General features: G+C 29.6%; 207 protein-coding genes, 1 tRNA gene and 1 pseudogene (1 of these 209 running past the window's edge). 84 read left to right on the top strand and 125 right to left on the bottom strand.

The window, feature by feature from the left end:
- From BX611_RS03075 to rplU, 6 genes are all read right to left on the bottom strand, one after another.
- A complete protein-coding gene (locus BX611_RS03075) occupies positions 1–414 on the bottom strand; it encodes a DUF6691 family protein (RefSeq protein WP_115878012.1) in 414 nt (137 codons plus the stop codon).
- Between the two features lie 10 nt (positions 415–424).
- On the bottom strand, positions 425–982 hold the full coding sequence (locus BX611_RS03080) for a YeeE/YedE family protein (protein WP_115878013.1): 558 nt from the start codon (positions 980–982) through the stop codon (positions 425–427).
- Between the two features lie 72 nt (positions 983–1,054).
- Positions 1,055–1,690 carry a Crp/Fnr family transcriptional regulator gene (locus BX611_RS03085; protein WP_115878014.1) on the bottom strand — a complete coding sequence of 212 codons (636 nt, stop codon included), beginning with the start codon at positions 1,688–1,690 and terminating at the stop codon, positions 1,055–1,057.
- The gene (locus BX611_RS03090; protein ID WP_115878015.1) at positions 1,687–2,922 is read right to left on the bottom strand and encodes a 3-deoxy-D-manno-octulosonic acid transferase; all 1,236 of its coding nucleotides are present in this window, start codon (positions 2,920–2,922) and stop codon (positions 1,687–1,689) included. Before BX611_RS03090 ends, BX611_RS03085 begins: the two co-directional genes overlap by 4 nt.
- A gap of 91 nt (positions 2,923–3,013) precedes the next feature.
- The gene (rpmA, locus tag BX611_RS03095) at positions 3,014–3,274 is read right to left on the bottom strand and encodes a 50S ribosomal protein L27 (protein WP_068208058.1); all 261 of its coding nucleotides are present in this window, start codon (positions 3,272–3,274) and stop codon (positions 3,014–3,016) included.
- Between the two features lie 27 nt (positions 3,275–3,301).
- Positions 3,302–3,805 carry a 50S ribosomal protein L21 gene (rplU, locus tag BX611_RS03100; RefSeq protein ID WP_115878016.1) on the bottom strand — a complete coding sequence of 168 codons (504 nt, stop codon included), beginning with the start codon at positions 3,803–3,805 and terminating at the stop codon, positions 3,302–3,304.
- Positions 3,806–4,135: 330 nt separating this feature from the next.
- Between rplU and BX611_RS03105 the strand changes: the two genes are divergently transcribed.
- Positions 4,136–5,452 (top strand): M16 family metallopeptidase, encoded by a 1,317-nt coding sequence (locus BX611_RS03105; RefSeq protein WP_115878017.1) that lies wholly within the window; start codon positions 4,136–4,138, stop codon positions 5,450–5,452.
- A gap of 19 nt (positions 5,453–5,471) precedes the next feature.
- Entirely contained in the window at positions 5,472–7,529 is a 2,058-nt protein-coding gene (locus BX611_RS03110; protein WP_115878941.1) for an insulinase family protein, read from the top strand.
- A gap of 51 nt (positions 7,530–7,580) precedes the next feature.
- On the opposite strand, the gene BX611_RS03115 is transcribed toward BX611_RS03110, so the two are convergent.
- Entirely contained in the window at positions 7,581–8,453 is an 873-nt protein-coding gene (locus tag BX611_RS03115) for a DMT family transporter (protein ID WP_115878018.1), read from the bottom strand.
- Between the two features lie 91 nt (positions 8,454–8,544).
- On the opposite strand from BX611_RS03115, the gene BX611_RS03120 reads away from it, so the two are divergent.
- Entirely contained in the window at positions 8,545–8,943 is a 399-nt protein-coding gene (locus BX611_RS03120) for a heavy-metal-associated domain-containing protein (protein WP_115878019.1), read from the top strand.
- Between the two features lie 71 nt (positions 8,944–9,014).
- Positions 9,015–9,338, top strand: coding sequence for a hypothetical protein (locus BX611_RS03125; protein WP_115878020.1), 324 nt, complete (start codon positions 9,015–9,017; stop codon positions 9,336–9,338).
- Between the two features lie 50 nt (positions 9,339–9,388).
- Here BX611_RS03125 and BX611_RS03130 read toward each other — a convergent pair whose 3' ends face one another.
- From BX611_RS03130 to mutY, 5 genes are read right to left on the bottom strand one after another with little or no spacing between them, the layout of a single operon-like run.
- Entirely contained in the window at positions 9,389–10,441 is a 1,053-nt protein-coding gene (locus BX611_RS03130) for a COX15/CtaA family protein (RefSeq protein WP_115878021.1), read from the bottom strand.
- Positions 10,442–10,444: 3 nt separating this feature from the next.
- Positions 10,445–10,999 (bottom strand): gliding motility lipoprotein GldD, encoded by a 555-nt coding sequence (gene gldD, locus BX611_RS03135; protein ID WP_115878943.1) that lies wholly within the window; start codon positions 10,997–10,999, stop codon positions 10,445–10,447.
- A 1-nt stretch (position 11,000) separates the two neighbouring features.
- Complete coding sequence (gene gldE / locus BX611_RS03140; RefSeq protein ID WP_115878022.1) at positions 11,001–12,317, bottom strand: gliding motility-associated protein GldE; 1,317 nt, start codon at positions 12,315–12,317, stop codon at positions 11,001–11,003.
- A gap of 21 nt (positions 12,318–12,338) precedes the next feature.
- On the bottom strand, positions 12,339–12,782 hold the full coding sequence (locus BX611_RS03145; protein WP_115878023.1) for a single-stranded DNA-binding protein: 444 nt from the start codon (positions 12,780–12,782) through the stop codon (positions 12,339–12,341).
- Positions 12,783–12,809: 27 nt separating this feature from the next.
- Entirely contained in the window at positions 12,810–13,859 is a 1,050-nt protein-coding gene (gene mutY, locus BX611_RS03150) for an A/G-specific adenine glycosylase (RefSeq protein ID WP_115878024.1), read from the bottom strand.
- Between the two features lie 133 nt (positions 13,860–13,992).
- Here mutY and BX611_RS03155 point away from each other — a divergent pair, with 133 nt between their 5' ends.
- Together BX611_RS03155 and BX611_RS03160 are read left to right on the top strand one after the other, a co-directional pair.
- A complete protein-coding gene (locus BX611_RS03155) occupies positions 13,993–14,283 on the top strand; it encodes an HU family DNA-binding protein (RefSeq protein WP_115878025.1) in 291 nt (96 codons plus the stop codon).
- A gap of 275 nt (positions 14,284–14,558) precedes the next feature.
- Positions 14,559–16,109 carry an Rne/Rng family ribonuclease gene (locus BX611_RS03160; protein WP_115878026.1) on the top strand — a complete coding sequence of 517 codons (1,551 nt, stop codon included), beginning with the start codon at positions 14,559–14,561 and terminating at the stop codon, positions 16,107–16,109.
- Between the two features lie 48 nt (positions 16,110–16,157).
- On the opposite strand, the gene BX611_RS03165 is transcribed toward BX611_RS03160, so the two are convergent.
- Together BX611_RS03165 and uvrC are read right to left on the bottom strand one after the other, a co-directional pair.
- Complete coding sequence (locus tag BX611_RS03165; RefSeq protein WP_115878027.1) at positions 16,158–18,374, bottom strand: patatin-like phospholipase family protein; 2,217 nt, start codon at positions 18,372–18,374, stop codon at positions 16,158–16,160.
- Positions 18,375–18,379: 5 nt separating this feature from the next.
- Positions 18,380–20,164 (bottom strand): excinuclease ABC subunit UvrC, encoded by a 1,785-nt coding sequence (uvrC, locus tag BX611_RS03170; protein ID WP_394340451.1) that lies wholly within the window; start codon positions 20,162–20,164, stop codon positions 18,380–18,382.
- A gap of 172 nt (positions 20,165–20,336) precedes the next feature.
- Here uvrC and BX611_RS03175 point away from each other — a divergent pair, with 172 nt between their 5' ends.
- Positions 20,337–21,575 (top strand): pyridoxal phosphate-dependent decarboxylase family protein, encoded by a 1,239-nt coding sequence (locus BX611_RS03175; RefSeq protein ID WP_115878029.1) that lies wholly within the window; start codon positions 20,337–20,339, stop codon positions 21,573–21,575.
- Between the two features lie 103 nt (positions 21,576–21,678).
- On the opposite strand, the gene BX611_RS03180 is transcribed toward BX611_RS03175, so the two are convergent.
- From BX611_RS03180 to ileS, 10 genes are all read right to left on the bottom strand, one after another.
- On the bottom strand, positions 21,679–22,389 hold the full coding sequence (locus BX611_RS03180; RefSeq protein WP_115878030.1) for an aromatic aminobenezylarsenical efflux permease ArsG family transporter: 711 nt from the start codon (positions 22,387–22,389) through the stop codon (positions 21,679–21,681).
- Positions 22,389–22,790: a nitrophenyl compound nitroreductase subunit ArsF family protein gene (locus tag BX611_RS03185; RefSeq protein ID WP_115878031.1), complete on the bottom strand. Its 402-nt coding sequence runs from the start codon at positions 22,788–22,790 to the stop codon at positions 22,389–22,391. Before BX611_RS03185 ends, BX611_RS03180 begins: the two co-directional genes overlap by 1 nt.
- Before the next feature lie 18 nt (positions 22,791–22,808).
- Entirely contained in the window at positions 22,809–23,786 is a 978-nt protein-coding gene (locus BX611_RS03190; protein WP_115878032.1) for a permease, read from the bottom strand.
- A 3-nt stretch (positions 23,787–23,789) separates the two neighbouring features.
- Positions 23,790–24,407, bottom strand: a complete 618-nt coding sequence (locus BX611_RS03195; RefSeq protein ID WP_115878033.1) for a class I SAM-dependent methyltransferase — start codon at positions 24,405–24,407, stop codon at positions 23,790–23,792.
- Positions 24,408–24,413: 6 nt separating this feature from the next.
- Positions 24,414–25,448 (bottom strand): ACR3 family arsenite efflux transporter, encoded by a 1,035-nt coding sequence (gene arsB, locus BX611_RS03200; protein WP_115878034.1) that lies wholly within the window; start codon positions 25,446–25,448, stop codon positions 24,414–24,416.
- Between the two features lie 22 nt (positions 25,449–25,470).
- Positions 25,471–25,791 carry a thioredoxin family protein gene (locus BX611_RS03205; protein ID WP_115878035.1) on the bottom strand — a complete coding sequence of 107 codons (321 nt, stop codon included), beginning with the start codon at positions 25,789–25,791 and terminating at the stop codon, positions 25,471–25,473.
- A gap of 9 nt (positions 25,792–25,800) precedes the next feature.
- The gene (locus BX611_RS03210; RefSeq protein ID WP_115878036.1) at positions 25,801–26,133 is read right to left on the bottom strand and encodes an ArsR/SmtB family transcription factor; all 333 of its coding nucleotides are present in this window, start codon (positions 26,131–26,133) and stop codon (positions 25,801–25,803) included.
- Positions 26,134–26,205: 72 nt separating this feature from the next.
- Positions 26,206–26,799: a lipoprotein signal peptidase gene (locus BX611_RS03215; RefSeq protein WP_115878946.1), complete on the bottom strand. Its 594-nt coding sequence runs from the start codon at positions 26,797–26,799 to the stop codon at positions 26,206–26,208.
- Positions 26,800–26,877: 78 nt separating this feature from the next.
- Positions 26,878–27,255, bottom strand: a complete 378-nt coding sequence (locus tag BX611_RS03220) for a TraR/DksA family transcriptional regulator (RefSeq protein WP_115878948.1) — start codon at positions 27,253–27,255, stop codon at positions 26,878–26,880.
- Between the two features lie 4 nt (positions 27,256–27,259).
- Positions 27,260–30,667, bottom strand: a complete 3,408-nt coding sequence (gene ileS / locus BX611_RS03225) for an isoleucine--tRNA ligase (protein ID WP_115878037.1) — start codon at positions 30,665–30,667, stop codon at positions 27,260–27,262.
- A gap of 147 nt (positions 30,668–30,814) precedes the next feature.
- Here ileS and BX611_RS03230 point away from each other — a divergent pair, with 147 nt between their 5' ends.
- Entirely contained in the window at positions 30,815–31,705 is an 891-nt protein-coding gene (locus BX611_RS03230; RefSeq protein ID WP_115878038.1) for a metallophosphoesterase, read from the top strand.
- 134 nt (positions 31,706–31,839) lie between these two features.
- On the opposite strand, the gene BX611_RS03235 is transcribed toward BX611_RS03230, so the two are convergent.
- Positions 31,840–32,580 (bottom strand): TerB family tellurite resistance protein, encoded by a 741-nt coding sequence (locus BX611_RS03235; protein ID WP_115878039.1) that lies wholly within the window; start codon positions 32,578–32,580, stop codon positions 31,840–31,842.
- Positions 32,581–32,766: 186 nt separating this feature from the next.
- On the opposite strand from BX611_RS03235, the gene BX611_RS03240 reads away from it, so the two are divergent.
- Positions 32,767–33,177: a BrxA/BrxB family bacilliredoxin gene (locus BX611_RS03240; protein ID WP_115878040.1), complete on the top strand. Its 411-nt coding sequence runs from the start codon at positions 32,767–32,769 to the stop codon at positions 33,175–33,177.
- A complete protein-coding gene (locus tag BX611_RS03245; protein ID WP_115878041.1) occupies positions 33,177–33,569 on the top strand; it encodes a hypothetical protein in 393 nt (130 codons plus the stop codon). The genes BX611_RS03240 and BX611_RS03245 overlap by 1 nt, the downstream gene beginning before the upstream one ends.
- Before the next feature lie 13 nt (positions 33,570–33,582).
- Here BX611_RS03245 and BX611_RS03250 read toward each other — a convergent pair whose 3' ends face one another.
- From BX611_RS03250 to BX611_RS03270, 5 genes are read right to left on the bottom strand one after another with little or no spacing between them, the layout of a single operon-like run.
- A complete protein-coding gene (locus tag BX611_RS03250; protein ID WP_115878042.1) occupies positions 33,583–35,019 on the bottom strand; it encodes a Gfo/Idh/MocA family protein in 1,437 nt (478 codons plus the stop codon).
- Between the two features lie 8 nt (positions 35,020–35,027).
- Positions 35,028–35,978 carry a hydroxypyruvate isomerase family protein gene (locus BX611_RS03255; RefSeq protein WP_115878043.1) on the bottom strand — a complete coding sequence of 317 codons (951 nt, stop codon included), beginning with the start codon at positions 35,976–35,978 and terminating at the stop codon, positions 35,028–35,030.
- Complete coding sequence (locus tag BX611_RS03260; RefSeq protein WP_115878044.1) at positions 35,975–36,781, bottom strand: 3-keto-disaccharide hydrolase; 807 nt, start codon at positions 36,779–36,781, stop codon at positions 35,975–35,977. The genes BX611_RS03255 and BX611_RS03260 overlap by 4 nt, the downstream gene beginning before the upstream one ends.
- A gap of 11 nt (positions 36,782–36,792) precedes the next feature.
- Positions 36,793–37,371 (bottom strand): gluconate 2-dehydrogenase subunit 3 family protein, encoded by a 579-nt coding sequence (locus tag BX611_RS03265; protein ID WP_115878045.1) that lies wholly within the window; start codon positions 37,369–37,371, stop codon positions 36,793–36,795.
- Between the two features lie 10 nt (positions 37,372–37,381).
- Positions 37,382–39,100, bottom strand: coding sequence for a GMC oxidoreductase (locus BX611_RS03270; protein ID WP_115878046.1), 1,719 nt, complete (start codon positions 39,098–39,100; stop codon positions 37,382–37,384).
- Positions 39,101–39,355: 255 nt separating this feature from the next.
- Here BX611_RS03270 and BX611_RS03275 point away from each other — a divergent pair, with 255 nt between their 5' ends.
- From BX611_RS03275 to BX611_RS03310, 8 genes are all read left to right on the top strand, one after another.
- A complete protein-coding gene (locus tag BX611_RS03275; protein ID WP_115878047.1) occupies positions 39,356–40,390 on the top strand; it encodes a helix-turn-helix transcriptional regulator in 1,035 nt (344 codons plus the stop codon).
- A gap of 136 nt (positions 40,391–40,526) precedes the next feature.
- On the top strand, positions 40,527–41,525 hold the full coding sequence (locus BX611_RS03280) for a sugar phosphate isomerase/epimerase family protein (protein WP_115878048.1): 999 nt from the start codon (positions 40,527–40,529) through the stop codon (positions 41,523–41,525).
- A gap of 16 nt (positions 41,526–41,541) precedes the next feature.
- A complete protein-coding gene (locus BX611_RS03285) occupies positions 41,542–42,771 on the top strand; it encodes a nucleoside permease (protein WP_115878049.1) in 1,230 nt (409 codons plus the stop codon).
- A 2-nt stretch (positions 42,772–42,773) separates the two neighbouring features.
- Complete coding sequence (locus BX611_RS03290) at positions 42,774–43,907, top strand: Gfo/Idh/MocA family protein (protein WP_115878050.1); 1,134 nt, start codon at positions 42,774–42,776, stop codon at positions 43,905–43,907.
- A gap of 99 nt (positions 43,908–44,006) precedes the next feature.
- Positions 44,007–45,059 (top strand): sugar phosphate isomerase/epimerase family protein, encoded by a 1,053-nt coding sequence (locus tag BX611_RS03295; protein ID WP_115878051.1) that lies wholly within the window; start codon positions 44,007–44,009, stop codon positions 45,057–45,059.
- Positions 45,060–45,069: 10 nt separating this feature from the next.
- Positions 45,070–45,858: a 3-keto-disaccharide hydrolase gene (locus BX611_RS03300; RefSeq protein ID WP_115878950.1), complete on the top strand. Its 789-nt coding sequence runs from the start codon at positions 45,070–45,072 to the stop codon at positions 45,856–45,858.
- Positions 45,859–45,871: 13 nt separating this feature from the next.
- Positions 45,872–46,597, top strand: a complete 726-nt coding sequence (locus tag BX611_RS03305; RefSeq protein ID WP_115878052.1) for a 3-keto-disaccharide hydrolase — start codon at positions 45,872–45,874, stop codon at positions 46,595–46,597.
- A 75-nt stretch (positions 46,598–46,672) separates the two neighbouring features.
- Complete coding sequence (locus tag BX611_RS03310) at positions 46,673–47,326, top strand: HD domain-containing protein (protein WP_115878053.1); 654 nt, start codon at positions 46,673–46,675, stop codon at positions 47,324–47,326.
- Positions 47,327–47,361: 35 nt separating this feature from the next.
- Here BX611_RS03310 and BX611_RS03315 read toward each other — a convergent pair whose 3' ends face one another.
- The 7 genes from BX611_RS03315 to leuS form a co-directional block, all read right to left on the bottom strand.
- Positions 47,362–47,940, bottom strand: a complete 579-nt coding sequence (locus BX611_RS03315; RefSeq protein WP_115878054.1) for a YceI family protein — start codon at positions 47,938–47,940, stop codon at positions 47,362–47,364.
- A gap of 100 nt (positions 47,941–48,040) precedes the next feature.
- Positions 48,041–48,622 carry a Crp/Fnr family transcriptional regulator gene (locus BX611_RS03320; protein ID WP_115878055.1) on the bottom strand — a complete coding sequence of 194 codons (582 nt, stop codon included), beginning with the start codon at positions 48,620–48,622 and terminating at the stop codon, positions 48,041–48,043.
- Between the two features lie 27 nt (positions 48,623–48,649).
- Positions 48,650–49,423, bottom strand: coding sequence for an enoyl-CoA hydratase/isomerase family protein (locus tag BX611_RS03325; RefSeq protein ID WP_115878056.1), 774 nt, complete (start codon positions 49,421–49,423; stop codon positions 48,650–48,652).
- A gap of 4 nt (positions 49,424–49,427) precedes the next feature.
- Positions 49,428–50,888, bottom strand: a complete 1,461-nt coding sequence (locus BX611_RS03330) for a sensor histidine kinase (protein ID WP_240324940.1) — start codon at positions 50,886–50,888, stop codon at positions 49,428–49,430.
- 95 nt (positions 50,889–50,983) lie between these two features.
- Positions 50,984–51,733: a hypothetical protein gene (locus BX611_RS03335; protein WP_115878058.1), complete on the bottom strand. Its 750-nt coding sequence runs from the start codon at positions 51,731–51,733 to the stop codon at positions 50,984–50,986.
- Complete coding sequence (locus BX611_RS03340; RefSeq protein ID WP_181897226.1) at positions 51,733–51,990, bottom strand: SemiSWEET family sugar transporter; 258 nt, start codon at positions 51,988–51,990, stop codon at positions 51,733–51,735. The genes BX611_RS03335 and BX611_RS03340 overlap by 1 nt, the downstream gene beginning before the upstream one ends.
- 50 nt (positions 51,991–52,040) lie before the next feature.
- The gene (gene leuS, locus BX611_RS03345) at positions 52,041–54,854 is read right to left on the bottom strand and encodes a leucine--tRNA ligase (RefSeq protein ID WP_115878059.1); all 2,814 of its coding nucleotides are present in this window, start codon (positions 54,852–54,854) and stop codon (positions 52,041–52,043) included.
- A gap of 159 nt (positions 54,855–55,013) precedes the next feature.
- Here leuS and BX611_RS03350 point away from each other — a divergent pair, with 159 nt between their 5' ends.
- Entirely contained in the window at positions 55,014–55,928 is a 915-nt protein-coding gene (locus BX611_RS03350; RefSeq protein ID WP_147296392.1) for a DMT family transporter, read from the top strand.
- Here BX611_RS03350 and BX611_RS03355 read toward each other — a convergent pair.
- A complete protein-coding gene (locus BX611_RS03355; RefSeq protein ID WP_115878061.1) occupies positions 55,920–56,849 on the bottom strand; it encodes a ketopantoate reductase family protein in 930 nt (309 codons plus the stop codon). The genes BX611_RS03350 and BX611_RS03355 overlap by 9 nt on opposite strands.
- Positions 56,850–56,976: 127 nt before the next feature.
- On the opposite strand from BX611_RS03355, the gene BX611_RS03360 reads away from it, so the two are divergent.
- From BX611_RS03360 to feoB (BX611_RS15270), 3 genes and pseudogenes are all read left to right on the top strand, one after another.
- A complete protein-coding gene (locus BX611_RS03360; RefSeq protein ID WP_115878062.1) occupies positions 56,977–57,636 on the top strand; it encodes a metal-dependent transcriptional regulator in 660 nt (219 codons plus the stop codon).
- A gap of 4 nt (positions 57,637–57,640) precedes the next feature.
- On the top strand, positions 57,641–58,657 hold the full coding sequence (locus BX611_RS03365; RefSeq protein ID WP_115878063.1) for a metal-dependent transcriptional regulator: 1,017 nt from the start codon (positions 57,641–57,643) through the stop codon (positions 58,655–58,657).
- A 5-nt stretch (positions 58,658–58,662) separates the two neighbouring features.
- Positions 58,663–60,880: pseudogene (feoB, locus tag BX611_RS15270) on the top strand (ferrous iron transport protein B).
- 4 nt (positions 60,881–60,884) lie between these two features.
- Here feoB (BX611_RS15270) and BX611_RS03375 read toward each other — a convergent pair.
- The 4 genes from BX611_RS03375 to BX611_RS03390 form a co-directional block, all read right to left on the bottom strand.
- On the bottom strand, positions 60,885–61,001 hold the full coding sequence (locus BX611_RS03375; protein ID WP_115878064.1) for a FeoB-associated Cys-rich membrane protein: 117 nt from the start codon (positions 60,999–61,001) through the stop codon (positions 60,885–60,887).
- Positions 61,001–63,112 (bottom strand): ferrous iron transport protein B, encoded by a 2,112-nt coding sequence (gene feoB, locus BX611_RS03380; RefSeq protein ID WP_115878065.1) that lies wholly within the window; start codon positions 63,110–63,112, stop codon positions 61,001–61,003. The genes BX611_RS03375 and feoB (BX611_RS03380) overlap by 1 nt, the downstream gene beginning before the upstream one ends.
- 5 nt (positions 63,113–63,117) lie before the next feature.
- Positions 63,118–63,345 (bottom strand): FeoA family protein, encoded by a 228-nt coding sequence (locus tag BX611_RS03385; protein WP_115878066.1) that lies wholly within the window; start codon positions 63,343–63,345, stop codon positions 63,118–63,120.
- Positions 63,346–63,415: 70 nt separating this feature from the next.
- The gene (locus BX611_RS03390) at positions 63,416–64,093 is read right to left on the bottom strand and encodes an SCO family protein (RefSeq protein WP_115878067.1); all 678 of its coding nucleotides are present in this window, start codon (positions 64,091–64,093) and stop codon (positions 63,416–63,418) included.
- Positions 64,094–64,254: 161 nt separating this feature from the next.
- Here BX611_RS03390 and rseP point away from each other — a divergent pair, with 161 nt between their 5' ends.
- Together rseP and BX611_RS15000 are read left to right on the top strand one after the other, a co-directional pair.
- A complete protein-coding gene (gene rseP, locus BX611_RS03395) occupies positions 64,255–65,574 on the top strand; it encodes an RIP metalloprotease RseP (protein ID WP_115878068.1) in 1,320 nt (439 codons plus the stop codon).
- A 93-nt stretch (positions 65,575–65,667) separates the two neighbouring features.
- Complete coding sequence (locus BX611_RS15000) at positions 65,668–65,808, top strand: hypothetical protein (RefSeq protein ID WP_162879996.1); 141 nt, start codon at positions 65,668–65,670, stop codon at positions 65,806–65,808.
- Between the two features lie 47 nt (positions 65,809–65,855).
- Here BX611_RS15000 and BX611_RS03400 read toward each other — a convergent pair whose 3' ends face one another.
- Positions 65,856–67,397 carry a glycine--tRNA ligase gene (locus BX611_RS03400; RefSeq protein WP_115878069.1) on the bottom strand — a complete coding sequence of 514 codons (1,542 nt, stop codon included), beginning with the start codon at positions 67,395–67,397 and terminating at the stop codon, positions 65,856–65,858.
- Positions 67,398–67,506: 109 nt separating this feature from the next.
- A complete protein-coding gene (locus BX611_RS03405; RefSeq protein ID WP_115878071.1) occupies positions 67,507–68,394 on the bottom strand; it encodes a hypothetical protein in 888 nt (295 codons plus the stop codon).
- A gap of 190 nt (positions 68,395–68,584) precedes the next feature.
- On the opposite strand from BX611_RS03405, the gene BX611_RS03410 reads away from it, so the two are divergent.
- The 3 genes from BX611_RS03410 to BX611_RS03420 all read left to right on the top strand — a co-directional run bounded on the left by BX611_RS03410 (position 68,585) and on the right by BX611_RS03420 (position 71,786).
- Entirely contained in the window at positions 68,585–69,271 is a 687-nt protein-coding gene (locus BX611_RS03410; protein WP_115878073.1) for a ComF family protein, read from the top strand.
- Between the two features lie 82 nt (positions 69,272–69,353).
- Positions 69,354–70,952 (top strand): Ig-like domain-containing protein, encoded by a 1,599-nt coding sequence (locus BX611_RS03415; protein WP_115878075.1) that lies wholly within the window; start codon positions 69,354–69,356, stop codon positions 70,950–70,952.
- Between the two features lie 33 nt (positions 70,953–70,985).
- Positions 70,986–71,786 (top strand): THC0290_0291 family protein, encoded by an 801-nt coding sequence (locus BX611_RS03420; protein WP_449405341.1) that lies wholly within the window; start codon positions 70,986–70,988, stop codon positions 71,784–71,786.
- A 6-nt stretch (positions 71,787–71,792) separates the two neighbouring features.
- Here BX611_RS03420 and BX611_RS03425 read toward each other — a convergent pair whose 3' ends face one another.
- Both BX611_RS03425 and BX611_RS03430 read right to left on the bottom strand, forming a co-directional pair.
- Positions 71,793–73,028 (bottom strand): cation:proton antiporter, encoded by a 1,236-nt coding sequence (locus BX611_RS03425; protein WP_115878080.1) that lies wholly within the window; start codon positions 73,026–73,028, stop codon positions 71,793–71,795.
- Position 73,029: 1 nt separating this feature from the next.
- A complete protein-coding gene (locus tag BX611_RS03430) occupies positions 73,030–73,485 on the bottom strand; it encodes a DinB family protein (RefSeq protein ID WP_115878082.1) in 456 nt (151 codons plus the stop codon).
- Between the two features lie 75 nt (positions 73,486–73,560).
- Here BX611_RS03430 and BX611_RS03435 point away from each other — a divergent pair, with 75 nt between their 5' ends.
- A complete protein-coding gene (locus BX611_RS03435; RefSeq protein ID WP_115878085.1) occupies positions 73,561–73,890 on the top strand; it encodes an arsenate reductase family protein in 330 nt (109 codons plus the stop codon).
- On the opposite strand, the gene BX611_RS03440 is transcribed toward BX611_RS03435, so the two are convergent.
- Genes BX611_RS03440 through BX611_RS03465 form a run of 6 tightly spaced genes read right to left on the bottom strand, consistent with a single transcriptional unit; the run spans position 73,887 to position 78,454 of the window.
- Positions 73,887–74,360 carry a DUF4252 domain-containing protein gene (locus tag BX611_RS03440; RefSeq protein ID WP_115878087.1) on the bottom strand — a complete coding sequence of 158 codons (474 nt, stop codon included), beginning with the start codon at positions 74,358–74,360 and terminating at the stop codon, positions 73,887–73,889. The two genes, BX611_RS03435 and BX611_RS03440, sit on opposite strands and share 4 nt — an antisense overlap.
- Before the next feature lie 59 nt (positions 74,361–74,419).
- Complete coding sequence (locus BX611_RS03445) at positions 74,420–75,436, bottom strand: DUF3089 domain-containing protein (protein WP_240324937.1); 1,017 nt, start codon at positions 75,434–75,436, stop codon at positions 74,420–74,422.
- A gap of 2 nt (positions 75,437–75,438) precedes the next feature.
- Positions 75,439–76,041: a DUF4254 domain-containing protein gene (locus tag BX611_RS03450; RefSeq protein ID WP_115878089.1), complete on the bottom strand. Its 603-nt coding sequence runs from the start codon at positions 76,039–76,041 to the stop codon at positions 75,439–75,441.
- Positions 76,038–77,039: a DNA adenine methylase gene (locus tag BX611_RS03455; RefSeq protein ID WP_115878091.1), complete on the bottom strand. Its 1,002-nt coding sequence runs from the start codon at positions 77,037–77,039 to the stop codon at positions 76,038–76,040. Before BX611_RS03455 ends, BX611_RS03450 begins: the two co-directional genes overlap by 4 nt.
- 5 nt (positions 77,040–77,044) lie before the next feature.
- Complete coding sequence (locus BX611_RS03460; RefSeq protein WP_115878093.1) at positions 77,045–77,680, bottom strand: hypothetical protein; 636 nt, start codon at positions 77,678–77,680, stop codon at positions 77,045–77,047.
- 6 nt (positions 77,681–77,686) lie between these two features.
- Positions 77,687–78,454 carry a hypothetical protein gene (locus BX611_RS03465; RefSeq protein WP_115878095.1) on the bottom strand — a complete coding sequence of 256 codons (768 nt, stop codon included), beginning with the start codon at positions 78,452–78,454 and terminating at the stop codon, positions 77,687–77,689.
- Between the two features lie 178 nt (positions 78,455–78,632).
- Here BX611_RS03465 and BX611_RS03470 point away from each other — a divergent pair, with 178 nt between their 5' ends.
- The 3 genes from BX611_RS03470 (at position 78,633) to mscL (ending at position 80,820) form a co-directional block, all read left to right on the top strand.
- On the top strand, positions 78,633–79,250 hold the full coding sequence (locus BX611_RS03470) for a thymidine kinase (RefSeq protein ID WP_115878097.1): 618 nt from the start codon (positions 78,633–78,635) through the stop codon (positions 79,248–79,250).
- On the top strand, positions 79,240–80,343 hold the full coding sequence (gene alr, locus BX611_RS03475) for an alanine racemase (protein ID WP_115878099.1): 1,104 nt from the start codon (positions 79,240–79,242) through the stop codon (positions 80,341–80,343). The genes BX611_RS03470 and alr overlap by 11 nt, the downstream gene beginning before the upstream one ends.
- 72 nt (positions 80,344–80,415) lie before the next feature.
- Entirely contained in the window at positions 80,416–80,820 is a 405-nt protein-coding gene (mscL, locus tag BX611_RS03480; protein ID WP_115878956.1) for a large conductance mechanosensitive channel protein MscL, read from the top strand.
- 62 nt (positions 80,821–80,882) lie between these two features.
- On the opposite strand, the gene BX611_RS03485 is transcribed toward mscL, so the two are convergent.
- From BX611_RS03485 to BX611_RS03510, 6 genes are all read right to left on the bottom strand, one after another.
- The gene (locus BX611_RS03485) at positions 80,883–81,425 is read right to left on the bottom strand and encodes an MOSC domain-containing protein (protein ID WP_115878101.1); all 543 of its coding nucleotides are present in this window, start codon (positions 81,423–81,425) and stop codon (positions 80,883–80,885) included.
- Entirely contained in the window at positions 81,422–82,918 is a 1,497-nt protein-coding gene (locus BX611_RS03490) for a GH3 auxin-responsive promoter family protein (protein WP_115878103.1), read from the bottom strand. The genes BX611_RS03485 and BX611_RS03490 overlap by 4 nt, the downstream gene beginning before the upstream one ends.
- 2 nt (positions 82,919–82,920) lie before the next feature.
- The gene (locus BX611_RS03495; protein WP_115878105.1) at positions 82,921–83,790 is read right to left on the bottom strand and encodes a M23 family metallopeptidase; all 870 of its coding nucleotides are present in this window, start codon (positions 83,788–83,790) and stop codon (positions 82,921–82,923) included.
- A gap of 88 nt (positions 83,791–83,878) precedes the next feature.
- Positions 83,879–84,460 carry a nicotinate (nicotinamide) nucleotide adenylyltransferase gene (gene nadD, locus BX611_RS03500; protein ID WP_115878107.1) on the bottom strand — a complete coding sequence of 194 codons (582 nt, stop codon included), beginning with the start codon at positions 84,458–84,460 and terminating at the stop codon, positions 83,879–83,881.
- Position 84,461: 1 nt separating this feature from the next.
- A complete protein-coding gene (gene gmk, locus BX611_RS03505) occupies positions 84,462–85,034 on the bottom strand; it encodes a guanylate kinase (protein ID WP_115878109.1) in 573 nt (190 codons plus the stop codon).
- A 114-nt stretch (positions 85,035–85,148) separates the two neighbouring features.
- Positions 85,149–86,006, bottom strand: a complete 858-nt coding sequence (locus BX611_RS03510) for a YicC/YloC family endoribonuclease (protein WP_162879995.1) — start codon at positions 86,004–86,006, stop codon at positions 85,149–85,151.
- Between the two features lie 132 nt (positions 86,007–86,138).
- Here BX611_RS03510 and BX611_RS03515 point away from each other — a divergent pair, with 132 nt between their 5' ends.
- Positions 86,139–87,173: a glycosyltransferase family 9 protein gene (locus BX611_RS03515; protein WP_240324936.1), complete on the top strand. Its 1,035-nt coding sequence runs from the start codon at positions 86,139–86,141 to the stop codon at positions 87,171–87,173.
- Between the two features lie 190 nt (positions 87,174–87,363).
- Here BX611_RS03515 and lysM read toward each other — a convergent pair whose 3' ends face one another.
- On the bottom strand, positions 87,364–87,837 hold the full coding sequence (gene lysM, locus BX611_RS03520; RefSeq protein WP_115878114.1) for a peptidoglycan-binding protein LysM: 474 nt from the start codon (positions 87,835–87,837) through the stop codon (positions 87,364–87,366).
- A gap of 124 nt (positions 87,838–87,961) precedes the next feature.
- Between lysM and upp the strand changes: the two genes are divergently transcribed.
- Complete coding sequence (gene upp, locus BX611_RS03525) at positions 87,962–88,612, top strand: uracil phosphoribosyltransferase (RefSeq protein ID WP_115878116.1); 651 nt, start codon at positions 87,962–87,964, stop codon at positions 88,610–88,612.
- Here upp and BX611_RS03530 read toward each other — a convergent pair.
- A complete protein-coding gene (locus tag BX611_RS03530; protein ID WP_115878118.1) occupies positions 88,607–89,530 on the bottom strand; it encodes a DUF6427 family protein in 924 nt (307 codons plus the stop codon). The two genes, upp and BX611_RS03530, sit on opposite strands and share 6 nt — an antisense overlap.
- A 40-nt stretch (positions 89,531–89,570) precedes the next feature.
- Between BX611_RS03530 and BX611_RS03535 the strand changes: the two genes are divergently transcribed.
- Genes BX611_RS03535 through BX611_RS03545 form a run of 3 tightly spaced genes read left to right on the top strand, consistent with a single transcriptional unit; the run spans position 89,571 to position 90,895 of the window.
- Entirely contained in the window at positions 89,571–89,768 is a 198-nt protein-coding gene (locus BX611_RS03535; protein WP_115878120.1) for a DUF6341 family protein, read from the top strand.
- Between the two features lie 50 nt (positions 89,769–89,818).
- Entirely contained in the window at positions 89,819–90,490 is a 672-nt protein-coding gene (trmB, locus tag BX611_RS03540; RefSeq protein WP_115878122.1) for a tRNA (guanosine(46)-N7)-methyltransferase TrmB, read from the top strand.
- A gap of 45 nt (positions 90,491–90,535) precedes the next feature.
- A complete protein-coding gene (locus tag BX611_RS03545; protein ID WP_115878124.1) occupies positions 90,536–90,895 on the top strand; it encodes a YraN family protein in 360 nt (119 codons plus the stop codon).
- Here the strand turns inward: BX611_RS03545 and BX611_RS03550 are convergent.
- Positions 90,892–92,238: a TlpA family protein disulfide reductase gene (locus BX611_RS03550; RefSeq protein WP_115878126.1), complete on the bottom strand. Its 1,347-nt coding sequence runs from the start codon at positions 92,236–92,238 to the stop codon at positions 90,892–90,894. The genes BX611_RS03545 and BX611_RS03550 overlap by 4 nt on opposite strands.
- Before the next feature lie 78 nt (positions 92,239–92,316).
- Between BX611_RS03550 and BX611_RS03555 the strand changes: the two genes are divergently transcribed.
- The gene (locus tag BX611_RS03555; RefSeq protein WP_115878128.1) at positions 92,317–93,111 is read left to right on the top strand and encodes an SDR family oxidoreductase; all 795 of its coding nucleotides are present in this window, start codon (positions 92,317–92,319) and stop codon (positions 93,109–93,111) included.
- Here BX611_RS03555 and BX611_RS03560 read toward each other — a convergent pair.
- Positions 93,108–93,461: a hypothetical protein gene (locus BX611_RS03560; RefSeq protein ID WP_115878130.1), complete on the bottom strand. Its 354-nt coding sequence runs from the start codon at positions 93,459–93,461 to the stop codon at positions 93,108–93,110. The two genes, BX611_RS03555 and BX611_RS03560, sit on opposite strands and share 4 nt — an antisense overlap.
- A 64-nt stretch (positions 93,462–93,525) precedes the next feature.
- Between BX611_RS03560 and BX611_RS03565 the strand changes: the two genes are divergently transcribed.
- Both BX611_RS03565 and BX611_RS03570 read left to right on the top strand, forming a co-directional pair.
- Positions 93,526–94,041, top strand: a complete 516-nt coding sequence (locus tag BX611_RS03565) for a CvpA family protein (RefSeq protein ID WP_115878132.1) — start codon at positions 93,526–93,528, stop codon at positions 94,039–94,041.
- 55 nt (positions 94,042–94,096) lie between these two features.
- The gene (locus BX611_RS03570; RefSeq protein WP_115878134.1) at positions 94,097–95,215 is read left to right on the top strand and encodes a TlpA family protein disulfide reductase; all 1,119 of its coding nucleotides are present in this window, start codon (positions 94,097–94,099) and stop codon (positions 95,213–95,215) included.
- 302 nt (positions 95,216–95,517) lie between these two features.
- On the opposite strand, the gene BX611_RS03575 is transcribed toward BX611_RS03570, so the two are convergent.
- From BX611_RS03575 to BX611_RS03585, 3 genes are all read right to left on the bottom strand, one after another.
- On the bottom strand, positions 95,518–96,351 hold the full coding sequence (locus BX611_RS03575; protein ID WP_115878136.1) for a BT1926 family outer membrane beta-barrel protein: 834 nt from the start codon (positions 96,349–96,351) through the stop codon (positions 95,518–95,520).
- 90 nt (positions 96,352–96,441) lie between these two features.
- Complete coding sequence (locus BX611_RS03580) at positions 96,442–98,853, bottom strand: hypothetical protein (RefSeq protein WP_147296394.1); 2,412 nt, start codon at positions 98,851–98,853, stop codon at positions 96,442–96,444.
- Positions 98,854–99,452: 599 nt separating this feature from the next.
- Positions 99,453–101,012: an NAD(P)/FAD-dependent oxidoreductase gene (locus tag BX611_RS03585; RefSeq protein WP_115878141.1), complete on the bottom strand. Its 1,560-nt coding sequence runs from the start codon at positions 101,010–101,012 to the stop codon at positions 99,453–99,455.
- Between the two features lie 121 nt (positions 101,013–101,133).
- Here BX611_RS03585 and BX611_RS03590 point away from each other — a divergent pair, with 121 nt between their 5' ends.
- Positions 101,134–102,120 (top strand): aldo/keto reductase, encoded by a 987-nt coding sequence (locus BX611_RS03590; RefSeq protein ID WP_115878143.1) that lies wholly within the window; start codon positions 101,134–101,136, stop codon positions 102,118–102,120.
- Between the two features lie 11 nt (positions 102,121–102,131).
- Here the strand turns inward: BX611_RS03590 and BX611_RS03595 are convergent, their stop codons facing one another.
- The 4 genes from BX611_RS03595 to BX611_RS03610 all read right to left on the bottom strand — a co-directional run bounded on the left by BX611_RS03595 (position 102,132) and on the right by BX611_RS03610 (position 108,719).
- Positions 102,132–106,025, bottom strand: coding sequence for an Ig-like domain-containing protein (locus tag BX611_RS03595; protein WP_115878145.1), 3,894 nt, complete (start codon positions 106,023–106,025; stop codon positions 102,132–102,134).
- A gap of 85 nt (positions 106,026–106,110) precedes the next feature.
- Positions 106,111–106,398 carry a hypothetical protein gene (locus BX611_RS03600; RefSeq protein ID WP_115878147.1) on the bottom strand — a complete coding sequence of 96 codons (288 nt, stop codon included), beginning with the start codon at positions 106,396–106,398 and terminating at the stop codon, positions 106,111–106,113.
- 81 nt (positions 106,399–106,479) lie between these two features.
- Positions 106,480–108,132: a flotillin family protein gene (locus BX611_RS03605; RefSeq protein WP_115878149.1), complete on the bottom strand. Its 1,653-nt coding sequence runs from the start codon at positions 108,130–108,132 to the stop codon at positions 106,480–106,482.
- 8 nt (positions 108,133–108,140) lie between these two features.
- Complete coding sequence (locus BX611_RS03610) at positions 108,141–108,719, bottom strand: hypothetical protein (RefSeq protein WP_115878151.1); 579 nt, start codon at positions 108,717–108,719, stop codon at positions 108,141–108,143.
- Positions 108,720–108,875: 156 nt separating this feature from the next.
- Between BX611_RS03610 and BX611_RS03615 the strand changes: the two genes are divergently transcribed.
- Together BX611_RS03615 and recJ are read left to right on the top strand one after the other, a co-directional pair.
- The gene (locus BX611_RS03615) at positions 108,876–109,295 is read left to right on the top strand and encodes an OsmC family protein (RefSeq protein ID WP_115878153.1); all 420 of its coding nucleotides are present in this window, start codon (positions 108,876–108,878) and stop codon (positions 109,293–109,295) included.
- 35 nt (positions 109,296–109,330) lie between these two features.
- A complete protein-coding gene (gene recJ / locus BX611_RS03620; RefSeq protein ID WP_115878155.1) occupies positions 109,331–111,028 on the top strand; it encodes a single-stranded-DNA-specific exonuclease RecJ in 1,698 nt (565 codons plus the stop codon).
- A 30-nt stretch (positions 111,029–111,058) separates the two neighbouring features.
- On the opposite strand, the gene BX611_RS03625 is transcribed toward recJ, so the two are convergent.
- Both BX611_RS03625 and BX611_RS03630 read right to left on the bottom strand, forming a co-directional pair.
- Complete coding sequence (locus BX611_RS03625) at positions 111,059–111,553, bottom strand: hypothetical protein (protein ID WP_115878157.1); 495 nt, start codon at positions 111,551–111,553, stop codon at positions 111,059–111,061.
- 167 nt (positions 111,554–111,720) lie between these two features.
- Positions 111,721–112,767: an endonuclease/exonuclease/phosphatase family protein gene (locus BX611_RS03630; RefSeq protein ID WP_115878159.1), complete on the bottom strand. Its 1,047-nt coding sequence runs from the start codon at positions 112,765–112,767 to the stop codon at positions 111,721–111,723.
- Between the two features lie 154 nt (positions 112,768–112,921).
- Between BX611_RS03630 and BX611_RS03635 the strand changes: the two genes are divergently transcribed.
- The 7 genes from BX611_RS03635 (at position 112,922) to BX611_RS03665 (ending at position 125,021) form a co-directional block, all read left to right on the top strand.
- Positions 112,922–117,628: a beta strand repeat-containing protein gene (locus BX611_RS03635; RefSeq protein ID WP_115878161.1), complete on the top strand. Its 4,707-nt coding sequence runs from the start codon at positions 112,922–112,924 to the stop codon at positions 117,626–117,628.
- 114 nt (positions 117,629–117,742) lie between these two features.
- The gene (locus tag BX611_RS03640) at positions 117,743–120,496 is read left to right on the top strand and encodes a TonB-dependent receptor domain-containing protein (RefSeq protein WP_115878960.1); all 2,754 of its coding nucleotides are present in this window, start codon (positions 117,743–117,745) and stop codon (positions 120,494–120,496) included.
- Positions 120,497–120,506: 10 nt separating this feature from the next.
- On the top strand, positions 120,507–122,573 hold the full coding sequence (locus tag BX611_RS03645; RefSeq protein WP_115878163.1) for a DUF5689 domain-containing protein: 2,067 nt from the start codon (positions 120,507–120,509) through the stop codon (positions 122,571–122,573).
- A gap of 190 nt (positions 122,574–122,763) precedes the next feature.
- On the top strand, positions 122,764–123,090 hold the full coding sequence (locus BX611_RS03650) for a hypothetical protein (RefSeq protein WP_115878165.1): 327 nt from the start codon (positions 122,764–122,766) through the stop codon (positions 123,088–123,090).
- A 301-nt stretch (positions 123,091–123,391) separates the two neighbouring features.
- Positions 123,392–123,724, top strand: a complete 333-nt coding sequence (locus tag BX611_RS03655) for a hypothetical protein (RefSeq protein WP_115878167.1) — start codon at positions 123,392–123,394, stop codon at positions 123,722–123,724.
- Between the two features lie 301 nt (positions 123,725–124,025).
- On the top strand, positions 124,026–124,358 hold the full coding sequence (locus BX611_RS03660) for a hypothetical protein (protein WP_115878169.1): 333 nt from the start codon (positions 124,026–124,028) through the stop codon (positions 124,356–124,358).
- Positions 124,359–124,688: 330 nt separating this feature from the next.
- On the top strand, positions 124,689–125,021 hold the full coding sequence (locus BX611_RS03665; protein WP_115878171.1) for a hypothetical protein: 333 nt from the start codon (positions 124,689–124,691) through the stop codon (positions 125,019–125,021).
- A 42-nt stretch (positions 125,022–125,063) separates the two neighbouring features.
- Here BX611_RS03665 and BX611_RS03670 read toward each other — a convergent pair whose 3' ends face one another.
- Positions 125,064–126,035: an endonuclease/exonuclease/phosphatase family protein gene (locus tag BX611_RS03670; protein WP_115878173.1), complete on the bottom strand. Its 972-nt coding sequence runs from the start codon at positions 126,033–126,035 to the stop codon at positions 125,064–125,066.
- Positions 126,036–126,152: 117 nt separating this feature from the next.
- Here BX611_RS03670 and hflX point away from each other — a divergent pair, with 117 nt between their 5' ends.
- Positions 126,153–127,367 (top strand): GTPase HflX, encoded by a 1,215-nt coding sequence (gene hflX, locus BX611_RS03675; RefSeq protein ID WP_115878175.1) that lies wholly within the window; start codon positions 126,153–126,155, stop codon positions 127,365–127,367.
- On the opposite strand, the gene BX611_RS03680 is transcribed toward hflX, so the two are convergent.
- From BX611_RS03680 to BX611_RS03690, 3 genes are all read right to left on the bottom strand, one after another.
- Positions 127,364–128,464, bottom strand: coding sequence for a CNNM domain-containing protein (locus BX611_RS03680; protein ID WP_115878177.1), 1,101 nt, complete (start codon positions 128,462–128,464; stop codon positions 127,364–127,366). The two genes, hflX and BX611_RS03680, sit on opposite strands and share 4 nt — an antisense overlap.
- 177 nt (positions 128,465–128,641) lie before the next feature.
- On the bottom strand, positions 128,642–131,536 hold the full coding sequence (locus tag BX611_RS15275; RefSeq protein WP_115878179.1) for an endonuclease: 2,895 nt from the start codon (positions 131,534–131,536) through the stop codon (positions 128,642–128,644).
- Between the two features lie 129 nt (positions 131,537–131,665).
- The gene (locus tag BX611_RS03690) at positions 131,666–135,484 is read right to left on the bottom strand and encodes a reprolysin-like metallopeptidase (protein ID WP_115878181.1); all 3,819 of its coding nucleotides are present in this window, start codon (positions 135,482–135,484) and stop codon (positions 131,666–131,668) included.
- A 153-nt stretch (positions 135,485–135,637) separates the two neighbouring features.
- Here BX611_RS03690 and BX611_RS03695 point away from each other — a divergent pair, with 153 nt between their 5' ends.
- From BX611_RS03695 to serS, 3 genes are all read left to right on the top strand, one after another.
- Positions 135,638–136,576 (top strand): bifunctional riboflavin kinase/FAD synthetase, encoded by a 939-nt coding sequence (locus BX611_RS03695; protein WP_115878183.1) that lies wholly within the window; start codon positions 135,638–135,640, stop codon positions 136,574–136,576.
- Positions 136,577–136,596: 20 nt separating this feature from the next.
- Positions 136,597–137,118: a hypothetical protein gene (locus BX611_RS03700; RefSeq protein WP_115878185.1), complete on the top strand. Its 522-nt coding sequence runs from the start codon at positions 136,597–136,599 to the stop codon at positions 137,116–137,118.
- 63 nt (positions 137,119–137,181) lie between these two features.
- On the top strand, positions 137,182–138,456 hold the full coding sequence (gene serS, locus BX611_RS03705; RefSeq protein WP_115878187.1) for a serine--tRNA ligase: 1,275 nt from the start codon (positions 137,182–137,184) through the stop codon (positions 138,454–138,456).
- Here the strand turns inward: serS and BX611_RS15005 are convergent.
- Positions 138,449–138,589, bottom strand: coding sequence for a hypothetical protein (locus tag BX611_RS15005; protein ID WP_162880038.1), 141 nt, complete (start codon positions 138,587–138,589; stop codon positions 138,449–138,451). The two genes, serS and BX611_RS15005, sit on opposite strands and share 8 nt — an antisense overlap.
- A gap of 136 nt (positions 138,590–138,725) precedes the next feature.
- Here BX611_RS15005 and BX611_RS03710 point away from each other — a divergent pair, with 136 nt between their 5' ends.
- The 4 genes from BX611_RS03710 to mgtE are packed head-to-tail and all read left to right on the top strand — an operon-like array spanning position 138,726 to position 142,990.
- Positions 138,726–140,501, top strand: coding sequence for a tetratricopeptide repeat protein (locus tag BX611_RS03710; RefSeq protein ID WP_115878189.1), 1,776 nt, complete (start codon positions 138,726–138,728; stop codon positions 140,499–140,501).
- Positions 140,502–140,534: 33 nt separating this feature from the next.
- Entirely contained in the window at positions 140,535–140,867 is a 333-nt protein-coding gene (locus BX611_RS03715) for a DUF4286 family protein (protein ID WP_115878191.1), read from the top strand.
- A 4-nt stretch (positions 140,868–140,871) separates the two neighbouring features.
- Positions 140,872–141,648 carry a 16S rRNA (adenine(1518)-N(6)/adenine(1519)-N(6))-dimethyltransferase RsmA gene (gene rsmA, locus BX611_RS03720; RefSeq protein ID WP_115878193.1) on the top strand — a complete coding sequence of 259 codons (777 nt, stop codon included), beginning with the start codon at positions 140,872–140,874 and terminating at the stop codon, positions 141,646–141,648.
- Positions 141,638–142,990 carry a magnesium transporter gene (mgtE, locus tag BX611_RS03725; RefSeq protein ID WP_115878195.1) on the top strand — a complete coding sequence of 451 codons (1,353 nt, stop codon included), beginning with the start codon at positions 141,638–141,640 and terminating at the stop codon, positions 142,988–142,990. Before rsmA ends, mgtE begins: the two co-directional genes overlap by 11 nt.
- A gap of 36 nt (positions 142,991–143,026) precedes the next feature.
- Here the strand turns inward: mgtE and BX611_RS03730 are convergent, their stop codons facing one another.
- Positions 143,027–143,563 (bottom strand): RNA methyltransferase, encoded by a 537-nt coding sequence (locus BX611_RS03730; protein WP_115878197.1) that lies wholly within the window; start codon positions 143,561–143,563, stop codon positions 143,027–143,029.
- A 180-nt stretch (positions 143,564–143,743) separates the two neighbouring features.
- Here BX611_RS03730 and mutS point away from each other — a divergent pair, with 180 nt between their 5' ends.
- The 8 genes from mutS (at position 143,744) to BX611_RS03770 (ending at position 154,367) form a co-directional block, all read left to right on the top strand.
- Positions 143,744–146,353 (top strand): DNA mismatch repair protein MutS, encoded by a 2,610-nt coding sequence (mutS, locus tag BX611_RS03735; protein ID WP_115878199.1) that lies wholly within the window; start codon positions 143,744–143,746, stop codon positions 146,351–146,353.
- A gap of 49 nt (positions 146,354–146,402) precedes the next feature.
- Positions 146,403–148,136: an alpha/beta hydrolase-fold protein gene (locus tag BX611_RS03740; RefSeq protein WP_115878201.1), complete on the top strand. Its 1,734-nt coding sequence runs from the start codon at positions 146,403–146,405 to the stop codon at positions 148,134–148,136.
- A gap of 17 nt (positions 148,137–148,153) precedes the next feature.
- Positions 148,154–148,606, top strand: coding sequence for an RNA methyltransferase (locus tag BX611_RS03745; protein WP_115878203.1), 453 nt, complete (start codon positions 148,154–148,156; stop codon positions 148,604–148,606).
- A 62-nt stretch (positions 148,607–148,668) separates the two neighbouring features.
- Positions 148,669–149,121 (top strand): hypothetical protein, encoded by a 453-nt coding sequence (locus BX611_RS03750; protein WP_115878205.1) that lies wholly within the window; start codon positions 148,669–148,671, stop codon positions 149,119–149,121.
- 18 nt (positions 149,122–149,139) lie between these two features.
- Positions 149,140–150,942 (top strand): carboxypeptidase-like regulatory domain-containing protein, encoded by a 1,803-nt coding sequence (locus tag BX611_RS03755; RefSeq protein WP_115878207.1) that lies wholly within the window; start codon positions 149,140–149,142, stop codon positions 150,940–150,942.
- 2 nt (positions 150,943–150,944) lie between these two features.
- Positions 150,945–153,410, top strand: a complete 2,466-nt coding sequence (locus BX611_RS03760; protein WP_115878209.1) for a hypothetical protein — start codon at positions 150,945–150,947, stop codon at positions 153,408–153,410.
- A gap of 76 nt (positions 153,411–153,486) precedes the next feature.
- Positions 153,487–153,804 (top strand): Sec-independent protein translocase subunit TatA/TatB, encoded by a 318-nt coding sequence (locus BX611_RS03765; RefSeq protein WP_115878211.1) that lies wholly within the window; start codon positions 153,487–153,489, stop codon positions 153,802–153,804.
- Between the two features lie 2 nt (positions 153,805–153,806).
- Positions 153,807–154,367, top strand: coding sequence for a phosphatase PAP2 family protein (locus tag BX611_RS03770; RefSeq protein ID WP_162880037.1), 561 nt, complete (start codon positions 153,807–153,809; stop codon positions 154,365–154,367).
- Here the strand turns inward: BX611_RS03770 and BX611_RS03775 are convergent.
- The 6 genes from BX611_RS03775 to BX611_RS03800 all read right to left on the bottom strand — a co-directional run bounded on the left by BX611_RS03775 (position 154,364) and on the right by BX611_RS03800 (position 161,344).
- Complete coding sequence (locus BX611_RS03775; protein ID WP_115878215.1) at positions 154,364–155,011, bottom strand: O-methyltransferase; 648 nt, start codon at positions 155,009–155,011, stop codon at positions 154,364–154,366. The two genes, BX611_RS03770 and BX611_RS03775, sit on opposite strands and share 4 nt — an antisense overlap.
- Positions 155,012–155,085: 74 nt before the next feature.
- Positions 155,086–155,331: an anti-sigma factor family protein gene (locus tag BX611_RS03780; protein ID WP_115878217.1), complete on the bottom strand. Its 246-nt coding sequence runs from the start codon at positions 155,329–155,331 to the stop codon at positions 155,086–155,088.
- Positions 155,332–155,342: 11 nt separating this feature from the next.
- Entirely contained in the window at positions 155,343–155,909 is a 567-nt protein-coding gene (locus BX611_RS03785; RefSeq protein WP_115878219.1) for a sigma-70 family RNA polymerase sigma factor, read from the bottom strand.
- 75 nt (positions 155,910–155,984) lie between these two features.
- Positions 155,985–156,440 carry a nuclear transport factor 2 family protein gene (locus tag BX611_RS03790; RefSeq protein ID WP_115878221.1) on the bottom strand — a complete coding sequence of 152 codons (456 nt, stop codon included), beginning with the start codon at positions 156,438–156,440 and terminating at the stop codon, positions 155,985–155,987.
- Between the two features lie 4 nt (positions 156,441–156,444).
- Complete coding sequence (locus tag BX611_RS03795) at positions 156,445–160,503, bottom strand: PAS domain S-box protein (protein WP_115878223.1); 4,059 nt, start codon at positions 160,501–160,503, stop codon at positions 156,445–156,447.
- A 46-nt stretch (positions 160,504–160,549) separates the two neighbouring features.
- The gene (locus tag BX611_RS03800; RefSeq protein ID WP_115878225.1) at positions 160,550–161,344 is read right to left on the bottom strand and encodes a sensor histidine kinase; all 795 of its coding nucleotides are present in this window, start codon (positions 161,342–161,344) and stop codon (positions 160,550–160,552) included.
- A 198-nt stretch (positions 161,345–161,542) separates the two neighbouring features.
- Between BX611_RS03800 and panB the strand changes: the two genes are divergently transcribed.
- The 5 genes from panB to BX611_RS03825 are packed head-to-tail and all read left to right on the top strand — an operon-like array spanning position 161,543 to position 164,508.
- Entirely contained in the window at positions 161,543–162,361 is an 819-nt protein-coding gene (panB, locus tag BX611_RS03805; protein ID WP_115878227.1) for a 3-methyl-2-oxobutanoate hydroxymethyltransferase, read from the top strand.
- On the top strand, positions 162,361–163,299 hold the full coding sequence (locus BX611_RS03810) for a 2-hydroxyacid dehydrogenase (RefSeq protein WP_115878229.1): 939 nt from the start codon (positions 162,361–162,363) through the stop codon (positions 163,297–163,299). Before panB ends, BX611_RS03810 begins: the two co-directional genes overlap by 1 nt.
- Positions 163,300–163,325: 26 nt before the next feature.
- Positions 163,326–163,796, top strand: coding sequence for a DUF1801 domain-containing protein (locus BX611_RS03815; protein WP_115878231.1), 471 nt, complete (start codon positions 163,326–163,328; stop codon positions 163,794–163,796).
- Positions 163,796–164,182 carry a VOC family protein gene (locus tag BX611_RS03820; RefSeq protein WP_115878233.1) on the top strand — a complete coding sequence of 129 codons (387 nt, stop codon included), beginning with the start codon at positions 163,796–163,798 and terminating at the stop codon, positions 164,180–164,182. Before BX611_RS03815 ends, BX611_RS03820 begins: the two co-directional genes overlap by 1 nt.
- 38 nt (positions 164,183–164,220) lie before the next feature.
- On the top strand, positions 164,221–164,508 hold the full coding sequence (locus tag BX611_RS03825; RefSeq protein ID WP_115878235.1) for a TM2 domain-containing protein: 288 nt from the start codon (positions 164,221–164,223) through the stop codon (positions 164,506–164,508).
- A gap of 17 nt (positions 164,509–164,525) precedes the next feature.
- Here BX611_RS03825 and BX611_RS03830 read toward each other — a convergent pair whose 3' ends face one another.
- The 3 genes from BX611_RS03830 to BX611_RS03840 are packed head-to-tail and all read right to left on the bottom strand — an operon-like array spanning position 164,526 to position 168,128.
- Positions 164,526–166,364, bottom strand: a complete 1,839-nt coding sequence (locus BX611_RS03830) for a GNAT family N-acyltransferase (protein ID WP_115878237.1) — start codon at positions 166,362–166,364, stop codon at positions 164,526–164,528.
- 38 nt (positions 166,365–166,402) lie between these two features.
- Positions 166,403–167,650: an aspartate kinase gene (locus BX611_RS03835; RefSeq protein ID WP_115878239.1), complete on the bottom strand. Its 1,248-nt coding sequence runs from the start codon at positions 167,648–167,650 to the stop codon at positions 166,403–166,405.
- Position 167,651: 1 nt separating this feature from the next.
- Positions 167,652–168,128 (bottom strand): GNAT family N-acetyltransferase, encoded by a 477-nt coding sequence (locus BX611_RS03840; RefSeq protein WP_115878241.1) that lies wholly within the window; start codon positions 168,126–168,128, stop codon positions 167,652–167,654.
- 122 nt (positions 168,129–168,250) lie between these two features.
- On the opposite strand from BX611_RS03840, the gene fbp reads away from it, so the two are divergent.
- Together fbp and BX611_RS03850 are read left to right on the top strand one after the other, a co-directional pair.
- On the top strand, positions 168,251–169,273 hold the full coding sequence (gene fbp, locus BX611_RS03845; protein ID WP_115878243.1) for a class 1 fructose-bisphosphatase: 1,023 nt from the start codon (positions 168,251–168,253) through the stop codon (positions 169,271–169,273).
- Positions 169,274–169,468: 195 nt separating this feature from the next.
- A complete protein-coding gene (locus tag BX611_RS03850; RefSeq protein ID WP_115878962.1) occupies positions 169,469–170,077 on the top strand; it encodes a superoxide dismutase in 609 nt (202 codons plus the stop codon).
- Positions 170,078–170,146: 69 nt separating this feature from the next.
- Here the strand turns inward: BX611_RS03850 and BX611_RS03855 are convergent, their stop codons facing one another.
- The 3 genes from BX611_RS03855 to BX611_RS03865 form a co-directional block, all read right to left on the bottom strand.
- The gene (locus BX611_RS03855; RefSeq protein WP_162880036.1) at positions 170,147–172,729 is read right to left on the bottom strand and encodes a glycoside hydrolase 5 family protein; all 2,583 of its coding nucleotides are present in this window, start codon (positions 172,727–172,729) and stop codon (positions 170,147–170,149) included.
- Positions 172,730–172,759: 30 nt separating this feature from the next.
- The gene (locus tag BX611_RS03860; protein ID WP_115878247.1) at positions 172,760–174,661 is read right to left on the bottom strand and encodes an amidophosphoribosyltransferase; all 1,902 of its coding nucleotides are present in this window, start codon (positions 174,659–174,661) and stop codon (positions 172,760–172,762) included.
- A gap of 69 nt (positions 174,662–174,730) precedes the next feature.
- Complete coding sequence (locus tag BX611_RS03865; RefSeq protein ID WP_115878249.1) at positions 174,731–175,657, bottom strand: PfkB family carbohydrate kinase; 927 nt, start codon at positions 175,655–175,657, stop codon at positions 174,731–174,733.
- 99 nt (positions 175,658–175,756) lie between these two features.
- On the opposite strand from BX611_RS03865, the gene BX611_RS03870 reads away from it, so the two are divergent.
- The 6 genes from BX611_RS03870 (at position 175,757) to ggt (ending at position 181,188) form a co-directional block, all read left to right on the top strand.
- Positions 175,757–176,179, top strand: coding sequence for a SufE family protein (locus tag BX611_RS03870; RefSeq protein WP_115878251.1), 423 nt, complete (start codon positions 175,757–175,759; stop codon positions 176,177–176,179).
- Positions 176,180–176,230: 51 nt separating this feature from the next.
- Positions 176,231–176,551: an iron-sulfur cluster assembly protein gene (locus BX611_RS03875; RefSeq protein ID WP_115878253.1), complete on the top strand. Its 321-nt coding sequence runs from the start codon at positions 176,231–176,233 to the stop codon at positions 176,549–176,551.
- Positions 176,552–177,058: a DUF2480 family protein gene (locus BX611_RS03880; RefSeq protein WP_115878255.1), complete on the top strand. Its 507-nt coding sequence runs from the start codon at positions 176,552–176,554 to the stop codon at positions 177,056–177,058. It begins immediately after the preceding gene.
- An 84-nt stretch (positions 177,059–177,142) separates the two neighbouring features.
- The gene (locus tag BX611_RS03885; protein WP_115878257.1) at positions 177,143–178,018 is read left to right on the top strand and encodes a DUF3078 domain-containing protein; all 876 of its coding nucleotides are present in this window, start codon (positions 177,143–177,145) and stop codon (positions 178,016–178,018) included.
- A gap of 371 nt (positions 178,019–178,389) precedes the next feature.
- A complete protein-coding gene (locus BX611_RS03890; protein WP_115878259.1) occupies positions 178,390–179,310 on the top strand; it encodes a DUF3078 domain-containing protein in 921 nt (306 codons plus the stop codon).
- Positions 179,311–179,508: 198 nt separating this feature from the next.
- Positions 179,509–181,188: a gamma-glutamyltransferase gene (gene ggt, locus BX611_RS03895; protein WP_115878261.1), complete on the top strand. Its 1,680-nt coding sequence runs from the start codon at positions 179,509–179,511 to the stop codon at positions 181,186–181,188.
- 89 nt (positions 181,189–181,277) lie between these two features.
- Here the strand turns inward: ggt and BX611_RS03900 are convergent, their stop codons facing one another.
- The 9 genes from BX611_RS03900 to BX611_RS03940 form a co-directional block, all read right to left on the bottom strand.
- Positions 181,278–182,366 (bottom strand): hypothetical protein, encoded by a 1,089-nt coding sequence (locus tag BX611_RS03900; protein ID WP_115878263.1) that lies wholly within the window; start codon positions 182,364–182,366, stop codon positions 181,278–181,280.
- A gap of 14 nt (positions 182,367–182,380) precedes the next feature.
- Complete coding sequence (locus BX611_RS03905) at positions 182,381–184,900, bottom strand: TonB-dependent receptor (RefSeq protein WP_115878265.1); 2,520 nt, start codon at positions 184,898–184,900, stop codon at positions 182,381–182,383.
- 214 nt (positions 184,901–185,114) lie between these two features.
- Complete coding sequence (gene pgi / locus BX611_RS03910) at positions 185,115–186,689, bottom strand: glucose-6-phosphate isomerase (RefSeq protein ID WP_115878267.1); 1,575 nt, start codon at positions 186,687–186,689, stop codon at positions 185,115–185,117.
- Between the two features lie 3 nt (positions 186,690–186,692).
- On the bottom strand, positions 186,693–187,961 hold the full coding sequence (locus BX611_RS03915; RefSeq protein ID WP_115878964.1) for a peptidoglycan DD-metalloendopeptidase family protein: 1,269 nt from the start codon (positions 187,959–187,961) through the stop codon (positions 186,693–186,695).
- 52 nt (positions 187,962–188,013) lie between these two features.
- The gene (locus tag BX611_RS03920; RefSeq protein ID WP_115878269.1) at positions 188,014–188,820 is read right to left on the bottom strand and encodes a DUF3108 domain-containing protein; all 807 of its coding nucleotides are present in this window, start codon (positions 188,818–188,820) and stop codon (positions 188,014–188,016) included.
- Between the two features lie 125 nt (positions 188,821–188,945).
- Positions 188,946–189,194, bottom strand: a complete 249-nt coding sequence (locus BX611_RS03925) for a NifU family protein (RefSeq protein WP_115878271.1) — start codon at positions 189,192–189,194, stop codon at positions 188,946–188,948.
- Positions 189,195–189,202: 8 nt separating this feature from the next.
- A complete protein-coding gene (locus tag BX611_RS03930) occupies positions 189,203–190,327 on the bottom strand; it encodes an Mrp/NBP35 family ATP-binding protein (RefSeq protein WP_115878273.1) in 1,125 nt (374 codons plus the stop codon).
- Positions 190,328–190,435: 108 nt separating this feature from the next.
- Positions 190,436–190,774: an MGMT family protein gene (locus BX611_RS03935; protein WP_115878275.1), complete on the bottom strand. Its 339-nt coding sequence runs from the start codon at positions 190,772–190,774 to the stop codon at positions 190,436–190,438.
- A gap of 26 nt (positions 190,775–190,800) precedes the next feature.
- On the bottom strand, positions 190,801–191,697 hold the full coding sequence (locus tag BX611_RS03940) for a S66 peptidase family protein (protein ID WP_115878277.1): 897 nt from the start codon (positions 191,695–191,697) through the stop codon (positions 190,801–190,803).
- A 102-nt stretch (positions 191,698–191,799) separates the two neighbouring features.
- Between BX611_RS03940 and metG the strand changes: the two genes are divergently transcribed.
- Both metG and BX611_RS03950 read left to right on the top strand, forming a co-directional pair.
- Positions 191,800–193,857 carry a methionine--tRNA ligase gene (metG, locus tag BX611_RS03945; protein WP_115878279.1) on the top strand — a complete coding sequence of 686 codons (2,058 nt, stop codon included), beginning with the start codon at positions 191,800–191,802 and terminating at the stop codon, positions 193,855–193,857.
- Between the two features lie 76 nt (positions 193,858–193,933).
- Positions 193,934–196,060, top strand: a complete 2,127-nt coding sequence (locus BX611_RS03950) for a Tex family protein (protein WP_115878281.1) — start codon at positions 193,934–193,936, stop codon at positions 196,058–196,060.
- On the opposite strand, the gene BX611_RS03955 is transcribed toward BX611_RS03950, so the two are convergent.
- The 18 genes from BX611_RS03955 to BX611_RS04035 form a co-directional block, all read right to left on the bottom strand.
- Positions 196,057–196,809, bottom strand: a complete 753-nt coding sequence (locus BX611_RS03955) for a tetratricopeptide repeat protein (RefSeq protein ID WP_115878283.1) — start codon at positions 196,807–196,809, stop codon at positions 196,057–196,059. The two genes, BX611_RS03950 and BX611_RS03955, sit on opposite strands and share 4 nt — an antisense overlap.
- Before the next feature lies 1 nt (position 196,810).
- Positions 196,811–198,568, bottom strand: coding sequence for a BatD family protein (locus tag BX611_RS03960; protein ID WP_317047872.1), 1,758 nt, complete (start codon positions 198,566–198,568; stop codon positions 196,811–196,813).
- Between the two features lie 14 nt (positions 198,569–198,582).
- Positions 198,583–199,392: a tetratricopeptide repeat protein gene (locus BX611_RS03965; RefSeq protein ID WP_115878287.1), complete on the bottom strand. Its 810-nt coding sequence runs from the start codon at positions 199,390–199,392 to the stop codon at positions 198,583–198,585.
- On the bottom strand, positions 199,382–200,431 hold the full coding sequence (locus tag BX611_RS03970; RefSeq protein WP_115878289.1) for a VWA domain-containing protein: 1,050 nt from the start codon (positions 200,429–200,431) through the stop codon (positions 199,382–199,384). The genes BX611_RS03965 and BX611_RS03970 overlap by 11 nt, the downstream gene beginning before the upstream one ends.
- A gap of 108 nt (positions 200,432–200,539) precedes the next feature.
- Entirely contained in the window at positions 200,540–201,544 is a 1,005-nt protein-coding gene (locus BX611_RS03975; RefSeq protein WP_115878291.1) for a vWA domain-containing protein, read from the bottom strand.
- A 2-nt stretch (positions 201,545–201,546) separates the two neighbouring features.
- Positions 201,547–203,139, bottom strand: a complete 1,593-nt coding sequence (locus BX611_RS15010) for a hypothetical protein (RefSeq protein ID WP_181897227.1) — start codon at positions 203,137–203,139, stop codon at positions 201,547–201,549.
- Between the two features lie 15 nt (positions 203,140–203,154).
- Positions 203,155–204,027: a DUF58 domain-containing protein gene (locus BX611_RS03985; protein WP_115878966.1), complete on the bottom strand. Its 873-nt coding sequence runs from the start codon at positions 204,025–204,027 to the stop codon at positions 203,155–203,157.
- 77 nt (positions 204,028–204,104) lie between these two features.
- Positions 204,105–205,112, bottom strand: coding sequence for an AAA family ATPase (locus BX611_RS03990; RefSeq protein WP_162880035.1), 1,008 nt, complete (start codon positions 205,110–205,112; stop codon positions 204,105–204,107).
- A gap of 115 nt (positions 205,113–205,227) precedes the next feature.
- On the bottom strand, positions 205,228–205,974 hold the full coding sequence (locus BX611_RS03995) for a UDP-2,3-diacylglucosamine diphosphatase (protein WP_115878293.1): 747 nt from the start codon (positions 205,972–205,974) through the stop codon (positions 205,228–205,230).
- Between the two features lie 56 nt (positions 205,975–206,030).
- Positions 206,031–207,656 carry a S41 family peptidase gene (locus BX611_RS04000; protein ID WP_115878295.1) on the bottom strand — a complete coding sequence of 542 codons (1,626 nt, stop codon included), beginning with the start codon at positions 207,654–207,656 and terminating at the stop codon, positions 206,031–206,033.
- Positions 207,653–208,075: a deoxycytidylate deaminase gene (locus BX611_RS04005; protein WP_115878297.1), complete on the bottom strand. Its 423-nt coding sequence runs from the start codon at positions 208,073–208,075 to the stop codon at positions 207,653–207,655. The genes BX611_RS04000 and BX611_RS04005 overlap by 4 nt, the downstream gene beginning before the upstream one ends.
- 52 nt (positions 208,076–208,127) lie before the next feature.
- Positions 208,128–208,712, bottom strand: coding sequence for a HupE/UreJ family protein (locus BX611_RS04010; protein ID WP_115878299.1), 585 nt, complete (start codon positions 208,710–208,712; stop codon positions 208,128–208,130).
- 49 nt (positions 208,713–208,761) lie between these two features.
- On the bottom strand, positions 208,762–210,264 hold the full coding sequence (locus tag BX611_RS04015) for an aminotransferase class V-fold PLP-dependent enzyme (protein WP_115878301.1): 1,503 nt from the start codon (positions 210,262–210,264) through the stop codon (positions 208,762–208,764).
- Positions 210,265–210,276: 12 nt separating this feature from the next.
- Positions 210,277–212,238, bottom strand: coding sequence for a protein-disulfide reductase DsbD family protein (locus tag BX611_RS04020; RefSeq protein WP_115878303.1), 1,962 nt, complete (start codon positions 212,236–212,238; stop codon positions 210,277–210,279).
- 316 nt (positions 212,239–212,554) lie between these two features.
- Complete coding sequence (locus BX611_RS04025) at positions 212,555–213,232, bottom strand: response regulator (protein WP_115878970.1); 678 nt, start codon at positions 213,230–213,232, stop codon at positions 212,555–212,557.
- Positions 213,233–213,236: 4 nt separating this feature from the next.
- Complete coding sequence (locus BX611_RS04030; RefSeq protein WP_147296395.1) at positions 213,237–214,976, bottom strand: tetratricopeptide repeat-containing sensor histidine kinase; 1,740 nt, start codon at positions 214,974–214,976, stop codon at positions 213,237–213,239.
- Positions 214,977–215,392: 416 nt separating this feature from the next.
- Positions 215,393–215,551 (bottom strand): hypothetical protein, encoded by a 159-nt coding sequence (locus BX611_RS15015; protein ID WP_162880034.1) that lies wholly within the window; start codon positions 215,549–215,551, stop codon positions 215,393–215,395.
- Between the two features lie 224 nt (positions 215,552–215,775).
- Positions 215,776–216,501: a LytR/AlgR family response regulator transcription factor gene (locus BX611_RS04035; RefSeq protein WP_115878307.1), complete on the bottom strand. Its 726-nt coding sequence runs from the start codon at positions 216,499–216,501 to the stop codon at positions 215,776–215,778.
- Positions 216,502–216,712: 211 nt separating this feature from the next.
- Here BX611_RS04035 and BX611_RS15020 point away from each other — a divergent pair, with 211 nt between their 5' ends.
- The gene (locus tag BX611_RS15020; RefSeq protein WP_162880033.1) at positions 216,713–216,889 is read left to right on the top strand and encodes a hypothetical protein; all 177 of its coding nucleotides are present in this window, start codon (positions 216,713–216,715) and stop codon (positions 216,887–216,889) included.
- 282 nt (positions 216,890–217,171) lie between these two features.
- Here BX611_RS15020 and BX611_RS04040 read toward each other — a convergent pair whose 3' ends face one another.
- The 8 genes from BX611_RS04040 to BX611_RS04075 all read right to left on the bottom strand — a co-directional run bounded on the left by BX611_RS04040 (position 217,172) and on the right by BX611_RS04075 (position 227,889).
- A complete protein-coding gene (locus BX611_RS04040) occupies positions 217,172–219,547 on the bottom strand; it encodes a GH92 family glycosyl hydrolase (protein WP_115878309.1) in 2,376 nt (791 codons plus the stop codon).
- A gap of 22 nt (positions 219,548–219,569) precedes the next feature.
- Entirely contained in the window at positions 219,570–221,867 is a 2,298-nt protein-coding gene (locus BX611_RS04045) for a GH92 family glycosyl hydrolase (RefSeq protein WP_115878311.1), read from the bottom strand.
- A gap of 36 nt (positions 221,868–221,903) precedes the next feature.
- The gene (locus tag BX611_RS04050; RefSeq protein WP_115878313.1) at positions 221,904–222,890 is read right to left on the bottom strand and encodes a glycoside hydrolase family 43 protein; all 987 of its coding nucleotides are present in this window, start codon (positions 222,888–222,890) and stop codon (positions 221,904–221,906) included.
- Positions 222,891–222,937: 47 nt separating this feature from the next.
- A complete protein-coding gene (fucP, locus tag BX611_RS04055) occupies positions 222,938–224,254 on the bottom strand; it encodes an L-fucose:H+ symporter permease (protein ID WP_115878315.1) in 1,317 nt (438 codons plus the stop codon).
- Positions 224,255–224,324: 70 nt separating this feature from the next.
- Complete coding sequence (locus BX611_RS04060; protein ID WP_115878317.1) at positions 224,325–225,248, bottom strand: ROK family protein; 924 nt, start codon at positions 225,246–225,248, stop codon at positions 224,325–224,327.
- 158 nt (positions 225,249–225,406) lie between these two features.
- Complete coding sequence (locus BX611_RS04065) at positions 225,407–226,441, bottom strand: LacI family DNA-binding transcriptional regulator (RefSeq protein ID WP_115878319.1); 1,035 nt, start codon at positions 226,439–226,441, stop codon at positions 225,407–225,409.
- 78 nt (positions 226,442–226,519) lie between these two features.
- The gene (locus BX611_RS04070) at positions 226,520–227,335 is read right to left on the bottom strand and encodes an alpha/beta hydrolase (RefSeq protein WP_115878321.1); all 816 of its coding nucleotides are present in this window, start codon (positions 227,333–227,335) and stop codon (positions 226,520–226,522) included.
- A 470-nt stretch (positions 227,336–227,805) separates the two neighbouring features.
- Positions 227,806–227,889 (bottom strand) — tRNA-Leu (locus tag BX611_RS04075).
- Positions 227,890–228,012: 123 nt separating this feature from the next.
- On the opposite strand from BX611_RS04075, the gene BX611_RS04080 reads away from it, so the two are divergent.
- The 3 genes from BX611_RS04080 to pth all read left to right on the top strand — a co-directional run bounded on the left by BX611_RS04080 (position 228,013) and on the right by pth (position 230,321).
- Positions 228,013–228,954: a ribose-phosphate pyrophosphokinase gene (locus BX611_RS04080; protein WP_115878323.1), complete on the top strand. Its 942-nt coding sequence runs from the start codon at positions 228,013–228,015 to the stop codon at positions 228,952–228,954.
- Between the two features lie 22 nt (positions 228,955–228,976).
- Positions 228,977–229,600, top strand: coding sequence for a 50S ribosomal protein L25/general stress protein Ctc (locus BX611_RS04085; RefSeq protein ID WP_115878325.1), 624 nt, complete (start codon positions 228,977–228,979; stop codon positions 229,598–229,600).
- Positions 229,601–229,754: 154 nt separating this feature from the next.
- The gene (gene pth / locus BX611_RS04090) at positions 229,755–230,321 is read left to right on the top strand and encodes an aminoacyl-tRNA hydrolase (protein WP_115878972.1); all 567 of its coding nucleotides are present in this window, start codon (positions 229,755–229,757) and stop codon (positions 230,319–230,321) included.
- Between the two features lie 48 nt (positions 230,322–230,369).
- On the opposite strand, the gene BX611_RS04095 is transcribed toward pth, so the two are convergent.
- On the bottom strand, positions 230,370–230,686 hold the 3' portion of the coding sequence (locus BX611_RS04095; RefSeq protein WP_115878327.1) for a 6-pyruvoyl trahydropterin synthase family protein. It continues 136 nt past the right edge of the window; the window shows 317 of its 453 coding nt (coding positions 137–453); its start codon lies beyond the right edge, outside the window; its stop codon occupies positions 230,370–230,372.

Here is a 230,686-nt window from a genome sequence, read left to right on the forward strand (position 1 = left end):
TTAATGAGGTAATTTATCTTTAAATGCACCATATAAAAATGCGCCTAAAGTTGCTCCAAAAATTACCACTAAAATAGATACAACACCTTTTCCAATAAGTACAAACATTGGTCCAGGACAGGCACCAGCTAATGCCCAACCTAATCCGAACAAAATACCACCCAACAAGTTACGGTATAAACCACTTTTTTTGGGAGGCACATGAATTTCTTCTCCTTCAAATGTTTTCACCATTTTTTTTCTGAATAAAAACATACTTATCATACCTAAAACTACTGCAGATCCAATAATACCATACATATGGAAGGATTGGAATTTAAACATTTCATATATCCTATACCATGAAATTATTTCTGCTTTACTCATTACTATTCCAAAGAGTATTCCTACTAAAAAAAACTTTATATATTTCATAACTCTTTGTTTAAAATAATAATGGTAAAATAAACCAGGTCATAATTAAACCTCCTATAAAAAATCCAATAACTGAAATTAGTGATGGTAGTTCCAAATTACTTAAACCAACAATTGCATGGCCAGATGTACAACCACCTGCCCAACGTGCACCAAAGCCTACCATAATACCAGCTACTAGTAGTATTATAAATCCTTTTAAAGTTAGCATTGTTTCAATACTAAAAATTTCATCTGGCAAATAAGTATCACCTGCATTTTGAATGCCGATAGCCGCTAAATCTTGAATAGTTTGTGGGTTTAATGCTACAGTATCAGTTGGTGAAAGCCATTGTGAAGTTATAAATCCACCAGTAATTCCACCTGCAACAAAAATTAAGTTCCACGTATTTTGTTTCCAGTCAATTTTAAAATAATCTACAAATTTTCCAGCTCCACCTATGGAACAAAAAGTTTCTAAATTTGATGAAAGTCCGAAACGTTCGCCAAAATAGTATAGTAAAAACATGACAAACGCAATAATGGGTCCAGCAACATACCAAGCCCATGGTTGTGAAATAAATTCCATAATTTATTTAATTAGTTATAACTATAAAAGTATCGTATAAATTATGCTGTTTTGTAACAAATGTTACATATCTTAAAATTCCAGAATTTCTATTTTATTTCTGTGCAGCTTAATTTTTCCTTCATTCTCTAATTGTTTTAACAATCTTGAAATAACAACACGAGATGTATGCATATCATATGCAATGTCCTGATGCGTGGTATTTAATGAAGTTTCACGCATTATTTGAGCTTTATCTGTTAAGTATTTATACAATCGCTCGTCCATTCTCATAAAGGCTAAAGTATCAATAGTCTCCATCATTTCATTTAAACGAATATTGTAACTATCAATTACAAAATTTCTCCATGATTTATATTTTACGAGCCATTCATCTAATTTTTCTTTAGGAAGAAAAATAATTTCAGATTCTTTTTCAGCAATTGCTCTAATACCACATTTCCCATTTGAAATTGCACTGGCAAATGAGCTTGCACAGGTATCCCCTCTTTCTAAGAAATACAATAAAATTTCTTCACCTTTTTTATCTTCTCTAACAATTTTTATGGCACCATCCAATAATAAAGGAACTCCTTTCATTTGATCACCTAAATCAACCAACAACTCATTTTCGCGTAATTTTTTATATACACCTACCTGTTCAATTTCATCTAACAATTCTTTTTCAAAAACATACGAATAATAGTGTTCTAATTTTTCTCTAATCATTTTAAGTAATTTAAAATTTTTACTGAAGCTCCAGTTTTCTCAATCACATAATTTAATGATTGCGATCCCGATTTAATTCTTTTTTTATTATCTCTAAAAAATTCGGTTAAAAGTACGGATAATTTTTGAGAATTATCAGCTACAAAACAAGCCTGTTTATTAACCAGTTCTTTCGCCTCTAAAAACTTATTATAATTTGGACCAATAATAATTGGCACTCCAAATGTAGCTGGTTCTAAAACATTATGCACTCCTGATTTTGTATATCCACCTCCAACGTATGCAATATCAGCATAACTATATATTTTTGTTAAAATTCCAATAGTATCCACAATTAATACCTGATAATTATTTAAATTTTCTTTCTCTTCTTTTTCTGAATATAAAAAAACTTTTTTTAAAATTGATTTTTTTAATTGCTGGATTTCGTTTGCGTTTATATTATGAGGAGCTATTATAAACTTTTCTTTTTCAGAAGACTTATTATTAATATAGTCTACCAATAAATCCTCATCTTCTTTCCATGTACTTCCAGCTACTAATGTATAGTTGTTATTTTTAAATTCTGAAACAAAATTGAGTTGGTTATCTTGTTTGGTAATTTCATAAACTCTATCAAAACGAGTATCGCCACAAGCACTTACGTTAGTGAACCCAATAGAATTTAATAGATTTTTAGAAATTTCATCTTGTACAAAAAAGTGTGAAAATGCACTTAGTGATTTCCGCATCCAACCTCCATACCAATTAAAAAATAGTTGATTTTTTCTAAAAATACCCGATATTAAAATGGTGTTAACATTGCTGTTTTTTAATTCTTTTAAAAGGTTTGGCCAAAATTCATATTTTACAAAAATTGCAGTTTCTGGATGTACAATATCTAAAAATTGTTGTGCGTTTTTTCTTGAATCTAACGGTAAATAACAAACTACATCTACCTCTTTATAATTCTTTCGAACTTCATACCCAGAAGGTGAAAAAAAAGTTAAAACGAGTTTTTTATTTGGGTGTATTTTTTTTAAATTTTCAAGTATTGGTCTTCCTTGCTCAAACTCGCCAAGCGATGCGCAATGCATCCAAATTACTTTGTTTGAGGGTGAAATATTATTTTTTAGAATAGCAAAAGTTTCTTTACGACCATCAATAAAAAGTTTTATTTTTTTATTAAAAAACGCAATTACTTTTAGCAGTAAACCAGCTTTAAAAACAAGTATGTTATATAAAAATTGCATAAGGTAACAAATGTACAAAATAAGCTCATAAAAAAACTCCCAAACTATTTTCTAGTTTGGGAGTTTTTAAAAATTTAAAGAAATTTATTTCCTAAGCTTCAAAAGGCTCAATAGAAACATAAGATCTGTTGTCTTTTTTCTTTTGGAATTTTACCACACCGTCAACTTTTGCGTGTAAAGTATGATCTTTTCCCATATATACGTTATCACCAGGATGGTGTTGAGTTCCTCTTTGACGGATAATAATGTTCCCTGCAATTGCAGCTTGTCCACCAAATATTTTTACTCCTAGTCGTTTCGATTCTGATTCTCTACCATTCTTCGAACTACCTACTCCTTTTTTATGTGCCATGATGTTATGGTTTTAAAATTGTGATTCTTATTTGCTTAATGCTTCAATTAATTCAGCTTTCTTTAAAGAAGTATAGCCTTCAAGCCCTTTTTCTTTAGCTAAAGCTTTTAATTCAGCAACTGTCATTGAACTTAAATCGTTCGATGTTTCTGCTTTAGGTTCTGCAACTTTTTCAGCTTTTGGAGCTGCTTTTTTAGCTGGAGCTTTTTTCTTAGCACCGCTTGCTGCAATACTTTCAACTTGAATTTCAGTTAAAGCCTGACGATGACCATTCTTTTTTCTGAATCCTTTTCTACGTTTCTTTTTGAAAACGATTACTTTATCACCTTGTAAGTGACCTAAGATTTTAGCCGTTACTTCGGCTCCTTCTATAGCTGGGGCGCCAACTGTTACTGTACCTTCATTATCTAAAAGAAGAACTTTATCAAAAGAAACTTTTGCTCCCTCTTCTTCTTGTAAACGATGCACAAAAACTTTTTGGTCTTTTGCTACTTTAAACTGCTGCCCTGCTATTTCTACAATTGCATACATACGTATAGTTTTTATTCGCTTTATTAATAATTAATTACCTTTTCAATTAAGGCGGGTGCAAATATAAAGTTTTTTTCTTATTCAGCAAAACAAAATTAACTCTAAGAAAACACTCATTTTTAACCCTTTATAAAAAAAGTATTAAGGTTTCGTTAATTTCTATTAAAATAGTTAAAAACAATTAAAGGTTTACTAAATTTGAAACTCAATTTTGCTATGAATCTAAAATATACTTTTATTATTATACTATTTTCATTTTAAAATTGTAACAAAAACATAACTAAATAGACTTGTTATGTATTATTTAATTTTATAAACTTTATAAACCCTATGAAAAAAAATTATTATTTCAGCTTTTTGGCACTCTTTTTAAGTGTTAGTATTTTTGCACAAAAAGTAGATTTTGAAGAGTATGATTTACCAAACGGACTGCATGTTATTTTACATCAAGATAATTCTGCTCCAGTGGTAACAACATCTGTAATGTACCATGTTGGTGCAAAAGATGAAGTAAAAGGAAGGACAGGATTTGCACATTTTTTTGAACACCTATTATTTGAAGGAACCGAAAATATTCCAAAAGGAGAATTTTTTAAAATAGTTTCAGCAAATGGTGGTAGAAATAATGCAAATACCACTCAAGACAGAACTTACTATTATGAAACTTTCCCTTCAAACAATTTAGAATTGGGCTTATGGTTAGAATCTGAACGTATGTTACATCCAGTAATTAACCAAGATGGTGTTGACACACAAAACGAAGTTGTTAAAGAAGAAAAAAGAGCTAGAATTGATAATGCTCCTTATGGTAAAATAATTTACAGAACAGGAATTAATCAGCATATTTTTAGTAAACATCCATACAAAAATTCGGTAATTGGAAGTATGGAAGATTTAGATGCTGCACAATTAGATGAATTTTTAGCATTTCATAAAAAATTCTACGCACCAAATAATGCAGTATTAGTTGTAGCTGGAGATTTTGAAAAACCTGCTGCAAAAAAAATGATTCAAGATTATTTTGGAGACATTCCTAAAGGAGAAGCAATTGAAAGAGTTCATATTCAGGAAGATCCTGTAACCGCTACTAAAGTAACGGAATATGATTCTAACATTCAGATTCCTATAAAATTATTTATTTTTAGAACACCTTCTAGTAAAGATAAAGATGCCTACGCTTTAGATATGGTTTCTTCCATTTTAACTAGTGGAAAAAGTTCAAGGATGTATAAAAAATTAGTTGAAGAGAAAAAAGCATTGCAAGTTTTAGCTTTTAATGATTCTCAAGAAGATTACGGAACTTATATTATGGGAGCTTTACCAATGGGAGAAACTTCTTTAGATGATTTAGCAAAAGAAATGGAAGGAGAAATTGTAAAACTTCAAACAGAACTTATTTCTGAAAAAGAATACCAAAAACTTCAAAATAAATTTGAAAACAATTTTGTAAACTCAAATTCTGGGGTTGAAAATATTGCTAGCACTTTAGCTACAAACTACATGTTAAAAGGAAATGTACATTTAATTAACGATGAATTAAGTATTTATCGTTCAATTACAAGAGAAGACATTAAACGTGTGGCAAATGAATTGCTAAACGCCTCTAATCGCGTTGAAATGGATTACCTAAAAGCTAAAAGTGAATAATTAAAAGATGAAAAAACAAATGAAAACAAAAATAACAACACTAATTGCATTGTTTCTTCTTTCTTTAGGAGTTAACGCACAAATTGATAGAACCAAACAGCCAAAAGCGGGTCCAGCACCTAAAATTAACTTAGGAAAACCTCAAACTTTTGAACTAAAAAATGGTTTAAAAGTTATGGTTGTAGAAAATCATAAATTACCAAAAGTAACTGCCAGTTTAATTTTAGATAACGGTCCAATTTTTGAAGATGACAAAGCTGGAGTTTCAAGTATTGCCAGTGGAATGATGGGAAATGGAACTACTTCAATTTCTAAAGAAGCCTTTGTTGAAGAGATTGATTTTTTAGGCGCATCACTTAATATTGGAAGTCAAAGTGCCAGTTTCAATACGTTGTCCAAATATTTTCCAAGAGTTTTAACTTTAATGGCTGATGCCGTTCAAAATCCACTTTTAACCCAAGAAGAATTTGAAAAGCAACAAGCACAACTTTTAGAAGGAATTAAATCTGGAGAAAATAGTGTAGGAGCCGTTTCCGGGAAGGTTGAAAACGCATTAGTTTATGGTAAAAATCATCCTTATGGAGAATTTGAAACCGAAACAACAGCTACTAATGTTTCTTTAGAAGATGTAAAACAATTTTACAACAACTATTTTAAACCTAATAATGGCTACTTAGTTATAATTGGAGATGTAAATTTTAAAGATGTAAAAAAACTAGTTAAAAAGCAATTTAACAACTGGGAAAAAGGAAATTTACCTGAATATACTATCCCAACAGTTAATAATGTGGCTAAAACAGAAATTAATTTTGTAGATATGCCAAACGCTGTTCAATCTAGTGTTGCTGTTATAAATACCGTAGATTTAAAAATGGGACATCCAGATTATTTTGCTACCAGATTGGCAAATAAAATTTTTGGTGGTGGCGGTGAAGGTAGACTTTTCTTAAACCTTCGTGAAGATAAAGGCTATACATACGGCGCATACTCAAGCTTAGGTACAGATGAAAAAACTTCAACAAAATTTAAATCGTCAGCTACTGTTAGAAATATGGTTACAGATAGCTCTGTTGTTGAATTTATTAAAGAAATAAAAAACTTTAGAGATACAAAAGTAACTGAAGAAGAGCTAAAAAATGCAAAAGCTGCGTATGTTGGTAACTTTGTAATGGCTATAGAAAGACCAACAACTGTTGCCAGTTATGCTTTAAACATTGTAACTAAAAATTTACCAGAAGATTTTTACGAAACATATTTACAAAAAATAAATGATGTTACTGTTGACGATGTTCAACGCGTTGCTCAAAAATATTTTAGTGCAGATAACGCAAGAATAGTTGTTGTTGGCAAAGCATTAGATGTATTGCCAAATCTTGAAAAATTACCTTACGGAATTATTTATTTTGATAAAGAAGCTACAAAAACTTCAAAACCCGAAATGACTAAACCTATTCCGGCTGGAGTTACTAAAGAAACTGTTTTCAACAATTTTATAAATGCAGTTGGTGGGGATAAAATTAAAGAAGTTACATCTGTTCATAATACTGCAGAGGCTACTATTCAAGGTATGGTTTTAACTATGGATTCTAAAGCAATGGCTCCAAATAAACAATCTGTTATTGTTTCAGGTATGGGAATGACACTTTCTAAAATGATTTTTGATGGTGAAAAAGGATATTCTGAACAACAAGGTGTTAAAACTGAATTAGCAGGAAAAGAACTTGAAAAAATGCTGAACAGTACGTTTCCTTTCCCTGAGGTTGGTTATATAACTGATGAAAAAGTTTCATTGGAAAAAATAGAACCTATTGACGGAAGCGATGCTTATGTTGTTAAAATTGGTGATGACGTTACTGTATATTATAACGTTGCAACTGGTTTAAAACTAAAACAAGTAACTGAACTTGAAGCTGGTGGTCAAAAAATGACTCAAACAATGGATTTCTCAGATTATAAAGAAGTTGATGGTGTTAAGTTTCCTCATTCATATAAAATGACTGTAGGTCCGCAACAATTTGAATTTATTACAAAAGATATAAAATTAAATAATGGTGTTTCTGAAAGTGATTTTCAATAAAAGAAATGCAATATAATTTATTAAAAACGGCTCAAGAAATTGGGTCGTTTTTTATTTAGATTTGTTTACCAAATAAACCCCAAGCATTATAATACCACCTGAAACAACTTGAAATAAAGTAATTTTTTCACCATCTAAAATTCCCCAAGTTATTGCTACAATTGGAATTAAATAAGTTACAGAAGAAGAAAATATTGGTGTAGAAATTTGAATTAACCTATTAAACATAATTTTTGCCAAACCAGTACCAAAAATTGCTAAAATTGCTAAATAAAACATCCCTGTTTTAGTTGACTCATTTAATTCAACAGTATTAAAAAAATTGGTAAACCATAACACTATTAATGTTGGAATAATAAGAATTACAAAATTAGCCACCGTAATACTTAAAGCGTCTAAATCATGTAAATACTTTTTTAAAATATTTACGTTTAAGGCATATCCAATTGAGGCTATTAAAATAAAACTAGCATAAAAATAATCTTGATTTGGATTAATTTCAGCTCCTTTTAAAATAAGCATTAACGTACCAACCAAGCCGATTAAAACACCTATTAATTGCCTTTTTCTAAAACCAAAACCAAAAACTATAGCTCCAAAAATTAAAGTATTTAAAGGAGTTAAAGAATTTAAAATTGAAGCAATTGAACTGTCAATTTTTTCAATGGCATATGCAAACAAAAAAGCAGGAAAAAAAGTTCCAACAAGTCCGTTTAATGTTAAATAATACCAGTGTCTTTTTTTAATGCTGAATATCTTTTTTGCTCCAATTAAAATTAAAAAAGCAGCCGTAAATAAAATTCTTAAAGCTCCAACATGTATAGGAGATAAACCCAATAAGGCTTTTTTCATTAATATAAATGAACTTCCCCAAATTAATGCAAGAATAATTAAATAAACCCAACGTAAATTTTTGCTTTCCATTTTTTTTAATAAAATGCAAAATTCGGTTAAATATTCGGATTTGAAGTTATTAGTTTATAAATTTGCATAAAATATTAAATAGCAACTTTTTATGAAAAATATAGCATTTGTTTTAATAATTATTTTAACTACAATTTCTTGCAAAGAATCAAGTAAAGAAAACCAACTTAAAGAGAATACTATCTCAAAACAAGAAATTGCTGCAAGTTTAAAAAGTATTGAAGTTGATATTGAAGGAATGACTTGCGAAATTGGCTGTGCCAGATTAATTCAGTCTAAACTTTCCAAAGTTGAAGGTGTAACTTATACCAATGTAGATTTTGAAAGTAAAAAAGGTGTTTTCACTTATGATTCTAACAAGTTAAGTCCCAATGATATTGTTGAAAATATTAGCAAAATTGCTGGTGGTGATCTTTATTCTGTGTCTAAAACCAAAGAATTAGATGAAATAATTATTGAAACGATTGAAAATAAAGATGTTATAGAGTAAAAATAATATAAAATGTTAACAAATTTTATGTTTCTTTGTACTATTAAAATCAATCTAAAAATCATCTAAAAATGAAAACATTTAAATTTTTTATTGCAATTGCATTAGTTAGTGTTATTGCGATTTCTTGTAAAGAAACAAAAAAAGAAGAAGTAAAAGATGCTATTGAAGCTACTTCTGAATCAGTTGAAGAAGCCACTGAAAATGCTACTGATGTAGTTGAGGAAACTACAGATGCTTTAGAAGATGCTGCTGGGGATCTTAAAGAAGGTGCTGAAAAAGCAGTTGACTCATTAGCCGCTGACGCAAAGGATGCAGCAGCTGAAGCGAAAAAAACTCTTGAAGAAGGAGCAGAAAAAGTAAAGAAAGAAGTTGAAGATGTTATAAAACAATAAACGCTTTAATTAAAATCTTTAAAAACTCCAATTAATTAATTGGAGTTTTTTTATGCTTTTTGTTTTCTTAAAGTGTCGTTTAAAAACAACAAACTCATAAAATATAGAAGTCCTATTAATTGATGACTTACCCCTAAAAATAATGGAATTTTACCCTGTACGTTTATAACGGTTAATATACCTAATACAACTTGTACAAGAACCAATATTAAAGTAGTATTCAACCAAAAACCACCATTATTTTTTACTTTATTTCTTAATTTTAAGAACATATAAATTGTAAACATCAGCAATATATAAGCTAAAATTCTGTGGGAAAACTGAATAAAAGCAGGAGCAAATAAATAACTATCATAATTAATCATATTTCCCCAATTCCAATTTTCTGAATTCAATAAAACTGCTGGTATAAATTCGCCATTCATATCTGGCCAACTTGGATAATACAATCCTGCTCTCATACCAGACATTAAACCTGCAAAAATCATTTGAACAAAAGTAATAGCAATTCCAAATGTTACTATTTTTTTAGAACTCATATATTTATTACTTCCAAAATTATAAACATCAGTAATAGTTTTAACCATTGCAGCAATTACCAAAATTGCCAAAATAAAATGAATAGTTAATTTATAGGCGTTTACCCAAGGCCTGTTTACCAAACCACTTTGCACCATAATCCATCCTGCAGAAGCTGTTAAAATTGTAAGTAAAACAACAATTCCTAAACGTTTAACTAAGTAAAAATTTATTTGCTTTTTAATTAAAAATACTACAAAAGGAATTAGAAAAATAAATCCTAAAGACCTAACCCAAAGCCTATGAAAATATTCCCAAAAATATATGAATTTAAAGTCTGCAATATTAAATGTTGAATTAATTTTATGAAACTGAGGAGTTTGCTTATATAACTCAAAAGCCTGTAACCATTCTTCAGCATTTAAAGGTGGGATTACTCCAGTAATAACATCCCATCGGGTAATTGAGAGTCCTGAACCGGTTAAACGAGTTATACCTCCTAAAATTACTTGACCAACCAGCATTATTAAACCTAATAAAAGCCAGTTTCTTATTGTTTTAGTGTATTTATAATTTGCTTTCATTACTTATTTCCATTCTATAGATTCAACCAAATGAATTAAATCTTTCTCTATATATTTTATTGCAGGTAATATTGAATCATAATTTGGTTTTGTGTAAAAATAAAGCGACCCCGCAAGTACATTTTTCACACTATCTGTTGCCATAAATTGAATGTTTGAAGCTACATTACCTTCAACATTATAAAGTTTTGCAAATACTTTTTTGTCATAATTTTCATATGGTAAAGCATTTGAAATTGCATCAGCTTTTATTGTATGCTCGTAAGTTAGTTTTTCAACTTCCCTTAAAATTTCATTTAAATTACTATTTACTTCTCTATATGTAATATGTATTGTTGCTTTTAATTCTGGATATTCAATTGTAGCCCAACAATTATCTTTAAAATTAATATTTGCAAACTCAGAAACATCAAAACTATACGGGCATGTAGAATTGATTTTGAAATAATTACTTTCTGGATATTGCAATTTAAGATAAGGTTTTGGTTTTGGTAAAACATCCGAATTGCAAGAATAAACCACGAAATTCAAAAGCATCAATAAAATAAAAAATTTCATTTTATACATTTCCACTAATTGTAACCTTTAATTGTTTAATTCTTTTTCTATCCATCGATTCAACTTTAAACTTGTAAGATTCAAAATTTATAATTTCATTCTTTTTTGGAAACTTCCCGTGAAGTTCTAGAACAAAACCAGCAATAGTTTCAGATTCGCCTTTATTTTTATCGAATAACTCAGTATCTTGTATTTCTAATATTTTATAAAAGTCCTTCAAATTAGTTTTTCCATCAAAAATATAATTGTATGCATCTAATTTAGAATATGAAATATCATCATCATCAAATTCATCATTAATATCACCAACAATTTCTTCAATAACATCTTCAAGGGTAATTATACCGCTTGTTCCACCATATTCATCAACAACAATTGCTAAATGGTTTTTCTTTTCTTGAAATTCCTTTAGCAAATCATCCAACTTTTTATTTTCTGGAACAAAATAGGGTTCTCTTATTAAATCTTGCCATTTAAAGTTTTTTTTATTTAAATGCGGCAACAAATCTTTGGCGTATAAAACACCAATTATATCATCTGTACTTTCATTATAAACCGGATTTCTGGAAAAACCTTTTTCAACTATTTTTGCTAAAACATTCTCATATGATTCTACATTAGAAAGTGCAAATACATCAATTCTAGGTGTCATTATTTGTCCGGTTTCAGTATTTCCAAAATTTACGATACCTTCTAATATTTTCTGCTCATCTTTTGTGGTTGCTTCATCTGATGTTAACTCTAATGCTTGGGATAATTTTTCAACAGATAAATTAGATTGTTTTTTACCTAATTTATTTTCAATAACATTTGTTAAACTCATTAATGGCAAGCTAATTATACTTAAAAGTGAATTTAATATTTTTAAAGGAAACGCCATAAAAGAAGCAAATTTTAATGAATTTCTTGTGGCATAAATTTTTGGCAATACTTCTCCAAAAAGTAAAATTAAAAAAGTAACTAAAACAACTTCAATTAAAAATTTTACTAAAACTGATGAAATTCTGTCAAATACAATTTCACCTATATATGCAAAAATTAAAACTATTAAAATATTAATAAAATTATTGGCAATTAATATAGTTGCTAACAGTTTTTGCGGATTTTGTAATAATTCTACAACAGATTTTTGCTTACTTGAATTTGATTCTGAAGCCTGTGTTAAAGTTGTTTTAGACAATGAAAAAAAAGCAACCTCTGCGCCAGAAATTAAAGCTGAAAGCATTAGTAATAGTATTAGCACAGCTAAACTTGCAATTAGCCATACATTTAAACTTTCATATAAATTAATTAATAAAAATGTGGGTTCAGGATCCAATTATTTTCAATTTAATTAAACTTAAAATGGCAAATCATCATCGCCACCAACCTCATTAACTGAAGTGTCTTTTTTTTGTACTTCAGATTGTTTAGGAGCAATATTTTGTTGCTGGTTACTTACCTCATTTTTGGTAGTTAAAAATGTCATATCTGCCACATGTATTTCAGTAGTATATCTTTTAGACCCATCTTCACCTTCCCATTGACGGGTTTTTATTTTTCCTTCACAATATACTTTATCTCCTTTATTTAAGTATTTTTCGCAAATTTCTGCCAATTTATTTCTTACTACTATATTGTGCCATTCAGTAGTTGTAACTTTTTCGCCTGTTTGCTTATTAGTATATGTTTCGTTTGTAGCTAAAGGAAAACGACCTATAGAATTTCCTCCTTCAAAATAATGCATTTTAACTTCATCGCCTAAATGCCCTATTAATATCACCTTATTTATTGTACCAGCCATTTTTGTGTTATTTATTAATCAAAAGTACTAAAAAAAATAGTCAGATTTGTATTCATTTAAAAAATTATTAATCAAAATTGGTACAGGATATTTACTTATATCTTCCCATGAATGCTTATAATTTAATGAATTAGCTATTTTAATTATCCAAAACTTAGCATAAATATGTTGATGAGATAATTTGTGAGGTTTTATTTTATTATTAAAAAGTTTAACACTCACATTATTTAAACCAAATAAATTAGAAAACGTTTCATGTTCAATTAGTTCGTTTTCATTAATTGGTTTTAAGGTTTCAATTAGTGGGAATTCGTATAAATTTAACCAAATTCCTTTTTTCCTTTTTACAATTTTTGTAGTATTCTCATCGGTTTCAATTACCAAATAATTAAAATACCTGTTTCTAACTTTTAGCTTACCTTCTTTTACGGGTAGATCCTTAATATTATTTTTTGCCAATGCAGAACAACTACTATTTAACGGACAACTGTTACAATCGGGATTTTGAGGTTTACACATCCGCGCTCCAAATTCCATAATTGCCTGGTTGTTTGTAGCAGGATCTTCTTTATTTAATAATTGCTGAGCCAGTTTTTTAAACTCCTTTATTCCTTTTGATGTATTAATAGGAGTATTAATTCCAAAATAACGCGCTAACACTCTATATACATTTCCATCAACAACCGCCATTGGTTCGTTAAAACAAATAGATGAAATTGCCGAAGCTGTATAATCACCAACTCCTTTTAGTTTAATAATTTCACTGTAATTTGAAGGAAATACACCGTTTAGCTGATTTACAATATATTTTGCAGAAAAATGCAAGTTTCGTGCTCTTGAATAATAACCTAATCCTTGCCAAAGCTTTAGCACCTCTTCTTCAGGTGCAGCAGCCAAATCATTTACCGTAGGAAAATTTTCAACAAATTTAAAATAATAGTTCATTCCTTGGTCAACTCTGGTCTGTTGTAAAATAATTTCTGACAACCAAATATAGTATGGATTTGTAGTGTTTCTCCACGGCAAATCTCTTCTATTATTTAAATACCAGTATATGAGTTGATTAGAAAAATTCATTGCTTTTTTTATAAAACGCAATAATACATCTTTTAATCGATTAAATTTTAATGAATTAACTTTTTGATTTTGATTATTATATCATATATTTGCCGTCTTAATTTTATAATAACATATATAACTATATTTAAAAATGACGAAAGCAGAAATCGTATCGAATATTTCAGACAAATCTGGAATAGAAAAAGCAGATGTTTTAGCAACTGTTGAAGCGTTTATGGACGAGGTAAAGAATTCTTTAGAAAAAGGAGACAATGTTTACTTAAGAGGATTTGGAAGTTTTATTATTAAAACTAGAGCTGAAAAAACTGGAAGAAACATTTCAAAAAATACTACAATTAAAATACCAGCTCACAACATCCCAGCTTTTAAACCTGCAAAAGTATTTGTAGAAGGTGTAAAAAGCAAGGTTGAAGTAGCATAGGTTAAAAGCATTTATTAACACAAAACAACATTTTATTATGCCAAGTGGTAAAAAAAGAAAAAGAGCTAAAATCTCTACTCACAAACGTAAAAAAAGAGCTAGAGCAAATAGACATAAAAAGAAAAAGTAAGCTAAGCTTACTTTTTCTTTGACTTTTAAAAAGTTCATTGAAATAAATAGTTGCTTAATAGCAGCTATTGTTGGGTAAAAATTCCTGTAAAACTTATTATAAATCGTTCAACCGTTTCGGTGGTTGGGCATAAAAACAATTCAGAGTGAAAACAGAATTAATTATACGATCAAATTCCTCTGATATTGATTTTGCCTTATTAAAAGATGGTAGACTAACTGCACTAAATAATGAATCTAACGAAAATAAATTTTCTGTTGGAGACATTTTTTCAGCAAAAATTGGTAAAGTATTATCCGGATTAAATGCCTCGTTTGTTAACGTAGGTTATGAAAAAGACGGATTTTTACATTATCATGATTTAGGTGCACAGTTAAAATCATTAAATAAATTTATAAAAGGTATAAGCACAGGTAAAATTAAAGATTACACTTTAAAGAATTTTCAACTAGAAAAAGACATTGATAAAAATGGAAGTATAGTTGATGTATTAAAAACAGGTCAAAACTTATTAGTACAAATTGTAAAAGAACCAATATCTACAAAAGGGCCAAGAATGAGCTCTGAAATTTCAATAGCAGGTAGGTATTTAGTATTAGTTCCATTTTCTGATAGAGTATCCGTTTCACAAAAAATTATGGATCCTGATGAAAAAGAGCGCTTAAAAAGACTAATAAAAAGCATTAAACCTAAAGGTTTTGGAGTTATTATTAGAACTGTTGCTGAAAACAAAAAAGTAGCAGAACTTGATAAAGATCTTCAAAATTCTTTAGAAAGATGGGTGGTAATGTGCAAAAAAATAAGACATTCTAAAGCACAGCAAACACCTGTAAAAGTATTAAGTGAATTAAACAGAGCCTCATCAATTTTAAGAGATATCTTTAACGATTCTTTTACAAGTATTGTTACAAATGACGAAACAATGTATTTAGAAACAAAAGAATATCTTCAAGAAATTGCTCCGGAAAAAGAGTCTATAGTATCCTTATACAATTCTAAACTTCCAATTTTTGAAAAATTTGGCATTGAACGCCAAATTAAAACATCTTTTGGTAAAACAGTTTCAATGAGTAAAGGAGCTTATTTAGTAATAGAACATACCGAAGCACTTCATGTAATTGATGTAAATAGTGGCAACAGATCAAACAAAGCAATGTCTCAGGCAGATACCGCATTAGAAGTTAATTTAATTGCAGCATCAGAAATTGCAAGACAATTACAATTGCGAGACATGGGAGGAATAATTGTTGTAGATTTTATTGATATGCATTTACCTGAACATAGACAAAAACTCTATGATCATTTAAGAAATGAAATGGCATTTGATAGAACAAAACACAAAATATTACCTCCAAGTAAATTTGGTTTAGTTCAAATTACAAGACAAAGAGTTAGGCCAGAATTAGTAATTAAAACTCAAGAACCTAATCCAAGTGGTTTAGGAGAGGTAGAAGCACCAATAGTTATAATAGATAAAATTGAGGCTGAATTAGATAAATTAATTACTTTAAAAGAGCATAAAAAGATACTACTTAATGTACATCCTTTTATTGCAGCTTACTTAAAAAAAGGAATTCCATCCATTCAACATAGATGGTTTACAAAATATAAAAAGTGGATTAAAATTTTACCAAGAGATGCTTATCAATATTTAAATTTTGAATTTACCAATAACAAAGGTGAATTAATTGAATAAGGCTCACCAATATCTTATAAAAGTCCTGCTTAATTGCAGGGCTTTTTTTTAAAACCAGTACCCAACATTAAAATACCAGTACTTTTCTGAATGATCAGGAGACCATGTGTAATTTATCTCAACTGGCCCCAGAAAAGTATCTATACCATAACCAAGCATGTAACCTGTTTTGGTATTTTCAAAAATCTTTCCTGCATTAAATAAATCGTGTTCAACTCTAGCAAAATTCGCAGTTGCTGAAAAATAGTTTTTAGGCAAAAACTCATACCTAAGTGTTAACCCTGACTTTAAAAAAGCATCTGCATTTAGTTCGGCGAAATCATATCCGTAAAATGGAACAAAGGTATTTATAAAATTTTCACCATACCCACCAACATTATAATCCAAAGCCCTATTGTTATTTTCACCAATAGTAATTCCTGCTTCTGAAATAAAATGAGTAGTAATTCTATTAAAAAAAGTATGGGCAAAACCAACTTTCCCTTTTAATTGTGAAAATGAGTTAAAATTATTATTATAATCTGATGAACCCAAAAACCATTTAAAACTAACATCTAAAAAAGCACCATTTTTTTGAAAATACTTTTTATCATAGGTATCAATTTTCAAATACCCAATTAAATTTAGATAATCCGAATTATCAAAATACAATCTCCTTTTTTTATTTTCAGATACACCCGTTTCAAGAGAAGAAATTGTTTCTGTAAAAACTTTTAAATGCTTATGTTCACCTCCTACTCCAATTGCAAATTTTCTACTAAAAACTGTTTGAAAATAAATTTCGTTTGTAAAATCTTCATAAACTAAATTAATTTTATTTACAGCTGCCTCCTCAAAATTAAGGTTTGCGTCAAAACTGTTATACCTCGATTTTATTCCAAAACTAGTGTAAAATCCATTATCAATAAAATAATCAAGATTATACCGAATATTGTCACCTAAAATTAAATCAGCAGATACCACATCATTCTTATTAAAAATGTGCTTTGCTGTTGAGTTTATTAAGATTCCTGTTTTATATAAATCGTCATAATGAGCTCCTAATTGTAAAAAATTAGAAATCCTGTTTTCTTTTACTTTTAAGCTTAAAGTTTTACCATCAATATTATCCAATAATTTATATTGAATGTTTTCAAAATTACCAGTTGCAAACAAGTTGTTAATACTCTCAACCAATTTATTATAACTTGTAGAATCTCGTTTTTTTAAATTTAATTTTCCTAAAATATAGGCTCTTGTATAGTTTAAATTTCCCTGTATACTTATATTTTTAATGTGATAATGTTTTTCGATACTTGTTTCAATCTTAAATTTTTCTTTTGGGATTTGTTGTTGTGCAATAGACCTAAGCTCTTCTATTTTTTCAAGTGATGCAATTTTTCCTTCCTCCATAATTTCTTCAAGTTTATCAAAGGAAACAACATTGAAATTTTTTAAATCAGGTTTTATAAGTACATCTACTTTTTCGTATTTTGAATCTAGTGTTTTATACATTTGAAATCCGACTATCTGATTTAATATTTTTACGGCAGAATTTAAATTATCTTTTTTATTTAAACCACTTTGTATATCAACACCAATTATAATATCAGCTCCCATATTTTTAACTTCATCTACTGGAAAATTATTTACAATACCTCCATCAGTTAATAATTTTCCGTCAATTTCCACTGGTGCTAGTAATGTTGGAAATGATCCGCTAGCTTTCACGGCCTCAGGTAAAAAACCATTATTTAAAACTTCCTGTTTTCCAGTTTCTAGATTGGTAGCAATACAAACAAAAGGGATGGGTAAATCATTAAAATTTGTAATATTACCAACATGCTGAGTTAATTTTGTTAATAAATTAAGTACATTCTGACCTTCAGATAAGGCCTTTGGAATACCTACTTTTTTATATATAATTGGTAATGATAATGCATACTTTTCACCGCTTTCCTTTTCGTAAAAAGGTTTTGATTTTCTAGGGATTTGATCCGATAAAATCTTTTCGAAATTTATGGCTCTAACAATTGAGTCAAGCTGATTTGCATTATAACCCGAGGCATATAAAGCCCCAACTATGGCTCCCATACTTGTACCACCAATGTAATCAACTCTAACACCAGCCTCTTCCAAGGTTTTTAAAACAGCAATATGTGCAAAACCTTTTGCTCCGCCACCACTTAAAACCAACCCAACTTTGAAATCTTTTTTTTCAGGAATTTCTTGAGAAAAAACAAAAGTTATGGATAATATAAAAGCTATGAATAAACTGTTTTTCATAGTTACTATTTCTTTTTATAATAATTAAATATTTTTAAGGCTCTTGTATTTCCTACAACAGCTTCTAACTCATTAACAGATGCTAAACTTACTCGTTTTGCAGACTTAAAATGTTTTAATAAAGATACAACAGTTTGGCTGCCAATCCCAGAAATTTGTTCAAGCTCATTTACCAATGCACTTTTACTTCTTTTGTTTCTATGATGCGTTATTCCAAATCTATGCGCTTCATTTCTTAATTGTTGGATAATTTTTAAACTTTCAGATTTTTTATCTAAATACAAAGGTACTGGATCATTTGGGTAATAAATTTCTTCCAATCGTTTTGCAATTCCTATAATAGCGATTTTATTTCTCAGTCCAAGAACATCCAAACTTTTTAAAGCAGAGGATAGCTGCCCTTTTCCTCCATCTATAACAATTAATTGTGGTAAATCCTGCTCTTCTTCTTGTAAACGTTTATAACGCCTAAAAACAACCTCTTCCATTGAAGCAAAATCATCTGGTCCATCAACAGTTTTAATATTAAAATGCCTGTAATCTTTTTTACTAGGTTTTCCATTTTTAAAAACAACACAAGCAGCAACAGGGTTTGTACCTTGTATATTCGAGTTATCAAAACACTCAATATGACGTGGTTCTTTACTTAAACGTAAATCTTTTTTCATTTGAGCCATCAAACGATTCACATGCCTATCCGGATCAACAATTTTTATTTGCTTAAAACGCTCCTGCCTATAATATTTTGCGTTTCTAATACTTAAATCTACAATACGTTTTTTATCTCCAAGTTTAGGAACTATTACTTTAATATTTTCTCCTAATTCAACTTCAAAAGGCACGTAAACTTCTTTTGATTGCGAATTAAAACGTTGCCTTATTTCAATAATTGCAAGCTCTAAAAGTTCTTTATCTGTTTCGTTTAATTTCTTTTTAATTTCTGAAGTATGTGATTGAATTATGGCTCCATTTGAGATTTTAAAAAAGTTTACATAACTGTAACTTTCATCAGAAACAATTGAAAAAACATCTACATTAGTAATTGAAGGGTTTACAACGGTTGATTTAGCTTGGTAATTTGCTAATAAATCAATTTTTTCTTTTATTTTTTGAGCTTCTTCAAATTCCATTTTAGAAGAAAAATGCACCATTAATTCATAAAAACATTTAATGGATTCCTTAAAATTTCCTTTTATTATATTTCTTATGGCTGTAATATCATTTTGATAATTTTCTTCAGTTTGCAATCCTTCACAAGCACCTTTGCAATTTCCAATATGATAATCTAAACATACATTGTATTTTCCAATTTCAATATTTTTTTCGCTTAAATCATAATTACAAGAACGCAATTGATATAATTCTTTAATTAAATCTAAAAGTGCTTTTGCAGTTCTAACGGAAGTATAAGGTCCATAATATTCCGAGCCATCTTTTATGACATTTCTTGTTAAAAAAACACGTGGAAATCGTTCTTTTTTTATGCAAATCCAAGGATACGTTTTATCATCCTTCAACATTACATTATATCTTGGCTGATATTTTTTAATTAGGTTATTTTCTAATAATAAAGCATCTGTTTCAGTGTTAACAACAATGTGCTTAATGGTAGCAATTTTTTTTACCAACACCTTTGTTTTACCGTATTCGTGATTTTTAGTGAAGTAAGATGAAACTCTTTTTTTTAAATTTTTTGCTTTTCCTATATACAAAATAACCCCGTTCTTATCGTAATACTGATAAACACCAGGTTGGCTTGGTAAAGTTTTTATTTGAATTTCTAATTCCAAAAATTTAATTTTTTAAAAAATAAAAGTACTACTTTTTAGATGGTTTTTAGTTTCCATGTGAAAATCAACACCTATTTAAGTTTAATACAAAAAAAATACATATTTTTGCGAAATATTAAAAATATACAGTTTTTTAATCTATTTTTTAAATAATTCATAATACATATTTCAAATGAAGTATTGGAAAAAATATTCAAAAGAAAAATTAATAAAGCGAATTGATAAGGCTTTAGAATCTACAATAGACTTTCAAAATAGCAAATATTTAGGATATCCTGTTTCTAGATTAGACGAAAATGTATTTAATACTAGTGGAACTTTTTTAAATAATTCTCCACTATTAAAATCTTTTATTGCGAATCCGAATAATATAGGTTGCCATACATTAGGAAAAAGTGAGGAAGCCTTTAAAGGTTCTCAAGAATTAGAAAAAGAAGTAATCCGAGTTTTAGCAGTAGACATTTTTAAGGCTAAAGAAAATGAATATGATGGCTATATTGCAACTGGTGGAACAGAAGCTAATATTCAAGCACTTTGGATATATAGAAATTTATATAAAAAAGAGTTTGATGCAACTTTAGATGAAATGGTAATTTTATCTTCTGAAGACACACACTATTCAGTTCATAAAGGTTCAAATTTATTAAGCATAGATACTGTTTCTATTCCAGTAGATTTTAATTTAAGAGAAATTATTGCTCCTGAATTAGATAACATCGTAAAAAAATTAATTTCTGAAGGTAAAAAGTATTTTATGGTAATCTCAAATATGGCTACCACTATGTTTGGCTCAGTTGATAACCCTGATATTTATGCCGAAATTTTATCTAAATACAAGGTTAAATTTAAAATTCATATTGATGGTGCTTTTGGCGGATTTATTTATCCTATCTCGAATAGAAATTCAACCTTAAATTTTGAAAATCCTAATATTTCATCAATTACTATTGATGCACATAAAATGTTACAAGCTCCTTACGGAACAGGTGTTTTTTTATGTAGAAAAGGACTTATTGAAAATGTACTTACCAAAGAAGCTCAATATGTTGATGGAATGGATTTAACTATTGTTGGAAGTCGTTCCGGTGCAAATGCAATTGCTGTTTGGATGATTTTATTCAGCTATGGATATTATGGCTGGTTTGAAAAAATAAATACTCTTTTATTACGTACAGATTGGTTTGCAAAACAATTAGATGCTTTAAATATTGAATATTTTAGGGATCCGTTTATGAATATTGTTACCATAAAATCTGAATATGTTCCAGAAAAGTTAGCTCACAAATACGGATTGGTTCCAGATACTCATAGTGGTAAAAATAGCTGGTATAAAGTAATTATGATGGATCACGTAGAAATTGATGATTTACTAAAGTTTGTAGAAGAATTAACAAATATTAGTATTTCATAATTTACGCCAGTCAAAAAACGAGGTATTAATTAGGATTTCTAGGACATTTTAAATTTAAGACGCAACTAACAATGAATAATTATTAGGATATGAAAATTGCTTATTATTTTATTATCCCTGAAAAAATTAATATATAATACAACCCTGTTATTACAAAAACAATACCTGCAAAGGCTCGCATCCACTTTTCAATTTTTACAATTTTTTTATAAAAAACACTTATTCTTGAAGCTGCAAAAGCCAAAAAATACGTAAATAAAATAACAGGAATCCCAGTTCCTATTGCAAAAATAATAGGCAAGTACAATCCATCAAAACTAGAAATTGTCATAGGAATTAACATTCCAAAATACAATGCACCACTGTATGGACAAAAGGCCAATGCAAATATTACACCAATAAAAAATGAACCTAACAAACCCTTATCAACAAATTTTTCTGATAATTTTTCTGTAAAATTAAATTTTCCTAAAAAGTTCAACCTGATAATATTTAACATTATTAAGCCCAAAATAATAAGTAGAGGTCCCAAATATTTTTCACCATTTTGCTGAAAAAACCTACCTATATGAAACTTACTAGCGCCAAAATATAAAACTAATCCAATAACAGTATAACTAAAAGCCCGTCCTAATGAATAAATTACACCACTTAAAAAAACCTTTTTTTTACTAGCAATATTTTTTGATATATATGCTGTAGCTGTTATATTAGTTGCCAAAGGGCAAGGACTTACAGAGGTCATTAATCCCAAAATAAAAGCAGATAAAATAGGAATGTTATAGTTTTCAAGTAGTGACTGTAAAAATTCCATCAGATTTTATTCAGTTGTTTTTCTAGTCTGCTCTTTAATCTTTTTATAAACTCCTCTTTATTTTTCCCATACATAAAACCAAACTGTGTTAAATCAATTTGTTTTTCTTTTCCATCAGAAATTACATTTAAAAATAATGCAGTACCCGTGGCTTGAAATTTTTCAGCAAGTTTATAATTTTCTTCATCATCAACATTCACAACTTGAAAACTTATTATGCCCTCTTTCAATTCTTTTGCAAAATTAGTTTCCAACACTAATTTAGTATTGGATTCTATTGCTTTGCAAGTAACACACCTATGTGTTGAGTGAAAATCTATTACTTCAATTTTATTAACCGATTGCCCATATACCGAAACAAAAAGCAAACAACATACTACTACTAACTGTAAATTTTTCATTTTGTGAAATTTATGTGATTAAAAAATAATATTAAATACATACCCTGAAATTACAATACAAACTGTTACCACACTAAAGAAAATTGCTATTAATTTTAAAGTCATTACCTTTTTTAACAACATTGCTTCTGGTAGCGACAAACCTACAACTCCCATCATAAATGCAATGGCAGTTCCTAGCGGAATTCCTTTAGAAACCAACACCTGTACTACTGGTAAAATTCCGGAAGCCCCGGAGTACATTGGAACAGCCAACAATGTTGCTATTGGAACAGCTAACCAATTATCCTTGCTCAAATATTGTTCAAAAAAACCTTCTGGGATATAACCGTGCATCAATCCTCCAACTGCAATTCCAACAATTACATAAGGTAAAATACCCTTTAAAATTGTTTTGGATTCTCTCCAAATTGAAGGTAATCTATAACGAAATGAAGCTCTTTCAATTTCAAATTTTTCAGTTTCTTTTTGTGAATTTTCTAATACTTGTTTTACCCAGGGTGATAAATATTTTTCGAGTTTTAATTTTTGAAGAATTATTCCAGAAATAGTTCCAAGTAAAACACCACTTATTACATAAATTACAGTTGTTTTTAAACCAAACAATCCAATAAACAAGCCTATTGCTACTTCATTTACTAAAGGTGAAGTAACTAAAAACGCAAATGTAACACCAAGGGGAATTCCTCCTTTAACAAAACCTATAAAAAGTGGTACCGATGAACATGAACAAAATGGCGTTACTGTACCAAAAAGTGAAGCCATTAAATATTCAAAACCATATAACTTTTTACGTGATAAATAATTACGTACTTTTTCAACAGGAAAATAGCTATTCACAATTCCCATAAAAAAGATAACAACAAATACAAGGAGCAGAATTTTTACAGAATCATATATAAAAAAGTTTAATGCTTCTGCTAAATGATTTCCTTTTTGAAGGCTAAGAAGCTCAAAAACAATCCAATCGGCTATTTTTTGAATCCAATCAAACATATTTTAGATGTGTTTTTTTCCAATATATCGAATTACAGAAGCTTTTCCTTTATGGTAAATACCTTCGTTTAATTCAATCTCTTCTTGTTTAATTTCAATGGTTTCTAAATTTGAAAAATCACTTTTTATTTCTTCTAACGAAAAAAGCATTTCTAAATTTTTAGGTCCTAATTCCGTATTCTTTTCTTCATTAATTTTAAGTTGTTCTTTACTAAAACCTTCTAAAATTAGAATCCCTCCTTTTTTTAAATACCTTGATATTTTTTTATGATATTCAGATTTTAAACTTGGTGAAAAATGTGCATAAATTAGCGCGATTACATCAAATGAATTTTCTTTAAAGACGAATTCAGACATTTCACCAATTAAATAATTAATGGTTACATTATTTTCAGATGCTAGTTTTAAAGCTTTTGTTTTTCCTTCACTACTAATATCTAAGCAGGTAACATTTAAACCATTTTTTGCAGCAAAAACAGCATTTCTTCCTTCACCTTCAGCGGGTAATAAAATAGCTCCTTTTAAATTATTATTTTTTAAAATACTTTCAAAAAACTCGTTGGGTTTAATTCCGTATGCAAAGGTTTCATTTCTATATCTATCTTCCCAAAATTCCTTCATTACTTATTAATTTGAATAATATTTCTTTTTTAACCAAAGAGAGACATTTACTAAAGCAATTAAAACTGGTACCTCAACTAAAGGGCCTATAACACCTGTAAAAGCTTGTTGCGAATTAATACCAAAAACTGCAATTGCAACTGCAATAGCTAACTCAAAATTATTTCCTGTTGCTGTAAATGCAACTGCTGCATTTCGTTTATAATCAATCCCCATTGCTTTTCCTGTAAAGAAACTTACAAAAAACATTAATATAAAATAGATAACTAATGGTACAGCAATTTTTAATACGTCAGAGGGGATTTCAACAATTAAATCGCCTTTTAAGCTAAACATTAAAACAATAGTTCCCAATAAAGCAATTAATGTTATTGGTGAAATAGCTGGAATAAATTTTCTATTGTAGAAATCTAAACCTTTATATTTTACAATAAAGAAACGACTTAAATATCCCATTAAAAAAGGAATTCCTAAATAAATTGCGACACTTTGAGCAACTTCACCAATAGAAATATTTACATCAAAACCTTCTAAACCTATATATTCAGGTAAAAATGTAATAAATAGCCAAGCGTAAAAACTATATGTTATAATTTGAAACACACTGTTTAACGCAACTAATGTTGCACCATACTCTCTACTTGCGCCAGCTAAATCATTCCAAACAATTACCATGGCAATACAACGTGCCAAACCAATTAAAATTAACCCAGACATATATCCTGGCTCGTCTCTTAAGAAAATTATAGCCAATGCAAACATTAAAATTGGACCTACAATCCAGTTTAAAAATAAGGACATTGACATTAATTTTGTGTCTTTAAAAACCGTTGGAATTAAGCCATAATCAACTTTAGCCAACGGCGGATACATCATTAAAATTAAGCCAATAGCCAAAGGAATATTTGTTGTGCCAACTGATAATGATTCCGTAACGTTTGCCATTTGAGGAAAGAAATATCCAATAGCAACACCAACAGCCATTGCTAAAAATATCCATAAGGTTAAATACCTATCTAAAAATTTCAGCCTTTTTTTCATGTAGTGCATTATTTCAAGTTTATTAACAACAACCTGTAGATTTTTCTTCAGAAGAGCAACAAGAAGAATCTATGTTTTCATCAGAACAACATGCATTGTTTGCAAAATTATCTACTAACAATGCTTTTACCTCTTCTTTTGATGGTACTTTTCCTTTAAATACAACTTTATTATCAACAACAATAGCTGGCGTACTCATAACATCATAGGCCATAATATCCATAATTTCAGTTACTTTTATAATTGCCGCTTCCATTCTCAACTCATTAACAACTTCAGTAACTATTTTTTCAGTACTTATACAACTTGGACAACCTGTTCCTAATATTTTAATTGTTTTCATTTTAATTATTTATTTACAAGATGATTTTATTATTTCTTTGCCAAAAAAACTACTAAATAAATTTTTTGCTTTTTCCCAATTTTCCTGATTAATACAGTATTTAATTTTTGGTGGATTTACTTCACCCTGAATTAATCCTGCAACTTTTAGCTCTTTTAAATGCTGTGAAATAGTTGATTGTGCCAACGGAATTATTTCAACCAAATCACCTGTAAAACAACAACTCTGATTTTCTAAATGATTTAAAATTTTAATACGTGTTGGATGGCCTAAAGCTTTTGCAAATCTTGCTAGTTCTTCGGTTTCTTCTAAATATGCTATTTCTTTAATTGATCTTTTCATAAGTTCATCGCAAATGTACGATTAATAATTAAAATGAAAAAACTAATTAATTGGAAATAACAGGTTAAAAAATTAATCGTGTTTTGGAAATGCTTTTTTATTAAAAACAATTAATATTCCAACTGCTGTAGAAATTGCAGTGTCCGCAACATTAAAAATAGCATTAAAAAAGGTAAAAGGTTTTCCTCCCCAAATAGGTAACCATTCAGGTAAATCTCCACTCCAAATCGGAAAATAAAGCATATCTACCACTTTACCGTATAATAATTTTCCATAAGGTTCATCTGCAAACAATGTGGCTGTAGCATTTCTAGGAGTGTCAAAAACAATTCCGTAAAAAACAGAATCTATAATATTACCCATTGCCCCCGCAAATATTAGTGAAATAGCAACAATTAAAATAGTTGGTGCATTTTTTTTAACAGAATTATATAACCAATAACCAATACCCGCAATTGCAAATAACCTAAAAATTGTTAAAAATAATTTACCTGTTTTTCCTCCTAATTCTGCACCCCATGCCATGCCATTATTTTCGATAAAATGAATTCGAAACCAATCAAAAACCACTACTTCTTCTCCGTATAAAAAATTAGTTTTTATATAAATTTTACTAATTTGATCTATTAATAAGACTATAACTATAATTGCAATGGCTTTTTTCAATTTATTTTGGCTTTTGTAAAAGGTATTAAAAAATGAAGCTCCCAAAAGAGGAAGCTTCTTAAATATAAATGCTATTTTTTATTGTTGCATATTTTTAGCTTCAATGCTTAGGGTTGCGTGTGGCACTAATTTTAAACGTTCTTTTTTTATTAATTTTCCCGTTACACGACATACTCCGTATGTTTTATTTTCAATACGTATTAAGGCATTTTTTAAATCTCTTATAAATTTTTCCTGACGTATTGCTAATTGCACATTTGCTTCTTTTGACATGGTTTCAGAACCTTCTTCAAAAGCTTTAAAAGTAGGAGATGTATCATCAGTGCCATTATTACTGTCATTTTTAAATGAACTTTTCAACAAAGCCAAATCTTCCTCAGCATGAGCAATTTTCTTTAAAATAATTTCTTTAAATTCAGCTAAATCAGTATCAGAATATCTATTATTTTCATTCATAAGCTTATATTTTTTCAATTAATATTTTAGTGTTTACATCGTCAAAAGCAATTTCCGTGCCTTTTTCTACTAATTCCTTAAACACCAACTCATTTGTTAACGTTTCTGTTTTTATATATTCTTCATTCGCTGCAATTGAGCGCTCTAATATATCATTTTTTTGAATAACTAATTTAATTTTATCAGTTACATCTAAACCTGTTTCCTTTCGAAGGTTTTGCACTCTATTAATTAGCTCTCTTGCATTACCCTCTTTTCGTAATTCATCGGTTATTGTTACATCTAAAGCAACTGTTAAATTACCTTGATTTGCAACCAACCAACCTTCAATATCTTGTGATGTAATTTCAACTTCGTTTAATGTTAAATTTACATCATTTTCATTAATAATTAACGAAATATTTCCTTGTTTTTCAACAATTGCTATGTCTTCTTGACTTAAATTTTGAATAGCCTGAGCAACAAACCTCATATCTTTTCCAAACCTAGGCCCAAGCACCTTAAAATTTGGTTTTATAGTTTTTACTAAAATACCAGATGCATCATCAATTAACTCAATTTCCTTAACATTTACTTCCGATTTTATTAAGTTTTCAACAGCTAAAATTTCCTCCCTATCTGCTTCATCTAAAATAGGTATCATAATTCGTTGTAATGGCTGACGTACTTTTATCATTTCTTTTTTACGTAATGAAAGCACCATTGAAGATATTTTTTGAGCTTGTTGCATTTTGTGCTCTAATTTAGCATCAACCAAACTTTCATCGTATTTTGGAAATTCAGCCAAATGTATAGACTCAAAGTTTTCTTTACCTGAAACTGATATTAAATCTTTGTAAAGATTATCCATAAAAAATGGTGCAATTGGCGAAGCTAACTTGGCAACATTTAGCAAACAAGTATATAATGTTTGATACGCTGAAATTTTATCTAGTTCGTATTCTCCTTTCCAAAAACGCCTTCTGCTTAAGCGCACAAACCAATTACTTAAATTCTCACCAACAAAATCTTGTATAGCGCGAGCAGCTTTTGTTGGTTCATATTCTTCATAGAATTTTTCTACATTTTTAATTAATGTATTTAATTCAGACAAAATCCAACGATCAATTTCTGGCCTGTTTTTTATTGCAATTTCATCTTCAGCATACGTAAAACTATCTAAATTAGCATATAAAGAAAAGAATGAATATGTATTGTATAATGTTCCGAAGAATTTTCTACGAACTTCATCAATTCCTTCAATATCAAATTTTAAATTATCCCAAGGATTTGCATTTGAAATCATATACCAACGTGTAGCATCTGCTCCATATTTATCCATTGTTTCAAAAGGATCAACAGCGTTTCCTAAACGTTTAGACATTTTTTTACCTTCCTTATCTAAAACCAATCCGTTAGACACAACATTTTTATAAGCAACAGAATCAAATACCATAGTACCAATGGCGTGTAACGTATAAAACCATCCACGAGTTTGGTCAACTCCTTCTGCAATAAAATCTGCTGGGAAGAATTTCTTCTCATCAATTAATTCTTTATTTTCAAATGGATAATGCCATTGTGCATAAGGCATTGAACCGGAATCGAACCAAACATCAATTAAATCGCTTTCACGTTTCATTGGTTGTCCTTTATGCGAAATCAAGGTAATTGCATCAACTACATTTTTGTGAAGGTCAATTTTATCGTAATTTTCTTCACTCATATTACCCACTTCAAAATCAGCAAAAATATCAGCTTCCATTAAACCTGCTTCAACAGATTTTTTCATTTCAGATTTTAGTTCTTCAACTGAACCAATAATTAGTTCTTCAGTTCCATCTTCTGTTCTCCAAATTGGCAAAGGAATTCCCCAATAACGTGAGCGTGATAAATTCCAATCATTAGCATTTTTTAACCAGTTTCCAAAACGTCCTTCTCCAGTAGATTTAGGTTTCCAGTTAATGGTTTCATTCAATTCAAACATTCTGTCACGCTTATCAGTCACCTTAATAAACCAAGAATCTAATGGGTAATATAAAACTGGCTTATCTGTTCTCCAACAATGCGGGTAACTGTGTCGGTATTTTTCTACATTAAATGCTTTATTTTCTTCTTTTAATTGAATTGAAATCTCAACATCAAGTGATCGATCTGGAGCTTCACCTTCATTGTAATATTCATTTTTAACATATTTCCCGGCATATTTACCCATATGCTTTGTGAATCTCCCCTGTAAATCAACTAAAGGAACAGGATTTCCGTTATCATCTAAAACTAACATTGGTGGTACTTCAGGATTTGCTTGTTTAGCAACCAAAGCATCATCAGCACCAAATGTTGGCGCAGTATGTACAATTCCAGTACCATCTTCTGTTGTTACAAAATCTCCGGCAATAACTCTAAACGCATTTTCAGGATTTTTATATGGAAGTGCATATGGCAATAATTGTTCGTATTTAGCTTCTAATATATCAGCTCCTTTAAATTCACTTACAATTATATAAGGAATTTTTTTATCATTTTCTTTATATTCAGAAAGTTGCGCTTCATTTTCAACTGCAAAAAACTTTCCTGCAAATTGTTTTCCAACTAAATTTTTGGCTAAAATCACATTTATTGGTTCAAACGTATATTGGTTGAATGATTTCACCAACACATAATCAATCTTTTTTCCAACTGTTAATGCTGTATTAGAAGGCAATGTCCAAGGTGTTGTTGTCCATGCTAAAAAGTGAATAGCACCTTCAACATTTTGTAACATTTTTGGCAACGTATTTTTAATTGCTTTAAACTGTGCAACCGCAGTTGTATCTGTAACATCTTGATAGGTTCCCGGCTGATTTAATTCGTGTGAACTTAAACCAGTTCCAGCTTTTGGAGAATATGGTTGAATGGTATAACCTTTATAAATCAACCCTTTTTTATACATATCGGCCAACAACCACCATACTGTTTCCATATATTTTGATTTGTAAGTAACATATGGATCCTCCATATCTACCCAATAACCAATACGTTTTGTAAGGTCGTTCCAAACATCAGTATAACGCATTACAGCAGTTCTACAAGCTTGATTGTATTCTTCAATTGTAATTTTTTTACCAATATCTTCTTTAGTAATTCCTAATTCTTTTTCAACACCTAATTCAATTGGTAATCCGTGCGTATCCCAGCCTGCTTTTCTTTTAACTTGGAAGCCTTGTAAAGTTTTATACCTACAAAAAATATCTTTAATAGCTCTTGCCATTACGTGATGAATTCCTGGTAAACCGTTTGCAGAAGGAGGCCCTTCAAAAAATACAAATGGTTTATTTTCATTTCTTGTAGCTATACTTTTTTCGAAAATATGTTCCTTTTCCCAAAACGCTAAAGTTTCATCTGCTACTTTAGTGAGGTTCAAACCCTTATATTCTCTAAACTTTTTACTCATTTTTGTGCTTTAATTCAATTAGTTTGCGAAATTACGTATTTTATTGAAAATAACATTGCTATAAATAACAAAAAAATGACACCCGAAAAGCAATGATTTTTGGGAGTTTTATTTTAAGTTTACAATTAAAATTTTTTGAAACTGAATATGATTCAACAAATTATATCTAAATCGTATAAAAACGCTAAAAAAATTCCATTAAATAAAGATTCTAAATTTATTTTTTTTAGTGATTGCCATAGAGGTGACAACAGTTATGCTGATGATTTTGCTAATAACAGTAATATTTATTACCATGCATTGCGTAATTATTATGAAAAAGACTTTACATATATTGAACTTGGCGACGGTATAGAATTATGGGAAAACCTTTTTTTTAATGAAATTTTTGAAGCTCATAAAAATGATTTTCTTTTAATGCGAAAATTTCATTTAAAGAAAAGATTGCATATGATTTGGGGAAATCATGATATGTCTTTAAAAAGTGAAAAAAAATCAACCAAACTTTTGGATTCTTATTTTGATAAAATTACTGGAACCAATAAAGATTTATTAAAAGGTTTAACTTTTAATGAAGGAATTATTTTAGAACCAGAAGGATTTGATAAAAACATACTATTAATCCACGGTCATCAAGCAGACTTTTATAATTATGTTTGGTGGAAATGGAGTCGGTTTTTAGTACGCATTTTATGGAAACCTTTACAAATTATAGGCATTAAAGACCCAACCAGCCCAGCAAAAAATTTTAAAGAATTAATTAAAGTTGAACGCAGACTTAAAAAATGGATATTAGCAAATAACAATCAAATGGTTATAGCTGGACATACACACAGACCACGATTTCCTGAACCTAATGAACTACCTTATTTTAATGATGGTAGTTGTGTACATCCGCGCTCAATTACTGGAATTGAAATTGTTGATTTAAAGATATCATTAATAAAATGGCATATTATTTCAAAAAAAGATGGAACATTACAAATTGTTAAATCTGTTTTAGAAGAACCAAGAGAAATCGCTTTGTATTTAAAATAAAAAAAGCGCCTCAGGATGAGGCGCCACATTAATCTTGGGGCTAATATCAAAACTTTTGGGATTTTAAAATATTCCCTGTAATTAATTACTAACTATTTTTAAGACACATACTTTTTTTAGAAGTCACAAAAAAATTAAACTCCTCTTTCTTTTTGAATTTGTTCGTATGCTTTTTGAACTTGTTTAAATTTCTCCTCTGCTCCTTTTACATGTTCTTCTCCTAAATGTTGTAATTTATCCGGGTGGAATTTTTTCACCATTTTTCGGTAAGCTTTTTTCACTTCATCATTTGTTGCTGATTTTTCTATCTCTAAAATTTTATAAGCGCTTTCAGAACTATCATAAAACATTGCCTTTATTGATTCAAAATCTTGCTGATTAATATATAAATAACCGGCAATGGTTTTAATCGCATCTACTTCAACTTCAATTACAACTCCGTCTGCTTTGGCAATACCAAACAAAAAATGAATTAATTGCAATCGTGATGCATGCGTCATATTCTGACGAATTTGCATACATACCTGTCTTGTAGATACATTATTACTTTTTATAAAACCATTAAATAATTTAAATGCGTGGCTTGCTCTTTCTTCACCATACATACTCTTAAAATGGTTTCGAACATACGACAGTTCACGTTCATCTATTTTTCCATCTGATTTAATTACAACTGCCGAAAGTAATAATAAACTTATTTCAAAATCTCCCGATTGTACATTTCTACTTGTACTACTATATCTTTTTGCTTGTTCTATATCCTCTTTACTAAAACCATCAATAACACTTCCCACTACATATCCTAAAATACTTCCAATAGGTCCACCAAAAGTAAAGCCCAATCCAGCGCCTAGCCATTTTACAAAATTTCCCATAATTTATTTTAATGCTGCAAAGATAATTGAAATATTAGTATGCCCTAAAATTAGTATTGTTACAGTTGTTAAAATATTTATAAACTTTTTTATCGTTCCAATAATTAAATTTTCAGTTTAGTCTTTTCATATTTAATCTGTTATATTTGCAACATTAAAACAAAATATAACTAAAAAATTAAAAATATGTATCCACCAGAATTAGTAAAACCAATGCAACTAGAATTAGAAAATGCAGGTTTTATAGCATTACATACAGCTGAAGATGTTGAAGAAGCTCTAAGCAAAAAAGGAACAACCTTAGTAGTAGTTAACTCCGTTTGTGGTTGTGCTGCAGGAACAGCAAGACCAGGAGCAGTTGTTTCATTACAATTTGATAAAGTTCCTACTAATTTAACAACTGTTTTTGCAGGGGTTGACCGTGAAGCAACAGAAAAAGCGCGTGAATTTATGATTCCATTTCCTCCTTCATCACCAGCAATTGCCTTATTTAAAGACGGAGTTTTAGTTCATATGCTAGAGCGCCACCATATTGAAGGAAGACCTGCTGAAGTTATTGCATCTAATTTAGCTGCAGCATACGACGAATATTGTTAATGAAAAAAATAAGAAAACATATCTTAAAAACGATTGCTCTTTTGGCAATCGTTTTTGGTTGTTCAAGTAATTCTGAAAACCCTCAAGAAGCAGATCAAAATGAATTAAATAAACTAAAAGCTGAGATTGAAAAACTTGTAGATTCTGGAATATGTTCAGAAAACTCTGATTGTGATTTTATTGCCTTTGGAAGTAAACCCTGTGGCGGAGCTTGGAGCTATTTAGTTTTTAACAATTCTATAAATGTAGAATTATTAAAAGAAAAAGTAACTGTATATAACAATATTGAAGCTGCTTTTAATAGTAAATGGGGTATTATTTCAGATTGCATGGCGGTAACTCCCCCAAATAATATTGAGTGTATAAATGGAAAATGTACTGCCATTTATTAGTTGAAATTAAAAATTATAAAGTCCAGCCTTTTCTATATGCTCTTTTAACAAATTGGTTAGCCTCTTCAAAATTGGTGATCTTCATATTTGCACCATCCCATAATAGTTTTTTACGTCCAGGATAATTAAACCCATTGCCATTTTTTTCACGAATATTGTAGCTTCTTATCGCTAAATTACCCATTAAAATAGATTCTGTTAAAGGTCCCGCAAAATCAAAAGATGAAGTTAATTGCTGGTGTTTTTTACTTCCATAACCATCTTTACATGCTTCAACCCACATGGCCTGATGCCCATTTTCTGGCAAAGAATTTACTTCTTCAGAAGTATCTTCAATTATTTCTCCCGAATTTAAATACAATTTAGGATTTCTACCATAGGTTCCGCAAGTCATAATTCCTTTTTCTCCAATCATAATAACACCATTTGAACCATCTTCATCACCAATAGCGTGATCCGCTGGTATTAATTCAGGATGAAAAGGTCTTAACCCTCCATCAGTCCAAGTCATTTTTACATCACAAGGATTTTTTTCATTCGGTTCAAATTTCAACTGTGTTCTTGAAGATGGCGGACAAGAATCCGGGTAATAATCTGGTGTCCAATCTTTAGAAAAAATAGCTCCAACACTACTTTCAACTTCGGTAGGATATCCCAATCCTAAAACTCTAAATGGCGGATCCATTAAATGACAACCCATATCTCCCATTGCTCCAGTTCCAAAATTCCACCAACCTCTCCATTTAAATGGATGGTACAATGGGTGATAGTCTACCCATTTTGCAGGTCCAACCCAATTTTCCCAATCCAACCCATCTAACATTGTTGGTTTATCCGTTGGAGTTGCAATTCCTTGTGGCCAAACAGGTCTGTTAGTCCATACATGAACTTCACTTACTTTTCCAATAGCACCTTCATTAAACCATTTTTGCATAGTTTTTACACCTTCCCCAGAAGCTCCCTGATTTCCCATTTGGGTTACAATTTTATATGTATTGGCTGCTTCAGTTAAAACCCTTGCCTCATAAATATTATGAGTTAATGGTTTTTGAACATACACATGTTTATTCAATTGCATTGCAGCATGAGTTATAACTGCATGGGTATGATCTGGCGTTGATACTGTTACTGCATCAATATCAGGCATTGCATCAAACATTTTTCTAAAATCTTTGAATTTTTTTGCATTTGGAAATTTTTCAAATGCATTGGAAGCCCTTCCCCAATCTACATCACATATTGCAGCAATATTTGAAGCTCCATTATTATACACATTTACCGTATCACTAAAGCCTTTACCACCAGCACCTACTACCGCAACATTTAATTGATCACTCGGAGCAATAAACCCTCGTCCCAAAACATGTCTAGGAATAATTGAAATCCCAGCTGCAACAACAGCACTTTTTTTAATAAAATTTCTCCTACTATTGTTACTTTCTGTTTTCATAATTATTTTTAGTTTAAAAAATTGTCTGACTTTAAATATGCATTTATTACTGCTTGCTCTCCTTCTTTTCCTTCTAAAGAATTTCCGTGCTCCATTCCTAAAATACCATTAAATCCTTTTGAATGAATAAATTTAAAAATATTTTTGAAATTAATCTCTCCTGTTGTGGGTTCATTTCTTCCCGGGTTGTCACCAATTTGAAAATAGGCTATTTCATCCCAAGATTTTTCTATATTAGGAATTAAATTTCCTTCTTGAACTTGCTGGTGATAAATATCGAATAATATTTTGCAGGAAGGGCTGTTTACAGATTTACATATTTGATATGCTTGTGGACTTTCAGTTAAAAAAAGCCCCGGATGATTGTAAAAATTCAATGGTTCTAAAACCATTATCAAATTATTTTTTTCTAATATTTCAGAAGCATATTTTAACGATTCAACAACATTTGCCGTTTGATAATTTATATTCTGGTTTAAATCTAAATGTCCAGGCACAACAGTCATCCAAGTAGCATTTACTCTTTTTGCAACTTCAACAGATTTTTTTATATCCTCTAAAAACTCTTCTCTATATGAAATAGCTCCACTTGTAAGATTTGGTTTATCCCAGTAAATTTTATGAGCAACAAAAACACCCATTTTCATGTTTTTATCAACTAATAAATTTCCAATTTTATTTTGTAATTCAATTGGTCTATTTCGCATTTCATTGTCTTCAAAAGCTGTAAATCCTTGTTCAGCCATAAAGTTAATTTCATCTAGTGGATTTTCTCCGGCATGGTTTTTAAACATTCCAATATGCGGAGCATAATTTAAATTAAATGATGGTTTGCTTTCAATTTTACCTGAAGTATTATTCATGGCTTTTAACCCTAAAGACCCAAAACTTAAAGCCGAACTTAATACAGCTGTTTTTTTTATAAATGACCTTCTGCTATTTAATTGATTTTCTTTCATAAATCTTTAGGTAAAAGTTCTAGCAATTCAATGTTTCTAAATTCAATAGGATGACTTTCACTTTGAAGTGAAATAAAACCACTTTTTAATGGACTTCCTTCTTTAGATTCCCAAGTTTCCTTATCAATATCTATGGCACCTCCAATAGTTGGTTTATAATATGTGATTACAGTTTCTCCATTTATTTTATGAGAAATTATAGAATCGTTTCTTACTTCAACTTCTAAGTTTACCCATTGCTCGTCATGAAATGTTTTTGAAGTTGAATTGATACAGTGGGTTGTTACAGTTTCATCATTTAAAACAATATTGGTTCCTGGCGTACAAACATTTCCTGTTGGACGCTCTTCACTACCCAAACCTCCCAAAAGTTGTACTTCAATGGAAACTGGAAAGTCTTGGTTTAAACCCATACTTTCTGGAGATTGAGAATGTATCATAACTCCACTATTTTTTTGAGCCCATTCCTGACCATCTTTTAATTGCTCACCAATAAATCGATATTGCAATCGTAATTTATAATCTGAAAATGCTTTTTTATAAAAAATATGACCAAAAGAAGTTCCAAAAGTATCTTTGTATTTATTATAATTTACTTGAAGAACTCCATTTTTGGCTATAAATGTACTGTTGTAATTTTCACCGGTAGGATGACCTTTAATTTTAACTACCCAATCATCTAAATCTTTACCATTAAATAATTTAACCCACTCTTTTGAAGTGTTTGAAGTTACTTTTTCTTTACAATTTATTACAGTTAATAAAATTGTAAAACAGCAAAATAATTTAAATGCAAACTTCATAGAATTTTAATTTATAAAGAATATGCTTTTCCTCCTGTAAGTTCTTGCAAATCTCCACAATAGTATGCTCCTGGTACTGGATCGTAAGCCAGTACTGTTTCTCCAACAGTCTCACTAATTTTATAAGCATTTATAGCCGACCACTTTATACTGTTTAATAAATCAGAAATGGTCATTGGTTGATCATTAGGTGTTGCAGGTTCATTAAATAACATTTGATTATCTAAAAGATCTTTATAATTATCTTCATTAACTTTAGACAGATTTTTATTATAAGTTGTTTTAATATGTGCAACCAAAGTACCAAACGCTGTTTTCATCCTGTTTTGCTCTTCAATATCCAATACTTCATCTGCGTATTTATCCATAAACTGAGGAACATTTACTTCAGAAGCTGAAGGCGTATCTGTTTTTGGTAAAATAATATCAACTAAAGCAGTAATAACAATTCCCTGCTCATCAGTAAAAAAAGTAGGAGTCCAAGTTGCGGCATCACTTGTACAGCTTTGTAATAAACTAATTAATGATGGTGTAGCAACTACAAATCCTGTTCCTAAACCAATTTTTTTTAATGCGTCTCTTCTTTTCATTATCTATATTTTAAAGATTCCCTTTTTTAATTTGTTCAGCGGCAAAATTAGCAGCTCTCGCTGTAAATGCCATATAGGTTAAAGATGGGTTTTGACATCCTGCAGAAGTCATAAAAGCACCATCAGTTACAAATACATTTTTACAAGTATGAACTTGGTTGTATTTATTAAGTACCGATGTTTTAGGATCGTGTCCCATTCTTGCAGTTCCCATTTCGTGAATACCTAATCCCATGGCTTTGCCTCCATTATCATACCCGGTAACATTTTTAAAACCTGCTGCAGTAAGCATTTTTTCAGCTTGTTCTTTCATATCTTTTCGCATAGCCATTTCATTATCGCCAAAAGCTGCGTCAAAAGTTATGGTAGGCAATCCCCATTCATCTTTTTTCTCATAATCTAAATACATACGATTACTATGGTCTGGTAACGTTTCTCCAAAAGCTGTTAGAGAAATTCGCCATTGTCCAGGCTTTAAAATTTCTTCTTTCAGCTCTTTCCCGTATTTAAGTTCAGCAACCAATTCAGATGAACTTCCACGTCCTGCACCACCTTGATATCCATAACCTCTTAAAAATTCTTTTTGATCTGTATCTCCACCCAAGTTTCTAAATCTTGGAATATAAACGCCATTAGCTCTACGGCCCTTATTGTATTTATCATCAAAGCCTTCAGCTATTCCTGATGCTCCTACATGAAAATGATGATCCATAATATTATGCCCTAACTCACCACTATCATTTCCTAAACCATTTGGAAAGCGTTCAGATTTTGATTGCAATAAAATGGAGGCAGATGCAATTGCTGATGCACAAAGGAAAATTACTTTAGCTTTAAATACGAATACTTCTTTAGTTTCAGCATCAATTACTTTTACCCCAGAAGCTTTTCCAGTTTTCTCATCATATATAACTTCATGAGCTATTGAATTTGGTCTTAAAGTCATATTTCCAGTAGCTTCCGCAGTTGGAAGTGTTGAGGAATTACTACTAAAATATGCTCCAAAAGGACAACCTCTCATACAACGATCTCTATACTGACAAGTACTTCGTCCTAATCCAGGTTTTGTACCTTCGGTAATATGAGCAGTTCTACCAATGGTTAACACACGATCATCAAAATTTTCAGCAATCTTCTCTTTTAAATGTTCTTCTACACAATTTAAATTCATTGGTTTCAATAACTTCCCATCAGGAAGTTGTTTTAAACCTAAATTTTCACCACTTACGCCAATAAACTCCTCCACTTTATCATACCAGGGAGCAATGTCATTATAACGTACAGGCCAGTCAACACCAATGTTTTCTTTTTTATTTGCTTCAAAATCAAAATCGCTTAACCTATAACTTTGCCTTCCCCACATTAAAGAACGTCCACCAACATGATAACCTCTAATCCAGTCAAAACGTCTATCCTCGTTATAAGGGTGTTTAATATCGTCTACAAAAAAGTGTTGATATTCCTCTTTTGTTACGTACCCTGTTCTATGTTGTTTGTATTTTCTTTCTCGGGTTTCTCTTGATGGTTGACCTCCATTTGGTAAATCCCAAGGATCCATATTCATTGTTGGGTAATCCTCAATATGCTTTACCATTCGTCCTCTTTCGAGCACCAATGTTTTTAATCCATTTTCACAAAGCTCCTTTGCTGCCCAACCTCCTGATATACCAGTTCCAATTACAATGGCATCAAAACTTTCTAGACCATCTGATGTTAAATTTTTATTCATTTTAAATAATTAAATATTAAGTTGTTATTTTATTTCAAAAACTAATTTTAAAAATATTAATTGCCAGTTTCTAAAATACACACAAAAGTTATTTTAAATTCTATCCATTTTTCCGAAAACGATTTCGAAAATTTCGAAATCGTTTTCGGAACTGTATTTATTTTTTTGTTTAAAAAACTAATCTTTCTTTAAAAGAATTTTTTATTAAAGTTCAAATTATATAATTTAGAAATTATTAATGTTCATTTTTTTTCAGTGAAAATAAATATACAAGAAATTCAGCCTTATGAAGCCGATGGTGTTGTTTACCATGCAGACACATGTTTGCCTTTAGTGGATGCTGTTGAAAGGAAAAAATTAAAATTTAAAGCACTTGCAAGGTATACGTATCCAGGAAATCGATTAACAAACGACACACTTGGCTTAAACAGTGTTGGTTACTGGGATGCGAATGAACCACAAGATTGGGGACTTGACTGGCATAGAAATGAAGGTTTGGAAATTCATTTTTTAGAATCTGGAACAATGCCTTATTCTCAAGAAAACAAAGAACTGGAATTATCCCCAAACCACCTTACAATTACGCGCCCCTGGGAAGCACATAAAGTTGGAAATCCAGCTATTGGAATGGGTAAATTTTATTGGGTGATTATTGATTTAGATGTCCGCAGACCACACCAAAATTGGGATTGGCCAGATTGGATAATGTTAGCCCCAAATGATCTTTTAAGACTTACAACCATTTTAAGACAAAATGAAAAATGGTTGTGGAAAGCTGATAAAAGAGTTAGAGATTGTTTTCAGCGTATTGGAAAAGCAGTTGATAGCGATATTGAAGGAAATAATTCATCAATTATTAGGCTTTTGGTAAATTACCTTTTAATACTTTTATTAGACCTTTTGAATACTGAAGAAGTTGTTCTAAATGAATCACTTACAGACAGTTCAAGAAGTGTTAAACTATTTCTTAATGAACTAAAAAACAATCTTTCTGAAGCTTGGACAATAGAGCAAATGGCTCATTCTGCTGGAGTAGGTTTAACAAGGTTTACACACCATTGTAAACAGCTAACAAATTTAACACCTATGCGTTATTTAACTATGAAACGAATTGAAATGTCTAAAAATATTTTACTAGAAAACAATCATTACAGTATTGCAGAAGTTGCTTACAGTTGTGGTTTTGCAACAAGCCAATATTTTTCAACAGTATTTAAACGCCATGAAAAATGCACTCCTATTGAGTATAAACATAAAAATTGCTTACATTTAAAAGAACAAATAAAATAACATAATTTTAAATAAATATTAAGTGTTAAAATTGTTTAAAATTTTTCACTGAATAAAAACAAACAGTTTTAAAAAATTGATTTTTTACATTCACATATCATATTAGTTAACAAAATTCAACTTCAAATAATAAATTATGAAACTCAAACAAATTACACTCAAAACAACCATACTGGTAGTAGCTTTTTCAATTCTTGGCTTCTATTCATGCAAAGACACTAAAAAAGACCAACCTAAGGAAGAAATAACAGTTGTGAAAGAAGAAAACCCAGTTTTCTTTAAATTATCTTTAGCGCAATGGTCACTAAACCAACAAATTAGAAATGGCGAAATGAATCCTATCGATTTTGCTCAAAAAGCAAGTGAATTAGGTTTTGAAGGTATTGAATATGTAAGCCAGTTATACACCCCTGAATTACAAAAAACGGAGGATCAAAAATTGGCAATGGAAACATTGTTAAATACTTTAAAAGAAAAAAGTGATACATACAAGGTTCAAAGTTTATTGATTATGGTTGATAATGAAGGAGATTTAGCCGCAACAGAGGAAGCTCTTAGAGATGAAGCTGTAGAAAATCATAAAAAATGGGTTGATGCTGCACAATTTTTAGGATGTCATTCTATTCGGGTAAATCTTTTTGGAACTAATGATCCTGAAGTTTGGAAACAAACAGCTGCAGATGGTCTTACAAAATTAGCAAACTATGCTGCGGATAAAAATATTAATATTATTGTTGAAAATCACGGGTATTTATCCTCTAATGCTGCCTTACTTGTGGAAGTAATTCATAAAGTAAACCTACCAAATTGTGGAGTACTTCCAGATTTTGGTAATTTTTGCCTAAACCGTGAAAATGGAGAACGCTGGCAAGCAAAATGTATTGAAGAGTATGACAGATACCAAGGTGTTAAAGAAATGATGCCTGTAGCAAAAGCAGTAAGCGCAAAATCATACGATTTTGATGAAAATGGAGATGAAACAACCATCGACTATACTAAAATGTTACAAATAGTAAAAGATGCAGGTTATAATGGCTTTATAGGTGTAGAATATGAAGGGTCTCGTTTAGGGGAAGTTGATGGTATCATCGCCACCAAAAACCTACTATTAAATGCTGCAAAAAAACTAAACTAACAAAAAGTACATACATATGAATAAATCAACACAAATTAGACTGTCTTTAATGATGTTCCTTGAATTTTTTATTTGGGGAGGTTGGTTTGTAACCTTAGGAACTTTTTTAGGGAACAATTTAAAAGCCAATGGAGTAGAAATAGGAATGGCATTTTCTACACAATCTTGGGGAGCAATTATTGCACCTTTTATTATAGGGTTAATTGCCGATCGTTTTTTTAATGCCGAAAAAATATTAGGTGTTTTACATCTTATTGGTGCAATTTTAATGTATCAAATGTCTACAACTACTGAATTTAGTGTTTTTTACCCATATGTTTTAGGCTATATGATTGCTTATATGCCAACATTAGCCTTAGTAAACTCAGTTTCTTTCAACCAAATGAAAGATCCTGCAAAAGAGTTTTCTTACATCCGTGTTTGGGGGACAATTGGTTGGATTGTTGCTGGCTTAGCTATTAGCTACTTATTTCATTGGGATTCTTCCGAAGGTATTAAAAGCGGACTTTTGCAAAATACTTTTTTAATGACAGCTATTGCCTCAGCAATATTAGGAGTTTTCAGTTTTACATTACCAAAAACTCCACCAAGTGCATCTAAAGATGACAAACTAACCATTTCAGATATTTTAGGATTAGACGCTATTAAACTATTAAATAACAGAAATTTTTTAGTGTTTTTTATCTCTTCCATTTTAATATGTATTCCATTGGCTTTTTATTACCAAAACGCCAATCCATTTTTAGCTGAAATTGGAATGGATAATCCTACAGGAAAAATGACTATCGGACAAATATCTGAAGTAATGTTTATGCTGTTATTACCCGTATTCTTTAAAAAATATGGCTTCAAAAAAACATTATTATTTGGTATGTTAGCTTGGGCAATTCGCTATGCTTTATTTGCTTATGGAAATGCTGGTGAATTATCTTTTATGTTATTAATTGGTATTGCTTTACACGGAATTTGCTATGATTTCTTTTTTGTATCAGGACAAATTTATACCAATTCAAAAGCAGGTGAAAAAATTAAAAGTGCGGCACAAGGATTAATCACTTTAGCTACTTACGGAATAGGTATGTTAATTGGTTTTTGGGTAGCAGGTAAAATTTCAGATGCGTATTTAATTGCTGAAAATACACATAGCTGGAAAGATATTTGGATATTCCCAGCCATTTTCGCAGTAGGTGTTATGGTGTTTTTTGCTGTGTTATTTAAAAATGAAGATGTAACCTATAAAGAATAAATATGAGTTCAAAAATAAGATTAGGCATAATTGGTGGTGGTGGTGATTCCCTTATTGGAGTTTTACATAGAATCGCCTCTTTTATGAACGATAATTACCAAATAGTTGGAGCAGTTTTTAACCCTGTTTGGGAAGAAAACATTGGTTTTGCAAAACAAATTGGTATAAACACTTCTAGAATTTATCCAGATTTTGACACCTTTATAGAAAAAGAAACTGCACTACCAACTTCTGAAAGAATTCAAGTTGTTTCAGTACTTACACCCAACTTTCTGCACTTTCCAATGGCAAAAAAGTTGATAGAAAATGGATTCCATGTTATTTGTGAAAAACCAATGACTACAACATATGAAGAAGCCGAAATTTTACAAAAAACTTTAGCTAAAACCAACACTGTTTTTGCCGTTACTTATACGTACACAGGTTATCCAATGGTTCGCCAAATGCGTGAAATGATTAAAAACAATGAAATTGGTGAAATTCAAAAAGTAGATATTCAATACTATCAAGGTTGGATAAATCCAATTATTCATGATAAGAAATTACGTAATACTGTTTGGAGATTAGATCCTAAAAAAGGTGGAATCAGCTGTTGCGTTGGAGATATTGGAACCCACGCTTTTAATATGGCAGAATACCTTACAGGGCTGGAAATAAAATCTATTTTGGCAGATTTAAACTATTTATATGAAGACAACACCTTAGATATTGACGGTACTATTTTAGTTCGTTTTTCAGAAAATGTAAAAGGAGTGCTGAGAACAAGTCAAATTGCAACTGGTGAAGAAAACGGACTTCAGGTTAAAATATATGGTACAAAAGGAGGTTTAAAATGGGAACAGGAAAACCCAAATTATCTACAAGTACTTTCTGAAGATAAACCTCTTCAAATTTACAAACCAGGACATTCTTATAATTCTGAATTATCTTTAAACGGAACTAAATTGCCACCAGGCCACCCTGAAGGAATTTTTGATTCTATGGCAAATATCTATTTAGGCGTTGCAAAAGCAATTAGAAATGAACCCTATAATTCTGGTGAATTTCCTGTAATGAATGATGGAGTAAGAGGTATGAAATTTATTGAACAATGCGTAGCTTCTCATAAAAATGGGAATAGCTGGGTTCAACTTTAAAAATTAAAATATGAAACGAGCATGCTAAAAGACTTATCACATAAAGAAATGACTATTAGCGAACAGCATGTGACCATTAAAAAAAAATAATATATACACATGAAAACAATTAAAGGTCCTGCAGTATTTTTAGCGCAATTTATGGGAGATGAAGCTCCTTTTAATAGCTTAGATACACTTTGCAAATGGGCCGTAGATTTAGGATATAAAGGCATTCAAATTCCTACTTGGGAAAGTCGTTTAATCGACTTAGATAAAGCTGCAGAAAGCAAAACTTATTGCGATGAGTTAAAAGGTAAAATTAATTCCTATGGGCTAGAAATAACTGAACTTTCAACACATTTACAAGGGCAATTGGTTGCAGTACATCCTGCATTTGATATTATGTTTGATAATTTTGCACCTGAAAATTGTAGAAATAATCCAAAAAAAAGAACTGAATGGGCAATTTCTCAAGTTAAAAATGCAGCTAGGGCAAGTAAAAATTTAGGCTTAAATGTTCACGGTACTTTTTCAGGAGCCCTTCTTTGGCATACAGCACACCCTTGGCCACAACGTCCAGAAGGCTTGGTTGAAATGGGTTTTAAAGAATTAGCTAAAAGATGGCTACCTATTTTAAATACTTTTGATGAAAACGGTGTGGATGTTTGTTATGAAATTCATCCCGGAGAAGATTTGCATGACGGTGTAACTTTTGAACGCTTTTTAGAAGCAACCGGTAATCATAAAAGAGTAAATATTTTGTATGATCCCAGCCATTTTGTACTACAACAACTCAATTATATTCAATATATAGACTATTATCATGAATTTATTAAAATGTTTCATGTAAAAGATGCTGAATTTAAGGCAACGGGAAAAAGTGGCACATTTGGTGGTTATCAGGACTGGAAAGATAGAGCTGGAAGATATCGCTCACTTGGAGATGGACAAATAGATTTTAAAACTATTTTTTCTAAACTTACACAATATGGGTGCGACGTTTGGGCTGTTATGGAATGGGAATGTTGTATTAAAAGTCCAGAACAAGGAGCTTTAGAAGGTGCGCCTTTTATACAAAAACATATTATTGAAGCCACAACAAAAGCTTTTGATGACTTTGCTGGAGCAGAAATAGATAATGAAAAACTTAAAAAAATACTTGGAATTTAAATCAACAGATATGAAAAAATTATTCGTTTTACTACTTATATTAGCAGTAACTATTTCTTGCTGTGAAAACACAAAAGAAGAAAACTCAGAAAAAACTATACTAGCAGAAACTACTGAACAAGAACCAACCAAACCAGAAGAAACTGAGGTTTGGGAACCTAAACCTCCAGTTGTAATTCCTTCAAAAAACAATGCAGCGCCGTCTGATGCCATTGTTCTTTTTAATGGTGAAAACTTAGATGCATGGGTAACTGCTAAAGACAGTTCAGCAGTTAAATGGACTTTAAATGAAGATGGAAGCACAACTGTTAAACGCGGTACTGGAGCTATTCAAACGAAAGAAAATTTTGGAAGTGTGCAACTTCATCTTGAATGGAAATCACCTTCAGAAATTCGAGGAGATGGGCAAAATAGAGGGAATAGTGGTGTTTTTCTTCAAAACAGATACGAAATTCAAGTTTTAGATAATAACAATAATGATACTTATGTAAATGGTCAAGTGGGTTCTTTATACAAACAATCTATCCCATTAGCTAAAGCATCTTCCCCTACCGGTGAATGGAACACTTATGATATTATTTACCACGCACCTGAATTTAATACTGATGGAACTAAAACAAAATCGGCTACTATAACTGTTATACATAATGGTATTTTAGTACAAGATCACGTTACTATAAAAGGTACAACAGAATATATTGGTTGGCCAAAAAATAATGCTCACGGTGATGCCCCTATTTCTTTACAAGATCACGATAGTGAAGTTAGTTATAGAAATATTTGGTTAAGAAAACTCTAAAAACCTCTAAATCATGTTTAATTTAAAAAAAATAGTCCTTTTTATTGCAGTTTTTGCTATAGGATTTTTTGGAACCAAGTATTTTTTAAACACAAATAAAGCTACTGAAGATAACAATGATTGGGTTTCATTATTTGATGGAAAAACTTTTAATGGTTGGCATAATTACAATACCAAAACTATTTCTGATGAATGGCAGATAATTGATGGAGCAATGGTTTTTACTCCAGATCCAAACAAAGATGGAGGGATTAATAATTTAGTTACAGATAATGACTATACAAATTTTAAACTTTCAATAGATTGGAAAATTTCTGAAGGTGGAAATAGTGGTATTTTCTTTGGTGTATTTGAAGATGAACAGTTTAGTGTTCCTTACCAAACTGGGCCAGAAATACAGGTTTTAGATGATTTACAACATCCAGACAAAGAAAATGTAACGCATAGATCTGGATCTTTGTACGATATGATTGCTCCTTCTGAAGAAGCAGTAAAAAATGTAGGAGAATGGAATACTTGCATTATTGAAATAAACCATAAAACCAATAGTGGAAATATTTGGTTGAACGAGAAAAAGATTGTTTCATTTCCTGTTGAAGGTGCTGAATGGGATACAATGGTTTCCAAATCCAAATTTAAAGATTGGCCAGCATTTGGAAAGTATAAAACAGGTAAAATTGGACTTCAAGATCACGGTAATAGTGTATCATTTAGAAATATAAAAATAAAAGAACTTTAGTTTTTTTATAAACATAAGATTAAATAATTAGGTTAAAATCCGCTTTAATTAAAGTGGATTTTTTATTTTTAAAAAATGAATAAACAAGAAATAATTTCCAAAACGGAAGCATTTGTAAAATCAACTTTAAAAGATGCTGAAGGAGGACATGATTGGTTTCATATTTTACGTGTTTGGAACAATGCAAAACTAATTGCCAAGAATGAAAGCGTTGATCTTTTTATAGTTGAATTAGGTGCTTTATTACACGATATTGCCGATTCTAAATTTCATAATGGTGATGAAACTGTTGGCCCAAAAGTTGCTCGAAAATTTTTAGAAAATGAAAATGTACCTAATGAAGTTATAATTCATATTGAAAATATTATTACAAATATTTCTTTTAAAGGAGGTAATTTTGAGCGAAATTTTACTTCACCGGAACTTCTTGTTTTACAAGATGCTGATAGGTTAGATGCTATTGGTGCTATTGGAATAGCGCGATGCTTTAACTATGGCGGTTTTAAAAATAGACCTTTATACAATCCTGCAATTAAGCCAAATTTAAATCAAACCAAAGAGGAATATAAAAATTCAGAAGCACCAACTATCAATCATTTCTATGAAAAATTATTGTTATTAAAAGAGAGAATGAATACTGTTTCAGGAAAAAAAATTGCTGAAGAACGCCACCAATACATGGAAGCATTTCTTCAGCAATTTTATAGTGAATGGAATGGTTTAAAATAAACCATTCCATTGTTTTATTAACGTTTAAAGAAGTATTAAAATTCTAAATCAGCTACTAAATCAAACTCATCATAAATAGCTTTGTCTTTTAAATTATCAAAAAATGCAGTTGAACCATATCTCACATCGTAAACTGTTCTATCAATTTTTAATGAAGCATTTGCTTTATTACCATAAATTGACATATTAAAAGCAATTGGTTTTGTAATTCCTTTAATAGTTAAATTTCCAGAAATTTTGTAAGAGTTTTTACCTGTAGCTTCAACATTTTGAAATACTAAAGTTGATGTTGGATGGTTTTGAACTCCAAAAAAATCATCAGACTTTAAATGTCCTTCTAATTTTGTTTTATAGTCACCTTCCATATCAGTATTACTAATTGATGTCATATCCATAGTAATTTCTCCTCCAGTTAGTTTTCCATCAGTAAAACTTAACATTCCAGATTTTAAACTTATAACACCTTCATGAGAACCTGTTACTTTGTATCCTTTCCATACTACCTTACTTTGTTCAACTTTAATAGTTTTATCACCATCATTTAAGGTTGTAAATGAGAAAGTAACTAATGCAATTATTGCTAAAATTGTTGAATTTTTAATTAAATTTTTCATATTGTTATTGTATTAAATTTTATAATACAAAGGTCTGAAACACAATTCAGTAAAAAAATAAAGTAGATTATGAAATAATGTTAAACTAGTTTAACATTTATTACTCTAAAGCTAACTGACTTTTAATTTTACTCAAAAATTCTTTAGTAATACCTAAATAAGAAGCAACCATATATTGAGGAATACGCTGTTCAATTTTTGGGTAATTTTCTTTAAAAATTAAATACCTTTCTTTTGCAGACATGCTGAAGTTTCTAACAATTCTTTTTTGTGAAGCCACAAGTGCTCGTTCAACAATTTTTCTAAAAAAACGTTCAAGCTTGGGTATTAGAATATACAACTCTTCATTAGCTTCATACGAAATTTGAATGAGTTCTGTATTTTCTATACATTGAACATTATAATCGGCTGGTTTTTGTGCTATAAAACTACCCATATCTGAAGTCCACCAATCTTCTATTGCAAATAAAATAATATGTTCTTGGCCATCATTATCCATATAAAAAGTTTTAGTACAACCTGAAAGAATAAAATATTCATATTTACAAACATCTCCTTGCTGTACTAAATATTGTCCTTTTAAGTACTTTTTATAGGTTATTTTAGAAAGCAGTATTTCCTCTTCCTCTTTAGTTAAACTAATATGCTTGTTAATATAATTTAATAAAAATTGTTCTTTCATTTTACTTTGAGTCCTTTCAACTAGCGTTTAAAAATTTGGCTTTCTTTTTTCCAAAAATGCCGTTGTACCTTCTTTAAAATCTTCAGTACCAAAACTAACTCCAAATTGCTCTATTTCAACACTATATCCATTAACACAGTTTGTGTAATTAGCATTAATTGCTTTAATGGCTGCACTAATTGCTACTGAAGAATTTCTAGTTATTTTTGAAGCTAATTTTTCACACAATGGTAATAATTCTTCTTGTTCAACAACATAATTTACTAAACCACAATCTTTAGCCTCTTCCGCAGAAATCATTCCGGCTGTCATAATCATTTCCATTGCTTTTCCTTTACCAACTAGTTGCGGTAACCGTTGCGTACCACCATAACCAGGGATAACTCCCAAACTAACTTCCGGCAATCCCATTTTTGCATTGGTACTTGCAACTCTAAAATGTGCGGCCATTGCCAATTCTAACCCTCCACCTAATGCAAAACCGTTTACAGCTGCAATAACTGGCGTGCCTAAATTTTGAACAAAATCGAATAAAATTTCTTGTCCCTTTCTGGCTAGCTCTGTTCCTTCTTCAACATTGAAATTAGCAAATTCTGAAATGTCTGCACCAGCAACAAAAGCTTTTTCACCACTACCGGTAATAATAATAACTTTTACATCACTGTCTTCATTTAATGATTTAAAAGCTGTGTGTAATTCTTCAATAGTTACTTTATTTAAAGCATTTAATTTTGAAGGTCTATTAATAGTTAATACTGCTAAATTTTCTTTTTGCTTAATTAAAATATTTTCGAAATCCATAAAATTATTTTTTAGGTAATACTATTTTAAAAACTGTTCCTTTATTGTATTGCGTTGTAAAATTAATTGTACCATTATAAGCTTCAACTATATTTTTTACCATTGGTAATCCTAAGCCCATTCCGCTTGATTTTGTGGTAAATTTTGGTTCAAATATTTTATCTTTATCTTGATCAGAAATTCCTTTTCCATTATCTGCAATAATAATTTCAACATTACCATTGTCTTCTGAAACAGTTACTTCAATTTTTTTATTTTCAGTTTCTGCTAAGGCGTGTGTAGCATTTTTCACTAAATTAGTTACAACCCTTATTAATTGCGTTTTATCTAAATAGGCAATAATTTGGTGTTGCTTTGGAAAATATGAAATATAATCTTCTGTAAAAATATCTAAGGCAAGTTTTACCACGTTAACCACATTTAATTCTTCTCTATGAGGTGTTGGCATTTTGGCGAAATTTGAAAATGCAGAAGCAATAGAGCTCATAATATCAATTTGTTGAATTAATGTTTTACTGAATTCATCTATTTTATCGTGGATGTTAGGATCATTAGGGTCAAATTTTCTTTGAAAACTTTGCACTGTTAATCGCATAGGAGTTAATGGATTTTTAATTTCGTGTGCAACTTGTTTTGCCATTTCACGCCAAGCTTGTTCACGTTCCCCTTTTGCCAGTTTTACAGCACTTTTTTCAAGTTCATCAACCATATTATTGTAGGCATTTACCAAGGTGAAAATTTCTGAACTTGCATTTTTTAATGTAATTTTTTCATTAGAAGTATTTAATCTTGTTTGACGCATTTTATCAGTAATAGCTTTTATATTTCTTGTTATATAACTTGAAATAAAATACGCCAAACCTATTGCCAATAAAAACATTATAAAATAAACGTAAGCCATTCTAACCAAAAATTCTTCTAAATCTTTGTCTTGGGCTGTATTATCTTGTACATATTGTAAATTTAAAATCCCAATTGGTTTAAACTTATTGTCGGTAATATAGGAATAGGATGATTGTAAACTTTTTCCTTTTATAATTTTAGTGTTTACAAAACGATGATCAATATTGTTTCTTACGCCTTTTAAAACAGTGTCATTAAGTTTTGCTGGTGCGCTGCTTTGTACAAATCCAGAATGTGAACTTTTCGCTATATTTCCTGATAAATTGTAAATATTAATTTCCAGCTTTTCTATATCCGAAATTTCGTAAATCTTTTCTCTAAATATATATTCTAAATTCGCTTCTACAACTGGAAATGTATTACCGTTCCCACTATTTAACCAATAATTTATAGATGCTTTTACAGCTTCTTCTTTTCGCTCTAATCTTCCTTGATTATATTCATCCGTTTGCTCTTTATACTGAAAAATTGTAACCGCAGCAATTAATATTGATGCCAATAATATTAACAATATCATTGCCAAAAATATTCTATTTCTAAGTGATAGCTGTTTTATTTTCATGCTTTAATTTGAAGTAAATATAAGTAATAAATTTGACGGTTTAAAACAATAACCATCCCCGAAAAACATTTTAATTCATTAAATGAATTAAACTTTTACTTTTTTAATTTTCTTATGGTAGGTGATGTTAAATAAAACAGGAAAAATCCAGAAAAAATAGTTAATACTCCTAACGCAGAGAATATACGAAGCACCCAGTTTGTAATAATATCTCTAGTTGTATAATCCATAGTATGAAGCATCCATAAAAAATCAAAACGTCTCCAATTGTTATTTCTTACACTTGTAATTTGGCCCGATTCTGTAGAAATATATATGGTTGTTTGCGAAGGATGATCTAATGTAAAAGCATATGCCGGAAGTGGTTTTTCTCTATATTCGTGATGATTTCCAACGGTGTGTTTATCTAAAAATTCAGCTTTTATAATTGGAATGTGATTTTTTAAATGTCCTTCTACCAATTCAATGCATTCCTGTCCGGAAAATAATGGTCTTAGTTTTCCTGTTTCAGCAACTATTAATTGAACTTTTAATTGGTTGCCATCAAAATATTTTAATTGAGCGAACGGTTTTCCAAAAGCCTCTACTAAATTTATAGATTGAATAGAGTCAAAATTTACTAAAATTTTTAAGGAATCAATTCCCTTTTGAATTTGAGAAAAGTCAATGTTTTTAAAATATATTTTATCTTGTTTTAACAATGTTTTACCATGAACATCATCCATATTATTCCAACTAAAATACAAACCGCCAAGTGTCCAAAATAAAAATTGAATCCCCAAAAAAACACCCAAATAACGGTGGATTTTTCGAGCATTATAATTTATATTTTTTTTGAACTTCATTATTTGTATTTCAATTTTAGAATAATTAAAATCAGTGCTAAAAAACCTGTTGCTGTGTTAGATAAAATCATAGCTAAACTATTTAAATGAATTCCATAGACCAACCAAAGCATAATCCCAACAAAAAAAGCCAAATACATTGTTAAGGATAAACTTTCAGTATTTTTTGACTTCCACGCTTTATAAACTTGTGGCACAAAAGCCGAAGTTGTTAAAGTTGCTGCTATTAACCCTATTATTTCGTAAATATCAATCATTTTAATAGTTTTATAATGTTAATACTACTTCTGCAGGAACGACAACCAAATTACCCAACAATATTTACAATTTTACCTGGTACTACAATTACTTTTTTTGGTATTCTACCTTGTAATTGTTCTTGTGTTTTTTCATGAGCTATTACAGCTGCTTCAATTTCATCTTTACTTAAATCCAATGATAATTCTATTGTAAAACGCATTTTACCATTAAACGAAACCGGATAAACTTTACTACTTTCAACCAAATATTTTGAATCAAAAATTGGAAAATCCGCTGTGGAAACTGAGGTTGAATAACCTAATTTAGACCATAATTCTTCAGCAATATGAGGTGCATAAGGTTCAATAATAATTGCTAAAGGTTCTAAAATTTCACGTTTATTACATTTTAAAGCTGTTAACTCATTAACCGCAATCATAAATGTTGAAACCGAAGTATTGAATGAAAAATTTGCAATATCTTCTTCAACTTTTTTAATTGTTTTATGAAGCGTTTTAAACTCGTCTTTTGTTGGTGTTGCATCTGAAACTGAAAATTCACCATTTACAACATACAATTTCCACAATTTCTTTAAAAAACTATAAACTCCTGAAATACCTGAAGTTTTCCAAGGTTTCGATTGTTCTAACGGACCTAAAAACATTTCGAATAAACGTAAACTATCCGCTCCGTACTCTTCACAAATATTATCTGGGTTTACAACATTGTATTTAGATTTCGACATTTTTTCAACCTCGCGACCAACAATGTATTTTCCATCCTCTAAAATAAATTCAGCATCCTTATATTCTTCTCTCCAGTTTTTAAAAGCTTCCACATCTAATTCATCAGAAGTATTTACAAAAGAAACATCCGAATGAATTTGTTGTACTTTATAATCTTCTTTTAGTCCTTTTGAAACAAATTTATTTTCACCTTCAACTCTGTAAACAAATGCTGAAGTTCCAGTAATCATTCCTTGATTGATTAACTTTTTAGCATATTCATCGGTTGGTACAAAACCTTTATCAAACATAAATTTTTGCCAAAAACGAGAGTATAATAAATGTCCGGTTGCGTGTTCGCTACCACCAATATATAAATCAACATCCTGCCAATAATTAATCGCTTCTTTTGAAAACATTTCCTCATCATTTTGAGAATCCATATAACGATTAAAATATTGTGAACTTCCTGCCCAACCTGGCATTGTGTTTAATTCCAAAGGAAAAACAGTAATATTGTCAACCAAATCATTTGAAACAACTTTATTTTTTGAAGTGTCCCATGACCAAATGGTTGCGTTTCCTAACGGTGGTTTTCCATCTTCTGTAGGTAAATACTTTTCAACTTCTGGCAATACAATTGGCAAATACTGTTTGTCAATCATTTGCGGTAATCCATTTTTATAATACACTGGAAAAGGTTCTCCCCAATAACGTTGGCGACTAAAAACAGCATCGCGTAAACGGTAATTTATTTTTCCAAAACCAAAACCACGTTTTTCAATTTCGTGAATAATAGTTTTCATTGCCTTTTTATAGGTCAACCCATTTAAAAAATCGGAATTTGCAATTTTTACACCTTCTTTAGTAGAACAAGCTTCTTCAGAAATATCAACACCTTCAAATATATTTGGAATTTCTAAACCAAAATGCTTTGCAAACGCATAATCACGCTCGTCTCCACACGGAACAGCCATTACAGCACCAGTTCCATAACCAGCCAATACATAATCTCCAATCCAAATTGGAATTTTTTTACCGGTAAAAGGATGTAAGGCATATGCACCAGTAAATACACCTGAAATGGTTTTTACATCAGCCATACGCTCTAATTCACTACGTTTTGCAGTTGCTTTAACATACGTTTCAACAGCCTCTTTTTGTGCAGCAGTAGTTATTTTTGAAACCAATTCGTGTTCTGGAGCTAAGGTCATAAAACTTACTCCGTAAATTGTATCAGGACGTGTTGTAAAAACATCAATTTTATTTTCAAAACCATCAATATTAAAAGAAACCATTGCGCCTTCAGATCTTCCAATCCAATACGTTTGAGAATCTTTTAACGGTTGCGGCCAATCAATTTTGTCTAATCCATCCAATAAGCGTTGTGCATAGGCAGTAATTCTCATACTCCATTGCATCATTTTTTTACGAACTACCAAATGTCCACCACGTTCTGAAACACCGTTTACAATTTCATCATTTGCCAACACGGTTCCTAACTGAGGACACCAGTTAACTTCAGTTTCAGACAAAAATGTAAGTCTATATTTTAATAAAATATTTTGTTGTTCCTCTTCAGAATAGCTTTTCCAATCTTCAGCTGTAAAAATTTCAACCTCATCATCACAAACTGCATTTATTCTTCCATTTCCTTCAGCTTCAAAAACATTAATTAATTCAGATATGTCCCTAGCCTGATCAGCATCTTTACAGTAATAAGATTCAAATAATTGAATAAAAATCCACTGTGTCCATTTATAATAATTTGGATCTGAAGTTCTTACTTCACGAGACCAATCAAATGAAAATCCAATTTTATCAAGTTGTTTTCTGTATGTTTTAATATTAGCTTCGGTTGTAACTGCTGGGTGTTGCCCAGTTTGAATTGCATATTGTTCTGCAGGCAAGCCAAAAGAATCGTAACCTTGTGGGTGTAAAACATTAAAACCTTTGTGACGTTTATAACGCGCATAAATATCAGATGCAATATAACCTAATGGATGCCCAACGTGTAACCCTGCACCTGATGGGTATGGAAACATATCTAATACGTAAAACTTTGGTTTATCCGATTTGTTTTCCGCTTTAAAAGTTTGGTTGTCAGCCCAATATTTTTGCCATTTTTCCTCTATTTCTCTAAAGTTGTATTCCATGCTTGCTATTCAAATTTTAAAAGCGCAAAGTTACGTTTTAAAAAGAAAACTATAAAATGTTTATATTTAATTAATATCATTTGCATTTACATACAACATTTAGCTATTTGTTTGCAAGTAATTTGTACTTTTCACATTCAAAAAATCAAACTAAAAACCTTGGGTAAAAATACTACAAAAGCACATCTTGCCTTGCTGGGCGCAAATTTAATTTATGGTGCTAATTTTTTAATTGCTAAAGGAGTTATGCCTAATAAAATAGGACCTTCTGCATTAGTTTTATTAAGAATAATTGCTGCAGGTTTACTGTTTTGGATTGTAAAACAATTTGTAAAAGAAAAAGTTGAAAAAAAAGATCTTATACTTTTAGCATTTTGTGGATTGTTTGGAATTTCAACCAATATGCTGCTATTTTTTCATGGCCTAAGTTTAACATCTCCAATTGATGCCTCAATAATTATGACTACTACTCCTGTAATAGTTCTTGTTTTAAGTGTTTTTCTTTTGAAAGAACGAATTACAACTTATAAATACTTAGGAATATTAACTGGAGGTATTGGTGCTGTTCTTTTAATTTTATACGGGAAAAGTGCTGAAGGTACCAGCTCCTTTTTAGGAAACCTTTTTGTTTTTTTAAACGCCTGTTCTTATGGATTGTATTTGGTTTTGGTAAAACCTTTAATGAAAAAATACAAAGCTATTACAGTTATAAGTTGGGTGTTTCTTTTTGGGCTTATATTTGTTTTTCCATTTGGAATAAATGATTTGTTAAATACAGATTTTAGTGCGTTTACTACAAATACTTATCTTGCTATTACTTTTGTTATTATTGGCACCACTTTTTTAACTTATTTATTTAATATTTATGCTCTTAACTTTGTTTCCCCATCAGTTAATGGAAGTTATATATACCTGCAACCTGTATTAAGTTTTATAATGGTTAGTATTTATGCATATGCAATGGGACACAAGGAATATGCTCAAGACATCAACTTAATAAAATTATTCAGTTGTTTTTTGGTAATTATTGGTGTTTATTTAATTAGTAAAAAGCCAAAAAAGAAATTAATTTAAATTTCTAGCTTTTTTTTCTTGAGGTAATAAACAGTAATAAATAAATGAATTTACAGGGGTTGGAATTCCTAATTCTTTTCCCATTCTTACAATTGTTCCGTTTTGAGCCTCCAATTCAGAGGGTTTTCCATCTAAAACATCCCTTTGCAATGAAGATGTGGCATCAAACGGTTGAGATGCTATAATTTGAAATTGTTTTTCAATGGTGTCTTCTGGTAAATAAACACCTTTTGCCAAAGCAATACTTTCAATTTCTTTAGCGGTTTGAAACATCATTTTCTTTATTTGAGGTATTGCAATCATTTCACCTAAAGTTGCCCTGGTTAAAGCTCCAATTGCACTTATTGTTGAAATAAATAAAAACTTAGTCCAAATTTCTTTTTGAATATCTTCCGCTAATATTGTTTTAATTCCAGCATTTAAAAAAAGCTGTTCAAGTATTAAAGCTCTTTTAGACTTCTTATTGTCTAATTCCCCAAATACTATAGTTGGTTCGTAAGAAATGTGATTTATAACTCCGTAATCTTCTATTTTACTAATTACTTTACATAATCCTCCTAAAACGTGTTTTTTATCAATAATTCCACATAAAATTGATGCATTTTCAGCTCCATTTAACAATGAAATTACCATCGTATTTGAGTTTAGAGCAGGTTCTATTTTTTCCGAAACCTCAGCCAACTGCCAAGTTTTAACACAAATTAAAATCAAATCAATGTTTTTAACTTCAGAAATTTCAGATGTGGCTTTTGCTGGATATACTAAATAATCTCCTTTTATACTTTTTAGCTGTAATCCGTTTTTTTGTATTGCTTCTAAATGCTTCCCACGCGCAATAAACGTAACGTTATTTCCAGCTTCAACCAAGCGCGCTCCAAAATAACCACCTACTCCTCCTGCACCATAAATTACTATATTCATACAAACATCTTTTAATTCAAAAATACAATTTTTTAAGCTTTTATTTAAAAGAATCCTATATTAAACATATTTATTTTTAGAGTAGTCTAAATTTATGATTATATTTGTCTAAATAAATTGTTTTAACATGTTATCACACACCGAAGAAAATTATTTAAAAGCTATTTTTAACTTAGAATTATCCCATTCTAAAAATGTAAGCACAACTTTAATTGCAAAAAATTTACATACAAAAGCTTCTTCCGTTACTGATATGATTAAAAAATTAGCAGAAAAAAATTTAGTTAATTATCAGAAATATAAAGGAGTTACCACTACTACTGAAGGTAAAAAAAGAGCTATAAAAGTAGTACGAAAACATAGATTATGGGAAGTATTTTTAGTAGAAAAATTAAATTTTAATTGGGATGAAGTACATGAAATTGCTGAACAATTAGAACATATTGAGTCTGATGAGTTGATTGAAAGGTTAGACACCTATTTAAATTATCCTACAAAAGACCCACATGGAGATCCAATACCTGATGCAAAAGGAAAAATGAGAGCTGAAAAAGCTATTTTACTGAGTAACGCCAATAAGGATATTTTGTATAAAATTACTTGTGTAAAAGACAATTCGAGCGCCTTATTACAATTTTTAGATAAACATGCTTTAAATATTGATTCAGAATTAACCGTGTTGGATAAATTCGATTTTGACAATTCAATAACCGTAGAATTAAACAATGGAAATAATCTCACATTATCGCATAAAATATGTACAAATGTATTTGTAACTATAAAATAACACCATGACAAACCCAGTAACATCTTTAATTGTATTTGGAATTGTAGTAGTACTCCTTTTCCTTTTATTTTACCCTAAAAGTGGTTTTTATTGGAGAATAAAAACAAGCTTTAAAAACGACACAAAAATACTTATTGAAGATATTTTAAAAAAACTATACCATGCTGAAGATAATGGTAACACTTTAAATAGCAATGACATCATAAATTCCTTAAACAGTAGTCCAAAAAAAATACTGGAAACTATTGCCGAAATGGAAAACAAAGAACTTATAAGCTTTGAAAATGGGGATATAAAATTAAATGATTTAGGAATGGACTATGCACTTAGAGTAATAAGAGTCCATAGATTATGGGAAAAATACCTTTCAGAAAAAACAGGTTTCGATAAAAAAGATTGGCACGAAATAGCCGAAAAAATGGAACACAAACTTGATTCTTTACAAGCGAAAGAACTAGCAATTAATTTGGGAAACCCAAGATTTGACCCGCACGGAGATCCAATTCCTACAGAAACAGGTGAAGTTGAACCCATTAATGGTAAACCACTTCCAACATTTTCCGAAGGAACTATTGGTAGAATTATTCATATTGAAGATGAGCCTGAAATTATTTACAAGCAAATATTAGCAGAGGATTTACATATTGGATCTCATATTCATATTATTGAAAACAACGAAAAAAGAATCATTTTTCATTCAGAAGGTGAAGAATTTATTTTAGCTCCTATTGTAGCTAATAATATTACAATTTTTGAATTACAAAAAGAAGAAATTTCAGAAGAAAATACCTTTAGACTTTCAAAATTAAAAAAGAATGAACACGCTAAAATAATAGGAATTTCAGGTGAGTGTAGAGGAGAGATACGAAGAAGATTACTTGATTTAGGCTTTGTAATAAACACTAAAATTGAAGTAGATTTAACAAGCCCAATGAATAATCCAAGAGCTTATTTAGTTAGAGACACATCTATTGCAATACGTAATGAACAAGCCAAATTTATACTAATTGAAAAAAAATAAAAATCATGCAAAAAGTAACAAATAGTGCTTGTGAAGGTTGTGAGTTAAACCAAGCATCCAATCTAAAAAAATTGGGAGTAAATATTGAAGACAATAACTATGTAGTTGCATTGGCAGGAAATCCAAATACAGGAAAAAGTACAGTTTTTAACGCATTAACTGGATTAAAACAACATACAGGAAATTGGCCGGGAAAAACGGTTACAAGAGCCGAAGGAGGATATCGCTATAATGAAAAGAAATACAAATTAGTTGATTTACCGGGTACATACTCATTACTTTCCACTTCACAAGATGAAGAAGTTGCACGAAATTTTATATTATTCGGCAAACCCGATGTTACCATAATTGTTGTTGATGCAAGCAGGCTAGAACGCAACCTAAATTTAGTTTTACAAATATTAGAAATAACAGATAAGGCCGTTTTATGCTTAAATTTAATGGATGAAGCTAAACGCTTGGAAATTGAAATTGACGACCGAACCTTAGCACGTGATTTAGGAATTCCAGTTGTTCCAACCAGCGCAAGATCTAAAGAAGGAATTCCTGAGTTATTAAAAATTGTACACCAGGTTGCAACTGGTGAAATTAAATGTAAACCTCATCGTATAAAAAACGTTCCAAAAAATATAAATAATGCCATTGAAAAATTACGTTTGGAAATAGAAAAGGAATATCCAAATGTACCAAATAGCAGATGGATTGCACTTCGCTTATTAGATGGTGATGAACGTATTATTGAGGCTGTGAAAACAGGTGAATTTATTACTGAATAATTTAATTTTTGAAAGTAGCCTAAGAACTAAAATAATGAAAACGAATAAAATATTAAACATAAGTAACGATTTAAGGTGGCAAATTGGTGAAGGATTTCATGATAAATTAACAGAAGGAATTTATTCAGATGCCGCAACAATTGCTCAAAATTCTGTACAAAAAAAAGGAGATGCAAAACGCTTTAGGTTTGACAGAAGTTTAGATAAAATTGTTACCAGTAAAGTTTGGGGATTCCCTATAATGATATTAATCCTTTCTGTTGTATTATGGCTAACTATAATTGGAGCAAATTACCCATCTGGGTTACTTTCAGATTTATTAATAGGAAACATATATCCTTGGTTAAAAACAATTGGTGAATCAATAGGGTTTCCTTGGTGGTTAAGTGGTTTTTTATTTGATGGCGTTTACCTTGCATTGGCTTGGGTAATTGCAGTAATGCTCCCTCCAATGGCAATATTTTTCCCTCTTTTTACCTTACTTGAAGATTTTGGATATTTACCTAGAGTAGCTTTTAATTTAGACCACTTGTTTAAAAAATCAGGGGCTCACGGAAAGCAAGCATTAACAATGAGTATGGGTTTTGGTTGCAATGCAGCCGGTGTAATTGCTACTCGAATTATTGATAGCCCAAGAGAACGTTTAATTGCAATAATTACAAATAATTTTTCTTTATGTAATGGACGTTGGCCAACTCAAATTTTAATTGCCTCTATCTTTATTGGGGCATTAGTACCTGAAAATTTTGCAGGTGCAATTTCTACATTTGCAGTTATTAGTATTGCATTGTTGGGTATATTTTTCACATTTATGGTGTCTTTATTTTTATCAAAAACAATGTTAAAAGGAGAAGTATCTTCTTTTACTTTAGAATTACCACCATACAGACCACCAAGATTTTGGAAAACTATTTATACTTCATTAATTGACAGAACGTTAATTGTTTTGTGGAGAGCTTGTGTATTTGCTGCTCCTGCAGGAGCCGTTATTTGGTTAATTTCTAACGTATTTATTGGAGATTCTAATATCGCGAATTGGATGATTATACATTTAGATGGTTTTGGTATTCTTTTAGGTTTAAATGGAGTTATTTTATTGGCATATATTGTAGCAATTCCTGCAAATGAAATTGTAATTCCAACTATACTTATGTTAACCGTAATGAGTGCTTCTATTACTGGAGTAGGAAGTGGAAATGGGGTAATGTTTGAATTGGATTCTATAAATGCAACTGGAGAAATATTAAAAGCTGGAGGTTGGACACTATTAACGGCAATTAACTTAATGTTGTTTAGCCTGTTACACAATCCTTGTAGTACAACTATTTACACCATTTATAAGGAAACAAAAAGTGTTAAATGGACAACTGTAGCAAGTATTTTACCTATTATTTTAGGATTTATAGTTTGTTTTATTGTTGCTCAGGTTTGGAGAATTTTAATGTAAAAACTTAATGGCAATTACAATTTGAACTGCAATTACCTGCTTTTTTAGATTTAAAGAAGTAGGTTTTAATTAAAAATGCGATGGCTATACCAAGTGCTATGTAAACTAAAATATCTTGCATTAACTAAAAATATTAAATGCGACAACTGCTGAAATATATGCTAAAATTCCCATACCTACTAATTGTAACATAGGCCATTTCCAACTGTTGGTTTCTCTTTTAACAATTGCCAAGGTACCAATACATTGCATGGCAAAGGCATAAAATAGTAATAATGAAACCCCTGTCGGAAAATTAAATCTTTTTTCACCAGTATCAGGATTAATTTCTGCTGCCATTCTTTGTTTAATAGTTCCCACATCTTCGCCATCACTATCTACATTATAAATAGTAGCCAATGCACCTACAAAAACTTCACGGGCTGCAAATGAACTAATTAAGGCAATTCCTATTTTCCAATCGTAACCCATAGGTTTAATTACAGGCTCAATGGTTTTTCCCATATAACCAATATAAGAGTTTTCTAATTTGTATGAAGCTATTTTCTTTTGAAGTTCTTCTTTAGAAAGATCTTTATTTTCAGTTTTTTCAGATACTGTTTGCTCTGCATTTTTAAAAGATGCTGGTCCATTTGATGCTAAAAACCACAATACAATTGAAAGTGCTAAAATAATTTTACCTGCACCAAAAACAAAAGCCTTAGTTTTTTCAATAACTTCGTATACTATATTTTTTATTGAAGGAATTTTATAGTTAGGCATTTCTATAACAAACAAACTTTTATTATTTATTTTTAATACTTTATGTAATAAAATAGATGATAAAATTGCTGCTGTAAATCCTAATAAATACAATGCCATCATTGTTAAACCTTGTAAATTAAGAATACCTAATACTGGTTTATTAGGAATAATTAAAGCAATTAAAATAGCATATACCGGCAACCGAGCAGAACATGTTGTAAATGGTACCACTAAAATAGTTATCAATCGCTCTTTCCAGCTACTAATATTTCTTGAAGCCATTATTGCCGGAATGGCACATGCAGTACCTGAAATTAATGGAATTACACTCTTACCACTCATCCCAAATTTTCGCATTATTTTATCCATTAAAAATACTACGCGGCTCATATAACCCGTTTCTTCTAAAATTGAAATAAATGTAAATAAAATTGCAATTTGCGGAATAAAAATTACAACACCGCCAATACCTGGTATAATTCCTTCTGCAATTAAATTGGTGAAAGTACCTGGAGGCATAACTGTTTTTACCCAAGAACTTAAACTTGCAAAAGCACCATCAATTATATCCATTGGGTAGCTTGCCCAGTCAAAAATACCTTGAAAAATGAATAATAATATCAAGGCAAATATCACATATCCAAATACTTTATGTGTTAATATTCTATCTAAAACTCCCCTTAAATCAGTTGCTTTTGTGGTATCAACAATAAAAGATTCTTTTAAAATTTCGTTAATTATTTGATACCTTAAAATAGTTTCTTTGTGTTGGTATCTCTTAATACAATCTAAATCTTCTCTAAATTTTAATACTAATTTCTGTTCCTTTTCAGTTAAAAAATCAAATTCTTTTTTTTGAGTAATTAACAACCAAGATTTATATAAAGGGAATTCTTTAAATGCGCTTTTTAATTTGGTGAAATATTCTTTATCAATTCTTTCAGAAATATTACTAATTGGTGTAATATCTAAATTTTTATAATTTAAAATCGCCAACTTAATTTCTTCAATACCAATTCTTTTTCGTGCACTTGCTAACACAATTTTTGTTTTTAATTGTGCTTCTAACAATGGTACATTTATTTTAATTCCTTTGCGTTCCATTTGGTCTACCATATTGATAACCAAAATTGTAGGAATTTTTAAATCTTTTATTTGAGTAAATAAAAGTAAGTTTCTTTTAATATTTTCAATATCAACAACAACTACAATTACATCAGGAAAAGTTTCGTTTTTTTCATTTAATAAGGTATCCAAAACCAACGTTTCATCCATTGAAGTTGGGTTGATACTGTAAGTACCTGGCAAATCTGTAACTTCAGCTTTAACAGTTTCATTTAACTTGCAGATACCCTGTTTTTTTTCAACAGTTATACCTGGATAGTTTCCAACTTTTTGTTTTAAACCAGTAAGTTGATTAAATAATGAGGTTTTTCCTGTATTTGGATTTCCAATTAAAGCAACTTTTACAACCTTGTTAATACTCATTTTTGTTAGTAGTTAACAATCGTTATTTTTTCAGCAGTTTCTTTTCTAATAGCTAAATGGCTTCCGTTTACTTTAATATATAAAGGATCTTGCATTGGGGCTTTTTGAATTAATTGTACCTCAATACCAGGTAAACACCCCATTTCAAGCAATTTTAGTGGAATATTGTCTAAACAAAGTTTTTCTATAAAAGCTTTTTCTCCAATTTGTAAATTTGCAATAGTTTTAAACATTATTAAGACTGATTATAAATAATGAGCAAATATACTAAATTAGAATGATTCTAAACTATGACATTTATCATTAATCTTTAGAATTGTGTTGGAGTATTTTTATATCGGTTATTAATCGTTGTATATCCTCACTATCTGTACCATCATAAAAACCTCTTATTTGTCTTTTTTTATCAACCAAAATAAAATTTTCAGTATGAATAAAATCTTGTAAGCCACCATCTCCTTCATCTAAAACTGCAAAATAACTTTTACGAGCCAATTCATAAATATGCTTTTTAGAACCCGTTGTAATATTCCATTTTCCATCGATTACACCTTTTTTAATGGCATATTCTTTTAATACAGAAACGCTATCTATAACAGGAGTTACGGAATGTGATAAAAACATAATAGCATCATCATTTTTAAAAACCTCTTGTAATTTCCCAATATTATTTGTCATTACAGGGCAAATAGTCATACATCTGGTAAAGAAAAAATCTGCCACGTAAATTTTGTCTTTATAATCTTCCTGGGTAATAGTTTCTCCATTTTGATTAATTAACTTAAAATCCGCAACTTTATGATTGCGTCTAATATGTACAACACTTTCATCTACTAATTTTGGATTTACATCAGAAGGATTGTAAACTGGTAATTTTTTTTCAGGGGTTAATAAAGAATATATAGCATAAATCATTATAAATGAGAATATTGCCATAACTATTAAAGTAGGTATCGATTTTTTAAAGAATTTTAAATCCATTTTATTTACAAAATTAAAACACAAATTTAGCACAAATAGTAATTATAGTTGCTTAAGTGTTTTAAAACTTTGTTAAAACACTTAATTAGTCAATTAATCATTTTTTAAAACTGTATTTAAAACCGTACATTTGTGCGATTTTAGATTTTGAAAAGACATTTATGGAAATATTAATAAAGGCTTCACAGTTTATTTTAAGTTTATCGTTTTTAATTGTATTGCACGAATTAGGACATTTTATTCCTGCAAAAATATTTAAAACACGTGTTGAAAAGTTTTATTTATTTTTTGATTACAAATTCTCTTTACTTAAAAAGAAAATTGGAGAAACCGAATACGGAATTGGTTGGATTCCTTTAGGTGGATATGTAAAAATATCTGGTATGATTGACGAAAGTATGGATACCGAACAAATGAAACAACCTGCTCAACCTTGGGAATTCAGGTCTAAACCGGCTTGGCAACGCTTAATTATTATGCTGGGAGGTGTAATTGTAAATTTTATTTTAGGAATTCTAATTTACATTATGATCACCTTTGTTTGGGGAATTGATTTTGTAAAACCAGACTCAATAAAAAATGGTTTTGCAGTTCACGAAACATTTAAAGAATTTGGGTTTAAAGATGGTGATAAAATTACCAAATTTAATGGTGAAGTTCCTTTAGATGTAACTGATGTTAACAAACATTTATTTTTAAGAGGAATTACTTCTTTAGAAGTTATTCACGAAGATGGTATTACTGAAACAATTGCTATTCCTGAAGATATTGGAAGTATTATGTGGGAAAAAGGTGTAATGGAGCCTTTTAGCGCCAGAACAATACCTATAATTGATACTGTTGTAGTTGGTTCTCCTGCTGAAAAATTTGGAATTTTAAAGAACGACAAAATAATTGCTGTAAATAATACACCGGTTTCTTACTGGCAAGAATTTTCTATGTTAGCTTCAAAAGCAACAGAAGAAAAATTAACACTTGATGTTGAAAGAGATGGAGTAATAAAAAGCATTTCTATTGTTCCAAATGAAGACAAAACTATTGGTGTTTCAAATTACCTACAAAGAGGGTTTTCCATAGATCATAAAGATTATTCATTTTTAGAAAGTATTTCAAAAGGAAACTCTTTAGCTATTTGGACATTAAAAGATTATATCACCCAATTTAAATATGTATTTACTAAAAAAGGAGCTACAAGTATTGGTGGTTTTATTGCAATTGGAAATATTTTCCCTTCAACTTGGAGTTGGAAATCTTTTTGGGGAATTACAGCATTTTTATCAATTATGTTAGGTTTTATGAACCTATTACCAATTCCCGCTTTAGATGGTGGCCACGTGGTATTTACTTTGTATGAAATGATTACAGGTAGAAAACCAAATGACAAATTTTTAGAATATGCTCAAATTACTGGATTTATTCTATTAATAGCCTTACTACTTTTAGCGAATGGAAATGATATTGTAAAGCTATTTAGTAATTAAAACATACGATTTAATTTACGATTCTTATCCTGAGATGGGTGTAAATAATTCAAATAATGATGAAACTGACTTTGCATTAGTTTTTCTGTTGAAGTGAAATTTATAACCACTAATGAATTTATTTTTGAAATATATGGTGATGCGGGTAAAAATTTATTAAATGACAATGCAATAGATGTTGTTCCTAGGTTTGGTTTAACTTTAGGAAAACGTATTTTAAAAAATACAGCATAAAAAAAGCCGAGCTAATGCTCGGCTTTTTTTATGTATAATTAATTGGTTTACATTTTCATCAACCAATTTTTCACATCAACTTCTTCTTTAATTATTTCTTTTAATTCCGAAATTTTAACACGTTGTTGTTCCATACTATCTCTGTGCCTAATTGTTACAGTATCATCGTTTAAAGTTTCGTGGTCTACTGTAATACAAAAAGGAGTTCCTGCAGCATCTTGTCTTCTATAACGTCTTCCAACGGCATCTTTTTCATCGTATGTTACACTGAAATCCCATTTTAAATCTTCAACAATTTTACGAGCAACCTCAGGCAAACCATCTTTTTTAACCAAAGGTAAAATAGCTGCTTTAGTTGGAGCTAATACTGATGGCAATTTTAAAACAGTTCTTGTTGTTCCGTTTTCTAATTCCTCTTCTTGTAAAGAATGTGAAAAAACAGCTAAAAACATCCTATCTAATCCAATAGAAGTTTCAACCACATAAGGAACATAACGCTCGTTTAATTCTGGATCAAAATATTGTAATTTTTTTCCTGAGAATTTTTCGTGGCTCGATAAATCAAAATCAGTACGCGAATGAATTCCTTCTAATTCTTTAAATCCGAACGGAAATCTAAACTCAATATCAGCAGCAGCATCAGCATAATGCGCTAGTTTTTCGTGGTCATGAAAACGGTAATTGTCTGCGCCCATTCCTAAAGACAAATGCCATTTTAAACGCGTTTCTTTCCATTGTTCATACCATTCTTTTTGCGTACCAGGACGCACAAAAAATTGCATTTCCATTTGTTCAAATTCACGCATACGAAAAATAAACTGACGTGCAACTATTTCATTTCTAAACGCTTTACCGGTTTGAGCAATTCCAAAAGGAATTTTCATTCTACCCGTTTTTTGAACATTTAAAAAGTTTACAAAAATACCTTGAGCAGTTTCTGGACGCAAATATAAATCCATTGCAGTATCTGCTGAAGCTCCTAATTTGGTACCAAACATTAAGTTAAATTGCTTTACATCTGTCCAGTTTTTAGAGCCTGACAATGGACAACCTATTTCTAATTCTTCAATCAATAGTTTTACATCCGCTAAATCTTCGTTTTCTAAAGATTTACCCATACGTTGTAAAATTGCATCACCTTTTTCTTTATAGCCTACTACTCTTGGGTTCGTTGCTAAAAATTGTTCTTTATCGAAAGATTCGCCAAAACGTTTTGCTGCTTTTGCGACTTCTTTTTCAATTTTAGCATCCAGTTTACCAACATAGTCTTCAATTAAAACATCTGCTCTATATCTTTTTTTGGAATCTTTATTATCTATTAGAGGGTCATTAAAGGCATCTACATGGCCAGAAGCTTTCCAAGTTGTTGGGTGCATAAAAATTGCAGCATCTAAACCAACAATATTTTCATGCATTTGCACCATTGCCTTCCACCAGTAATCTCTAATATTTTTCTTTAACTCAACACCGTTTTGAGCGTAGTCGTAAACTGCGCTTAAACCATCATAAATTTCACTAGATTGAAATACGTATCCGTACTCTTTTGCATGTGAAACTACTTTTTTAAATTGATCATCTTGATTTGCCATTTTGCAAAAGTAATAAAGCTTTTATTACTAAAAAACAAAAAAGTGGAAATAGCCGAAACTATTTCCACCTAACTAACATTAAATAATACTAATTTGGAGTTATCAATTTTTACTTTAACGTAATTTGAGTTACTCCTACAATTCTATTTTCTACAAAAATATTTATTGCATAAACGCCTCTTTCAATTAGTTCACGATCAACTTCAACCAAAGAAACAACGTCTACAGCTTCATTTAAATAATTTATTGTTGTAGCATCGCTATAATTAATTTCTTTACCTTCAGCTAAAGCTAATATGCCTTTACTTGCAACTGTTTCTCCTGTTGTTACATCAACAATTTGAATATAAACCGGACGCTCACCTTGTTCAGAAATTTCATTTTTTGCTACCGTAAAGTTAATTCTAAATGCATCTGTATTTCTTGCTCTTGAAGTTTCAACTAATTTTCCATTAGTTCTTTCACGCATTGCCAACACTTTTGCTGAATTTACTTTTAACATGGAGCCTATTGCTACTTTTTCAGCTAAATTTTGGTTTTTCATGGATAGTGTATCATTTACTGCAAGTTGCCTTGAAATATTAACTCTTGCACTATCTAAATTTACAGTTAATATGTTATTTACTCCGGTTAAGGAATCTGTCATAAAAAACAAACGTCTGTTAGTTTCTTCCAATTTTGCAATTTGCTTTTTATACCTGAATATTAAATTAAGATTTGTGGCTTTTAATCCTTTTATAGAATCTCGCAAGGCAATTATTCTATCTCTTTCAAAAGCTAATTCATTAGACATTGATGTGTTTTGACCTATAGCATCTTCATACTTAACAATCATGTTATCTAAATTCTGTTCTATTTCTTCTTTTTCTACTGTAATGGCATCGGTTAACTTTTTATGTTCATTCTTATTATAAAAAGTATATGCTAAAGCTGCTACTAATAATAGTGCTAAAACTATTACAATAGCCTTACTGTTTGATTTTTTATTTTCTTCCATCGGTTAAATTTTAGGGGGTTGTTTTTTAATTGAACGTAAAACGCTAAATTAAATTATAATTATTAATAAATAAATTTTGAGGATTCTTTTTATTGAGGAATATAAAGTTAAAAATTTATTTTTATAACTCAATATTTTTTTAAAAATATTTTGATTGATTTAAATCTTTTTTTAACTTAACCAAAAAGCTATGAATTTTCTTAAAGAAATATTTAATATTTTCTATCCTGAAATTTGTTTGTGTTGCAAAGATCCACTTACAGCACATGAACAAACTATTTGTTTAAATTGCAGGCACGACTTGCCCTTAACCAATTTTACTGAAGAAAAAAATAACTTAGTTGAAAAAATATTTTATGGAAGATTTCCAGTTGAAGAGGCTACTAGTTTATTCTACTTTTTAAAAAAAGGGAATGTTCAACAATTAATGCATGAATTAAAATACAAAAGCCAACAACAAGTTGGTACCCTAATTGGAGATTGGTTGGGAGAAGAAATTAAAGATTCAAAGAGGTTTAAAAATATAGATTGTATTATTCCTGTTCCGCTTCATAAGAAAAAGCAAAAAAAAAGAGGTTACAATCAAGTTTCAACTTTTGGTAAAAGCTTATCACAAAAGTTAAATATTCCTTTTTATGAAAATATTTTAATTAAAACTTCTGCAACTAAAACCCAAACTAAAAAAGTACGTTTTGATAGATGGAAAAATGCTGAACATCAATTTATGATTAAAAATACAGAGCTCATTAAAAATAAACACATACTATTAATTGATGATATTATAACCACTGGTGCAACTCTTGAAGCTTGTTTAAATACAATAGGAAACACAAATAACACCAAAGTAAGTATTGCTAGTATGGCTTATACTAAATAAAAACTGCAAAATTATAATACATAAATAATTAGTGCGTTTTTTAAATAAAATAATTGTTATTTTGTAACCAAAATAAATTTATATGAGGTTATCTTTATTTAAGTTATTAAGTATTTTATTACTAATGAGCTTCTTTTTTAATTGTGCAAGAAGAGGAACTCCAACTGGTGGACCAAAAGATTCAATTCCACCAATTTTAATTAAAGCAATTCCTGTAAATGAGACTGTTAATTTTAAAGAAAATAGAATAAAAATTTATTTTGATGAGTATATAAAATTAAAAGATGTAAAAACTCAATTAATTATTTCACCTCCGCAAAAAAACGAACCTATAATTACTCCGGTAGGTACGGCTAGTAAATTTATTTCAATAAAAATTTTGGATACTTTAGATGCTAATACCACATATTTATACAATTTTGGAAATAGCATTGTTGATAATAACGAAGAAAATAAACTCGGAAATTTTAAATATGTTTTTTCTACTGGAACTTATATAGATTCATTAATTGTAAGTGGAGAAGTTACTGATCCAACAGTTAAAGAAACTTCAAAAAATCTGGATGTAATGTTATACGAATATGATAGCGCATTTACAGATTCAGTAATTTTTAAACAAAAACCAAGATATATCTCAAATACATTAGACAGTAGTTTGTTTGAAATAACAAACATCCGATCTGGAAAATACTTGCTTATTGCTTTAAAAGATGCCAACAATAATAAAATTTATGACCCTGAAGTTGATAAAATAGGCTTTGTAAAAGATACTTTAAAGCTCCCAACCGATAGTGTTTACAATATTTCAATTTTTAAAGAAATTCCTAAACTAAAAGTGTTAAAACCGAAAGAAGTAACCAAAGGACATTTAATATTTGGATTTAAAGGAAAAGCAGAAGATTTAATTATAAACCTCTTATCTGAAACACCTGAGAATTTTAAATCTGAAATTAATTATGAAGTTGATAAAGACACCATAAATTATTGGTATACACCTTTTGAAGCAGATTCATTAAATTTTTCAGTTTCAAAAGGAGATTATACAGAAGAATTTACAGCAAACCTTAGAAGTTCAAAAATCGATACCTTAAAAATTAATAATACCGGTAAAACATTAAACTTAAGAGATACGTTTGCAATTTTAAGCAATACACCAATTATTAAGGTTGACACTTCATTAATTACAATAACAGATCAAGACACTTTAAATGTTAGCTTTAAAACTATTTTGTCAAAATCTAAAAACAAACTGTATTTAAATTTTGATAAAAAACCAGCTTTTAATTATACTATTGAAGCACTACCAAATGCAATTACAGATATTTATGAAATGGGAAATGACAGTATATTGCTAAAAACACAAACAAAAACTATTGAAGATTATGGTATTATAAATGTTGATATTGTAAGCTCTAAAAAAACAGCATTTATAGTTGAATTATTAGATAGTAAGAATGCTATTATTAGAACTGCAAAGATTGATAAACCTGAAATCATTAAATTCGAATTATTAGAACCTGGTAATTATTTTGTAAGAGTTACCATAGATGAAAATAATAATGGTATTTGGGATACCGGTAATTTTTTGGAAAAACGGCAGCCAGAAACTATTATATTTTTTGATAAAAATCTTGAACTAAGAGCAAACTGGGATATTAATGAGACTTTTATTGTCAAATAATTTAGTACATTTGATAAATCAAACCCCAAAAAATTGAATAAAATCTTCAAAATAGAAACCCTCATTTTTAGTTGCCTATTTATGGTAAATATCTTTGCTCAAGATGAAAGCAGCCATGAAATTGGCTTTATTTCAGGGTCTGCATCATTTACAACAGATTATGGTGAAAGAAATAATTTTCAAAGTAATGTTGGTGGAAATGTTGGTTTTGGATTTGGAGCTGTTTACTACCTAAACTTTACGGACTATAGATATAGATGGAACCAGCGTACAAATTATTGGGCTGAGCATTTTAGAGTTAGAGCTGAACTTTCTTATATGTCTGCAAAACTTGACCATTTTGGACAATGGGCAGAGGATTATACCGGTGATTTAGGCGGAAAATTACGCGCTCATCATGGTAAAACCTACTTATTAAACGTAGGTGCTCAATTAGAATTTCATTGGGTTGATATTGTGGATTTTGGTTCGAGAAGAATTCCAGACTTACAATGGTCACCATATTTAAGTGGCGGTGTATTTGTAGATTTTTACAACCCTTCAATTTATTCAGATTTAGGTGATTGGAGAGATGAAGGTATTTTGTATCCAAAATGGGATCCAACAAAATATCCAGATGCTGCTAGGGTAACCCCTGGAATTACAATGTCTGCAACTTTAGGAGTTGGTACAAGAAAAAAATTAGGGTATTATTCAGATTTATTAATTGAATCTCGTTGGCAGTATTTTTTCTCTAACTATGTAGATGGTTTAAATGCCAGACAAGCCCCTGAAAACAAATATAACGATTGGCTATTATGGATTCATGTGGGTTATATTTACTACCTGAATTAGTATTATTTATTGGCTGAATTTATTAATTAATTTCCCTACGGTTAATCCTTGTACTATTATTGAAAAAACAACTATTATATAAGTAATTACCAAAAATAAATCTCGATGCATTTCAGCTGTTAAACTTAAAGCCAGTGCTATTGAAATTCCACCTCGCAAACCTCCCCAAGTCATTATTAAATTTGTTTTTGGAACAAAATCTAATTTTTTAGCATATAATTTAATAGGTAACATTAACGATAAATAACGTGCCAATAATAAAGTTGGAATTAAAAGTAAACCAGCTAAAATATAATGATTATCAAAAGTAAGAATTAGAATTTCCATACCAATAAGAACAAACAAAATTGTATTTAAAAGTATATCTATCAACTCCCAAAACTTATCTACATATTGTTCGGTTATTTTACTCATAGATGTTTCTCTAACAGTATCGGTTCCAACAATTAAACCAGCTGTTACCATTGCTAATGGCGCTGATAAATGAAGGGATTGAGCTAAAACTGTACCCCCCATAACTGCCGCAATTGTTATAATTACTTCCACATCATAATCATCAATGGATTTTAACAATCGGTAGGTAATCCAGCCTAATAATAATCCTAAAGCAATACCTCCTACCACTTCAATTAAAAACATTTCAGCTACATGACCAAAAGTAATATTTTCACCACCTTTTGCAATTTCATAAATGGTTAAAAAAACTACAACCCCTACTCCATCATTAAACAAAGATTCTCCAACAATTTTAGTCTCCAGTTTTTTAGGTGCTCCTACTTGTTTTAAAATTCCTAAAACTGCAATTGGATCTGTGGGTGATATTAATGCCCCAAACAGTAAACAATAAATAAAATCAATATCCAGATTTATTAATTTTAATAAAAAATAAGAAAAAACACCAACCAAAAAAGTGGAAGTTAATGTGCTGAAAGTAGCAAATGTTAAAATTGGTTTTCTTTGAACCTTTAATTGCTGAAAATTAGTATGTAAAGCACCTGCAAAAAGTAAAAAACTTAGCATGACATCCAACAATACAGTTTCAAAATCGATATGAGAAATTAATAACTTTTCTTGTTCTAATAAAGTATCATTAAACATACTTGAAGCTAAAACCAGCAATGTAAAAATAATGGTAATTACCATTAAACCAATGGTTGTTGGCAGTTTTAAAAAACGCACATTTAAATACCCAAATAGTGCTGAAATAACTATCAATATTGAAACTATACCAAATAAACTCATTCTATATAAATTTTAATAATTGAAGAATTACACCAAGGTGGATTCCTTCATGATACAAATTAAATGATACTGCTTCATTTATATTGTTTAAAGTTACATTAATACTTGTAGTATAAGAAGTATAATCTTTAAAAATTCCAGCATTATAATCTTCTTCAAGTTTTATAGGTAATTGAATAAAAAGCGCTTTAATTTTTTCAAATTCTTCCAAAGAAACTAGGTAACTTGGAGATGATCCTTTTTGAAAATTTTCAATCATTTTATCTGAAACCAAGCATTTTAATCCAGATAATTTATAACATAATAACTGCTGCGTTACCACTAAATGAGTAAAATTCCAAGCAATATTATTTTTAAATCCTTTTGGTATATTATTTAACTGTTCAATTGTTAAGTTTTCAATTTTACTTAATAAAAATTTTCTAGTTTGAAGTAAATCATCAAAATTCTTTTGCATTATACATTTTTTAAAATTTATTCAAATTTAAAATAAAATCATAGTAAATTTACTTTTAAACATTATTTAATGAAGATGAAAAAAATATATTATCTAAAAACGTGTGACACCTGTAGAAGAATTTTAAAAGAAATGGACACAACCGGTTTTGTTTTACAAGAAATTAAAACTGAACCAATAACCGTAAAACAGCTTGAAGAATTGTTTGCACTAACAAAAAGTTATGAAGCTTTATTTAGCAAACGCGCAAAAAAATACAAGCAAATGGATTTAAAAAATCAAAGCTTAACTGAAAAAGATTACAGACAACTTATTTTAGATGAATATACTTTTTTAAAACGTCCTGTAATAGTTGTTAATAACAAAGTTTTTGCTGGAAATACTAAAAAAGATATTACTGCTTAATTACTTGTTATTTTAATATTATTCTTTTCAATAATAGTTTCAAAATCACTATTAGAAATATTAGTTTTTAAACCTAGTAACACGTAAGAATCATCACTTTTAATTTTTAATACCATTTCTTTAATGGTATTATTATTTTCTAAAAAGAAAAATTGAATGGTACTTCCGCTATCATTTACTCTAAAAATTGAGGTGTATTTTTTACGTTTTATAAACCTCTCAAATTTTTTATCTAATGAAGCAGTTTCATTAGCAAATACCATTACTTTATAATGTTTTACTTTTTTAAATAAATCCTCGTATTCTTTTATATCGTCTTTTGGTATAAAAATATTTGCAAAAAAAGCTGGAGTACTTATTGAAAAATCTGATGATTTTTTATTTTCACTATAGAATGAATGAAACGATGATTTTGTTGCACAAGAAACCGATAAAAAGGCAACTACTAAAATTAAACTAAATTTTTTCATAAAAAAGCGTTTAAATTATGACGACTAAACACCTTTTTTGTTACTATTTAAATTTATTTCTAATCTTTAAAATACGATTTAACTCTTAGTAATGCATTTTCATTAATATCCTCCCAAAATAAATTAATATCTCCAACGTGATAACTCTTTTTCCCTAAAACAAATATTTTATATGGAAAATGAGGCAAACTAATCCATAAAATTCCATCTTTTACAAATACCTCCAAAGCCTGTTCATATAATTTATTATTACTAAATAAAAATCCTTTGTGATCCATTCTGTCCGAAGAAATATTTGAATTCCAAGAAATTGGATTAGTAACTACAGCATTTTTAAATAATTTGTCATAATTTTTTGGATAATAATTTTTCTTAAAAGTATTCCAGCTTACAAATCCACCTACTTCAGTTGGACTGGTCATAAAATCAATAGTGGAAAATTCATCTTTTTTAATAGCAATTCCAGGTATATATGCTGCAACTAATTGTTTTTTTAGTGGCTTTCCATCAAAAAAATCTTTTAATAAACGAATCGCATGTGTTGTTCCCTGGCTATGTGCTGCAATTATAATTGGTCTGCCTTTATTGTATTTTTTTAAATAAATTTTAAAAGCATTTTTAACATCACTATATGCTAAATTCAATGCAGAACTTCCTCCATTTTCCATATTGGAATAAGACCTTAAATGCGCTTGCCTATAATAAGGCACATATAATTTTCCAACATTTACAAAAGCTGAAGCTTGAAATTGTACTGCCGTATTAATTACCTTTTCATTTTGTATTTCATCTTCAACAGGAACATTCCAACGTAAATCGCGCTTTTTAATATTTAGAGTTGGGTAAATATAAAACACATCAACAGGCAAACTATCAATTTTGACTTCAAAAGTTAATAAACTTTTAGGGTAATTAGAAGGTAAAACAGCCCAAGTTACCTCATTATTATAATTCGGCACTTGGGGTTTAGATTGTGTAGAAAAAACAGGCAATACATTACTTTTGCAACTAATTAATTCAACAAAAAATAATGCTGCAAAAAATATTTTAAGCCATATTCCCTTTATTTTAAACAATTTTATTTCTTTTTATATAACATTGGGTTGGTATTCTCATCATTATACATTTTCATTTGCTTGTACACTTTTACATATTTTTCACCAGTAGCAAAATCGTTCAACAAATCGTCAATTGCAGTTGATAAATCCACACGTTGTTCTAATAAAACATTTAATTTTTCCTGACATTTTGCTCTATGCTCATCTGAAGCAGATTCACGTGTTGCTTCTTCGTTCATGTGATAAATTTTTAAAGCTAAAATAGAAAGTCGGTCAATTGCCCAAGCTGGAGTTTCAGAATTAATTTTTGCTGCTTTTTTAACTTTTACATCTTTAAATTTATCCAAAAAATAACTGTCAATATATTCAACCATATCCGTTCTATCTTGGTTAGAGGCATCAATTTTACGTTTTAAAACTAATGCTTCAATTGGATCAATATCTGGTAAACGAATTATATCTTCATAATGCCATTGTACGGTATCTATCCAACTTTTTCTGTACAATAAATGTTCAAAAGAAGTTTTGTTAAATGGATTTTCAAATGGTTGATCAACACTATCTAAAATGTGATATTTTTTAATTACTTCATCAAAAAGTTCGTTGTATTTTTTTGCACTCATAATTGTTTTTCTAAAATATGTAAATATTCAACTGTTGCAGTTGCTTTGTGATTCCTATTTTCAGTTTTATCAGCCTTAAAACGTTGGTAATTAATTGTTTTTAAACTGTATTTTCCGTAAGCCGCCATTATTGTACTCACTTCATTTTCAGTCATTAAACCTTCGTTATTATAGCTTAAAAAAATGTATTTAAAGTTAGCATTTTTTATTAATTCCTCGAAGGAATTCTTTACTTCATTTTTCTTACAATAAGAAGATCTGTAATAAGTTCTTAATCCTGTTTTTCCTTGTGGTTCAAAATTATCATACTTAGCAATAGTGGTTAATAAATGGTAATTTGAACCATATTGACGCGCATTGTATGGCGGGTCTAAATACAAAATATCACCTTTTATTTTTTTTATTAACCCGTTTGCATCTTCATTAAAAACTTGATGTTTACTTTTTGTTTCAACAAATAATGCAGGTTTTAATTCCAGTGTTTTTTTTGCTGATAGTTTAATGTGTTTTAAATAAGCTCCATAAACCGATGCGGTGTTTGCAACTTTATCAGCGCTTTCGATTAAAGAAGTTAATAAGAAAAAATATAAATTTTCATCTATTTTATTTTGAAATTTCCAGTTTTCAATTTCTTTTCTAATAGCATCTATTTTTTTTCCATTTTCTTCAGAAAAATACAGTCTGCCTTCCTTTCCTTTTTCAGAATAATTTTGAAAAACAAAACCCTCTACACCTTCTAAATTATTTAAAGCATTTATAAAACTAGCATAATTATATCTTTCATAATTTCCAATATAATTTCTATTCAAAACATAACTGTAAAACTCCACATCGTTAGCTATTACTTGTTTTACAAAGGGTTTAAAAGTTCTACCAACAATTCCTGTACCTGCAAACAAATCACAAAAAACCAGGCTTGTTAAATCAGCACCAACAGTATTGGAAATTGTTTCCTTTATAAATTTGGATAGTTTATGTTTAGAACCTATGTAATTCACTTAATTTATTTTATTGCCCAAATTATATCAGATTTTACAACTTGGTTTTGAAAGTAAAAACTTTCTAAATTTTGAGCATCAAAAGTACTTAAATAAGTTGAAATAATTTTTTGAAGCCACAAAATCTCAGCTTTTAATTTCCAGTTTTCAGTTGGATTGCTAAAATTTAATACAATTATAAACAAGCGATTTTTAAAATGCTCCCTTTTTTGATTACTCTGGTTTTTATACAACCATTCAACCAATTCTCTTTTATGCTCAACAGCATAAGGAACTGATTTTGAAAAACCTTTTGGAAAAACAGTTGTTTTATGATCAAACGGAATGGTTGAAATATAAAAATCTGTGTATTTATCTTTTGAATTTTTATGTGCGGTTACATTTTTATGCTCGCAAAAAATAGTTTCAATGGCTTTAGCAGACCAAAAATTAAACCACCTATTTAGGGCATAATTTTTAAGGTCGTTATATTTTAAATTATTACAAAAGTTACTTTCTATTTTCTCTATAAGTTCTTTAAATAAAAAAGTTTTGTAAATAAAATTTGTTTGTTTATCAAAATCATCTGTTTGTTTTCTTCCCCAAGTATATGGAAAATCTAATCTTTTTTTAAGTTCTTTTTCAAGCAAATTATAATTCATCTAAACTTACAAAAATTTGCGTTCGATAAGATTTATTAATCGGCTCTCATACTCTTCTTTTTCACTCCAATTATAATCTGGTTTTACAAAATTATTTATAAAATCCAATGCTTCTTTTTCAGTTTTAAAAGAATTTAACTGAGATAAAACGCGATTAAAATCTTCCTGACTTCCATCAAACAAGTACTTAACAAAAGCAATTCTATCATTTAACCCTATTTGCAAATTGTTTTTAAATAATGTATCATTTAATGATTTATTTTTAGTTGGAATCTCTTGTTGAATCACAGGATTTTCCTTAGTAACCTTTTCAAACATTTGCGTTGCTACATCAGCAGAAATAGCATCTTTAAATTCATCTTCTAAAGATGTTTGAAGCGAAGGTAAATCTTCAATATCATTTTTTAACATGTTATTTTCATTTCCAAATATTTCTTCCATTTGCTCTTCAGAAAGCATCTTTTTTTCAGAAGAAATTTCAATTTTTTCAACAGTTTCTATAACCTTAACAACTTCTTTTTTTACTTCAATTTTAGATTCCTCATCAATTTTTACAACATCACCCGAAATATCTTCAATTTTATCAATTAACTCTTCCTTGGTTTCAGTAGCATTTGGAGTTGTATTAATATATTCGTCAACAAATTTTAACACCGATAGTTTTTCATAAAGAGTATGCGCTTTTTTATGCAAAGCATTTATATCCTCTTTATTTTTCATTTGTAAAATACTGTGCGCCAAGCTAACCAATTCAGCTTCTAATTTTTTGTGCATAAGTTGATATATTTATTGATTATTGATGTGTTATTTTTAATAAATTTGTAAAAAATCAAAAAAACAGCTATTTCTGTTTTACAATTTTAAACATTTAATGCGAAAAATAATACTATTTATTATTGCATTCGTTTTAATCAAAAAAAATACAATAACCTTTGAACTGTGAAATTACAAAATGTTTCTTGAAAATACAGTAAATCATACCGAACAATTTGGCTGGATAGAAGTTATTTGCGGTTCAATGTTTTCTGGTAAAACAGAAGAATTAATCCGTAGGTTAAAACGTGCGCAATTTGCAAAACAAAAAGTTGAAATTTTTAAACCTGCAATTGATGTTAGATATGATGAAGAAAAAGTAGTATCACATGATGCCAATGAAATACGCTCAACACCTGTTCCTTCATCTGGTAATATTCGTATTTTAGCAACTGACGTACAGGTAGTTGGTATTGACGAAGCTCAATTTTTTGATGATGAAATTGTTGCAGTTTGTAATGATTTAGCAAATAGAGGTATTCGGGTAATTGTTGCCGGTTTAGATATGGATTTTAAAGGCAACCCTTTTGGTCCAATGCCTGCATTAATGGCGACTGCAGAATATGTTACTAAAGTTCATGCTGTTTGCACACGAACCGGAAATTTAGCACATTACAGTCATAGAACTGCTGCAAGTGAAGATTTGGTTTTATTAGGTGAAACACAAGAATACGAGCCTTTAAGCCGAGCTGCTTACTATAAAGCAATTCAAGAAGAAAAAAAGAAAAAAGCAGCACAACATAACAATGGAAAATAACCACGTTACTGTTCTTGAAATAGACTCAGAATCAATTTATTTTAATTTAAATTATTTTAAATCTAAACTACATTCTAAAACAAAAATATTAGTTGTTATAAAGGCTTTTGGATACGGTACAAGCGCAGTTGAAATTGCAAAATTATTAGAACCAAAAGTTGATTATTTTGGAGTTGCTTATTTAGATGAAGGAATGGCATTAAGAAATGCAGGAATTAAAACACCCATTTTAGTTTTACACCCACAAAAAGCAACTATTGAAAAAATTCTTAAACACCATTTAGAACCTAATATTTATTCAATAAATTTATTGAATGCGTTTATTGAAAAAGCTACCCAATTAAAACTTCAAAACTATCCAATACATATAAAATTTAATACCGGTTTAAACCGATTGGGTTTTGTTGAAAAAGATATTCCTTTAATTTCCTCAATAATTAACAAACAAAAAGCATTAAAAATAACTTCCCTTTTTTCGCATATTGCTGCAAGTGAAGATTTAAACGAACGTGAATTTACATTGCATCAAATTAATAGATTTAAAGCTGTTTCAACAGAATTAATAAACCAGTTACCAAATAACCCTTTTAGACATATGTTAAATACTTCTGGCATTATTAATTATGCAAAAGAAGCACAGTTTGATATGGTTAGACTTGGTATTGGATTATTTGGTTTTGGAAATAACAATACTGAAACTGCTAAACTTAAAAATGTAATCACTTTAAAATCGGTAATTTCTCAAATTCACATTATTAATAAAGGAGAAACCGTTGGTTACAATCGTGCTTTTAAAGCAAATTCAACTATAAAAACAGCTACAATTCCCATTGGACATGCTGATGGGATTTCAAGGCAATTTGGTAATGGAAAAGGCTTTGTTTACATAAATAATAAAAAAGCTCCTATTGTTGGAAATGTTTGTATGGATATGATAATGGTAAACATTACTGATATAAATTGTGCTGAAGGAGACGAAGTATTGGTTTATAAAAACCAGTTTCATATTGAAGAATTAGCAAAATCTATTAACACCATTTCTTATGAAATTCTTACTGCGATTTCTCAACGTGTAAATAGAACTGTTAATTAAATGTTAAAGAAATAATTTTTTTTAGTACTTTAGCTTTAACTAATTATTCAATTAAAATTTATAAAAATGGGAATGTTAAAAGAATTTAAAGATTTTGCAATGAAGGGAAACCTCGTTGATATTGCAGTAGGTTTTGTAATGGGTGCAGCTTTTAAAAGTGTTGTTACCTCATTTACTGGAGGAATTGTTTCTCCACTTGTTGGATTAATTTTCAAATCAGACTTTAAAGACTTAAAGTATATTGCAAAAGAAGGTACCCTTAATGAAGCTGGTGAAATGGTTGGTGAAGTTGCGGTACTTTATGGTGATTTTTTAACTAATGTTATTGATTTTATTATTGTTGCATTTGTAATGTTTATGATAGTTAAAGGTGTTAATAAAACTAAAAAGAAAGAAGAACCAGCTCCAGAAGCACCAAAAGGGCCTTCTCAAGAAGATTTATTAGCTGAAATTAGAGACTTATTATCAAAGAAATAAACCAAACTTTCTTTAATTAAAAAAAGGGTTCGCAAATTGTGAGCCCTTTTTATTTTATATACTTATTTTTTTGTTTCGTAAACTTCAGCAATGGTTGGCGAATTTTCATCTTTTCTTAAAAGAATTAATTGGTCACCAACTTGTACATTTCCAGTTGCAATAACCTTAAAATAAATGCCACTTTTGGTAGAATTCCAAAATTGTTTTAAAACTTTTTGTGTTTTAAAACGTAAGCCCAACTTCATACAAGGCTCTCTTGGCTTTGTAACTTCAATAATAGATTCACCAATTTTATATTGATTTCCAACTTTAATTTCTGTTTCTTCTAAATTAGAAATTGTTAAGTTTTCACCAAACATTCCATATTGCCAGTCTAGATTTGGGTAAATATTTTTCCAATATTTATAATGATTTTCCGAATATGCGTATACTGCTTTTTCAATTCCTCCGTGATATTTTCTATCAATAACAGCATCGTTTACAACATCTTCTTCACCTAAAAATATTGGATAATTTACAGGGTATTTAAAAATTCCCGTTTCAACTATTTTACCCTTATAGTTTATTACTTTTTTCTCACCTAAATTTACAGAAATTACTTTCATTTTTGTTCAAATTTTGAAAGTTCATCCGCTATTTTTCTATCATTAGATAACCTTGGAACTTTATTTTGTCCGCCTAATTTCCCAACCGATTTCATATATTTATTAAAACCTCCTTTTTCAATTACTGTAATTTTTAGAGGTTGTAAAATTTTACCTTTAATTAAATCGAAATAATAACTGTTTTGTTGTTGTAAAGCAGCATCAATTTTATTAGCAAAATCTTCAATATCAGTTGGTTTTTGGTCAAATTCAATAAACCATTCGTGGTATGGCAATCCAATTTGTGGAGTAATTTGTGGAGCTACAGTAAACTCGGTTACACTAATTCCTGTTCCTACAGTTTGACTATTTATAGCATCTTCAACTTCTTTACCAATTACATGTTCGCCAAAAGCAGATATAAAATGCTTAATTCTTCCAGTAACAACAATTCTTGGTGGTTTTATTGATAAAAACTCGATAGTATCACCAATATTATACCCCCAAAGTCCAGCATTTGTGTTTAAAATAATTACGTAATTCACCCCTATTTTTACATCTGCTAATGAAATTCTTGTAGGATTTTCATTAAAAAATTCTTCGGAAGGAATAAACTCATAAAAAATGCCATTATTTACTAAAAGCATCATTCCTGTTTCTGTTTGAGAATCTTGGTAAGCAATAAAACCTTCAGATGCCGGATACATTTCAATAGCATCAACTTTTCTACCAATTAATTCTTCAAATTTATTTCTGTAAGGCTCATAATTAACACCTCCATATGCAAACAAATTAAAATTTGGAAAAACTTCCCCTACCTTCTTTCCAGTTCTTTCAACTATTCTTTCAAAATACATTTGTACCCAGGGAGGTATTCCACCAATAAGTGTCATGTCTTCATTTATAGTTTCATCAATAACTGCTTCAATTTTAGATTCCCAATCTTCTATACAATTGGTTTCCCAACTTGGTAACCTATTTTTCATTAGGTATTTAGGAATATAATGAGCGGTAATTCCTGATAATCTTCCAATATTAATTCCATTTTTTTCTTTTAGTTCTGGACTTCCTTGTAAAAAAATCATTTTGCCATTTAAAAAATCGGCATTTTGAGTTTCATTTATATACATTAAAAGCGAATTTCGTGCAGCTTTTATATGCATTGGCATAGATTCTTTTGTTAATGGAATATATTTTGCGCCAGATGTTGTTCCTGACGTTTTAGCAAAATATAAAGGTTTTCCTTTCCAAAGCACATCCGACTCCCCTTCAATAATCCTTTCTACATAATGCTTTAATGCTTCATAATCTCTAATAGGAACTTGCTTTTTAAATTCCTGGTAAGATTTTATTTTGCTAAAATTATGATCTTTTCCAAAAGCAGTTTCTTTAGCATCTGCAATTAATTTTTTAAACACTTTTTGTTGCATTTTTACAGCATTTTTACTTTGCTTATAAAATCTTGCAGCAATTTGTTTTGCAAAAGGTTTTGCTAAAATAGATTTAATATTCATCCTTATTCAAAATCGATATAATTAATTGGGTTTACGGGGTAACCTTCGTTCCAAAGTTCAAAATGTAAATGTGGACCTGTGCTAAATTCACCCGTATTACCAGCTGAGGCTATTACTTCGCCCGATTTTACTAAATCACCTTGTTCTTTATGCAATGCTGTATTGTGTTTATAAATAGAAATAAAACCTCCTGAATGCTCTACAATAATTACATGTCCCGTTTCGGAAGTCCAAGCTGCAAAAATTACAGTTCCATCTGCAACAGATTTTACCGGAGTTCCCATTTCTACTGCGATATCAACTGCAAAATGTTTAATTTGTGGATTATAACCTTCGGTTAAAGTTCCAGAAACAGGTGCAAAAAATACTATATCTGCAACTTTAGAAGCTTCATTAAAAATACTATACCTATCTGCACTTTCTATATCTAATCTAAATTCCAAATCTGCTTCTGAAGGACTTAAATTGATAGTATCCTTATCGTATTGCATTGTTTGTAAAACAGAATCTGTATCAAATTCAACTTCAGATATTTCTCCGGTTAACAAATCTCTTATTTTTTGAATGTACAAATTATTAACCTCAAGTACTTGCTCTAAAGAGTCAACTTTATATACTAGTTCTGTTGCTTCTCTTTTTAATTTTGTAGAAGAATAGCCTGGAATATATTCTCTAAGTTGCGTAAAAGCAATTAAAAATATAGTTCCAACAATTAATAAAATTGAAAATAAACTTCCAAAAATAAATACATTTAAGCGGGTTAATTTAAATGATAACTTTTCTTCAAAAGTATCTTCATTTAATACTACTAAACGATATTTATTAATTAATTTTTGTCTTAATTTTCCTCTATTTTTAGGTTTTTTTCCCATACTATATATTAAACCAAAGGTACAACGAAAATATGTTTATTTAATTTCAGTTTAAATACTTATAAGTGTTAAATCTAAGCTAAAATTACTATTTATAAAAGTTCATTTCATCTATATATTTCCAAACATTTGCCGGTAACATTGTACTTATGTTTTTTTTATTTTTTATGGATTTTCTAATAAACGTTGATGAAACTTGTACAATGGGCGCATCTACTCTATGCACTTTTGGATGATGATTTAAAAATTTGTTTTCTCCTTTGCCATTGGAAATTCTTGGATATACATACAATTCATAATTTTGAAGTATCGTTTCGTAATTTTTCCATTTATGAAAACTTTTTAAATTATCTTCACCCATTATTAAACAAAACTGATGTTCCGGGTATTTTTCTTCAATATTTATTAATGTATTTATAGTATAATTTGGTTGTGGCAATTTAAACTCAATATCTGTAGTTTTTAATTTAGGATATTCTTCAACCGCAATATTTGCTATTGCCAACCTATGCAGATTATCTAATAAAGTGTTTTTTTGTTTAAAAGGACTTAATGGCGTAATTACAAACCAAACTTGATCCAAATCTGAAAACTCTGCCATATAATTTGCAATTATCATATGACCTATATGAATAGGATTAAATGTACCAAAAAACAGTCCTATTTTCATATTAACTAATAAAATCTTTAACTAATTTGTAAGCTTCTATTTTGGCTTTTTCTAAATCATCATTTACTAAAACAACATCAAAATCTTTAGCGTATTTTAACTCTTTTTCAGCTTTTGCAACTCGCTCTTTAATTTTCTCTTCACTATCTGTTTTTCTGTTTCTTAACCTGCGTTCCATTTCTTCAATTGAAGGAGGTTGCACAAAAATAGCCAACGTATTTTTTGGGAATTTCTTTTTAATATTAAGCCCTCCAACTACATCAATGTCAAAAATTACATGTTTTCCCAGGTTCCAAATACGCTTTATTTCTTTTTTTAAAGTTCCATAATAGTTATTGGTGTACACTTCTTCCCACTCAACAAAATTGTCTTTTTCAATATGTTTTTGAAACTTTTTTAATGAAATAAAATAGTAATCTTTACCATCAACCTCTGTTCCTCTTGGTTCGCGGGATGTTGCTGAAATTGAAAAATCCAAATTTAACTCAGGTTGTTGTAACAAATAATGTACAATTGTAGTTTTACCTGAACCTGATGGAGCTGAAAAAACGATAAGTTTCCCTTCTTTTTTCATGTATCTTTTTGTTTTTTTAAAGGTCATACCTAGACTTGACTCAGTGCATACCTGCTGTTCGCTATTTGTCATTTTATTTTTTGACAAACTTTTTAGCATGCAGGTTTTACAATATTATAATACGTTTAAGTTTTGTTCTTTTATTTTTTCAAGTTCATCTTTCATTTGAACAACTAACTTTTGCATAGGTGCAAAATTAGATTTAGACCCAATGGTATTTATTTCTCTTCCAATTTCCTGAGTAATAAATCCTAGTTTTTTTCCATTGGAATCATCAGATTTTAAAGCTTTTCTAAAGTAATCTAAATGATTTTTTAATCGAACTTTTTCTTCTGTAATATCCAATTTTTCAATATAATAAATGAGTTCTTGTTCAAATCTGTTCTGATCAATTTTAACTTCTAATTCAGCAATTCCTTTCTTTAATTTCTCTTTTACTTGCTCTATTCTCATAGGATCTATTTCCAATACTTTTTCAAGCAAATTTTCAATAATGGAAATTCTTAAAACAAAATCATCCAATAATACTTTTCCTTCATCAACTCTGTATGTAGTTATTTCATCTATAGTTTCATTTATAGAATTATCTATTTGAACCCATTCTTGTTGGTCTAACTCTTCTCGATCAGTTTTTAAAGAATCTGGTAATTTTACAGCCATTTTTAATAGTTCAATTTCATCTGAATCAACAACATTTCTTAATTGATTCATATATTCTTTAACTACATTTTCATTAATTTTTGATGAAAGTTCCACCCCATTATTTTCAATATAAATTGAAAAATCCACTTTCCCTCTAACTAAAGCTGAAGCCAATTTTTTTCGAATATGTAATTCCTTTTCTCTGTAATATGCAGGAATACGGACATTTAAATCTAAATTTTTACTGTTTAACGATTTTAATTCAATCGTAATTTTTTTAGTTGGAAGTTGTAATACGGTTTTACCGTATCCAGTCATGGATTGTATCATCTAATTTCAAAATTTAGACAAATTTAATGCATTTTATAATAAGAGCGCAATTTTATAGTTTAAGCAGTAATTTTTTAGGCAAAAACTATTACGTATTTTTGCTTTATATTTATTAAAATATCCAAATTTATTTTGAGTGATTTAAAACATTTACTAGTAATCCGTTTATCTGCAATGGGTGATGTTGCAATGACGGTTCCTATTTTGAGAGCCTTTGTAAAACAGCATCCAAATGTTAAAATAACCATGGTTTCAAAACCTTTTTTAAAACCTTTATTTACCGATATTAAAAACATAAACTTTTACGCCGCAGATGTTACCGGTAAACATAAAGGTGTTTTTGGAATTTACAGGCTTTTTAAAGAATTGAAACTTTTTAAAATTGATGCTGTTGCAGATTTACATAACGTTTTACGTTCCAAATTACTGCGTAGTTTTTTTAAACTTTCTTTTAAAAAAGTAGCTTTTATAAATAAGGGACGAAGTGAAAAAAGAGCATTAACACAAACTAAAAACAAGGTTTTTAAACAGTTAAAAACAACACATGAAAGGTATGCTGATGTTTTTAGAAAATTAGGTTTTAAATTAGATATTTCGAAACCAGAATTTCCACAAAAACGACAACTATCTAAAGAAATTTTTGAAATAACAAGTAACAAATCTGAAAAGTGGATTGGTATTGCTCCTTTTGCTCAATATAGTTCTAAAATGTATCCTCTTGATTTAATGGAGTTAGTTATTGAAAAACTGTCTCAACAAAAAAAACTCAAAATTTTATTATTTGGTGGTGGGAAAAAAGAAACCCAAATATTAGATACAATTGCAAATAAATATAATAATACATTAAATGTTGCCGGAAAATTTAAACTACAAGAAGAACTTACACTTATTTCTAATTTAGATTGTATGGTAAGTATGGATTCTGGAAATGCCCATTTTGCAGCTATGTTTGGTATAAATACACTAACTATTTGGGGAATTACCCATCCATTTACCGGGTTTGCCCCCTTTAACCAACCTATTGAAAACGCAATTTTACCCGATTTAAATAAATATCCGAACATACCTTGTTCAATTTATGGCAATAAAGTATGTGATGGTTATGAGGATGTAATGAGAACAATCAGCCCAAAAACAGTTGTTGATAAAATAATAAAATCGGTTTAAAAAAAGCTGTCTAAAAAGCGAAAAATTTCGTCAACCTGTGCTTCGACTCCGCTCAGCAATCGGTTATTGAGCGGAATCGAAATACAAATTCTCATAGTGATTGATTATCAGCACAATAAGATTCAGAAATAAATTCAGAATAACGTGTTTTAATACTTTTTAGCCAGCCTTTAAATGTTGTTTTAAATCTTTAATCTATAGCAGGTATCCTTAATACTTGTCCAGGGTAAATTTTATCTGGATCGGTAAGCATTGGTTGGTTTGCTTCAAATATTATTGGGTATTTCATTGCATCTCCATAATATTTTTTTGCTATTTTGCTTAAATAATCTCCTTTTACAACTGTATGAAATTGAGCTTCTGGCTCAGGAATTTCAACTGTCATTCTATCATCAACAGTAGCAATACCTTCTGTATTACCAACAACTAACACAACTTTTTCTTTAGTTGCTTGAGAATCTGCTTGTCCCCAAATTGTAGCTGAATCTCCAGTTACCTCAATGTTTAAATCCGTTACTTCAAAACCAAGAGTTTCAACAGCATTTGTTAATTTTAATGCCTTTTCTTTTGCAATTACAGCTACTTCTAAAGCTTCCTCTTCAGTAGTTTTACCAATACCAAAAACTTTGGCTCCAGCATTTTTAATAAATGAAAATAATCCCATGTCTTTTTCTTTTTTTAATTAATTAAATATTTTTTAAATCCATATAGTAATATACAAAAATTAAACCAAATCTTTCATTCAGAATCTCGTTTTAAAGTTTTATTTTTGCATAAAATACTTCCTTATGATTGTCAATATTTTAGATACTAAAAAATCAATACTTAATAAATTTATTTCTGAAATTAGAGATGTAGTTATTCAAAAAGATGCTATGCGATTTAGACGTAATATTGGCAGAATAGGTGAAATTATTGCTTATGAGCTAAGTCAATCATTAGTATATGAAAAAAATGCAGTTACTACACCTTTAGGAACTAAAATAGTAGAAACACCCAAAAAAGACATTGTTTTATGCTCTATATTAAGAGCTGGTTTACCTTTGCATGATGGATTACTAAATTATTTTGATGATGCTGAAAATGCCTTTATTTCAGCATATAGAAAACATAGAAATGATTCAGAGTTTGAAATAAAAGTTGAGTATTTTGCTTCACCAAATTTAGACGGTAAAACCTTAATTTTAGCAGATCCAATGTTAGCAACAGGTCAATCTATAGTTGCAGTTTATGAAGGATTAAAAAAACACGGAACTCCTAAAGAAATTCATTTAGCTTGTGTAATTGGATCTAAAGAAGGGATCGATTATATAAAAGATTACTTTCCTTCAACTACTAAATTATGGATTGCAACTGTGGACGAAAAATTAAATAGTCATGGATATATTGTACCAGGACTAGGTGATGCAGGCGATTTAGCTTTTGGTGTAAAACTATAAAAAATAAACACCAACTGAAATAGCTAAAAGCAAGTATAAAATCATATTTTTAAACGTTGTTGATGTTGTTCTTTGTAAAAAATTAGCTATAATAATTGCAGTAGGAAGTATTAAAAAAAATAATTCTGAACCATTTTTTATTGGTGCAAACAACACAATAATTATTGAAATAATTAAATGATTTAAAATAACTTGCCAAGCCAATTTAAAAGTATTACTAATCAATACTATTTTTGGAACAAGTGCTACTATAGACCATAGTAAGAGTGCTATTATTAAACTAATAGGTATTAAAAATTTTAAAGCGTTGTACGCAACAAAATCGAAACTAAAGTCGAACTTAAAAAGTTCATAAAAAACGGTAAGGGTATCAAAATAAAAGTGAAAAGTAAAAAAAACTATTACAGGAGTTAAAAACCCAACAATTGGAATACATAAATTTTTAAAACTTAATTTTCTAAAAATAATCAATCCCAAATAAATTAATATTAAATATAAAATACTCCAAGCGTATAAAATAGTTGAAACGCCAATCCAAAAAGCAGCATCAAAAAGTTTCTTTTTAGTATTAAATCCAGAACCTAAACTATAAATTTTTCGGAAGGCAAAAAGCAATATCAAATTTGAAAAAAACAGGTTTTTAGAATACATTGTTTCATAAAAACTACCTAATAACAAAATAATAATTAATAATGTATAGGAATTATCTTCAGTTAAATTATTTTTTCTTAAAACAAAATTAATAAGGAGCAGCATAAAAACAAATGCTAAAAAAACAGCAAAAACAATCCCTAAAGAAGCAATTGAAAAAGCTACTTCATGAAAGTAAAATACTGACACAAAATAGAATATTGCAAACATTAATAGTAAGTTAACAATTATTACGGGTTTAGTTTTATTAAAAAAATTTGCTATCATTACTATATTTCATACTTTTGCCTGTAAATATAATTAAGAAATGATTGCAAACAATATTTTTAAAGCCATAGGCGACTTTTTTACAAATGTTTTATTTTCTCCATACAATGAAATAAGAGCTATGGATAACTGGTGGCTACAAAACACTGTAAGTTGGATTTTTATTATTATTACGTTTATTGCATTCTTTTATTGGATTGGTGAAATAAGAAAATACAAAAAAGCAGGAAACGAATAATTTTCTACTAACTACATTTATATTCTCCTTTTTTAAACACTTTACCAAACGTGGGAAGCAAAAACAAACTTAAAAGATTTCGTGAAAACGATACATTTTCTAATGTAATTCAACCAACGCGAAAAGAAGTTTTAGATGATTTCTCTAAAAAAGGAAACTGGCAAACTTTTTTTAACAATAACAATCCTATTGTGCTTGAGTTAGGTTGCGGAAAAGGTGAATACACCATAGCCTTAGCTCGTAAAAACCCAAACATAAATTATATTGGTATAGATTTAAAAGGTGCGCGTTTTTGGCGTGGTGCTAAAACTGCTTTAGAAGAAAATTTAAACAATGTTGCTTTTATTAGAACTCAAATTGAATTAATTGATTTGCTTTTTTCTGAAAATGAAGTTGATGAAATTTGGATAACTTTTCCAGATCCCCAAATTAAATATACACGTACAAAACACAGGTTAACAAATGCTGAATTTTTAAAAAAATACCATCATGTTTTAAAGCCTGAAGGTATTGTTAATTTAAAAACTGATAGCGAGTTTATGCATGGTTATACTTTAGGTTTATTACATGGTGAAGGTCATGAAGTATTATATGCTCATCATGATATTTACAAAAACTTTCATTCTCCGGAAGAAATTACTGCTACACAAACTTTTTATGAAAGCCAATATTTAGAAGTTGGCAAGCCAATAACGTATATAAAATTTAAAATTCGTTATTAATAAAAACTAACTTTTTATCTTTATCAGCCAAAATAAATTGCAAAAATGGCTATACATAACGATTTAGGTAAAAAAGGTGAAGAATTAGCAGTTGAATTTCTTCAAAATAATAACTATCAAATTTTAGAAAGAAATTGGCGTTTTAAAAAAGCTGAAATTGATATTATAGCTAAAAAAAATGATGTTTTAGCAGTTATTGAAGTTAAAACACGTTCTTCTAATTATTTTGGAAATCCACAAGATTTTGTAAATCAAAAAAAAATTCAACTAATGGTTGAAGCCATTAATGAATACGTGATTTCAAAAGATTTAGATGTTGAAGTTCGGTTTGATATTATGGCAATAATTAAAAATAAAAACACAACTAAAATTGAACATTTAAAAGATGCTTTTTTACATTTTTAATTCACAAAATATGCTTTTACATCTTCAAAATATTCAGGTTTAGAGATTATTTTTTTGTTTGCATCTAAAATAAAATATGTTGGTGTTGAAACTATTTTATATTCTTTAGCAATTTTATTTTCCCACTTACCTAAACCTAAAACATTTGTCCAGTTCATAAATTTTTCAGTATGGTAATTAAAGCCCTGTTCATCATTTTCTAAAGCAATAGCAATAACATGTACGTTTTTGTTTTCCTTAATATATTCATATAATTTAGGTACTTCGTTTAAACAATGTGAACAGGTAGTACTCCAAAAAACTAAAATATAAGTTGAAGCTTCATTGTTTTCATATAAGCTTTTTGTAGTGTTATTTTCTTTCCATATAAAATCTGGAGCTTTTTTACCAACAGACAGTTTAACCTTTTCTTGTATTTCATTAACATCATTGCTATTTTGATATGCTATTGGAAGTTTTTGATATAAATTTTCTAAAATATAATCTATAATTACTGTGTTTTCAAGTTGAGCAAAATTGTACATTAAAGTTGTTAAAATTGAACTTGTTAAACTGTAATTATCGCCCATTTTTTCAGCAACTTCATTTATGGCGTTTTTATATAACCCGTTTTGCACGTCAACATCATCGGATCTATTTAAATAAAATACATAATCTACTATTTTTTCAGTATAAAAAATTGAGTTTTGTAAAACGCTATCGTTAAAATTAATAAAATCAAAATAATGTAATTTTTCACTGTTTAAATATTGCTGAGGATTCGAAAATATTTTTGGTGAATAGTATTTTTTACTAGATTTTATAAAATGATTTGATAATTGATTTTCAGAATTTATTTCAAAATCATTTTGAATTTCAACGTAGTTTTTAAGTGTTTTTTTATAAAACTGGTCTGTAAATTTTAAAGCAATAGCATCTTTTAATCTAAAATAAGATAATTGAAGTGAGTCTAACCTATGCTTAACATTGTCCGTTTGAAATTGATAATTAGCATATAATTTATTCTCTTCTGAAGTTAAAAACTTTAATGTTCCTAATGGAAAAGTTGGATCAAATTTTAATTCAATATTTTTATTATTGTATAAAACATCAACAAAACCTCCATTATTCATATCGTACATTAATCGATACATTCCTTGAGGTGAATTTTCAGGAAAATCAAGCTGAAATTTTCCGTTTTCAATAGCTGTATTCGCAATATAAAGTTGTTTAGCGCCTTTTAATTGATATAAAATTATCCATTCTAAATCTTCAATTTCGGGACTCATAGTTCCTTTTACAAAAGTTTGACTTTGAATTGTAGCACTTATTAATAGTAATACGAATAATATCTTTTTAATCATTTCCTTTTTTTTGATACATTTATTCAACAATCAGACCAAATGTAAGTATTTTTATTATTTTACATAAAATCACATCTTATGAATTTTACAAATAAAGTTGTTTGGATTACAGGTGCATCATCTGGAATTGGTAAATCTTTAGCCTTGGCTATTTCCAAACAAAATGCTTTCCTTATTTTATCTTCAAGAAATGAGGTAAAATTAAATGAAGTAAAAAGTGCCTGCTTTAATCCTGAAAATGTTAAAATAATTCCTTTAGATTTAGAAAATTATACTAATTTTTCTTCAAAAGTTTCCGATGTAATTAATTGTTTTGGAAACATAAATGTTTTAATAAACAACGCAGGAATTAGTCAAAGATCTTTAGTTAAAGAGACTTCTATAGCCGTTGACAAAAGAATTATGAACATAAATTATATGGGCACTATAGCTTTAACAAAAGCAGTTTTACCACATTTTATTGAATCAAATAATGGTTATTTTATTACAATAACAAGTATTGTTGGTAAAATTGGTACTCCACTGCGTTCTTCTTATGCCGCTTCTAAACATGCTTTACATGGATTTTTTGATAGTTTACGAGCTGAGGTATACCAAAATAACATTAAAGTTACCTTAGTATGTCCTGGTTTTGTACAAACAAATGTTTCACTTAATGCTTTAACCGGAGATGGAACTCCACAAAATAAAATGGATACAGCAACTGAAAACGGTTTATCAAGCGAAAAGTTTGCTAAACACTTTATAACAGCAATAAAAAAAGAAAAACAAGAAGTTTATATTGGAGGTTTTAAAGAAAAACTGGCTATTTATGTAAAACGGTTTTTTCCTAAAATACTTTCAAAAATGATTCGAAAATTAGCTGTAACTTAAAGTAATTCTTGCGCTTTAAAATATAAAACAATGGCTTCCTTTATTAAAACTGTTTGCTCTCCAGATTTAAGTGGAGGAAGTGCTTCCAAAACTTTGTAATGAGGCCAGCCATCATTGTCAAAAAAATCAAATTCATAATAACCAAAAGGCTCCAACAATCTGCAAATTGCAATATGCATTAAATTTACTTTATCGTCTTTTTTAAATTCTATAGCGCCTTTACCTAATTCTTGTACACCAATTAAATAAATTATAGCATCTAAATTAAGTTGCTCACCTTCACCAAACTTTGTTGATAAAATAGAAAGTATTTTATCGTAATCTTCTTTTAATTTTTGATCTCTAGACATTTGATTTTTTTATTAGGCTACAAATATACAAATCGATTCATGTATATTTACAAAAAACATTTTTATGAATACTTTCGACATTATAATCGCGGCACTTTTAATCTTTGGTTTTATAAGAGGATTAACAAAAGGGTTATTTGTTGAAGTTGCATCACTAGTTGCCCTAATTGCAGGAATCTATGGTGCAATTCACTTCTCCTTTTTTGTTGGGAATTTTTTGGCAAACCGTGTTTCTTGGGAAGAAAGGTATATTACCATAGTTTCTTTTGCTATAACTTTTGCTATAATAGTTTTAGTAATTGGATTGCTTGGTAAGTTGTTTACCAAAATAGCAGATTTTGCATCACTAGGTTTAATTAATAAAATTCTTGGCGGAGGTTTTGGAGCTTTAAAAATTGGTTTAATTTTAAGTATTGTGCTACTCGTTTTTACAAAATTAAATGACACAATACCTTTTATTTCTGATGAGCAAAAAGAAACCTCTATTTTATATGAACCTGTAAAGAATTTAGCGCCTACTTTATTTCCAAATTTTTTAAATGTAGTTGAAGATAAAACTGATTTAAAAGCATCTGAATAATTTTCAAGTTAGTTTAAACAATAATTAACGTCAAAAGAGTTAAACATTTAAATTTATGATTTCTAAAAACCACCATTATTATTTACTAATACTATCTTTTTTAATTCTTATCGGATGCACATCTAAAAATGACAATTCATTTATTATTTCCGGTACAATATCCAATTTAGAAGATGATTTTATAATTCTATCTCAACTAACTAATATTCAAACAAATGAAAACCGTGTAATTGACACTTTAAAAGTTAATAAACGGGGAAAATTTAATGCGGTATATTTTTTAGAGCCAAATATCTACGCGTTAACTTTTACAAATAATAAAACAATTCAACTTGCAATAGATAAAGGCCAACACATTAAAATAGTAGGAAATGATTTAGAAAATTTAAAAATATCAGGTTCTGTAGATACACAGCTATTAATGGATTACGAAGCTTTTCGAAAAAAATCTTTAAAAACTTTGGTAACATCTATTAGAAATAAAATAAAAAACCTTAAAAAAGAACAAAGTAATGAAAACGAGATTGCTAAATTAAGAACTCTAGAAGTTGAAAATTATAAAATTCATTTAAACCAATTAACTGAATTTATACAAGAAAAAATGGGGACTTCCATCGCTATTTATCCAACATCTTTACGTTGGAACAGTGAAAATTTACCTATTTTAAATAAAATAGTTTTAGATTTTGAATCCACACACCCAAATTTAGCAATAACCAAAAAATTATTTGAAAGAATTGAATTGCTAAAAAAAACAAGTATTGGAGCTACTATTAGCAATATTAAAATGCCAAATGAATTAAATCAAATTATTCAATTAGATTCTATAAAAAGTAAATATACTTTAATAGATTTTTGGGCAAGCTGGTGTCCGCCCTGTAGAACTGAGAGTAATTTACTTAATAACCTATATAAAAGCTATAAAAATAAAGGTTTTGAAATTTATGGCATATCATTAGACACAAATAAAGAACGTTGGTTAAAAGCGCTTAAAAATGACAATCGAACATGGATAAATGTTTCAACCTTGGAAGGATTTAAAACAAAGGTATCTACCGAATATGCAATTACTTCATTACCAACAAATATTATTATTGATTCAGAAGGAAAAATTATTGCCACAAATATACATGGAGAACAGTTAAAAGAATTTATAGAAAAATTATTTGAATAAAATTACAATCAACTTCTGAAAGAAGTAATATGAATACTGAATAATAAAAAAACACTATTTTTTTACTAAATAAAAGAGGCTGCATGAAGAATAAGTAATAAAATAGTATTAATTTAAACAAATTATAATAATAATCCTTGAGCATAATATTACTGGCTTAACTGTAACATTTTATTAAGCCCTAAAATTTGACTTTAAAATCATGATACATAGCTTTAAATGTAATTAATTATGAATTATTATTGAAAAAAAAAGGCTACCAATTGGTAGCCTTTTAAAGTAATATAGTAAAATTCCACAAGTTAAAATTTAAACCCAATTTTCGCTGAAAATTGTGCAAAGAATGATACTGTATCTGTTTCAGCTTCAAGGTTAATTAACCCTGGACCTGGAGTTTTAACACTAACAGCATAGGTATAAGATACTGGTTTTATATCAAAACCAAAGAATACATCCTTAGCGATATAATAATCTACACCCGCAACTGCTTGTACACCGAATGCCGTAATGTCAACATGACGAGCACCCAAATCTGTTATAGTTATTTCGTTATTATCATCAATTTGAATAGAAGGATCATACAATGATCTTCTTGCATAGTCAAATGGTAGAGCAAAACCTAAATATGGAAATAATCTTTCATTTTTAGTTTCAAATATCCATTGTCCTCCAACAGATACATTAACATCTACTCTTTCATCAGCAACAACTGAATTGTAAGCAGGAATAAGAACTGTTCCATTAATATCTGTAACAGCAGGAATCCCTAATTGAGAAGGTGTATTACGTAAAATAGCACCTCCACTAAAAGAAATAGAGAACTTGTTAGTTACAAAATATCTTCCTTCTGCACCAACCATATTTGAAATTGAGTTAGTGTTAGCAGAAACTCCGTTATCGAAGGCTGCAACACCACTAACTGAACCATTAGATGATGGTACGCTTAGGCCTGAATTTAGATATGCTCCTTGTCCAAAAATCATCGCTGCGGTAAAGTCTCCTTTTTGTGGTGCAAATTTAGCCGCCTCCACACAACAAGAGTCTGTAGCACAAACGTGTTCTGAATCTTTATCTTGTGCATTAACACTTGTAAGTGAAATAACTAAGATAAAGCATAAAATTAAATATTTTTTCATATGTTTTAGTTCTTTAAGAGTTATAATTTATTTTATAAAGGGCTGGCTGGTTAAAGTCAGCCCTATATTGTTTATATCCTAAAGAATCTTTTAAGATGCTAATGCAGCGTCCATTAATGCTTTGTATTCTGCAGCAATAGCCATTGCGTTAGCATATCTAGCATCTAATGTATCAATTAAAGCTTGTAAATATTCTAAATAAGCTTCATCAGCAGCTTCTTCAGTTTGAGCTAAAGCTAAAGCAACTTGAGCTTCTTCAATAGCTAAATCAGCGTCTGCGATTTGAGATTGTAGATCTTCTAACATATCTGCTAAATCATCTAAATCATCAGCACCCCAACCACCATAAGCGTTGATCATTGAAATTTTCAAGTCTTCTTGAAATTCTAAGGCATCTAGTTCTTGCTCTAAAACCCAATATGCTTGCCATTCAGTAATAATTTGAGCATGTAAATCAGCTTGTAAAGAACTTAAGTAACCTTCGTTAGCAATTAGCTCATCATATTCAGCTTGCATTGCATCAACAATTGCTTGTTTAGCATCAATAATTGGTTGAATTTGAGAAATAGCTAAATTCCAATCAGCAATATCAGCTTGAGCATCTGCAATCATATCCAATAATTCAGCCTTAGTAGTTGCAACAAAAGCATCATAAGCAGCAATTGCATCATTTTTAGCAGTTAAAGCATCAGCTTCAGCAGTATCAGCAGCATCAGAAGCAGCTTCAGCAATATCTTCAGCAGCAGCAGCAGCATCATAATCAGCTTGAGCAGCAGCTTCAATAGCTACACCATCTTCATACAATCCTTTTTTGTACTCATAATCTTCCTGAGCAGCAAGTAAATCATCAGCATAAGTATCCAATGCATCTTGAGCAGCATCAACAGCAGCTTGTGCAGCAGCAGTATCGGCTTTTGCAGCATCTAAAGCAGCAACAGCAGCATTTAATAAATCTGCATTTGTTTGCCAAGTATCATCAGCTTCAAAATCATAATAATCACCAGCAGCTCCAACATCATTTCCATCATCATTAGTTACTTCAATTAATGCAACAGCAGCACCAGTTAAAGGAGAAACAGTTCCAGCATCAGCTGAATCCATATCTGTAGTATCTGTAGTATTTGGACCACCTACAACAGGAGCAACTACATAAATATAAGAAGTTATAGCATCTGCATGGTTTCCTAATAAATCATCAGCACCTGCAAACCAAGTAATTCCAGAAGGATCAGCTTCAAAATTTGCTTTTCTTAAATCATATTCAACTTGAACTAAAGCTTCAGCAGCTTCAGCAGCTACTAAATCAGCATCAGCAGCAGCTTTATCAGCTAATAATGGAGCTTCTCCAGCTTCTAAAGCAGCTAATAAATCTACAGCATCTTGTAAATTAACATATAAATCTGCAATATCAGCTTGAATTTGATTCAATTCAGCTAATTTTTCAGCTTCTAAAGCTTCAGCAGCATCTTCAAGATCTTGAGCAGCATCAGCAGCAGCAACAGCAGCATCATATGCAGCAGCAGTTGCAGTTTTATCGGCTTCTAAATCAGCTACAGTAGCATCATAAGTATCATATGTTGCTTGCCAATCGGCAATATCATCTTGAGCATCTGCGATATCATCTTCTAAACCTTCTTTTTCAGAAATAGCATCCTCTAATTCATCTAAAGCATCTTCAAATCTATCAACAAAATCACTAGCTACACCATTTTCTTCATAGATAGCCATAATTTCATTGAATTTTTCTTGCATCTCTACTTCTTTAGCATCAATAAGAGCATCAATAGCATCTTCTTCTTCTTTTAAAGTAGAAAGAATAGCTTCAACAGATGTTGGATCAGCCATATACGTTTCTAAATCAGCAATTGCAGCTTCTAATGCAGCTTTATTATCATTTGCAGTTGCGATATCTGCATCTAACATTGCTAATACATATACCCAAGAAAGAGTATTACTATCAGTTAGCATAAGTTGAGCCTCAGCTAAATTAGCTTCTGCATTTAATTTATCCATAAGGATATAGTTAGCCGCTTCCATAGCATATCTGTAAGCGTATGCATATTCTGTTGCCAACTGTGCACCTGCAGCTTCTAATTCCGCAGCCAAAGCAGCCATTTCGATATTGAATTCAGCTTGAGCAATCTCTAAATCCATTTGAGCTTCTGCTACAGCTAAAGCAGTTTCAGCAGCTAACTCCATTAATTCTTGCTCATTTACTAGAGCTTGATTTGCATTATCCTGAATAATACCTTCAGTTATTGCATCAACTTGAGCAGCTTGCGAAGCAATTAATGCTGCTTGCGCTTGTGCCTGTTCAGCTTGCGCTTCTAACAATGTGGCTTCTGCATTTTGTACTGCAGCTTGTGCAGCTAGTAAATCAGCTTGAGCTCCATAAATAGCCTCTACTACTGGAGATACTTCATTATCTATACAAGAAGTAAAGCTAACACTGATTAAGGTAGTCATCATCAGAACTACCGACAATTTTTTTAAATTTTTCATTTTGTAACTTTTTAATTAATATTCTTTAAAATTTAAATAGGTTAATAAACTTGTGTTATTACAATTAGTTAACAAAACTACATAATTTTTTTTATTATGCAATAATTGATTTGCTAAAACTGTTGTTTTTTTACTATATATATGCAAAACAAACGTTATAAATACCATATACAACTGCTAAACAGTCACTTAAAATTTTACAACTATTAAATCTTTTAGTTACTTTTTTAGAATAAGGCTTGTTAAAAATTATAAAAATGTATTTTTTTTAACGCTTCACATTGAAAGTATAGTCAACTTTCTCTGTTTTAAGTAATAAAAGTGTTATTTAGTTAATAAAAATGGACTAAGAATCTATAAAAATTTATTAATAGGAGAATAATTTAAAGGTTTTTTTGAAAATAAAGAAAATTGATTATAAATATTTTATACCTATTATTATATGTTAGCAAGTTTACTTGAGTTTTTTAAAACTTCACAATAAAAAACAAAACTCATCGCTAAAAAGAATAGTAATGAAGTAATCTCTCTATCTTAATGAAAAGATTGCTTTACTATCCTCACAATGACGAAGAATAAATTAAATTAATTTCTTTTTATTATTTAATTGCTAAAATAGCAGCCTCGGCACAACGTTCTCCATCCATTGCTGCTGAAACAATACCACCAGCATAACCTCCACCTTCTCCACAAGGGAATAAGCCTTGTAATTCAGGGTGTTCTAAGTTTTCATTTCTTGGAATATTTACAGGTGATGAAGTTCTTGATTCTACTCCAACTACATTTGCCTCTGCTGTATAATAACCGTGCATTTTTCTTCCAAATTCTTCAAAACCTTTACGCAACCTACTTCCAATTAATTTTGGTAATAAAGAGTGTAATGGAGCCGATTTTAAACCTGGCTGATACGAAGTTGGATTTAAATCGTTAGACAATTTGCCTTCAACAAAATCAGTTAAACGTTGTGCTGGCGCGGTTTGTTTTCTTCCACCTGCATTAAACGCTAATTTTTCCAAATCTTTTTGAAATTCAAGTCCTTTTAACTCACCAAATTGCTCGTATTTAAACAAATCTTTTTCTGTATTTATTTCAACCACAATTCCCGAATTTGCAAATAAATTATTTCGTTTTGAAGGTGACATTCCATTTACAACAACTTCACCATTTGCAGTTGCAGCAGGCACAATAAATCCACCTGGGCACATACAAAATGAATATACCCCTCTACCATTTACTTGTTGTACTAAACTATAAGAAGCAGCTGGTAATAATTCATCTCGTTTTCCTTTACAATGGTATTGAATGGAATCAATTATTTCCTGCGGATGTTCTACACGAACTCCCATTGCAAATGATTTAGATTTTAATGAAATATCTTTTCGCTGTAATAAATAATAAATATCCCTTGCCGAATGTCCTGTTGCTAAAATTACCGCATTTACAGTTAGTTCCGTTCCATTTTGGAGCTGAATTGCTTTTAATTTATGGTCTTTAATAACAAAATCTACAACTCTGCTTTCAAAATAAATTTCTCCACCATATTTTAAAATGGTTTCTCTAATGTTTTTTACAACCTTTGGTAATTTATTAGTTCCAATATGTGGATGTGCATCCACCAAAATTTGATCGGTAGCTCCATGATACACTAAGTTTTCAAAAATTCTTCTAACATCGCCACGTTTTAAACTTCGGGTATATAATTTCCCATCAGAATACGTTCCTGCACCACCTTCTCCAAAACAATAATTAGAATCTTCATCAACAATATGAAACTGATTAATTGCGCGTAAATCACGTCTCCTGTCGCGTACATTTTTCCCTCTCTCTAAAACAATAGGTTTGTAACCTAACTCTATACAACGTAATGCAGCATACATTCCGGCAGGTCCAAAGCCAATAATATGGATTTCTTTAGCAGAAGAAACATCCTTGTAATCAAAATAATATTCAGAAGTTTCTGGCATTGATTCGTTTATATAAACGGCAAGTTTATAATTAAAAATAATGACAGCTTTTCTAGCATCAATAGATTTACGCAATACTTTTATGGCATTTATATTTTTACCATTAATTTTTAAATATTGTGCAGCCTTTTTTTTAAGAATCTCTTCTTGTGAAACTTCTTTAATTGGCACTCTAATTTGAATCTCTTTAACCATCGTGGCAAAATTAGTCAAATTTCAACGAAATAACTATTGATATTAAATTGCTATATATACTTAATATATTTTTGATTGCAGCTTTTTTGAATTACTTTTAACATTCCAAAAAACAATAAAAATGAAGTATAGAACTTTAGGAAAGACAGGACTTAAAATATCAGAAATTAGTTTAGGAACTTGGCAAGTTGGCGGAAAATGGGGAAGTGATTTCAACGAAAAAACAGCTGAAGAAATTATAAATACAGCTATAGATAATGGTATTAATTTTATTGACACTGCAGATGTTTATAGTGATAGATTGAGTGAAAGAGCAGTTGGTAAAGTTGTTCGTTCCCGTTCAGAAGAAGTTTATATTGCTACCAAATGTGGGCGACAATTGAATCCGCATAACAACGCTTCCTATAATGTAAAGGTTTTAAGAAAATTTATTGAAGATAGTTTGTCTAATTTAGGTGATGAACGTATTGATTTAATTCAATTACATTGTCCGCCAACCGAAGTTTATTATCGCCCTGAAATTTTTGGGTTGTTTGATGATTTAACCAAAGAAGGAAAAATCAGGAATTATGGGGTAAGTGTGGAAAAAGTGGAAGAAGCATTAAAAGCTATTGAATATGAAGGAGTTGCAACGGTTCAAATAATTTTTAATATGTTGCGTCAGCGTCCAAGTGAGTTGTTTTTTAGAGAGGCAAAAGCTAAAAATGTTGGTATTTTGGCAAGAGTTCCATTAGCAAGCGGTTTGTTAACCGGAAAATTTAATGCTGCGTCAACTTTTGATAAAGAGGACCATCGTAATTTTAATAGAGAAGGAGCAGCTTTTGATAAAGGAGAAACTTTTTCGGGAATTGATTATAATTTAGGTTTAAAAACGGTGGAGGAATTAAAACAGGTTTTTGGTGAAGACCAAAGCATGGTGCATAAAGCGTTGCAATGGATTTTAGCTTTTGAAGAAGTAAGTTGTGTAATTCCAGGAGCTTCAAATGTTTCTCAATTGTTAAATAATTTAGATACTTACAATGCTAAACCATTATCAAAAATAGAATTTGAAAAAGTAAATGAGATTTACACTAAAAACATAAAAAATAGTGTGCATCATTTGTGGTAATTAGAAAATAATTACCTCCTTATTAAACTAAAATGCCCTTGTTTGCTTCGAGATTTTCCAGTTTTATCTGTTAATTCAACAGTAAACCAATAATCTGTTGAAGGCAATTCTTTACCATTGTATAAACCATCCCACCCTTCAATGTTTGGATTAATTTGTGCTATTAATTTACCAAATCTATCAAAAATATTGAGCAAAGAACTTGGGTAAAAACTGTTACTTATTCCTAAAATATTCCAAGTATCATTATAGCCGTCATTATTAGGTGTAAAGAATTTTGGATAGCCGATAATTGAAACTTCCAACCCCACGGTTCCACAGTTATCAGTATCTCTTACGTACAATGTATGAATCCCCGCTGGAACATTATCAAAAAATGGTTCATCTTGAAATGGACCGAATTCACTATTCAGCGAATACTCGTAATCATCATCTCCTAAATTATTATTGGCATCATTTATAGTTATTGAATTATTACTTGAATCATCAATAATTGTTACATCATCTAAATCAATATTTGCAACATCAGATTTTTCAACAAAAATGGTTCGCGGTAAAGATTCACAACCTAAATTAGAAGTTGCAATTACTGTAAAATAACCTCCTTCAAAAGTGGGATAAGAAGCTTGGTCGCTCACAATATTTCCATTACTATCATACCATTGGTACGTATAATTATCATCTGGATTTAACGGTTCTAAAATGGTTGGAGGTGTATTTAAGCACAGTATTTGCTCAGTTTCAACTTCAAAATTTGGTAATGGATTTACAATAAAATTTAAGGCTGTTGAAATACTGCAGGTTGTATTTAATGGATTTTGTATTATAACAGTTACATCTTGGCTTGAAGTAAAAAAGGGATTTGGCAAGGGACTTGGTAACGGATTGTCATCTGCATCAAAATAGAAAACTTGCATGTTAGTTTGTCCTCCCAACAAACTTGTTTCAATTGTTGAGGTATCAAAACTAGAAAATCCGTCAGTAGTGTTTTCTCCGTCATCACAAAGAGGTTCAATTGTTACTGGATAAACTTCAGGAGCATCATCAACAATAAATTCAAGAGTTGTTTCATCAAAACAAGCTGGATTTATGGTTGAATTATTGTTTTCAACTTTTATGGTTATTGTTTGGCTTTTAGTTAAAAACGGATTTGGAAGCGGGCTTGGCAATGGATTTCCAGCTTCATCAAAATAACTAATTGTAATTTTGGTTTGTCCGTTTCTTATGGTTTCATCAATTGCTGAAGTATCAAAAAGAAACAAACCATCTTGGTCGTCATCACATTGGCGTTCAATTGTTACAGGAGTTGCAATTGGTAAAGGCTCCACGTGTAAAGTTATAACATGATTTAAACCCAAACAGGCATTTACATCATCACTATCAATTCTAATATAAATTTCTTGTTCCCAGGGGGTTGAATTTTTATAATTTGAAATATCCGGAATTGCATTTATTTCAGATAAAGCATCATTTAAATTTTCAAAATAGGTAATTCTAACTTCTTGAGATGAAAATATAGGTTTTGTATCAATTAGTTTTTGTTCGGCATCACTAAAATTGAAAAAAGTAAGTCCATCTTGATTGTTCGATGGTTGGTCTTCACACAAATAATAATTTAAGTGAAAATCACTTGGAATTTGAGTTGCGCCAACTTTTAAATTTATTTTAGCGAACCGCTCACAGCCGTTTATGGTTTTTATTTTCACATACACTAAACTATTAATTACACTCGGGTTTTCGTATGCAATTGGATTTTCAATTAAATTAGAATATGCTGCATCTCTGTAAAATTCAAAAGTCTCATTTAAATAATTTTCTGATATTAATTCATTGGCTTCATTTAAATTAAACACACTAAAACCATCATTTGTATCATCATTATCACATTGTTCTAAAACAACTTCCGAAGCCTTTAAAACCGGCAAAGGATTCACTTCTATTTCAAAAGATCCAGTAACACTACATTTAGTTAAATTGTTATTTTCAATTTTGAAATATATAGTTTGCGGACTTCCAACAGTTGTATTCTTATAATTTGATGCATTTGAAATTTCCTGACTTAAAGAGGTATCTGAAAAATAAGAAATAGTATAATCAGCTGCATTTTTTCCATTTAAAATTGAAGACTGATTTTCAGTTAAATTAAAATACTCAATTCCATCTATATCAGTGCCAAATGCATTTGAATCGCACACACTTATTTTGGGAATAGTATCCAAAGGAGTTGGAGTTTCATATAAAAGCACCTTGATTTCAAGTCGGTTTGTACTTTCACAAGTATTAATAGTTTGTGTGGCGTAATATGATGTATTGTTTAATAAAATTTCAAAATTATTTAAAGGAGTAGTGCTTGTTTCAGTTGCATACCAGCGGATATCAGTTCCATTAACCGATAAATTATTTATTGTTGCGTTTTCAGTATCGCAAAATGTTTGTAATGGTAAAGATGTGGTAGGAGGATTTATATGAACAACTGTTAAGGTCACTGGTTTTCTATCAAGTGTTGTACAGCCATTTTCAGCGGCATCAACATAATAAGTTGTGGTATTGTTTAAAACTGGAGTTGTAAAACTTGTTCCTTTAAAAATAGAAGAACCACCAGTTAATGTGTTATACCAGTTTATTTCACCTGCAGTTGCAGTTGCGGTTAAAATTCCAGAACCATTTCCACAAATAAGATTTTCTGTAACAGCTAAAATTTCAGGAATTTCTTTAACTGTAGCTATTACCGCTGTTTTTTCTCCATTAATACAACCGTTTACCGATGCCAAAGCATAAAAAGTGGTTGTGGTTGAAATTATTGGAGTTTGCCAATTTTCCCCTTCCCCGATTGAAACTGTACTTGTTTCAGAATTAAACCAAAGCACTTTACCTGCACTTGCAGAAGCTATTAATTCAACTGAACCTTCTCCACATCTTTCACCATCTGAAGAAGAAACAATACTAGGTATTGTAATTTTAGTACTTGCTGACAATGTTAGAATAGGGTCTCCGGGCATTCCTCCATATTCTACAATATACCCTTTTGGCTGGTAATCTCCAGAAGTTGCACCTGTATTAGATAAATCGTTCCAGGCACCTCTTATTCCAACATTTGGCGCTGTTATATGCGCATAATCTTCATCACCTGATTGATTGGGTTCTTGATAATTCCAAAAAGCAAAATAAAATGGAGCCGTTGCAGTTCCATTTATGCCTCCTTGCCAAAAAGTAGTTCCGTTTTCCGGACCAGTAACCCATTTCCAAGTTTGCTCTGTGCCAGCATCACTACCACCAATCCAACCAGCTCCAGATGCTTGCTCACCTGTTAGTTGCGCTTCTTCAGAAGATGTAATTGTTGCCAAATAACCTTTTAATCCGTAATAATCTAAATTTTCTGCTGCTGCTTTTGCATCAGTCCAAGTAATTCCTAAAGATGGAATAAATTCATAATAATGACCTGTTAGTGGTAAATAATTTTTTTCATCAATAGTAATTGAAAAAGTTCTTTCCCCAGTTATATTAGCATTCGTATTTTCAAAAACAACATCATTTACCGCAGCAATTAAATCTTCATAATTTGAAGTTCCAGATCCTATCCAATTTAACACTAATTTCCCTTCTGAAATGTTAAATGTTTCTGCCTGAATATTTGGATGTAAACTTGAATTTAATAATATTAATTTATCCTGACCTTGCACATAACCTGTTGAAATTTGAATATAAATTGCTTCAATTTGGTTAGTTCCACCTGTAATATCAAAATCTGTAACTACATTTATTTGAGATAAAGGGCAATAAAATTGATTGCCAGTTGCAGTTACTGTTGGTGGTGTATTTGTTTGAGACCAGCTATAACTATAAAAACTGCAAAAAAATAAAAAAACTGTTAAAAAAAAATATATATTGGTTTGTACTAACCGCATCTTAAAAATTATGGAAGTGTAAAAATAAGGAATTATATGCTAAAAATAATTAATAATTTTCTTTTGAGTTTATTTTAATTTTAGATTAAAAATTAAAATAATTGAACATTATAATAATTATTAAAACTGCTATTGCTCCAGTAATTAAGTATAAAACTTGTTTTTTATTTTCTTGTTTAGCTTCCTCTTGAATTTTTACTTTAAATTTTTCTAATTCAGTTTTTGAAAGTTTAGGAATATTATATTCAGTTTTGGCATTTCTAACATTGGAATAGTAATTACCTCCTTTAAACTTGTTTCGCCTAGAAGTTTTTAAAGCGGCGTTTTGCTTTAAACTGTTAATCATATGTTGAACACTTCCACCGAAACTCATAGCTTATAAATAAAGTTAAAAAAAAGTCATTCTGAACGAATATATTTTTCGCTTCATTCAGAATGACAATAAGTATTTTTTTTAGGATTCTTTTGTGTTAGAATCTTTTGTGTTTTTTACAGGTTTTTCAGGTGTATCGTCTTTTGAAGCAACATCCTCAACTTCTTCACCTTTTAAATAATTTGGTAACTGCATACCGGCCATATTAAACATTTCCTGAAGTGGCGGAACAGCTTTATACATTCCAGAAATAAAGTTTGAAGTAGAAGTTTTACCATCTTTACCTCCACCGTTTTCCCACACAGTAACTTTATCAATTTTAATATTTTTAATTGCCTCAGCTTGTGTTTTAACTAATTCAGGAAGTTTGTCCGCAACTAATAAAAGTACTGCATCTTTAGAATTATTTCCAGCTGCCTTTACAATTTGTTCTAAACCAAGAGCTTGTTTAGTTAAAATCTCATACATACCTTTTGCTTCAGCTTCTTTTTTCATAAAAATAGCATCTGCTTCACCTTTTGCAATACGTCTTATTTGTTCTGCTTCAGCTTCGGCATCAATTTCAATTTTTCGTTTATCAATTTGTGCAGGCACAATAATATCTGCACCTTGTTCTGCTTCTTTTCGTTTTGCTCTTGCATCTTCGGCCAATTTTTCAGCAGCATATGCTTCTTCCAACGCTTTTGCAGCTTGTACTTTTTCAGCAGCAATTGCTCTTTTTGCTGCTTCAGCTTCTCGTTCTCTTCTTAAAGCATCTGATTCTGCAATTTCAATTTTTGAAAGGTTTTCACCTTCAATTGCCTTTGCATTGGCACCGGCGGTTTTAATTCGTTCAATTTGTAATGCTTCAGCTTCCCCAATTTTTGCTTTTGCTCTTGCGTCAGCGGTTAACACTCTTTCTTTTTGGTTTGCATTTGCTTCCCCAATCATAGCTGTAGCAATTTTATCGGCCACTTGTACACGTTCTGTTTGGTTTGCTTCAGCTTCACCAATTTTTGCTTTTGCCAATGCATCGGCAACTCGTACACGTTGGTCTTGGTGTGCCTCTGCTTCTCCAATAGATCCATCTCTAACTTTTTGAGCTACAGAAATTTTAGCATCATTAATAGCTTTTGCAGCAGCTTCTTTACCTAAAGCTTCAATATATCCAGATTCATCATGAATATCAGTAATATTTACGTTGATAAGTTTTAAACCAACTTTTTTTAATTCGGCTTCAACACTATGTGTAATATGTGATAAAAATTTATCACGGTCAGAGTTAATTTCTTCAATATCCATTGAAGCAACTACTAAACGCAATTGACCAAAAATAATTTCCTGTGCTAAATCTTTTACCGCTTCTAAAGTTAAACCCAATAAACGTTCAGCTGCATTTTGCATAACACTTGGCTCGGTTGAAATACCAATTGTAAAACGTGAAGGTACATTTACCCGAATATTTTGCTTACTTAAAGCATTGGTTAAATTTACTTCAATTGACATTGGAGTTAAGTCTAAAAACTCATAATCTTGTATAATTGGCCAAATAAAGGCCGCTCCACCGTGAACACATTTTGCTGATTGACCTCCACCGGTTTTTCCATAAACAACTAAAATTCTGTCAGACGGACAACGTTTGTATCTTCTTATCATTGAAAAGAAGAATACTACAATAATAAAAATGGCAGCACCTATTAAGTAAACACCAGTTAACCCTGATTGTAATGGCAATAAAAAAGATAATAAATTCATAGTTATTTTTATTTAGATATTTTTTCAACAAGTAATATTTCAGCACTCACAATTTCAGTGACTTTTACCATAGTGCCCGTTTTTAAATCCTCTTCTTCATCAGTTATTGCTTCTAATTCACGCAAACTACCTTGTACTTTTATTTGAACTTTTCCCATTTTAGAACGTTTAGCCCCAATAGGTAAATAAACTTCACAAATTACTCCAACTGCATTTTTCATTTTTAAAGTACCTGATTCAGACAGCTTGTGCATCCAATAAAATAATAATGAAGTTAAAACCATCATTATTAAACCAGCAATGGTTGAAATAATTAATGTTGCTGTTGTAGATAAACCGTTATCAATACAAGTAACACCTGACCAACCAAAAATGGTAAAAAAAGCAACAATTCCTTTAAAAGTAAAAAATTGAAACCCTACTCCCCCATCATCTGCTTCAAAATCGGAAGCGTCTGCCTCCATATCAGCATCTCCTCCACCTATAAAAGTTAGTATAAATATTATTAAAAAAACTATTGAGCCTACTAAGGCAATAATCCAATAAGTTTGTTCAAGAGCAGACATTTCTTCAAAAAATTCTTTCATAAAGCACATTTTTAAATAAGTATCCGAATATACTAAATATTGATTGAATACTAAATTATTTATCATTCATATTTATAAGTAGTTATTTTGTATATTATGTTACGCATAAGGTGAAAAATTAATTTAAATTTGTCTTTTAAAAAATTAGAAATAATTATGACAAATAAAATTGAAGTTAGTTGGAAAGGGCAAATGCTTTTTGAATCTGTGGCACCTGAAGGTTCGGTAATGATTGATGCTGCTGAAGAAGTTGGCGGACAGGGAAAAGGATTGCGTCCAAAAGCTATGATGTTAACATCACTGGCGGGTTGTACAGCAATGGATGTTGCTTCATTATTAAAAAAAATGCGTGCAGAGGTTGATGATTTTAAAATTGAAGTTCAAGCGAATTTAACTGATGAACATCCAAAATTTTATGATAAAGTACATGTAATTTATAAATTTTACGGAAGCGATTTTAAAAAAGATAAAATTGAAAAATCCGTAAATCTTTCTGTTGAACGTTATTGTGGTGTTTTTGAAATGTTCCGTCAATTTTCTGATATTTCTCACGAAATAGTTTACATAGAGCAATAAAATAATTTGATTACTTTTGGGGAAAATGCAATGCTATGCGCTGGAAAGTAAAACCTGAAACAGATCCTCAAATTACATCAAAATTAGCTCAAGAATTAAATATTGATTTCACGCTGGCTAAATTATTAGTACAGCGTGGAATTGAAACTTTTGAACAAGCCAAAGCATTTTTTCGTCCCAGTTTAGAAGATTTGCACAATCCATTTTTAATGAAAGATATGGAAAAGGCTGTGGAGCGCATTGAACTGGCAATTGCAACTAATGAAAATATCTTGGTTTATGGAGATTATGATGTTGACGGAACTACATCTGTATCACTTCTTTCTTCCTATTTAAAAACTATTTACCCAAATATTGCAACCTATATTCCTGATAGATATGAGGAAGGTTATGGTGTTTCTTATCAAGGTATTGATTTTGCAGAAGACAACAATTTCTCATTAATTATTGCTTTAGATTGTGGAATAAAAGCCATTGATAAAGTTGCTTATGCCAAAGAAAAAGGCATCGATTTTATTATTTGTGACCATCACCGCCCTGGAAATGAAATTCCGGCAGCTGTTGCTGTTTTAGATCCTAAACGGGCAGATTGTGATTATCCATATAAAGAATTATGTGGTTGTGGCGTTGGATTTAAATTAATTCAAGCTTTAGCAAGTAAAAAGGGAGAAACTATTAATGATTTAGTTGAATATTTAGATTTAGTTGCTACAGCAATTGCCGCAGATATTGTTCCGATAACTGGTGAAAACCGAATTTTAGCTTATTTTGGATTGCAAGTGATAAATACAAATCCAAGAACCGGTATTAAGGCAATAATTCATCAAATTGATAAAAAAGAACTCACAATTACCGATGTTGTTTTTATAATTGCACCTAGAATTAATGCTGCCGGAAGAATAAAACACGGGAATTATGCTGTTGAATTATTAACTGAAATTGATTTTGATACTGCCGTTAACTTTGCTTCAGAAATTGAAAAAAATAATAACGAACGAAAAGATTTAGATAAAACCATAACAAATGAAGCTTTACAACAAATTGAACAAAATACTGAACAACAGAACTTTTCAACTGTTGTTTATAGTGAAAATTGGCATAAAGGTGTTATTGGTATTGTGGCTTCTAGATTAATAGAAACCTATTACAAACCAACTTTAGTATTTACAAAAAGTGGCGATAAATTAGCTGCATCAGCACGCTCTGTTAAAGGTTTTGATGTATATGAAGCCTTAGAACATTGTTCCGAATTTATTGAACAATTTGGTGGGCATAAATATGCTGCAGGATTAACGCTAAAAGAAGAAAATTATCAAAACTTCAAAAATAAATTTGAAGAGGTTGTTAAAAACAACTTACCTGAAGAATTAAGAACTCCTGAAATTTTAATTGATACGGAAATAAATTTATCTGAAATTACCCCAAAATTTTACAGAATCCTAAATCAATTAGCTCCTTTTGGTCCTCAAAATTTAAAACCTGTTTTTATGACTGATGGATTACGAGATAATGGTTATGGGAAAAAAGTAGGAGCTGATGAATCGCATTTAAAATTAAGTATTATTGATGGAGTAAACCAAAACACGTACAATGCAATTGGCTTTGGTTTAGGTAGTAAATATCCACTAATTAAAAATGGAAATTCATTTAGAGCAGCTTTTAGTATTGATGAAAACCATTGGAATGGTAATATTTCACTTCAATTATTGATAAAAGATTTACAAGATGAATAGCTTTAAATAAGGAACTAAATCTATAGTTTTTTATAAATATACTTTTAAACCTAATATTACGTAATTATTAGCTGCCACACTTTTAAAATTAGTTGTTGCATTATTTAATGTTAGAATTGCTTTTCTTTTGTTAGTTCCTGAAGAAACAAAAAATGGAATACTCGCTATGGACGTTACTCCTCCTGTTAAAAATAGTATTGCTTGGGTATCAAAGTTATCTGAAAAACCAAATGAATCTTTGTCATCACTAGAACCCCAAACAATTGCTGCAGTCATTAAAGCTGCTCCTGAACCAAGTAAAATCCAGCCTGTTTTTTGTTTATTATTTTTTTGAATTGTGTAAAAATTATACATTTCAACACCATCTAAATCTATCCTATTTTTATCAGTTTTTGCTTGTTGCACAAATACCTGAAAATTAGAAAATTCTTGTTCTGGATTATTAACTGCAAGATTAACGGATTGAGAATGTACTACTTCTACACAAAATAGTAACATTAAAAATGACGATAATAAGCGTTTCATAATCGTGAATTTTAAATATTCAAGGAAAGTTCAATAATTAATTTTCAATTACTGATGATTGTAATCATCAGTAATTATGATTTTAATCATTGTGCAGTTAATTATTTAAAAAACCTCTTGTTTAAGAAATATAAAACAGCTACTAAATTCATTTATTTAAAGAAAAACTAAAACTCCTTAATCAAATACATATACACAGGATAATGGTCGCTATAGCCACCAATAAAACCGCTGTAACCCCAGCTTCTGTATGGATATCCTTTATATTTCCCCGTTTGCGTTGTTAAATATTGCGGGTTAAAAACCCCAACTTTATACATTTTATATGTTGAATAATCTTTTTTTGTAGTTAAAAGTGGAGATGTAAACATAATTTGATCAAACAAGTTTATATTATCTCTATATACCAATGTATTTTCACCACGTCTAAACATATCTTCCATTGGGTTGTATATATCACCTTCTTTTACATCTTTCTTTTTAGCTTTTGTTTTTAAAACCGTTTTTAAACTTGAATTGGTGGGGTCATCATTTAAATCGCCCATAATTATAATTTTAGGATTGGGATCCGTTAGTTTTATTTTTTCTATAATTTGAGTATTTAAATACGCAGCCTTTTCTCTTTTAAAACGGCTTTTTTCTTCACCTCCACGCCTTGAAGGCCAATGATTTACAATAACATGAATAAGTTCATCATCTAAATATCCAGACACCAATAATTGATCTCTGGTATAAATTCGCATACCATTTTCATCCCATAATTTCAATTCAAAAGTTTCATGCTGTGTTGGTCTAAAATGGTTTTCCTGATACAATAAAGCAACATCAATTCCTCTTAAATCGGGTGAATTATAATGAACAATACCATATTGTTTGTTTTTTAAAGCATCTGTGTTAATTAAATCTTCTAACACTTTTCTGTTTTCAATTTCAACAACACCTATAATTACTGGGCTATTCTTAGTATCTTTAAAACCAATTTCAGAGAGTACTTTTGCCATATTATCCAATTTCTTTTGATAAATTACTTCTCTATTTTCTTTAATTTCCATAATTGGACTGGCTTCATCATTTTTTAGCGTGTCATTTTCCGTGTCAAATAAATTTTCTAAATTATAAAAAGCAACTGTTTTAATTTGATAATTCTTTTGGCTAAATACTGTTGTAGAAAAAGTTAAAAAAAGAAGTAAAAAAACTGCATAAGTAAGTCTCATATATGAATTTATTTAAGTGCTGCTAAGTTAATAACAAATTTTAAGCCTCAGTAAACTATTATTAACTTTAAACTAAACTTATGTAAAATATTTATTTATAGTGATTTAATTTTTTTTGTTATTTTTGTTCGGTTTAAAAAATCACACCCCCATTATGTTTAAAAATCTTCTTCTTGGAATAGTACTAATATGTTCTTTTTTTACTGGGTATGGGCAGACTTTAAGTGCTGGTGATATTGCTTTTGTTCAATATAATGCCGATAATACTGATGATTTTTCATTTTTAACTTTAAAAGATATTCCAGCAGGTGAGATAATTTATTTTACAGATGATGAGGAAAATCTAGATGGAAATGAAGGTACAATTGCTTGGACATCTCCAGCTGGAGGTGTTTCATGCGGTACAGTAGTGACAATCACAACTTCACCTAGTACAACTTTAGGTTCTGTTTCAGAAACAAATGATTTAAATTTTGGAGGAAGTGGAGATTCTATTTTAGCTTATCAAGGTTCAACTGGTTCTCCAACATTTATTGCAGCACTTCATAACGATGGGAGTGCAGATACATGGGGAGGAACATTAGGTGGTAATTTACCAACTGGCTTAACTGATGGTGCTACGGCTGTAGCTATAGCAGAAATAGACAATGCCGCATATAATGGAACATTAACTGGAACTAAATCAACAATATTAGCTGCAATTAATAATTCTGGTAATTGGTCAGGAAGCAATACTGTTAATCAAACATTTTCAGGAACTTTTGTAATCTCAGATTGCGCAGCAGCATCTCCAACAATAACAGTATCTCCAACCTCATTAACAGGTTTAGATTATGTTTTTGGTTCAGGCCCTTCTGCCGAGCAAACTTTTACAGCTTCTGGAACTGATTTAGTAAATAATGTAACAGGAAATATTACACTTACAGCACCTAGTAATTTTGAAATATCTACCACTTCTGGGAGTGGTTTTAGCGGTTCAATAACATTAACGCAATCGGGAGGCGTTGTAGCATCAACTACAATATACGTTAGGTTAGCTTCAGGATTAGCAATTAGCACTTATGGTCCAAGTAATATTACAGCTGATAGTTCTGGAGCAACGACACAAAATGTTTCAGTAAGTGGAGAAGTAACTGCACCTACAGCAACTTGTGATGAGTTATTTATTTCAGAATATATTGAAGGGTCTTCAAATAATAAATTTATAGAAATTTACAATCCTACGGGGTCTTCAATCAATCTTACAGGTTATAGTATTGTTTTATACACCAATGGAAGCAGTTCTGCAAGCACTTCTATAAATCTTTCCGGTTCAATCGCAGCAAATGATGTATTTGTATTAGAAAACTCTAGTGAAACATTGGGTGTAGCGGCCGACCAAAGCTCAGGTTCATTAACTTTTAATGGTGATGATGCTGTATCATTGGAAAAATCTGGGAGTATAATTGATGTGATAGGGCAAATAGGAACAGATCCAGGGTCCGAATGGGTTGGAACAACTTGCACACAAGGTACAGCAGATGGAACTTTAGTTAGAAATGCTTCAGTACAAAGTGGAGATTCTGACGGAAGTAACAGTTTTAATCCAGATACAGAATGGACTTGTTATAATCAAGATAATGTTTCAAACTTAGGAAGCCATACAAGTAATTGCGCATCAACAACACCAACAATAAATGTTAGCGCAGATGCCGTTTCTTTATTAAATTACACGTTTGGTTCCGGACCATCTGCAGCACAATCTTTTAGTGTTGAAGGATTGGATTTAACTACTGATATAACTATAACGGCACCAACAAATTTTGAAATATCTACAAGTTCAGGTAGTGGTTTTGGAAGTTCTCTTACCTTAACACAAACTGGAGGAACTGTTGCATCAACTACAATTTATGTGCGTTTAGCAGCTGGTTTGGCAATTAATTCATATACTGGAGATTTAGATGCAACCAGTACAGGTGCAACTACTAAAAATGTTACTTTTAATGGTGATGTTTTATGTATAGCAGCGCATACTATCACAAGTTTTACACCAGCATCTGGACCTATTGGAACAGAGGTTACAATAACTGGTACAGGTTTTACAGCGAGTTCAACTGTAGAATTTGACGGAAATGCTGCAACAGTAACTTATGTAAATGCAACTACATTAATTGCAGAAGTACCTGCAGGTACCGTTTCAAATTATATAAAAGTAACAGAATCTGGTTGCGATTTAAATTCAACTTCAAATTTTACTATTATTTCAGATAATGGTTGTGTTGGAGGTAGTATACCAGCTGGATGGACAGATTTAATGTTTACTGGTGTTTATGATGATGAAATATTAAGTTGTCATTATATCGAACTATTTAATCCAACATCTTCAGATATAGATTTGTCTAATTATACTTTTGGATTTGATAATAACTTCACTTTTCCATCTGTAGTACCAGTTACAGGTTTTACAGGTTTAGTAACATTAACTGGAACAATTCCAGCAGAAAGTACATTTATGGTTCAGGTAACAACTATTTCCGGAGGATGTACGTCTTGCCCTACGATAACGCCTGATTATACTGTTGTGGGAAGTATTGGTTTAAACGTAGATGATAGATTAGTTTTAGTTGAAAGTTATGGCACTGGTTCTGCTACAGCTATTGATGTTTGGCAAAACCATTCATCAGAATTAGCCGATCCTCTTTTTGATAAAGGTTACGTATTTGCCAGAGATATTAGTGCAACGGCACCTTCAACAGCATTTAACTTATCTGATTGGACTTATGATGGAACTGAGGATTGTTTTGGTTTTGCTATTTCTTCAGCAGTATTACCAACAATAAATACACAACCAACAGATGTAACAACTTGCAATGCTGCTTCCTTTACAGTTGGTGCAACAGCAGGAAACGGGGGCACCTTAAGCTATCAATGGAAATATAATGATGGCTCATCAACTGGTTGGACAAATGTTACAAGTGCTACTTTTTCTCCTGGAACAGTAACAGGTGAAATGGATACTAATTTAGTTATTTCAGGATATGACGCAAATGGTTACCAATTTTATTGTGAAGTAACCGAAGATTTGTCTTGTTCAGTTGCAAGTAATGCAGCGCAAGTTAAAACGGATTCTAAAACTTGGAATGGAAGCACATGGAGTCCTTCTGGAGCACCGGGTTTAGGAACTGCGGTTATTATTAACGGAAATTATAGCACAGCTGCTAATGGAAGTTTTAGCGCTTGTAGTTTGGTAGTAAATTCAACATTTACATTAACCGTTGATGATAATACTTATGTTGAAGTTGAAAATAATACAAATGTTTATGGAACAATTTTAGTACAAACTAAAGGAGCATTTGTACAAAATAATGATAATGGAACCTTTACATTAAATGGAGGAACAGCATCTGTTAATAAAGAAACTGCACCTATAAACGCTTGGTACGAATATACGTATTGGAGTAGCCCTGTTGAAAATGAAACCATTGGAGGTGCATTGGTAGATTCTCCGTCAAGCAGACGTTTTTGGTTTAATGCTAATAACTGGGAAGATGCCACATACGAAACAAATAATGATAATACTGCTATTTCAGGAGCAGGAATAGATAATGTTGATGATAATGGAGACGATTGGCAAATTGCAAACGCCGGGGATACAATGATTCCCGGGGTAGGTTATGCAGCTACCTATTCATCAAGTTTATTTACATCTAATGGACAACAATATAATTATACTTTTGAAGGTGCGTTTAATACAGGTACAATAACTGTTCCTGTGGTTATAAACACTGAGCCAGGTGATGTAGACTGGAATTTTATTGGAAATCCATACCCATCTGCAATTAATTCAGATTTATTTATAGCTGCAAATACGGGGGTTATGCAAGGAGCTCTTTACTTTTGGTCACATAATACACCTCCTTCAAAAACAGCAAATGGAAACCAGGTTTTAAATTTTTCTGAAGATGATTATGGAATTTATAATGGAGCTGGAAGTATTGTAGCTGGTGACGGTATAGTTCCAGATGGATTTATACCTTCTGGACAGGGATTTTTTGTTGCTGCCAGTGCGTCTGGAAATGTAGTGTTTAACAATGCTATGAGAATAGCTGATACATCAAGCAATAATCAATTTTTTAAAGGTTCAAAGGCAAAAAAAGCTTCAAAAAGCGATTCTGAAACTAATAAAATATGGTTGAATTTAACTTCTGATAATGGCGTATTTAGCCAATTACTTGTTGGTTATTTGGATGGTGCTACTAATGCTAACGACGGCATGTTTTATGATGTTCCAAGATTTTTAACAAAAACAGGATCTTCAGCTATTTTATATTCTAATATTGAAGAAGAAGCTACTAAATATTATGCAATTCAAGGTAAAAACAGCAATAGTTTAGATAGAAATGAAAGCATATCCTTAGGTTTTACAAGTACTATTAAAACCGAGTCTGAATATAAAATTGAAATTGACCGATTTGAAGGAGAATTCTTTGCAAATAATACTATTTATTTAAAGGATAATGCTCTTGAAATTTATCATGAATTATCAGCCTCAGATTACGTATTTACTTCAGGTGCAATTGAATATAAAAATCGATTTGAAATTGTATTTAAGGATAGTAGATTACCCATAAATAATTTAAATTCAGATGAATTAGTTATTTATGAACTGGAAGATGGCACTGTTCAATTTACTGTTAATGATACCATTACCATTAAAAATATTACCATTATAGATCTTTTAGGACGAACACTATATAAATTAAAGGGAAATAGTTATACAGAAATATTTAATCTTTCTGGATTAAGTAATGCAATGTATATTGCCAAAGTGGAGCTTTCAAACGGTAATTTTATAACAAAAAAAGCGCTCAAAAGAAAATAAACTACATTTTAAATACCTCTTAATATTTTAAGAAAGAGTTGTTTACTTAATCATTTTCAACAGTTCCCATTTTTCATTTACAATAATTTTTTGTTAATTGTAAAAAAATTGCAAATGAAAAAACTAATATTCTTAGGTTTTTTGTGTTTCTTGTATGGATATAATTTAAATTCACAAACCACCTCATCTATTAGAGGCAAAATTATTGAAAGTACTTCAAAAAACCCATTAAAAAATGTTTCTGTAGCTTTAGAAGGCAATTTACTATTTACTAAAACAGCTTTAAATGGTGATTTTCACTTTAAAAAAATTAATAAAGGAAATTATTATATTCTTATAAATTTTGATGGTTATTTTTCACAAAAAATTCCTATAAATATTTTAGATAATACTCCTATAGATTTAGGTATAATTTACCTACAACCAATTTTTATTGAAAATGAAGACAGCAATCTAATTTCCTTAACTGATGATGATTTATTAGATGATAGTGAGCGAAGTTCAGATTATACATCTGGTTTGTTTCAATCTTCCAAAGATGCATATTTAAAGGCTGCTGCTTTTAATTTTAGTCAGGCTTGGTTTAAAGTTAGAGGTTATGATTCTAGATATGGTACTATTTCAATAAATGGTATTGAAATGAATAAATTGTATGATGGAAGACCTCAATGGAGTAATTGGGGAGGACTAAATGACGCACTAAGAAATCAAGAATTTTCAAATGGAATAAGCCCATCTGAAAATACTTTTGGAGGAATTTTAGGCACTACAAATTTTATAACACGCGCTTCAGAATATCAGGCAGTTTCAAAAGTGTCTTTATCCTCAACAAATAGAAGTTATACTGGGCGCATTATGGCAACATACGCTTCTGGTTTATTAAAAAACAATTGGGCATTTGTTGTTTCAGGCTCTAGAAGAACTGCGCAAAATGGCTATTTTGAAGGAACTACATATAATTCTTGGGCGGGTTTTATAGCTACTGAAAAGATATTTAACGAACATCATAGTTTAAATTTTACTGCTTTTACATCTTCAAACAGAAGGGGAAAATCTTCACCAAACACACAAGAAGTTTATGATTTAAGAGGTTATAAGTACAATTCTTATTGGGGAAATCAAGAAGGAGATAAACGAAATTCAAGAATTAAAGAAATTTTTGAGCCAGTAGTAATGTTAACCCATTTTTATGATAATGAAAATTTTTTTTTGGAAACCACAATGGCTTATCAATTTGGGCATATAGGAAATAGCAGATTGGGTTATTTTAATGCTCCAAATCCTGATCCAACTTATTGGAAATATTTACCTAGTAGTTTTTTACGATTTGAAGATAATTTAGATTATGCAAATGCTTATTTAACAGAACAGGAATTTTTAAACAATGGTCAAATAAACTGGAGTAATTTATACCAAATTAATGCTGACAATGGAAATTCCTTATATTATTTATATGAAGACCGGGTTGATGATACTCAACTATCATTTAATTCAAAATTAAATGCAAATTTAAAGGATAATATAAATTTAAATGCAGGATTTTCTTATAAGAATTTAACTTCTGAAAATTATGGAAATATGTTGGATTTACTAGGTGGAAACGGCTTTGTAGATTTAGACCAATATGCTATAGGAGATGCTCAACAAAACGACTTAAACAATCCGAATAAATTAATTTTAGAAAACGATAAGTTTCAATATAATTATACCATAAATGCAGCTATTACTAGTGCTTTTGCTCAAATACAATCATCGCAAAAAAAGATAGATTATTTTATTGGGTTAAACTTTATGAATACCTATTACCAACGCAATGGCTTATTTAAAAATGGAACATATGCAACTAATTCTTTTGGAAAAGGTAAAAAACAATCTTTTTCCAATTTTAGTACTAAAATTGGATTAACTTATAAATATACAGGTCGCCATTTGGTAAATATTAACGGTGCGTATGTCTCAAATGCACCAACCATTAAAACCTCGTTTTCAAATGCAAGAGTAAATAACTCCATTACTCCAAATTTAACCAGTGAGAAAATAGTTACGGGAGATATAAATTATATTTTTAGATCTCCAAAAATACTATCCAGATTAACAGCATATTACACCAAATTTAGTGATGGTATTGAAACATCTTTCTTTTTTGCAGAAGGTTTATTAGGAGATCAGGCAGATTTTGTAAATGAAATTATTACAGGAGTTAACAAAAAACATATTGGTGTTGAATTAAGTGCAGAATACCAAGCCACATCTACAATTAAATTAATTATTGCAGGTTCTTTTGGACAATTTACGTATGATAATAATCCGCAGCTATACCTTCAATCTGAAAGTTTTATCGATGAAAATAGTGACTTTGGAATTTCATATCTAAAAAATTATCGTATTTCAGGAACACCACAAAGTGCTTATTCATTAGGTTTTGAATATAGAGATCCAAATTATTGGTGGTTTCAAACAAATGCAAACTTATTATCAAATAACTACTTAGATATTTCACCATTATTAAGAACCGATAATTTTTATATTGATGCTGATGGAGTTCCTTTTGTTGATGATAAAACCGGTGTTGAAGTTACGCAAAATCAAGTTGATGCTTTATTGAAACAAGAGAAATTTGAAGCTGCTTTTTTAGTAAATATTGTTGGAGGAAAATCCTGGAGAATTAAAGGATCCTATTTAGGCTTTTTTGCAGGAATAAACAATGTGTTAGGCGAAGTTTTTAAAACTGGTGGTTTTGAGCAATCGAGAAATGCAAATTACCCGGAATTAAAACAAGACAACTTATTAAAAAAACCCATTTTTGGGCCAAAATATTGGTATGGAAATGATACTTCCTACTATTTAAATTTATATATAAGATTTTAAAAAATAAGCTATGAAATTATATAAAAAATTAAAATTAACTCTGCAAATATTAGCTGTTTTTAGTATTTTTTTGAGTTGTGTAAAAGACAATGGTTTTTCTACACCAACTGTTGATTGTAATGAGCCTTCAATTTCAGTAACAAACACCATCGCACAAGTGAAGGACATGTATACCTTTGGAGGAGCAACAATAATTGAAACAGACGTTGTAATTGAGGGCTACGTTGTTTCGAGCGATAAATCTGGCAATATTTACAAAACAATTTCAATACAAGATAAACCTGAAAATCCAACTTCAGCAATTAAAATATCTATTGATGAAACTGATATATATACCAAATATAATGTTGGAAGAAAAATATACATTAAATTAAAAGGATTAGCTGTTGGCTATAGCTTTGGAAGTATTCAAATAGGTAAAGCTGTTGGTACGGAATTGGCAAGAATTCCTTCTTTAGAACTTAATAATTATATTGTTCGTTCATGTGAAGTTGCTGAAATTACACCTAAACTTGTCACTATTAATGAATTAAACGAAGATATGCTGGAAATGCTTATTGAAATTGAAAATGTTCAATTTAAAGAAAGTGAATTAGGAAGTTCTTATGCAAATATTGATAATACTTCAACAGTAAACAGAGTGCTGGAGAATTTCAATTCAAATTGCAATCTACTGGATGAAGTAATTGTAAGAAACAGTGGTTTTGCAGATTTTAAAAGTCAATTATTACCTGAAGGAAAAGGAAATATAGTTGCCATTTTTAGCAATTATTATGAAGATTATCAATTGTATATTCGTGAAACAGAAGATGTAAAATTTACTGAAGAACGTTGTAATTATACAAATGCTTTTACACCTACCCTTTCAATTGCCGAAGTTAAAGAAATGTATAATGAGGATATGGTAGAATTTGGAGTGAACAATAATTACATAATTGAAGGTTACATAATTTCTAGTGATAAAGATGGGAATTTTAAAGAACGATTAATTATTCAAGATACTAGCGAAAACCCAACAGCTGGAATTCAATTGTTAATTGAACAAGAAAATATTTTTGAAAACTTTAAAATTGGAGATAAAGTATTTGTAAAATTAAATAAGTTGTACATGGCAGAAGTTAATAATGTATTAACTATAGGATTTCCAAAAGGAAATACTATTACTGAAATTGAGGAAGAACAAGTTGGCAGTTTTATTTTTAATAGCGGAGAAACTTTTAATATCATTCCAAAGGATATTTTAATTAGTGATATTCAAAATCCAACTTATAAAAATACACTTGTTAATGTGTTAAATGTTCAATTGGTTGAAAATGAAATAGGATCTGCCTTTGCCTTTTTTAGCGGAACTAATAATGGCACGCGTACCTTAGAAACATGTAATGAATCAACAAAATTAACGGTCTTTACTAGCGGAGAAGCAAATTTTGCCAATGAATTATTTCCAGAAGGTCACGGAAATATTGTTGGAGTTTTATCAACTTCATTAGAAGTTAGAAGTATTGATGATGTACAGTTTAATGAAGCTCATGAAATTTGCCCAGTAATTATTCCTAAAATTATGATTACTGAAGTTGCAGACCCAAAAAATAGTGTCGCTTCAAGGTTTATAGAATTATTTAATGCAGGCGAAACCACCATTGATTTAGCTGGCTGGAAATTAAATAAGTATGTAAATGGCGCAACAACAGTATCTGGTTCACCAATAGAACTAAATGGAATCACCATCTCGGCTGGTGACTATATTATTATTGCAAATACAGGATTTTCTGAAATGTTTTCAATAATTCCAACTATAGCATCTTCATATATTTCTGGAAATGGAGATGATGTATATGAATTAGTAGATAACACAGGTACTACTATGGATATTTTTGGTGTTATTGGTGAAGATGGTAACGGAACAAATTGGGAATATTTAGATGGACAAGCAATTAGAAATTTAGATGTTAGCCAACCAAATTCTGTATTTACAATTAGTGAATGGACGGTATTTTCAGATGCGACAAATAATTTAATAAATTATCAAAATACGCCAAAAAATGCCCCAAATGATTACTCTCCAAATTATAGATAGTGTAATTTTTTAATCTTTTTTGTTTATTTTTTTAGTTTATTCATATTTTTTATTCTTTTTATTTAAATATTATTCAATATTAAAAAATTACTTTATACATGTGCTAAAAATTTCAATAATTGAAATTCAAGGTGAATTAGACGTAAATTTGAATAGTGAAATCAAATAAAAATAAATAAAAATTAATATTATGAACAAGTTTAAATTATTAGTAGTTGCATTATTATTAGGAACAACAAGTTTATTTGCTAATACAATTATTAACCCTGAAATTTCAAAAGACGAAATTAGAAAACAAATTGTAGAATTGGTTCAAAATTCGGAAAATACATTTGAGAATCAAATTACTGTACATGTTACTTTTACATTTAGTTCTGAAGGTGAAATAGTAGTTTTAAAAGTAAATTCAACCGACAAAAAAGTTTTAAGTTTTATTCGTGAAACTTTAAACAGTAAAAAATTAGAAAATCCTGGAAAAACACATAAACATTATACAATGGCAATTAATATAAAATAATTTATATTTCCCCCTTCATAAAAAAGCCCAAATTAAAAAATTTGGGCTTTTTTATATTCAAAAATTAAAGAGTTAACTTAAATTATGTTAATTTTTTAAGATTATAATCAGCCGTTTTATATATTTATTCATTTTCAACCTATTGTATAACAGATAATTATAATCATAAAAAATATTATCCTTTATATTTTCCTGTTATTTATCGGTTAAACATTTGTTAATCCTATTTTTCAAGATTATTAAAATCTCTTTTCATAATACATTTGAAATAACAATAATGTTGAACTAAAATCTAACTATTATGAAAAAATTAAAATTATTTACTTTAGCCTTAGTCATTGGCACATCCAGTTTATTTGCAATGAATAAAACTAATCTTGAAAAGCCAAAAAGTGAAATTAGAACTCAAATTGTAAAACTATTAAAATCTCCTGAATTTAAAATTGAACAAGACATAAATGTAACTTTAACTTTTACCTTTAGTTCTGAAGGTGAAATAGTAATTTTAAATGTTGACTCTAAAAATTCTCAAGTATTAAATTTTATTAGACAAAATTTAAATTATCACAAGATTGAAAATCCAGGAGAAAGAGATAAAATTTATACAATGCCTTTAAAAATGAAAGTAGCATGATTGTAAACCTAAAAATTTAAAAAGCTCAAACAAATTTGTTTGAGCTTTTTTGTTATCAAAAGTATTAAAACACTTTAAATTATTTTTTTAACATAATTTAAGTTAAAATCCATAAAATAACTTTTTTCAAAAGAATACGCTTTTAATTTTAAACATCAAGAAAACAACAATTTCATGTGGGTTCAATTAAAAATTGATTAATATTTTACAGGTTAAATTTTTGTTAATAGCATATCATAAGAGTCACAGACCCTCTTTCCAAACGTCTTTTACATATAACAATCTAAAACATTTATATATTATGAAAAAATTTAAATTATTGGCTTTAGCCTTAGTTATTGGCACATCCAGTTTATTTGCAATGAATAAAACTAATCTTGAAAAGCCAAAAAGTGAAATTAGAACTCAAATTGTAAAACTATTAAAATCTCCTGAATTTAAAATTGAACAAGAGATAAATGTAACTTTAACTTTTACCTTCAGTTCAAAAGGTGAAATAGTAATCTTAAATGTTGATTCCAATAATTCAGAAGTATTAAATTTTATTAGACAAAATTTAAATTATCACAAAATTGAAAATCCAGGAGAAAGAGATAAAATTTATACAATGCCTTTAAAAATGAAAGTAGCATGATTGTAAACCTAAAAATTTAAAAAGCTCAAACAAATTTGTTTGAGCTTTTTTATTGTCAAAAGTATTAGAAATACTATAAATTAATTTTTTAACATAATTTAAGTTAATAGTTAATTTAACCTATTTTTTAAATTTTTAAACAACTATACTTAACACTATAAATATCAACAACATAGAGCTAATAATCTAAAATCACAAACACAAATTACAATCTAAATAACACGGTTCTGGTTAAACAATTGTTAATCGGTTTTAAAAACAAGCTTTCAACTACTTTAAATACTAAATTTAATATGAAATAAAATAGATGTTTAACTAAAATTTACCAAAATGAAAAAATATAAATTACTGGCATTAGCCTTGTTAATTGGTACATTTGGATTGTTTGCATCAAATTTTGAAAATCCAGATGTAACAAAAAAAGAACTTAGGAACCAAATTGTAGAATTACTACAAAATCCAAACTTTTCAATAGAAAAAGAAATTACAGTAACCTTGAAATTCACTTTTAATAGTGAAGGTGAAATTGTTATTTTATGTCCTGGATGTGAAAATAAAGATATTGTAAAATATGTTCGTGAAAATTTAAATTATAAAAAATTTAAAACACCTGGAATAAAAGATAAAATTTACACAATACCTTTAACTATTGAAGCTTCCTAAAAAAAGAAAAAAACTCAAACTAAAAAGTTTGAGTTTTTTTCTTTAATTCTTTTTTAAATATACATATACAGGAAAATGATCGCTAAAACCACCTAAGTACCACTTACCAACATAAGTTCTAAATGGGTTCCCTTTATATTTACCTTTCCACTCTTTTAAAAAGTGTTTATCAAAAACCTCTGCATATTTAAAAGAATGTTTATTTTCTTCAATACCAATAAAGTTTTTAGAAAAAATAATTTGATCGAATAAATGCCAAGTACTTTTATGGTTTAAAGTACCATTTCCAGTATTTATTAAACGCTCCATCGGATTGTAAAAAGTATCGTTTACTAAATAATTTTTAACACTTTTACTGGTTGGGTCATCATTAAAATCGCCCATAATAATAATTTTAGCATCAGCTGTTTCATTATTAATTTTATAAGTAATACTTGAAACTAATTCCGCTGCTTTTATTCTTTTTATTTCGGTAAAATCTTCACCACTTCTTCGGGAAGGCCAGTGATTAACAAGTATATGAACCAATTCTCCGTTTAAATTTCCCTTAACCAATAATACATCACGAGTATAATCTCTTTCACCATTTTCTGCATCTAAATAAAGGGGGTATGTTTCTGAATGTAACAATTCAAATAGCTCTTTTTTATACAGTAATGCAACATCAATTCCACGTTCATCAGGAGAATCGTAATGTACAATTCCATAATTCTCATTTTTTAAATTATTTGTGTTTACCAAATCAACCAAAACATTTTTATTTTCAACCTCTACAACACCAATAATTGCCGGTGAATGGTAAGACCTTTCATTTCCCAATTGAACCATTACACTTCCCAACTTTTTAAGTTTTCTTTTATACCTTTTATAATGCCAATTTTTTCTTCCCTTTGGAGTAAAATCATCATCTAAAGTATTAGGATCATCTTTAGTATCAAATAAATTTTCAAGATTATAAAAAGCAATTGTATAAGCCTGTTCAATTTTACCAGACGATTTAAAGTATGAAAACATAAACTATTTTTAAAAAGCACAAAATACAAAATTACAATTAAACATTGTATTGTATCTTTGCCTTTGAATTATAGAAGTTACAAATTAACTTTTATAGTGTTTTTAGCTATTTAAAATATGATTGAAGAAAAAAAAGTTACCACAGAAGAGGCTGTTTTAATTGGAGTTGTAACACAACATCAAGACGAAGAACAATCTAACGAATATTTAGATGAATTAGAGTTCTTAACACTAACAGCAGGAGGTAAAGCTGTAAAACGTTTTACTCAAAAATTAGACACACCAAATCCAAAAACTTTTATAGGAGCAGGAAAATTAGAAGAAGTAAAACAATATATGATTGCGAATAAAGTTGAAACAGCCATTTTTGATGATGAACTTTCTTCCGCACAATTACGAAATATTGAAAAAGTATTAGACTGTAAAGTACTTGACAGAACTAATTTAATCCTTGATATTTTTGCAAGCAGAGCACAAACAAGTTATGCACGCACACAAGTAGAGTTAGCACAATGCCAATACTTATTACCTCGTTTAACACGCCTTTGGACGCACTTAGAACGTCAAAAAGGGGGAATTGGAATGCGCGGTCCTGGTGAAACAGAAATTGAAACTGACAGACGTATAATTAGAGATAAAATAACTTTGCTTAAAAAGAAGCTTAAAGTTATTGATAAACAAATGGCTGTGCAACGTAAAAACCGAGGTAAAATGGTACGGGTAGCACTAGTTGGCTATACAAACGTTGGGAAATCTACTTTAATGAATGTAGTTAGCAAAAGTGATGTTTTTGCCGAAAATAAATTATTTGCAACTTTAGATACAACTGTTAGAAAAGTAGTGATTAAAAACATTCCTTTTTTATTAACTGATACTGTTGGATTTATTAGAAAATTACCAACACAATTGGTTGAATCTTTTAAATCTACTTTAGATGAAGTTCGTGAAGCTGACTTATTATTACATGTAGTTGATATTTCTCATCCTAATTTTGAAGATCATATAGCTTCAGTAAATAAAATTTTAGATGAAATTAATAGTATTGATAAACCAACCATTATGGTGTTTAATAAAATTGATGCTTACCAACACGAAACAATTGATGATGATGATTTAGTTACTGAAAAAACCAAAGTACATTATACGTTAGAGGATTGGAAAAAAACTTGGATGAATAGATTAGACGAAAATAATTGTCTTTTTATCTCAGCATTAAATAAAGAAAATTTAGAAGAATTTAGAGCAAAGATTTTTGAAGAAGTAAAAAAAATACATATTACGCGTTTTCCGTATAACGACTTTTTATATGAAGAATACGAAGAAGAAAACTAACCATTCTCTTCTTCTTCATTTTTCTTCTCGTAAATAAGACCAATTTTTTTAGCGCGGGTTTCCCAGTTTTTACGTGCCAAATATTGCAAATCTGCAATAGTATCACTTTCATCCATTATTTCCATCCCTAATAAGGTTTCAATAACATCTTCCATAGTTACTAAACCGCTTGTTGATCCATACTCATCAACTACCAAAGCAATATGCTCTCTTTCTGCAATAAACCGTTCAAACAAATCAGGTATTGGTAAATTTCTATTGGTAACTAAAATTTCTCTTTTTAGATTTACCAATTTTTCATTGCCATTGCCATTAATAATTTCTTCTAAAACTTCACCTTTTAAAACAAAACCAGTAATATTATCGGCATTTTTGCTATAAATTGGAATTCGTGAAAAACGAAGTTTTGGGTATTTTTCAAAAAAAGATTTTATGGTATCATTTTCTGAGGCAGTAATCATAACGGTTCTGGGTGTCATAATATCTTTTGCTAAAACCTCTTTAAAAGTTAAAAGGTTCTTGATAATGGCACTTTCATTTTTTTCAAAAACACCTTCTTTATGTGCAATATCTGTCATTGCATGAAAATCTTCTCTACTTAAAATAGAACCATGAGCTCCTTTCCCTCCAATTAATTTTGTAGTAAGTTGTAATAACCACAAAACACCAGTCCATTTTAACGGGAATATTAATAGAATTAATGATCTTGAGGTAAAACTTGCTAGTTGTTTCCAATAAGTTGCACCTATAGTTTTTGGAATTATTTCTGAAACTACTAAAATTAAAAGAGTCATAATAGCAGAAATAACACCTACAAAATTTATCCCTAAAAAATTAATTTCATAAGGTAGTTTATCTGCTTCAATACCAACTAAAATTGCTCCAACAGTATGTGCAATAGTGTTTAGAGTTAAAATTGCAATTAAAGGTTTGTCAACATCTTCCTTTAATTTTTCAAGAACAAGTGCAAATTTTCTACCTTCTTGTTTTTTTATGTTAATAAATGTTGGGGTTATACTTAAAAGTACTGCCTCTAAAACAGAACATAAAAAAGAAAAAAAGATAGATAAAGATGCGTAAAGTAATAATAATGACATTTTATTTATGTTTAACTGCTAAAATAAGTATTTAAATTTAGTTATTTTTTTTGTAGCATATTAATTTTTAAATAATTACAGGTATTTAAACTTTAAAAATTACAGGTATTTAAACTTTAAAAAAATGACATTGCTTAAAGTTTAAGGCAATGTCTTTTTTTTAGGTTTAGGTGCTATTTATTCTTTAATTATTTTTAATAAAACGGGCTCATCTAAATTCACTTTTAATAAATATAAACCAGTAGGTTTATTTTCAATATTTAGTTGAACTTTTCCATAAAGTACAGGATATTCTCTTATAGAAATTAATTGTGATTGAATATTATAGATTTCTATAGTTACTTTATTTTGAGCAACTGGTAAAGCAATTTCAAAACTACCTTTTGAAGGGTTTGGATATGCAATAATTTCAGTAAATAAATTAATTGATTTTGAGAAAATACCTTCACAAGTTACATCGGAAATAATTTCTATTAAATCCCCATGTTTTGCATTAATAGTGAATTGAGATGATACCGTTTTTAAAACAACTTTTTTATTCACAAGCACATTAAAAGGAGCTGTTCCTTGTTCAATATTTATTGAAACTTTACCTGAACTAACACTTGCTTTACCTGAGATAGTTGTACCTTCCTGTATTTCAACTACAAAGCATTGTTCGTAATTTTCATCTTCTACGGATATACATACATCATACGTTCCAGGATCTAAATTATTGTTTTGCAGATTGGCTGTAACTCCATTAATTTTAATTACATATGGATAATTTTCCTGAGCAGTAATTATAATTTGACCATTATTTTTATCTGGACATGTTTCGCTTATGGTTTCAATAGTAAAATTATTTGCAGGTAAGGTAAAACAACCCGAAGCATTTACAGTTGATCCTACACTGCTGTTTGGACATATATCAACAGCATTGGCAACTCCATCATTATCATCATCCAACTGGCTATCTGAACAACCATTTGCATCAACACTTTCTCCTGCTGGTGTATTTGGACATAAATCTACATTATTCATAATACCATCATTATCATCATCTAACTGACTCTCTGAACAACCATTTGAGTTTACATCTTCTCCTGCTGGTGTATCTGTGCATGTATCATTACCATTGGCAACCCCATCGTTATCATCATCCAACTGACTCTCTGAACAACCATTTGCATCAACACTTTCTCCTGCTGGTGTATTTGGACATAAATCTACATTATTCATAATACCATCATTATCATCATCTAACTGACTCTCTGAACAACCGTTTGAGTTTACATCTTCTCCTGCTGGTGTATCTGTGCATGTATCATTACCATTGGCAACCCCATCGTTATCATCATCCAACTGACTCTCTGAACAACCATTTGCATCAACACTTTCTCCTGCTGGGGTATTTGGACATAAATCTACATCGTTTAAAATACCATCATTATCAATATCATCATTATCATTTTCGGCTGTAATTTCAAAACTATCAACAGTCCAACGAGTTGGCTCACTGTTTGAATAATATTTAAACGCCATATAAACTGTACCAGTAATTGAGCTAATATCTATGTTAGAAAATGTATAAACTTCTTCTGTTCCACTCCCATTTGAGTGAGTTGGAATTGTAATATTTGGTACGGCATTCCATGTAAAATTACTTGGATTACTTGCACCATCATAATCTGAAGAATAAAGTAACTCTAGCGGTGTTGTTCCATAGGCTGCATCTGTATAAAAACTGATTTTTTCTGCTGTAGCAATATCAAAATTAATAGGTGTAGCCGTAATCAACCAATCTTTACTTAATACATCTTGCTGATATCCATTAATACCGATAGATCCTGAATTATTTTCACCATATTGGGTTTCACATGTCCAGTTTTTATTACTCGCTTCATTGTATGTGAAAAAGGCTAAATCTCCACAATTACTAAAATCTTCTGAAAACAAAACCAAAGGCCCTTCTAATGTTTCAATATTTAAAATTACACTTGCTTCAGACAAATTAGATGCTGCATCTCTTGCTTTTACGGTAATTGAATAATTGGTATTTGCATTTAATCCTAAAATTGAAGAAAATGTTGAGGATGTAGTTTTTAAATATTCACCATTTAAATATATTAAATAATCAATTACACCTATATTATCAGTTGCTTCAGTCCAACTAATATCTGCTGACTCGTGGGTAATATTAGAAGCCATTAAATTTGTTGGAGAACTTGGTGCTTCATTATCCGAAGAGCTGTTTAAATTCCATTTATCTTCAGCATTTACTCCACCCCAAATTAATGTAGCTAAATAAGGATTATCTATAAAAGGATTTCTATTTCCCTGTACACCTTCAATATAATCATTTCGTTGATTTTCAAAATCTGATACAGGATCATCAACATTCCAGTTTAAAAATAAATCTATCATGTTGGAATCAATAGTTAAAGGAGTTCCATAACCAACATCAATTGGTAAACATTTTGTTTGTGAAATTTGCGAACCATCTCCATGATATCTTAAATACATATACATTGCAGCTCGTGCAATATCTCCTTTCCATTCATCTCCCGGATACCAACCTCCATTAGTTGATATTATCCTTGAGTTTCCAATTCCTTCAGTAAATTTTCTATTGCTTCTGTCTGAATTTCTTTCTGAATCTGCTGGTCTTAAATTATGAACATCGGTACCTGGACCTGGTTCATCGGTAACTAAATTTGGAGTTGCTAATGATTTAGCAAAAATATGTTCTCTGTTCCATCTCCCTGGATCACCACCGCCAGTATCTTGTAAATTCTTATCTCTTGTTCTATCTGTGTTAGCAATTCCATCAGTATCATTATAACCATAAATTAACAATACATTTGATGTATTTGTAGGATCCTCATCAACCTGTTTTAGTACATCCCAAGTATCAATAGAACCAGAAGTATAAGGTATTGCTGTATGTGTAGTAATAATTCTGTTAGATAATTCTAAAAACAATTCGTTTTCAGTTTTATTAAAATCTAGCCCGTTATAATAAGATTGAATTTGTCCGTAAAAAGGTATTGCAAATACAAATAAAAATATAGAAAGTAGTGTTTTTTTCAATGAATAAAATTTTAATTATACAATTAAACAAATTTATTACTAATTTTTGGTATTGAATAATTATCTTAATTATATTAAAAAAAAATCCTCAATTTTATTTTTGAATCTATTTTAAAAAATGCCATATAGTTACTCTTTAATAATTTTAAGCAGTACCGGTTTATCTAAATAAACTTTTGCAAAATACAACCCTGTAGCATTATTAGTAAGATTTAATTGAACTTTTCCGTAAACAACATTATACTCCTTTACTGAAATTAATTGTGATTGAATATTATACAATTCAATTTTAACTTTATTTTGAGAAACGGGTAATGCAATTTCAAAATTCCCTTTAGTTGGATTCGGATATGCTACAATTTCATCGAATAAATCAATTGATTTAGAAAAAACACCCTCACAAGAAATATTGGTTTTCACCTCAACTAAATCACCATGTTTAATATTATCAATGCTAAAAGAAGATGAAAATGTTTCCAAAGCAAATTCATTATTAACCAAAACAATATAAGGAGCTGTTCCTTGTTCAATTTCTATAGAAGCCTTTCCTGATTCAACAGTTGCTTTACCTGAAATTGTAACCCCTTCTTCAATGGTAACAACAAAACATTGCTCGTAATTTTCTTCTGTTATTGCAATACAAACATTATAAATACCCGGGTTTAAATTTTCGTTAACCAGATTCGCATTATTTCCGTTTATTGTAACTTGATAAGGATAATTTTCTTGAGCCGAAATTAAAATTTGCCCATTGTTTTTATCTGGGCATGTTTCACTTATAGCTTCAATTGTAAAATTTTCAGCAGGTAATGAAAAAATTGTACATCCAGTTGCATCAACTACATTTCCTAAAGGTGTATCTGGACATATATCTACATCGTTTAAGACCCCATCTTTATCATTATCATCACTTATTACTTCAACTCCACAAATTTCAATACTCCAACTTTCAATACTTCCTAAATCTTCAGGGCCTCCATCAACAACTAATAATGTCCATTCCCCATAAGACTCTTCATTATTTAGAATAGATAATTCCCCTTGCGGCTTAAACACCCCTGTAAATGGAGCCGTTCCAGTGCTAATAGATTTATCTGCATCGCTATCAAAAATAGTATTGGTATAATTTAATCCTTCATCTCCATTATTTTCAGACAATAAAACATTTGTTCCTTTTGGGCTTATTAATGTTAACGTCAGGTCCCCTACCCATTGATGTGGTACATTAACAGTTACATTTACATCTGAAATAATTTTATTATTAGTAATATTTATAATTGAACTTACCCCGCTTAAAGTATTATCCGGCACGTCAATTGGTGTATCTTCAGCATTATTTGTGTTACACACAATATTAGCCGTTGTAAAATTGTAAATAGTTGAATATTCGCTTTCCCCACAATCATTTTTCCCTTTTATCCTCCAATAATATGTTGTATTATGTTGTAATAATTGAGGTGTATAATTATTGACATTCAAATTGTCAGATTCTAAAATTGTAGAAAACGTTTCATCAGTTGCAATTTCTATGTTATAAGTAAGAATATTTTCATCTGAAGTCCAGCTTAAATTATAAGGTTCTAATAAACCTACACTTTCATTTTCTGGTAAGCTTAAAGTTGGAGGATTTATTTGTGAAGAAAATACATTTAAAGAAACTGCAGTGCTTTTTATAATTGAAGTAGAAGTTCCGGTAACAGAGATACTATATGATCCAACAATATTGCTATCTATTCCTGTTACTATCATTTGCACAGCAGTGTTATCATCTATAGCTGTTTCAGGGTTGAATGTTACAGTTGCTCCATTTGGAATTTCAGTTGCTGAAAAGGTTGTTTCTTCATTAAAATCCAAATATGTATTGTAAGTCATATTATAAACAACCTCATTTGAAGCACAAATATCCAAACTAGAGGCTTCAAAATTCATTATAAATTCTGAAGATTGCACTTCAATATCTGCAATGTTAGTATTAAAAAATATATTGCCAACACTTTCAACTTTTATACGCCCATTTTTAGTTGTAATATTAGGGGTTACAATATTATATAAACCATTATTTTGTACATTCGATGCCAACACAAATGGATAAGTTTTTCCTCCATCAGTTGAAAATAATATATTTACTTTTGAACAATTTACAGGAGCATCTGTTGTGTTTGCAACATCCCAGGTAATTGTTTCGGCCGTTCCTGCATACCAATTTTCTGGCGTAGTTTGAGAAGTAACTTTAAAAGCACCTGAATTTTCGCTAAATGTTACAACAGATTCTGCACTAGCAGTTTGCCCTCCATTTTCATTATTATCTCTTACAGTAACACCAAACCTCATTGTTCTTGACACAGAAGGTAAAACCTCCCATTCATTCGCTGTATTTCCAAGTAAAATTGTTGCCAAAGCTGGAAAAGTCCTTTCAGGATTTTCACTGGGACTTAAAGATCTAAATGCCGGCCCACCTATTGCTGTTGAAACTAAAGGGTAGGTAGTTGATTCAGAATCCAACTGCTCCCAAGTATAAGTAAGATTATCGCCATCAATATCTGTTGCATTTACCGACAAAGCAAACGGTGTAGAAATTGGGACTGTATAGTCTTTAACACCCTCAATTATAGGCATATTATTGGTAATATTTGAAATAGCAGCGCAAGTGCTATTTCCAATTGTAATATTAGCCCACATTTCTTTAATACTGATGTAATGAAAATAAGCATCACTTAAATTTTGTACATTATTTGGGGCACAAAGACCAGAGTATGCCATAATTGTTGAGCCACTACCCGGCTCAATAGCAGTTCCCTGACTAATATTGCCACTACAACCTCCAGAAGTCGCGTTAAAAGTGTGATGAGCTCCATATTGATGCCCCATTTCATGAGCAACATAATCAATATCATAAGCATCTCCAATTGGGCTTCCAGAACCAGTTATACCCCTAGCCTTTCCAGTTGGAGTACAAGGTGAATTCAGTTGCGCTAAACCACCTCCTCCTGTACTAAAAGTATGTCCTATATCATAATTATTAGTTCCAATAGTAGCATTAATAACACTTTGACTCTCATCAATTAATTTTTCAGAATCGTCATTTGTAAAACCATCTGTATCACCATTTAAAAAAATGATATCAGTATTATTATCTACTAAAACCATAGTTAAAGCAACATCTCTTTCAAAAATCCCGTTAACTCGTGTCATAGTTGTAACTATTGCAGATAATACCGCGGCTTTTTTAACTTCATCAGTTTCTAAAGACCCAATATTTTGTTGATTTAAATGAAATTGAGAATACTCTCCAGTAGTTGCAATAGCTAATCTGAAAGTTCTCAAAACACCATCATTTGCATTATCAGCTTTTGAAGATGTGGTTGTAATTGCTTTAGTTGTATTTGAATTTAAATCATCAAATTTGCAAATAAAAGTTTCCTCTGGCGCTGGTAAATCTGTTTTATTATATACTAAATAAGATTCTTTGTTTTTAGTATAAGGATCTATAAACGTTGTTTCTTTTGAATTTTGAAAGGTCATAGCATTTAACCCCGACTCCGTAATACTAAATCGAATTGTAACATTTGAATTCTCAACCCCTTTTCCAATGTAGGACCTTATATTTGGATATTTATTTTGAAGACTTTCCTCCATAATTGGAGTCTCAAAAATTTCATAATTCTCAAGTTCTCCATCACCATTTGGGAAACTTAAAACAATGCTAGACTTATTTAAATTCCCATTCCTTTTTGGTGCATTTTTTAAAGTATTTTTTAAGGAATTTATATCTAAATCGTAAACCGAAAATTCACTTGGAATTGAACGCCTGTCTACTTTTAAAGCACTGCTTTTCTCCGAAATTGACTTTTTAGACCAAATTTTAAATTTTTCCTGTGCTGAAACTGTAAAAATTTGAACAGAAAAAAACAGAAAAAACAGAAAAAACTTATTATTAAAATACTTCATGCCTTATTTTTTTATTTCGATATTGAAAACTGACAAATATAAAAGATAATATATTGTTTACAATTATAATGCCTTTTTAATTAATTGATTTAACTTAAATTTAATTAATTAAAGTATTTTTGCTCTTTCATAAACCAAATTCAGTTTTCGATCTTGAAAATTTTTACTAATTTATCTAATTTTATATCAACTAATAAAACTTTTGTTACCATTGGCACTTTTGATGGTGTTCATATTGGGCATCAAAAAGTGATTAAAAATTTGATTAAAAGTGCTAAAAAAAATAAAGCAACTTCAGTATTACTTACTTTTTTCCCACACCCAAGAATGGTTCTACAAAAAGATTTAGAAATTAAATTGATTAATACTATTGAAGAACGCACTTATTTACTTGAAAAATTAGGTTTAGAAATTTTAGTGATTCATAAATTTACCAAAAGTTTTGCAAAATTATCTGCATTAGACTTTGTTAGAAATATTTTAGTAAATACTTTAAATATTTCCAGATTAGTTATTGGATACGATCATCATTTTGGTAAAAATAGAGAGGGGAATTTTGAACAATTAAAAGACTATGGATTTACCTATAACTTTAAGGTAAAAAAGATTTCTCAGCAAGAAATTAGTGACATTGCAGTGAGTTCAACTAAAATTAGAACTGCCATTGAAAATGGTGAAATTGAAAAAGCAAATAGCTATTTAGGCTACAATTTTATGCTAACCGGTGAGGTTGTAAAAGGTAAAAATTTAGGCGAAAAAATTGGTTTTCCAACCGCTAACCTATATATAAAAGAAACCTATAAGCTAATCCCAAAAACGGGAGCATATATTGTAAAATCAGAAATTGGAAATAACACAGTTTTTGGTATGATGAATATTGGATTTAGGCCCACAGTAAGTGGAAAAAATCAAACAATTGAAATTCATTTTTTTAATTTTGATAGCAACCTGTATGGTAAAAAAATTACCATTGAAGTTTTGTCATTTTTACGAGAGGAACAAAAATTTGAATCTGTTGAAGCTTTAAAACTACAATTAGAAAAAGATAAGAAAAATTCAATAGATTACATAAATGGCATTTTTTTTGAATAAGAATAGTTAAAATAAATTTGATGAAAAATATTTTAATCATACTAATTTTATCCATTGTTTCATGCAAACCAAATTATGTGTTAAGCCAACATATTATTCAGAAAACAGCTAACTGTCCTGAAAACAGCACGTGTTCAATGGAGCTAATTCCCAATAAAACAATTGAATTTAAGGCTGATAAATTTGGTATTTTATACCCAATAATTTCAGAAGGGGAAAAAACGCTATTAAAATATACTTTTAATAAAAACCCAATTCCAAACACACAGGATAGTAATTATACCGAAATTGTATATGCCGAATTAGATACCGAACTTAACGAAGTTGAATTAACCGATGAAGACCTTAAAAATGTAAAACTCTACTTTGGCCGTTTTTGTTATTGCAAGGGTGAAACAGGTTATTATCCCATAAAAAAAGGCACATTTAAGCTTTCAAAAGCTAATAAAAATTCAATTAAAATTGAGTTTAATTTTAAAATTTCAGAAGTGCCACAAATAATTTCTGAAATACGCGAAACCATTACTTTAAAATCAAATTAAACTAATTCGTTTCTTTTAATAGCAATTTATTAAATTTGCGGTTCAACTAAAAAGGTTAGAACAATGTTACAAGTTGCATTTATTAGAGAAAACAGAGAAACTGTTTTAAAAGGTTTAGCAAAAAGGAATTTAAAGAACGCTGAACAATTAGTTGCTAAAACTATTGAAGCAGATGAAGATAGAAGAGCTATTCAAACAGAATTAGATGCTTTATTGGCTGAATCTAATAAATTATCAAAAGACATTGGGCAACTATTTAAATCTGGCGAACGCCAAAAAGCGGAAATTTTAAAACAAAAAACGGTTTTATTAAAAGAAAAATCAAAAGAATTAACTGAAAATCTTCAAAATAAAGCTACAGAATTACAAGAACTATTATATTTAATACCTAATATTCCAAATGAAATAGTACCTGCTGGTTCTTCAGAAGAAGACAACTTAAATGTTTTTGAAGAAGGAGAAATACCAGTTTTACATAAAGGTGCATTACCTCATTGGGAATTAGCAAAAAAATATGACATTATAGATTTTGAACTTGGAAATAAAATTACTGGAGCTGGTTTTCCAGTTTATAAAGGTAAAGGAGCAAAACTGCAACGTGCTTTAATTAATTATTTTTTAGATAAAAATTCAGAGGCTGGTTATGATGAGGTTCAAGTACCGCATTTAGTTAATGAAGCTTCAGGAATTGCAACTGGGCAATTACCCGATAAAGAAGGTCAAATGTATCATGATGCGCAGGATAACTTATTTTTAATTCCTACTGCAGAAGTTCCTGTTACTAATATTTTTAGAGATGTAATTTTAAAAGAAGATGAATTTCCAATTTGTAAAACTGCATACACACCCTGTTTTAGAAGAGAAGCTGGGTCTTACGGAGCACATGTACGTGGTTTAAACAGGCTACACCAATTTGACAAAGTTGAAATTGTACGCATTGAACACCCATCTAAATCTTATGAAGCATTGGATGATATGGTAAATCATGTAAAAGGTATTTTACAAGAATTAAATTTACCTTACAGAATATTGCGTTTATGTGGTGGCGATATTGGCTTTACATCAGCTTTAACATACGATTTTGAAGTATTTTCAACTGCTCAAGACCGTTGGTTAGAAGTTAGTTCAGTTTCAAACTTTGAAGCATTTCAGGCAAATCGCTTAAAACTTCGATTTAAAAATAGCGAAGGTAAAAGTGAATTAGCGCACACTTTAAACGGTAGCTCTTTAGCTTTACCAAGAATTTTAGCAGGTTTATTAGAAAATTTCCAAACACCTGAAGGAATTAAAATTCCAAAAGTTTTAATACCATATTGTGGATTTGAACTAATTAATTAGCGCTAACTGTAATCATTTTTTTGTATTTATTCATTTCAATTAAGGCATCAAAATATTTATTAATTTGACCTTTTTTCATGAATTTTAATGATTTCTTTTTTGCAGTTTCGTATTGTTTGATTAATTCTTTCATAATATAAAATTTAGTTGTTTTATATTGTTAAGACAATTTCTGTGCCAAAATGTTACAATATATAGTTTAAAATAACAGGTTTTTATAAAAACTTTAACACTTGTTTGGTTATCTTTGAAAGAATTAATGATACAAAATGCGTAAAATTTTAATCATATTTATTTGTTGTTTCTCCTTACAGACAAAGGCTCAGGAGGCTTCATTGGCATTTTTATATTTTAGAAATGGAGAATATGAAAAGGCAGTTTCTATTTATAAAATTTTACACGAAAAAAACCCGTTAAATACAAGTTATTTTAACCAGTTAGTAGATTCTTATCAGCAATTAGAAAATTTTGAGGAAGTAAAAAAGCTCATAAATAAACAGTTAAACAAAGTACCAAATCAATATCATTTATTAGTAGATTTAGGGTATAATTATCAATTACAGCACCAACAGGATAGCGCTACTTTTTTTTATAAAGAAGCAATAAATACTATAGAAAAATCGAAAAATCAAGGATATTTAATAGGACGAACATTCCAAAAAAACCATTTGCTGGATTATGCACTTTTAGCATTTAAAAAGGCTATGGAATTAAACCCAAATGTAAATTACAATTTGCAAATTGCAGCTATTTATGGGGAAAAAGCTGACATTGAAAACATGCTTAAAACCTATTTAAATTTAATTGAAACCAATATTAATTATTTACCAAGTGCAAAAACATACATTGGAAGGTATATAACCGATGATAGTGAAAATGAAGCCAATAATTTTTTAAGAAAATTATTGATACAAAAAATGCAAAACAACCCACAAAATAGTTGGAACGAATTATTAAGTTGGCTGTATATGCAACAAAAAGAGTATTCAAAAGCATTTATTCAAGAAAAAGCGTTACAAAAAAGAAATTTAAGTAGTTTAAAAGGTATTATTGAGCTAGGTAAAATTACTTTTGAAGACACCTATTATGAAGTGTCTAAAAATTGCTTTAACTATGTTTTAGAAAATACTGACAATTTAGAAGAAAAATTAATTTCAAAACTTTATTTATTACAAATTTCCATTAATACAGAAGCTGATATTAGCAATATAGAATTACAATTCCAACAGCTTTTTAAAGATTATGGTAAAAACAAAAACACACTAGGAATCCAATTATTATATGCTGAATTTTTAGCATTTAATAAAAATGAACCGGAAAAAGCGATTTCACTTTTAAAAGAAGCTCAAAAATTGCCTGTAAATGAATTTGAAAAAGGAAACATAAAAACAAAGCTTGCTGATATTTTAGTGTTTTCTAATAAATTTAATACTGCATTAATTTATTATACACAGGTTCAAAATGATTTAAAAAATCATGCAATTGGGCAAACTGCACGTTTTAAAATTGCACAAACATCCTATTTTAAAGGCGATTTTGATTGGGCGCAATCTCAATTGAGAGTATTAAAAAAATCCACCTCTCAATTAATAGCAAATGATGCATTGGATTTAAATTTATTAATTACAGATAATGTTGTAAAAGACAGTTTAAAAATAGCCTTAAAAAAATATGCTCTTGCCGATTTATTGGCATTTCAAAATAAAAATCAGCAAGCAATAGACACTTTACAAGTTATTTTAAATAATTTTAAAGGGCATTCTATTGAAGATGAAGCTTTGTTTAAACAAGCTAAATTATTTGAAAAATTAAATGAGTTTGTAAACGCTGAAAACAACTATTTAAAAATAATAACAATTAATAAAGAAGATATTTTAGCCGATGATGCCGTTTATTATTTGGCAGAATTGTATTTAAATAAGTTAAACGCAATTGAAAAAGCAAAAGAATATTATCAAAAAATTATTTTCGAATACCCATCAAGTATTTATTTAGTTGATGCGCGAAAAAAATATCGAAAATTACGAGGAGATGAAATAAATTAAACAAAATCTTTCAACTTTTAAACTTAAAAAACAATGTACATTTATAACGTAACCACAAATGTAGACGAAACAATCCATCAAGAATGGCTAAACTGGATGAAAACAAAACATATTCCAGAAATGCTAGCTACTGGAAAATTTACAACAGCAAAAATGAGTCAGGTAATGATTGAAGAAGAAATGGGAGGTATAACCTATGCAGTTCAATACACAACAGATAGCATTGAAACCTTACAAGAATACTATAATGAAGATGCTGATAGATTAAGAAACGAAGCAATGCAATTGTTTAAAAATAAAATTGTAGCATTCAGAACCGAATTAAAAGTAATTAGCGAACAATTTAGTATGGCTACAAAAAACTAATTGTATGAGTGTAAGAGCAAAAAAACACCTTGGACAACATTTTTTAAAAGATGAACTAATCGCTCAGAAAATAGCGGACAGTTTAACTGAAAAAGACTATAAAAATGTGTTGGAAATTGGACCGGGAATGGGTGTTTTAACCAAGTATTTGCTTAAAAAAAAAATTACAACACATGTTATTGAAATTGACACAGAATCGGTTGAATATTTACAAGCTCATTATTTAAATTTAGCAAACAGGATTATTTCAAAAGATTTTTTAAAAATAAATTTAGAAGACTATTTTGGCAAAGAGCAGGTAGCTATAATCGGGAATTTTCCATATAATATTTCAACACAAATTGTTTTTAAAACCTTAGAAAACAAGCATCAAATTCCTGAATTTTCAGGAATGTTTCAAAAAGAAGTTGCTGAAAGAATTGCTGAAAAAGCAGGCAGTAAAAAATACGGAATTTTATCGGTATTAGCACAGGCATTTTATAAAGTTGAATACTTATTTACAGTACCTCCAACTGTTTTTGATCCTCCTCCAAAAGTTGATTCCGGTGTAATTAGATTAATTAGAAAAGAAAATTATACACTTCCAGTTGATGAAAAATTATTTTTTAAAGTTGTAAAAACAGCTTTTCAGCAACGCCGAAAAACACTTCGTAACAGTTTAAAAACGCTTAATTTATCAGATAGTTTAAGAGAAGATACTATCTTTGCTAAACGACCTGAGCAATTATCGGTTGAAGAATTTATTAGTCTTACTTCTAAAATAGAAAAAGATGCCATTTGAAATTACAAAACAATACATAGAAGACATTCAACAATTAATCGCTGAAAAAAATGATGATTCACTTCACGTTTTATTGGAAGAAGTCCACTATGCCGATGTTGCTGAAATAATTGAAGAATTGTATGTACAAGAAGCTATTTATTTAATTAAATTATTAGATAGTGATATAACTTCGGATGTAATTACTGAACTTGATGAAGACACCCGTGAAAAAGTTTTAAAAGGACTCTCATCAAAAGAAATTGCTGAAGAAATTGACGAATTAGATACTGATGATGCTGCTGATATTATTGCTGAACTTTCAGAAGAACAAAAAGAAGAAGTAATTGCTCACATTGAAGATGAAGAACATGCTAAAGAAATTGTTGAACTTTTACGTTACGATGAAAATACGGCAGGTGGTTTAATGGCTAAAGAGTTAGTAAAAGTAAATGAAAATTGGAATGTATTAACTTGTGTAAAAGAAATGCGTGCACAAGCTGAAGAAGTTACCAGAGTTCATTCCATTTATGTGGTTGATGATGCTGACAAATTAAAAGGGAGACTCTCTTTAAAAGATTTACTAACAACCTCTACAAAAACAGCCATAAAAGATGTTTTTATAAAAAAAGTAGATTCGGTAAATGTAAATGATAAAGCTGAAGATGTTGCCAGAATTATGCAAAAATACGATTTAGAAGCCATCCCAGTTATTGATGAAATTGGACGTTTAGTTGGAAGAATTACTATTGATGATATTGTTGATGTTATTAAAGAGGAAGCTGAAAAAGATTATCAAATGGCAGCTGGTATTTCACAAGATGTTGAAGCAGATGATACAATTTGGGAACTTACCAAGGCGCGTTTGCCTTGGCTAATTTTAGCCCTATTTGGAGGTTTTGTAAGTGTTTCCGTGTTAGGAGGTTTTGGAGATGCAATGAAACATTTTCCCGAGCTTTTTTTCTTTACACCATTAATTGCCGCAATGGCAGGTAATGTTGGGGTTCAATCTTCTGCTATTGTTGTACAAGGTTTGGCAAATGATAGTTTAAGAGGTTCATTATGGAACAGGCTTATTAAAGAAGTGTCACTTAGTTTATTAAATGGTTTCATTCTAGCGGTATTATTAATGTCTGCCGGAATGTTTTTTTTAGGATTTGAATTTAAAGTAGGATTAACAGTTGCTATTTCGTTAGTTTCCGTTATTATTATCGCTTCAATTATAGGAACTTTTGTGCCAATTATTTTAGATAAAAGAAATATAGATCCGGCTTTAGCTACAGGTCCATTTATAACAACTAGTAATGATATTTTAGGGATTTTAATTTACTTTTTAATCGCTAAATTGATTTTAGGATTTTAATATTACCTAAAAGCTTTTTTTCTATTCCTTTTTGGCTTATTGCTTAAAATAAAACTTTTTAAACAAATCCCACAAAACAACTCCACAACTTACGGAAATATTTAATGAGTGTTTTGTGCCAAACTGAGGAATTTCAATACAATAATCACTTGCAGAAACTACTTTTTGCTGCACACCTTTTACTTCATTTCCCATAACAATCGCATATTTTTGATTTGGATTAATAGAGAAATCTTGCAACATAATACTGTTTTCAGCTTGTTCAATAGAAATAACTTTCAACTTTTCAGCTTTCAACTTTTCAACTAAAGTTAAAGTATCTTCAACATATTCCCAAGCAACAGATTCAGTAGCTCCCAATGCCGTTTTATGAATTTCTTTATGTGGTGGTTGTGCGGTAATTCCACACAAATAAATTTTTTCAATTAAAAAAGCATCACTAGTTCTAAAAACTGAACCAATATTATTTAAACTTCTAATATTATCTAAAATTACAATTAGCGGAATTTTATCCGTTTTTTTGAAGTCTTCTACATTCAATCTTCCAAGCTCGCTGTTTTTTAATTTTCTCATTGTTATAATTTATTCATTTAATTGTTGAAATGTTATAGTAAGCGCAGTCCAAATATCTCATAATTCTATGCGCTAGATTTTTCATTTCATACACACTTTATTATAATTAACAAAAATTTGTAATTCATAATTATAAATATAAAATGTAACTTCGCAAAACTAACTTAATTTCCTAAAAAATTGGCAGCAAAAACCAAGAAAGTCACTCCATTAATGAAACAATACAATGCTATTAAGGTTAAATATCCTGATGCTATGTTGCTATTTAGAGTTGGTGATTTTTATGAAACTTTTGGCGAAGATGCTAAAAAAGCGGCAAAGGTTTTAGGGATTATTTTAACCAAACGCGGTGCAGGTAGCGAAACCGAAACTGCCTTAGCCGGTTTTCCGCATCATTCGTTAAATACCTATTTACCTAAATTGGTAAAAGCTGGAATGCGCGTAGCTATTTGCGATCAGTTGGAAGACCCAAAAATGACTAAAACTATTGTTAAAAGAGGTGTTACCGAATTGGTTACTCCAGGTGTTGCATTGAATGATGAAGTTTTGCAATCTAAAACCAATAATTTTTTAGCTGCTATTCACTTTGGAAAAAAACAGCTGGGAATTTCATTTTTAGATGTTTCAACTGGTGAATTTTTAACGGCTCAAGGAAATTCAGAATATATTGATAAGTTGCTGCAAAACTTCAATCCGAGTGAGGTTTTGGTTCAAAAACAACATAAAAATAAATTTTTCGAATTATTTGGAAACCGTTTTTATACTTTTTATTTAGAAGATTGGATTTTTCAGACTGAATATGCTTTTGAAACATTAACTAATCATTTTAAAGTAAAAACATTAAAAGGGTTTGGTGTTGCTGATTTACATGAAGGAATTATTGCTGCGGGTGCTGTTTTGTACTATTTATCAGAAACACAACACAACAAACTAGAACATATAGCTGCAATTAATAGAATTTCTGAAGAAAATTATGTGTGGATGGATCGGTTTACCATCAGAAATTTAGAGTTATATAACTCTACTTCGGTGAATGCAGTTACATTATTAGATGTAATTGACAAAACCATTTCGCCAATGGGCGGACGTATGTTAAAACGTTGGCTAGCATTACCGTTAAAAGATATTAATCGCATAAAAAAACGTCACGATATTGTAAAATATTTTATTGATAATGATGAGTTTTTTGAACTGGCAGCCTATCAAATAAAACAAATTAGTGATATTGAACGCTTGGTTTCTAAAGTTGCTACTGGCAAAGTAAATCCGCGTGAAGTTGTTTTGCTTAAAAATTCGTTAAACGCAATTATTCCTATTAAAGAAGCTTCAGAAAAAAGCGAGAACGAATCTTTAAAAATTATTGGAGAACAATTACAAAGTTGCACAACACTGCGTGAAAAAATAACCAAAACCTTAAACGAAGACGCTCCTGTAAATATTAACAAAGGAAATGCAATTGCAGAAGGAATTTCAGTAGAATTGGATGAATTGCGTAACATTTCAACCTCTGGAAAAGATTATTTAGATGCTATGCTGGCACGTGAAATTGAACGTACTGGAATTACATCTTTAAAAATAGCTTTTAACAATGTTTTTGGGTATTATATTGAAGTTAGAAACTCACATAAAGATAAAGTTCCTGTAGATTGGATTCGCAAGCAAACCTTGGTAAATGCGGAACGTTATATTACAGAAGAATTAAAAGAATACGAAACTAAAATTTTAGGTGCCGAAGAAAAAATAGGCATACTCGAACATCAGCTTTTTAATGAACTAACTAGTTCTTTATTAGATTATATTCAGCCCATACAATTAAATGCGCAGTTGGTTGGACAAATAGATTGTTTATTATCTTTTGCTGATTTGGCTAAATACAACAATTATGTACGTCCGCAAATTGATGAAAGTTCCGATTTGGAAATAAAAAATGGGCGTCATCCGGTAATAGAAAAACAGTTACCAATAGGTGAAGAATATATTGCAAACGATGTGGTTTTAAACCGAAATCAGCAACAAATTATTATGATTACCGGTCCAAATATGAGTGGTAAATCGGCTATTTTACGTCAAACAGCGTTAATTGTTTTATTGGCGCAAATGGGAAGTTATGTACCCGCTCAAAATGCTCGAATCGGTATTGTCGATAAAATTTTCACACGTGTTGGTGCAAGTGATAATATTTCTATGGGCGAATCTACTTTTATGGTAGAAATGAATGAAACGGCAAGTATTTTAAATAATATTTCAGACCGAAGTTTGGTATTATTAGATGAAATTGGACGAGGAACAAGCACCTATGATGGAATTTCAATCGCATGGGCAATTGCCGAATATTTACACGAACACCCTTCAAAAGCTAAAACATTATTTGCTACACATTATCATGAGTTAAATGATATGACAAATACTTTTAACCGTGTTAAAAACTTTAATGTTTCGGTAAAAGAATTAAAAGACAAGGTTATTTTCTTACGTAAATTAGTACCTGGCGGAAGTGAACATAGTTTTGGTATTTATGTAGCTAAATTGGCTGGAATGCCAACTTCAGTTGTACATAGAGCTACTAAAATGTTAAAACAGTTAGAAAAAAACCATACCAATACTGAAGTAAAAGAGACTTTAAAAAATGCCCAGGAAGAAGAAATGCAACTTAGCTTTTTTAAGCTGGATGATCCTTTATTGGAAGATATAAAAGAAGAAATTCTTTCAACAAATATTGATACGCTTACACCTATTGAAGCTTTAATGAAATTGAATGAAATAAAGAGAATGTTGACTAAGAAAAAGTAGTTACCTATTATTTTATTAAATTTAATAACTTTTGTTTAAATATTCTATTATGAAAAAAATCATCGTATCGTTCATTTTATGTTCAATTTTTGTAAGCTGTAAACTAGGTTCAGAAACTAATTCAAAAATTGCAATAGCTGTTTCATTTTCTGAAGAAGTGAGTTCCAAAAAATTGGATGGTAGAATGTTGTTAATGCTTTCAACTAATGATAAAGCAGAACCTCGATTTCAAATAGGTGAAGGTTTAAATAATCAGTTAATTTTTGGAAAAAATGTAGATCAATTAGCAGCAAATCAAAAAGTTAATTTTGATGAAACTGTTTTTGGTTTTCCTATTGAAAGCCTTCAAAATATAAAACCCGGAACTTATTATATTCAAGCATTGTTGCATGTTTATGAAACATTTAATTTGGAAACAGGTCAAACGGTTAAGCTTCCCATGGACAATGGAGAAGGACAACAATGGAATAAATCTCCTGGAAATTTGTACAGTAAGCCAGTTAAAATTGAAATAACCGAAAATGGTATTGATAATCTATCTATTGTTTTAGATCAAATAATTCCTGAAATTCCACAACCTGAAGATACAGAGTGGATTAAACACATAAGCTTAAAATCAGAAAAATTATCTAAGTTTTGGGGAAAAGATATGTTTTTAGGAGCACATGTGCTGCTTCCAAAAGGGTTTAATGAACATCCGGAAGCAAAATACCCATTAATGATTTTTCATGGTCATTTTCCTGCAAATTTCAGTGGATTTAGAACAACACCACCCGAAGAAGATTTAAAACCAGAATATTCAGAACGATTTAGTTTGGATGGTTATAATATAATTCAACAACAAGAAGCATATGATTTTTATAAACGTTGGAATGAGCCAGATTTTCCTAGGTTTATAATTATAGAAATTCAGCATCCAACACCATATTATGATGATTCTTATGCAGTAAATTCTGCAAGCCAAGGTCCTTATGGAGATGCAATTACCTACGAATTAATTCCTTTTATTGAGAAGCAGTTTAGAGGACAAGGCGAAGGTTGGTCTCGTTTTTTATACGGAGGTTCAACAGGCGGTTGGGAGGCTTTGGCTGTTCAGGTAAAATATCCTGATGAATACAATGGTTGCTTTGCTGCCTGTCCAGATCCTATTGATTTTAGAGCCTATTGTTTAACCAATATTTACGAAGATGAAAATGCTTATTTTTATAAAAGTGAACATAAGAAATTAGAAAAACCAGCGCATAGAGATTATTTGGGAAATATTTCTTCAACAATGAAAGAGTCGAACCATTTAGAATTGGTTTTGGGAGACCATTCTCGGTCTGGAGGTCAATTTGATATATGGGAAGCAACATATTCTCCGCAAGATTCAGATGGATATCCGGTAAGGTTATGGGATAAAAAAACGGGTAAAATTAATCATGAAGTTACAAATTATTGGAAAGAAAATTACGATTTAAGGTATATTTTAGAGCGTGATTGGGATAAATTAGGAGAGAAGTTAAAAGGTAAAATTCATATTTATTGTGGAGATATGGACAATTATTATTTAAATAATGCGGTTTATTTAATGGAAGATTTTTTAGAAAGTACAACCGATCCATATTATAGTGGTGAAGTTGATTATGGTGATAGAGCAGAACATTGCTGGAATGGTGATCAGGAAAATCCAAATGCCATTTCAAGATTAAGATACAACACCTTATATGTTCCAAAAATAATGAAACGTATTACTGAAAGTGCTCCAAAAAATGCAGATTTAACAAGTTGGAGATATAAATAAAAGGAGAATATAATTTAATGGTCAACAATTTAGAACAAGGTTTTTTTGGAATTGGAATACAAAATGGTAAGACCCCGGAAAACCTTGGAGTTTTATGGAGATCTGCTCAAAATATGGGAGCTAGTTTTATTTTTACAATTGGAAATCGCTACGCAAAACAAGCTTGTGATACCCATAAAGCTACTGGCGCAATGCCCTATTTTCATTATGAAAATTTTACAGAATTTTATAAGAATTTACCAAAAGGAGCAATGCTGGTTGGTGTAGAGTTAGATGAAAAAGCAGTACCACTTGAAACTTTTGAACACCCAAGACGTTGTGTTTATTTATTAGGAGCTGAGGATCACGGTTTATCAAAAGCTGCAATTGAAAAATCGCATTTTTTGGTTAAGTTTAAATCAATTTTGAGTTTAAATGTTTCAGTTGCTGGGAGTATTGTAATGTATGATAGGCAAATGAAATTGGAATAATTTTTGATACTTAATTGATTAATAATTACTTATAATGAAGTAATTATTTCAACTTTATTGCTATGGTAGATAGATTAACATTATTAATTATATTTTTTTCTTTTACTGTAATAGCAACTGCAACTTCTCAACAAGGTAATTTTAAAGATTTTATTGATTTTTCTATTGATAAAGTAGAGGAAAGAAACTATATAATTGATATAGCTGGTAAAAATGGCGTCTGGGAATCAAATGAAGACGATAAATTTGTATTAATTCATTTTAAAATTATTAATAAAAGTAATAAGAAACAAATATTCAATTTTGATGATGTTTACTTATTTGATCCAAATACCGAGATCCAATATAAACCCAATTGGTTAATTTCATTAGGTTTATTGACAAGTATTAATGGCGTTAATTTTAATCTTAAAAGTGAAAAAACTATAAAGAAAACGTTAGTATTTATGTTCCCAAAAACTGAAACCCCTCAATTTATTAAAAGTAATAACAAGATAATTGAAATTGGAGATTAATTAAAAAATAATTGTATTATGAAAAAGTATGTATTTATATTATTAGTTTTATTTTCCATTTCAAGTTTTTCTCAAACCTTTATTGAAGGTTTTATTTTTGACAAAAAAACAAATGAATCATTGCCTTATGCAACTATAAAAATTATTAGTGATATTAATTATTATACCATTACAAATGAAGATGGAATGTTTGAAGTCTATGATAAGTTTGCAAATGATTCTATAGAAGTTAGGTTTTTAGGTTTTATCCCCAAGAAAGTTCCAATATCTTATTTTAAAAAAAGCTCAAAGCTTTATTTAACACCCAAAGTAAATCAACTAAATGAAGTAATTATTGTAGCACATAAAAACAAAAATTACACCTATGATTTACTTAGCAGCTTAATTCAAAAATATCGAAATAAAAATCTGATAACTGAAAGTAAAGCGTTTTTATCTGTAACATCGTCAGCAAGAACAATTCCTATTGAACATATAGAAGGTTTTTACAATAGTAACCAAAGTTTATCTGATGGAATTAAAGCCTTAAAAATAAAAAGTGGACGGTTTGGTCAAAATAAATTATTCCCTTTTTATAGTTTAAACAATACAGATATATTAAATGATTTTCACTTTTTTAAAACATCGAAGCAAATTTTACCAATATACCCTGGAAATTTATCAGCTGGTGCTATTAAGGGTAAATATTTTGTGAAAATTGATGCGTGTAATTCCTGTAGTGATGGAGATGTTTTAATATCCTTTATTCCCAAAAAAACTAATGGTAGATTTTTTTCGGGGAAAATATTATTTAATGAACAAACATTAACTGTTAAAAAAATTGAACTTGAAATAAATAATCCAATTGTAAATGGGTTGTCCTCTATAATTGAGAGTGATATTATAACTCCAAAAAAAATAAACCTTAACATTAATTTTAATCCTTTAGATTTTGAAAAAATTCAACATATTGATTTCACATTTATAATGGATTATAAATCTGAAAAATCTAAAGAAATTATAGAATCCCATTCATTTTTATATTTCTATGATTATCACAACCCATTTGATGAACCTTATTTTACCAATAATATTAGTTTTAATAATGATTATGATAATATTACAGCTTTGCAAGCAACAGAAGATTTTTGGAAAGCCAATTATCAATTTCCTAAAAGTTATAATGAAAAAAGATTTAAAGATTTTTTCGAAAAATATGGTTATTTAATAAACTATGAAAACACAATCCCGTCTGATGATTTAAAATATACGAAACCATCAGTTATTTTATGGAATAAAGATAAGCGTCTTGAATGGAATAGTATAAAGCAAGATTTAACAACTATTAAAAAAGGAAGCAACCCTAAAAGCAGAAATTTTGGAGCTAATATGAAAGCTGATAAAATTTATCATTCCATTGCTGATATAAATAAAGCAAATCCATTTTCAGACAACTATAAAAAGTTTAATTTCAGTTTTTTACTTGATCAATATAAAAACGAAAATGAAGAAAAAAAATTTATAACCAGGACAATTTTTGATAGAAATTCATCTTACTTCAGGAATGAACGTACAAATAAAAAATTGGTTTACATCAACTTGATTTTTGACATATATGAATATTACCGTCAAAATTTAGATACACAAATTAACAACAAAATGACTTATGGTGAAGTAAAAAAAATGTGTAACGAAAAATTTGAAGAGGCTTCTTCAACCGTTGAAAAAATGAAAGAAGAAACCAATTCTGGCTTGAATTTTCAAGAATTATATAAATGGAATAGTAAAATTAAAGACAAGTTAGGGGTTAACAACTATTTACTAATTATGAATCAGGAATAATCATGAAAAATTTAAAAACATTAATAATATTATTATTCCTTTTCAGCTCCCATTTTAGCTTTTCTCAAGAAGTTGATATAAATAGTTCAATTATTGAACCTTTTCAAAGTGAAGCTTTATTTAGAGAAAAAGTGTTTATTCATATTAATAAAACAAGGTTTTTTAATAAAGAAAATATTTGGTTTACAGCTTATGTCTCTAATGATTTTGACAATTCCCCTTCAGACTATACTACAAATCTTAAAGTAAATTTATTAAATGATAAAGGAGCTTTAATTGAAAGCAAAAATATATTTATTCAAAAAGGGGTTGGTATTGGTGATTTTTTAATTGCAGATAACTATTCTGGCAAATATTATATTCAGGGCTATACCAATTATATGCAAAATTTTGGTCTTGAAAATACATTTATTCAAGAAATTGAAATTATAAATCCGTCTGAGAAAAAAGAAATTGACAATGAAAAATACATAAATAATTATGACATTCAAGTTTTTCCTGAAAGTGGTTATTTATTGGAAGGAATTGAAAACATAGTTGGTATAAAAGTATTAATTAATGGGAAAGGATATCCTTTTTTAGGTAAAATTGTTAATTCCAAAGAAAAAGAAATTACCACTTTTGAAGGAAATCCGTTTGGAATGAGTAAATGTAAATTTACTTATAACAAAAACGAAACTTACAAAGCATTTGTTACTATTAACGGTACTATTAAAAAAATCGATTTACCAAAGGCACATAAAACAGGAATCAATTTTAGTATAGATAACACAAATTCTGATAAAATTATACTCACCCTTAAAACAAATAAAGAGACATTACCAACTCTAAAAAATGAAACATTAGCACTTATTTTTTATAGAAATAACTATATAAGTAAAGCAGTAACATTATCACTAACAAGCAATGAAGAATTAACTCAAAAGTTAGTTTTTGAAAGGAGTGAAATGCAACATGGAGTTAATATTGTTACTTTATTCAAAAATAATCAACCTATTGCGGAACGTAAATTTTTTAATGATAAGGAAAGTGAGCAAAGTGCTATTTTAATTGAAGAACTTAAAACAGAAAATGATTCAACAAGTTTTAAAATTCGAACTATAAATTCAGATTTTAAACCAATTTTAGCCCAGCTAAGTATTTCAATACTTCCAAAAGATTCTAAAGTTTTTAAGGAAACGCAAACAATAAAAAGTGCATTTCTGTTATCCCCTTATATTAAAGGGGGTATTGAAAACCCTTCATTCTATTTTAAAAATACCAATCCGAAAGAAAAGGAATATTTAGATTTATTACTACTAAACCAAGGATGGAGTACTTATTCTTTGGAAGAAAAAATCAAAGAAATTAATCCAAAAGAGAAGTATGTTTTTGAAAGTGGATTTATACTAAAAGGTAATGTAAAAAAAGCACCTAAAGGATATGATATTGGAATTTTATCTAAAAAGAATAGTTTGGCTGCATTCAGTAATCTTAATGAAGATAGAGAATTTACTTTAAAAAATGTATTTGCATATAAAAATGATTCCGTAAAAATTGCCTTTATTAAAAAGAACGAGCCTTTAGTAAAACCAAATGGAGTTTCTTTTATTAAAACTGAATCTGTTTCTAATAGTTCTAATTATAATACTTTCATAAATAATTCTAAACTAAGAATTGAAGAAGGAAGACTAGATGTAAATGAAAAGAAGAATTCTTTAAACTACAAGTATTATCCAAATATAGAATTGTTAGATGAGGTAATGCTAAAAAATGTAAAAACAAAAAAGAAGGCAACAATTTATGATATAGAAGCAAATTTAGCTTTAAAACACAATGTAATATCCTCGGGTTTTTATAAAAATAAAAAGGTTACTAAACAAATGGAGATAATGTATCAAACTGTATTTGATTATTTTATGAGTTTAGGATATATTAAACGGATTAATTTGGATACATATCAAATTGTTCTTAGACGTACACCAGCGACTTTAAAAGGTGCTGGATCAGGTGTATTCCCTCCTAGGATTTATATAAATGATCAGCCCCTAATTAGAGATATTACATTAATTATTGAAAGGTTACAAGGAATAACTATGTCTGATATTGATGAAATATTAATAAATAAAAGCGGTGGCGGTGGCGGAATGGATGGTACAGGAGGTATTATTAAAATTTACATTAAAAAAGGAGATCGTAATTATTTTGAAGAAGAAGGCAAAAATTTATATGAAAATTTAGTATTGCTTACAGGTTTTGATAAGGCTTCAAATTATTACAAGCCTCAATATAATATTTACTCTAAAGAAGCTTTTAATTGGACAGAAATAGATTGGAAAAACTTAATACAAACAAATGAGAAAGGTGAAATAGTAATTAAAATTCCAACAAATGAATTTTCAAATGAGTTTCAATTTATTATAAATGGTTTTTCAGAAGAAGGTTTGTTGTTTCATGATATTTACAAATCAGGGAATGATGGTTTTTAATGAAGAATAAATTATTTTTTATGGATTGATTTTAAAATAAGGTTTTTAAGTATCTTTGTGTTTTAAACATTTTAATATGTATCTATTTATCAGCGGAGCTGAAATATTTGTAGTGTTAGTTATTGTAGTAATGCTATTTGGTGCAGATAAGTTACCTGAAATTGCTCGTGGCTTAGGTAAAGGAATGCGTCAAATTAAAGATGCTACTAATGATATTAAACGAGAAATAAAAAACAGTGCCGAAAAAAATGACATTGATATTGATATAGCTTCTAATATTAGAAAGGAAATTAACAAAGTAACTGATAATTTTGAGGATTTATCTGATCCTGTTAAAAAAGCAAAAGATACTATTGTTGATGAAATAACTGGTCCTATTAAAAGAAATAAGTAATTTTGGAATTACTTAATTCACTTATTGAATACGATAAACAATTATTACTTTTTTTACATTCAAAAGGATATACATTTTGGGATGGATTTTGGTTATTTATAACCTATCCTCCACATTGGATTCCATTATTTTTCCTGTTATTTTATTTGGGTTTTATAGCATTTGGACTTAAAAAAGCTTTATACATTGCAATTTTTACTGCTTCTAGTGCTGCAAGTTCTTTAATACTTGTAACTATTATTAAAAATTATTTTCAAAGGTTACGTCCAATAAATGACACTTCAATTAATAAATCTATAAGAGTGATTGTTGAATATAACGACTTTAGTTTTGTTTCAGGACATTCTACTGTTTCGTTTACCATTGCTTTTTTATCATTTTGGGTTTTAAAAAAACAGTATAAATTTACTTTTTTGGTGTTTATTTTCCCTTTATTATTTGCTTATAGCAGAATTTATTTAGCAGCTCATTTTCCAATTGATATTTTATTTGGAATGTTTTTAGGGTATTTAATTGCTCTAATTTTCTATAAAATAACCAATCAATTTGTATTAAAAGATTAATGCTTTTTTACTCTACTTATAGTTAAACCATCGCGAATAGGAAGTAATACTGTTTCAATTCTATCATCTGAATTTAATAGTTTATTATATTCTAAAAGGACTTTAGTGTCCATATCTTTTGGATTTACTTCTTCAATAATTTTACCACTCCATAAAACATTATCAGACAAAATAACACCTCCTGGATTCATTTTATCAATTATTAAATTAAAGTAGTTTATATAATTAGTTTTATCAGCATCTATAAAAACTAAGTCAAATTTTTTATTTATTGTTGGAATAATATCAATTGCATTTCCTATAAACTGATTTATTTGAGAGTTATATTCGGATTTATCAAAATACTTTTTTGAAAAACTCTCTAATTCTTCGTTTTTATCTATTGTAATAAGCGTTCCATCTTTTTGCATTCCTTCAGCCAAACACAATGCAGAATATCCTGTATAAGTTCCTATTTCTAGTATGTTTTTAGGGTTTATCAATTTGGAGATCATTGCCAAGATCCGACCTTGAAACCCACCACTTAACATACGGGGATTTAATACTTTTTGCCAAGTTTCTTTACTTAATTCTTTTAATATTTCAGGTTCTTTTTGAGAATGTTCTATAACATAATTTTCTATAGCCTCAGGTAAAAAATTCATACTTTTTGTTTTAAATGTACAAAAAAACGGAACTTATTTTAAGCCCCGTAATTTATTTGATTATTTAGTAGTAGTTATATTTTTTCTTTTATTTGTTTTTCCATAACCTCTTTTTCGTCTGCGCACAAACAATGTTTATTGCCTTCCTCTTTTTTATGCTTTTCATAACATTTAGTCATTACATTATTTTGTTTACTGTATAAACCACAATTTTTACATAATAATAAATGGAGATTTAACTTTAATTTTTCCCAAAAAGTAGCTTCGCTGTATTGACTTTTATCGCATATTTGGGTAGCTTCATCACAGGTTAATTTCATTTTAAATTTATTTAATTTCTAAACCAATTATCTTCCATACATTTTCTTAGTTGAGTTCTGGCTCTGTGGATAATAACCCAAAGATTTGACGATGTTATCTCAAGTTCCTTACATATTTCTTCGGTTTCAAATTGTTGTATTGTTTTCATTCTAAAAACCATTGCATATTTTTCTGGTAAATTATTAATACACTGTTCCAAAACAACACTTAATTCATCATTCTCTATACTTTTTTCAAAAGCATTATCCCAAGAATTAGGTACTCGCTCTTCAATCCACTCACCTTCTCTTTCCCCATCAGTATAAAAATTCATTTTAACTTCTGCCTTACCTTTTGCAGAGTTTATTTTTCTGTAATGATCTATAATTTTTCTTTTTAATATTGAAATTAGCCAGGTTCGCTCACTTGCTTTTCCCTGAAAATTATCTTTTGCTTTTAGTCCTGCAAAAAAAGTATCCTGCACTAAATCTTTAGCCAAATCATGATTATTAATTCTACTAATTGTATAATTAAACAAATAATCGGCGTGTAGAGTAACCCACTTTTCCGGGTTTAACATGTGCTTTTTTAATGGCATTGCTTTATAACTTAAAAGCTAAAATAATTATTTGTTTAGAATAATTCTAAATTTAATTTTATAATATATACTATTTTAATTACAAACTTTTCTTCTAGTATCAACAATATAAATTATTTCCCAATTTCCGTTATTTTTAAATAACTGAAACGAGTTAACCCCACAATGGCTGAATTCTCCATTTAAATAAAACTCATAAGGTGCCCAAACATTTGCCATATTTGTATCTATTTTAATATTAAAAGACATCAATTTTTCAAACCAAATATCGTTAGGGTTTTTATTAGAAATAGCCTTTAAAAAGTTTTTTTTAGATGAAGTAATTAATGTAGTTTCTTTATTTTTATTTACAAAAATAGTCTGCAGTATAAGTGTTGTATCTGTTACTTTATTTATTAGTAATGTATCAGCTTTATGCATTCCTTCAAAAAAACTATTAATACAGGTTTTTACTTTTTCTGCTTCATTTTTATTTTGTGAATTCATTTGAAAACACATGAAAATTAATACATAAAAAAGTAAGTTTTTCATTTTTTTAATTAGAAAACTGATGAATTAATTTAAAAAGTTTTTTCCTGTCAATTGGTTTGGTTAAATACGCATCAAAACCTTTGTTTAAAGCATTTTCTTTATCAGATTCCATAGCAAATGCTGAAAGTGCAATTATAGGTAGTGTTGGTTTAATCTTCTTAATTTCTACCATTGCTTCATTTCCATTCATTTGTGGCATTTTAATATCCATAAAAACCATATCAATTTCTGGATTTTTTAATGCAAAATTAACAGCTTCAATACCATTTACAGCTTCAATAATTTTATAATCTGTAGCTGAAAATAATTCATTTATATAAAGCATATTATATTCTTCATCTTCAGCTATTAAAAGTGTAATTTGCTTATTACTACCGTTAGTAATTTTTTTTATCTCTTTTTCAATCACTGTATTTATAATAGGTTTCTTAACTTGATTATACGGGACTGTAAAAAATACTTTTGTTCCTCGGTTATCAGACTCTAACCACATTTCACCCTTAAATAATTCAATAAATTTTTTAGAAATTGCCAACCCAAGTCCGGTTCCTTTCTTTTGTTTATTTAGGTCTAAATCAGCCTGAATAAATCTATCAAAAATTTTAGTGTGTAATTTTTTATCTATCCCAATTCCTGTATCTTTTACATAAAATTCTAGATTCTGGTTTTTAAGTTGATAACCTAATTCAATGGATCCTTTTTCAGTAAATTTTAGAGCATTAGAAAGTAAGTTTGTAAGTATTTGATGTAGTTTTGTTTTATCTATTTTTATCATGCAATCATTATCAGAAAGTCCTTTAACACACGTTAAAGTAAGTTTGCTTTCTTTAGTAATAGGAGTATAAAAGGCACAGAGACTATCTAAAAGTTGATTTACGTTTACATTGGAGTAATTTAATTGAACAACACCTGCTTCAATTTTAGAGATATCCAAAATATCGTTTACAATAGATAGTAGCTGTTTACTACTATTTATAACAATTTTAGCATATTCTTTTCGTTCACTTTCAGATAAATTAGCATCTAAAAATAATTCTGAAAATCCAATAATTCCATTCATTGGCGTTCTTATTTCATGACTCATATTTGCTAAAAATGCAGATTTTAATCTATCAGATTCCTGTGCTTTTATCAAAGCATTTTTCAATTCATTTTCAGCATTTTTATTTTGAATAGAAACGCTAATTTGATTTGCGACAAATTCTAATAATTGTAAATCATTAAAATTGTATGCCTTTTCATCTCTATAACTTTGAACAACAATAGCTCCAAACACTTCATTTTGGATTTTTAATGGAGCTCCAGCCCATATTTTTGTTGGTTTTCCAACCATTTCAATAATACCACTTTTAATTAATTTTTTATGGTATTCCTCATTAACCAATAAAGGTCTTTTAGATTTAATAACATGACCTGTTAATGATTGTTTTGCCGGAAACTCAATTGTGTCATCTTTTTCATCAACTACATAGGGTAAACTAATAATATCATTATCCTTATTGTATAAGGCAATATAAAAATTAGTTGTATCTATAATTTTGTGTAATTCATTTTTAATAAAAATACTAAATTCATTAAAATCTTCTATAGTTAGGGCCGCTTTTGAAATATTGTATAAAACACCTTCTAATGTTTCTTTTTTTACTCTTTCAGTAATGTCTTTAACTACCGCATGAATTGTTGGTTTATTATTATATTCTTCAATTTTTGTTAGAGATACTTCTGCTGGAAAAACTTGTCCGTTTTTTCTTTTATGATACCATCTAAATCGATTACTACCATTTTCCAGAGCAATTTTCATAACATCTTCTGCTTTTTGAAATGAATTATCCCCTCCAGGTTGTTCTTTCGGGGAAATTTGAGAAGGGTGTAGTTTTAACAAATCTTCTTTGCTGTTGTACCCAAATATTCTCAAGGTAGATTCGTTACAATCAACAAATAAACCTTCTTTTAAAATCATAACTGCATCTATAGATTTTTCAAAAATATCACGATACTTTTTTTCAGATTTTTCTAAAAGTATTTTTGAATTAACCCTTTCAGTAATATCATCAATTAAACATGCTGAACCTATTCTTTTATTTTGAGAGTCTTTTAATGTTACACTATACCAATCGCAAATTATAATGTCCCCGTTTTTGGTTATATTTTCATTAGTATTTCTAAAAGTTCTGTCTTCAACAAAAGAAGTCTCTCTTAGTTTTTTCATCTCCTCCATTAAATAGGGAGGTGTTAATAAATCTGCATTAATTTTACCTACTACTTCTGAAGCTTTATAGCCAAAAATTCTTTCAGCCGATTTATTCCAATCTAAAATTTTAAAATCTAAATCCCAAATAATTGATGCTAGCGGTGTATTGTTAAATTGATATTTTAATCGCTGGTTACTTTTAAACAATAAATCTTCAATATTTTTTTGCTCTGTAATATCTTCTACAATACCATGAATATGGGTTACTATGCCATTTTCATTTACTGAACTGTAAAAACTACCTTCAACCCATTTAATTTTACCTTTTTTTGTAATAATTCGAAACGGCTTCGGTTTAAAACTTTTTGAAGTTTTACTTTTTGCTAATTTAAATACTACTGATCTTATTTTTGGTAAATCTTCAAAATAAACGGTTTCGTGAATTTTAACTTTACTTGCTAATAAATCTTTATAAGAGTAGCCAAATAAATTTTTTGTGTTTTCTGAAGCAAAAACAACTGGAAAATCTCTTTCATTTTTACATCTTATAGCTACTGAAGTACTTTTATTAATAATATTATAAGCTTCTTTAATTTTATTTTCAGAAAGTTTTTTATCAGTTATTTCTTGAAAAAAAATTAACATTTCATCTTTAGATGGAATCATTCTATTTTCAAACCATTTATCCCAAGGAGCAAAGTAATTTTCAAAACTTTTTGGTTTTTTTGTTCTTAAGGTATTTTGGTATTCGTCATAAAATAAATCCCCTTCCTTTTCTGGAAATTCTTTCCAAATTTGTTTTCCAATAAGTGATTTGGCTGATTTACCTAATAATTTTGCTGCCTTTTCATTTACATATAAATACCTGGAATTTTTATCCAAAATAACAAAGCCATCTTTTATACTCGAGAGTGTGTTTGAAAGTAAGTTTTTTGTTGTGTTAAGTTTTTGCTCAAAAATCACATTTTCTGTAACATCCTGCCCAATCCCAATAATTCTTGAAATTTTGTCATTTTCAATTATAATACTTCTTTTTTCATGAATGTATTTTAATTTTCCGCTTTTTGTGAAAATTCTATATTTTAAATTTTGATCTGGATTTTTTAATAGATTTTTTACATCAAAATTATTTACAATATGTTTATCTTCATTATGAACAAATGACAAATAATATTCTAAACTTATTTTACTTTCTTGTGGATTTACTTCAATTATTTTATAAGCCTCATCAGTCCAACTAATTTCGTTTGTTTCAAAATCATAAAACCAACTTCCAATTTTAGCAATTGATTCAGATTCTTTATACCTCTTTTCACTGTTTGCTAACTCCTTACGTATACGAACTCTTTCCGTTATATTTTCAACTGAAACAATTACGTTTTCAAGCGTATTTTCATTTCCATCAACTACATTAAACTTTATAAGTATATCAAATTCTTCACCAACCAAAGTTTTATTAACAGATTCTATTTCTGTTTCTTTTGTGCCTAATAAAATATCTACAACCAGTTTAGAAAAACCTTTATTTGATTTTTTTGTAAAAACTTTATTGAGGTTTTCATATAGTTCTTCCTTATTTTTGGCTTTATATAATTTAACAGCTGTGGCATTTACATCTTTTATGGCTACCAATGAAGCTAGCTTAGGAATAATAGTTGGATTGTTATTAATATAGGTTTTTACATCAGTATTGTATTTTTTAACAAGCGAATCCATGTATTTTTTTGCCTCTGAAAAATCTTCAATCCAAAGTGCAATAGGCGCATGTTCAAAAAAAGTGAAATATTCATCACAACTAACTTTATCAATTTTTGTTTGATTTGAAACTTCAGAATTTTCTTGAGGTATATTTTTTAAGTTTCTTTTAGCCATTGTAAGTATTTGGTGGGGTTTTAAAAACGTATAAATATATAATTTATTAATTAATTGGTAATGTTATTGTTATAGTAGTTCCCTTATTAAAAATACTTTCCACCGAAATTTCTCCAGCATGTTGTTTAATAATTTTTTCTGCAATTGAAAGTCCTAAACCAATACATTTTTTATTATTAACATCATACGTATTTACTACAAAAAATTCATTAAAAATTTTTGATAAATCACTTTCTAAAATTCCTATTCCTTCATCAGATATTATGGTATTGATAGTATTATTATTTTTTACTACTTCTATTTTAATTTTGGAATTTTCATTAGAAAATCGAATTGCATTATTTATTATATTTTTTAAAGCTAAGCCAATTTTTTCTTCATCAATATTTAATATGATTGGCTCTGCTGAAATATTTTTAACAAATTCAATATTTTTAGCCTGTACTAATTCGTTAAAATTATTTATTACATTATTTAAAACTTCGGTATAATTTTTTAATTGAAAATCGTATTCAACATGTTGAGATTTTATTCTCTGAAAACTTGAAAAAGAATTTAATAACTCAATTGCGTATTGTGATGAATTATTGATTATTTGTAAATGCTTTTGTAATTTTTCTGTATCATAATTTTCAGTATCTTCTAATATCATATCAGAAAAAGAATATACAATACCTATTGGATTTTTTAAATTATGAGTTAGTACCGAAATTAATTTATCATTTTGATTATTAACTACTTTTAATTTATTGGAAACAACCTTTAATTGAACACTCAATTCAACAATTTTATCTTCAAGTTGGTTTGTGTAATTATTTGAATTGTCTTCAATCTTTCCCACTATATAAACATTTTTAGTAAAAATAATTGTAATATTATAATATTCAAACTTTTAAACTCAATTTTATCAATATAAATGCGTTTTTTAAAAAAATTCAATACTTCTCTAAGATTTTCCCAATAATATACTTAATAATTTATGTGTTATATAAATCCTAAATTTTACTACTTTTACCTTTTACGATTTAAACAAAAATAAATGTCGACTGCAAAAAAAAATTATAAGAGAATTACCACCAAAAGTTTGGTGGAAATGAAAAATAATGGTCAAAAAATTGCAATGCTCACAGCTTACGATTATACCATGGCAAAAATTGTAGATAATGCTGGTATTGATATAATTTTAGTAGGTGATTCAGCTTCAAATGTAATGGCTGGCCATGAAACAACATTACCTATTACATTAGATCAAATGATTTACCATGCAAGTTCTGTTGTAAGGGCAATAGAAAGAAGCTTGGTTGTGGTTGATTTACCTTTTGGAAGCTATCAGGGAAATTCCAGAAGCGCTTTAGATTCTGCAATTAGAATTATGAAAGAGTCTGGCGGTCATGCCGTAAAATTAGAAGGTGGAAGTGAAATAAAAGAATCTATTTCAAGAATTTTAACCGCAGGAATTCCTGTTATGGGACATTTAGGATTAACACCACAATCCATTTATAAATTTGGATCGTACACCGTAAGAGCAAAAGAGGAAGAAGAAGCCGAAAAATTAAAAGAAGACGCCTTACTTTTAGAACAACTGGGCTGTTTTGCTTTGGTTTTAGAAAAAGTACCTGCAAAATTAGCTAAAGAAGTTGCAAAAAGTATTTCAATTCCAGTTATAGGAATTGGAGCAGGAAATGGTGTAGACGGACAAGTTTTAGTAACACATGACATGTTGGGAATGACCCATGAATTTCATCCAAGGTTTTTAAGAAGATATCTTGATTTATATTCAGAAATGACCAATGCTTTTAAAAACTATATTTCTGATGTAAAAAGCTTGGATTTTCCTAATGATGATGAACAATATTAATGAAAGTATTATTAATAGATACCAATCATCCATTACTTAAAAGTGGTCTAGAAAAACTAGGTTGCATTTGTGATGAAGATTATAATTCTTCAAAAGAAAAAATTGAAGAAAAAATTTTCAATTACAACGGTATTGTTATTAGAAGTAGGTTTAAAATTGATAAAACATTTATAAATGCTGCTACTAATTTAAAATTTATAGCACGTGTTGGGGCTGGTCTTGAAAGTATTGATGTTGAATATGCTGAAAAAAAAGGAATACATTTAATCGCTGCACCCGAAGGAAACAGAAATGCTGTTGGAGAACACGCTTTAGGAATGATTTTAGCTCTTTTTAATAACTTTAAAAAAGCAGATCTCGAAATTAGACAAGGAAAATGGCTTCGTGAAGAAAATAGAGGAATAGAATTGGAAGGCAAAACTATTGGCATAATTGGTTATGGTAATATGGGAAAAGCTTTTGCTAAAAAATTACGCGGTTTTGATGTGGAAGTTATTTGTTACGATATAAAAAATAACGTGGGCGATGAAAATTGCAAACAAGTTTCTTTAAAGGAATTACAACAAAAAACAGACGTTTTAAGCTTACATACTCCATTTAATGAATTATCTCATAAAATGGTAAATACTAATTTTATTGCTGCTTTTAAAAAGCCTTTTTACCTTATAAATACCGCACGTGGATCAGCAGTTATAACAGATGATTTGGTTGAAGCCCTTATAAATAAAAAAATTCTAGGTGCCTGCTTAGATGTATTAGAATATGAAAAATTATCTTTCGAAAATTTGTTTGAAAATGATGTTTTACCCGAAGCTTTTGATTATTTAATTCATTCAGAAAAAGTCTTATTAACTCCTCATATTGCCGGTTGGACGGTTGAATCAAAAATAAAATTAGCACAAACAATTGTAGATAAAGTTAAAGCAAAATTTTATTAATTTTATTCAATAAAAATTATTTCATTATGAAATATAAGGCTGACTCTCCAGAAAATTATATCAATCAAGCTCCTGAAGAAAGGCAACCTATTTTAAAAAAATTACGCAAAACTATTTTAAACAATTTACCAAAAGGATTTGAAGAAGGCATTCAATACGGTATGATTGGCTATTATGTACCTCACAGTATTTATCCTAATGGTTACCATTGCACACCTAAAGAGCCATTACCTTTTATGAGTTTTGCTTCACAAAAAAATTCAATAAATATTTATAATTCTGCCATTTATGCTAAACCAGAAATTTACGATTGGTTTATTGCTGAATATCCAAAACACTGCTCAAGAAAATTAGATATGGGCAAAAGCTGTATTCGTTTTAAAAAAATAGATGAAATTCCGTTTAACTTAATTGCTGAGTTATGTAAAAAAATGACTGTTGATGAATGGATTCATCTTTATGAACAAAATTTAAAAATAACTAAACATAAAAATTAATTATGAAGCGTGTAACAGGAATAGGAGGATTGTTTTTTAAAACTAAAGATCCTAAATCAACAAAAGAATGGTATAAAAAACATTTAGGCTTTAATACCGATGACTGGGGATGTACATTTTGGTGGAAAGATAATGACGGAAAAAAATGCACAACACAATGGAGCCCTTTTGAAAAAGATTCAAAATATTTTGAGCCTTCAAAAAAAGAATTTATGTTTAATTATCGCGTAGAAAACTTAGTTGAACTTATAAAAACCTTAAAAGAAGAAGGAATTACTGTTGTTGGTGAAATTGAAGAATATGATTATGGAAAATTTGGTTGGATTTTAGATAACGATGGAAATAAAATTGAACTTTGGGAACCTAAAGATGTTGCTTTTTTATAATATTTATTTTGTACTTTTAATATTCTAATAATTAAGTTATGGATGTAATTGATGAAAATGGAAATGTAATTCCAAAAAGTAAAGAAGAAAGCAAAAGAGTTTTAGCTGGAATTTTAGGAATCCTTTTAGGTTCTTTAGGAATTCATAAATTTATACTTGGGTATACAACTGAAGGTATTATTATGTTTGCTGTTACTGTTGTTACATGTTTTGTTTTTTCGCCTTTAACGGGTTTAATTGGTTTAATTGAAGGCATTATTTACCTAACAAAATCTGATGAAGAATTTATTTACATGTATCAAACTAATAAAAAAGGATGGTTTTAAACTAATAAATTTAGTTACTAATTACCCTCTAAAGAAGAAAACTTGGTTTTAATTTCAATACCATCGTTTTCCAGGCTGCTTTCAAGTTCGGCCTGAAACTCTTCCATAACTGGTTTAACTGTACTTTCAGGAATATCTGCAACCCTAATATACATTAATCCGTCAACAGCATTGTTAAATTTTGGGTCTACATTAAATGCTACTAAACGCGCATTTTGTTTTACATATTTTTTAATAAGAACCGGAATTCGAAGCGCTCCAGGTTCAATTTCATCAATAATTTTATCAAATTTGTTCATATCAGCTTTTGTAGCATCAAAAACAAAATCTTTATCTGCATCTTTTAATTTTACCTTGTATTCTTTTTTAGGATGAATGTATTGTGCAATATAAGGATCGTAATAATGAGATTTCATAAACTCAATCATTAACGATTTTGAAAAGTTAGAAAATTGATTGCTTATGCTAACTCCTCCTATTAAATATTTATATTCCGGATGACGTAATGTTATATGAACAATCCCTTTCCAAAGTAAAAATAAAGGCATAGGCTTTTGCTGATATTCTTTAATAATAAAAGCACGTCCCATTTCAATAGAATTCTCCATCATTGAATATAGTTCAGGTTCAAACTTAAAAAGGGTGTGTACATAAAAACCTTCAATGCCATGTTTTTTATAAATTTCTTTTCCTAAACCCATTCTATAGGCTCCAACTACTTTTTTTGCATCGTTATCCCATAAAAATAAATGATGATAATACCCATCAAATTTATCTAAATCTATAGATTCATTTGTACCCTCTCCAACTTCTCTAAAGGTAATTTCACGCAAACGCCCAATCTCAAATTTTAAATTTGGAATTTTTTTGCTCTGTGCAAAAAACACTTCATAATTTTTACTCTTTAATAATCTTCCATTTTTTTCACGGAGTGTATCTACTTCCTGAATTATTCTATCATTATTTTTCTGACAAACAATTTCTTTAGGTTGCTTTGCTTTTTTTAATGAAGGTGCATTAATAGTTTTAGATTCTTTTTCAAAAGGGTTTGCCAGCATATATGTTTTTCTACGAATAAAATCACAATAATCTTGTGTGTTTTTATATTCGTTTTGATCTATAACAGAGATTGGTTTCCCTATTCTAACTTTAATAACGCGTTCCTTTTGAGATAATAATTCAGATGGTAGTTTGGCAGTTCTTAATGTAGGATTCAATTTGGATAAAAAATAGAACATTCTGCTATTTTTTGCATGAAAATAAATAGGAATAACCGGTACTTTTGCTTTTTGAATAAGTTTTATAGCACCTTCTTCCCAAGGTTTATCAACTATTAATTTTCCATCTTTATATGTGGATACTTCGCCAGCAGGAAAAACGCCTAAAGGAAATCCTTCTTTTAAATGCGATAAGGCACTTTTAATACCAGTTAAACTTGACTTTGCGTCCTTTCTATCTTCAAAAGGGTTTACAGGCATTATAAATGGCTTCATGGGCTCAATTCTATGCAATAGAAAATTACCAATTATTTTATAATCTGGTCTTTTTTCAATAAGAAGTTTTAACAGTAAAATACCATCAATTCCGCCAAGTGGATGATTTGAAACTGTAATAAATGCACCCTCTTTTGGAATCCTTATTAAATCCTCTTCTGGAATTTCAAATTTTATTTGAAGGTCATCTAAAAGTTCAGAAAAAAACTCTAAATCTTTTAAATGTTTATGTTTATTGTAAATTTTATTTATGGTGGAAATCCTTAGTATTTTCATTAATAACCAACCAAAAAATGTACCTATAAATCCGTATTTATCAAGATTTATTACTTTCGAAATTTCTTTCGGTGTTACTAAACTCATTTAATTTAAATTAACGGTAATTACAAAAATACATAAAATTATTGCATAACAAGTTGTACAGTTCCTTTTGTGGTTTGTTTTAAAAGAACAACTCCTTTTTCTTCCACCAAATCAATAGCATTTTGAGTAGCATGTCTTATTGTATATAATAAAACATTGTTAACAAAACTTATGTTATATTTTAATTTAATTTTTGATAAAAAAGTTTCAAAATTATTGAATTTATCTTCAATACAAACTGAAAAACTTAAGGCCGAATTTTGAATCAGGTTTACTTTTAATTTATTATCATGTAAAGTTTTAAAAATATCACTCAAATTATGTTCCACCATAAAGGAAAAATCTAAGGCCGAAATTGAAACTAAAATTTGTTCTTTTTTTAAAATATAACAAGGTATTTCTGGTAATAAATTAAGGTTTTTACCAACTGTTGTTCCTTTTAAATCTAAATTATAAAACGAACGAACATATAAAGGAATATTTTTATTTTCGAGTGGTTTTATTGTTTTTGGATGTATTACAGAAGCTCCAAAAAATGCCATTTCAATAGCTTCACTATATGAAATTTGTTCTAATAGTTTAGCATCTTCAAAATAACGAGGATCAGCATTTAAAACGCCAGCTACATCTTTCCAAATTGTAACACTTTCTGCGTTTAAACAATAAGCAAATATAGCTGCAGTATAATCAGAACCTTCTCGACCTAAAGTTGTTGTTTTATTTTTTGAATTACTGCCTAAAAAACCTTGAGTTAAAAATAAATTATTTGTATTTAAAGCATTAATATTTATAGTAGTTTCTTCCCAGTTTACTGTTGCATTTCTATAATTTATATCTGTTTTTATATAATCTCTAACATCTATCCAACTATTGTTAATCCCAATTTCATTTAAATAAATACTTATAATTTTTGTTGAAAGCAATTCTCCAAAACCAACAACTTGATCGTAAATAAAATTATAATCGGTTGATTTATTTGTTGCTAAAAACCCACTTAATTGTCCAAATAATTGCTCAAGATCAAATAAAATAACATTTTTTTTATTTTCAAATAAATTGTCAATTATTTCAATATGAAAATTTCTTACAAATTCAATTTGTGCTGCTAAATTATTTGTTTTATAATAATATGCATCAACAATTTTTTCAATGGCATTGGTCATTTTTCCCATAGCCGATATTACAATAAGTGTATCTTCAAATCCTTCATGTTTTAAAACACGAACTACATTTTTCACACTTTCAGCATCTTTTACTGAAGCGCCTCCAAATTTAAATACCTTCACGTTATTTGTTTAAATATTTTTTCATTGAAACCCTATCTATTTGAGCCGTATCCCAATCTCTTAATACTTTAGCGCCTGTACTTTCGTAAAACTCAATAGCTGGTTCATTCCAATCTAAAACATTCCATTCTATTCGCTTTACACCTTTATTATAACCATATTCAATAACTTTTTTATACAAGGAGCTACCAATTTTTAAACCTCTTTTATTTTCTGTAACAATTAAATCTTCCAAATGAATTGTAGGACCTTTCCAAGTTGAATATCTAGGATAAAACAATGCAATACCAACTATTTTAGCATCCATTTCGGCAACAAATATTTTAAAAAGCGGAGTTTCTCCAAAACCATCTTTTATCAAATCATCAACAGTAACTTCTACAGCATTAGACTCTTTCTCAAAATGAGCCAATTCTTTAATTAAATTTAATACAGCTGGCATATCCGCTTTTTCTCCATCTCTAATAATAAAACTCATTTTTATCTAATATTAATTAAGTAAAAGCTAAAGTAAAAAATCTTTATTCAAACTATAAAACTATTCTGATTCTTTTTCAAAAAAAAATCTAGACCTTTGCATAATAATTAACTAATAAAAAAATGAAAAATAACAATCTTACATTAGGTGAATTTATAATTGAAAATCAAAAGCACTATAAATCTACAACAGGTGAATTTTCAAGATTGTTAAGTTCTATTAAATTGGCAGCCAAAATTGTAAACTACAAAGTTAATAAAGCAGGTTTAGTTGATATTTTAGGGGATGTAGGAGATACTAATATTCAGGGTGAAGATCAGCAAAAATTAGATGTTTATGCTAATGAGGTTTTTATGGAAACCCTAATAAACCGTGAAATTGTTTGTGGTATTGCAAGTGAAGAAGAGGACGATTTTGTTTCGATTAAAGGTAAGCGAGGCACAAATGAAAATAAATATATTGTTTTAATAGATCCTTTAGACGGTTCTTCAAATATTGATGTAAATGTATCTGTAGGTACAATTTTTTCAATTTATAAACGTATAACTCCAGTAGGAAGCCCTGTTGAAATAAAAGATTTTTTACAATCTGGAAGTCAACAAGTTGCTGCAGGATATGTGGTGTATGGAACCTCTACAATGTTGGTTTATACTTCAGGTCATGGTGTAAACGGATTTACATTAAACCCAGCAATTGGATCATTTTATTTATCGCATCCAAATTTTAAATTTCCAGAAGAAGGAAAAATTTATTCAATAAATGAAGGTAATTATGTTCATTTTCCACAAGGTGTAAAGGACTATTTAAAATATTGTCAGGAAGAAAAAGATAATAGACCTTATACTTCTCGTTACATAGGTTCTTTAGTTTCTGATTTTCATAGAAATATGATAAAAGGCGGAATTTATATGTACCCAACAAGTGCAATTGGACCAAAGGGAAAATTACGTTTATTATACGAATGCAACCCAATGGCCTTTTTGGCAGAACAAGCAAATGGGAAAGCAACCGATGGTTATAGAAGAATTTTAGATATAAAACCAACAGAACTACACCAACGTGTTCCATTTTTCTGTGGAAGTAAAAAAATGGTTGAAAAAGCAGCAGAATTTATGGCAAAATATCCTGAAGACGGGGATTATTAAGTTGTTTTACCTAGGCTAGGAATAGATATTTTTTTAATAAGTAAGTGATTTTTAATGCTTTGCAAATTTCTGCGAAGTGAAATTTTAACTAAACAATAACATTAAACAATAGCAGTATAAGGATATTCGATTTTTTTGAATGAAAATCGTTCGCTACCTTTGGATAGAATTAATAATAAACTAAAAAATACAATTATGGCTTTTGAATTACCAAAACTACCGTACGCTTATGATGCGTTAGAACCACATATTGATGCAAGAACTATGGAAATTCACCATACAAAACATCATCAAGGTTATACAAACAATTTAAACAATGCAATTGCTGGAACAGCTTTAGAAGGAAAATCTATTGAAGCTATTTTAGGTGATTTAGACATGAATAACATGGCTGTTAGAAATAACGGTGGTGGATTTTATAATCACTGTTTATTTTGGGATGTAATGAATCCTGAAGGAAAAGGATATTTATCTGGAGAATTAAAAGATGCAATTATTGCAGAATTTGGTTCAGTTGAAGCATTTAAAGATGCATTTGCCAAAGCAGCAGCTACTCGTTTTGGTTCAGGATGGGCTTGGTTATGTGTGCACAAAGGAGGAAAAGTTGAAATTTGCTCAACTCCAAATCAAGACAATCCATTAATGCCAGGTGTTAGCTGTGGAGGTTTTCCAATACTAGCAATAGATGTTTGGGAACATGCATACTACTTACATTATCAAAATAGAAGACCAGATTATATTAATGCATTTTTTAATGTAATAAACTGGAATCATGTTGAAAAATTATATGCTGAAAACAAATAATATTTTTAATAAATAGGTTAAAAAACTCGCCAAATTGGCGAGTTTTTTTGTTTTTATATGTTTTATTTTTTATTCTAAACCAGCACTTATTATTGCAATGCCATGTTTTTCATCCAATTCACTTTTAGGAATTTCTGGTCCAATTGAAAATTGCATACTTTCAACGTTTTCAATATCAAAAGGTACATTTAAATTATGTTCTAAATAATACGGTAAAAAACTTGGGTATGGTCTTGGAAGTGTTACTGTTTTAACAGGTTTAAGCTCCTTAATTGATAACTTATATTCTTTTATTTCAGTCCCAATTTCAATAACTTTACCAAAAGCTGCACCATCATTCATTACAAATGCAATTTGAAGTTTACAAGGTTTATTATTTAAAGCTCGACCTTTAAAAACAATGGTTTCCTTTGAAGCAAGATCTAATTTTCTTCCTTTTATTTTATCAAGAATAAAGTGCTTAAAGCTATAATCGTAAATAGGTGCTGCATTTAAATTTTCGTTATCTACAACAAATAATTTTTCAATATTTAGTTGATATTCATCTTCATTATTTTCGGTTGGAACTAATTTTAATGTATTTTTCCAGGGTTTAACCAATAATTCTGCATCTTTTTTGGCGTTAAAAAGTTGAATAGCATTCGCTGAAGAAACCACACGCGTTTCAAAAGTGCTTCTGTCATAAAAATCCCAATCATATGGCATTCCTTCTTTATCTGCAGGATACGTGCGAGTTTCTTTTTCACCTTTTACAATTATTTGATATTTCAAATATCCTGTTGTTATTATATTGGCTGGTACAACTCCCGAATAATTATAGCCATTATTCCATTCCATTTTAATAACTTCTCTTTTATAACCATTATAAACCCATAATTCAACTTCAATTGGCGATTGTGGAGCAACTATTTGAGTTGAAATTTCCAAAGGTGTACCTTCTGAAATTTCATTTATCGGATTGTGTTTAAAGTAAATTTTAGCTACAGTAGTTTTTGGAGCAAAATAGTCGTTAAGTTTTATGTTTTTCCAATTATCACTTGCAGACCATTTTTTTGAAATACCATTTTTACTTAAAATATAAGTCCCTGGCATAATAGAAAATGAATTTCCAACAACTTTAGGCGAAAAATTATTTCCTTCATTTATTGCTTTAATATTAAAATTGGAATCTAAATCTTTTAAGGTAATATTCATTGTCCGTTCTTCCCATTTAATAACTCCAACCGTTTTTTTAGGACTATTTGTTCCAAACGGATTGTCAACCCAAACTGCATCAGGCATCACTTCTAATCGCCAGATACCTTTGTCAATTTTATCTAAAAAATAAGCTCCAACGCCGTTATATTTAACAACAGAAGAATTACCAAAACCGGCAATTTTATTTAATTTTTTCTCGTTAACTAGTTGAGAATTTGTATTGTTTGAATAAATGAATTTTTTATCTGAATTATATTCAGCCAAATCTTTTTGATAATCAACATTAAACGAATCGAAAGTTGTGTTTTCTGGGTACTTTCCGAAGTCTTTATACATTGGTGTTTTATGAAATACTTCAGAACAAATCATTAAACTTAATGCTTTTTGTGGCGTATAAACCAAATTCATATAATGTGTATTGTATTCGGTATTTGCGTATGCCAAATAAGTTGGATCATAAGCAAAATGAGTTGCAATTTGAATTCCAGCTTCTCTAAAACTTCTTGCCATTACAGGATATATGTAACTTTTTCCAACATCGGCTGCATCAAATTCATACACTAATTTTGCTGCTTTATATTTTTTTATTGTTTCATCAAAAGGGATATTGTAATCATTTACATTTGGTAATAAATTTCCTGAAAGTTCACGTTGATAACCTAAACCCGTTGGATACCATTGAAAAGTTCCTCCTTGAATTCCGGCATTAAAATAAGCATCAGCGAAATGAACAGCATGGCTTATATTGTAAAAAATGGGTTTTTTAGTACCTGTTTTTCGCATTGCATCCACCATACCTTTAACAAATTCGGTTACTTTTTCTGCTTCTCCACGGTGATGAGGCTCGTTGCTCACTTCAAAGGCAATTAGGTTTGGATCTGTTTTATAAGCTTCACCCGTATATGGATTCACATGATTTAAAAACTGATATAAATAATTCTGTTGTGCTTTTATAGCATCAGGATTCGTTAAACAATCACCTTTTCCATATTTATGTGAAAATCCTGGAGTATTACCATCTGGTTCTGGCCAGCCATCACCCCAAAAGGCAATAGGAGTAATTACATAATTGATGTTTTTTTCTTTTAATTTTTTAAGCAAATAATCAAAAGTATCTAAATATTCATTTTCTAGAAGGTTACCAAGTGTATCGCTTATTTGAGTATCCCAAACATGAATTCGGTATAAATCAAAACCAAGTCTTGAAAAATGATACACATCATTATCAATGGCTTCTTTAGGATTAATTCCCATTTTTTTTGCAGATCGATAGGCGTGTGCAAAAGGAACCGTATAATTTACACCAAAGCCCTCAACTTCTTTGTTGGTTTTTTCCCAACGCATTACACCACTGTCATCTACATAAACACCGGTTTTGTTGGAATTATTTTGAGCAGTAAAATTGATTGCACTAAAAAATAGTACAAAAACTAAAATTAAAGATTTTGTTTTCATACTATCAAATTTAAGCATTAAAGTTTGTTTTTAATAGGCTCTTTTGCTACTTCCTTCGTAAAAATTAATAAAGGAATCATTTACAACTCTGTTTCCTCCAGGTGTTGGATAATCACCAGTAAAATACCAATCTCCTAAGTGGTCTGGACAGGCTTTATGTAAATTTTCTACAGATTGATAAATAATTTCTACTTCTGAAGTTATTTCTTCCGTTTTTAACATTTGCGCAATTTTATCCGAAATTTGTTCATCAGTAAATTTAGCGTAAATCTCTTTAACAGCATTTTCAATTTCTGGATCTTCTAATAGTTGTTGCGCTTTACATTTATTATAAACCTCTTCTACAATATGGTAATTATTAGTTTCTTTTAACAACTCCAAAGCAGCTCTAAATGCAATAAAATCACCCATTCTTGCCATGTCAATTCCATAACAATCAGGATACCTAATTTGTGGTGCAGATGAAACTATGATAATTTTTTTAGGATGTAACCTGTCTAAAATTTTAATTATACTTTTCTTTAAAGTAGTTCCGCGGACTATACTGTCATCAATAATTACCAAGTTATCTTTTGGTCTAACAATACCATAAGTAACATCGTAAACGTGTGCAACTAAATCGTCTCTACTATTATCATCCGCAATAAAAGTTCTTAATTTTGCATCTTTAATTGCCAGTTTTTCAATGCGTGGCCTTTCAGATAATATTTCTGTTACTTTTTCAGCTGAAATTAAATTTTTACCGTTTAAAATAGTTTTTGTTTTTTGAAGATTTAAAAAATCTTCAGCAGCTTCTCGCATTCCATAAAATGAAGTTTCTGCAGTATTTGGAATGTATGAAAAAACTGTATTTTTTATATCCTTATTAATTTTTTTCAATATTTGAGGAAAAACTAATTTTCCTAAATTTTTTCTTTCAATATATATGTCTTTATCACTTCCTCTTGAAAAATAGATGCGTTCAAATGAACAAGATTTTTTTGGTAATTGCGCTATTACTTTGTTCATAGAAATTTGTCCATTTTTCCTAATAATTAAAGCACTACCCCTTTCTATTTCTTTAACATCATTAATATTTACATTAAAAACAGTTTGAATAACCGGTCTTTCTGAAGCAACAACTACAACTTCATCATCTTTATAATAAAATGCGGGTCTAATTCCTGCAGGATCACGTAAAACAAATGCATCTCCATGGCCTAACAAACCAGCCATTGCATAACCACCATCCCAATTTTTTGCCGATTTTTTTAATATTTTTTTAATATTAATTTTTTCTTCTATTAAAGGCGAAGCATCTTTTTTAGAAATATCTTGTTCCTTTTTTAATTTTTGATATAGTTTAGCTACTTCATCATCAATAAAATGGCCTATTTTTTCCATTACTGTAACCGTATCGGTCATTTCTTTTGGGTGCTGACCTATTTCAACCAAATCATTAAACAAGCGTTTAGAATTGGTCATATTAAAATTACCTGCTACAATTAAACTTTTATGCATCCAGTTACTTTGGCGTAAAAAAGGATGTACAGCTTCTATACTATTTTTTCCAAACGTACCATAACGCACATGGCCTAAAAATAAATTTCCAATATAGGGTGCATTATTAATTTGCCACTGAACATCGTCAATTTTATCTGGAAACTCTTCGTTTATAGTATTTAACCGTCCATTAATTTGAGAAAAAATATCTTGAATTGGTTGATCTGCATTAGAACGAACACGACTTATATAACGTGTTCCAGGTGCAACATCAAATTTAATACTTGCTAAACCTGCACCATCCTGACCGCGATTGTGCTGTTTTTCCATTAACAAATACATTTTATTTAAACCATAAAACGCTGAACCATATTTATCTTTATAATATTGTAATGGTTTCAACAATCTAACCATTGCAATTCCACATTCGTGTTTAATAGCGTCACTCATAGTTTTTGTTTTAGTATAGTAATATATAAATAAAAAAATTCCGCACGTATGCAGAATTTTAAAAACAATTTAGCTTAATTCAATTTCAAATTGAGTTAACAGTTTAAACTGTAATAAACGCTCTTGAATTTCTTCGAAAGTTAAATTCTCCATGCGTTCGGTTCCAAATTTTTCCACACAAAACGATGCTAAATTTGATCCTGAAATTACAGCTCGCTTCATATTTTCAAAAGAAATATCACCTGTGCGTGCAATATGTCCAATAAAACCGCCAGCAAAAGTATCTCCAGCCCCTGTTGGGTCAAAAACTTCTTCTAATGGTAATGCTGGAGCAAAAAACACATTACCATCGTTAAATAATAAGGCACCATGTTCCCCTTTTTTAATAACCACGTATTTTGGACCCATTTCATGAATTTTTTGAGCTGCTCTAACTAAAGAGTATTCGCCAGAAAGCTGACGTGCTTCTTCATCATTAATTGTAATTACATCAATTTTTGCAATTACTTCTATTAATTCAGGTAAGGTATTATCCATCCAAAAATTCATAGTATCTAAAACTACTAACTTTGGTCGGTTAGGAATTTGTTTTATCACCTCCATTTGAACTGCAGGATGCAAATTTCCCAGCATTAAAAAGTCCGTATCAATAAACTTTTTTGGAACAACAGGTTTAAATTCTGCTAACACATTTAAATCTGTAATTAGGGTATCTCTTGTATTTAAATCGTTGTGGTATTTTCCTTTCCAAAAAAAAGTCTTACCAGCTTCAACAATTTCTATACCGTCAGTATTTATATTTTTTGCATTTAATTTTTCTAAATATGCTTTTGGAAAATCTCCACCAACTACGGAAACAATTCCCGATTTTACCCCAAATTGTGATGCAGAAAGTGAAATGTATGTTGCTGCACCTCCTAAAATTTTATCAGTTTTTCCAAACGGTGTTTCAATAGCATCAAAAGCAACCGTACCAACAATTAATAATTTACTCATAGTTATTTTAACTTAATACCTTTTTAATTTGGTATAATATGTGTTTATATTTTTTTTAAACACTAGATGTGATTATTTTTGCAAAAATAAGTTTAAAAAATGACTATCAAAGAAATACAAGAAGAAATTATAGATGAGTTTTCAATGTTTGAAGATTGGATGGAACGGTATGAATATATTATTGAACTTGGAAAATCATTGCCGTTAATAGAGGATGCTTATAAAGTTGATGAAAATTTAATAGTAGGCTGCCAGTCTAAAGTTTGGTTACATTCTGAAATAGAAGCTGGTAAAATTAAATTTACAGCAGACAGTGATGCTATTTTAACTAAAGGTATTGTAGCAATTTTATTACGCGTTTTTAACAACCAAAAACCTCAGGATATTTTAGAGGCAGACTTATACTTTATTGATGAAATTGGTTTAAAAGAGCACCTTTCACCAACAAGAGCAAATGGGTTGGTTTCTATGATTAAACAAATAAAATTATACGCATTAGCTTTTCAATCGAAATTAAGTTAATAATTGTATATTTGCTCTTATTTAGAATGAATATAAAGAAAGGTTTTATACATGAGTAGCACTAGAGTTGAAGAGTTAGGAAACAAAATAGTAGAAGTTTTAAAAACTATTTATGATCCAGAAATTCCTGTTGACATATTTGAATTAGGCTTAATTTATGATGTTATGGTTAGTGAAAACAATGATGTTAAAATATTAATGACCCTTACATCACCTAATTGCCCTGTTGCAGAAACATTACCTGTTGAAATTGAAGAAAAAGTAAAAACAATTGAAGAAGTTAAAGATGCTATAGTTGAAATTACTTTTGACCCAATGTGGACACAAGATATGATGAGTGAAGAAGCTAAATTAGAATTAGGTTTTTTATAAATGGCTGATGAAATTTTAAATAGAGTAGCTAAAAGTAGCCTCAAAACAATAGACCTAGAGGATTATTATCCAAAAGGTATAAGAACAGTTATTGATATTAAAGATTGGTTGTTTCATGAACTTATTTTGAAGGAATCCGATTTCCGAGAACATTTAAATAATCATGACTGGAGTCAATATAAAAATCATTTTATTGCTTTAACTTGTTCTTCAGATGCAATAATTCCTTCCTGGGCATATATGCTAATTACTACTTTTATAGCACCATTTGCTAAAAAAACTATAGTTGGAAATTTAACTATTTTAGAAACATCAATTTTTCAAGATATTCTTCAAAAAATAAATTTAGAAGAGTTTAAAGGAAAACCAGTAATTATTAAAGGTTGCGCCAACAAGCCCATTCCCGAAACTGCTTATATTCAGTTAATTGAAAAATTGCAACCAATTGCTAAATCAATTATGTTTGGTGAAGCTTGCTCTACAGTTCCTCTCTTTAAACGTAAATAATACATTTTTTATCTTTTTCATTTAAAATATTCTTAATATTTTATATTTTTGCTTGCTTAAATTATAATATTCAACACGAATTTTATGAAAAAAGTAGCCTTTTTAATACTTATTTTAAATTTTTCAATTTTATTTTCACAAGAAAATAAGCCTACTACACCAAAAAAAAGTTGGACTACAAAAGGAAAAGTATCTTTCTTGTTTAACCAATCTGCATTTTCTAATTGGGTTGCAAGAGGTGAAAATACTTTAGCAGGTAATATTGGTATTAACTATAACTTTAATTATGCAAAAGGAAAATACACTTGGAAAAATAACATTTTAACTTCATACGGTTTAACAAAAAGTAAAAACACAGAATTTGAAAAGAAAACAGATGACAGGTTAGAATTTAACTCCTTATTAGGTATAAATGCTGAAAGTTATTGGTATTATTCAGTGCTGTTTAATTTTAAAACACAATTTACCAAAGGTTTTAAATACAGCAAAGATGAAAATGGAAAAGAAATTAGAACGGAACACACCAACTTTTTTTCACCTGCTACTTTTTTAATTGGACCGGGTATGTTATGGGAAAAAAATGAAAATTTTAAATTCAATATTGCTCCAGCAACCACAAAATTAGTAATTGTAGATAAAAATTTCACGTTGCCTAATAGTGCTTATTTTGGGGTTGAGGAAGGTGAAAATACACGTTTAGAGTTAGGTTTTAATGCTTCGGGAAGATTAAAAGTTGATTTAATGGAAAACATTTCAATGGAGCAACTTATAAATTTATATGCTAACTATTTAGAAAATCCGGAAAATATTGATATTGATTATACCATGAATTTGGTAATGAAAATAAATAATCACTTTACAACAAATTTAATTTTTCAAACTATTTATGATGACAATGCCTTTGAAGGGTTTCAAATTAGAGAAGTTTTTGGGTTAAGTTTTAACTACGATTTTAAATAAAAAAAATATCACTAAATAATTTATGAATAAGATTTTATTCTTAAGTATCTTATTCATAATTATTACAATCCTGTTTTAGTTATTAAATAACAGACTGCCTAACTCCAATAAGTTTTTTGACAGTTACTTTTTATATGTCTTTGTGAGAAAGGTATAACCGAAGTAATTACATAAATAGTATTTCAAATTTTCTCTTCAATAAAAACAAGAAATTGGTTCATTGTTTTTTTTACTAACTTTAGTAATTGTAAAAATATCTGAATAAGGTTTTAGAGTAATATTAGAAAAATATCTAGTGTCTTTTTTCTAATTTTTTGATCTTATCTATAATTTTTTAAAACATTAAAAAATCTAAATTTAAAAAAAACATTATGAGAAAAGTAATTTTAGCAATTGTATTTATGTTTTCAATAACATATTCAAATGCACAAACATTAGATGAATTAAAAGCCGAACAAGGGCCTAAAAAAGATTCAATTGCAGCTTTACAAGCTAAAGTAAATGCCATACAGCGTAAAATAAATGCACTTCCTGGCTGGAAAAAAGGAGCATTTGGTACCATTGGTGGAAATCTTTCTGGATTCGATAATTGGTATTCTAAGGGAAAGCCAAATTCATCAACAGGAAACATAGGCTTTACAGTAAATGCTTTTGCAAATTTGTTGGAAGAAAAGTTTTTTTGGAGAAATTCAGCAAATGTAAATTTAAGTTGGGTGAAATTTGATGATAAAGACGACCCTACAGACAATAAAGATTTTCAAGAAGCTACAGATGTTTTTAGTATTACTTCTTTATATGGACATAAATTAAGCGATAAATTTGCGATTTCAACTTTAGGTGAGTACAAAACTACTATTTTAAGTAATTTTAATGATCCTGGTTATTTGGATCTTGGAGTTGGTGCCACTTGGACACCAATTACAGATTTAGTTGTTGTTATTCATCCAATGAACTACAATTTTGTATTCAGTAAAGGAGAAACTATTTTCGAGTCTTCTTTAGGTGCTAAAATAGTTGCTGATTATACCAAACAATTGGGAGCTGTAAAATTTAAAACAAATCTTTCTGCATTTCAAAGTTACAAAAGTGCTGATTATTCTAACTGGACTTGGACAAACTCTTTTGGTTATACCTTATGGAAAGGTATTGGTGTAGGATTTGATTTAGGACTTAGAAAAAACAAACAAGAAGCATTAAATTTTGCTCTTATTGATGATGCTACTGTAACTTTTAACAATGTTGATAATGAACTACAAACGTATTGGACGTTTGGTTTAAACTATTCTTTTTAAAAAATTTAGTTAAATTTTAATAATAAATGCCTAACATATTTTCATTACTTGTTAGGCTTTTTTGCGTTTACTCTTTTCATATTATATGGTTTTGCTGTACAAGAGTTTTCAAAAATTCATAACTTTATTATTATACAAGTAATTTTTTTCTATAATTATTTGATATAAATTTGTTTACAACCTATAAAATCTTCAATTATGAAATATTTATTAATAGTTATTATAGCATTTTCTTCATTTCAAATGTTTGCACAAGACAGAATTACAGGGGAAAATTTTGTTACACGATCAGAAGTAATTGCAAAAAACGGAATGGTCGCAACATCACACCCTTTAGCTACTCAAGTAGGTATTGATATTTTGAAACAGGGCGGTTCTGCAATTGATGCTGCCATTGCAGCCAATGCAGCTCTAGGATTAATGGAACCAACAGGAAGTGGTATTGGTGGAGACTTATTTGCTATAGTTTGGGATGCAAAAACCCAAAAATTACACGGTTTAAATGCAAGTGGTAGGTCTCCCGAAAATTTAACCTTAAAATATTTTCGAGACAATAATTATAAAAAAATACCATCTTTAGGCCCCTTACCTGTTAGTGTACCCGGTTGTGTTGATGGTTGGTTTGAATTGCATTCTAAATTTGGAAAATTACCAATGAATAAAATTTTAGCTCCAGCTATTAATTATGCAAATGAAGGCTTTCCAGTTACCGAATTAATTGGGTATTATTTACAACGTTCTGTTCCTTATTTAGGCAGTAAATTTCCCAATGTATTAGAAACGTATACTATAAATGGTAAAGTGCCTTCAAAAGGAACAATTTTTAAAAATCCGTATTTAGCAACTACCTATTCTAAAATAGCCAAAGAAGGTCGTGATGCTTTTTATAAAGGAGCAATAGCAAGAACAATTGTTAATTTTATAAAAGAACAAGGAGGATTTTTATCGTATAATGATTTAGCAACTCACAAATCTGAATGGGTACAGCCAGTTTCAGTAAATTATAGAGGTTTTGATGTATGGGAATTGCCACCAAACGGACAAGGAATTGCTGCTTTACAAATGCTCAATATTATTGAACAATATGATTTTACAAATATTGAATTTGGCTCGGCTGAACACATTCATATAGTTACCGAAGCTAAAAAACTGGCTTTTGAAGATAGAGCAAAATACTATGCAGATATGGATTTTGCGAAAGTACCAGTTCAAGAATTATTGGATAAAGCATATGCGAAAAATAGAAAAAAATTAATTACTGAAAAGGCTGGGAAATACAATGCGGGAGAAATTAGTGCTGGTGAAACAATATATTTAACGGTAGCCGATAAAGACGGAAATATGGTTTCTTTTATACAAAGTAATTATAGAGGAATGGGTTCTGGAATGGTTCCTCCAAAATTAGGTTTTATGTTACAAGATCGCGGTGAATTATTTACGCTAGAAGAAGGGAAATTTAATACGTATGCTCCTAAAAAAAGACCTTTTCATACTATTATTCCAGCATTTATAACAAAAAACGGAAAGCCTTATGTAAGTTTTGGTGTTATGGGTGGTGATTTTCAACCACAAGGTCATGTTCAAATAGTAATGAACTTGGTAGATTTTGGAATGAATTTGCAGGAAGCCGGAGATGCTCCAAGAATTGAACACGCAGGTTCTTCTTCACCAACAGGTGAGGTTGCAGCTAATAAAGGTGAAATTAAATTAGAAAGCGGTATTTCGTTTAATGAAATTAGAAAATTAATTTCTAGGGGTCATAAAGTTGGTTATGGGGGAAGTTTTGGTGGCTATCAGGCAATTATGTTCGATGCCGAAAACGAAGTTTATTTGGGCGCTTCTGAATCTAGAAAAGACGGACAGGCTGGAGGTTATTAAATTTTTAGATATTTAATTGTAAATGTATAAAAAGAAAAGACCGCTTTTAAAAGCGGTCTTTATATTTTTAAGAAAAAATAAGGTTTAACTTATTGAAGAACGTAAGCTCCTCCAGATAAAACAACTTTCATTTCCCATACTTCTGCAGCACCAGAATAAACATCGTATTTTATAGCAAATTTTTGCCCTTCAGCCATTCCTGGGAAGTTATTAAATAGTACGATATTGATATACGCTAGTATTGACTCAGGAGATTCATAATTGTCGTTACCCTCTCTAACGTCAAAATTATTATAGTACCCAGGGTCTCCATATTCAGTTCCTAAAGAATCATAATCGGCTTGAGTTAACGTGTATTTAATAGTGTTGTCTGGAACCCAAACACTACCGTCATGACCAAACTTAATTGTTTCTTTAGAAACATTATTATATTTAGACCAAGTTGAACCATCAAAAACGTAATTATTTACATAACTTTTTGTAACACCACCACCTTTATATAATTCATACATTGCTTGTACAATGTCTCCTGCACTTTTTGGGCTAAATTTAAAAATGTCTGGCAATGCTAATGGTATTTTTAGAGCAGCTTCATCATGGCTTGAAAAGTTAGGGTAGCTTTCTCCCATTGCTTTGTACTCATCTTCTGTAAATCCAGCAAATCTAATCCATTCACCATTTTCAAATAAGAAACCATCTGTTAATGTACTTTCACCACCTGCGTAAAAACGATATCTTAAAGAATAAAAATCTCCATTATTTGGTGTTGGATATGTAGCGTCTAAATAATTAAAAATATGGTAATCTCTATCAAAATTCCCATAAGTTTTCCCAGTTATAGCATTGTGTTCATCATCACTTAATTCATAAACATCAGCACTTGGAGAGCTTAATGGATTGTATAATTTAAAAGTAACGGTTGCTAAAGAACCATCTCCCCATACCGGGTATTTATCAGCTAATAACATTGGTATCATCGATTTAGCATCGTCGATAGAGCTGAAATTACCATATGATAAGTCTAATTCATCATAATCTTCATCACTCATTTCAAATACAATCTCACCCGTTATAATTTCATTTTGAGCATCGATAGCATCATGAATATCTTCCATAGGATCACAACTGGTAGTTAATACCATTGTGAATGCCATTATTAAATAAATTATTTTTTTCATTGTCTTATGTTTTTTTAAAATTTAATTTTAGCACTTACGTTAAAAGTTCTTCCATATCCGTACCAAACAAGTGCAGTTTCGTCAACTGAACCATTACCATCTGTTGCATCTGCTATATACTGTGTATCAAATACATTATTCATTCTACCTATTAATGTAGCATCTAAGTCACCAATTTTAAATCCGTGTCTCACACTCATATCAAAAGTTGTATAATTAGGCGCTTTCCATGCTTGTGGCCCTACAGAACCTCTTGAGTTAGGGTCGTATCTAGCATATAAATCAGCAAAATAGTTAAAGTCAACTGTAAAGTTTGTTTTATCCATTAATTCATAATCAAAACCTAAAGAAGCAGTTGTTTGTGCTGCATCAGAAACTTTTAAACCTGCAATAAATAAGTCAACAGTTTGTACTAAGTTTTGTTCTTCATCAAAAATTTGAACATTTGTTACATCGTTATCCCACGTCCAATCACCTAAAGAAAGCATTCCAATAATGCTTAATTTATTTCCTGGTCTATACGTAAAATCAAACTCTGCACCTTGGTGAATTGCATTAACACCTAAAATATTTGCTGAATTAAATGATCCGTCTGGGTTTTGAAAACCTCTAGTTAAAGTTCTATCTTTCCATTCGGTTCTATAAATATTAACATTTGCAGCAAAAGTAGCACCTCTAAATCCATAGCCTAATTCAGTACTAAATATTTTTTGGTTTTCAGCATCAGCATTTATGTGATCATTGTCAAATTGTAAGAATACAGCATCAAAACCTGGTGCTTTTTCAAAATATCCAACATTAGCAAACACATTATGTTGATCATTAATATTGTAGTTAGCTCCTCCTTTTACACTAAACCCTGTGAAATTGTATTTATCAGTTTCTTGATTTCCTGGTAAGTATTGGAAATAATCTATTCTTTTGTAAGATGTATTGGAAACAGCTGCAGAAATAAAACCAGCAACATTATCTCTATCATATTCTAATTGAGTGAAAAGACCTTGCCATCCAACTTCACCATCATTCCAATAATCACGTTTGTCTCCAACTTTTAATGCAGCATTAGGGTTGTTTACGTTACTGTTGTCAAGAGCATAATCTGCACCTAATAAATCTGTAACTTCTGAGAAGTGTTTTCCTGTATAATCTCTAATATCAACACCAGCAATTAAAGATACATTTTCGTTTAAATCAGTTTTTAGTGTAGATAATACACCAAACCAACTATGGTCATTTCTTGAAGCTCTTAAATATGCTTCAGCACCTAAAGAACCATTTGCACGATTTATTGCAACAATATTATCAATATCTATTGGTTGGTCATCACCACCAATTCTTTGTTGGAATAAACTTGTGTTACCAGCAGTACCACCACCTCCTCCTGTTCCCCAGGAAGCATATAATGCAGTAGACACATTAGTTTTGTCACTAATAGTCCAGTAATGATTTAAAGAAGTTTGTGATTTGTGGTAGAAATTATCTTCAACATTCACAACATTACCATCTCTAAGTCCCCAGTTTGGATTAAATTTTATACCACTCTCTGCATTTCTATAGGTAGAAATTAAGCTTTGATTTTGTCTCTGACCATGCCATTGTGGAGCACCAAAAGAAGTAAGTGCAATTTTGTGGTTGTCATTAATTTGTTTTGAAATATTAACAAAGTAGTTGTAACCTTCAAATTGAGTTCCATCTACATAACCATCACCTTTTGTTTTTGAAGCAGAAACAGTTGCAGCAAAACCATTGTCTAACAATCCAGTAGAAACAGTTGCGCCATATTTTTGGTAACCATCATTACCAACAGCAGTAAAAATATTTCCACCTTTTTCTACATCAGTAGTTTTAGATAAAATATTTACTGTACCACCAATAGAAGGCACAGCTAATTTAGAAGCTCCTAAACCTCTTTGTACCTGCATAGCACTAGTAACGTCAGCTAAACCAGCCCAATTAGACCAGTAAACTCTACCATTTTCCATATCATTTACAGGAACACCATTAATCATAACGGCAACATTTTCAGAATTAAATCCTCTTAATGTTAATCTACCATCACCAAAACCACCACCCGATTTAGTAGCATAAACACCTGGAGTAGATTTTAAAATTTCAGGAAATTCTTGAGAACCTAATTTGTTTTCAATAACCTCTGCTTTTACAGTTGAAACTGCAACTGGTGTTTTTCTGTCAATAGCAAAAGAAGTTGCCGTAATAATAATTTCTTCTAACGATTCTGCAGAAGGATTTAATGCAATTGATCCAAAGTTTTTAGATCCATTGAAAGTTAAATTTTTAGCTTCATATCCAACAAATGAAACCAAAATAGTACCACTAGAATCTGAAGTTTCTAATGTAAAATTTCCATCAAAATCTGTAGAAACTCCTGTGCTAGATCCTTTAACAACAATAGAAGCTCCAGGTAAAGGTTGACTTGTTTCATCAACTACTTTTCCAGTAAGTTTTGTTTGAGCAAAAATAGTAGCTGAAGTACATAATACCACTACCATTAATAAATTTTTAAATTTTCTCATGTTTAAATTTTAATTTGAATTAAATGTCTTGCAAAAATGCAATTTTTTGTTGACTCTATCTTTAATTAAATGTTAAAATTTAACAAATAATTAAGAAAATTAAAGATACGAAAAACTCATACTTTAACTGATAATCAAGCAGATAAATATTAACAAATATTAATTAAAACTTAAGAAATTGTTAAAAACTTTATTTTTTTATTAAAAAAGTATTTTATATATTTTTTTGCAGGTTTTTATGCGCTAATTCTTTCCCTAATTCAACACCAAATTGGTCAAAACTATAGATATTCCAAATGATGCCTTGTACAAATATTTTATGTTCATAAAATGCTATTAAACTTCCTAAAGTTTTAGGAGATAATTTTTCTATTAAAATAGTTGTACTGGGTTTATTCCCCTCAAAAACCTTAAAAGGCAATAAGGTTTCCATTTCATTTAATTTCCCTTGAGTTTTTAAATCTAAATGTGCTTCTTCTTTTGTTTTTCCTTCAGCCAAAGCTTGAGTTTGCGCATAAAAATTAGCCATTAATTTAGAATGGTGATCTGTATTACCATAAAGCGACTCTTTAAATCCAATAAAATCAGCTGGAATTAATTTAGTTCCTTGGTGTAATAACTGCATAAATGCATGTTGTGAATTTGTTCCTGGACTTCCCCAAATAATATTACCCGTTTGGTAATCTACTTTATTTCCATTTCTATCAACACTTTTGCCATTGCTCTCCATAATAGCTTGCTGTAAATAAGGAGCAAGTTTGCTTAAATATTGTGAATATGGTAAAATAACTTCAGTTTCACAATTAAAAAAGTTGGTATACCAAATTCCTATTAAGCTTAAAATTATTGGTGCATTATTTTCAAAAGGAGTATTTTTAAAATGCTCATCCATTTCAAAAGCACCAATTAATAAATCTTTAAAATTTTTGAATCCTACTGCCAAACTTATTGTTAATCCAACAGTACTCCAAAGTGAAAAACGACCGCCAACCCAGTCCCACATTGTAAAAATATTGTCTTGATCTATCCCAAATTCGCTTACAGTTTTTAGGTTGGTTGAAACTGCAACAAAATGCTTTGCTACATCTTTTTCTGAAGCCGATTGTAAAAACCATTTTTTTATGGTTGTAGCATTTGTTAATGTTTCTTGCGTTGTAAATGTTTTTGAAACTATTACAAATAAAGTAGTTTCTGGGTTTAAGTTTTTAATTACTTCCTGAACGTGATCTCCATCTATATTTGAAACAAAATGAACATTTAAATGGTTTTTATAATATTTTAAAGACTCAACAACCATATCCGGGCCTAAATCTGATCCTCCAATACCTATATTTACAACATCTGTTATTGATTTATTTGTAAAACCTTTCCAATCTCCTGAAACTACTTTATTAGTAAAAGCTTCCATTTTATTTAAGGCTTCTTTAACTTCAGGCATTACATTTTTCCCATCAACTAAAATTTCGGAATCAGATTGATTTCTTAAAGCAGTATGCAAAACGGCTCTTTTTTCTGTTTCATTAATTTTTTTTCCCGAAAAATATGCATCCATTGCACTTTTTAAACCAGCTTCATTTGCTAATTCTAATAAATATTCTAAAGTTTCATTAGTTATTCTATTTTTAGAATAATCAAATTCAAATTCATTAAAATTTATTGTAAAATTATTTTTTCTATTAGTATCGTTATTAAATAATGATTTTATGTGAAGATCTTTTGCGGTATTATAATGGTTGCTAAGTTTTTTCCAAGCATTGGTTTCAGTTGGGTTTACATTTTTCATCATCATGATTTAAGAGTTTAATTCCTCTTCTGGAATATTAATTTCATTATTAATTGTTGAAAATTCTATTGCATCTAATTGTTGCTTTATTGATTCAATAAAATTAAAATAAACTGGTTTAATGTTTTCTTTCATAGGTTCAGCAGCAGGTAGTTTTTGCTTCAATGGATCAACCTGAACACCATTTTTCCAAAATCGGTAACAAACATGTGGCCCAGCGGTATTTCCTGTCATTCCAATATAACCAATTACATCTCCTTGTTTTACTACATCGCCAACTTTAACTGCTCGCCTACTCATATGTAAATATTGCGTACTATATGTTCCATTATGGCGTATTTTTACATAGTTTCCATTTCCTCCTTTTCTCCTAGATTCCGTAACAGTTCCATTTGCAGTAGCCATAATTTCGGTTCCAATTGAAGCAGCAAAATCCGTTCCTTTATGTGGCCTAACTTTATTACCATAATAAGCAATACGTCTTTTTAAATTATAACGTGAAGAAATTCTACTAAACTTTACAGGCATTTTTAGAAATTGACGACGCAGGTTTGTAGCTTCATCATCAAAATAATCAGGAATATTAAGTATTGAGTCTGCCACATATTTAAAAGCATAAAACGGTTTTCCACCATGTTCAAAATAAGCTGCTTTTATTTCTCCAATACCAACGGGAATAGTATCATTAATATATAATTGTTCATAAATTAGTTTGAACTTATCATTTTTTTGAAGTCTTGAAAAATCAATTGTCCATGCATAAATATCATCAGCCATTTTATATGTTAAATAAGAACTTAACCCCTGACTTTCAATGGCCTCGGACAAATGACTTGTAATTACACCAGAAGCTGTTTTTATTACTGTTTTTACCGGTTTTTTTCCGTTATATGCTGTTGGAATTGAATCTCTAAAATCTATTACAGTATATCTTACTTTTGAATGTTGGTAGATAAAAACCTGCGCTTGTTCTGTAGTGTCATTTTTTGCTAAAATAGTATATGGAATACCACTTTTTATTCTTCGAACATTAAAGGTGTCTCTAATTTTATTTACAATTTCTAATACTCTTGGGTACTCTATATGATTTCTATCTAAAATTTCACTGAAATTTTCACCTGGTTTTATAGTATCATTAATTACTTTAAAATTATTTAATTTAAAGCCAAACTCTTGTATTATTTTAGGTTTTGGGGGTGTTGTTAAAATAGCTTGTGGTTTTTCATCTTTACAGGAAATAAGTAAAACCAATAATAGGATTGTAAATATTTTTTTCAACGGTTTATATCTTTTTTTAATTGAATTAAAAAATAAAACGCAAAAGTACAATTTAATTGTCAAAAATAATGTTAAATGGATGTGCTAAACCTTTAAAAGCATCTAAATCTGCTCTTAGTGATCCAACTGCTAAAGATGCTTTAATACGAAGTGGAATTTTATTTTTATCATCCGTAATCCAAATTGTAACACTTTCCTGCTCTTTAAAAACCCGTCCTGCTTGTACCATTGGCCTAAAGGCAAGTGTTTTAATTTTTCCAAATTTTGTTTTAATAACTTCTTTCCCTAAAAAATGAAGTTTAAAATTATTAATTTCCTGATCAAAAAACATCTGTAATTCAATTTCCTGACCTATTTCTAAATTATTTAAATTTTGATTTCTTAAAAAATATAAAGATGACAATATGTCTTGTATATCACTACTAATTGGATGTTTTGTTTCAGTATTGTGCTTGTAGTTTTTAACAGTAGCTTCATTTGTACTATAATCAAACAGAATTTCTTGATCCTTTGTATAGCCTCCTTCATCTATTTTTCTAATAAATCTATAAGGCTTCAAAGATTCCTTGTACATAAATGTTTGATAATCATCTTTTACGCTAAAAAACAAGCTCATAAATCCCGAAGATTTTCCTTTCCCTGTAATATGAAAAGCTTCTAAGCTTTTGTTTTTGGTATCTTTTACTTCAATTGTGGAATAACCCGCATTTAAAAAATTACTATAACTTATTCTAAACTTTAACCATTCTCCACCTTTAAAAGCAAGTTTTGTTTCAGTATTTTCATTTTCAATTTTAACAGATTGACTAAATGAAAGTACCGAAATAAAAAAGAATAGTATGTATAAATAATTTTTCATTTACTTAATTGATAATAATTCAGTATTAAAAAAGCAATTATTGTTCCAAAAATAATAAAAGTCGAACATTTAAAAGTTAAGCTTACATTAAAACTATAAATCGTAATTTTTAATGTGAAATTTAATTAAAATGTAATTCCGTTTATCTCAATAACTCTTTTAATTTGTGGTGCGTGTCTTTTAATAGTAGCCTCAACACCATTTTTTAAAGTCATTTGATTTACAGAACAACCTAAACAAGCACCTTCTAATTGTACACTTACAGTATCTTCGGTAATTTCAACTAAAGAAATATTACCTCCGTCTGCTTCCAAATAAGGCCTTATTTCTTGTAAAGCAGTTTCTACATTAATTTTAAGTTCTTCTGAATTCATATATGTAATTAATTTGTGCTACATCCACTCATAGTTGTAATTCTAACAACCTCAGTTGGTGGTAAATCTGTATTTCTTTTTACTAATTGAGATAAGGTGTTTTTTGTTATTTCACTAAAGGCGTTTTCTAATGGAGTATTATTTTGCAATGCTACAGGATGACCAACGTCTCCTGCTTCTCTAATACTTTGCACTAATGGAACTTCCCCTAAAAATGCAGTATCAATATCTTCTGCTAAATTTTTTGCACCATCTTTTCCAAAGATATAATATTTATTATCAGGTAATTCCGCAGGAGTAAAATAACTCATATTTTCAACAATACCCAAAACAGGTACATTAATATTCTCTTGTTTAAACATTGCTACACCTTTTTTTGCATCAGCCAACGCTATATTTTGTGGTGTGCTAACAATTACCGCTCCAGTAACTGGAACTGATTGAACGATAGATAAATGAATATCTCCTGTTCCTGGAGGTAAATCAATTAAAAGAAAGTCTAAATCGCCCCAATGTGCATCAAAAATCATTTGATTTAATGCTTTTGAAGCCATTGCGCCACGCCAAATAACAGCTTGGTTTGCATCTGTGAAAAATCCTAATGATAATATTTTTACACCATAACTTTCAACAGGTTGCATTTTTGATCGTCCATCAATCTCTATAGATAATGGTCTTGCATTTGCAACATCAAACATTAAATGTGTTGAAGGCCCATACACATCAGCATCTAAAACACCTACTTTAAAACCCATTTTTTGCAATGAAATAGCCATGTTTGATGTAATTGTAGATTTCCCTACACCACCTTTTCCAGAGGCAATTGCAATAATATTTTGTATACCTGGTACTTTTGGTTTTTCTGGTTTAAAAGGTTCATTTTTAACATCAGAAGTTACATTTACTTTTACATCTGCCTTTACATCAATTTCTTGATGAAGAACCTTCATAATTTCAACTTCAACTTTCTTTTTTGCTTGTAAACTTGGATTCCCAATGGTTACATCTATAATTATTTCCTTATCAAAAGTAACAATATTTTTAACTGATCCGCTTTCAACTAAACTTTTCCCCTCGCCAGGCGCAGTAATGGTTTCAAGTGCTTTTGTAATATCTTTTTTACTATATGCCATATTCTTTATATAAAATCATTCTAAACAACAAAGATACAGAGTTCTAATGAATATAAAAAGACTTGTTTTAAAAAGAAATGCAGTTGATGTTACAGTAAAATAGTTGAATTATTTTATGGGTAATTCTTTAAAAGGATCCCAAAAAACATGTTCAAAATCCTGAATTTGATAATCACTAACTTTAACACCTTCACTTTCTAATAATTGCTGCATTAAATTAGTACCGTCAAAATGATGCTTTCCAGTTAATAACCCCTTTCTATTTACAACCCTATGAGCAGGAACTTCTTCCATAGAATGTGAAGCGTTCATTGCCCAACCCACCATTCGAGCTGAACGTGCAGCACCCAAATACTTTGCAATTGCACCGTAACTGGTAACACGTCCATAAGGTATTAATTTAGCTACTTCATACACTTTTTCAAAAAAGTTTTCAGATTTGCTCATTTGTTATAATTCATTTTAAAATTTAATTAAACAATAGAAATTATTGATGTATGTTCATCAACATTTAATTCAATTTTTCTCCCAAATATTAATGCATTGTTGTCATTTAAATGTCCGGCAGGAAAATCAAAAACTATAGGGAAATCAAAATCAGAAACAGCATCCAATATAATTTCATGAGCTGTTTTACCAAACGGAATCGTATTGTCGCGCATATCCGTCATTCCCCCTACAATTAAGCCTTTTATATTGTTAAAATAACCATTGCGCTTTAAATTCATCAGGATTCTATCTATATGGTAAAAATATTCGTCTAAATCTTCAATAAATAATATTTTCCCACTTGTATTAATACTTGAATTACTTCCTAACAAACTGTATAAAATAGATAAATTTCCACCAACCAATTCCCCTGAAACTTTCCCTACTTTATTATCTTTTGAGGAATTGATTTTATAAGAAATTGTATTGCTAAAAAGACATTTTTTTAGGGATGCTAATGCTTTTTCGGAGTTTTTGGAAACATTTATTGGCATTGTAGCATGTAATGTTTCAATTCCAAAATTATGGATGTGATTGTGTAAAACGGTAATATCTGAATACCCAATAATCCACTTTGGAATTTTTTTGAATTCAGTAAAATCCAATTTATCAATAATTCTGACAGTTCCATAACCTCCACGAGCGCACCAAATTGCTTTAATTTTTGGGTTATTTAGCATTTCTTGAAAGTCAGTAATTCGTTGTTCATCAGTTCCTGCGAATTGATTTTCTTCAAAACCAATAGTATTACCAATAACAACTTTTAATCCCCAATTTTTTAATAAATTAATTGCAGGTTGAATTTCTTTTAATGAAATTTTTCTCGCTGTTGAAACAATAGCAACTGTATCGTTTTTTTGTAAATATGTGGGTTGAATCATCTTAAAATTTAATAAATCATATTGCAAATTACGAAAAGCCAATTAACTATTCACTTTTCTAATAAACAATCCTTATTTTTGCACTTTCTTAAACAAATTTTGATGAGCAATTCAAAGAGATATACAATTACAGCCGCATTACCATATACTAACGGACCGGTTCATATTGGGCATTTAGCGGGTGTTTATGTACCAGCTGATATTTACGCACGTTATTTGCGTAATACAGGAAACGATGTGCTATACATTTGTGGTTCTGATGAACACGGAGTTCCTATTACGTTAAAAGCTAAAAAAGAAGGTGTTTCTCCACAAGATATTGTAGATAAATACCATGCAATTATTAAAAAGTCTTTTGAGGATTTTGGAATTTCTTTTGATAATTATTCAAGAACTTCAGCAAAAGTTCATCACGAAACAGCTTCAGAGTTTTTTAAGAAATTATATGATGAAGGGAAATTTATTGAAGAATCTTCAGAGCAATTATATGACGCAGAAGCGAACCAGTTTTTAGCAGATAGATTTGTAGTTGGAACGTGTCCAAAATGTGGAAATGAAGAAAGTTATGGAGATCAATGCGAAAGTTGTGGAACAAGTCATAATGCTACAGATTTAATCAATCCAAAATCTGCAATTACCGGGAATGTACCAACAACTAAAGTAACAAAACATTGGTATTTACCATTAGATAAATACGAGAAATGGTTGCGAGAGTGGATTGTTGAAGGGCATAAAAACGATTGGAAAACAAATGTATTAGGGCAAGTAAAATCATGGCTAGACGACGGTTTAAAACCAAGAGCTGTAACACGCGATTTAGATTGGGGAATTCCAGTTCCGGTTGAAGGTGGAGAAGGAAAAGTATTGTACGTTTGGTTTGATGCACCTATTGGATATATTTCTTCAACCAAAGAATGGGCTGCACACGAAGGAAAAGATTGGGAACCATATTGGAAAGATAAAGACACCAAATTAATACATTTTATAGGAAAAGACAATATTGTATTTCACTGTATTATTTTCCCTGCAATGTTAAAAGCTGAAGGAAGTTATATTTTACCTGAAAATGTACCAGCTAATGAGTTTTTAAATCTGGAAGGAAACAAAATCTCAACATCTAAAAATTGGGCAGTTTGGCTACATGAATATTTACAAGATTTTCCTGATAAGCAAGATGTTTTACGTTATGCATTAACGGCAAATGCGCCAGAAACTAAAGATAACGATTTTACTTGGAAAGATTTTCAAGCTAGAAATAACAACGAATTGGTGGCTATTTTTGGAAATTTTATTAATAGGGTAGTAGTTTTAACCAATAAATATTATGAAGGGGTTATTCCAGAACCAAACGAGTTTTCTGATGTTGATAATGAAACATTAGAAAAATTAAGAAAATTCCCTTCAATTATAGCAAGTTCAATTGAGCGTTATCGTTTTAGAGAAGCTTCACAAGAATTAATGAATTTAGCGCGTTTGGGTAATAAATACTTGGCTGATGAAGAGCCTTGGAAACAAATTAAAACGGATCCAGAACGTGTAAAAACAATTATGTATGTTGCATTGCAAATTGCTGCAGGATTAGCTGTTGTTTGTGAGCCTTTTTTACCATTTACTTCTAAAAAATTAAACCAAATTTTAAATATTTCTGAAAACATCGCTTGGGATTCAATAGCTGAAACGGAAGAACTGATTGCAGCAAATCATCAAATTGGAAAAGCACAATTGTTATTTGCAAAAATTGAAGATCAAGAAATTCAAGCGCAATTAGATAAATTAGAAGCAACAAAATTGGCAAATGAAGCTTCAACGAAAGTTATAGAGCCGCAAAAAGAAACGATTGAATTTGATGATTTCACCAAATTAGATATGCGTGTAGGAACTATTATTGAAGCTATAAAAGTACCAAAAACTAAAAAGTTATTACAACTTAAAGTAGATGTTGGTATTGATGTTAGAACCATAGTTTCTGGTATTGCAGAAAGTTTTAAACCTGAAGATATTATTGGGCAAAGAGTTACGGTTTTAGTGAATTTAGCACCAAGAAAATTACGAGGAGTAGAAAGTCAAGGAATGATTTTAATGACTGATACACCTGATGGGAAATTGGCTTTTATTGAACCAGAAAATGATTCAGTTGCTAATGGAGAGCAGGTGAGTTAAACTCAATAAAAAATATATTTTAAACCCTGAACTTGTTTCAGGGTTTTTTGTTAAATTCGGATTCAAACTTTTTAAAATGCAATTATTAAATTTTATAAAATCACAAACAAATCTTCCTTCAAAAGGTATAGAAAATACCATTCAACTTTTAAATGAAGACTGTACAATTCCATTTATTTCAAGGTATAGAAAAGAGCTTACAGGAAATTTAGATGAAGTTCAGATTGGAGAAATTGTAAAATATAAAACGCAATTTGAGGAGTTAGAAAAACGAAAAGACACAATTTTAAAAGCTTTAGAAGAACAGAAAGTTTTAACAGATGAATTAAAGCAAAAAATTGATGTTACAACAGATTTAACAACCTTAGAGGATATTTACCTTCCTTATAAGAAAAAACGCAAGACTAAGGCTGAAACTGCTCGTAAAAACGGATTAGAACCTCTGGCTAAAATGATAATGAGTCAGCGCGTAAACGATTTGGAATATACAGCTTCAAAATATATAACTAATGAAGTTGAAACCGAAGACGCTGCTATAGAAGGTGCTAGATTTATTATTGCCGAGTGGATTAATGAACGTACAGATATTAGAAATAACATTCGTTATCAATTAGAGCGTTTTGCTACTATAAATACCAAAGTAGTAAAAACGAAAGAAAACGATGAAAAAGCACAAAAATTTAGAGATTATTTTGATTGGTCTGAAAGTTTAAATCGCTGCCCTTCACATCGTTTTTTAGCAATTTTAAGAGCAGAAAAAGAAGGTTTTATTCGTGTAAAAATTGAAATAGACAATGAGCGTGCATTGGAAAAAATGGAAGATCGAATTATCCGATCAAATAATGACTGTTCAAAGCAATTAAAATTAGCCATCCAAGACGCATACAAAAGGCTATTATTTCCTGCCTTATCCAACGAAATATTAAATACTTCAAAAGAAAAAGCAGATGAAGGCGCTATAAAAGTCTTTGCAAAAAACCTACAACAATTATTGTTAGGTGCGCCTTTAGGTGAAAAAACAATTTTGGCTATAGATCCGGGTTTTAGAACGGGTTGTAAAGTGGTTTGCTTAAATGCGCAAGGTGGTTTAGTGTATAATGAAACTATTTATCCGCACGCTCCAAAAAACGATTCCATTGGCGCAATGAAAAAGATAAATTCGTTGGTTGATGCATATAAAATTGAAGCCATTGCTATTGGAAATGGTACTGCATCTCGTGAAACGGAACAGTTAATTCGAAAAATGCGGTTTAATAAGGATGTTGAGGTATTTGTTGTAAGTGAAGCTGGGGCGAGTATTTATTCGGCTTCAAAAATTGCGCGTGACGAATTTCCTAATTATGATGTAACCGTTCGTGGTTCGGTTTCTATTGGGCGAAGATTGGCTGATCCTTTGGCTGAATTGGTTAAAATAGATGCAAAATCTATTGGAGTTGGGCAATATCAGCACGATGTTGACCAAACTAAATTAAAAAATTCGTTGGATGCGGTTGTAGAAAGTTGTGTGAATTCCGTAGGTGTAAATATTAATACAGCGAGTGTTTCTTTGTTGAGTTATGTGTCAGGAATTGGATCAAAATTAGCGGAGAATATTGTAAATTATAGAAATGAAAACGGTGCGTTTACTTCAAGAAATGACATAAAGAAAGTTCCGCGTTTAGGAAATAAAGCCTATGAGCAAGGTGCTGGTTTTTTACGAATTAAAAATGCTAAAAACCCATTAGATGATTCTGCTGTGCATCCGGAAAGTTATAATATAGTCGCAAAAATGGCAAAAGATGAAAAATGTACCGTATCAGATTTGATTGGAAATAAAGAGTTGCTTCAAAAAATAGAACTTCAAAAATATTGTACCCAAACCATCGGTTTACCCACGCTAAAAGATATTATTTCAGAGTTAGAAAAACCTGGATTAGATCCTCGTGAAAAAGCAAAAGTATTCACTTTTAATCAAAATATTAGAACAATTTCTGATTTACATGAAGGTCAATTATTACCGGGAATTGTAAATAATATTACCAATTTTGGCTGCTTTGTTGATATTGGAATTAAAGAAAGTGGCTTGATACATGTCTCAAATTTATCGGATAAATTTGTAAGTGATGTTACTGAAATTGTAAGTTTACATCAGCAGGTAATTGTAAAAGTTTTAGAGATTGATATAGCCAGAAAACGAATTCAATTGTCATTAAAGAAATCTTAAATTTCTTTTAAATCATTTGTATAAATCCAGCCAATTTTACCATCGGCTATTTTTATTTTTTTCCAGTTATCAAGTTCATCTAAAACAATAACTTTAGTGCCTTCGTGTAATTCAAAAACATCATCACTACTCATAGAAGGTGCATTTTTTATTTCAACCTTAGGCACAAAAATAATTGCAACCCTATTTTTTTGAACAGTTTTAAAGTTATTAAAAGCAAAAATTACACTGGTAATTAAAACAAAAACAGCTAAAATACTCGTATTAAAATAAAATAACTTCTTTTTTGAAGAAGATGAAAAATAATATAATAAAAATAAAAGTGAAGCTAAAAATGAAGCAATAACTGCTATTATTGCCCAAGTATCAAAAGGTAATTTTTGAATTATAGATGCTGAAAAACGTTGAAAAAAAGTTTTAGGCAAGTCTTCAATTACATCAATAGTCATTCTTTTTGCAAATGCTAAATTTGCAATTGCATCTTCATTAGTTGGGTTTGTTTTTAATGCTTTTTCATAATAATAAATTGCTGGTGCAACTTTATTCATTTTATAATAGCAGTTTGCAATATTAAAATACAACTCATCTGACTCTAAACCTTGCTCTTCAATTGATAAATAAACACCAACTGCTCTAGAATAATTTTCTTCTTTATAAAATGTATTTCCTTCAGCAAATAACTTATCAGCCTCTTGTGAATAAGCAACTAAACTAAAAAGCAATACAACTATGTAAATTATTTTTTTCATATTACAACTGTTTATCTATAGTGGTTATTACTTCTTTTGCTTTTTCAAATTCTTGCTCCATCATCACATTGGTTGTTGGTGTATATCGTGCAAAATCACAATCGTTTAAAACTTCTACAAATTGTTTAATGTTAGCTGAATCAACATTTTTTTCCTTCAATATTTCTGAAATTTTTTCTTTTGAAATATCAGAAGTTTCTACTTGAAGTTTTGCTTTTAAAAAGTTGTGCAATGCTTTTTCCAACGCTATATAAAATGCTTCTTGATTTCCTAATTGTTTTTTTGCTTCAGATAAATATTTCTTCGCCAATCTATCTGCTTTTCTTATTTTATTACCAAACACATCACCAGCACGTTCTGCACGTTTTTTGCCAATTAGTATTCCTATTGGAATCGCCAAAAATGGTAAGAACAGTAATAAATAAAACAAGTTTGAATTTAAGAACTGTGATTTTATTTTAGGTTTTAAATTTGTATCTAAAGCTATAAATCTAAAATTATTACCATTTGTAACCACTTGTTGTTTTGGAGTAACAGCTACATTATTAGCAGTTGAAGGCAATTCTTTTCCTTCGGTTACATCAACAATAATTGCTTCCGTTTTTATTGTATTATATTTTTCTTCAACTGGATTAAAATATGAAAAAGTTACTTCAGGTATTTTATATTTTCCCTTAAATTGCGGAACCACCGTATAAATGTCTGAAATACTTCCCCGTAAACCACTTAATGATGTTATTACTTGTTCTTTATGTTCTGGTGTGTAAACTTCTAATTCTGTAGGGGTTGTAATTTTAGGAATTTCAAACAATTTTAAATTCCCTTTTCCTGAAACTTCTACTTTTAATTGTGCAGCATCATTGGCTTTAAGCACATTTTTATTAGCGGTAACTTTAAATTCAAACTCACCTACAGCACCAGAAAAATCAATTGGTTTTCCTTGTTCAGGTAAGGCTTTAACATTTACCGTTTTTATTGGAGATTCAGCAGCATAATTAATGTTCTTGGTAATCATATTACCAAAAAAATCACCTCTTCCGGTTGGGATTCCAACTGAAAAATCCATTTTCATTGGTTCTATTTTTAATTTCCCATCTCTTTGAGGAATTAGAACTGCTCTTTTTAAAATAATATAACGGTAGTCTTCACCATTGTATTTACCCTTTTTAACATTGATATCTTTTACTTCAATATCCTGGTTCCAAAAGCCATTATATTGAGGAGACTCACTAACTCTCCAATCGTTAACACTTATATTTTCGCTTACGTAAAGCTTATATACAACATAAATTCCTTCACCAACATAAGGATTTAAATTAGAAACTTCAGCAACCAAATGAATATTTTGCTGTGCTACATATTCCGGATTATTAGGATCTTTTGGTATTTCTACCGCTTTTAAAACGCTAATTTTTACCGAATTAGATTTTACAATTTGGTCGTTATATTCAATTGACGCTGGTGCAATTATAAATTCACCTTCTTTTTTTGGTTCTAGAATATAAATATAAGATTGAGCATAACTGGCTTTACCATTAATCCAAGATTGATTTACAGATGAACTTGGACCTCCAACCACTTTAAAATTTGTAAAAGGCGGTGCCTTAAAATTGTCTGCACCTTGTTTATTAACCGTAAATTCAATTCTAAAACGTTGATTTACACCTAATTTGTTTTTACTCACATTTGTTTTAAACTCTATTTGAGCAAAAAACACTTGCGAAGTAAATAATAAAATAGTTACTATGTAAAACTTCATTAATTTCATTTCAATTACCAGTCTTTTTCTTGTTTAACTTTTTTGCCTTTTGCCTTTTGAGCATTTAATTTTTTCTGAGTTTTATTTTCTTCGTTATTCATTGCTTCTAACAACTGTTTCATTTGCTCTGGAGACAATTGATTAGGGCGTGGTTTTTGATCTTGTTTTTTATCCTCATCTTTCTTTTCATCATTCTTTTTAGGATCACCTTTTTCATCTTCTTTATCTTTTCCTTTATCTTTTTCGTCTTTTTTATCTTCTTTCTTTTCGTCGTCTCCTCCTTCTTTATCTTTTTGGTCTTTATTTTTATCGTCCTTTTTATCGTCTTTGTTATCCTTATTATCTTTATTGTCCTTATTATCCTTATTTTGTTGGTCTTTTAACAATTCTTGAGCCATTGCTAAATTATAACGAGTTTCATCATCCTTTGAATTATTTCTCATTGAATTTTTATAGGCTTCAACTGCTTTATCATATTGTTTTTCATTCATAAAAGCATTTCCCATGTTATGGTACGTTTCTGCCTTACTCATTTTATCTGGTGCAGTTTTTTCAACTAATTCAAATTGAGCAACAGCTTCCTTATTTCTACTTTGCTGATAAATTGCATTTCCTAAATTATAAGAAGCTTTAGGGTAATTCGGGTTTTTAGCCAAGGCTTTTTTATAAGCAACTTCAGCCTCATCAAATTTTAATTGATTGTATAACTTGTTTCCTTCTCTAACATCCTCTCTTGCTTCACGTTCTAATTTTTCGGCATTTTCTTGTTGAGAAAAAACCAAACTAGTAAAACATAAAAATAATATGAATAATCTATTTTTCATTCTTTTCAGTTTGATTAAATAAATTTAACTTTTGAATCCATTTTGTTTTCTTCTCTAGCAATAATACATCTATAATAAGAAATAACAATCCTAAACCAATAAACCACTGAAATTGATCTTTATAATCTGCAAATTTTTTTGTTTCAAATTCACTTTTTTCAGCTTTTAATAATAAATCTTCAATAATATCAATTGTTTCTTGAGTTTTATTTCCATTAATATATTTCCCGTTTCCTTGGTTTGCAATATCTCTTAAAACATTTTCTACCATTTTGGTTATAACAACTTCACCTTTATTATCCTTTTTATAGCTTATAACGGATCCATTATTTTTTATAGGAATTGGACCACCTTTTTCTGAACCAACACCAACAGTATAAATTTTTATTCCTTGTTTTGCGGCATCCTGGGCCAAAGAAACTGTATTTTCTTCGTGATCTTCACCATCCGAAACAATAAATAAAAAGCGGTTGGTTTGTTCTTCATTATCAAAATAGGAAAGAGCTCTTTCAATAGCATCATTTATAGCAGTTCCCTGACTTGAAACCATATCCGGATTTGCATTTTGCAAAAACATTTTTGCTGCAGCATGGTCTGTTGTTATTGGTAACAATGGGTACGAGTTTCCAGCATAAATAATAATTCCAATTCTATCGCTTCCTAACTTTTCAATAACTCTTGTTATAATTTGTTTGGCTTTTTCTAATCTACTCGGAGCAATATCTTCAGCTAACATACTTCGTGATACATCCAAAGCAAAGACAATATCAACTCCTTCTCGTTTAACAGTTTCAAGCTTTGTTCCCATTTTTGGGTTTGTTAAGGATATTACCAAAAAAGCGAGTCCCAAACAAATAGCAATAATTTTTAAAAACGATTTAAATGTAGATTTTTCTGGACTTAATTTATCTATTAAACCTGTATCTGCAAATTGCTTTTGTTTTCGTTTTTTCCACCAAAACACAAATAAAAACAACACAAATACTACTGGAATAATTGTTAAGTATAAAAAATATGTTGGTTCTTCTATTTGATACATAAGCCCCTTTTAATTCCCCAAAGGGGAAAATTAATTTGTTTTAGTTTAACTACTCTTCTAATTCTCAAGTCTTTTATCATTCTTGCATTCACAGGAATGCCATTTTCTTTATATAAAACTTTTAAATACCGTATGTTTTAAAAACATTTCAATTACAATTAATAAGCCTGCTAAAAGCACTAAAAGTCTATATTTTTCTTGATAATTATAATATTTAAATTCCTCAATTTCAGTTTTTTCTAACTTATTTATTTCTTCATAAATAGCTTTTAACTTTGTGTTATCGGTTGCTCTAAAATATTTCCCTTCAGTTTCCTTTGCTATATATTGTAATAATTCTTCATCAATTTCAACAGGTGAACTTCTAAATAATAATTTTCCTGTTCTTGGGTCTTTAGCATATGGAAATGAAGCTGTTCCATTAGTTCCTAATCCAATTGTATAAACTTTTATTCCTAATCCAACAGCTAATTCGGTTGCGGTTTTAGGATCAACAAAACCAGTATTATTTACACCATCAGTCAATAAAATTATTACCTTGCTTTTAGCTTTACTCTCTTTTAACCTGTTTACTGCCGAGCCTAATCCCATTCCAATAGCTGTACCTCCATCAAGATCTCCCCATTTTATATTTGAAATGGTATTTCGTACAATTCTTTTATCACTGGTAATTGGAGTTTGCGTAAAACTTTCTCCTGCATAAACTACAATTCCTATCCTATCATTTGGACGTTGATTTACAAAATCTGTAGCCACTTTTTTAAGTGCCTCTAATCTGTTAGGTTTTAAATCACGTGCCAACATACTTGCTGAAACATCAATTGCCATAACAATATCAATTCCTTTATTTGTTTTGGTACGTTTACTAACCGAAACATTTCGTGGACGCGCCAATGCAATTATTAGTAATGTTAATGCCAACAGCCTTAATACATTTAATAAGGGTTTTAATTTGGCTACTATTGAAGGTTTAACTTCAAAACCTTTTGTACTTGCAATTGTTAATGTAGCGCTATCATTTTTTCGAACCAAATAAAGCCAAATAGCCAAAAATGGTATTAAAACTAATAACCATAAAAACTGCGGATGTAAAAATTCAAAATTCTGCCACATAACTATGGTTTTAATGATACTGATTTTATTATTCTGTTAACTACACTTTCGGCAGAATCATCACTCCACAATGAAGACACATATACTTGTCTCATTCCTTTTTTATCTGCAAAAAACAACATTGTTAATTTATAATCTTCTTTTAATTGAGTGGACTCATTCAACCTTTTATATTCTACTTCTGCTTTTTTACCACGAACTCCATCAATATTAATATTCTTCTTTTTAATATTTGTAAACCTGGTATTTAATTGCTTTTCCATTGCATTTAATGCTCCCGACATACCAACGTCTAAGTCCATTTCATCTAATTCTTTTATGAAATTTGTTGTAGAAACTGCAACGTAAAAATTACTTATTGGACTTCCATATGTATAAATTGAAAATTCACCAATTGTAGATACACCATTGTCTGGTAGTTGAACAGATTGAACTGTTAAAATTTCTGGTGTTTCCATGGTGATTTTAGGAAAACCATATGTGGCTTTATACCACTGCTCTTCCATCATTTCAGTAGTAGTTTTTCCTAAAATATTATTTTTTACAAATTTATACCCAAAATAACCTATAGCACCAATGCCCAAAGCAATTAAGATTAAGAAAATAATTAAATACTTTTTAAATGTGCTTTTCTTTTCAATTGGTGCTTCAATAACAATTTCGTTATTTTTATCAATGGTTTCTTGTTGTTTTAAGTCATTAATATGAACCGCAGTTTGGGTATTTTTCAGTATTTCTTCAACAATTGTTCTGTCACTTTTTATTTCATCAATAATTGGTTTGGACTTAGCAAATTTTACTAAATCGGCACTTTGCAATACTTGTTTAAGTTGCTTAATTGTTTCTTTTGAAATTCCTAATTTACTGGATTCGTTAAAGTCAATTATAGTTTCTATTAACTCGTTTGTTGTTGATTCTAAAGCTGGAATTTTAATATCCTTTTCAATATAAGTTCTAACAATATTAGTTAACTCTGAATAATAGATTTTAATTTTATTTTGTTGTAATAATTGCTTTTCATCTAGCTCCTTAAGACGTTGTAATGCCTCCTGAATTGGCGCTACATATATTTTTGGAATAGCTTTTTCTTTTTTCTTTCTAAAAATGAAATACAATATTATTGCAAACAATAACAAAATAGGAATAGCCCACCACCATAAGTGTTTGTAATCATCAAAAGTTTTAGGTTCCCTTTTAATGGATTTAATTAAAAACATTTTTTGCTTAGTAGTATCTACTTTTACTGTAGCAACATTTACTAGTAAAGAATCTGTTAAAAATTGTTGATTGTTAATTATAACTTGCTGTTGTGGTATTATATATTGTCCGCTATCAAAACTGGTTAATACATATTTTTTTTCAATTTTTTCTTTTAGAGTATCAACTGCCAAAGCCTCAACAACCTCAATTTTTCCCAAACTATCTAATTTTAATTCCGGGAAAACTACATTAGCTGTTTGATTAACTGAAATTTTAAACTGAATTTGTTCTCCAATTCTAATATTAGTGGTATCTGCTGAAATAGAAACGGGAGTTTCTTGAGCAAATCCTATTAAACCAATAAAATATAATATATAAAATAACTGTTTCTTCATTATAAAATTCACTTGCTACCTTGCACCTTTATGTTTAAAATATCCTAATAATTTTTTTACATAACTTTCATCAATACGAGAACTTATTGTACCGGCACCACTATGGGTAAAAGATTTTTCAAAATAATCTACCGATTTTTTGTAATATGCTTCATAGCTTCTTCTAACATTTTTTGAAGCTGTATTTACCAACATTGTTTTTCCTGTTTCGGCATCTAACATGGGTACCATTCCTAAATTTGGAATTGAAACATCGTGTTTATCAAAAACTCTAATACCCGTAACATCATGTTTTCTACCAACAATTTTTAAGGTATGTTCATAATGTGTATCCATAAAATCTGAAAGCACAAAAACTATGGCTTTCTTTTTCATAACACTTGATAAAAATTTTAGCGCTTCATTAATACTTGTCTTAGTACTTTTTGGTTTAAATTCAATAAGCTCCCTTATAATTCTAAGTACGTGACTTTTTCCCTTTTTTGGAGGAATAAACAATTCCATTTCATCAGAAAAAAGCAATAAACCTACTTTATCATTATTTTGAATTGCTGAAAAAGCTAATGTTGCAGCTATTTCAGTAATAGTATCTTTTTTAAATTGTTGTGTTGTACCAAAAAATTCAGATCCGCTTATATCAACCATAAGCATCATTGTTAATTCACGCTCTTCTTCAAAAACCTTCACATAAGGCTCGTTATAACGTGCAGTAACATTCCAATCAATTGCTCTTACATCATCTCCGTATTGATATTGACGAACTTCAGAGAAAGTCATACCTCGCCCTTTAAACGAACTATGATATTCGCCTGAAAATATATGATCAGACAAACGACGTGTCTTAATCTCAATTTTTCGAACTTTTTTTAGTATTTCTTTAGTATCCATGTTTTTTAATTTGAAAGTTGAAAAGTTTGAAAGTTGAAAAGTTTTTAAAGCCTTCAACTAATAAACCATTACACTCTCTAAGGCACTTCTACTTCATTAACTATTTGATTAATAATATCTTCTGAAGATACATTTTCAGCTTCGGCTTCGTATGTTATTCCTATTCTATGACGCAAAACATCATGTACAACTGCACGAACATCTTCAGGAATTACATAACCTCTACGCTTAATAAATGCATAACATTTTGCTGCCATTGCTAAATTTATACTTCCACGTGGTGAAGCTCCAAAACTTATTAATCCTTTTAAATCTGGTAAGTTATATTTTTCAGGGTAACGCGTTGCAAAAACAATATCAAGTATATATTTTTCAATTTTTTCATCCATATATACTTCTTTTACAGCTTGTCTGGCTCTTCTAATTTGATCTAAAGAAGCTACAGAATTTACAGTTCCAAAACTCCCCATTAAATTATGGCGCATAATTAACTGTTCCTCATCTAATTTAGGGTAGTCAATTACAGTTTTTAACATAAAACGGTCAACTTGAGCTTCTGGTAATGGATAAGTTCCTTCTTGTTCAACAGGGTTTTGCGTTGCCATTACTAAAAATGGTTCATCTAACTTAAAAGTTGTGTCTCCAATAGTTATTTGACGTTCCTGCATGGCTTCAAGCAATGCTGATTGTACTTTTGCAGGCGCACGATTAATCTCATCTGCCAGCACAAAATTTGCGAATATTGGACCTTTTTTAATTGTAAAATCATTGTCTTTTACGCTATAAATCATGGTACCAATAACATCTGCTGGTAATAAATCTGGAGTAAACTGAATTCTACTAAAATCACCATGAACAGCTTTAGCTAGTGTATTAATTGCTAAAGTTTTTGCTAACCCAGGAACTCCTTCTAACAAAATGTGTCCATTTCCCAATAAACCAATAAGTAATCGTTCAATCATATGTTTTTGACCAACAATTACTTTGTTCATCTCCATTATTAACAAATCTACAAATGCACTTTCCTTTTCAATTTTTTCATTGATAGCTTTTATATCTATCGAAATGTTATTTTCTTCAATCATTTTTATAGTTTTTTACCGCGTGAATTTAACATGCTTTATAACACAATGCAAATAGCATAAATATTTTTTTAAATCTTGTTAAAAATTGGTTAAAAAATAACCTAAAACACTAGGTTTAATAAGATTTTAACACCATTTGGTCTCCATCAAAAATTCCATAGGTGAAATGTGAAATCCAATCTCCGGTATTAATATATTTTGAGTTTTCTGAAAGTTGAATATCCATAGGTAAATGGCGATGTCCAAAAATAAAAAAATCGTAATGTTTTTTAGTTAATTTTCTTTTGCAATAATGAACCAACCATTCATGCTCTTCACCTAAAAATTTAACATCTTCTTTACCTGAAATTAATTTATTTTTTACTGATAAATACTGCGCCAATTTAACACCAATATCTGGATGTAACCATTTATAAAGCCATTTTGAAAAAGGATTCGTAAACACTTTTTTCATACGTTTATAGCCTTTATCTCCAGGCCCTAAACCATCACCATGACCAATTAAAAAGGTTTTATTATTAAACTTAAATTCAGTTGGTTTGTGGTAAATTGGAATATTTAATTCGGTTTCAAAGTAGTCTTTCATCCAAAGATCGTGATTTCCAACAAAAAAATAAATTTGAATTCCACCATCTCTTAATTCTGCAAGTTTTCCTAAAACCCTTACAAAACCTTTAGGTACAACTTTTTCATATTCGAACCAAAAATCGAATAGATCACCTAACAAAAAAATTACTTCAGCATCCTTTTTTATTGAATCTAACCAACCAACAAACTTTTGTTCGCGAATTTTACTTTGTTCTATATTTGGAGCTCCAAAATGTTGATCGGAAGCAAAATATATTTTTCTTTTGGTCGTCAAAATGAAAGTTAATTAAGAACTCAAATATACGTATAAGTTATGATTAGGTAAAGAATTTATTGATTACTGTCTAATTCAATAACTTTTAAAATCATGTTGTCTTTTTCCTGAGTTACCATAAAATAGCCAGTTTGACCAAATAAATCACGTGCAAAAAAAGCTTTAAAATATCTTTTCAAATCTTCTTTTGATTTAGGTCCTATAGGGTTTTTTAAATCTAATTCTTCTAAATACAGATTCAAAACCTTCTCATTTTTATCAAAATTAGTTACAAAATCTTCTAATTTCCACTCATTTAATTCCTCTCTATGGTTATCAATATATTTAAATACGAAGGCATTTAAACCTCTGTAATATCTATTATTATAAGTTCTTGTGGTATCGACAGGAACAAAAACATCTGGAATTATTCCTCCTCCACCATATACAACTTTACCTTTTGGCGTGGTATATTTTAAAGTGTCATTTACTTTTATACTATCTTTAGAAACTAATTCTCCATTATGAATTCTATTTAAATAGTCGCTACTATATGAATTGTCATTATTGTGGCTATAAGGTTTTTGAATGGATCTTCCTGTTGGTGTATAGTATCTTGAAGTTGTAAGCCTAACAGCTGAACCATCTCCTAAATCCATCTCTTGCTGAACCAATCCTTTTCCAAAAGAACGGCGTCCAACAATGGTTCCTTTATCATTATCTTGTAAAGCACCAGCCACAATTTCACTTGCTGAAGCAGAGTTTTGATCAATTAACACAAATACTTTTCCTTCTTCAAAATCACCCTTTTCAGTAGCATAAGATTTATCTACCTCTCCGTTTTTATTTTTAGTAAAAACAATCAGTTTTCCATCTTCAAGAAATTCATCTATAATATCATTAGCAATATCCATATATCCACCAGGGTTTCCTCTTAAATCTAATACTAAAGAGGTCATTCCTTTATTTAATAGTTCATTTAAAGCTAATTTAAACTCTAAATAAGTTGTTCTTGCAAAGCGTTCAACATTTATATAACCCAACTTATTATTAATCATATAATAACCTGGTACGCTTTTTATTGGAACTTCATCTCGAGCAATTGGTATGTTTAAAATTTCATTTGTAGATCTTCTGTATACTGAAACTAATACATTAGTTTCTGCTTCCCCTTTTAAAGAATTCATTACAGCTTCAGAAATTTTTCTGCTTCCTAAAAGTGTTCCTTTCTCATTTTCTTTAACACCAGCTTTTTTTTCTATACTTTCACCAAATAAAGAATCTTTACCTGCTATTATTATTCTATCTCCTGCTTTTATACCAGCTTTATAACTTGGCCCACCTTCAATAACACTAGTTACAGCAACAGAATCTTCATGCATTAAAAAAGTTACACCAATCCCAACAAACTTGCCTTGCATGTTTTCAGTTACTTGCTTTAATTCTTCTTTTGGAATATATACTGAATGTGGATCTAGTTTTACCAGCATATTTGTAATTGCATCATCTAAAAGGCTATCGGTATTAACCTTATCTACATAATCATATTGTATGTAATTTATTAAACGTTTTATTTTAGCTTCATTGGTATTTGAACTAAATAAAACAGCTTTGTTTTTAAAATTAATTGAACTACCAATTAGTATTCCTATAGCTACTGCCAATCCAATAAATATTGGCAAATTTGCTTTCCCTTTTATCATTTTAAATCATTAAGATATGTTAATTCAACTCCAGCTTTTTCTAAAAATTGTAAGCCTGAAATATCCTTATATTGATTTGCATATACCACTCGTTTAATTCCTGATTGATGTATTAATTTACTACATTCTTTACACGGTGATAATGTAATATATAACGTAGAATTTTTACAAGATTGTGTTGAACTGGCAACTTTTAAAATAGCATTTGCTTCTGCATGTAATACATACCACTTTGTATTTCCTAATTCTTCACAACAATTTTCAAATCCTGTTGGAGTTCCATTGAACCCATCGGAAATTATCATTCTGTCTTTTACAATTAATGCCCCTACTTGTTTTCTTTCACAATACGATAATTTTGCCCATTCTAATGCCATTCGCATGTATGCCTGATCGTATTTTAATTGTTTTTTATTCATTTTTTAATGCTTACGAAAGTAAAGAGTTTATGATTAACTACACGTTAAAATTTTACCAAAATATTGCTGCTTTCAAAATAGGCAGTACAATACCAATTACTATTGATGATATAATTACAATCCAATCTCGTTTTGAAAATCTGAAAATAGTTTGAAAAATAAAACCTAAAATAAGAATTATCAAAACAATTATTATTTGTGCTAATTCCACGCCTAAAGCAAATTCTAAAAGCGGTATTAATTTACTTTCAGATTTACCAATAAGAATTTTAAAATAACTGGAAAAACCAAGTCCGTGAATTAGACCAAAAAACAGCGCAAAAATTAAATTGGTATTGGTTTTTAGTTGTTTTGTTGTTTTTCTAACATAAAAAATATTAAATATTGCAGTAATAATAATTGTTACAGGAATAAGAAATTCAATCCATTTTGTATCTACGGATACAATTTTATATGCGGCCAAAATTAATGATAATGTATGCCCAATTGTAAAAAGTGAAATTAACCAAATCACTTTTTTCCAATTTCTAAATTCATACACTACAGCCAGAGCAATTAAAAAAAGTATATGATCATATGCATTCCAGTCTAAAACATGAAATAAACCTTCTCGGCTAAAAAAAATAAGATTATCCATTTATTAAATTTTACAAGCAACCAAATATAGAAAAAACTTTGCCTTTAAATTATTGCTTAAACCAATTATTTACCAGCGAAGTTTCAATAGCATTTGCCGTTTTATGAATAAATTCATTTTTAGCTGAATTGTAATCGTAATCCTTACCCCATTCTTTCCAGTTTTCTGCTACTTGTTTAATACTTTCACAAACAAATAATACTTCTTTATTTGAGATTGTTGGGTGAATAGACATTCGAATCCAGCCTGGTCTTTCCATTAAACAGCCTTCATGAATCTTTTCTTCAATATTTTTTGAAGTATATTGATCTACATGTAATAAATAATGACCATACGTTCCTGCACATGAACAACCTCCACGTGTTTGCACTCCAAACTTATCATTTAACAACTTTACAATTAAATTAAAATGCACATTTTCAATATAGAAAGAAAAAATCCCCAGTCTATTTGTATGCTCTGGCGCTAAAATTTTTAGGTTGGATATTTTAGAAAGCTTATTGAAGATTATTTTATTTATTTCGTGCTCACGGTCTAAAATATTTTTTACTCCCATTTGTTCTTTTAACTGAATTGCCAATGCAATTTTTATAGTTTGTAAAAAACCTGGTGTACCACCATCTTCGCGAGTTTCAATATCATCAATATAATCGTGATCACCCCAAGGATTTGTATAATTTACGGTACCTCCTCCTGGATTGTCAGGCACCAGATTTTTATACAGTTTTTTATTGAAAATCAATACGCCTGATGTACCTGGACCCCCTAAAAATTTATGAGGCGAAAAGAAAATTACATCCAAATATTCTTCATCAACTTTAGGATGCATATCAATTTGCACATAAGGTGCAGAGCAAGCAAAATCCACAAAACAAAGTCCTCCGTTTTGATGAATTATTTTTGCAATTTTATGATAATCCGTTCTAATACCTGTAACATTAGAACAAGCTGTTATTGAAGCTATTTTTATTGGTCTATCACTATATTGAATTACCAATTTTTCAAAACTTTTTAAACAAATTAAACCTGATTCTTCACAAGGAATAATTTCTACATCAGCTATTGTTTCTAACCATGATGTTTGATTAGAATGGTGTTCCATATGAGAAATAAAAACTATTGGTCTTAATTCATCTGGAACATTTGTATGCTCTTTTAAATTTTCAGATACTTTTAACCCTAAAATACGTTGTAATTTATTAATTACACCCGTCATACCCGTACCTGCGGTAATTAAAACATCATCTTCATTTGCGTTTACGTGTTTTTTAATAATGTTTCTTGCTTTATGATACGCCATAGTCATAGCTGAACCTGTTACGGAAGTTTCAGTATGCGTATTTGCAACAAAAGGACCAAATTCATTTACTATTTTTTCTTCAATTGGACGGTATAAACGACCACTTGCAGTCCAATCTGTATAAATAATTTCTTTTTCACCATAAGGTGATTCAAATTTTTGATGCACTCCAACAATGTGTTTTTTAAATTGCTGAAAATACTTTTCTAATTTAGAAGGAGTATCAACTATTTTATTTGAAAGATAATTCATTCTTTTTTTAGCTTATTTGAAATTTGAAATCCCTTCTTTTAACCAATTATAATATTCATCAACGTCAGGAGTATATGCAACCGGGTTAATTAAATTTTCTTCATTATGATTCATCAAAACATAAAAAGGTTGTGCATTTGCTCCATATTTTATGGTTTGAAATTCACTCCATTTTTGTCCAATATATTTCAACTTCTTTCCGGGTCTTAATTTAGATTCAATTTCTTCACCATCTTTTAATTTACGCTTATCATCAACATATAATGAAATTAAAACTACATCATTTTTTAAAATGGGTAATACTTTATCTTTAGCCCAAACGTTTTGTTCCATTTTTCTGCAATTTACACAAGCGTGCCCGGTAAAATCAATCATTACAGGTTTGTTAACTTTTTTAGCATAAGCCAAACCTAAATTATATTCATTAAATGCTAAAATATTATGTGGTGCCATTAAGTGGGCTCCTTCAGGAATATCCGCATGATTTTCTATAGAACCTTCTCCTAACTTTGAAAATCCAACCCCATACGGTGACTCGCTATAATGTTGTGCTGGTGGAAATGCACTTATTAAGTTTAACGGTGCTCCCCAAAGACCTGGAATCATATATATTGTAAATGATAAAGTTATCAACCCTAGGCTTAATCTTCCAACAGAAATATGCGACAATGGTGAATCATGTGGCAATTGAATTTTTCCGAATAAATACAATGCTAACGTTCCAAATATTGCAATCCAGATTGCTAAAAATACTTCACGCTCTAACCAATGTAATTGTAAAACCAAATCGGCATTTGATAAAAATTTAAATGCTAAAGCTAACTCTAAAAATCCTAAAACAACTTTTACAGTATTTAACCAACCTCCAGATTTTGGTAAAGAATTTAACCAACCTGGAAATGCAGCAAATAATGCAAATGGAATTGCCAATGCTAATGAGAAACCGAGCATACCAACAATTGGTCCTATTTGGCTTCCTCCTGCCGCTGCTTCAACTAGTAAAGTTCCGACAATTGGTCCGGTACAAGAAAATGACACAATAGCTAAAGCCAAAGCCATAAAAAATATACCTATAATTCCACCTCTATCTGCTTGCGCATCAACTTTTGTGCCCCAAGAACTAGGTAAAGTAATTTCAAAAGCACCTAAAAATGAAACCGCAAAAACAACTAATAATAAAAAGAAAATTATATTGAACCATACATTAGTTGATAGTGCATTTAAAGCATCAGCACCAAAAACAGCACTTACTAAAATTCCTAATAGTACGTATATAATTACAATAGATGCTCCATAAATAATAGCATTTTTAATTCCAGCAGCTTTACTTTTACTTTGTTTGGTAAAAAAGCTCACAGTCATTGGAATCATTGGAAAAACACAAGGTGTTAACAATGCTGCAAACCCAGAAAAAAAGGCTATTATAAATATGGTTATTAAACTTTTATTTGAAGAATCATTTTTTTTAGATTTTACAACTTCGCTCTTTTCAATAGCAATAGTTTCTGAAATTGAAGTATTTCCTGGAATTGTAAAGCTTAAATCTTCGAAAGTTGGAGGTAAGCATAAACCATCATCACAAACCATAAATTCAACTTCCCCAACAATATTTATAGCATTTTTGGTTTTAGATTTTATACGTTGTTTAAAAACTGCATTGTTTTCAAAATATTTAACTATCATATTATCAAAAACTGGTTCAGGAGCAGCATGTCCTTCACCCTCACTTGGAGTACCAACTAAAGTATACTCATTGGTATCAACAAATGTAAACGTAGTAGGAATTGGACCTCCTTCTCCAATATTTTGAGAATATAAATGCCAATTCCCTTCAATTGCTGCAGTAATTATTAAATCATATTCTGTATCCGATACTTTTTCTACAGATGTTGACCATTTAACAGGGTCATGAATTTGAGAATAACTTGCTGTTAAAAGCAATAAAAAGAAAAGAGTGGAAAGTATTTTTTTCATATTATAAGTGGTTTCGCTTATTTAGAATTTTCAAAAATAAACAATATTACTCACTAAGTCGTTTACAAATCTATTTTCCCTTAATTCAATATGTTAAATTTTTCTTAATGAAAATTATTCTTGTATATAAATTCTAAAAATAAGGCTTCCATAATGTGTTTTTTCCTTACCTAAACTAGGTTGAAACCATAAACTTTTAGGTATTTAAGGAAATAAATTACAAATAATTTTTCCAAACATAAATTTAGTTTACATTTGAATAGACTATAGAAATAAATTCAACCCCAAAGACATTTTTATAGCAAAAAGGGTTTATTTAAATAAACCCTTTTTCTTTTGCTTTTAATATTAATTCTCTGTCGTCGTTATCTTGAACTTTGAACAATTCCTTCAAGTTTTTCTTTCTTTTTTCAAGTCCAGCCATAGACATTGGAATTATATTTGGAAGATCTTTCATTTTTGTTCCAATAGACATTTCATATAATAACTGACGGTCAATTTTATCTAATTTATAGTCGGTAGATGATTGTTTTCTAAATAATTCCAAAACAGATTTGCTATAATATGGAGTACCATCCATTACCGTTTTTATTGAAGTTACCAGTTCTTCTTTATTTACATCATTTTTTATTAAAAAACCATCTGGATTTACGTTTTTAAGTATTGCTTGAATTCTATAATTATCGTTAAAAGTTGTTGCTACAATAATTTTACATTTGGGTAGTACTTTTCTAATATTTACTCCTAAATCTTCCCCGGATAAAATTTTCCCATCTGATGATGGAGGTATTGATATATCTAAAAAAACAATATCAATTCCATTTTTTTTGGAAGCTTCAGTAATTTTTAAAATTGCTTCATCACAATTAACTGCTATTGCAATTTTAAATGCAATATTAATATTTTCCGTACTTATATATTCAAACGCACTTTTATATGCATCTGCTATAATTGGATGATCATCAATTATTAATACATTAAATTTTTTACTCATAATTTTATTTTTGTATTGGGCACCTAACAAAAATAGTGGTTCCATTATTTTTTATAGAATTCACCTTTAAAATACCTTGAAGCTTTTTGGCTCTAGATTCCATATTTTTTAAACCAATTCCTTTTCTTTTATCATGAATATCAAAACCAATTCCATTATCTTTTATAAATAATTCTAATTGATCTTTATCTCTGTCAATGCTAACCTCTACAGAAGAAGCTTTCGCATATTTTATTATGTTTTGAATCGCTTCTTGAAGTATTCTATAAAAGTTAATTTTTATGTCATCATTTATTGAATCCCAGAAAATATTCTGACTACAATAGAAGTCATATTCCAAACCATCTAATTTAGTCTTTTTTTCTATTAAATCCTCTATAATTTTTGAAAAATCTTCTTTGGATGATAGAATTTCATTTTTTAATTCATGTGAAATTGTTCTAATTTCCTTCTCAATATTCTGAAGTTCATCAATATAATATTTATGTTTTTCAATGGTTATTGTATCTCCTTTAATATTTAAAAACCCTAAACCTAACCTTGCTCCAAATATTTTTCCCAAAACGCCATCATGTAGATCTTCTGAAATTCTATGACGCTCTTTTAATCGTCCTTCTTCTAACTTAGATTGCTGTTTTAACATTAAAGAAAATATTTCATGATTAGATTTCTGCTGTTCTTTTTCAAATAATAATTCTTTATTTCTTGTTCTTTGCACCCTCATAATATATGCAAAAGTTAAGATTACAATTGTTAAAAAACCGCCTAAAGATATTAATACCTTTTCTTTAGAAAGTTTTTCTGTCTCTTGAATATATTCATCTGTTTCAAAACGAATTCGGGTAAACTTATTACGTATTTTTCTGTCTTCAATTTGCAGACTATCATTTAAATGTACGTACTCTTTCAAGTATTTATTCGATTTACTATTATCAACATTTGAAAGCAGTAATAAGGTGGCTAATTTATCTCTATTATTATCTACTTGTCCTGCCAAATTATAAGCATCATTTGCAAGTTTTATTGCTAAAGTTGTATCTTTTTTTGCTGCAAAAAATTCTGACAAATGTCTTTTACTAATAACTAATCCTGAAATATTATTTAAACTATCTCTAATGTATAGTGATTTATATAAATCTTCAGCAATATTTATAGTATCTCCCCTTAAAAACTTTGTATAGGCAATATTATCAATAAGTCTGGCATAAAAATTGGGATCTTGAGTTTTTAAATCTCTGTATTTTAAGGCTTTTTGAAAATTTTGTATGGCTTTTTCAAAATTATTTAATTTTTGATAAACCAACCCCAAATTACTTAAACTCCATTCTTTGAAATTTTTTTTATCATTAACATTTTTTAAATAATCTATCGCTTTGTTATGATAAAAAACTGCTTTATCAAACTCTTCTAAATTAGAATATATTAAACCCAAATAATTATAAGACTGGTATAACATTTCATACTTCTTCTCTTTTTCAAACCTTGTAATTGCCTCAAAAATTAATACTTCACTTCCTGTATAATCTTTTAAACGCCCCTGTATAAAAGCCATATTATAAAGCATTTTTGCAGTATAATAATCGTGTTTAGCTATTTTAAAATTTTCGTAAGCTTTATGAAAATGATAATATGCGCTATCCACCACTTCAATATCAGTATAATAATTTCCGAAATTCCAATGGGCATCGCCCATTTTAAAAAAATCATTTAGTTTTGTAGCTAACTTAAGAGATCCCCTATTCACTTTTTTGAATAAATCATCAATATTATCATATTCAGTTTCAATGGCAATTTCAGCTAATAAAATATTTTGGATGGAATCTGAATTAATTAATTTGGTTAGTTGATATGCTTTTTCTAAAGCAATTGATTTATTTTCAAAATCTGTGGCTTTAAGTTTTGAAAAATTAATCCAATAATTAATACTATCTATTTCCTTAGCGAAATTATTCTCATTATTACTCTTAGTTTCTTTACAACTAAAACATGTTGATATTACTATGGTTAGTATAGTAATTCTTATAAGAGATGCTATGTGAAATTTTAGTTTAATTGTTAGCCAGGGTTTTAAACAAAGCTACTAAAAAAAGCCTTAAACAAATGCTTAAGGCTTTTTAAAATTTAGTATTTCTAAACAATTTTTTGCTATTATCAATAAATTTAATCTCTGGTTCTTGTAATATCTGCACTTCCTTCTTCACCTGTAGCCTGCACCTGTTCTTTTGCATATAATTCTTCATCTTCAGCACTATCTGAAGTACAAGAAATAAATAATGATGTAAATAATAAGAAAGCGAAAATAAATTTAATTGATTTCATAATAGTATGTTTTAAAGTTGATTTTATGTTTTTTGCTTTGTGTTTAATTCTAAACTATAGTGTAAAAGTAATACACAACTGAAACAAAATAACAATAAAAAACCATTTATTAGTGAAAACAAACCATTTGTACGTGAAAACAAACCGTTTATACGTGAAATGATTCATTTACAGAAATAAACATACCATTCATTAAATAAAACATACCATTTATTTAAATCATTTTAACTTACAGAAAGATAAGAATATTCGGATAAGGATTTATTTATCCTTTTAATACTTGTAATATAGGTTTTTGTAAAAGGAACTTCATGACTATTTCTTTTAATAGTACAGGTAGATTTTCCAAATTGTATTCTTGAAATAAAATTTTTGTTAATAATGTAGCTTTTATGAATTCTGTGAAAATTATTAGGTAAAATATTTTCGAAAGTTTTTAGTGTTTTATAAGCATTTACAATATTACCATCATTCATGTAAAAATCTGTTGTATTGTTATCTGCTTTTAAATAAAGTATTTCATCTGTTTTAAGATACTGATAATCTTTATAGGATTTTAAACAGATGGTTTTTCTAGATTGGGCTGGGATTTTTTTTAATATTTTTAATACTGTTTTTCGAATTTCTAATTCAGCTAAAGGATTTAATAAAAAATCAAAGAAACCAGTTTTTATTACCTCATAAACATTTTTTTTTGATGAAGAAATTGCAATAAAAACAGGAAAACCTTCATTAAATAAATTTAGTTCTTGCGCAAATTCAAAAGGGTTTTCAATTACATTATCTATATTAAAAAAAACAACATCAGGGTTTTCTTTTAAAATAATGTTCATAGCATTAGTATAAGTGCAAGAAATGCCTATACAATTAAATGTTTCGTAATCTTCTAAAACATTTTTTATGCTTTGAATAGATTCTGGGTCTTTATCTATAATAAAATAATTACGCATTTGGAGGGGACAAATTTAATAATGCTAAGTTAAAAAAAGTTTTGAATAAAACTATACGGATTATCCTTCCTTTTTTTACGGAGAAACAAATACTTATTAAACTAATATTAATTAATTTTAATATGTTCTTTATAACAACTTGTATTTAATTAAGTCTGTTTGCTAGGATATTAGTTAAATTATAAGCTTAAAAAAGTTTTATTATTAAATAATGAAAGGTAAAGAAGATAAAAAATATAATAGAAAAATGAGTAAAAACAATAAACTTGGTATTAATAATAATACTAAAAATTTAAAAAATAAAAGCGCTAAAAATAATTCTGAAAAACAAAACGATGTTTACCCGAACAATATTTTAGGATTATTTAAACATCTTGGAATTGAATAATTATACAATGTAGCACATAACCCAAAGACCCCCGTTGATAATAAAAATTGTTTTTTAACCCCAAATTTACTCAACAAACAATTTTTATTAAACTAAAGCTATGAAATCAAAAACCTGCTAATAAATTATTAGCAGGTTTTTTACATTAACTAAGCTAATATTAAAATTTCACCCCAAAAGAAGATTCTTTTAGTGATGTATAATATCTATGCAAAAATACTATAAACATTAATGGTATAAGCAATCGCAAACCTATAAAATCAACAAAAAATTTCAGTTACTTTATTTATAAAGTTGTTTATTTGGTTTACTATTCATAAAAAACTGCAATTCACCTCCATTCATTATTTCCGCATGAGTAATAAAAGGCTTTGTTAATTCTTTACCATTTAATTCCACTTTTTCAACATATACATTTTCATCCGACTGATTTTTTGCCATTACTTTAAAGGTATTTCCATTATCAAGATTTAAGATAGCTTCGTGTATTGATGGGCTTCCTAAAGCATAATCAACTGATCCAGGAGCAACTGGATAAAATCCAAGCGAACTAAAAATATACCACGCACTCATTTGTCCAAAATCATCATTTCCACTAAGTCCATCTGCACCTGTTTGGTATTTTTGCTTTAAAATCATCCTGATTTTATCTTGAGATTTATAAGGTGTATTTGTCCAATTATATAAATAAGCTACATGATGTGATGGTTCATTTCCATGCACATAATTACCAATAATTCCTTCTCTTGAAATATCTTCGGTATTTTCAAAATATTTATCAGGAAGTTCCATTGAAAACAATTTATCTAATCGTTTTGAAAATTTTTCTTTCCCCCCCATCAATTCAATCATTTCATTTGGTTCATGTGGAACATACAAACTATAATTCCAAGAATTTCCTTCAATAAAACCTTGTCCGTGAGTATCTAATTCATCAAAATCTTTTTTAAAACTACCATTGCTTAATTTTGGGCGCATAAAACCTGTTTCAGCATCATATACATTTTTGTAGTTTTCAGAACGCTTCATAAATTCCTCAAAAACAGCAGTATTACCCAATTTTTTAGCAGCTTGAGCAACAGCCCAATCATCATAAGCATATTCTAGGGTTTTAGAAACTGAAGCTCCATTTTTATCTTCTGGCACATAACCCATATCTATATAATACTGCAATCCATCATAATACCTGGTATTTGCGGTATTAACCATAGCTTCCAATGCTTTTTCCTTGTCAAAATCAGCATTCCCTTTTACAATTGCATCTGCTATTACAGATACACTATGATACCCAATCATACACCAGTTTTCATTGCCGTAATGCGACCAAACAGGAAGCATTGTATGTACACTTTGGTTATAATGCGCCATCATAGATTGTACCATATCCTGATTTCTTTTAGGTTGCAAAATATTAAATAATGGATGTAATGCTCTGTATGTATCCCAAAGTGAAAAACTGGTATAATTGGTAAATTTTTCTGCATTGTATACATTACGGTCAATTCCCATATAATTGCCATTTACGTCCATATATTCAGTTGGTCCTAAAAAAGCATGGTACATAGCTGTATAAAAATTGGTTTTTTCAGTAACACTTTCAGTATCAATATCAATTTTATTTAACTCTTTATTCCACTCGTTTTTAGCTTGTTGTTTAACCTTTTCAAAATTCCAATGAGGAACTTCTTTTTTCATATTTTCTAAAGCTCCATTAGTACTTACAGGAGAAATAGCAAATTTTATTTGTAGTTTTTCATCCTTTTTCATATCAAAATCAAAATACATTTTTATTTGTTCTCCAGCAATTTCAGGAAAGTTTTCATCCTGCCTGAATTTTCTCCAAAACCCTCCATACGGCTGCTTATCATGTCTTTCTCTTCCATATTTTTGGATAGGTTTATTAAAAGACATTGCAAAATATACTTTTCTGGTTCGTGCCCAGCCATTTGTTTGGCGGTATCCAGTTACCAGAGTATCATTTTCAACGCGCACAAAAGTCCAAATATTTTTACTATCGTAATTATAAATACCAGCCATTAAATCTAAAATAATATGCGATGTTTCTTCCTTTGGAAACGTGTATTGGTGCATACCCACTCTTGTAGTTGCAGTCATTTCAGCTTTAATATTGTAATCATCTAAAATAACACTGTAATAACCAGCTTCAGCGGTTTCTCTTTCATGTGAAAACCGTGAACGGTACCCACTATCAGGATTTGTAGCTGTTCCGGGATTTAATTTTAATTCACCAGTTGTTGGCATAATTAAAAAATCGCCCAAATCTGAATGCCCAGTGCCACTAAAATGTGTATGGCTAAAACCTACAATTGTTTTATCATCATATTGATAACCAGCACAATACTTATAAACATCTGGATTATAATGACCATCTACTGCATAAGGTATTGTATCAGTATCAGGGCTCAATTGAACGCTTCCAAAAGGAACTGTAACGCCTGGATATGTATGTCCCATTTTAGCTGTACCAATCATAGGATCTACATATTTAGCAAAGTCTTTAAGGTTTTTATCCATTTTTTCTGAATGTTTTTCATCCCCAGTAGTTGAATTACAACTGCTAAAAAATAATAATGAGCTCATAATAATTCCTAAAGAAATTACTTTGAATACCGAATTTAATTTATGTAATTCAACCATTTAGAAATAAATTTTTATTTAATTATTTTTCATTAGATAATGAATACGGAAAATCTTCTTTATTAATTCCCCTATTTTTATTGGGTACTTTATCCATTTCAATATTAATAATAGCTCCTTTCATTAATTCTGAATAATTTAAATAATTTTTGGTGTATTCTTTTCCATTAAAGGTCATATTTTTAATATAACGATTTTCGTTGCTATTTTCTGGAGCATTAATTATAATTTCATTTCCATTTTCAAGATTCAATGTAATTTTTTTAAACAACGGAGCACCAATTACATACTCGTCTGTAGCTGGAGCAACAGAATAAAAGCCCATTGCAGAAAAAACATACCAAGCTGAAGTTTGTCCGTTATCTTCATCGCCACAATACCCATCTGGTGTTGGCAAATACATCCTATTCATAGTTTCTCTTACCCAATATTGACTTTTCCAAGGTTGCCCTGCATAATTGTATAAATAAGTCATATGCTGAATTGGTTGGTTTCCGTGAGCATATTGTCCCATATTGGCAATTTGCATTTCTCGTATTTCATGTATTACACCTCCATAATATTTATCTCCAAATATTGGAGGAAGTGAAAAAACCTGATCTAATTGCGCAACAAATTGATCATTACCACCCATTAAATCAACCAAACCTTGCATGTCATGAAAAACGGACCAGGAATAATGCCAACTATTTCCTTCGGTAAAATCTCCTCCCCAATCAAAAGGGCTAAAAGGGGTTCTAAATTCTCCTTTTTCACTTTTCCCACGCATCAATTTTGATGCAGGGTCAAACAATTTTTTATAATTTAAGCTTCTATTTTTATAAAGCATTATTTCTTTTTTGGGCTTATTTAATGATTTTGCTAATTGGTAAATTGAAAAATCATCATAGGCATATTCTAAGGTTCTTGCAGCACTTTCATTAATTCCAATATCAAAAGGCACGTATCCTAATTTTTTATAGTATGCTGCACCTGCTCTACCAACAGCTGTCATAGGTCCCGCATTATTAGCTCCATGAATTAAAGCTTCATATAGCTTTTCAATATCATATTTATAATTATTTCCTATTTTTAAATATGCATCTGAAACTACTGAAGCAGAATTGTTACCCACCATAATATTCCGTAAACCTGGACTTGCCCACTCTGGCAACCAGCCTGATTCTTTATAGGCATTTACAAGACCTTCCTGCATTTGAGCACTCATTTCAGGATACATAAAGTTTAGGAATGGAAATAAGGATCTAAATGTATCCCAAAAACCAGTATCTGTAAACATATAGCCGGGTAAAACCTCACCATTATATGGGCTGTAATGTACTACGTTTCCATTTTCATCATATTCAAAAAACTTTCTTGGAAATAATAACGAACGGTATAAACAAGAATAAAAAGTTTTAAACTGATCAGCTGTTCCGCCTTCAACTTTTATTTTACTTAATTCTTTGTTCCAATTAGATTTCCCTAATTCTTTAAGTGCGTCAAAATCATTGTTTCCAATTTCCTTTAAGTTTCTTTCAGCTTGCTCATAACTTATAAAAGATGATGCTACTTTTGCATTTACTTTTTCTCCTTTTGAAGTTTTAAATCCGATAATAGCACCTGCATGGTTTGATTTTGACACTAAAGATTCTGATAATTCAGCATCACTAAATGTGTTTGTAATTGTGAATTTTTTATCAAATTTAATTACAAAATAATTCTTAAAATTTTCTGGTACACCTCCACTGTTTCGGGTTGTATAACCTATAATTTTATTTTCTTCAGGAATAATTTTCACATAAGAACCTCTATCAAAAGCATCAATAACAACGTAAGCATTATCTGTTTCAGGAAACGTAAATCTGAATCTTGCAGCGCGATCAGTAGGTGTTATTTCAGTAGTAACATCGTAATCCGCTAAATAAACACTGTAATAATACGGTGTAACAATTTCTGCTTTATGCGAAAACCAACTTTCTCGTTCTTCTTCCTTAAAAACCTTTTTACCGGTTACAGGCATTATTGAAAACTGTCCGTAATCGTTCATCCAAGGTGATGGTTGATGTGTTTGCTTAAATCCTTTTATTTTGGTAGCATCATAGGTATATGCCCAACCGTCTCCCATTTTTCCAGTTTGTGGTGTCCAAAAATTCATTCCCCAAGGAGTAGCAATAGCCGGATATGTATTTCCGTTAGATAAACTATGATGAGAATCGGTTCCCATAAGTGGATTTACCCAATCTACTGGATTATCAATAACATTAATTTTTGTAGTTTGTGCCAATAGAAACTGGAAGCAAAAAACAGTAGTTAATAAGGTTGTTAAAATTGTTTTCATAAGAAGCTACTATTTAAAAGTTATATTATTTATGGTTTATTTTTTTAATGGATTTGCTTTTACGCCTTTATTTGTAATTATTATTGGCTTTATTAAACCATTTTTATCAAATTTCATTTCATCTATGCAAGTTACTCTAGAATTTCCATCAGTTTCGTTTAAAGGTCTTCTATGGTAAACAATATAATAAGTATCTTTTTTAGGATCTTTTATAACAGAATGATGACCTGCACCTGTTGCAATTTTAGCATCTTGCTGTAAAATTTTTCCAATACGTTTAAAAGGTCCCATCGGAGAATCTGAAATAGCATAGGCTACACTATAATCTGGGCCTGTCCAACCACCTTCTGACCACATAAAGTAATATTTACCATTTCTAATAAACATAAAAGGACCTTCAACATAATTTTCAGGAGTAATTTCTTTAAAAATAGTACCATTTTCAAAAGGGATAAAACCTGTAAAATCATCATTTAATTTTGAAACATTACAGTGTCTCCAACCTCCATAAAAAAGGTAATATTGACCGTCTTTATCTTTAAAAGCAAATTGATCTATAGGTTGTGCTCCGTTGTAAAATTTATCAATTAACGGTTTTCCTAAATGATCTTTATAAGGTCCTTCCGGTTTGGAAGCAACAGCAACTCCAATACCGCCTTCTTCATTATCATTTTGTATGTCGTTTGCTCCAAAAAAAAGAAAGTATTTTTTATCTTTTTCTATAATAGAAGGTGCCCACATTGCACGTTTGGCCCATTTAACTGAAATGGTATCCAATACCTTTTCGTGTTTTGTCCAGTTTACCAAATCTGGTGAAGAAAACGCGTCTAAAAAAACTTGTTTTTCATAAGGAGCGGAATACGTAGGAAATACCCAATATTGATTATCAAAAATAATCCCTTCAGGATCGGCATACCAACCTTTAAAAATTGGATTTCCAGCAGTTTTTTTATTTGAATTATTGTTTTGAGAAACAGTAACTATGCTGACTAAAAAAATTAAGTAAATAACTATTTTTTTCATTTTATGAATTTTATTTTTAAGTTTCCTATCAATTAAAAACTTAGCGTTTAGACAACCTTAAATTTATGATTTTTACTTACCCAGTTTCCATAGAGTGCTATAAAAACAAAACATATAGCTGGAAGTAAAAATGAAAAATTTATTTCTGATACTCCCAAAATTTTAATATCACTTACTCCATTTCCACCTAAATCTATAATAATTCCTTGTAATTTAGGCATTAATGCACCCCCTACAATTGCCATAACCAAACCGGCAGCGCCAATTTTAGATTCTTCTTCTTTTAAACCTTCCAAAGCAATTCCATAAATGGTTGGAAACATTAAAGACATACAAAAAGAAATACCCACCAAACTATAAAGCCCAGAAATTCCTTCAATAAAAATAGTACCTAATGAAAATATAACAGCCAATACTGAAAAATACATTAACAATTTTCCTGAGCTTATAAAACGTAACATATAAGTTCCAATAATACGTCCAACCAAAAATATTATAAAAGCAAAAAATTGATAATTAGCAGCAAATTCACTTTGTATATGTATTGCCTCTGCATATTGATAAATATAGGTCCAACACATAATTTGCGCACCCACATAAAGCACTTGTGACAAAACACCGAAAACATATTTTTTATTAGCAAATAACTTTTTAAATGTGGTTGACAAAGGAGGAATAACTCCTTCTCCTTTAGCCTGAGGCATTTTATTAATAGCGATTAGAACAAAAACAAATAAAACTACAATCCCTAAAATTACATAAGGATCTCTAATTACCATTAAATCGGAAGTTCTTATTAAAATTTTACGCGCTTCTTCTAACGATGCAAAATCGGTAATATCATCTGATTGTAATTTACGGAGTACAAAATATTGCGCCACTAAAAGTCCGCCAACCAAACCTACAGGATTAAATGCCTGCGCTAAATTTAATCTTTGAGTTGCTGTTTTTTCATCTCCCATAGCAAGAATGTATGGATTTGCAGTAGTTTCTAAAAAAGCCAATCCAAAAGTTAATACATACAATCCTAAACAGAAAAACCAAAATTGTTCAGTAATTGCCGCTGGATAAAATAAAAGTGCACCCGCTCCATACAACGCAAGCCCAATTAATACACCTGTTTTATAAGAATATTTTCTAACAAAAAGTGCTGCTGGTAATGCCATACAAAAATAACCTCCATAAAAAGCCATTTGTACCCACGCTGCTTGTGAATTTGATAGTTCCAATACTTTTTTAAAAGCTTGTACCATAGGATCGGTTACTGCATTTGCAAAACCCCATAATGCAAATAAGGAAGTAATTAAAATAAAAGGAAAGATTTGTTTTTTGGGAACAACAGGTATTTTATTTATAGCGCTCATTTTTTATTTACTGTTTTTATATTATTTGATTAAAACTCTTTGAAAAATTAGTTAAAAAATTTTATTGAAATTAAAATAGTGGTAAGTCGTTTTTAATGGTTTCCCAAAAATTCGTATTAAATAAATACGAAGCACCAATTATGTTTGCTTGTTCTGTATTTTCTAAAACAAGCACTTCTATATTTATATTTTTTTTCTTCCAAATATTTACAAGGTTTGATAAAAATAAATGATGTGCTTTTGAAATACTACCGCCTAATACCAACAGGTTACTGTTAAAATCCAATACATATGAGGCTAAAAAATCACTTAAATTTATAGCAAATTCATTAAATATTTTTAAACTATACACATCATTTTTAGTAACAATTTCTTTAACCCCTTCAACATTTTCACCATTTGAATACATTTTATATTTTGAAACAAACCAACGTGTAGAAAAATAGTCATCTGCTATACCTTTTTGAAAAGGTTTATCCCATAAACAACCACCTAAAGGGACAGATTTACCTTTAACAACAGGAATAAAATTATTTAAAAAAGCTGCTCCAAACCCTGTTCCTAAAGTAATTGCCAACACTTTTTTACAAATACCATGACCTCCCTTTAAAGAACCTCCAACACCAAAAGCAGTTGCATCATTTAAAAACCGAATTGGTATGTTTTTTATTAATAAATATTTAGGCAATTCTAAAGCTATTGAAACTTCATATAGAGATTCATATTTATCATTCCCCTTAAATAAAGCTGTACCTGTTTTATAATTGAATGGACCAGGCATTGCAAATCCAATTCCAATAATTTCTTTATTTCTTATTTCATTTATAGTTTTATTAATAACATTTCCCCAGGTTTGTAAAATTAACTCTTTGGTATCTTTATTATTTATAACACTATAATAATATGATTCTTCTATTATAGTTAAAGTTTCTATATCTATTGCGGCACACGCAATGTGGCTTCCACCAACATCTACTCCAATTGCTATTGGCATTCATTCTATTTTTTAAATTAATAGATCTTATTTATAATGCTGCTGTAATAACTTATTTTAAACATTTTATTAAAGCATTGCTAAAATACTAAATCGTTTTAGCTTAAAAAAATAAAAAATAAAAAAAAATGATCTTTTTATTTTTTTTAATGAAAGGCTTATTCTTTAACTTTTGATGATTCTCTAACAACAAGTTTAGCTTTTAAAACAATTTTTTTTGGAGGATGTGCTACTTTAGGGTTTTTTAGTAGTGCTAACATAGTTTTCATAAGTTCTTTTGCCATTTCTTCAAGAGGCTGAGATACTGCTGTTATTGTTGGGGTATAAATAGTAAAAAGTTCATTATCATCAAATGTTACTATTCCCATTTTATTAAGCGCATTAGGAAAACTTTCTTTTATTACTGCTAATCCATTTTTAGTGAGGTAATTAGTTGTAAAAAAAGCAGCATCCAAATCAGGGTTTTCATAAAAAAATTTGGTAATACTTTCTTTTCCTTGAAGCGTTGTTTTTTCTTTATAAGGCAATATTAGAACATTGGTTGGCAGCTGGTATGCCGCCATTGCTTTTTTATACCCTTCTAACCTACCTAGCATTTGAGTTTGCCGAACATCTGTAGTAATTAAAGCAATATTTTTAAAATTATTTTTAATTAAATGCTCACAAGCACAATAGGAAGCTTTTTCATTATCAATAATTACATGGTCTATATCTAAATCCGGAAAATACCTGTCACATAAAACTACTGGTATTTTTTCGGCTTTTAATGCAGCAATTTTATCTTGAATCCCAGGAGATGGAACAATCATAAACCCATCTACCTGGCGTTCTTTAAATAAATCTATAAGTTCTAAGGATTTTTTATCATCATTTTCATTACTACAAAAAAGCACTTTATACCCTTTTTGGTATGCAATATCTTCTATTATTCTTGCCAATCTGGAAAAGAAATGATTAGAAATATCTTCAACCATAAAAACTATAATTTTAGATTTTCCTGTTCGAAGACTTTGTGCTAATTGATTTGGTCTGTAGCCAATGAGTTCAATATAATCTAGAATTTTTTTTGTAACCGCTTCTGAAATCCTTTTTTCCTTCGCTTTTCCATTCAAAACAAATGACACCGTTGTAACAGAAACTCCTAATTCTGCAGCTATACCTTTTATAGAATTACGTTTACTTTTATTCTTCATATAAATTTAATAATTACAACTCATAAAACATTTATACCATTTTAAATGACCTGATTTTATTTGGTAAAATTAGTTTTTTTATTTCATAGTATTAGATTTGATGAAATTCAATAATAATGGATATGCTGGTGCTGTCATATTATGACCGTAACCTTGCATTTCAAACTGCGTAATGTTTTCTTGACCTGAAACTTTCATCATCCTGTAGAAATAAGCATTTTCTTCATAGCGTCCCAACATTTCTAATTCACGATCTCCTGTAATTAACAATGTGGGTGGTGCATCATTTCTAACAAAAAACAATGGAGCCCATTCATCAATTATTGGTTGTTCTCCAGAAATTCCTTGTTCTTTACGAATTGTGAAATGCGTAATTGTATGTCCGCTAAATGGAACAAGCCCTGCAACTTTATTGGCATCTATTTTATGTTTCTCTAAATATTCCTTATTCATAACGGTCATTAAGGCTAAGTACCCTCCGGCTGAATGTCCCGAAACAAAAATTGCATTTACATCTCCATTGTATTTTTCTATATTATTAAAAACCCAAGCAATTGCAGCCGCTGCATCATCTATACAAACTTTTGCTTTTACTTTTGGTGCAAGCCTATAACCAACACCTACAATACAATATCCTTTTTCTTTTAAATCTTGTGGTATTTCTTTTTGCCCTCCAGTTAATCCACCTCCGTGAAACCAAATAATAACAGGTACTTTTTTAGCTCCTTTTGGAGAATAAATATCTAAAATACATTGTTCATTTTGATATGTATTTTGGTTTTCATCTGTGATTTTATAATATGGAATATTATCAGCTTCTATATAATTACTATCCTGAGAATAAACACTTATTGAAGTAGTTATTATGAGAATATAAAGGAGTATTTTTTTCATTTTTAGTTTACTATTTAATATCAAATATACTTATAAGTTGTAAATTATTCAGGTTTAAAATACATTAATTATCAGTTTTAATAGTAATGTTTCCTCCATAAAAATTAATAAGTCTGGGCATATATTGAGGTACAAAAAATGAAACTTGCCAAAAGTGTTTACCTCTCTCTCTATATATATATTCCTAATACGGTGAGGATTAATAACGAGTAATTAAATCACCATTTTCCAATCTTCCGCCTCTAAAAATTGGTACTTGATACAACAGATGCAGAAATTGAGCGCATGGTTTACAAATTATACAAGCTAACCGAAGATGAGGTTGCAATAGTTGAAAACAAATAAAATTGACCAACATACTTTATAATAAAGTACGTTTAAAAAATGGTAAAAAAATAAATATTTGATACTATTTCGGTATCAATAAATATGCAAAAAGCTGATAATTAAATAATTATCAGCTTTTTTAGTACCTCGAGTGGGAATCGAACCCACACTCCGTTGCCAGAACTGGATTTTGAATCCAGCGCGTCTACCAATTCCGCCATCGAGGCTTGTTTACGGATTGCAAATTTATAAATAATTTTCATCTAAAGCCTAAAAAAAACGTGAAGTTGTTTAATAACTCTATAATTAATTTTAAATTTGCGCACAACAAACAACAACACAACTTAAAAATGGGAAACAGTCAACTAGCACCAAAAATTTTTGCTTGCAGGCAAAGTAGGGTTTTGGCACAAAAAATTGCCGATTCTTATGGCCTTGAACTTGGAAATGTTAAAATTTCAGAATTCAGTGATGGTGAATTTCAACCAGCTTTAGTAGAATCCGTTAGAGGAAGACGTATATTTATTATTGGTTCCACTTTTCCTTCATCAGATAATTTAATGGAAATGCTTTTAATATTAGACGCTGCAAAAAGAGCATCTGCACGTCATATAACAGCAGTTATTCCATATTTTGGTTGGGCAAGACAAGACAGAAAAGACCAACCACGCGTAGCAATAGGTGCAAAATTGGTAGCAAACCTAATTCAGGCTGCTGGTGCAACAAGAATTATGACCATGGATTTACATGCCGATCAAATTCAAGGATTTTTTGAAAAACCAGTAGATCATTTATATGCATCAACAATTTTCCTTCCTTATATAGATAGACTTAACTTAGAAAACATTACAATTGCATCTCCTGATATGGGTGGTTCAAAACGTGCCTATGCTTATTCTAAATTTTTAGAAAGTGAAGTTGTAATTTGCTACAAACAACGTTTAAAAGCAAATATAATTGACACTATGGAACTTATAGGGGAAGTGGAAGGAAGAAATGTAATTTTAGTTGATGATATGATAGATACTGGAGGTACGCTGGCTAAAGCAGCCGATTTAATGATGGAAAAAGGTGCTTTAAGTGTTCGTGCAATTTGTACACATCCTATTTTATCGGGCGAAGCCTATAGCAGAATAGAAAACTCTAAATTAAAAGAATTAATAGTTTCAGACACAATTCCTTTAAAAAGAGAGAGTTCTAAAATAAAAGTTGTATCTTGCGCGCCTTTGTTCGCAGACGTGATGCATAAAGTGCAAGATAACAGGTCAATAAGCGGGCAATTTTTAATGTAAATAATTAATAAACAATAAATAAATGAAATCAATTACAATCAAAGGATCTCAAAGAGAAAGCGTGGGTAAAGTGTCAACTAAAGCCTTACGTAATGCTGGAAAGGTACCTTGCGTATTATACGGAGGGGATAAACCATTACACTTTTCAGCTGACGAAGTATCGTTCAAAAAATTAGTGTATACCGCTAACGTTTATACTGCAACGATTGAATTAGAAGGTGCTAAATATCATGCAATTTTACAAGATATTCAGTTTCACCCAGTATCAGACAAAATTTTACACGTCGATTTTTACCAATTATTTGATGATAAAATGGTAACTATGGAAATTCCTGTAAGATTAGTTGGTACTTCTCCAGGTGTAATTAATGGTGGTTCTTTACGTTTTGCAATGCGTAAATTAAGTGTACGAGCTTTACCAGCTGATTTACCAGACTTTATAAATGCTGATATTTCTAAATTAAGAATTGGACATAAATTATTTGTAACTGCATTAGCAGATGAAAAATTTACAATTTTACACCCAGATAATACAGTAGTTGTTCAGGTTAGAACTGCACGTAGTGCCGTATTAACTGAAGATGAAGATGAAGAAGAAGGAGAAGGTGGAGAAGAAGGAGCAACTGAAGAAGCTGCTACAGAATAAAAACATCTTTTATTTTATATTAAAAAGCGTTGCAATTGCAACGCTTTTTGTTTTTAAACAATCCACTTACTTTTATTACTTTTGTTGTATGAAAATTTTACAGTTCATAAAACAATTATTCGGTTCTAAAAAAGTAGTTTTAAAAGAAGACCTTATGAAAAAATTCTTAATTGTTGGTTTAGGAAATATTGGTGAAAAATACGAGGAAACTCGCCATAATATTGGGTTTAAAATTTTAGATGAATTAGCTTTAAATGAAAAAATTACTTTTGAAAGTGAAAAACTTGGATCTATTTCTAAATTTAGATTTAAAGGGAGAACTTTTATTTTGCTAAAACCTTCAACATATATGAATTTAAGTGGTAAAGCTGTTAAATACTGGCTAACAAAAGAAAATATTCCACTTGAAAATTTATTGGTTATTTGTGACGATTTAAATTTAGATTTTGGAGCAATAAGACTTAAAGCTAAAGGTAGTGATGGTGGCCATAATGGTTTAAAAGATATAAATGCTGTTTTACAAACTCAACAATATGCTCGTTTTAGATTTGGTGTTGGGGCTGAATTTTCAAAAGGTCGCCAGGTAGATTATGTGTTGGGAAAATGGGATACTGATGAAATTAAACAACTTCCCGAACGTTTAGATAAATCTATTCAACTTATAAAATCTTTTGGTACTGCCGGTATAAATATTACAATGAATACTTTTAATGGCAAATAATCTTATAAGATTCTGTAATAACTATAAAATAGTATTTTCCAAAAAATATTAATTATTATCACTCTCATACCATTCGGCATGGGAAGTTCCTGTTTCTTGTAGTTTTAATGAATGTAATTTAATTGTTTCAGGTAATCTTTTTTTGATTTTTTTAGCAAAATCAATCAACATCATTTCACTTGTTGGCTGGTAATCCACTAAAATAACACTATGTCCTCTTTTTTCAAGTTCAGCAGCCAATTCAATATGAGGCGTGTTTTTATTAAAAACAGTAGCGTGGTCAAATTTGTCAACAATTTCAGATAAAACAATTTTTTTTAAGTCTCCAAAATCAATTACCATTCCGTATTTAACATTGGAGGAAT

This window comes from Lutibacter oceani, from assembly GCF_003384935.1.
GTDB lineage: Bacteria > Bacteroidota > Bacteroidia > Flavobacteriales > Flavobacteriaceae > Lutibacter > Lutibacter oceani.

Excerpts from the sequence above, each read along its gene's own strand:
- BX611_RS03075 (WP_115878012.1), bottom strand. The coding sequence starts at position 414 with ATGAAATATATAAAGTTTTTTTTAGTAGGAATACTCTTTGGAATAGTA.
- BX611_RS03080 (WP_115878013.1), bottom strand. The coding sequence starts at position 982 with ATGGAATTTATTTCACAACCATGGGCTTGGTATGTTGCTGGACCCATT.
- BX611_RS03085 (WP_115878014.1), bottom strand. The coding sequence starts at position 1,690 with ATGATTAGAGAAAAATTAGAACACTATTATTCGTATGTTTTTGAAAAA.
- BX611_RS03090 (WP_115878015.1), bottom strand. The coding sequence starts at position 2,922 with ATGCAATTTTTATATAACATACTTGTTTTTAAAGCTGGTTTACTGCTA.
- rpmA (WP_068208058.1), bottom strand. The coding sequence starts at position 3,274 with ATGGCACATAAAAAAGGAGTAGGTAGTTCGAAGAATGGTAGAGAATCA.
- rplU (WP_115878016.1), bottom strand. The coding sequence starts at position 3,805 with ATGTATGCAATTGTAGAAATAGCAGGGCAGCAGTTTAAAGTAGCAAAA.
- BX611_RS03105 (WP_115878017.1), top strand. The coding sequence starts at position 4,136 with ATGAAAAAAAATTATTATTTCAGCTTTTTGGCACTCTTTTTAAGTGTT.
- BX611_RS03110 (WP_115878941.1), top strand. The coding sequence starts at position 5,472 with ATGAAAACAAAAATAACAACACTAATTGCATTGTTTCTTCTTTCTTTA.
- BX611_RS03115 (WP_115878018.1), bottom strand. The coding sequence starts at position 8,453 with ATGGAAAGCAAAAATTTACGTTGGGTTTATTTAATTATTCTTGCATTA.
- BX611_RS03120 (WP_115878019.1), top strand. The coding sequence starts at position 8,545 with ATGAAAAATATAGCATTTGTTTTAATAATTATTTTAACTACAATTTCT.
- BX611_RS03125 (WP_115878020.1), top strand. The coding sequence starts at position 9,015 with ATGAAAACATTTAAATTTTTTATTGCAATTGCATTAGTTAGTGTTATT.
- BX611_RS03130 (WP_115878021.1), bottom strand. The coding sequence starts at position 10,441 with ATGAAAGCAAATTATAAATACACTAAAACAATAAGAAACTGGCTTTTA.
- gldD (WP_115878943.1), bottom strand. The coding sequence starts at position 10,999 with ATGAAATTTTTTATTTTATTGATGCTTTTGAATTTCGTGGTTTATTCT.
- BX611_RS03145 (WP_115878023.1), bottom strand. The coding sequence starts at position 12,782 with ATGGCTGGTACAATAAATAAGGTGATATTAATAGGGCATTTAGGCGAT.
- mutY (WP_115878024.1), bottom strand. The coding sequence starts at position 13,859 with ATGAATTTTTCTAATCAACTCATATACTGGTATTTAAATAATAGAAGA.
- BX611_RS03155 (WP_115878025.1), top strand. The coding sequence starts at position 13,993 with ATGACGAAAGCAGAAATCGTATCGAATATTTCAGACAAATCTGGAATA.
- BX611_RS03165 (WP_115878027.1), bottom strand. The coding sequence starts at position 18,374 with ATGAAAAACAGTTTATTCATAGCTTTTATATTATCCATAACTTTTGTT.
- BX611_RS03175 (WP_115878029.1), top strand. The coding sequence starts at position 20,337 with ATGAAGTATTGGAAAAAATATTCAAAAGAAAAATTAATAAAGCGAATT.
- BX611_RS03180 (WP_115878030.1), bottom strand. The coding sequence starts at position 22,389 with ATGGAATTTTTACAGTCACTACTTGAAAACTATAACATTCCTATTTTA.
- BX611_RS03185 (WP_115878031.1), bottom strand. The coding sequence starts at position 22,790 with ATGAAAAATTTACAGTTAGTAGTAGTATGTTGTTTGCTTTTTGTTTCG.
- BX611_RS03190 (WP_115878032.1), bottom strand. The coding sequence starts at position 23,786 with ATGTTTGATTGGATTCAAAAAATAGCCGATTGGATTGTTTTTGAGCTT.
- BX611_RS03195 (WP_115878033.1), bottom strand. The coding sequence starts at position 24,407 with ATGAAGGAATTTTGGGAAGATAGATATAGAAATGAAACCTTTGCATAC.
- arsB (WP_115878034.1), bottom strand. The coding sequence starts at position 25,448 with ATGAAAAAAAGGCTGAAATTTTTAGATAGGTATTTAACCTTATGGATA.
- BX611_RS03205 (WP_115878035.1), bottom strand. The coding sequence starts at position 25,791 with ATGAAAACAATTAAAATATTAGGAACAGGTTGTCCAAGTTGTATAAGT.
- BX611_RS03210 (WP_115878036.1), bottom strand. The coding sequence starts at position 26,133 with ATGAAAAGATCAATTAAAGAAATAGCATATTTAGAAGAAACCGAAGAA.
- BX611_RS03220 (WP_115878948.1), bottom strand. The coding sequence starts at position 27,255 with ATGAATGAAAATAATAGATATTCTGATACTGATTTAGCTGAATTTAAA.
- ileS (WP_115878037.1), bottom strand. The coding sequence starts at position 30,667 with ATGAGTAAAAAGTTTAGAGAATATAAGGGTTTGAACCTCACTAAAGTA.
- BX611_RS03230 (WP_115878038.1), top strand. The coding sequence starts at position 30,815 with ATGATTCAACAAATTATATCTAAATCGTATAAAAACGCTAAAAAAATT.
- BX611_RS03235 (WP_115878039.1), bottom strand. The coding sequence starts at position 32,580 with ATGGGAAATTTTGTAAAATGGCTAGGCGCTGGATTGGGCTTTACTTTT.
- BX611_RS03240 (WP_115878040.1), top strand. The coding sequence starts at position 32,767 with ATGTATCCACCAGAATTAGTAAAACCAATGCAACTAGAATTAGAAAAT.
- BX611_RS03245 (WP_115878041.1), top strand. The coding sequence starts at position 33,177 with ATGAAAAAAATAAGAAAACATATCTTAAAAACGATTGCTCTTTTGGCA.
- BX611_RS03250 (WP_115878042.1), bottom strand. The coding sequence starts at position 35,019 with ATGAAAACAGAAAGTAACAATAGTAGGAGAAATTTTATTAAAAAAAGT.
- BX611_RS03255 (WP_115878043.1), bottom strand. The coding sequence starts at position 35,978 with ATGAAAGAAAATCAATTAAATAGCAGAAGGTCATTTATAAAAAAAACA.
- BX611_RS03260 (WP_115878044.1), bottom strand. The coding sequence starts at position 36,781 with ATGAAGTTTGCATTTAAATTATTTTGCTGTTTTACAATTTTATTAACT.
- BX611_RS03265 (WP_115878045.1), bottom strand. The coding sequence starts at position 37,371 with ATGAAAAGAAGAGACGCATTAAAAAAAATTGGTTTAGGAACAGGATTT.
- BX611_RS03270 (WP_115878046.1), bottom strand. The coding sequence starts at position 39,100 with ATGAATAAAAATTTAACATCAGATGGTCTAGAAAGTTTTGATGCCATT.
- BX611_RS03280 (WP_115878048.1), top strand. The coding sequence starts at position 40,527 with ATGAAACTCAAACAAATTACACTCAAAACAACCATACTGGTAGTAGCT.
- BX611_RS03285 (WP_115878049.1), top strand. The coding sequence starts at position 41,542 with ATGAATAAATCAACACAAATTAGACTGTCTTTAATGATGTTCCTTGAA.
- BX611_RS03290 (WP_115878050.1), top strand. The coding sequence starts at position 42,774 with ATGAGTTCAAAAATAAGATTAGGCATAATTGGTGGTGGTGGTGATTCC.
- BX611_RS03295 (WP_115878051.1), top strand. The coding sequence starts at position 44,007 with ATGAAAACAATTAAAGGTCCTGCAGTATTTTTAGCGCAATTTATGGGA.
- BX611_RS03300 (WP_115878950.1), top strand. The coding sequence starts at position 45,070 with ATGAAAAAATTATTCGTTTTACTACTTATATTAGCAGTAACTATTTCT.
- BX611_RS03305 (WP_115878052.1), top strand. The coding sequence starts at position 45,872 with ATGTTTAATTTAAAAAAAATAGTCCTTTTTATTGCAGTTTTTGCTATA.
- BX611_RS03310 (WP_115878053.1), top strand. The coding sequence starts at position 46,673 with ATGAATAAACAAGAAATAATTTCCAAAACGGAAGCATTTGTAAAATCA.
- BX611_RS03315 (WP_115878054.1), bottom strand. The coding sequence starts at position 47,940 with ATGAAAAATTTAATTAAAAATTCAACAATTTTAGCAATAATTGCATTA.
- BX611_RS03320 (WP_115878055.1), bottom strand. The coding sequence starts at position 48,622 with ATGAAAGAACAATTTTTATTAAATTATATTAACAAGCATATTAGTTTA.
- BX611_RS03325 (WP_115878056.1), bottom strand. The coding sequence starts at position 49,423 with ATGGATTTCGAAAATATTTTAATTAAGCAAAAAGAAAATTTAGCAGTA.
- BX611_RS03330 (WP_240324940.1), bottom strand. The coding sequence starts at position 50,888 with ATGAAAATAAAACAGCTATCACTTAGAAATAGAATATTTTTGGCAATG.
- BX611_RS03335 (WP_115878058.1), bottom strand. The coding sequence starts at position 51,733 with ATGAAGTTCAAAAAAAATATAAATTATAATGCTCGAAAAATCCACCGT.
- BX611_RS03340 (WP_181897226.1), bottom strand. The coding sequence starts at position 51,990 with ATGATTGATATTTACGAAATAATAGGGTTAATAGCAGCAACTTTAACA.
- leuS (WP_115878059.1), bottom strand. The coding sequence starts at position 54,854 with ATGGAATACAACTTTAGAGAAATAGAGGAAAAATGGCAAAAATATTGG.
- BX611_RS03355 (WP_115878061.1), bottom strand. The coding sequence starts at position 56,849 with ATGAATATAGTAATTTATGGTGCAGGAGGAGTAGGTGGTTATTTTGGA.
- BX611_RS03360 (WP_115878062.1), top strand. The coding sequence starts at position 56,977 with ATGTTATCACACACCGAAGAAAATTATTTAAAAGCTATTTTTAACTTA.
- BX611_RS03365 (WP_115878063.1), top strand. The coding sequence starts at position 57,641 with ATGACAAACCCAGTAACATCTTTAATTGTATTTGGAATTGTAGTAGTA.
- BX611_RS03375 (WP_115878064.1), bottom strand. The coding sequence starts at position 61,001 with ATGCAAGATATTTTAGTTTACATAGCACTTGGTATAGCCATCGCATTT.
- feoB (WP_115878065.1), bottom strand. The coding sequence starts at position 63,112 with ATGAGTATTAACAAGGTTGTAAAAGTTGCTTTAATTGGAAATCCAAAT.
- BX611_RS03385 (WP_115878066.1), bottom strand. The coding sequence starts at position 63,345 with ATGTTTAAAACTATTGCAAATTTACAAATTGGAGAAAAAGCTTTTATA.
- BX611_RS03390 (WP_115878067.1), bottom strand. The coding sequence starts at position 64,093 with ATGGATTTAAAATTCTTTAAAAAATCGATACCTACTTTAATAGTTATG.
- rseP (WP_115878068.1), top strand. The coding sequence starts at position 64,255 with ATGGAAATATTAATAAAGGCTTCACAGTTTATTTTAAGTTTATCGTTT.
- BX611_RS03400 (WP_115878069.1), bottom strand. The coding sequence starts at position 67,397 with ATGGCAAATCAAGATGATCAATTTAAAAAAGTAGTTTCACATGCAAAA.
- BX611_RS03405 (WP_115878071.1), bottom strand. The coding sequence starts at position 68,394 with ATGGAAGAAAATAAAAAATCAAACAGTAAGGCTATTGTAATAGTTTTA.
- BX611_RS03410 (WP_115878073.1), top strand. The coding sequence starts at position 68,585 with ATGAATTTTCTTAAAGAAATATTTAATATTTTCTATCCTGAAATTTGT.
- BX611_RS03415 (WP_115878075.1), top strand. The coding sequence starts at position 69,354 with ATGAGGTTATCTTTATTTAAGTTATTAAGTATTTTATTACTAATGAGC.
- BX611_RS03425 (WP_115878080.1), bottom strand. The coding sequence starts at position 73,028 with ATGAGTTTATTTGGTATAGTTTCAATATTGATAGTTATTTCAGCACTA.
- BX611_RS03430 (WP_115878082.1), bottom strand. The coding sequence starts at position 73,485 with ATGCAAAAGAATTTTGATGATTTACTTCAAACTAGAAAATTTTTATTA.
- BX611_RS03435 (WP_115878085.1), top strand. The coding sequence starts at position 73,561 with ATGAAAAAAATATATTATCTAAAAACGTGTGACACCTGTAGAAGAATT.
- BX611_RS03440 (WP_115878087.1), bottom strand. The coding sequence starts at position 74,360 with ATGAAAAAATTTAGTTTAATTTTAGTAGTTGCCTTTTTATCGGTTTCT.
- BX611_RS03450 (WP_115878089.1), bottom strand. The coding sequence starts at position 76,041 with ATGAGTGCAAAAAAATACAACGAACTTTTTGATGAAGTAATTAAAAAA.
- BX611_RS03460 (WP_115878093.1), bottom strand. The coding sequence starts at position 77,680 with ATGAATTATAATTTGCTTGAAAAAGAACTTAAAAAAAGATTAGATTTT.
- BX611_RS03465 (WP_115878095.1), bottom strand. The coding sequence starts at position 78,454 with ATGCACAAAAAATTAGAAGCTGAATTGGTTAGCTTGGCGCACAGTATT.
- BX611_RS03470 (WP_115878097.1), top strand. The coding sequence starts at position 78,633 with ATGTTTCTTGAAAATACAGTAAATCATACCGAACAATTTGGCTGGATA.
- alr (WP_115878099.1), top strand. The coding sequence starts at position 79,240 with ATGGAAAATAACCACGTTACTGTTCTTGAAATAGACTCAGAATCAATT.
- mscL (WP_115878956.1), top strand. The coding sequence starts at position 80,416 with ATGTTAAAAGAATTTAAAGATTTTGCAATGAAGGGAAACCTCGTTGAT.
- BX611_RS03485 (WP_115878101.1), bottom strand. The coding sequence starts at position 81,425 with ATGAAAGTAATTTCTGTAAATTTAGGTGAGAAAAAAGTAATAAACTAT.
- BX611_RS03490 (WP_115878103.1), bottom strand. The coding sequence starts at position 82,918 with ATGAATATTAAATCTATTTTAGCAAAACCTTTTGCAAAACAAATTGCT.
- BX611_RS03495 (WP_115878105.1), bottom strand. The coding sequence starts at position 83,790 with ATGGGAAAAAAACCTAAAAATAGAGGAAAATTAAGACAAAAATTAATT.
- nadD (WP_115878107.1), bottom strand. The coding sequence starts at position 84,460 with ATGAAAATAGGACTGTTTTTTGGTACATTTAATCCTATTCATATAGGT.
- gmk (WP_115878109.1), bottom strand. The coding sequence starts at position 85,034 with ATGAAAAAAGAAGGGAAACTTATCGTTTTTTCAGCTCCATCAGGTTCA.
- BX611_RS03510 (WP_162879995.1), bottom strand. The coding sequence starts at position 86,006 with ATGATACAATCCATGACTGGATACGGTAAAACCGTATTACAACTTCCA.
- lysM (WP_115878114.1), bottom strand. The coding sequence starts at position 87,837 with ATGGGATTATTTTCATTTATTAAAAATGCTGGAGCCAAAGTTTTTGGT.
- upp (WP_115878116.1), top strand. The coding sequence starts at position 87,962 with ATGATTGTCAATATTTTAGATACTAAAAAATCAATACTTAATAAATTT.
- BX611_RS03530 (WP_115878118.1), bottom strand. The coding sequence starts at position 89,530 with ATGATAGCAAATTTTTTTAATAAAACTAAACCCGTAATAATTGTTAAC.
- BX611_RS03535 (WP_115878120.1), top strand. The coding sequence starts at position 89,571 with ATGATTGCAAACAATATTTTTAAAGCCATAGGCGACTTTTTTACAAAT.
- BX611_RS03545 (WP_115878124.1), top strand. The coding sequence starts at position 90,536 with ATGGCTATACATAACGATTTAGGTAAAAAAGGTGAAGAATTAGCAGTT.
- BX611_RS03550 (WP_115878126.1), bottom strand. The coding sequence starts at position 92,238 with ATGATTAAAAAGATATTATTCGTATTACTATTAATAAGTGCTACAATT.
- BX611_RS03555 (WP_115878128.1), top strand. The coding sequence starts at position 92,317 with ATGAATTTTACAAATAAAGTTGTTTGGATTACAGGTGCATCATCTGGA.
- BX611_RS03560 (WP_115878130.1), bottom strand. The coding sequence starts at position 93,461 with ATGTCTAGAGATCAAAAATTAAAAGAAGATTACGATAAAATACTTTCT.
- BX611_RS03565 (WP_115878132.1), top strand. The coding sequence starts at position 93,526 with ATGAATACTTTCGACATTATAATCGCGGCACTTTTAATCTTTGGTTTT.
- BX611_RS03570 (WP_115878134.1), top strand. The coding sequence starts at position 94,097 with ATGATTTCTAAAAACCACCATTATTATTTACTAATACTATCTTTTTTA.
- BX611_RS03575 (WP_115878136.1), bottom strand. The coding sequence starts at position 96,351 with ATGAAAAAATATTTAATTTTATGCTTTATCTTAGTTATTTCACTTACA.
- BX611_RS03580 (WP_147296394.1), bottom strand. The coding sequence starts at position 98,853 with ATGAAAAATTTAAAAAAATTGTCGGTAGTTCTGATGATGACTACCTTA.
- BX611_RS03585 (WP_115878141.1), bottom strand. The coding sequence starts at position 101,012 with ATGGTTAAAGAGATTCAAATTAGAGTGCCAATTAAAGAAGTTTCACAA.
- BX611_RS03590 (WP_115878143.1), top strand. The coding sequence starts at position 101,134 with ATGAAGTATAGAACTTTAGGAAAGACAGGACTTAAAATATCAGAAATT.
- BX611_RS03595 (WP_115878145.1), bottom strand. The coding sequence starts at position 106,025 with ATGCGGTTAGTACAAACCAATATATATTTTTTTTTAACAGTTTTTTTA.
- BX611_RS03600 (WP_115878147.1), bottom strand. The coding sequence starts at position 106,398 with ATGAGTTTCGGTGGAAGTGTTCAACATATGATTAACAGTTTAAAGCAA.
- BX611_RS03605 (WP_115878149.1), bottom strand. The coding sequence starts at position 108,132 with ATGAATTTATTATCTTTTTTATTGCCATTACAATCAGGGTTAACTGGT.
- BX611_RS03610 (WP_115878151.1), bottom strand. The coding sequence starts at position 108,719 with ATGAAAGAATTTTTTGAAGAAATGTCTGCTCTTGAACAAACTTATTGG.
- BX611_RS03615 (WP_115878153.1), top strand. The coding sequence starts at position 108,876 with ATGACAAATAAAATTGAAGTTAGTTGGAAAGGGCAAATGCTTTTTGAA.
- recJ (WP_115878155.1), top strand. The coding sequence starts at position 109,331 with ATGCGCTGGAAAGTAAAACCTGAAACAGATCCTCAAATTACATCAAAA.
- BX611_RS03625 (WP_115878157.1), bottom strand. The coding sequence starts at position 111,553 with ATGAAACGCTTATTATCGTCATTTTTAATGTTACTATTTTGTGTAGAA.
- BX611_RS03630 (WP_115878159.1), bottom strand. The coding sequence starts at position 112,767 with ATGAGACTTACTTATGCAGTTTTTTTACTTCTTTTTTTAACTTTTTCT.
- BX611_RS03635 (WP_115878161.1), top strand. The coding sequence starts at position 112,922 with ATGTTTAAAAATCTTCTTCTTGGAATAGTACTAATATGTTCTTTTTTT.
- BX611_RS03640 (WP_115878960.1), top strand. The coding sequence starts at position 117,743 with ATGAAAAAACTAATATTCTTAGGTTTTTTGTGTTTCTTGTATGGATAT.
- BX611_RS03645 (WP_115878163.1), top strand. The coding sequence starts at position 120,507 with ATGAAATTATATAAAAAATTAAAATTAACTCTGCAAATATTAGCTGTT.
- BX611_RS03650 (WP_115878165.1), top strand. The coding sequence starts at position 122,764 with ATGAACAAGTTTAAATTATTAGTAGTTGCATTATTATTAGGAACAACA.
- BX611_RS03655 (WP_115878167.1), top strand. The coding sequence starts at position 123,392 with ATGAAAAAATTAAAATTATTTACTTTAGCCTTAGTCATTGGCACATCC.
- BX611_RS03660 (WP_115878169.1), top strand. The coding sequence starts at position 124,026 with ATGAAAAAATTTAAATTATTGGCTTTAGCCTTAGTTATTGGCACATCC.
- BX611_RS03665 (WP_115878171.1), top strand. The coding sequence starts at position 124,689 with ATGAAAAAATATAAATTACTGGCATTAGCCTTGTTAATTGGTACATTT.
- BX611_RS03670 (WP_115878173.1), bottom strand. The coding sequence starts at position 126,035 with ATGTTTTCATACTTTAAATCGTCTGGTAAAATTGAACAGGCTTATACA.
- hflX (WP_115878175.1), top strand. The coding sequence starts at position 126,153 with ATGATTGAAGAAAAAAAAGTTACCACAGAAGAGGCTGTTTTAATTGGA.
- BX611_RS03680 (WP_115878177.1), bottom strand. The coding sequence starts at position 128,464 with ATGTCATTATTATTACTTTACGCATCTTTATCTATCTTTTTTTCTTTT.
- BX611_RS03690 (WP_115878181.1), bottom strand. The coding sequence starts at position 135,484 with ATGAAGTATTTTAATAATAAGTTTTTTCTGTTTTTTCTGTTTTTTTCT.
- BX611_RS03700 (WP_115878185.1), top strand. The coding sequence starts at position 136,597 with ATGAAAAATATTTTAATCATACTAATTTTATCCATTGTTTCATGCAAA.
- serS (WP_115878187.1), top strand. The coding sequence starts at position 137,182 with ATGTTACAAGTTGCATTTATTAGAGAAAACAGAGAAACTGTTTTAAAA.
- BX611_RS15005 (WP_162880038.1), bottom strand. The coding sequence starts at position 138,589 with ATGAAAGAATTAATCAAACAATACGAAACTGCAAAAAAGAAATCATTA.
- BX611_RS03710 (WP_115878189.1), top strand. The coding sequence starts at position 138,726 with ATGCGTAAAATTTTAATCATATTTATTTGTTGTTTCTCCTTACAGACA.
- BX611_RS03715 (WP_115878191.1), top strand. The coding sequence starts at position 140,535 with ATGTACATTTATAACGTAACCACAAATGTAGACGAAACAATCCATCAA.
- rsmA (WP_115878193.1), top strand. The coding sequence starts at position 140,872 with ATGAGTGTAAGAGCAAAAAAACACCTTGGACAACATTTTTTAAAAGAT.
- mgtE (WP_115878195.1), top strand. The coding sequence starts at position 141,638 with ATGCCATTTGAAATTACAAAACAATACATAGAAGACATTCAACAATTA.
- BX611_RS03730 (WP_115878197.1), bottom strand. The coding sequence starts at position 143,563 with ATGAGAAAATTAAAAAACAGCGAGCTTGGAAGATTGAATGTAGAAGAC.
- BX611_RS03740 (WP_115878201.1), top strand. The coding sequence starts at position 146,403 with ATGAAAAAAATCATCGTATCGTTCATTTTATGTTCAATTTTTGTAAGC.
- BX611_RS03745 (WP_115878203.1), top strand. The coding sequence starts at position 148,154 with ATGGTCAACAATTTAGAACAAGGTTTTTTTGGAATTGGAATACAAAAT.
- BX611_RS03750 (WP_115878205.1), top strand. The coding sequence starts at position 148,669 with ATGGTAGATAGATTAACATTATTAATTATATTTTTTTCTTTTACTGTA.
- BX611_RS03755 (WP_115878207.1), top strand. The coding sequence starts at position 149,140 with ATGAAAAAGTATGTATTTATATTATTAGTTTTATTTTCCATTTCAAGT.
- BX611_RS03760 (WP_115878209.1), top strand. The coding sequence starts at position 150,945 with ATGAAAAATTTAAAAACATTAATAATATTATTATTCCTTTTCAGCTCC.
- BX611_RS03765 (WP_115878211.1), top strand. The coding sequence starts at position 153,487 with ATGTATCTATTTATCAGCGGAGCTGAAATATTTGTAGTGTTAGTTATT.
- BX611_RS03775 (WP_115878215.1), bottom strand. The coding sequence starts at position 155,011 with ATGAATTTTTTACCTGAGGCTATAGAAAATTATGTTATAGAACATTCT.
- BX611_RS03780 (WP_115878217.1), bottom strand. The coding sequence starts at position 155,331 with ATGAAATTAACCTGTGATGAAGCTACCCAAATATGCGATAAAAGTCAA.
- BX611_RS03785 (WP_115878219.1), bottom strand. The coding sequence starts at position 155,909 with ATGCCATTAAAAAAGCACATGTTAAACCCGGAAAAGTGGGTTACTCTA.
- BX611_RS03790 (WP_115878221.1), bottom strand. The coding sequence starts at position 156,440 with ATGAAAAACTTACTTTTTTATGTATTAATTTTCATGTGTTTTCAAATG.
- BX611_RS03795 (WP_115878223.1), bottom strand. The coding sequence starts at position 160,503 with ATGGCTAAAAGAAACTTAAAAAATATACCTCAAGAAAATTCTGAAGTT.
- panB (WP_115878227.1), top strand. The coding sequence starts at position 161,543 with ATGTCGACTGCAAAAAAAAATTATAAGAGAATTACCACCAAAAGTTTG.
- BX611_RS03810 (WP_115878229.1), top strand. The coding sequence starts at position 162,361 with ATGAAAGTATTATTAATAGATACCAATCATCCATTACTTAAAAGTGGT.
- BX611_RS03815 (WP_115878231.1), top strand. The coding sequence starts at position 163,326 with ATGAAATATAAGGCTGACTCTCCAGAAAATTATATCAATCAAGCTCCT.
- BX611_RS03825 (WP_115878235.1), top strand. The coding sequence starts at position 164,221 with ATGGATGTAATTGATGAAAATGGAAATGTAATTCCAAAAAGTAAAGAA.
- BX611_RS03830 (WP_115878237.1), bottom strand. The coding sequence starts at position 166,364 with ATGAGTTTAGTAACACCGAAAGAAATTTCGAAAGTAATAAATCTTGAT.
- BX611_RS03840 (WP_115878241.1), bottom strand. The coding sequence starts at position 168,128 with ATGAGTTTTATTATTAGAGATGGAGAAAAAGCGGATATGCCAGCTGTA.
- fbp (WP_115878243.1), top strand. The coding sequence starts at position 168,251 with ATGAAAAATAACAATCTTACATTAGGTGAATTTATAATTGAAAATCAA.
- BX611_RS03850 (WP_115878962.1), top strand. The coding sequence starts at position 169,469 with ATGGCTTTTGAATTACCAAAACTACCGTACGCTTATGATGCGTTAGAA.
- BX611_RS03855 (WP_162880036.1), bottom strand. The coding sequence starts at position 172,729 with ATGAAAACAAAATCTTTAATTTTAGTTTTTGTACTATTTTTTAGTGCA.
- BX611_RS03860 (WP_115878247.1), bottom strand. The coding sequence starts at position 174,661 with ATGAGTGACGCTATTAAACACGAATGTGGAATTGCAATGGTTAGATTG.
- BX611_RS03865 (WP_115878249.1), bottom strand. The coding sequence starts at position 175,657 with ATGAGTAAATTATTAATTGTTGGTACGGTTGCTTTTGATGCTATTGAA.
- BX611_RS03870 (WP_115878251.1), top strand. The coding sequence starts at position 175,757 with ATGACTATCAAAGAAATACAAGAAGAAATTATAGATGAGTTTTCAATG.
- BX611_RS03875 (WP_115878253.1), top strand. The coding sequence starts at position 176,231 with ATGAGTAGCACTAGAGTTGAAGAGTTAGGAAACAAAATAGTAGAAGTT.
- BX611_RS03880 (WP_115878255.1), top strand. The coding sequence starts at position 176,552 with ATGGCTGATGAAATTTTAAATAGAGTAGCTAAAAGTAGCCTCAAAACA.
- BX611_RS03885 (WP_115878257.1), top strand. The coding sequence starts at position 177,143 with ATGAAAAAAGTAGCCTTTTTAATACTTATTTTAAATTTTTCAATTTTA.
- BX611_RS03890 (WP_115878259.1), top strand. The coding sequence starts at position 178,390 with ATGAGAAAAGTAATTTTAGCAATTGTATTTATGTTTTCAATAACATAT.
- ggt (WP_115878261.1), top strand. The coding sequence starts at position 179,509 with ATGAAATATTTATTAATAGTTATTATAGCATTTTCTTCATTTCAAATG.
- BX611_RS03900 (WP_115878263.1), bottom strand. The coding sequence starts at position 182,366 with ATGAAAAAAATAATTTATTTAATAATGGCATTCACAATGGTATTAACT.
- BX611_RS03905 (WP_115878265.1), bottom strand. The coding sequence starts at position 184,900 with ATGAGAAAATTTAAAAATTTATTAATGGTAGTGGTATTATGTACTTCA.
- pgi (WP_115878267.1), bottom strand. The coding sequence starts at position 186,689 with ATGATGATGAAAAATGTAAACCCAACTGAAACCAATGCTTGGAAAAAA.
- BX611_RS03920 (WP_115878269.1), bottom strand. The coding sequence starts at position 188,820 with ATGAAAAATTATTTATACATACTATTCTTTTTTATTTCGGTACTTTCA.
- BX611_RS03925 (WP_115878271.1), bottom strand. The coding sequence starts at position 189,194 with ATGAATTCAGAAGAACTTAAAATTAATGTAGAAACTGCTTTACAAGAA.
- BX611_RS03930 (WP_115878273.1), bottom strand. The coding sequence starts at position 190,327 with ATGGCATATAGTAAAAAAGATATTACAAAAGCACTTGAAACCATTACT.
- BX611_RS03935 (WP_115878275.1), bottom strand. The coding sequence starts at position 190,774 with ATGAGCAAATCTGAAAACTTTTTTGAAAAAGTGTATGAAGTAGCTAAA.
- BX611_RS03940 (WP_115878277.1), bottom strand. The coding sequence starts at position 191,697 with ATGATTCAACCCACATATTTACAAAAAAACGATACAGTTGCTATTGTT.
- metG (WP_115878279.1), top strand. The coding sequence starts at position 191,800 with ATGAGCAATTCAAAGAGATATACAATTACAGCCGCATTACCATATACT.
- BX611_RS03950 (WP_115878281.1), top strand. The coding sequence starts at position 193,934 with ATGCAATTATTAAATTTTATAAAATCACAAACAAATCTTCCTTCAAAA.
- BX611_RS03955 (WP_115878283.1), bottom strand. The coding sequence starts at position 196,809 with ATGAAAAAAATAATTTACATAGTTGTATTGCTTTTTAGTTTAGTTGCT.
- BX611_RS03960 (WP_317047872.1), bottom strand. The coding sequence starts at position 198,568 with ATGAAGTTTTACATAGTAACTATTTTATTATTTACTTCGCAAGTGTTT.
- BX611_RS03965 (WP_115878287.1), bottom strand. The coding sequence starts at position 199,392 with ATGAAAAATAGATTATTCATATTATTTTTATGTTTTACTAGTTTGGTT.
- BX611_RS03970 (WP_115878289.1), bottom strand. The coding sequence starts at position 200,431 with ATGTATCAAATAGAAGAACCAACATATTTTTTATACTTAACAATTATT.
- BX611_RS03975 (WP_115878291.1), bottom strand. The coding sequence starts at position 201,544 with ATGTGGCAGAATTTTGAATTTTTACATCCGCAGTTTTTATGGTTATTA.
- BX611_RS15010 (WP_181897227.1), bottom strand. The coding sequence starts at position 203,139 with ATGAAGAAACAGTTATTTTATATATTATATTTTATTGGTTTAATAGGA.
- BX611_RS03985 (WP_115878966.1), bottom strand. The coding sequence starts at position 204,027 with ATGGATACTAAAGAAATACTAAAAAAAGTTCGAAAAATTGAGATTAAG.
- BX611_RS03990 (WP_162880035.1), bottom strand. The coding sequence starts at position 205,112 with ATGATTGAAGAAAATAACATTTCGATAGATATAAAAGCTATCAATGAA.
- BX611_RS04000 (WP_115878295.1), bottom strand. The coding sequence starts at position 207,656 with ATGATAAAAGGGAAAGCAAATTTGCCAATATTTATTGGATTGGCAGTA.
- BX611_RS04005 (WP_115878297.1), bottom strand. The coding sequence starts at position 208,075 with ATGAATAAAAAACAATTAAAATACGATCAGGCATACATGCGAATGGCA.
- BX611_RS04010 (WP_115878299.1), bottom strand. The coding sequence starts at position 208,712 with ATGGATAATCTTATTTTTTTTAGCCGAGAAGGTTTATTTCATGTTTTA.
- BX611_RS04015 (WP_115878301.1), bottom strand. The coding sequence starts at position 210,264 with ATGAATTATCTTTCAAATAAAATAGTTGATACTCCTTCTAAATTAGAA.
- BX611_RS04020 (WP_115878303.1), bottom strand. The coding sequence starts at position 212,238 with ATGAAAAAAATACTTTCCACTCTTTTCTTTTTATTGCTTTTAACAGCA.
- BX611_RS04025 (WP_115878970.1), bottom strand. The coding sequence starts at position 213,232 with ATGAGTAAAAAATTTAATGTATTAATAATTGATGATCATCCAATTATA.
- BX611_RS15015 (WP_162880034.1), bottom strand. The coding sequence starts at position 215,551 with ATGAAATCAATTAAATTTATTTTCGCTTTCTTATTATTTACATCATTA.
- BX611_RS04035 (WP_115878307.1), bottom strand. The coding sequence starts at position 216,501 with ATGCGTAATTATTTTATTATAGATAAAGACCCAGAATCTATTCAAAGC.
- BX611_RS15020 (WP_162880033.1), top strand. The coding sequence starts at position 216,713 with ATGAAAGGTAAAGAAGATAAAAAATATAATAGAAAAATGAGTAAAAAC.
- BX611_RS04040 (WP_115878309.1), bottom strand. The coding sequence starts at position 219,547 with ATGGTTGAATTACATAAATTAAATTCGGTATTCAAAGTAATTTCTTTA.
- BX611_RS04045 (WP_115878311.1), bottom strand. The coding sequence starts at position 221,867 with ATGAAAACAATTTTAACAACCTTATTAACTACTGTTTTTTGCTTCCAG.
- BX611_RS04050 (WP_115878313.1), bottom strand. The coding sequence starts at position 222,890 with ATGAAAAAAATAGTTATTTACTTAATTTTTTTAGTCAGCATAGTTACT.
- fucP (WP_115878315.1), bottom strand. The coding sequence starts at position 224,254 with ATGAGCGCTATAAATAAAATACCTGTTGTTCCCAAAAAACAAATCTTT.
- BX611_RS04060 (WP_115878317.1), bottom strand. The coding sequence starts at position 225,248 with ATGCCAATAGCAATTGGAGTAGATGTTGGTGGAAGCCACATTGCGTGT.
- BX611_RS04065 (WP_115878319.1), bottom strand. The coding sequence starts at position 226,441 with ATGAAGAATAAAAGTAAACGTAATTCTATAAAAGGTATAGCTGCAGAA.
- BX611_RS04070 (WP_115878321.1), bottom strand. The coding sequence starts at position 227,335 with ATGAAAAAAATACTCCTTTATATTCTCATAATAACTACTTCAATAAGT.
- BX611_RS04080 (WP_115878323.1), top strand. The coding sequence starts at position 228,013 with ATGGGAAACAGTCAACTAGCACCAAAAATTTTTGCTTGCAGGCAAAGT.
- BX611_RS04085 (WP_115878325.1), top strand. The coding sequence starts at position 228,977 with ATGAAATCAATTACAATCAAAGGATCTCAAAGAGAAAGCGTGGGTAAA.
- pth (WP_115878972.1), top strand. The coding sequence starts at position 229,755 with ATGAAAAAATTCTTAATTGTTGGTTTAGGAAATATTGGTGAAAAATAC.